The sequence below is a fragment of the Pedobacter chinensis genome (genome assembly GCF_003339865.1).
Lineage (GTDB): Bacteria > Bacteroidota > Bacteroidia > Sphingobacteriales > Sphingobacteriaceae > Pedobacter > Pedobacter chinensis.
Map to the genome: position 1 here is coordinate 519,043 of NZ_QPKV01000003.1, position 230,686 is coordinate 749,728.

Genomic DNA, 230,686 nt, shown 5'->3' on the forward strand with positions numbered 1-230,686 from the left:
GCCAATACTAAAAAAGTTAAAGCCGATACTGCTAAAAAGAAAGCAGAGGTTAAACCCACTCCGAAACCAGCAAATGTGATCAACATTAATACACAAGATATTTTAGATAGGATAGAATTGGTTGGTCCTGCTTTTGGGGGGCAATATGGAACAGATGTTTTTGCCAAAGGCGATAAAACTTATGTTTTTTATTCTTCTAATCATGAGGGCGGTGCACCCGGACTTTACCGCACTACGCTAGAGCCTTTCGAAGCAAATAAAACTGAAAAAGTTGCAGATGGCGGCGATTATTCCATTATTCAGGCCGGAGATAAATTCTTTATATTATCAAGAGGTGTGATTAACAAATATACTTTGGAGGGAAATAAATTAGATAAAATAGACCACGGATATAAATTCACAAGAAACCTTAATGCTGAATTTAATCAAATGTTTTACGAAACCTGGGTGGGTTTGGATGAGAATTTTTACGATGAAAAGTTCCATGGGGTAGATTGGGATAAAATGAGAATCCGTTATGCTGCTTATCTGCCTTACGTAAATAACCGCAGCGATTTGAGAATTCTGTTAAACGATATGCTGGGCGAGCTCAATTCATCACACATGGGCTTTAACAGTTTGGGAGCAGAAGAAAAGAAAAATTTAACCTACATCACTAATGAAACCGGAATTATCTTCGATAATGAAAATCCGCTGAAAGTAGCCCGTATTGCAGCGAAAAGTAATGCAGCCCGTACCGGAACAAATATCTTAACCGGAGATATTTTAACTGAAGTAAATGGCGTTAAGGTGGATGAAAAAATTGACCGTGATTATTATTTCAGTAAACCATCATTGGATAAAGAAATGACTTTAGCCTTTAACAGAAATGGTAAACAGATTTTTGTTAATATTCATCCGGAAAGTGCTGGCGCATTAAGGGGAAATCTGTATGATGAGTGGATTGCCAATAACCGTAAAAATGTGGATAAATGGGGGAATAACCGGATTGCTTATTCTTATATGAAAAATATGGGTTCAGGTGAACTCGAAACCTTTTTACTGGATATGGTAGCGCAGGAAGAAAATAAAGATGCCATCATTCTTGATCTCCGCTATAATACAGGTGGAAATGTTCATGATGAGGTATTGAAATTTCTCTCTCAACGTCCGTATTTGCAATGGAAATATCGTGGTGGAAAATTGGCGCCGCAAAGTAATTTTGGTCCTGCAGTAAAACCAATAGTACTGTTAATTAACGAACAATCTTTAAGTGATGCCGAAATGACTGCCGCTGGTTTCAAACAGTTAAAATTGGGTAAAATCATCGGAACTGAAACTTACCGTTGGATTATTTTCACTTCTGCAAAAGGCTTGGTTGATGGTTCTTCTTATCGCTTACCATCGTGGGGCTGTTATACCATGGATGGCAAGAACCTGGAAAGTGAAGGTGTTAAACCAGATATTTTTGTGAAGAATACTTTTGAAGATCGTTTAAATGATAAAGACCCGCAGTTGGAAAAAGCTGTTGCAGAAATTTTGAAAGATTTGAAGTAAGGTTAATTGGTTAACTGTTTGAATGTAATCCCATTCTGAAGTTTCAATTATGGTTTGATTTTTCTATTATATGAAAACTCGGGTGAATCACTTTTATGAAAGTAATTTAATATAATTGTACCGTAATGGTACACAAGTATTAAATTATGTTAGTTGTAAGTAGTAGAGAGTTTAGGGAAAAACAAGCTGAATATATGGATAGACTTGATAATGGAGAGCAAATTATCATCCAAAGGGGAAAGAATAAAGCTATGCCATTACTCCTGTAAAAGATGAGGATGTTTATTTTTCGCCTCAAATGATACAAAAAATTAAAGACTCAATTCTTCAGGCAAAAGAAGGTAAAACAATTAAAGTTGGCAAAGAATTAGAAGATTTCTTTAAAAGTTTGTAATGTATTACGCTGGAGTTTACTTTACAAGCAATAGAAGATTTGAAATCACTAAAAAAATCGGAGCCTGTTGCATTCAAAAAAGCTCAAAAGCTCATTATTGAATTACAACAGCATCCAAACTACGTGTACAATTGATCATTTTTCTAATCTGACCTTTTTCCGTTTCTTTGAGATTGGAATTAATTTAAAACATGGCAAATTTATTAACCGACAGGGCTTTTTGGGTAAATTATTGGGAGCGTAAAAAAGGACTTGCAGTTCAGTTACCTTCAAACTATTTATTTCATAGCCAATTGGCCGAAATTGTAGAGAAAAATAAGGTTAAAACAGCTATAGAGTTAGGCGGTTTCCCAGGTTATTATGCGGTGTTTTTAAAAAAATATTTTAAGCTCGATGTTACGCTTCTAGATTATTTCGTCCATCCGCCCGTGATAAATGAATTGTTGGAAAAGAATGGTTTAAAAGAAAAAGATATTCATGTTATCGAAACAGACCTGTTCAATTATCAGCCGGAAAGACAATACGATTTGGTTTTGAGCTGCGGGCTTATAGAACATTTTAACGATACTGCTGATATCATTAACCGACATACTGCCTTCGTGAAACCTGGCGGGACTTTATTCATTACCTTGCCAAATTTTAAAGCCGTAAATGGTTGGTTCCAAAAGAATTTCGATAAAGAAAACTATGATAAGCATAATATGGATAGCATGAATCCTGAATTATTAAAATCAATTTGCGAAAAAGCAGGTTTGAAAGAAGTGAAATCAGGTTACTTTGGGAAATTCAGTGTGTGGCTGGAAAACGAAAATCAAAAACCTGCAGCCGTTCGCCTATTTAAAAAAGCCGTTTGGTTAACAGGAAAAATTTTTACTAAAATTATTCCGTTCGAGAGTAAAAGTTTATCGCCATATATTATTTTGGAGGCTAAAAAGTGATCCATAAACTTGAATTGGTTAACTAAATCCTCGGTGTTTTAACAAGGGTTTACGTGAAACTTGCGAAGTCCTTCTGCGCACAACCATTTGAGACTTCGCAAGTTAATAAATCGACTTGCGAAGTTTAGTTGGAAATGAGGTTTGGGGAACTTCGTCAGTCTTTAAACTCTTCTTGCTATGCTCATGCAATTTAGATCCTAAAATAAATTTCATACCTTTCCCTTACTGTCCGCATAACGATGAGGCTATGTTAGGCGCTTATAAGAGATAATCTTTAGGAATAATTATCAGCTCAAGTTATCAACTCTTCTTATACAACCCAATTTCACTCAAAGTAATACAAACCGGAGATTGAGTTATATTCAATCTCACTTTCGAAGTAGTTACCGGCGTTTCAAGCTTAATCAACCGTTTTGCACCAATACTGGTTCCATCGTAAACTTTTTTCCAGCTGTTGTTTTCAAAAATCTCAATATTATACGCTTCAATTCTTTGTCCTAATGGGATGTATTCCTGTAAGCTTACAATATCAAAAGTTTTTGCTGTTTTCAAATTAATTTCCAAACTGGCCTGATGCACTTGATCCGTTGTTGCCCAATAACTTTTCTTATTATTATCTAACAATGCAGTAACATTGTATTTTTTGCCTCGAATATTGGTTGGTATAATCTGAGCATCTTTGGCTAAGTTATTGGCGAAGGTATTTCTAACCAGATCTCCAAAGGCTTTTAGCGCCTCAACATCATCTTCATGTAATTGACCACGGGTATCTGGTGCCAAGCCTAAATCAAGGCCTGCACCACGACCAACGCTTTTCAGATATAAATCAAAAAGCTTTTCAGGTGTTTTTGGTTTCTCTGTGGTATGATAAAACCAACCTTTACGCAATGGAACATCGCATTCGGCAGGCATCCAGAATTTGCCATTTCTAATTCCGGCAGGACTTTGCGGATAGTTGGCTTGTCCTGGAACAGCAACGTTTTTCCCTTCAGGTGGCATAGGGGTGAAGGTTGCCCATGAGGTTTCAGCTGCATTTCCATTTTCATTGCCAACCCAACGGATATCCCAACCAATATCACTGAAAATATTTGCCATGGGTTGCATTTTCCGGGTGATGCCCCAGGTATTGTTCCAGTCATAATAAGTTGTGTTATCAATTGAACGTTTTTCTCTCGCACCGCCATAATAGCCATCGCCTCCGTTTGCACCATCGTGCCAACTCATAAAAAGTTCGCCGTAATTGCTGTAAAGTTCTTTAAGCTGTGCCTGATAAATGGATAAATATTCAGATGTTCCATACTTGGCGTTATTCCGATCCCATGGAGAACAGTAAACCCCGAATTTTAAACCATTATTACGTGCAGCTTGCTCTATTTCTTTTACCATATCTCCCTTTCCATTTCTGAATGGACTTTGGGTAATGTTATAATCAGTTGTTTTAGTTGGCCAGAGCGCAAAACCATCATGGTGTTTGGCTACCAAAATTATCCCTTTTAAACCACCGGCTTTTGCAGCCTTAATAATTTGTTCAGCATTAAAATCGGTAGGATTAAAAGCTTTTGGATCAGCATCACCAAAGCCCCATTCTTTGTTTTCAAAGGTTGTAGGTGTAAAGTGAATTAGTCCATAAACTTCAATATTATGCCAGGCCAGCTGTCTTTTTGAGGGTAAGGCGCCATAAGGAGCTGGTGCTTTTTGGGCATATACAAAAGCGGATAAAAATAGAAAGATTAAAGATAGCCGTATCATAGTAAAAATTGAAACTTAAAGGTAAACGTAAATCTATTAAGAAATTAAGCAATATATACTTTCTATTAAAGGATTTTGTTCCAGATAACTTATACAACTTACTTTATGTTATATGTATTATGAAAGTTATTTATTCAACTTTTCTTTAAAAAAACGTTTAAACCTTTTCCATAAATTCCCTTTTCTATTGGCTAAGAAATTTTTAATGGTTTGATAAGCTTTCTTATCTTCTTCAATTACATCAGGGAATTGCGTAATTGGTTTGGGGTTAATAATCACATTATAAATATCATTAATTCCTGAATGTACACCAGTTCCATCATGGCCGATATTATTAACTAAAGATTGAGCGGGATTTAATGTCAGTCCGCCTTTTAAAAAGATAGATGCATACCAACGGATGGCCCAGCTATTGTTTTTGCCTTTTTTAAACTCTTGCATCTGTTTCCAGAAATTCATTTTGTTTTCAATGGAGAAAGCCGATCTTTTCTTTTTATCGAATTGTTTAAGGAGTACATCAATGTTTGGCTCAAAATTTTTCCAGGCTCTTCCCCAGGTGGCCCAGCCCCAGCTGGTTGCGGCCCGATAGAAAAATGATTGAGGTAAATCATTTGCTTTTAAAGGGTACATATAAGCACCGATGTGCATTACTTTTTCCTGGTTTCGGAAGCGACTTAAAGCATCATTAAAATAAGTCAGTGTGTGTGGCGAAGTAATCAAATCATCTTCAAAAACAATAACCTGATTATAATCATTAATTAGCATTGTTACACCTTCAATTACGGCGTTTGCTAATCCTGCATTCTCCTTACGTTCAAAAACTTTTACCGATTTAAAACCATCAGTTTTATTAATGATGGCTCTAACCTCTGCAACCTTTTCCTCATCATTTGAAGATTTTGCCCCATCTGAAAAAATGAATAACCTGCTATCATTTGCAAGGTCATTTTGTTGCAAAAACTTAATTGTTCGCTCGGTATGTTTTGGGCGATTGTAAACGAAAAGGGCAATTGGGGCAAGGTTTTGCATCGTTGTTTTTTTACCATTTAAGGAATGTAATTCTTAATATTACCTTTCAGCATTTTGCTGAATGATTTCAGATATTTCTTTTATCAATTAAATCCTGAATAAATTTACCTCGTAGCTTTCCGCTTTGCTACAGGTCAGGATGATGGCAATTTTGTGGCTTCTTCCTCAATTTTTAAAATATCTGCAGATTTTGGTCTGATTTTTTAGTTAAAACGGTATAGGCATTAGCAAATTGTTCCTGCTTTTTTCTACCCAATAAATTGCCTAATGTTTTCTTGATTCTGTATTCGAGCTCAATCTTTAAGTTTTTAGTGAAAGTTTTCGGTGCTTTTCTGTTCACAAATTCATTAAACTTTACTGTTTCTGGTGCCGTTATCGAAACTTTATCTTCCAAAATTTCCAAACCTTCACTTTGTAATAAAAACCTTAGCAAAGTTGGTGTATACATATTGATGTGTCCATAATCCAGGAAATGTTTTACCCGGTTATCTACACCAAAACGATAATCTTTTGGCACCTCTACAACAATGAACTGTGCAACTCTTTTAAGTTCACGAATCAGAACTCTTTCGTGTTCCACATGTTCCAAAACATGGGCAAGAATTATTAAATCAAAGCTATCGTCATCATACGGAATTTTATAACCATCAAAAGTCCGAGCCTCTTTAAGTCTGGAAAGTTTTCTGTCGTTGATGATATCCACACCACTTTGTGCAATCTCTAAAGCGTAAAGTTCAGGTGCAAAATTCCAGTCGTTCAAGTAATGCAAAATACTGCCGTCACCAGCTCCAATTTCTAAAACTTTTTGAGGTTTAATACCTTTGCAAACCTCTATAATGTTTTTTGCTTTGTATTTTGCTCCGAGCATGCGCCAGGCTACATCGCTATTTGTATAAAAGTTGTCGTATGCTGTTTTAACCTCTTCACTTAACATCACATTCTGATTAAATACCTAAACAGTTATCCGTTTTGTAGAAAACCGAAGTTGCTTTTTCATAAAAGAAACCAGGAGAAATCCCACTAAAACTTAGCTCTTTAAAGCCTTTTTCTTTTAAAAAAATACGTGCGGGGTGGTAAAATTCCCGCTCACTATCATCTAAAATTAAAACGCCGTTTGATGAAAGGGCTTCGATACTGTATTTACAACAATTCACACGATCTCTGCCATCAACAATGATGATGTCGAATTTTCTATCCAATAAAGTGGCTTTCTTTGCATATTCGCCGTCTTGCTCAAGTTTACAGAAAATCATTTCTGCATTGGCCGGACTGTTATTTTTAACTTTATCAAACCAGCTTTCATCATGCTCTACAGAAGTTACCGATCCTGCTCTTTCGGCATAGAAAATAGTAGAACTGCCTGAACCATATTCGAAAATGTGCTGTGTTTTATTTATTCTTTCCTTAATAAAATCGATAAAGGAATAGGTAACCCAGGGCAAGGCTTTCCCTTCTCTGTCCACAGCTTGTTTTTGATCAAAGGCTGTAAACCAACCGATGCTGTTTAAATAACCTTTGTGTCCGTATGATAGTAATGCTTTTAGCCTGCTGGGCTTTGCAATTAATGTTTTTAAAGCTTTTAATGTGCTCAACGTTTAAATATTTTTTGAAATGCAGTAATCAAAAATAATGATTTTAACATCATTATTCCTTGTTGGCGAGTTTTTGGAATTAATAAGATGAAAAAAGTAGAGATGAAACATGCAATCAGCGTTGCAATTGATGCACCAATACCGGCATATTTGGGAATCAGCCAAAGGTTTAAAAGAATGTTGACAAGGGCTCCTGCAGCTGTACGATAAAAAGCAATTTTAGTATAGCCCTCAGCAATTAGATACTGTGAACTTGCACTTCCTAAAAAAACAAATACCCCAGACCAGATATGTATTGAAAGCATTGCCCCTGCTCCTTCAAATTTATTTGAATATAAAAGATGTATAATGAAGTCGGCAGTAAAGCTGATAAAAATACCAACAGGAAGACAAATATAAACCAGCAGATCATATAAGTTTCCTAATCTTTTATGGTAACGTTCAATGTCTGTTTTCCTGGCATTTATTAATGCGGGAAAAACAGAGGTAACAATAGCAACCGGAATAAAATACCAGGCTTCACTTAAATTCGCGGCTGCACTGTAAATCCCAACAGCTTTACTTCCAGCTTCTTTGAGCATTACAACATCAATCTTCATGTAAATGGAAACCATCACAGCGGATAGAATTAATGGAGAAGATTGTTTCAACAGAGATTTTGCACGATCAGGGTTAAAATTCCATCGAAAAATATTAAACCCTCTCTTTTGATAAATAATCACTAAACCTAAAGCCAGTATAAAACCATCAAATACTAAAGCAAGTACAATATAAATTAATGGCAATCCTAAATAAATAAGAATCAGCTTAACAACTGCCGAAATAATCAGGCAAATGTTTTGAACCTGAACAACATATTTAGATTGAACTTGCGATTGAAAGTAAGCATCAATGACGTTGAAAGATTTAAAAAAAGAAGCTAGGGCAAGCAACCCAACCATTATTGTTAATGGTTCACCTGGATTTTTGGATATTTTATGACTAATATAGTAAATGGCCATCGCAATTGGAATTGCAGCAGCATTCGTAATAAGCCTTAACCATAAAGATGTTCCTAAAATCTCATCTCTTTTTGCCGGCTCCTTAATAATTTCTCTTATGATAAAAGTATCAAGGCCAAGAGCTCCGATTGCGGCTAATATTGCTACTAATGAGAGACCAAAATTGAGGTCGCCAAATAAATCGGGGCCTAAATATCTGGCTATAAACAAACCGACAATCAAACTCAGTACCTTACCAAACATCAACCAACCCGTATTTTTTAAATACTTGTTAAATGCCTCTTCATCGAAACCTTTTATGGCGGGTAATTTCATTAGCGCAAATATGTAAAAAAATGTGCGTTAATTAGCTGAGTGGTGCAATAACCTCAAATGAAGAGATAATTTTAACGCCGGAAACTCTTCTCTATTCTATCTAACTGTTTTAAATGATGTTTAAGGTGGATCTCAATAAACCTGAGCCATTGTTTAGCATTTAAATAGCCCATGCGAGGATGTTTTGTCTTAATTTTTTGGTCTGCTGAGGCTATCAGTGGATAAATATCCACCAACGATTTCTCGAATTCTAAAATCAAGTCTAAAGCTTCTAATTTATTTATTTTTTTAACACGGTCTGCCAGTCTTGTTGGTACCTTATATTTCTTCGCCGGAGGAAAAGAACCGAAAAACAAAACGAGTTTAACGGCAAAATGCGTTGGTTTGTTTTCCCCTTTACCTTTTGTACAACGATCTAAAGCCATTAATGATAATAAACTTGCATCAAAAATATGCGAATAAACTTCGCTGTAACTCCAGCCATTTACAGGTGGTGTAACCTGAAAAATTTCATCGGTATAATAAGAAAGTTTGGTTTTATAGGCATCAACAATTTTGTGTATTGATGCTTTTACTTTTGCTGGTGCCATTGAATAAAGATAAACTAATTACTCATTCTCCAAAAACTTTAAAAACCAATAAATTCAAATGTCTCAGCAGCATAAACCAGTGCCAAAACATAAACGAAAAAGGTGTCTAAAAAAGTTTTAATAATTCTTTAAGATGAGTGATTTGTTTATTTACATCTGCAGGTGTTTCTTTTCCCATTGGATTAAAGAAAATTGCTTCCATCCCAAAATTGAGCGCGCCATAAATATCAGCTTCCAGGCTATCGCCAATCATTATGCTTTCTTGTTTTGCTGCTTTTGCCTTATCTAAAGCATATTCAAAAATGATTGGGTCTGGCTTATTAACACCAACATCTTCAGAAATAATCACATTTTCAAAATATGGGTTTAGGTTGGATAAACTCATTTTTGTTAAGGTGGTTTCTTTAAATCCGTTTGAAATGATGTGTAGTGTATATTTCTGCTGAAGGTAATTTAATACATGATCTGCATCCTCGAATAAATTGGTTTTGGTGGGAGAGATGCTTACATAATCATCTTCAAATTGATGAGGAACAGCATCTGGATGAACGCCCAGCTGAATAAAAGTTTTGCTAAATCGCTGCGACCTCAAAAAATCTTTTGTGATTTTTCCTAAATGATAGTCGGCCCAAAGCTGATGGTTGTTTTCTGTATATTTTGAAATGAAGTCGGAGCAGGATTTAAGTCCAAGTTCATCTAGTTTATAAGTATGGTAAAGCTCATTAAGCGTTTCTTCTGCGTTGCGATCAAAATCCCAGATGGTATGATCAAGATCAAAGAAGATGTGTTTTTTCATTGGCAATGATTTTTACAAAGGTAGGTTAATGTTCCTGATTTATAAATAATCATACGTTTTTGAATTCAATTCCTCAATTAGTTCTTCATCCATATATTGATATTCGCCGGGAATATTTAGCGTAATGATTTTCTTATCCATAATTTCATTGCCGAATTTTTCTTCAATTCTTTGCCTGTGTTTCTTTTCCAAAGATTAAATCGGCCCAAATAATGTGTTTGGCATTCAGTTTAACCTTTGCTGATGGCTCGGTTCCTGCGGAACGAATTTGATGTTCAGGATGATTTTTATAAACGGTTTCAGCGGTTGCACTTCGCCATTTATTTCTACTGCATACAAATAGAATATTCATTTCAAATCCTGCTATTCAAAATCCCGTTCACACTTTTTCTCCATAAGCCAGGTCTCCTGCATCACCCAAACCCGGAACAATGTATGATTTACTGGTCATTTCCTCATCAATTGCACCAAACCAAAGTTTAGCTTTAGGAAGGTTTGCCCTCACATGTGCCACGCCTTCGGTACTGGCAATTGCCGCTACAATATGTAATTCGGCAAGTTTATACCGGTTAATCAGTTCCTTGCAACACATCACCATGCTTTGTCCTGTAGCAAGCATAGGGTCGGCCATAATCAATATCTTTCCATCCAGATCTGGTGTTGAGATGTAATCCATTTGAATAATAAAGCCTCCGCTTTTTTTCACTTTCCGGTAAGCAGAGATGAAGCAGCATTCCGATTTATCAAAAATATTCAATAATCCTTGTTGTAATGGTAAACCAGCTCTTAAAATAGTTGCCAGTACAGGTTGCTGCTCCAAAACAGCGCAGGGTGAAACGCCCAAAGGAGTCGTAATATCTTTAGTGATGTATTTTAATGATTTACTGATTTCGTAAGCAAAAAATTCACCAATCCGCTCTAGGTTTTTTCTGAAACGCATACTATCCTTCTGAATATTTTCATCCCGCATTTCTGCGATAAAGGTGTTGGCTATGGATTTTGTTTTGCTAAGATCGAAAGTCATCATATATATCCCCTCTTTATTATAATGGGTTAAAAGCATGTTTTGTTTAAATTTAATGTTTTTAGTCCATTAACGAATATAATTTCGGTAGATATTTGAAGGTACGGTAGTTTTCTGTTGGATGAAGGTAAATTAATTTATAATTTAGTTTTTTCAGCTTACTAAATCGTATTAGTAAATGAAACTAACCAAATCCTAACCTTTATTAACTTAAAAATGAGCTCAGCTAAACTGATTAAAACCATATTCACTGCTTCTTTTATTATAATTGTCAGTTCCGGTTTTTTGCGAGCGCAGCGAAAAGCGCTTGGTATCAAGTCAGAATTGGAAATGATGACTAATATTTCAACTCTTCCAAAATATACTGATGCGGTTGTAAAGCAATACTCATCCTATGATACAACAGGTAATAACGATGATGGTTTTAGTGGAAAATATTCCTTCATTCGGAAAAATGCCGATAGCAGTTTGGTTATTTTTGAAGATAAAGGCGCAGGAGTAATTAACCGTATCTGGACACCCACACCAACAAATGATATTATCGATTTTTATTTTGATGGAAGCAAAAAGCCATCTTACTCCATCAAGTTTTCTGATCTGTTTTCGGGTAAGGTTTATCCGTTCAATCTGCCGCTTTGTGGCAATCAGGTAGGTGGATATTTCTGCTATTTTCCTGTTCCTTATAAAAATGGTTGTAAGGTTGTTTTCAGAGGTAAGAAACTGGAGTTTTATCAAATCCAATACCGGAATTTCGGAAAAACTGCAACCGTTAAAACTTTTGATGCTAAATTATCAGCTGATGAAAAATCAGCTTTGGAGAAGGTTTCTGCTACCTGGGCCGACTTAAGAAAAGATATACTCAACAGCCAGGAAATCGAGACGTTACTAGTCGATAAAACGATCAATGCCGGAGAAAGTGTATCATTAATAAATATGGATAAAGCAGGTCGGTTTTTAGGATTTGAACTTGAAAATGCAAAACAGTTTGAAGGATTAAATAAGCTGATTGATATTAAAATAACATGGGATGATGAGAGCCAGCCAGCAGTATGCTTACCTCTGGCCGATTTTTTTGGTTATGCTTTTGGCAAAGTTTCTATGCAAAGTTTAATTACTGGCACTGCAAAAAACGTTAACTATTGTTATTTCCCAATGCCGTTTGATAAAAGTGCAAAGGTTGAGTTGATTTACAGAAAGGGGCCAGCTAACGTTTTTGCTGAATCATTAAAAATTAAAGGTAAATGGTACTATGCAGCCAAACCGCGTGAACCTAAAACGGAGGGCAAATTATATGTTTATTGGAACAGCAATAAAAATGCAGCACCTGGTCAACCACATATTTTTTTACAGGGAGAAGGAAGAGGGCATTATGTTGGAACAATTTTACAGGCTCAGGGTTTAAACCCCGGAATGACTTTGTTTTTTGAGGGCGACGATTACACCGCAATAGATGGAGAAATGACTATGCATGGAACAGGCTCAGAAGACTATTTTAACGGTGGTTGGTATGCTTTACTGGATCGGTGGGACCGCAAAATGAGCCTGCCGCTTCATGGCTCATTGGATTACTCACTCCCATTCAGCCGTACGGGTGGTTATCGGTTGTTTTTGACCGATAAAATGCCTTTCCAAAAAAGCATTTTACATACCATTGAGCATGGGCCGGAACAGAATAATAAACCGGCCGATTATACCTCAGTTGCTTTCTATTATGCTGATAAGGCCATTTCATCATCTGCAAAACCAACAGATGAAAACACAACGGTTTTCCTTCCGGATACCATGATGGTTTATCCTCAACTAATGAGTTTCAGTTTTAATGGTCAGGCAACTATCGATGGAAATAACTTTATCGCTAAAAATGGTGCTCAGATCAGAATTGATTTACAAGAAATACCAAATGGGAAATATAAGCTCTATGCAGATTTGGAAATGGCCCCGGACGGTGCTGAAGTTACCCTCTGGCAGCGACAAACGCAGGTAAGTGAACCGATTTCATTTTACAGTGCGAAGAAAGAATCAAAAAAGAAAATGTTTTTGTGCGATATCAGCATTAATGAATTTAGCAATACAATAACCTTGCATTTTAAAAACGATCACGATAAAAACAGACTAAATATTAGCAGGCTTATTCTGGTGAAAAATTAGTGCTTTAATTTCCGGCATAACTAATCATTTCATTGAAAGCGGTCTTTAGTTTTTTGTATTTTAAATTGTCTGAAAGACTTCGTAATTGCCAGTTGCTTAAGAATTGTCCGTTCACAAATTTTACCGAATCAACATAGTGTTTAACTGATTTGTTAATGGTTTCCAATCCCATATATTGAAGAACGGAATCATTGATGCAATACGATTTAACCAATAATGGTGTTACTTTTTCAAGTTGTAAATCGTACCAGTTGAAAGGTGTGCAAGTCCCTGCTCTAAATCCGGAAATTTCAGGATATCCCATCGAGTAATCTGATGTAATGCCTGAATTAAGTAAGTTGAGGTAACAAATGGGGAATTTTAAAACCTCTAACTGTTGGCTGCTAAGGTTTACCTGCTCCGGTAAAATTTTTTTGAGCATGAACAAACCTTCTTTTATTTCATTTATTTTTTCTTTATCACTCGCACAGGGTCTTAGCAACCCAACGCTTTTGTTTGTCAAAACTCTGGAAACACCATTCACGCTAATGTAATCATTTGGAACTTTTGGAAAGTTGATGAAAAATATAGGATTGGTTTTTCTTCTTTCAAATGTTTTTCCGAGATCTGTTAACACCGTTTCATTTTTGATTCCCAAACCCGTGAGGCGATCAAATTTTGTGCTTAAATATCTGTTTTCTTTATTAAGTACAGCATTGAAAAGAAATTTAGTTCGGTTTAAGATGCCGCTGGGAATATTTGGCGTAATGGTAAAGTTTATGCTGGGCTGATTAACGAAAAGCTTATCGTGGAATTTAAAGTTCGGATGTTTCTTTCGGATGATATTCTTAATGAGAAAAGCCCATTCATCAATAATCGGTCGCTCTAATATTTTCCATTTATACTGATAACTCTTGTTTGCCTTAAAATCCTCATTTGTTCTTTTTTGATGAAGATATTCTTCATATCTGCTGATCATAAAGAATGAAGCTGCAAATACATCAAAAGGAAATGGAGAGTTTTGAACAGGAAATGGCGCCTGATATTCGCCAAATAAGGTTGTCCTGATATTTAATTCATCAACTTTGTTGGAAAACAATATCGAAGTACTTTTAAAGAAAATCTCATCAGCCAATGGTTGTTCTCCATAACTGATTTTAACTTGATCGCTCTGTAAAAAATGCTGAACATTGCCGGTAAATTCGACTTCTGCTTTGAGAATATCCTTGAAAATAAAATTAAAGATATATTTTATCCTCGGTGTTAAAATGGATGAGAAGATAATTAAATGCATAACTTATTTAAACAATTTGGGCAATGTATAACTAAGATTATAAACAATTTTCCCAGCAGATGTGATCTCCTTATTAACGGGATATTAAAATTAATGGTATTTTAACACCGATTTAATATCTAATATAAAAATTACAATTAAAAGTTTGCGCTGAACTTCTGATCAGGATATAGAATTTTGGTGCTTTTACGGGTTTGTCCCTTCACAATATGGACTATACTCATCTGATCTTCAAACAGGTCGTAGAGAATGGTATCTGTAATTTCAATGGTTTTTAAAGTTTGCACTTTTTCTACCTCCAGATAAATGTTTGTAGCTTCATGATCAATCTCAAAACCAACGTAATTAAGGGCTAAAGGCTTGCCATTAGCTTTGATTTGTAAATGAGATATAAGATATTTTTTGACAATATCATCCATTGCAGCTTTCATTGACGGGTTCGATAAATCAGTTTTTTGTTTATAAAGCTTAGCCAAAATGGATTCGAAATCATCAGTGAAAATTCTGCAGCTAATTTCCAGTGTCTTATCTTTTTGATTGAAATTTATTTCAGTTGTGCTTACATGCAAAGGATGTTTTATACCAGCAGAAGCCGTAAGGCAGGTACAGAAGATAAGTAGCAGGAATATTTTTACTTTATACATGAACAGCATTTTATTTGTTTTCCAAAAAGAATCAACAGACAAAGCTACAACATAAATCACTACTTTATAAAGTGATCATGCGTTTTGACTATCAAGTATCAGCTTGGTTAATGGAATTGATACATGAATGAAAGGTTCAAGCAGGAAAAAGGTAACATTTTCAGTAATTTCACTGATGTTTTTTTAGAAATGATCACTTTTTGGAATTATTAATTTAATTTTAAGCTATAAAATATCACATTCCCCGTTAGCTAGCTAAGATTATTCATGCCGTTACAAGATTTTGTTTTTTATTTTAAATTAGGTTGGGCGCATATTATCAGTTCCGATGCTTTGGATCATCAACTATTTATTTTAGCTCTTGTAGCCATTTATAGTTACACCAATCTGAAACAGGTGTTGATTTTAGTAACCGCTTTTACTATCGGACATTCACTAACCTTACTTTTAAGCGTAATGGATGTATTGCGTTTTGATAGCAAATGGGTAGAGTTTTTAATTCCCTGTACCATTGTGATTACTGCGGTAAGTAATTTATTCAGGAAAAATTTTTCGATGAAATCGGTAAAGATCAATTACTTTTTGGCACTCGGTTTTGGATTGATACATGGAATGGGTTTTGCAAACTCCATCAGAATAATGTTGGCGAAAGATCAAAACATTGGCTGGGGTTTATTTGGTTTTAATGTTGGGTTAGAAGCCGGCCAGATTTTTATGGTCATTATTATTCTGCTCATCACATTTATAATTTTTAATTATACCAGAATAAAACGCTTAAGTTGGGTTTTATTTATATCGGCAGCCGTATTTAGCCTGGCTTTAAAAATGGCTTTAGAGAGAATTCCTTTTTAACTAACTATAATGATGAATAAACTGTTTACATTAACCGGCCTGCTGCTTTTTTCAGGGATTTTGGCTACGGCCCAAAACATTCAAAATAATCCTGGCAGTAACCATGGCAATAAATTCGAACAATTGGGCACAATTTTGCCAACGCCCAATGAGCAACGTACAGCAAGCGGTGCCCCTGGGGTAAAATACTGGCAACAACGTGCTGATTACAATATCAAGTGCGAATTGGATGAGAAAAATTTGCTTTTAACAGGATCAGAAACCATAACCTATACCAATAATTCTCCCGATCCATTAACTTATATCTGGTTGCAGCTAGATGAAAATGAGCATAGCACAAGCAAAAATGCCAACTATCAGGATGCAACCAAAATGCCTGCTCTTGGAACTACTCAAAATCTGGATCAATTAAGTACCAGGACAGATAATGGTTATGGAATTAATATTACCAAATTAACCGATGCCACTGGTAAAAGCTTAAAATATACGGTAAATAAAACCATGATGAGGGTTGATTTGCCAGTTGCTTTAAGAACCGGACAAAAACTCATCTTCAACATTGATTGGAATTATAAAATTACCGATAGAATGAGTGTTGGCGGTCGTGGTGGCTATGAATTTTTTCCAGCTGATGGAAACTATTTGTTTACAATGACACAATGGTATCCGCGTTTGTGCGTATATAGTGATTTTCAGGGATGGCAAAACCACCAGTTTACAGGCAGAGGGGAATTCGCTTTAACTTTTGGCGATTTCAAAGTGCAAATGACAGTTCCTGCCGATCACCTTGTAGGCTCTACAGGAGAATGTATCAATTACAGCGCTGTTTTATCTCCAACTCAATTGAACCGGTATAACACTGCAAAAACTGCAACTGCACCAGTAGAAATTCAAACACTTGCAGAAGCTAAAGTTGCAGAAACTAAAAAATCTACCGCTAAAAAAACCTGGGTTTTCAATGCAAATAATGTTCGTGATTTCGCCTGGACCTCTTCCCGCAAGTTTATCTGGGATGCCATGCCTCAAAAAATTGAAGCCAATAATAATACGGTAATGTGCATGAGTTTCTATGGAAAAGAAGCTTACAATTTATATAGCAAATTCTCTACCCGTGCGGTGGCGCATACCATTAAAACTTATTCTGATTTTACCATTCCTTACCCTTATCCTGTTGCACAAAGCATTGAAGCAGCAAATGGAATGGAATACCCGATGATTTGCTTTAACTATGGCCGTACCGATGCTGATGGAACTTATAGCGAAAGCACTAAAAACGGAATGTTGGGTGTAATCATCCATGAGGTTGGGCACAACTTTTTCCCGATGATTGTGAACAGCGATGAGCGCCAGTGGACCTGGATGGATGAAGGCTTAAACTCTTTTGTAGAATACCTTACTGAAGAACTTTGGGATAATAAATTCCCGAGTAAAAAAGGCCCTGCTTATACAATTGTTGATTACATGAAATTACCGAAAGATGAGCTTGAACCCATCATGACCAACTCTGAGAATATCGCACGTTTTGGTCCAAATGCATATTCTAAACCGGCAACAGGTTTAAACATTCTTCGCGAAACCATTATGGGGAGAGAATTATTTGACTATGCATTTAAAGAATATGCAAGAAGATGGGCTTTTAAACACCCTGAGCCAGCAGATTTATTCCGTACCATGGAAGATGCCAGCGGCGAAGATTTAGATTGGTTTTGGAGAGGTTGGTTCTACGGAACTGATCCTTGCGATATCTCTTTAGATAGTGTAAAATTTGCTAAAGCCGATTTTCCTAAAGAAATTCCGGCAGCGAGATCAAGAATGGTAAAAATTGATAAACCAGCGGTTAATGCTTTTGAAGATATTTCAAAAATCAGAAACCGTGAGGATAAAAAAATCAGCTTCTATGTAGATAAAAATACGGCCGCTCAGGATTTCTATTATAAATATGACAGAGGAATGGTCACAGTTGATACAACCACTGCAACAAAAGTAGAAATGGCTATGCCGCTTGAAGTTGTTCCCGCTGCAGAACAAAGTAAATATGAAAATAAATTTCTTTACGAATTGAGTTTTAGCAACAAAGGTGGTTTAGTGATGCCCATTATTGTAGAATTTACTTATAAAGATGGCACAAAAGAGATCGATCGTATTCCTGCTCAGATTTGGAGACATAATGAATTGAAAACTTCTAAATTCTATGTAAAAGATAAAGAAGTGGAGTCCATTTTGGTAGATCCGCTACGCGAAACCGCTGATATTGACACAAGCAACAACACCTGGGGTGGCCAGGCAAAAGAAAGCAAGTTTAAAATATATAAAATGAAAGCTGCGGGAACGGTAAGGGGGCAATCATCCGGAGCAAACCCAATGCAGAAAGCAACCGGTAAATAATGGTAATCATTAAACCGGTTGTTTAAGAGTTGACAACTTTCATGGCAAAAAGAAAGAAAGTTGTCAACTCTATAAGCCAAATTATAAAGAGCAGAGGTTTTTATTGAATTTGAGGCAAAATATTGAACAGAAAATGCCTGAGGTTGGTTACCACAATATCGTTTAGTGTAGTATATGTTTCGCTTTTAGGCGTAATAATATATTTATGTTTAGGCTCGAGATCTTGCGTACAATTTACGAAGCCCTTTGATACTGTTGGTGCATTCGATAACTTAATTTCTATACAAGCTATTGGTGCGATCCCTTGTACCAAAACCAGATCACATTCTGCTCCGGTTTGAGTACGATAAAAGAATAATTCGGTTTGTTTTGCTTTTACCTGATAAATTTGTTCAATTACATAGCCTTCCCAGGATGCACCAATTGCGGGATGGCCAAATAAATCGTTATAACCTGGAATGTTTAATAAACGATGTAATACTCCTGTATCCCGAATGTAAGTTTTTGGAGATTTTACCAATCGCTTTTTAGCATTTACGAACCAGGGCTGTAAACGTCTGATCAGATAGCCGCCCTCTAAAAAGTCCAGATATCTATTCACAGTTGGTGCGCTAACACCCAATGATCTTGCAAATGATTCTCCGTTAAATAAATTGCCGTTTAAATGGGCGAGCATACTCCAAAAATTTCTCAATAAGGTTGGAGCTAAATCTACCCCAAACATTTTCGCCAGATCTCTTTCTACATAACTTACTATAAAATCATCTATCCATTCTTTACTTAAGGCATCATTTTCAGACAAAAGTGATTCTGGGAAACCACCACGAAACCAATGTTGTTCATAACCTATGGTTTCAGGAAGTTCTGTTAACCCAATCGGGCTTAATTCGTTATAAGAGATTCTACCCGCTAATGTTTCTGAAACTCCCTTAACCAATTCTGGCGACGCAGAACCTAAAAGTATAAATCTTCTGGGAGTTCGTTTGGCATCAATTAAAGGGCGTAGTAAGGAAAATAACGTAGGTAATAATTGTACCTCATCGATAATCACCGTGCGATCTTGCAAACTTTCCAAAAAGGTATAGGCATCCTGTAGTTTGGCAAGATCTCTTGGATTTTCCATATCCAGATAGATATAGTCATTTTCAAGCTGCTTGGCTAATGTGGTTTTACCCACTTGCCTGGGCCCTAAAATAGCTATAGCCGGAGATTTTTTTAAACGATCTCTTAACTGCTTAGCTAAATTTCTGATAATTAACATACACAAATATATGAATTAACCTAGTAAATCAAAAGTTAAACTTTTGATTTACTAGGTTCGTGTAGAAGAGTTGACAACTTTCATTAACGAACGAGAAAGAAAGTTGTCAACTCTTTAACATATATTGTCACTTTCCCAACTTTCCTTACTTTCTCCTGTTTATTCATTAGTACCTGAAAATCATATATTCTTCCATGCTGTTTATGTTTTTATGATCGGAGGAGAAATCATCAAATTGATTTTAAGATCAATTTTGACTAAGTTTGAATACAACCATGAAATTTAAAATCACTTCAGAATATAAACCTACGGGAGATCAGCCAACGGCAATAAAGCAACTGGTTGATGGTGTAAATGCGAATGAACATTATCAAACCCTTTTAGGTGTTACAGGATCAGGAAAAACCTTTACTGTGGCCAATGTAATTGAGCAAACTCAAAAACCAACACTCATTTTAAGCCACAACAAAACCCTTGCAGCACAGCTTTATGGAGAGTTCAAGAACTTCTTTCCTGAAAATTCTGTTAACTATTTTGTTTCCTATTATGATTATTACCAGCCTGAAGCATTTATCGCATCAAGTAATACTTATATCGAGAAAGATTTAAGCATTAACGAAGAGATTGAGAAACTTCGTTTGCGCACTACATCATCATTAATGAGTGGCAGGAGAGATATTATTGTGGTTTCTTCCATTTCCTGTATTTATGGTATGGGAAATCCTGAAGATTTTTCCCGTATGGTTTTCCGTTTTGGTGTTGGCCTGAGGATTTCAAGAAATGCATTTCTACATAGTTTGGTAGAAATTTTATATTCCCGTACCACAACCGAATTTAAACGTGGAACCTTTAGGGTTAAAGGTGATACGGTTGATGTTTATCCTGCATATCTGGATCATGCTTATCGAATCTCTTTTTTTGGAGATGACATAGAAGAACTTTCTGCTATTGATCCTGTTTCGGGGAAAACGCTGGAAAAACTGGAAGACATGGCCATTTACCCGGCCAATCTTTTCGTTACTCCAAAAGACCGGTTCAATCAATCGATCTGGGGGATACAGGAGGAATTAGAAATCAGGAAAAACCAATTAATTGCCGACCGGCATTTGCTTGAGGCAAAACGATTGGAAGAACGAACCAATTTCGACATCGAAATGATGAAAGAATTGGGTTATTGTTCGGGTATTGAGAACTACTCCCGCTTTTTTGATGGCAGACAGCCAGGAATGCGTCCGTTCTGTTTATTAGATTATTTTCCGGATGATTACCTGATGGTCATTGATGAAAGCCATGTAACCGTTCCGCAGATCAGGGCAATGTATGGTGGTGACAGATCCCGTAAACTTTCATTGGTAGAATATGGTTTTCGTTTGCCTGCTGCATTGGATAACAGACCACTGAATTTTAATGAATTTGAAGCTTTGGCACCGCAAACCATTTACGTAAGTGCAACGCCGGCCGAATATGAATTAGAAAAATCGGAAGGAGTGGTGGTTGAACAGGTAATCCGACCGACAGGTTTGCTGGATCCGGTAATTGAAATCCGACCAGCCATAAATCAGGTAGATGATTTGTTAGATGAAATTGATTTAACCATAAAAGAGGGTGGACGTATTTTGGTAACCACCTTAACCAAACGCATGGCGGAGGAATTGACCAAATATTTAGATCGCCTGAATATCAAAACAAGATACATTCATTCGGAAATCAAAACATTGGAACGCGTAGAAATTCTTCGTGGATTACGCTTAGGCGAGTTTGATGTTTTAGTCGGAATCAACTTACTCCGCGAGGGCCTGGATTTGCCGGAAGTTACCTTGGTAGCCATTCTGGATGCTGATAAGGAAGGTTTTTTACGTTCTGAAAAATCATTGATCCAAACCATTGGTCGTGCTGCCCGTAATGATCGTGGACGTGTGATTATGTATGCCGATGGAATTACCGACAGCATGGAGAAAACCATCGATGAAACCAATCGTCGTAGAGAAAAACAAATTGCCTATAACCTGGAACATGGTATCACGCCAAAAACGGTTGGTAAATCCCGTGAAGCTATTTTAGAGCAAACCTCTGTATTGGATTTCTCTCAAAAAGCAAGTGATAATAAAGCCAGGGCGTATGTAGAAAACGCCGAAATTAGCATAGCTGCAGATCCGATTGTACAATATATGGGTAAGGCAGAGCTGCAAAAAGCCATCGACAATACCAGAAAAGATATGCAGAAAGCCGCAAAAGAAATGGATTTCTTACAAGCAGCTAAACTCCGTGATGAAATGTTTGCTTTGGAGAAAATGTATAATGAAAAATTCGCGAAGTAACGTTTTAGTTTAAAAGCATTTATTGTGGAGTTTTTGGATTAGACTTGTATCAATAAGTTATCTAAAAACAGAAACACAATGAAAGCTTTTAAACTTTTGTCGCTGATCGTACTCGGCGGCATGAGCCTGAAAAGTCAGGCACAAACACAAACCAACATATCCTTGCCATTGGGAGGAAATGCCTACAGTTCATTACATCAGGATTCTGAAAGAACACTATCTAACAGAGGAATCGTTAACTGGACAAACCCAAAAGAATATTTTACGGCTTACTTCCGCGTTTCCAAACCTGGAACAGTTGCTGTTTCTATTGATGGAAAACCAATGGTTGAAGGTCAATCTACTTTGGCGTTCAGCATCAACAATCAATCAAAGGAAATCTCTTTTGACGAAAGCAAAACTTTTGATGGAAAAATTGGGGAATGGATCATCAAAGATACCGGCTATGTTGCTTTAACCATTAAAGGCATTAATAAAACAGGAGGTAAGTTTCCATCAATTGCAGGTTTGTTTATAAGTGGCACTGCTCTTGAAGGTAATGTAGCGTATGTAAAAAACAATGAAGGTAACTTTTTTCATTGGGGTAGAAGAGGGCCATCGGTTCATTTGAATTTTCAACAACCTGAAAATGTAAATGCAGAATGGTATTACAATGAGGTAACAGTTCCGAAAGGCGAAGACATTTTAGGCTCTTATTTTATGGCTAACGGTTTTGGCGAAGGTTATTTTGGCATGCAGGTAAATGGTCCGAACGAAAGGCGGATTTTATTTTCTGTTTGGAGTCCTTTTAATACTGATGATCCAAAAAGCATTCCGGAATCGCATCAAATTAAAATGCTCAAAAAAGGGGAAAATGTTCATACAGGTGAATTTGGCAATGAAGGATCTGGAGGGCAAAGTTATCTTAAATACATGTGGAAAGCAGGAAATACATATAAATTTTTGTTGCATGGGGTGCCTGCAAAAGACAGTACTACAAATTATACCGCTTATTTTTTTGCTCCCGAAACTAATCAATGGCAATTAATCGCCAGTTTTAAACGTCCTAAAACACAAACTTATTTAAAGCGGTTCCATTCTTTTTTAGAAAATTTCTCTCCGGTTCAGGGCGATTTATCCAGAAAGGTTTTATTTAACAACCAATGGATATGTGACGATCATGGTAACTGGATAGAATTAAAGGATGCCCGTTTCACAACAGATAATACCGGGGCAAAAGGTTATCGCATGGATTATGCAGGAGGTGTGGATAATGGAGTTTTCTACTTAAAGAATGGAGGTTTTTTTAATCAATACACTACGCCAAGAAAAATCTTTACCAGAACATCTATGGGGAAAAAACCTGAAATTGATTTTAACAAGTTGCCTTAATATTCAAAGGAATTATGGAATTTTGAGGCTTTGATCATCAATAGTATAACAGCACAATGAAAGGGCAAAACAGAAAAGACATTTATCCGGGTTTAGAGGTAGGAATTATTTTAAAGAAAGATCAGCGATCGGGAAACATCACTTATGGTGTGGTTAAAGATTTGCTGACATCTTCTGCGTTTCATTCCCGTGGGATAAAAGTCAGGCTCGAAGATGGTCAGGTTGGCCGCGTAGCTGAAATTATTGATTGATGATAAAACTCAAAATTCTTTTTTTTCTGATGGCCGGGTTTACCATGAGTACCTTTGCTCAGACTTCGGCTGCTGGCCAGGTTTCTGATTCAACATCGAAACCAATCATTCGTATTTGTGGTCCTTCGAGATCATCAATAATATCAAAGCCTCCATTATATGTGATTAATGGAATGAAAACTTTAAACCATCAAAGTTTAGCTACTCTTAATATTAAGGATGTAGAAAAAATAGAAGTTATTAAAGCGGAAAAGGCAATCGCCATCTATGACACAGCTGCTGCAAATGGTGCTATTTTAATTGAGGTAAAAGGAAAATATAAACCGGTTTCACTGGAGAAAATATTACAAAAAAACAAAATAAGTAAGGGGGATTACAATTTGCCAATATTTCTAAATGATGACAGACTGCTTAACCGGGAGAACCTGTTCTTAATAAATGATCGTATTTCTTCGGTAAAACTAATGAATAAAGCCACAGATAAGATTAAGGAGGAAAGGTATATTCTTATCCTGATCAAACCAGAATGACTATCTTTACGTTAGTATTTGTAATCAAATTGCAATTAAAGGCTAAAAAAGTAACAAAATAAATTTTGGGACGTCTATATTTGTAATAACAGTAATTAAAGAATGACATTAATTAAATTCATATTCATAGCAATATTAGTACTTTGGATCATTAGAATGTTGATTCGGTTAATATTGCCTATGCTTTTCAATAATCTGGCCAGCAAAATGCAACAGCAGGCAGGCGGGCAACAACAGCAAAGACGATCAAAGCCTGAAGGTTCTATTTCTATAGATTATATGCCTCCGAAACCTGATCAAAGTAAAACGGATAAACTCGGCGATTTCGTAGATTACGAAGAAGTTAAATAGTTTCAAGCCCTGGCCAAAAGCCAGGGCTCTTTATTTGCTTGCTAACCTGTAAAAAGAAGCTGTCAGATAAATTTTTATGCTGTTCGTTATTAAATGTTAATTCAGGGTAATAACAATTAGATAATAAACTATTCTGCCACTCCTTTAATAATCCTGTTTCTTTCCAGAAGCAGATTTTTCATGTAACTTTTAAGAAATAATCTCTCCACAATTAAACCAGTTAATCCAAACGGTGTTTCGAACTCAAAAACATCGGTCATTTCTGTACTTGTGCCAATAGTTTTGAATATGTGCTGATGATGAAGTTTCTTAAATGGGCCGCTCATCATTTCATCAACAAAGTAATAAGGCTTATCCAGTTTTGTGACTTTACTAGTCATTGTAAAATTGATTCCAAAATGCCTTGCTTTCCAGGTTACTGTTTCGTTGATGTCAATTAAGCCAGATGTTGTTCCAGAGATGGCCTCTTCTTTTGACGACCGCATGGATTGCACATGAAGATCAATACTTCTGGCAAGATCAAAACACCTTTCAATTGGAGCATTGATTAATGTTTTTAAAGTTATAGTTGGCATTGTGATGAATGTGTAAAGTCTAAAATTATATCTTCATTGCGAACTGAAGAAAGGTTTTTGCATTTTCCCCAGACCTCAAATCCACGTCTCTTGCCATTGCTTTTCAAAACTTTAAAAGCTGATGCTTTTCCTTTAAATCCTTAAACTTACAATATCATGAACAGCCTCCTCAATTTTTCCATATTGAAATTGAAATTCATTATTTAATAAAACGGTTGGCTTAACCCATCGGCTCTTTAAAATTAATTCGGTTTCAGTACCAATAATTCTTGCTCCAATAGCTAAAAGCCAGGCTGGAGCAGGTAAGCCAAAAGGTATTCCATAAGCTTTTCTTATGGTTTGCATTAAAATCGTATTCGTAACAGCATTTGGCGAAGTGCAGTTTACCACACCTTCAATAGCAGAATTCTTTAACAACCATGCTATACTGTGAATCGCATCTTGCTCATGCACCCAATTCACATATTGATTGCCATTACCCTGTTTACCTCCCAAACCGAATTTGACTAGATTTAGCAATCTCGGAAAAGCGCCATCAGTTCTTCCTAATACTATTCCCATCCGCAAAGCAATTTTTCTGGTTTTAGGCGTTTCACTTTCAAAAAAACTCTTTTCCCAGGCTTTGCAAACATCAATTGAAAAACCGTAACCAATTTCTCCGGTATATTCATCTTGTGGCCGGTCTTCAGCATGGCGGTAAATGGTGGCTGATGTAATATTAATCCAGAGTTTTGGAGGAGTTTCTATTGCGCTGATTACTTTTCCAAGTAAACGTGTAGGAATTACTCTGGAGTTTATAATTTCTTCCTGATTTTTCCTGGTGTATCTGCAGTTTACGTTTTTACCACAAAGATTAATCAGTAAATCGGTATTTTCAAGTGCTTTAATCCAGGAACCAGCAGTTTTTCCATCCCATAAAATAGTCTTGATATTTCCTTTTTCAGCTTGAGGTTTCCGTGCTAAAATAATCACTTCTTCAGCTAAATCGCTGAAATGTTTGGCCAGTAACCCGCCTAAATATCCATTTCCTCCAGCCAGAACAATTTTTCTGTAACTCATGATTTCTATATTATGAAGATTAATCCCAAAATAATTAAGCGATACAATAGCCAAGTAATGCTCATCGTCCAGCTTAACTTTAAAATTCTGCTCCTGCGAATGTGCTCTAAAAACATTAACCCGGCAACCAGTAAAAAATAGAGGATAAAAAAGATGGAGTTTATTTCAAAATACCCGGAAATTGCCATTACGGGTAACAATAACAGCGCTCCGGCCAAAGAAATGGTCATCATGTTGCCCAGATATTCCCATAACTTTTCCCTTTTGTAAAAGAAAATAATGATTCCCTGGAAAAACATTTGTCCGCCACAAATAAAGTATTCCCGGTACTTCCCTCCAGGTGGAACGAAATCAATTAACAAATGAGCGTAGGTTGTGAGTATATATGCTGTAACTAACCAGCTGAATAATAAATAGGCTATTCGGTATTGGATTTTAAAGTCAGGTTGAAATGTACCAGATTTGGCCGTCGCAGGAATAATCACTTTGCGGTTGTAAGAAATGAAAGCATAAACATGGCCCATTAAATAAACAAGTGGTTTAAATTCAAACAGTGGCTTGAATAAGGGAATCGAATTTCCAATAATTTTAAAAAGACTTTGTATTCCATAAGTTACTTCGCCATTTTCAGTATTGACCAGTGCAATTTCATTAGCGGCTCTTTGGTGATCAACAAGCAGACAAATATTTTGTGGCATATTTTGATAAGATTCTCGTCCGTTTGCAGGCAACATTCCGGTTTTAACAAATGCTTTGGTATAAACATAACACATCGGGCATTCATCGTCGAATAGAATCACATGATTTTTAAGTGTTCTCATCTTATTTTAATTTTAAAACTTTCAGTAAAAAATGAAAGCTATATTTAAAAAATAAAGCCGGTTAAGGCTTTGTTGATTTCTTTTACCTGCTATTTAAATGCCTTTAAAACTGATCCCCAAAACCAGCTTTCCTCTGCTTTAAGCATGGTTTCCAGCGTTTTGTCTACATTACCTGCCAGCTTATTAATATCCTTTACCGATTTTTTGAAAGTTTTAAATGCCGGGTCTTTTTCATCACCACTTACAGCAGAAAGCTCGTTTAGTACTTTCAAAACAGGTTCCAGCTCTCTTTTTTTACGTTCTTTAGCTACCTGACGGGCAATGTTCCAAACATCTTTATCAGCAAAAAAATACTCTTTTCTTTCGCCTGCTTTATGCTGTTTCTCAATTAATCCCCAGCCAATCAAATCCCGAAGTGTCATGTTCGCATTGCCCCTCGAAATACTCAGCTCTTCCATTATTTCTTCAGTCGTTAATGCATCCGGAGAAATTAATAACAAGGCATGAACCTGTGCCATGGTGCGGTTAATGCCCCATTCAGAACCTAATTTGCCCCAGGCTTCAATAAATTTAAGTTTCGCAGCCGCTAATTCCATAAACAAATATAATGATAATATTAAACTTTCAATAATTTTTGAAAGTTTATTTTTTTATATCAAAATCTTATTTATTACTTCTCTGGATATCGTTAATCAACCACTGTATATTCCTGTTTTTCTGATTTAGATTTGATAGCAACTCCTCATGTGTGGAATCAAAATAGACTGATAACCTTAAAACCGGAAGCGCTAACCGAGGTTCGAACATGGTTCCTGGTGCAAACCCGGGTTCATTGTTTTTAGCCCGGTCCCGATCAAACTTGACTGTTGTATTAACATATTCCTCGTGTTGTTTTTCTCCTTTGATATAAGGGATCAGCCATTCTACAGATTTTTTGATTGAAGAACCACTTGCAGAAGCATAAGTGTAAAAATTCTCTCCTTTCGCTCTGTTTATGATGATCGCTAATCTCAACATGGGCTCCAAATCATAGATGTGATAATGCATGGCATCACGTTCCTTAAAATCAAGGCTTGTTCCATCGGCATATAAATTAATGTTAATATGGCTCTTTAGGTTTTCAATGGTCCAGTCGATCAGTTCCTTATGATTTAATACATAACCAATTTCTCCAACAACCTTTAACCGGTGGGCATTCCAGTTATTGATCGCGGTTGCCCTCCCGGCTTTCATTCGCTTACTGTTGATTTCTGCCCAAGCAGTTTCCAGTAACCATTGATCAATTAATTTCTTTGTATCAGCAGGAATATGATTTTTAATCAGATCGTAAGCTTCTACAGCCTTATCAAGGTTGGTATCATCAATAGGATCACCATTAGGATGATTTTTTTCTGCCCAGGCTTTCAAAAATGAAATGCTTTTGTTCAGGTATCTTTTATCTTCTGTTAAGCGATATTGCAAAGCCAGTGAAAACATTTTATTCATATCTGCTAAAGCAAATTGAGTTTTCTCTTTTTTTGGATTTCCTTTTAAAAGCCCTTCTGTACGAATGGTATCAATCGGATTTGGTTCTTCGTCAAGATATTTTAATGTAAATTGATTAAAGTTCGAATACAGTGTTTTTACTTCTTCATCAGTTTTGATCTTGCTTTTTAATTTGTCAATTTCATTTGGATTTAAGCTCACTATTTGAGCAAAAGAAATAAAATATAGCAAGGACACGAATGATGTAATCATAAACTTTCTCATCATAAATAAGTTGAATTTTGGGATTTAGTTAATACAAATCTAATTTTTTATTCTGCTCACATTTAATTTATTCCTTTTTTATACCGCTCAATTTTTTATTTTTGACATTCGTTTAAACTTAAACAAACCTTAATGAATAACTGGTTTAATAAAAATGGCATCCACCTGGCCATTATTGCATTTTTTGTAGTCATCACTTTTGCCTACTTCAGTCCCGTTTTGCAGGGCAAAGCACCACAACAAGGCGACGTTTTGCAGGCAAAAGCCATGCAGAAAGAAATTATGGATGTAAAAGAACAAACTGGAAAAGGGCCACTTTGGACCAACCAGATGTTCGGAGGAATGCCCGCTTATCAAATCTGGGTTCAATATCCTTTAAACATTACCACCTATGGTATTGATGTAATTAAAGGTGTGTTTCCCGATCCTGTTGGAACTGTACTGTTGTATTTATTGGGGGCTTATCTTCTTTTCTGTGTACTCAAAATCAATCCGTGGCTTGCTGCTGCGGGGGCGATAGCTTTTGCCTTTACTTCATATAATTTTATCATTATTGCTGCGGGGCATAGTAACAAGGCTTTGGCCATTGGCTTTTTCGCACCAATTCTGGCCTCAATAATCCTTACCTTAAGAGGAAGGTATTTGGTGGGCGGAAGTTTGCTGGCCTTATTTATGGCTTTGGAAATTCGTTCCAACCATATCCAAATGACCTACTATCTTTTTATAGCGCTATTTATTTTGGCCTGTATAGAGCTATACCACGCATTTAAAACAAAACAATTGGCCACTTTTGGTAAATCAATCGGTTTTATTGTTGCCGGGATAATATTGGGCGTTTTGGTTAACGCGGGTACCTTATGGACTACTTATGAATATGGGAAAGAAACCATTCGTGGTAAATCTAACTTAACTACCGATAAATCAGAACCTGCAAATGGTTTGGATAAGGAATATGCTTATCAATGGAGCCAGGGTGTTGGAGAAAGTTTCTCTTTTCTGATTCCGAATATTTATGGTGGTGCAAGTAGTATTGATGAAATGATCAAACCTGAAAGCAATACCTATAAAGCGGTAGAGAAAAACCTTCAGGGTGTAGATCCACGGCAGGCAATTGGTTATGTTGCTCAAAATTTAGGTACAAACCAATATTGGGGAAATAAACCAGGTACTTCAGGCCCATATTATTTTGGTGCCATTATTTGCTTACTTTTTGTTTTTGGATTATTCATTGTTCAGCACCGATGGAAATGGTGGATTTTAGGAAGCAGTGTTTTGTTATTATTCCTTTCATTCGGACAGAATTTCCCGTTGATTTCTGATCTTTTCTTCGATTACCTGCCCATGTACAACAAGTTCAGGGCGGTTGAATCAATCCTAGCGGTTGTAGGTTTATTAGTGCCGTTATTGGCTATACTAGCTATCAAAGAAGCTCAGGAAGGGAAATACGATCAAAAATATTTGGTTAAAAGATTAACCTGGTCGGCAGCAATTACAGGCGGACTTGCTTTAATCATTGCACTGATACCAACTGCTTTCTTCAGTTTTACCCAAGCGAATCAAGCTCAGGTTTTAGATGCTTTAACACAAACATTGCAAAATAACCGGGGTGCTGCAATGGAAATCATTAACGGTGTTGTTGCCGATCGTGTTGCGCTTGCCCGTGCTGATGCCTTACGTACATTACTGTTTATTATAATCGGATTTGGTATTACCTGGGCTTTCATCACTAAAAAAATGAATATGCAATTTGCTTTTGGCTTGCTGGCATTATTCATTTTAATTGATTTATGGCAAGTTGATCGTCGTTACTTAAATAACCAGAATTTTGTAAGCAAATCTGATCTGGCGAATCATTATCAGGCCAGAGATGTAGATAATTTCATCGCTGCTGATAAAGATCCTAATTTCAGAGTATTTGATTTATCACTTGGAGATCCGTTTAAAAGTGCCGAAACGTCATACTTCCATAAAACGGTTGGTGGTTTTCACTCAGCAAGATTAAAACGTTTTCAGGAGTTGGTTGATCATCAGTTGACAAAAAGCATCAATCAGGATGTTTTGGATATGTTGAACACCAAATATATCATCACACAAGACCCTCAAAATGGTTCATATAAAATGCAGCGTAATGCAACGGCTGCTGGTAATGCATGGTTTGTACAAAGTGTTCAGTTTGCTAAAAATGCCGATGAGGAAATGAAAGCAATCAGCAGTTTTGATGCAAAAAAAGAGGCTATTGTTGATGAACAATATCAATCATTGATTGATACCAAACGTTTAGGTACCGGACAGGAAGGCTTCATTAGGTTAACCACTTATACACCAGACCATTTAACTTATGAGTACTCTTCAGCTAAAGATGTAATTGCTGTTTTCTCGGAGATTTATTACAACAAAGGCTGGAAAATGTATATCGATGGAGTTGAAAAGCCATACTTCAGAGCCGATTATATTTTACGCGCTGCACAGTTAGAAGGAGGCAACCATAAACTTGAATTTATTTTCCACCCAACATCATATTATGCCGGAGAAAAAATTTCATTAGCAGGTTCAATTTTACTTTTAGCTGGTTTAGGTTTTGGCTTTTACTCAGAAAACAGGAAGAAAAAGAAAACCGTTAAAGCTTAATTTTAAAATTTACGATACGTTGTTGTTTCGGCAAAGCGGAAAATTCGAAGTCGAAAAGACGATTTTAAACCCATAAGAACTATAATCTTATGGGTTTTTATTTTGGTCTAAATTCTGACGTAATAGTGTTCAAGCCTGGCTGGTAAAATTTATGTCTGACTTTTGAAATCTCAACCAACTTATCAAATAACCAGTTAACCAACTAACTCTAACCAAGTTTAACATCCTTTATCATTTTGAAGAATAATTTAACAATGCCGTAACATTTGTTTGATAAATAGCATCTTACCTTTGTAAAGTAAAATCAGATGATATGCTAGAGTCATTCTTCGCCCTGTGTTTATTAATTATAGTACTTTATTTCTTTAGTCCCTTTGAGGTTAAACTCGATGAGGAAGAAGAATGGTAAAGTAAACACCATATTTTTTAAACTGCTTTATTCAAGCGGTAACAAATTCTTCTCCCCTAAATTTTCCCGGTTATGGATAAAAGAAATGTTGATGTAGTCGTAATATCCGATGTGCATTTGGGCACTTATGGCTGTCATGCAAAGGAACTGCTCAGATATCTAAAAAGCATAAAGCCCAAAACGCTCATCTTAAACGGCGATATTATTGATATTTGGCAATTCAGTAAAAGTTACTGGCCAGAATCGCACATGAAAATTATTCGTAAACTGATGAAGTTCGTTTCTGAAGGAGTTCAGGTGTACTATCTTACTGGAAATCATGATGAGTTATTGCGAAAGTTCGATGGGATGGAAATGGGAACTTTTCATCTCCAAAACAAATTAATCTTAGAAATGGATGGTAAAAAGGCCTGGTTTTTTCATGGAGATGTTTTCGATGTGACCATGCAACATTCAAAGTGGCTGGCGAAAATGGGTGCCGTTGGTTATGATACCCTGATCCTGATCAACAGTTTTGTAAACTGGGTATTAACGGCCTTTGGACGCGAAAAAATGAGTTTCTCAAAAAAAATAAAGGCTAAATTCAAGGATGCAGTAAAGTTTATTAATAGTTTTGAACAAACCGCAGCAGAACTGGCGATAGAAAAGGGTTATCACTATGTGGTTTGTGGGCATATTCATCAGGCAGAGAAAAGACAGATTTCTACAGATGATGGACAGGTTACCTACTTAAACAGCGGAGATTGGGTAGAAAGTTTAACGGCTTTAGAATATCAAAATCAAAACTGGACTGTTTTTAAATATGAATATCAAAATTTTATCAAGGATGAACTTGAAGAAGGAATTCTCTCAGATGCAGAAGATTTGAAAAGTAAGCTTGATGTAAACATACTTTTACAACACATTAAGTATGAAATTGCTCAATAATTTTTGGATATTCGGCACAAATGAAAATACTTTACGCTATACAGGGAACCGGAAATGGTCACATCAGCAGAGCCCGGGAAATTATTCCTTTACTTCAAAAATATGGAGAACTCGATATTCTGGTCAGTGGAACACAAGCCGATGTTAAGCTTAGCCAACCGGTAAAGTATCAATTGCATGGTTTTAGTTTCGTTTTCGGGAAGAAAGGTGGTGTAGATCACTTTAAAACCTGGTTGAACATGAATCTTTTCCGCTTCAGGAAAGACATGAAGCAATTGCCGCTTAAAGAGTACAACCTGATTGTGAACGATTTTGAACCTGTTAGCGCATGGGCATGTAAACTTCAGGGAATCGAATGTGTTTCATTAAGTCATCAGGCGGCTTTTAAATCGAAGAAAGTTCCCCGTCCAAAAACACTGGATTGGGGTAAAATTATTCTGAGCCGCTATGCCCCAACTAAATATCATATCGGTTTCCATTTCGACCGATACGATAGCTTCATCCATACTCCCGTAATCAGAGCTGAAATCAGAGCGCTGGAAAATAAAAATCTTGGACACTACACGGTTTATTTACCGGCAATTGACGATAAAAGATTGGTTAAATTACTTGCCCAGGTTCCGGAAATTAAATGGGAGGTTTTCTCAAAGCATAATCACTTGGCTTATCATCATGAGAATGTTTCTGTACAACCCGTTAATAATGAACTGTTCAATAAAAGCCTGGCCACATGTGAGGGATTGTTTACCGGTGGGGGGTTTGAAGGCCCGGCAGAAGCACTTTATTTGAAGAAAAAGTTACTGGTTGCCCCCATGCGTTTCCAATTTGAACAACAATGTAATGCTTATGCATTAAAGCAATTCGGATTACCTGTTATTTGGGGGAGTACAAAAAACTGGCTTCCAATCATTAAAGATTGGGTTAGTCATCCTCAAAAACATGAATTTGATTTTCCTGATGAAACCGAGAAAATCATTGATGATATGGTCAGGAAATATGCAAGGACTTAAGCCATACCTTGTTTGGTGGTTCACCAGCCCCTGCAATTTATTTGTTTGTGGGTTTTGTAGTTGGTAGGTGTGCTACCGGCCAAGGAGGTATCTTTCCGCTTTTTACCTACTCTTAAATTATTTTCTTTACTTTGCCTATTCGTTAAAAAGGCATGATTAATCAGTTCCGAAAACTAAATCCAATTAACCTTCTGTTGTTACTGGCTTACACATTTTTTATGCGTATAGCCATTTTTTACGAAACACCAGATCAACTTAATTTCGATTTTCTCGAGCCATTTGCCAGGTTATTGATCAACATTGATTTAGATAATGCTTTTTCATCCCCGGCCAACATTCTGATTGCAACTATTATTGTTTTCATTCAGGCACTAATTTTCAACCGGGTTATCAATAATCATAATTTGTTAGCTAAACCAAGTTTTTTACCTGGTTTAATGTACATTACGGGTACAAGCTTGTTTATGCCCTTTATGATTCTGAGCCCGGCATTAATCAGTAATTTTTTATTAATATGGGTAATAGATAAATTTTTAAAACTGGGAAAAAGTGCAAATTCTATTACAACTGTTTTCGATATAGGAATGATCATCGGTGTAGGTACATTGATTTATTTTCCTTTCATGGCGATGCTTTTAATGATTTTCCTGGCATTGTTGTTATTCCGGTCATTTAATTGGAGAGAGTGGGTTGCAGGATTGGTCGGTTTTTTTACCGTATTTTTCTTTTTGGCCGTATTTTACTATTGGAGAGATAATCTGGCATCTTTTTATCAGATCTGGAAACCATTGGGCAACAGGTTTCCATCTGTTTTCCAGATCAACCTTAATGATTATCTGGTGCTTATTCCCGTTGTTATCATTATCGTATTGGCATCTTTGCAGCTTCGTGAAAACTTCTTTAGAAGTTTTATCAGTACCAGGAAGGGGTTTCAGTTGCTATTCTTTATGTTCATAGTTGCCGGTGCCAGTTTTTATTTAAAGCCAAATTTCAGAACCTGGCATTTTTTGCTTTGTGTACCACCTGGATCGGTATTGTTGGCTTACTACTTTAGCAATGCAAAAAAGCGCTGGTTTTATGAAACACTCTTTGTTTTGTTTATACTATCCATACAATACTTTCTTTTTGTTTAACCTTTTTTAACAAATAACTAGAACAAAACTTAACAAAGATTAATAGCTTTGTAGCATGAAGTTTCTTGTTAAAGCTTGTTTAGGTTTTAATTCATATCAAAAGGTGATTGTTTCGCATCAGAAGAATATTAATGCATAGGTTAAGTATTGATATTGGTAATTCTTCAGCGAAAATAGCTGTTTTTGCTGGCCGGGAAATTATTCATCACCAGCGGTTCCTGAAGTTGGGAATTATTGATCTGGCACAATTGATTGAAAAATTTTCACCTAAAAAATCCATCGTCAGCAGTGTTAATCAGGAAATTGGCCAGCTGGAAGAATTTTTAAAGAAACATACGCAATATACCCGGTTTACGGCGTTATTAACCAACGGCGTTCAAAATAAATATAAAACACCTAATACACTTGGTTTGGATAGGTGGGCAGCAATTTTAGGTGCGAATGGACTATTCGCTGAAAATGCCTGTCTGGTGGTAGATGCCGGAACCTGTATTACCTATGATTTACTAACCGGGAAAAATGAATATTTTGGTGGAAGCATAAGTCCGGGAATTGCAATGCGTTTTAAAGCAGTGCATGAATTTACAGGCAGATTGCCAATGGTGGAGTGGGATGCAAAAGAAGTAATTCCAGAAGGAGTTGATACACAATCAGCAATAAAAAATGGGGTTTTGCAGGGTGTAGTAAACGAAATTGAAGGCTTTATTGCCTTAAATAATATAAAAGAAAGTGCTTTAAAGGTGATTATAACAGGTGGTGACGCTAATTTTTTGTATAAGCAATTACAAAACAGCATCTTTGCCCCTCAAATTATACAAGATCCCTATATCGTATTAAAAGGATTAAATGAAGCTATTGCAGATTAAAATGTACAAAAGAATAAATTATATTGCAGCCATACTCGTTCTAGTTTGTGGTTTAAGTGCGCAGGCACAGGTTACCACTTCATCACCATATTCAAGATATGGAATCGGAAATATCAAAGGTTCATTATTGCCACAATTAAGGGGAATGGGCGGTATCTCGACAGCTGTAAACAAAGTTACCGGATTCAATTATATCAATATGCAAAATCCGGCATCGTACTCTGGTGTCACTTTAACCACAATTGATATTGGCATGAGTGCTGGTTTAACGAATCTTTCAAGAAATAATTTAAGTGAAACCAGTTTCAACTCTACTTTTAGTCACCTGGCTTTTGCGGTACCAGTAAACAGAAGGTCTGCCTTAAGCTTTGGTATTCTTCCATATTCAGATTTAGGATACTCATACAGAAATACCGTTAAAATTGATACCATGACTGTAGATCAGCTTTACGAAGGAGAAGGTGGGCTATCAAAAGCGTACGTGGGTTATGGTTACCGCATTGGCGATCATTTAAGAATTGGTGCAAATGCCGAATATATTTTCGGTAATCTTCAAACCACTAGAGCTACAGAATATACAGAGATAGGTTCGATCAATGCAAAACTTCAAAATAAAAATAGTGTTGGTGGTTTAAACTACTCTTACGGTGTTCAATATGATTTTAACGTTGGGAAAAGAACCATCGTAACTTTGGGTTATTCGGGCAGTAATTCCAGTAAGCTGAATTCAAGTCAAACCTTCTTTGCAACGCAATATACAAGAGATGTAAACGGAAATGAAAGCACTGCATTGGATACTTTAAATTCTGTAGATAGGGGTAAATCAAATTTAACTTTACCATTATCACATAATTTTGGTATTTCCATTCAGCAAAATGACAGGTGGTTGATTGGTGCAGATTTTAGAATGAGCAAATGGTCTGCAACCAGCATCAACAATGTTAATTCAGGTTTGCAAGATAGCTGGGGAGCATCATTAGGTGGGCAATGGACACCAGATTACACTTCTTATAACAGCTACCTGAAACGGGTTGATTATCGTTTAGGAGTCAACTACGATAAAACCTATATCCAGATCAATAATCAGGATATTAAACAAATGGGCGCTTCATTAGGATTTGGATTCCCACTGCCAACAGCCAACGGCGGAACAGCTTTTTATAAAATCAACTTTACTACAGAAGTAGGCCAGAGAGGAACGTTGGATAATAATCTGGTAAAAGAAAAATTCATTAACTTCCATCTGGGTTTTACGCTTAACGATACATGGTTCCGTAAGTATAGAGTAGATTAATGAAATTAAAAGCCTTTTTATATGGTTTGATGCTTGGGTTGCCGTTTTTTTTGGCTTCCTGTGGAGATGACGATCTAAAAAAAGCTAATGCAGTTGCTGTAAATAAAATAACCTTTACCAGGGATAGAACACTTGGCGTAGAAATTATCTACAGTGATTCAGCTCGTGTTAAGGCAAAAGGGAATGCGCCGATTATGGATAAAGTTACGCCTTCAACTGGTGGAACATACCAGGAAATGATTAAAGGGGTGAGCATTGATTTCTTTAGCCCAAGTGGTAAGATTGATGGAAACCTGGTTTGTGATTATGCGATCAGGAAAGATCAGGATAGAAAAACAGAGTTCAGAAAAAATGTTGTTGTTAAAAATAACAAAGGCGATACCTTTTCTTCTCAGGAATTGATCTGGGATGAATTAAAAAAGATTTTCTACTCCACTCAGAGAGTTTATGTGAAAGGGGCTGATGGAAGTGTTGGCGAAGGAATTAACTTTCAGGCACCCGAAGATTTTAGCACTTATACCATGGAAAGCGGTAATGCCGATCTGAACATGAAAGAAGGAATAGCGCCTTAGTTAAGGATAGAATGTTGAATGTTAATTGAGGGGAGTCACTTCAATCATTTCATCATTAAAATCAGCCATTTAATCATCCAATGATCCACTTATTCTATCAATAAAATACAGCTCTATTTGCTTAAAAATTAAACACTTGATAAATAAAATTTTGTGTTTTCTTTTTTAAGGCAAATTTGTATCTTGCGCCCTCTTAAAAAAAACTAAATAAATTTATAAAGTACAATATGGGATTAATGACATTTTTGCGTAACCGTGCTGGCTATATCTTAGTCTTTGCAATTGGTTTTGCAATTGTTGCATTTTTAGTAGGCGATGCAATTAACGTGGGTAAGCCTTTTTGGTCGGCAAACCAAAAGGTAGTAGGTACGGTTGACGGTAATGAAATCAGCATTGATGATTTTCAACCAAAAGTAGATCAGAGTTTAAACCAGTATAAACAACAGTTTGGCGGAAGCTTAAATCCGCAAATGACTGCAATGGCTGTTGATCAGGCCTGGAATGCTGAATTAGCTGGCGTACTATTAAATAAAGAATATGAGCGTTTAGGCTTAACGGTTTCAGAAGATGAATTATTTGATCTGTTACAAGGTCAAAACCCAAGTCCCTTAATTAAACAATACTTTTCAAATCCTCAAACAGGACAGTTGGATCGTGTTACTTTAATGAACTTCCTTAAGTCTAAAGATCCACAGGCTTTGCAACAATCAAATATGTTGCAGCAGGAAATCAAAAACCAATCCTTACAAGCTAAATACTCTAATTTAATCCGCAACTCTGTTTACGTGACTTCATTGGAAGCAACTGATGAGTATGTAAACCGGAATAAACTGGCTAACTTCAAATATGTAAGTTTAGATTACAGTTCAATTCCTGATGCATCAGTTAAATTAACCGATGCAGATTATGCTGCATTTTATGATGAAAATAAAGCACGTTTTAACAATCCGCAGGAAACACGTTCTTTTGACTATGTTTCTTTCAGCATAAGTCCAACAGCAGCAGATTCATTAGCCATTAAAACACAAATTGAAAAAATTGCAGCAGATTTCAGGGTTTCTAAAAATGATTCGCTTTTTGCAGCGATCAATTCTGATGTTAAAGTACCATTCACTTATTTATCAAAAGGTAAATTAGGAGATCAGGCTTTAGATTCAGCATTGTTTTCTTTACCTGCGGGAAGCTTTTACGGCCCTAAATTATCTGGTAATTCTTATAAATTAGTGAAGGTAATCGACACTCGTTTCTCTCCGGATTCAGTTAAAGTTCGTCACATTTTAATTGACCCAACCAAAGCTGGAGAAGAAGACAGAGCGGCTAAATTAGCTGATTCATTAAAAGGATTGATTTCAAAAGGTGGTAATTTTGCTGAACTGGCGAAAAATTATAGTGTAGACGGATCTAAAGATCAAGGTGGAGAGTTACCAGTTTTCTCTCGAGGCCAAATGGTTCCTGAATTTGAAAACGCTGCATTTGATGGTAAAACCGGAGATCTTAAAGTAGTAAAATCTCAGTTTGGTTATCACATTATAAAAATCGAAAAACAAATCGGCTCTTCTAAAGTAGCTAAATTGGCTTATATCGAGAAAACTTTGGGTGCCAGCAGCAAAACACAGGCCGCTGCATATAAAGCGGCGAGCAACTTCTTAAATGAGGTTAAAGGAAAAGACTTCGCTAAATACGCACAGGAAAAAGGCTTAAAACTTGCTGTTGCTGATAAAATTGCGGCAACTCAAGGTTTCGCAGCAGGCTTGGATAATCCCCGTAAATTAATTCAGGATGCTTATGCAGCAGATAAAGGCGATGTTTTACCTGAAATCTACACTATGACCAATGAATACGTGGTTGCCCGTTTAACCGCTGTAAATCCAAAAGGGATTTTACCTTTAGATGCTGTTAAAAAAGAAATTCAGCCATTGGTGCTTAATGAAGTTAAGGCTAAAATGTTAAAAGAAAAATTCATTGGGGCAGGGAAAGCAAGTTTAGATCAAATTGCATCTAAAGTTGGTGGAACAGTTAACCCGGTTCAAAATATTGTTTTTGCAAATCCGGTAATTCCTGGTGTTGCGCAAGAAAATAAATTAGTGGGCAGTGTATTTGGTGCTCAACCAGGTAAAGTATCTGCTCCGGTAGCAGGCGATCGTGGTGTTTATGTTTTCACAGTTGATGGATTTACAAATCCGGCTCCAATTGCGAACATGTTTAAACAAAAAGAAAGCATGCTTTTAAGTTTGGGTCAGCGTTCAGGGCAGGCAGCTTTCCAGGCTTTGATTGATCATGCTACCATAAAAGACAATCGTGTGAAATTCTATTAAATAGAAATTACGTAATTTTGTAACCGTTCTAACTTTAGTTGGAACGGTTTTTTTATTTATAGCCATGGAGATCCAAGAAAATATTATTAATAAAGTAGCCAACAGTGGTTTAATTACTTTAAATCTGGAAGATTTTTATCATAAAGGCGAAAGAGTGCTTTATGATATTAAGGATAATCTTTTTCACGGATTAATGTTGAAAGAAAAAGATTTCAGAACTTTTATTAAGGAACATGACTGGGCGCAATATCAGGATAAAAATGTGGCAATCATTTGCTCTGCTGATGCTATTGTTCCAACCTGGGCTTATATGTTGCTAGCCAATAGGCTACAACCTTATGCCAATGAGGTGGTGTTTGGTGGATTAGAAACTTTAGAGGCGGTGATGTTCGCTAAAGCATTAGGTAAAATCAATCCTCAGGATTATGCCAATGAGCGTGTAGTGGTAAAAGGATGTGGCGATATCGATATTCCGGTATCGGCTTATGTTGAGGTTACTAACCTGCTTACGCCTGTAGTTAAAAGCATCATGTTCGGAGAACCTTGTTCTACAGTTCCTGTGTTTAAAAGAAAAGATTAATTTTTGGTTTGCTTTTTGCATATATCGTAATGATTACAACATTTTAAACGTTTATACATTGTTGCAATCAGCACACACGAAACAACACAAGCAAATGAAAAAATTAATCTTATTACTCATACTGGGCTTTGGAATGTTCCAGCCTCGTGCACAGGAGTTGCCGCTAAAGAAGGAACCTGTTTTTCAGGAAGGCGAAACATTACAATACAGGTTAAGGTATGGTTTTATCACAGCTGCTGAGGCCACGATAAAGGTTACGAATTCTGACTTGAAATTTGATAATAAACCCACTTATAAATTAACTGTTGATGCCCAAACATCTGGCACCTTTGATATCTTCTACAAGATCAGAGATCACTATGATTCTTATATTGATAAAACAGATTTATTGCCTTATTTCTATCAGGAGAACATACGTGAGGCCAGTTATACAAGGCAGGATAAAGCCAGGTTTAATCAGGATGGTAAAAAAATTGTATCTAACAGGGGTAATTTTACCACACCAACAAACCAAACCTTTGACCTGGTTTCTGCCTACTATTTTGCCAGAAGTTTAGATATTTCTAAACTGAAGGTGGGCGATAGTTTTAAACTTAATTATTTCCTCCAGGATGAAGTATCAGCCCTGGAAATTGAATATGTTGGTAAAGAAACCATAAAATCTAAACTGGGTAATATACGGTGCTTAAAATTCAGTCCATCAATTAAGCCAGGACGTATCTTTAAAAAGGACAGCCGCTTATACTTATGGGTAACTGATGATGGGAATCGAGTGCCTGTAAAAGCACAGGTAGAAATATTGGTTGGCGCCGTGACCATGGAATTGAAATCAGCCGCCGGCTTAAAATATGCTTTAGCAAAAGAATAATGATGATAGAAGTTGAACAAGTGCTGGTGCACGAAGATGTTTTAAAGGAAAACTTTGTATGTAACTTAAGTAAATGCAAGGGGATTTGCTGTGTAGAAGGGGATTCTGGTGCACCTTTGGATAATGATGAAAAAGCAATACTGGAAGAAATTTATCCAAAAATAAAACATTTGTTAAATGAAAAGGGAATAAAAGCCATTGAAGAACAAGGTGTTTATGTGATAGATGAAGATGGAGACCTGACCACCCCTTGTGTGGATAGAAATAAGGAATGTGCTTATGTGCTTTTTGAGGGTGGCATTACAAAATGTGCCATTGAAAAAGCTTACGAACAGGGAATAGTAGATTGGCAGAAACCAATTTCTTGTCACTTGTATCCCATTCGCATTACGAAATACCCGGAATTTGATGTATTGAACTACGATAGATGGCATATTTGTCATGATGCCTGTACATTTGGAAGAGAATTAAAAGTTCCGGTTTACAGCTTTTTAAAAGGGCCACTCATCCGTAAATACGGGGAAGAATGGTACAAAGAGTTAGAAAGTTCTGTGGCGGCGATGTAGTAATCATTAACTTTTTAACTGAGAAAGGCACAGCGTACAACAGGTTTATACTGTCTCTCTTCGTGCGCTCTGTGAAAAACTTTGCGGCCTCTGTGGTAAAAAATTGGCTTTGTGTCCTTTGCGAAAAACTTTGTGCCCTTTGCGGTTAATCAATAGTGGAAACATCTTTATGTTTTACCGCAAAGAATTCAAGTGAAACCGCAAAGAACGCCAAGGCAGGTGCGTAATAAATAACCACAGCGTGCACCGGGAAAGGCACAGCGTACAACAGGGTTTATACTGTCTCTCTCCGTGCGCTCTGTGAAAAACTTTGTGTTCTCTGTGGTGAAAAAATGGCTTTGTTCTCCTTGCGAAAACTTTGTGCCCTTTGCGGTTAATCTCTTAAATTTTACCGTGCGTAATAAATAACCACAGCGTGCACCGGGAAAGGCACAGCGTACAACAGGTTTATACTGTCTCTCTTCGTGCGCTCTGTGAAAACCTTTGTGCCCTTTGCGGTTAATCTTTTAAGCTAGTAGTTAACCGGCAACATGCTCATATAATCATTCAGCGGCATGTGTTCGGTTTTTAAGAATGGTTTATCCAGGGTTTTCAGGCAAATAATTCTGGTTAAATTAAAATCACGGTATTGGTTTCTGACATGACACCAGGCTATTAAATGCCAGCTGAAAGCATAGAAGATCAAACCAATCGGCTCTACCTCACGTTTGCTCAATTCATCTTTTGCGTTGGTGTATTCTAAAGCCATCATTTTCTTTTCCGTAATGGCATTTTGAATCAGAGATAGGTATTCATAGTTGAAGCTTAAACGCTCAGGAATCTGCAGTTTGATGTGCTGATTCATGGTTTCCAGTTTCTCTTTTTGATTATTCTTTAAAACCGCCTTTACTTTGGTAAGCGCTGCAGAATAATGGGAGCGAATAGACTTATCGGCAAAACCATTAACCAAACTTTCTACCAAAAGCAATGCGTTTGCTTCATCCATATTAAAGGAAACCGGAGGTAAAAAATAGCCCTGAACTAAAAAATATCCTTTATGCTGCTCAAAACCAACAGGAATTCCTTGTTCTTGCAGCGCCTTAACATCGCGGTATACGGTTCGAACGCTGATGTCAAATCGCTCAGAAATTTTATCTGCAGCGATATATTTTCTTGATTGAAGTAAAGTTAAAATCCCGAAAAGGCGATCGATGCGGTTCATGGTTTTGGCTTGGTTAAAATTAGGGATTTTACCGCAGATAAGAAATGATCAGTTGAAGATAAATCTTTAATCTGTAAATGAAGAACTGTTTAAATGACTTGTTGATTTTACAAGTCAGTGGTAGTATGTGATGACACATATCAGGGCTTGATGGCCAGGTTCGTGTTTCAATCAAAAATTTAAATAGTTTGTAAAAACTTCCTAGCATGTTATTTGTATTACTTAGTTAATATGTCTTTTTAGCGAAAAATTCGTTAAATAGTAATACACTAGCTAAAATTAATGGCAGCCGTAATTCAGAAACGTTTTTTTAGGGCAATCAAAGGTAAGGTGATCATCGGGTTTTTATTCGCCTGTTTTGCCCTGCTCTTAGCCTGGGGCATTAGTAAGTTTGCTTTTACGCGAATGCTGAACACCGTTGAAGAAATTTCAGCTCCTAACGACCGGTTAAGAATTGTAAACGATTTATCACATAAAATTGCCAGACTGGACCAGTTGCAACGTGATGAAGCGTTTAACAAACAGAGGAACTACAATTTTTTAAAGGAATCGCGAAAATTAAGATCGAGTTTAGATACCCTTAGAAAGCTTTATACCGGAGATTCTGCACAGTTGGCAAGAATAAAATCGATTAAAAATTTACTAGCCGAACGTGATAAGCAGTTTGTTTCCTATCTGCAGGTTCGTGAAACATTGGTTAATACGGAGTCTTTTTCCAACGAAGTTAAAAAGTTAAATGAACTTGTGGCTTCGCGGGCCAAACAAACTGATAGTGCTGTTTTAACCACTGAAACCACCACGTCAACAACAACGGTTGCACCTGAAGAGGAACAAAAATCAAGAGGTTTTCTGAGTAAACTCTTTGGGAAGAAGAAAGCCGATGTTTATAAAATCATCAATGAAGAATTTAAGGTCAGGCGTGATACGCTAAATGCCAAAGCGGAAGACAGCATTATGAAAAGTATGACGGGTTCTTTGAAGAACATCGAAATAGAACAACGTCAGAAAAGTCAGAAATTTTTGAAGCGGGAGGCCGATTTATCCAATGCGAGCAATGCGCTGACTAACCAGATATTGCAGATTTTAAGGGAAGTTGAAGGAGAAGCAGTTGCTCAGGTAGATTTAAATGGCATTCAGGCTAAAGAGGTGGTAAATGATGGTATTACTCAAATCACAGCAATCATTATCACTTTCTTTTTACTCACGGTTATTTTGCTTTATTTAATTTTAACGGATATTACCAAAAGTAACAGGTACCGTAGGGAGTTGGAACAGGCTAAAGATGAAGCTGAATATCATGGAAAAGCAAAGCAACGTTTTCTCTCAAACATGAGCCATGAGATCAGAACCCCATTGCAATCTATTTTAGGTTATGCTGAATTGATCAGTCAACAAGATCATCCACGGAAAAAAGACGTTGATGCCATTTACCAGTCTTCTGTCCATTTGTTGCAAATTGTGAACGAGGTATTGGATTATAACCGGATTATTTCGGGTGAATTTACGTTTAACAAACAGGTTTTTGATATAAAGAAGGTATTGGATGAGGTGGTGTCGGTTATGCGACCACTTGCTGAGCAGAAATCATTGAAATTAATTGTGGATTTAGATTTATCCGATATTGAATTTGTAAAAGGCGATGCATTCAGGCTAAAACAAATTCTCTTTAATCTCCTGGGTAATGCAGTTAAGTTCACCTTAAAAGGCGAAATCTCGTTAACTGCATCATGCAAAAAACAAAGTGACAATTTGCATTTCAATTTTACCATAAAAGATACCGGAATCGGGTTCGCTGAAACTGATACCAGTAAGATATTTAATGAGTTTGAACAGATAGAATCGCCAGAAAAGTACATTGTTAATCAAACCGGAACGGGGCTAGGTTTGGCAATTGTAAAGTCGCTTATTGAAAATCAGGGTGGAAGGATCTACGTGAAAAGTAAACCAGGTGTTGGAACCGTTTTTAATATTTATTTGAAATATGAGGAAACCAGCGAACAAGTAAATGAAGCTTTGGATCTGGAACATTATGCCATTGTGAATCCAGGTATGGTTTGGGTAATTGATGATGATAAATTAATTCTTGACCTCTGCGGAATGATTTTGGAGAAAAATAAAATTCCATTTAAAAGCTTTAGCCGGGCGGCCGATATTTTGCGTGACGAGCCAAATGAAGAACTTAAATATGTGCTTATTGATATGCGCCTGCCTGAAATGACAGGTTTGGAACTTTGCCAGATCTTGAAGAAAAAACTTCCGGCTCATGTTAAATTTTATGCCATTACAGCTCAGGTTTTACCAGAAGAACGTGAAAAGGTTTTGAGTGAAGGTTTTGACGGATTGATTTTAAAACCTTTCCGTGCTGTTGATTTGCTTTCAATTTTTGATAAAACAGAGATTTTAAGTGAAAAGCCTGAATTCGATTTTTCTTCTGTTGAGAAAATGACTTTTGGCGACCAGCAAATGCTGGAGAAAATATTGAACCGCTTTAAGCAAGATTGCGTTGATGACTCCATTGAATTGAAAAAATTACTGGCAGAAAATAACCAGGAGAAAAGCGGATTAATTGTTCATCGCCTGGCTGGCAGAACCGCACAAATGGGTTCGAAAACTTTAGCTCAATCGTTTAGATTACTTGAAATTGAAATTAATGAAAAAGGACTGAATAACAATATCAAGACAGATATTTTAAATCAGCTGGGAAAACTGGAAGCTCTGATTGCAGTTATAGAGGAAATGGAACCCGTGGCAGACAAATTATAAGTGATTTATGATGCACATCATCATGCCTAACCTACGGCGTAGCTTAACCTAAGAAATCGATTAATAAGCAGAGTTTTGAATGTAGCATATTGATATTAAAAATTGTTGCCTATTTACCTGGAATAGGTGTTTTTTGTCCTTACCGGAGGGGCTTCTTTCTTTTTTCGGTGTTGTTTATTGTTTTTAATTGTCCTCAAGCTTGCTTTGCAGGTTTGACATCAAAAAGAAACAAAAAATGCCGGCTGAAATTTATTCATTTGTTATTGTGGTTTTAATGGCATTCATTAGGGCTGCGCCCTTTTGTGTTAAAGTTAGTACTAAGGCATGGGTATTGCGCTCCAAAAATTTGTTAGGCCTGGATTAAGTAGAACGAAGAGTTGTGCTTTGGATTTGCTAGAGGTAAATACATAATGCATATTGAAAAGACCCAAAACTCATTAAGTTATATTTATTGAGGATGAAAACATTGTTAAGACACCTTGGCCGTTTAGGGTAGCCGCAGACCGGGGGTGTTTAAAAGCAGTAAATAATTCTCGAATTCAGGCTATTAAGTGCAGCATTGTACTACTCAATCCCATATCGTTCCATCTTTGCGTAAAGCGTTTTTCTATCAATATTTAACATTTTTGCCGCCTTGGATTTATTGTACTTTGCCTTAATTAAGGTTTCGCTGATAATAGCCTTTTCATTCTGTTCATTTACTGCTTTTAAATCAGATGAACTTCCGGGCAGTGTTTGTTGGTTAACAGAAATCATCATCTCATCGGGTAATGCACTTAACTGAGCAACATCACCGGGCGTTAATAAAACCATCCGTTTAATCACATTACTAAGTTCACGAAGGTTTCCTGGCCAATCATAATTCAAGAGTACAGCTTTTGCCTCAGGAGAAATACTTTTAACGTTTCTGTTTAAATCACGGTTGGATAAACCGATAAAATGGTTGATGAATAATTCTAAATCTCTTCCTCTATCCCTAAGAGCGGGCAGTTGAATTTTAAATTCGTTTAAGCGATGATAAAGATCTTCTCTAAATTCACCCTCCGAAATGCTGTTGAGCAGATCATCATTTGTAGCTGTAATAATTCGAACATCAACAGCAATTTGTTTGGTGCTTCCTAAAGGTTGAATTACCCTTTCCTGCAATGCCCGGAGTAATTTAATTTGCACTTCGTAGCTTAGGTTGCCAACTTCGTCTAAAAATAAAGTTCCGCCATTAGCGGCTTCAAACTGACCTTTCTTATCATTTAAGGCACCGGTAAAAGCACCTTTAACATGGCCGAACAATTCGCTGGCTGCCAAATCTTTTGATAAAGCCCCGCAATCAATCGCAACGAATGGTTTGCCCGATCTTTTACTTTGTTGGTGCAAAGTTCTGGCTGCAAATTCCTTTCCTGTTCCACTTTCGCCCTGAATAATTACCGACATATCTGTTGGCGCAACCAAAGCAATGTGTTCATATAGCCTATCGGCGATGGCGCTTTTGCCTTTTATAAAATCAGAGTCTGTATCTTCAGCCTTAATGTCCTGCGAATCTTTTTTAGCTAAAGAATTCTTAATTACCATTAAAAGTTCATCGGGATTAACAGGCTTGGTAATGTAATCGAACGCGCCCATTTGCATGGATTTTACTGCGGTTCGAACATCATTAAAGCTGGTCATGATGATGATGGGCGTGAAAATGCCAAGATTTCGGGTATGTGTGATCAATTCAAAACCTATTCCATCAGGGAGGCGATAATCAATTAAAAGTAAATCAAACTCCTGATTTTCGATTAATTTAAAAGATTGTTTAATATGAGTGACCAGGGTAATCTCATGGCCGTTCTTGGTTAAAAAACCTTCAAGTAATTGAGCAAATGTTGTATCGTCTTCTAAAATCAGGATTCTCGCCATACAACAAAAATAAGAAAAGCCAGCTAAAAAACTGGCTTTTCTTGTACTAGGTAGATGTAATATTTGGGATTATTGAACTGGTTTCCCGTCTTTGTCGATTTTCACAGAACCTGTTTCTGCTTCTTTTTTAACATTGATCAGGTAATATTCTTTTGTTCCTTCTTTAACTGACCAGGCTTCAGTCGCTTCCCAACCTTTATAAGCATCAGATTTTAATGCGGTTGTAACGGGCTCTGGAAGCTCTTCCAATTTAACCGGCGTTTTTACAGCGCTATCTTGAACTGCAACAATTGCAGCATTTTTAATTGTGTTTACTTCACTTGCCTGTACTGCTGAGAATCCTGCAAAAGCTAAGAAAGCAGCTGATAAAATTAATTTTTTCATCTTGTTTTTAATTTAAATGTGATGAAACTAATGTGATAGTTTCGTGGCTCTATTAATTTTTATGCGCAGCCCTAAAGGCTACGCAATATGTTGATTATGCCTTTAAGGCTAATATTAATTATTGAACTGGTTTACCGTCTTTATCAATTTTCACAGAACCTGTTTCTGCTTCTTTTTTAACATTGATTAAGTAGTACTCTTTTGTTCCCTCTTTTACGGCCCAGGCTTCAGTCGCTTCCCAACCTTTGTAAGCATCAGATTTTAATGCAGTTGTTACTGGCTCAGGTAATTCTTCTAATTTAACCGGAGTTTTTACAGCGCTATCTTGAACTGCAACAATTGCAGCATTTTTAATTGTGTTTACTTCACTTGCCTGTACTGCTGAGAACCCTGCGAACGCTAAAAATGTAGCTGATAAAATGAACTTTTTCATAGTATGATTTAAAATTTTAATGTGTGTAACAATACTTGCTAAAGCTTCATAATAATGCCACAACAATGTTTTTATATTAACTATTTGATTTTTAAGGTTTTAATGCTGTGCCAAAGAAATAAAACTGTGGAATTTCTCCACACATTGGGTGGCATGACCACAAATTTTGCTATCATTTAGGTTGATATTAATTCAAACAGCTGTTCTGTTGGTCAGTAAATGATCACTCCCCTTCGTTAAATAACCCAAAAAAAATAAATTAAATTTTTTATCAAAAGAATAATTTTTTCTATACTTGCAGCCCGATTGAAAGCCTCCTTAGCTCAGCTGGTAGAGCAACTGACTTGTAATCAGTAGGTCATTGGTTCGATTCCGATAGGAGGCTCTTTCTTCTCTAAAATCTACAGGAAACTTAATTTTCTTATCCCGGATTTATTTTAGCTAACATATATTTTGATGCCTTGGTTTATTCCGCTTAATTTGCATTTATGCTAAAATACTTTTCAGCCGATTGGATTTTTCCCGTGAGCAGTCTGCCAGTTAAAAATGGTGTTGTTGCTGTAAATCCAAATGGAAAAATTGAAAAAATATTAACTGAAGCAGCTGCTGAAAACCATCATTTAGATGTAACAAGATATCAAGGCGCAATTGTTCCAAGCTTCATTAATACACATTGCCATCTGGAATTATCGCATATGCTTGGTCAAATTCCTGAACATACCGGCCTGGTAACATTTGTGCAAAGTATTATCAAAAGCAGGCAAGGAAGTGCCGAACAAATTAAAATGGCTATGCAAAATGCCGATCGGCAAATGATGGAAAACGGCATTGTGGCTGTTGGCGACATTTCCAATCAAATTGCTTCGAAAGAAATCAAACAAAACAGTGAAATCTATTATCACACTTTTGTAGAAGCAATGGGCTTTAACCCAGAAAGGGCAAATGCAATTATGGATTACGCCAACGGAATTAAAGCGGAATTTTTCCCGTTATCTGCATCAGTTGTTCCGCATGCACCATACTCTGTTTCTCCCGAATTGTTCAGTTTAATAAATGACGGTGCTGAAAGAGAAGCCGCATTGCTTAGTGTTCATAATCAGGAAACCACCAGTGAAAATGCCTTCTTTCAGGATAAAACGGGAGGTTTTCTGGAACTTTACAAGTTCCTTGGGCTGGATATCACTTTTTTCAATCCATCAGGAAAAACTTCCTTGCAAACCTGGTTACCTTATATTAAAAAGCAAAAAACACTTTTGGTGCACAATACTGTTTCAAATCGTGACGACGTGAAATTCGCCAAACGAAGTCATCCGGATTTATATTGGTGCCTTTGTCCGCAAGCCAACTTATACATTGAAAATACCCTGCCCGATGTTGATTTACTCATCAATGAAAATGTAAAAATCACTTTGGGCACGGATAGCTTGGCAAGCAATCATCAGTTGAATATTTTAACAGAAATGCAAACTTTGCAGCAGCATAAGAAAGTAAGCTTTGAAGAGCTTTTAAAATGGGCAACCATTAATGGTGCTGAGTTTTTAGCTTTGGATAGTCAATTGGGTACAATCGAAACAGGTAAAAAACCAGGCTTAAACCTTATTCAATTATCTGATGATTTTGTTATTGAAAGTGATAAAGTGATCAAACTAATTTGATGATTGCGTTTAATTGAATAAAACATGTAAGTTTATTAAATGAATTTATCTATATTTGCATTAACAGTACACGCCACGCTACCCTTAAGAACAGCGTCCCAAGGCGTGTCTTTTGCTTTATAGGCTTTTGGGTTTTTAAGCATGTACAATAAGCAATCACTTACCATAAATGAACAGATAGACCAGTTAATAAACAGAGGCTTATCTATTTCTGATCCAAATTCAGCTTTTCATTTCTTATCACATATTAGTTATTATCGTTTAGCTGGTTATTGGTGGCCTATGCAATCAGAACCTAAAGAAAACCATGTTTTTAAAGCAGGAAGTAAATTTGAGGATGTAATTTCCTTATATAATTTTGATAGAGAACTTCGTATCATCATTTTTGATGCTATTGAAAAAATAGAAATCAGCCTTCGAACAAAATTGATCTACCATTTATCTCACGAGTTTGGTCCATGGTGGTTTCAAAAAATGGAAATATTTCTAAATGTTCCCGAAGCTGTAAAAACTTTAGCAGTAATTGAAGAAGAATTGGTTCGTTCTAAAGATATTTTTATTAAATCTCACAAAGCAAAACATAAAGACGATTTACGTTTTCCTCCGTCCTGGAAGACATTGGAACTTACAAGTTTTGGAGCATTATCTAAAATTTATGGCAATCTGAAAAATGATGTTAAATCTAAAGATACAATTGCCAAAGAATTTGGTTTAGTCAATCATACTTTCTTGCCTAGTTGGTTGCAATCTTTAGCACAGATAAGAAATTACTGTGCCCATCATAGCAGACTCTGGAATAAAAATCTTCCCGGGCGACCCAAGCTTTTACCAAATCCGCCATTTAACTGGATTGATGAAGTTCCGGAAGAAAAAGAAATGCACATGCTTTATATCCATCTATGCTGTGTCAAATATCTTCTGAATATTATCCAACCGCTAAATAATTTTAAAATTCAGTTAGCTGATTTATTGGAAAAATATCCAAGTGTAGATCCTAAGCATTAGGGTTAAAATCTAATTGGCAAAGCGAAGCATTATGGAAGTAAAAAAATCAATCTGCAAACTCTTCAATATAAAATATCCCATCATCCAGGCCGGAATGGTTTGGTGCAGTGGCTGGAAACTGGCCGCTGCGGTATCCAATGCAGGTGGCTTAGGGATTATCGGTGCGGGTTCCATGTATCCAGCGGTTTTACAGGAACATATCCAAAAATGCAAACTTGCCACTGATTTTCCCTTTGCGGTAAATATTCCGCTATTGTACCCTAATATTCAGGAAATTATTGAGGTGGTAATAGCAGAAGGGGTTAAAATCATTTTTTCATCAGCAGGCAATCCTGCAACCTGGACTTCAACTTTAAAAGAAAAAGGAATTACAGTTGTGCATGTTATTGCCAATACAAAGTTTGCTTTGAAGGCTCAGGAAGCTGGTGTTGATGCCATTGTTGCAGAAGGTTTTGAAGCGGGTGGGCACAATGGAAGAGAAGAAACCACAACCATGTGCTTAATCCCGATGATTAAAGAAGCTGTACAGATTCCTGTTATTGCAGCTGGCGGAATTGTAAGTGGAAAATCAATGCTGGCAGCTTTTGCTTTGGGCGCTGATGCCGTTCAAATTGGTTCGGCTTTCGCTGTTGCAGAAGAATCTTCGGCACATCCGGCATTCAAAAATAAAATCATTTCATCGGTTGAGGGTGATACGAAACTGGCGATGAAAAAGCTCGTTCCGGTGCGGTTGTTGAAAAATGACTTTGCAGATGCCGTTGCCCAGGCAGAAGCAGAGGGCGCAGATAGAATTCAACTCACAGCGTTATTAGGAAGAGCAAGAGCAAAGCTTGGTATGTTTGAAGGTGATACGGAAAACGGTGAGCTCGAAATCGGTCAGGTATCGGCCATGTTGAAAGAAATAAAACCAGCCAGATTGATTCTGGAAGAGATTTGGCAAGAATTTATTCAGGAAAAAGATCGCTTATTGAATTTGGATTTTAAATAACCGATGATATGAACACTAAATATTTAATGATTTTAAGTAGTGTCTTCCTGGGGCTTGTTGGGGTAGCCTGTTCTTTTGCTCCACATGAAATATTAAGTTACTTTGGTGTAGAAAATCTGGAGATATTTACAATTATCATTCAAGTGCTTGGCTCGCTCTATCTTGGTTTTGCCATCTTAAACTGGACTGCAAAGGCAAACCTGATCGGAGGTATATATAGTAAACCCGTTTCACTGGGAAACTTTATGCACTTTGTGGTTGGAGGATTGGCGCTTGTAAAATACTATTTTAAACACATGGAATTAACCATTCTTATTATTCCAGCTGTTATTTATCTGTTGTTTGCTATTGCTTTTGGCTTAGTTGTATTTGGGAAACATGAGTTTAAAAACGAGCTTAACATCAATCAAAAGCATTAACTTTGCCTGCATTATGAAACATATCAATATAAAAGTAACAGGAAAAGTACAGGGTGTATTCTTTAGGGCAAGTACAAAAGCTGTTGCCGATCAAATGGGTATTAAGGGCTTTATTAAGAATGAAAAAGACGGCTCTGTTTATATCGAGGCTGAATCTGAACTGTTTATTTTAGATGCTTTTATCGATTGGTGTAAAGAAGGACCGGAAAAGGCTGTTGTGGAAAATGTTGAAATGAGCGATGGAGAACTCAAAAATTTCCGCAATTTCGAAGTGGTAAAGAAAAATCTGCTTTGGTAATCATTTTGAAATTTCATAAGCCAAACAATTAAAATCAACTATGTCTGTATATAAAAAGTTTATTGGACAAACCATGATATATGGTATCAGCACCATTGTTTCCCGTTTGTTAAACTTTATTCTTACTCCAATATTTACCCGAACTTATGCTGCTGCTGCTTATGGCATTTTTACCAAAATGTATAGCTATGCTTCACTAATCAATGCAGTTTTAGCGTTTGGAATGGAAACCACTTTCTTCCGTTACCTCAATAAGTACGAGGATAAAAAACAGCAGGTTTACAATAATTCATTTCTGGTAATTGCTTTTATTTCCTTATTATTTTTAATAACGGGGCTAATATTCACTGATCCGATTACAAAATGGCTGTTAAATAATAACATGTCGCAGTTTCAAGATCAGCGCCGTTATGTTCAGTATTTTTTATGGCTGTTGTTTTCTGATGCGATTTGTATCATTCCTTTTGCTAAGTTAAGAGCTGACGGAAAGCCCTTTCGATACAGTTTACTGAAGTTCATTAATATCCTGACATACGTTTCTATTTGCCTGTTTTTCATTTATATCATACCTGCAATTATTAAACACGATTGGCCGACCGCAGCGTTTTTTAAAAATTTTTTCCGTGAAAAATGGATTGGATATGTATTTATTGCGAACCTTATTGCAAGTGCAGTTACTTTTATATTGCTTATTCCCGAATTTTTAAAACTGCAATTGAAGTTCGATAGAACATTATTTATGACCATGCTCTCATACAGTTGGCCGGTTTTGGTTGCAAATTTATCTTTCATCATTAACGAAAATCTCGATAAAATTCTATTGGATAAATATTCAACTGAAGCTCAGGTTGGTATTTATGGAGCAGTTTGTAAAATTGCTATTTTCATGAGTATATTCAATACTGCATTCAGACTGGGTGCTGAGCCATTCTTTTTTAGCCATGCTAAAAACGCCAATGCTAAACAAACTTATGCTGCCATTCTTCAATATTTTGTGATTGCCTTAGCCGTATTGTTTGTGGCGCTTGTTGCAAACATCGAAATCCTAAAATATTTTATCAGCAGAGATAGGGCACATGTTGCCGAGTATTGGGCTGGTTTGCCTGCGGTTCCTTATCTTTTGCTTGGTTATGTTTGCTTAGGGATTTACATGAACCTTTCAGTTTGGTATCGCTTGTCTGATCAAACCCGCTTTGGCTTATATATTTCACTTGTTGGCGCTTTTATTACCGTGGTATTTAATATTTTACTGATCCCTGAGTTTGGGTACATGGGTTCGGCCTGGGTTTCTCTTGCAGCTTACGCCACCATGACCATCATCTCTTACATCCTCGGACAGAAATACTATCCTATTCCTTATAACCTTAAAAAGATTTTAACCTATTTAATTGTTTCGGCTGTTATAGTATTCTCGTCATTTTTTATCTTTAACCGAAATATCTATATCGGGAATGCGATGTTAATTGCTTTTGTTGCAGGTATTGCTTATTTCGAGAAAAATGATTTAATGAAAATATTAAAACGCTAGTTTTACTTTAGTCATTCACTCATTCAAAACTCATTCATTTCAATTAAAATGGAAATCAAAATCATCAATAAATCTGAACATCCGCTTCCACAATACGAAACCGCTCATGCTGCGGGTATGGATTTAAGAGCATCAATTACTGAAGAAATTACTCTTAAACCTTTGCAGCGCCTATTAATTCCAACAGGTTTATATATTGAATTGCCCATTGGTTACGAAGCGCAAATTCGCCCAAGAAGTGGTTTGGCTTATAAACACGGAATAAGCATAGTAAATTCGCCGGGTACTATCGATGCTGATTATCGAGGAGAAATAAAGGTTTTGCTGGTCAATTTATCAGATACTGATTTTAAAATCGTTAATGGTGATAGAATTGCACAGATGGTTATTGCCAAACATGAAACAGTTAGCTGGCAAGCGGTGGATGAATTAGGCGAAACGGCCAGGGGAACCGGTGGTTACGGGCATACAGGAAAGGGATAATGAGTGCATTTGAATGACTGAATATTTTGCAAATCGCAAAGTCTCTCATTCGTTCGATCGCTTCATTCAATCATTAAATAACATGGTTAAAAGATTCATTTTTCTTACAGTACTTTCCTTAAGTATTAATGCTTTTGGGCAGATACCTGTTGTTTCAAACATAAATAGAGATAGCAACATGGTTAAGCAATTGTTTTTTGTTGGTCTGCGAGAAAAAATGTCTGATAATTATGCTCTTGCGGCAACAAACTTCAATAAAGTTGTAAATTTAGATGCGACTCAACATGCTGCCTATTTTGAATTGGCAAATGCTAATCTACGTTTAGAGAAATTTGCAGAAGCTGAACAAAATATTAAACAGGCAATTAAGTTAAACAACAATAATCAATGGTATTACCGTTTGCTTGGCGAAGTGTATAAGCGCACTAATAAAATGCCTGAGCTTGTAGCGGTTTTTAATGAGTTGATTCGCATCGATCCGGAAAATGATGCATATTATTTTGATAAAGCGAATGCACTATACTTATCAGATCAGGTTGATGAAGCTAAAAGAGTTTATGATCAGATTGGGGCAAAATTCGGCGAATCAAGAGAACTTTTAACCGCTAAAAAACGACTTCAATCAAATGGTAATGCTACAGAAAGCGATATTGTTAAATTGTTGGAAGGCAATAGAGCTGATGTTAAAAATTACCTTTACGCAGCTGGTTTGCTGTTGCAAAAGGGAAACGACCCGGAAGCCCTGAAGGTTTTAGTGAAAGCACAGCAACTGGAACCCAATAATTTTGAGATTAATCTGGCACTTGCAGATATTTATCGCAAACAGAAAAATGATGCTGCTGCCTTTGCTTCACTTAAATTGGCTTTTGCAAGTAATGATATGCCTTTAACTGAAAAGGTTAAGATTGTTGCAGCCCTGTTTCCAAAGTTAGATCAACCAATCGTTGCGAAAAATTTAACCGATTTAAGTAAAATGGTTGCAGATCAAAACCCCACTGATGCGAAGGCGCTGGCACTTTATGGTGATGTGCTTTATCAACAAAACAACTTAAAAGATGCGTTGATTCAATACCAGGCGGCATTGAAATTAAATGAGCAGGTATATGCGGTTTGGGAACAGGTAATCAATATCCAAACTTTAATTGGCCGTTATGATGAGGCTGTAAAAGTTGGCGATGAAGCATTAACAATTTATCCAAATCAGGCCAGTTTATATTATTATACAGCCTACGCGCTTTTCAAAACCAATAAATTAGAAGGAGCACTGAACAATTTGAAAACAGCTTTACAGCTGGATATGGATAATAAAAGCCTTCAGGCTCAGGTGTATGCGCTGCAAGGAGATATTTACATTAGCCAGAACAACTTTAATCAGGCCAAAACTGCTTTTGAGAAGGCAATCTCAATAGAGCCAGATAATTATCTCATCATGAATAATTACGCCTACTACCTGGCGTTAAGAAATGATGATTTGACTAAAGCCGCGAAATATGCAGAAATGGCCGCCAATGCCATGCCCACAAACCCATCTGTAACCGATACTTATGCATTCGTTCTCTTCAAACAGCAGAAGTATGATTCAGCTCAGAAATGGATTGAAAAAACACTGGAAAACAATAGCAGTAAAAATGGCGTTTACTTAGAGCATTATGGTGACATACTTTTTATGAAAGGAGAAAAGGCGGCAGCGCTGGTGCAATGGCAAAAAGCAAAGGATGCCGGAAACGGATCAGAAATTTTAAATAAAAAAATTAATGAAAAGAAATATTTTAAATAGCGCATTGATATTAGGAACAGTTGTTTTTGCAACTGCCTGTAAGGCCAAAAAAGAAATTGTAGTAGCCCCACCAACAACTACTGAGATTAAAACAGATAATTCGAAAGCTGAAACTTTGACATTGCTTAACAGTAAGCAACTTAAATTTAATACCCTTTCCTTAAAAGCAAAAGCCACTTTAGATATCGCAGGCGATATCAATGATGTGACCATGAATTTCAAAATAAAAGACAAAGAAACCATTTGGGTTAGTGTTACTGCATTGGGGGGGCTGGCAGAAGTGGCAAGGGCATTAATCACTCCCGATAGTATTAAAATAATGAACAGAATAAAAAGTGAGTATACCAAAAAGCCTTTCAGCTACATTTATAATTTTACCAATAAAGAAGTCAATTTTAATACCCTTCAAAGCATTTTAACGGGTAATGCCATAGATGAATTTTTAACTCCACAATCAGATGTTAAACAGGAGAACGGCGTTTGGGTGGTTTCGGGAAATAAGCAGGAATTGGATTATCGTTTACTTTTCAATACCCTTTTAAAGGTCGGCGAAATTAATTTAAACGATTCTAAAAACGGACAGGCGTTAAAAGCAACCTATTTCAATTACCAGAAGTTAAATGAATCGCTTTTCCCAAGTGCCCTACAAATCAATACACTTTCTGGTACGAAAAAAATTAATATCGATTTACAGTATGTTAAAATTGATGGCAATGTTCCCGTAGATTTTCCGTTTAATGTTCCAAAGAGATTTACTTTGGTAAGATAGCACTTAACGATTTTTGGAAACATTGATTGAGCTTTATATGGTAATCTGGTAGGCACTTGTAATTTATGTTGCTTACCGCCTTCTATGTTGATATTGCATTTTCTTCTGCCTCAATGAAGATTGTATGAAGATCGTTCTATATTAAGTCGTTATGATTTTAGTATCTCAATTTTAATATTTTTTACTATAAAATTTTTATACTTTTGGCTTAATGAAGCTACACAAACTCGTATTTATCCTGTTTTTAAGCGTAATCGGATTTTCGGCTACGGCACAACAAACTGAAAGTCAGCTGAGAAGAAAAAAGGAAGCTATACAGCGTGAAATTGAACAGCTTCAAAAAAACTTAAGTAAAACAGCCAGCGGTAAGAAACTTACTTTGCAGCAAATAAATGGCATTAATGCACAAATCAGGCTACGTCAGGAAAAAATCGGAACCATCAACTCTGAAATAAAAAACCTCGATAACCAAATCTCTCAGAACACAAATACCGTACATACACTACAAGGCCAGTTGAGTGATCTTAAAAAAGAATATGCCGGTATGATTCGTTTTGCGCAAAGAAATCGAAACTCATACGATAAAATGATGTTTATTTTCGCTTCAAAAGACTTTAATCAAGCATATAAACGAATAAAATATTTGCAGCAATTTAGTCAATACCGTAAAAAACAGGCTGGTTATATTGAAAATACACAGCAAGAATTAAATGGAAAGATCAAGGTATTGGATAAGACCTTGAGAGAAAAAAGCGATCTTTTAAAAGAACAGGAACGGGAAAGAGAACGCTTAGGTAAGAATAAAAATGAGCAATCTGCTACTTTAAACAAATTAAGTAAGCAAGAAAGTCAGTTTAAACAGGATATTGCTTCAAGACAAAAGCAACAAAGGCAGATTGATGCTGCTATTAAGGCTGCTATTCAAAGAGCAATTGAAGCTGCCAGAAGAAAGGCACTTGAAGAAGCCCGTATTGCAGCAGCAAAACGTGAAGCAGAAGAAAAAGCAGCTGCTGATAAAGCGAGAGCAGAAAACAGACCTGCTCCTGCCGCAACAAAAGCTCCGGTGGTTAAAGAAAAAACCACTAATGAGGCTCTTACCGCAACACCAGAAACAGCCCGTTTATCGGCAGGCTTTGAAAATAACAGAGGTAAATTGCCTTGGCCAGTGGCAACTGGTACAATTACCGAGAGTTTTGGTCAACATAAAATAGACCAGGCGAGTTATACCAATAATGGTGTGGATATTACTACCGCCGATGGAGCAGCTGTGAGAGCCGTATTTGGAGGGAAGGTTATCAAAGTAGATTATATCCAAGGAAGAGCTGTTGTGATTATCATGCATGGAGATTATTTTACCGTTTATCAGAATCTAAAAGGTGTTAGTGTAAGCATGGGTAGTTCTGTTGAAACTAAGCAAACCATTGGCGTAGTTGCTAATACCGGAGATGATGCAGTGCTAAAGTTCCAGATATGGAGAGGAAGTTCAATATTAAACCCTGAAGCCTGGATTAGTAAGTAAAGAAGATTGTTTATATTTGTATAAAATAGATTAGTGATGTATCAAGGCACGTTATTAGAATTTTTAAATATGGGTGGATCTGAGATCGTACTCATATTAGTGGTTGTTCTATTGTTATTTGGAGGTAAAAAATTACCTGAATTAGCAAGAGGATTGGGAAAGGGAATCAGAGAATTTAAAGATGCATCTGATGGTGTTAAACGTGAAATTCATAGAAACATAAATGCTATGGATTTAGATAGAGAAGAAGCAGAGGAAACTGTTGCAAATAATAACAACCAACGTCATCATCCGGCAGAAGAGCCTTCAATTGATGAAAAAGTTGAGCCTGGCACTAAAACTCCTCATCCCTCAGTTTATCCCATAGATGAAGAAACAGTAACTGACAATCAAAAAGCTTAAACAAAAAAGTTATGTTAAATACAACAATAGCAGCAATGCTTGGCACACCAGAAATTATCATTATCGCTATCGTGGTATTGTTATTATTTGGTGGAAAGAAAATTCCTGAACTGATGAGAGGTTTAGGAAAAGGTGTTAAAGAATTTAAAGATGGTAAAGACGGAGTTGATGGAGATCAGGTAGATCCATCGAACCGTGATAAAACTGTTTAATTGCAATATTTTTAGTTTTGAAGAAATACAGCTCTCTTAAAGAGATACAAACGCTCATTTCGCAAAAGCAATTAACTTTAACTGATTTATTGGCTTATTATTTTAAGCAAATTGCAGCAAATGAACACCTCAATGCATTTAACGAGGTGTTTTTTTATTCGGCAGAAGTTCAGGCGAAGGCGGTTCAACAAAAGATAGAAAATGGTACGGCGGGCAAGCTTGCGGGGATGGTTATCGGTATAAAAGATAACATCTGTTATAAAGACCACATCGTTACAGCATCTTCAAAAATGCTTGATGGTTTTGTTTCTCCATATTCTTCTACTGTGGTGCAGCGGTTGTTACAGGAAGACGCGGTTATTATCGGCCGCTTAAACTGTGATGAGTTTGCTATGGGCGGTTCTAATGAGACTTCTTATTTTGGCCCGGCTAAAAATGCTGCAAATCCGGCACTGGTTCCAGGTGGTTCATCTGGTGGCTCTGCAGTAGCTGTACAGGCAGATATGTGTTTGGCGGCACTCGGTACCGATACCGGTGGTTCAGTTAGGCAACCAGCTGCATTTTGCGGGCAAATTGGCCTAAAACCAACTTACGGTAGAATTTCAAGATACGGCGTAATTGCTTACGCTTCTTCTTTTGATCAGGTTGGTCCAATAACTTCTTCAGTTGAAGATGCAGCTTTGCTTTTGCAGGTTTTGGCTGGCGCTGATGACTATGATTCTACCGTTTCGCCTTTAGAAGTACCGGATTATCCTGCCCATTTAGGCGAACATAAAAAACAAAAAATAGCGGTTTTAAAAGAAACCATTGAGAGCGATGCACTTGATCCCGAAATTAAATCAGCTATATTAAAATCGATTGATGATTTAAAAGCCCAGGGGCATACAGTGAATGATGTGTCTTTTGATCTTTTGGATTATCTTGTTCCGGCATATTATATTTTAACAACGGCTGAAGCATCTTCAAATCTTTCGCGTTATGATGGTGTTCATTACGGGCATCGCAATACCGAAGCAAAATCATTAACTGAACTTTATAAACATTCTCGTGCTGAAGGCTTTGGCGAAGAAGTAAAACGTAGAATTTTACTCGGAACCTTTGTTTTAAGTGCAGGTTATTATGATGCTTACTATCAAAAAGCACAGCAGGTTCGTAGGTTGATCAGAGAGAAAATGGATATTCTTTTTGAAGAATACGATCTGGTATTATCTCCGGTGGCACCAACAGCAGCCTTTAAAATCGGCGATAACGTACAAGATGCATTGGTCATGTACATGGCAGATATTTTCACTGTATTACCATCATTAAGCGGAAATCCGGCAATTGCTTTGCCTTTGGGCAATAATTCAGAAGGTTTGCCGTTAAGTATTCAATTTACAGCCAAACATTTTGAGGAAGATAAGCTCCTGGCTTTTTCTCAGGCATTTTTATCAAGTTAGTCCGAAGCCGGGAGTCCGGGGTCGGAAGTGATCATTGCAATTACGGTTTAGGTAGAAAAGGATTGTAGTTAAATTTTAACGTAAGCAATGGTATTTGTGAATATTTCTGCTTCAGTTCGGGAACTTTACGAACTAAACAGAATCAGTTGCGGTTTAAGTTGTCAAAACCAATGCTGAATAAACCAATAGCCCATGATTAAAAAATTACTTTTTACCTCTATTTGTGCTCTTCTAGGTTTTGTTTATCCTTCTTTTGCTCAGCAAACGTTAAAAATTGATAGTATATCAAAAAGGCAAAACAATATTTTCATTAATACCGATACGGTAGCTGTACCTTTAATTTATGAGAATCCATTGCTGATGGGGCAAAATTATATTTACAAGCTCAGGCTGGATTCTATTGTAAAAACAGTTCCTCTCCCCTACAATGAATATGTTCAGCAATATATCGACATCTATGCAAAACGCAAAGATATGTTTGGTAAAATGATGGGCTTATCCAATTATTACTTTCCAATTTTCGAAAAAGCTTTAAAGGATTTTAATATCCCACAGGAGATTAAATATTTAACCATTGTGGAATCTCAAATGAATCCACATGCTATTTCGCGGGTTGGTGCGACTGGGATCTGGCAATTTATGTTTGGTACCGGAAAAGCTTACGGATTGAAAATGGATAATTTCGTTGATGAGCGGAAAGACCCCATTCAAGCCAGCTACGCTGCTGCCCAGTATTTTAGAGATGCTTATGAAGAGCTTGGCGATTGGCTATTGGCCATTGCCGCCTACAATTGCGGTAAAGGTAATGTAACCCGGGCTATGGATAAGGCTGGTTCCAGAGATTTTTGGGAAATCAGACAATTTCTGCCTAAAGAAACCCGAAATTATGTTCCTGCATTTATTGCTGCAGTTTATGTAATGAATTATTCCCACCATCATCAGATCACGGCTCAGGCATGCAATATGTTTTTGAAAACAGATACTGTACAAACCAATCGCTTTGTTTCATTGATTGGTTTAGCCCAGGCTTTAAATATCGATGAAGCCTCTCTGTTCGCTTTAAATCCTTCATATAAGAAAAAAATTGTAAATGGTACCGATGATGAGCCAAAACGGATTGTCATGCCTAAACTTAAAGATATTGATTATGCAAATGTTTATGAAGTGCTGTACAATACCGATCTTGATGTGAATATGCAGGTTATTCAGGCCAGCACCGATGATGTAAGAGAACTAAGGAAAAAAGAAGTTAAAACCGTTTCTTCGTCTTCAGTGGTTTATCATAAAGTTACCCCGGGGCAAAATCTGACTAATGTTGCAAACAAATATGGTGTAGAAGTACAGGATTTGAGAGTTTGGAATGGCCTGAAAAGCAAAACAATAGTGCCTGGACAAAGCCTTAAAATTTTTGCTAAAAGCGTGAACCGATTACAACCTTCAGCTTCTTATTTAAGTTATAAAGTTAAATCAGGCGATACACTATCAGAAATTGCGGAGAAATTCAATGGTGCAACAGTGCAAAGTATTAAACGCGATAACAAACTTACCAAAGCTGGTTTGCAAGCTGGCATGATTTTGAAGATTAGTAAGGGTTAAGTTGCAAGTATTAAGTACTACGAATATAAATACGGAGGTGCATTTCAAAACTTTTTAAATGGGCCGTAGAATTTCATCTAAAAACTGGCGATCTAATATGAGAATTAATAAAGAGTCCAAAATAAATATTTCTCTTTTTTTTGTGATTTTTTTCTCTATTTTTCTCAATGCGTGCGGTCAAGAAAATATCATAAAAGATATTGAAGAGAAATTGCAGGGAACTTGGGTAGGAACAGCCAAGGATTTTGATCTTAAGGATGTTAACGAGTTAAATGTTCTATTTGATAAGGATAATATTCGATTGAGAAAAAATTATTATATAGGTACTGTAAACAAAAAGGTTGCAATTCCCGATAGCGATAAAAAATATAGAATATTCATTCATTCAAACGGTGACACTATCATAGAACAACGATACAATATGGTAATGTCTACAATAAAAGAGCCTATTTATGGGAAATTACATATTGTCAATAAGAATGAAATAAGGATATTTTTTTTATTCAAAATGAATGAAAAGAGTTTTCTTGGATTAAATTTAGAGAGAGATGGGTGGTATTTAAAAAGATCTTTATCTCAAGATGGTATGAACCAATACCTCTGACGATCTTACGACTATGTAAATGAGGGCATTATTCTTGACAGCTATATTAATAGATGATCTGGCGGTTCAAGATAAAAAAAATAAAAAAGAGCAAAAACCCTTATTATGACGAGGCTATTGCCTATTGTTTGGCATTTACATGGGAAAAAAGTCGGCACTGGATTATTTGAACAAGATTTCTCCAAATTACAAAGATCAGAAGTACATAGACCGAATTGAAGCCCTTAAAAAACTTATACGTGAAGACATTTATGGCTCTGAGGCAAACAAAAGGATGTTTCAATAATAATAATAATAATAAGGTATTATACAAATCCTTCCATATATTAAAATAATCACTATCAAAGTCTGGGTTATTTGAAATGTTCTAAAGCTTTAATTTATTCTTTTAAAGACAAGTGTTATAAATTTGTTGTAGTATTTCTTCTTGAACCTGAAACAAGTTAAGTAACGACCATTCATGTATGAATGTACTTGGCGCTGCTTTTAGAAAAATTATAAAATCAACCATTACTTTTGTTGACTCTCATATTTCGTAATTCTGTAACAATATTATCGATTTACATATAATTAACTTTCGCTTTATTTTAATAGTGTTAAAATAAGTTTAATTTGCTTTAAATTATTTTAACAAAACATGGATACCAGAAGAGAATTTCTCCGTAAATCTTTACTGCTTTCAGGTGCAACGGGTCTAGCCACCGTGATGCCTGCCTCAATTCAAAAAGCGTTAGCCATTAATCCAGCCCCGGGAAGTACTTTCCTTGATGCAGAACACATTGTGATTCTGATGCAGGAGAACCGATCGTTTGATCATGCTTTTGGTAGTTTGCAGGGCGTTCGGGGGTTTAATGATCCAAGAGCGGTAACTCTTCCGGATCAAAAGCCTGTTTGGTTTCAAACGGATGCCACAGGAAAAACTTACGCTCCATTTCGTTTAAATATTAAAGATACAAAAGTAACCTGGATGGGCTCTTTGCCCCATTCCCGCGCAAGCCAGGTTGATGCCTATAACCTGGGTAAATATGATAAATGGTTAATTGCTAAAAAATCAGGCAATAAAAGCTATGCGCAAATGCCACTCACTTTGGGCCATTATGTTCGTGAGGATTTGCCTTTTAATTATGCTTTGGCCGATGCATTTACCATTTGTGACCAGAATTTTTGTTCAGGCATGACCAGCACAACTCCAAACAGGTCGTTTTTCTGGACTGGCAAAATCACACATGAAGAAAATGGCATATTAAAAGCGAATATCAGAAATGATGATTTTGCTTACGGTAAGCATGTATGGAAAACTTTTCCCGAGTTACTGGAGGAGAATAAAATTGCCTGGAAGTTTTACCAAAATGAAACCAGTTGCGGAGGTGGATTCAAAGGAGAAGAGCGTGCCTGGTTGGCCAATTTTGGTTGTAATTTATTAGAGTTCTTCAAAGCTTACAATGTAAAATTTAAAGATAAATATGTAGAAAACCTTCAGGTACTGGTTGATACCTTGCCTGCTGAAATTAACAAGCTCCAGGAGGAAAGCCCCTCTAGTGATGCCGTGGCAAAGAAAATTCAAAACGATCTAAAAAATAAAATGAAGGCTTTGGATGATGCTGCTGCTGAACTGGAAAAATGGAATGAGAAGAATTTTGCGAAATTAACAGATGAGCAGAAAAGTTTATTCTACCGGGCTTTTGTGGTGAATAAAAATGATCCGGATTACAGAAGTGTTTCTGCTATAAAATATCAGGATAATGGTAAGGAAAGAGAGGTTACGGTTCCAAAAGGAGATATTTTACATCAATTTAGGGCCGATGTGAATAGTGGCAAATTACCCACTGTGTCCTGGCTGGCCGGGCCACAGAATTTTTCTGATCACCCAAGTGCACCGTGGTATGGTGCATGGCTTGTTTCTGAAGTGATGGATATCTTGACTAAAAATCCAGAGGTTTGGAAGAAAACAATTTTTATTGTTACTTATGATGAAAATGATGGTTATTATGATCACGTAGTTCCATTTTCCATTCCGGATAACAATAAACCTGAAACCGGAAAAGTTTCTAAAGGAATTGAAACCGAAGTTGAGCATGTTCGCCTGGCAAATGAGTTAAAGCAAGGCGTTCCTGAAAAAGGCGCCAGAGAGGCACCAATTGGTTTAGGGTTTAGAGTGCCCATGTTAATTGCTTCGCCATGGAGCCGCGGAGGTAAAGTAAACTCGCAAGTGTTTGATCATACTTCTACACTACAGTTTTTGGAAGAGTTTATAAACCGAAAATACAATAAAAACATCCGTATTGATAACATTAGTGAATGGAGAAGAACCATTTGCGGAAACCTGACTTCAGCATTTACTCCATTTGATCCGGCATCAGAAAAACTGCCGTTTTTGCAACGCGATGCCTTTGTGGAAACGATTTTCAATGCCAGGTTTAAAGAAGAACCTAAGATATCAAAAGCTTTATCAGAGAAAGAGATCAAAAAAGTGATCAGTGATAATAACTATGCCGGTTTAATGTCGCAACAGGAAAAGGGAATTCGTAAAGCATGCGCATTGCCCTACCAGTTGGGAACCATTGGATCGCTTCAGGGAGATAAACAAACTTTTCAAATTAAAATGTCTGCTCATAATCAGTTATTTGGTAAGGCTGCTGCCGGTGCTCCGTTTACTGTTTATGCTCCTGGAAAATTCAAATACGAGGATCAGGAAGAGATTTGCAGAAATTGGTCATTTGCGGTAAAAGCGAATGATGAATTAGCATACAGCTGGCCGCTAAAATCTTTTGAAAGCGGAAAATACCACCTCCGGTTAAATGGTCCGAATGGATTTTATCGCGAATTTATCGGTACAGCTAATGATCCGCTTTTAACGATTTCGGCTGAACATGAGTTAAACCGTTTAACTAAAGCACCGACGGGGAATATCAAAGTGATGATTAAGAACGATGGTGGTAATGCTGTTCATGTTCAATTGAAAGATTTGGGTTATAAAAATAACAGCATTCAGAAAAATGTTGCTCCAAAAACGGAAGAAATCATTGTTGTGGATTTAAAATCGAGTTATGGATGGTATGATTTTGAAGTGAGCAGTAGTGCAAATAGCTTGTTCAGCCAGCGATTTGCCGGGCGCGTAGAAACCGGGAAAGAAACCTATACAGACCCTTTAATGGGCAGAGTTTAACTGATTTAACCCTCGTAGGCTTTGAAAACCTACGAGGGTTTATTCTCGCTTGAAATAAGTATTTAAAGTGAGTTTTGGATGTTGTATATTGATTATCAATTGTTTAATTACTGAATCATATAAAACTGTCGTCATTGCAAATTTTTTTTAAAACCGCGGCAATCTGCTAGTGCGGGGACTTTGTCATTTGCGCTATCTGCCATCACTCGCATCCTCCGCACAAGCAGATTGCTTTACTCTTCTGCACTGGCCCTTTCTTCGTTCGCAATGACGGGCTTGACGAGATTGTTGCACAGCATGAAGCAATGACAGATTAGACCCATACTCATGTTATTTAATAAATAACCTATCAGGAGCGATTGAAACAAGTTCAGCAGGATGATCGTTCATAGTTGATGCTATGCGACGGTCGCTATTGCCATCTTGTCATCCTGAGCTTATTCCAGGGCCTTCGTACTAGGCAAAAAAATGATCAAAAAAAATAAGTAAAAATAAGGGCTTTCCATTTGATATTATTAACTGATTTTGCTGGGATATTTGTTTTATGCCTAATAAAAGAATTGTACCTTTGCGGCGTCACTAATAAGTTACGTAATGAGTAAAACCACTAGAAAGCAAGATGCGCTTGATTACCACTCGCAGGGCCGTCCGGGAAAGATACAAGTAGTACCTACAAAACCAACAAATTCGCAAAGAGATTTAACTTTAGCGTATTCTCCAGGCGTTGCTGAGCCATGTTTAAAAATAGCAGATAATAAAGAAGATGTTTATAAATATACTGCAAAAGGAAATCTTGTTGCCGTAATTAGTAATGGTACCGCCGTTTTAGGTTTGGGTGATATCGGTCCGGAAGCGGGTAAACCGGTTATGGAAGGTAAAGGTTTGTTATTTAAAATCTTTTCAGATATTGATGTGTTCGATTTAGAGCTGGACACCAAAAATGTTGATGACTTTGTGAAAATCGTTAAAGCATTAGAGCCAACATTTGGAGGTGTAAACCTGGAAGATATTAAAGCACCTGAATGTTTTGAAATTGAGCGTCGCCTGAAAGAGGAAATGAATATTCCGGTGATGCATGATGACCAGCATGGTACAGCGATTATCTCTGCTGCGGCATTGTTAAATGCTACTGAAATCTTAAAGAAAAAAATGGATAAGATTAAAATTGTAGTAAATGGCGCTGGTGCTGCTGCAATTTCCTGTACTAAATTATATGTTTCTTTAGGGGCTAAAAAAGAGAATATCGTGATGTGCGATCGTTCTGGTGTAATTCGTAAAGATCGTGAGGTTTTAGATCCGATTAAAGCTGAATTTGCTACCGATAGAAAAATCAACACACTCGCAGAAGCAATGAAAGATTCTGATGTGTTTATCGGTTTATCATCTGCTGATTGTGTGAGCGCTGAAATGTTGAACTCGATGGCCAAAAATCCAATCGTGTTTGCCATGGCTAACCCAAATCCGGAAATTGCGTACGAATTGGCTATTAAAACCCGGAAAGATATCATTATGGCAACCGGCCGTTCTGATTATCCTAACCAGGTTAACAACGTTTTGGGTTTCCCTTATATTTTCCGTGGTGCACTTGATGTTCGTGCAACAAGCATTAACGAGCCAATGAAAATCGCTGCCGTTAAGGCAATTGCAGAATTGGCTAAAAAATCAGTTCCGGAAGCAGTGAACTTAGCTTATAATGCCCGTAACCTTAAGTTTGGCAAAGAATATATCATTCCGAAACCAGTTGATTTCAGGTTGATTACCGAAGTTTCGACAGCGGTTGCAAAAGCGGCTATTGAAAGCGGTGTTGCCCGTAAAATCATCACTGATTGGGATGCTTACGCCGAAGAATTAAGAAAACGCTTAGGTTTGGATGATGCCATTATGCGTGCCATTACTACTAAAGCTAAAACAGATCCTAAACGTGTTGTATTTGCTGAAGCTGACAATTACAAAATATTAAAAGCAGCACAAATAGTTAAGGATGAGAATATTGCAATTCCTATTTTATTAGGTAACAGGGAGAAAATTCAGTCCATTATTGATGAGCATGCATTAGAATTGGAAGGTGTGGAAATCATCGATCAGATGCAAAATCCTGAAAAAACCAAACAATACGCAGCTTCATTGTATAAAAAACGCCAGCGTAAAGGCGTCTCATTAAATGATGCAACTAAACTATTAAGAGATCGTAATTATTATGGCGCATCAATGGTTGAGTTTGGTGAAGCTGATGCCATGATTTCTGGTTTAACCAAAAATTATGGATCAACAATAAAACCAGCATTACATGTTATCGGTGTAGATCCAAGCGTTAAACGCGTTGCAGGTATGTACATGATGATGACTAAAAAAGGACCTGTTTTCTTTGGTGATACCACTGTAAACGTAGATCCGACTGCTGAAGAACTGGTTGACATCACTTTATTATTGGATAAATCGGTTAAGCAATTTAACATCAAACCTCGTATTGCTTTATTGTCTTACTCAAATTTTGGTTCAAATGATGGTGTAACGCCGAATAAAGTGAGAGAAACAGCAAGACTTCTTCACAAAAATCATCCGGAAGTAATTGTAGACGGAGAAATGCAAGGAAACTTTGCCATTAATAATGATCTATTAAGAGAGAATTTCCCTTTCAGCACACTTGCTGATGAGCCGGCAAACACTCTTGTTTTCCCTAATCTGGAAGCCGGAAATATTGCATACAAATTATTGCAGGAATTGGGTGGTGCAGAAGCTGTAGGTCCGATCTTATTGGGATTAAATAAGCCAGTTCACATTGTTCAGTTAGGAAGTTCTGTACGAGAGATCGTAAATATGGTTACCATTGCAGTGGTAGATGTTCAGGCGAAAGAAGAAATTGCCGGAACATCAAAACGAAAAGGTATATTTACAAAAACAACTAAGAAGTAGAATTACATGTACGCCTATATCGATGGTAGATTAACATCCAAAAACCCGGCATTTGTTGTGGTTGAAGCCGGAGGTGTAGGCTATCATATAAACATTTCATTAAATACTTACAGCGCTTTGGGCGATGCAGAAAGGTGTAAATTATATACCTGGCTCCACGTTAAAGAAGATGCACATACATTATACGGCTTCGCCGATGAAGGCGAACGCCGTTTATTTTTACATTTAATATCGGTATCGGGAATTGGACCAAATACTGGAAGAATGATTTTATCATCAATTACTCCGGTTGAAATTCAAACTGCAATTGTTAAAGCAGATTTACCGCTTATTCAAAGAATTAAAGGTTTAGGGGCAAAAACTGCTCAGCGTTTAGTTTTAGAGTTACAGGATAAATTAAAAAAAGAAGGCGCAGACTCATTAATTTCTATGCCTCAACACAATACGGTTAAAGATGAAGCGTTATCAGCATTGGTAATGCTCGGATTCGCCAAACAAACCGCCGAAAAAATTATTGATCAAATTTTAAAAGTGACAGAAGGAACGCTTTCGGTAGAGCAATTAATTAAACAAGCTTTAAAAAATTTATAGATCGAACGCCTTTGAAGAGAAGATTTACATTCCTATTTCTCATCCCACTTTTCCTGTTTGCTACCAAAAACGCCTTTTCTCAAGTTGTTCCGAGCAAAGCTGATACTGTTACGCCTAAAAACAACTTCAGCTTACGTGAAAAGCAGCTTCTTGGAATTAGTCCTTCTTCTAATCCTTTTTATCCATTACCCAATAATATAAAAAGGGTTGTGGAATATGATGCTAAAAACAAAAGATATATTGTTAAGGAGTTAATCGGAGATAGGTATGTTACGCAAACGCAGTACTTAACCATTGATGAGTACGCCCGTTTAATGAACAGCGAAATTAAAAGAGACAACTGGAGGAGTATTTCTAATGCAGAGGTTAGTGATTACAGGAGCACCGGAATTATCCCTAAAATACAGGTTAACAGCAAGTCTTTTGAGAAACTTTTTGGAGGCAGTACCATTGATATACAGCCGCGTGGTGAGGCCGAATTAACTTTTCTGGGGCGCATTAATAAAAATGAAAATCCGCTTTTTAATGAAAGACAGCGCGTGCAAACCAATTTTGATTTCAATCAAAGAATTCAAATGGACCTGGTTGGAAATATCGGTACGAAGCTAAAAATTAAAAGTAATTATAATACCGAGGCCCAGTTCGATTTTGAAAATCAAATTAAACTGGATTATACCGGTGGCCCTGATGATATTATCAAAAAAATTGAAGCAGGTAACGTGAGTTTACCTTTAAACACCTCATTGATTACCGGTACGCAAGCGCTTTTTGGTTTAAAAACCCAGTTGCAGTTTGGAAAGTTAAATGTGACTAGTGTTTACACACAACAAAAATCAGAATCAAGGGAATTAAGAATTACCAATGGCGCTCAACAGAATGAATTTAGAATAAGTGCTGATAGTTATGAAGCCAATAAGCACTATTTCCTGGCTCAATATTTCCGCAATAATTACAATAAACATCTGGCCAATGCACCGATTATTACTTCGCCTATTCAAATTACAAAAATAGAAGTCTGGATTACCAATAAAGCGGGAAATACGACAGATTCAAGAGATGTGCTGGGTTTTTTGAACCTGGGTGAAAATCAACCATTTAATCCTGGTCCTGTTACTGGTGGCGGCTCTGCATTGCCTGCAGGAACAACGGCTACAGGTTTCCCTCAACAATCCAATACTTTATTGGCAAGTTTACCTCCCGATGCCCGGTTTACCAATTCTAATGCGATTATCCCATTTTTTCAGGCAAATGGCGGTACTGACCAATATGCAAAGCTTATTTACGCCAGAAAATTAACCGACCGGGAGTTTACTTTTCAACCACAGTTGGGTTACATCTCGTTAAATAATCCATTAAATGCAGATGAGGTTTTAGCGGTTGCCTATCGTTATACCTATAATGGTGTAGAGTATCAGGTAGGAGAATTTTCTACTGATGTAACATTTGATGCCGCAAATCCGAAAGTTCTTTATGCAAAATTATTAAAGAACGAAACCATGAAAATCAATCTGCCTACCTGGGATTTGATGATGAAAAATATTTATTCAATTGGCGGATATCAAATCAGTCCTATAAACTTTAAGTTAGATATTTATAGGATAGATAATGAAACAGGAGTAGAAAAACCTATTATGACTGAAGGACAAAACACAGCAAATAAGCAGTGGATTGCCTTAACAGAATTTGACAGGCTGAATCAGCAAAATGAGAAAAAGCCAGATGGAATTTTCGATTTCGTAGCATCCAATAATGCTTTTGGCTCTTATTTTTCGTCAAGTACGCAAAATTTAAACAGTCCTTTTGGCTCTAATCTTTCGGGCACAGGCATAGCTTCATTAACAAATAATACGAACACTGGTTATATTACAATTGATCCGGCTAACGGAAGGATCATTTTTCCATTGATTGAGCCTTTTGGAAGTGATTTGGCAGCTAAGTTTTTACCAGGTGAGCAGGCATTAATTGATAAATATACTTTTACGGCCCTTTATGATTCAACTCAAACTATAGCCAGGCAGCTTTTTCAAAATCAAAACCGGTATATTTTAAAAGGTAATTACCAATCAGAAATATCATCCGAATTTAGCCTGAATGCTATCAATGTGCCAGAAGGATCGGTTAAAGTTTTTGCCGGAACAATGCCTTTAACAGAAGGCGTTGATTATACTGTTGATTATCAGGGTGGAAGAGTAAGCATCATTAATCAGGCTTTGCTTACATCTGGCCAGCCTATTAGAATTACAACAGAGAATAATGAGTTATTTGGTCTTCAGCAAAGATCACTTTTCGGAACACGATTAGATTACCGTGTAAATAATAAATTGAATTTGGGTGGTACCATCATGAATTTAACGGAGAAACCGCTCACTCAGAAAGTAAATATTGGTGAGGAGCCGATCTCCAATACCATTTGGGGAGCTGATATCAATTACAGTTCACCATCAAGATTTTTAACTAAACTGGTTGATAAATTGCCATTCATATCAACCAAAGCTCCTTCAAGCGTTAATTTTTACGGTGAATATGCACAACTAATCCCAGGTCATCCAAGAGCGCTGAATTTTGCAGGAAGTAAAAATGGGGTAAGCTATTTGGATGATTTTGAAGCATCAAGATCAGTAATTGATTTGAAAAGTGCTATTTCATGGCAATTATCTGGTACGCCACAAGATTTTCCTGAATCGCAATTGGTAGATAATCTTGAATATGGTTACAACAGGGCCAGAATTGCTTTTTATAACATCGATCCTACTTTTTATAATTCTGCAGCATCAACTACACCTGCAAATATTAGAAATAACCGGAATGAACTGTCTAATCATTATGTAAGAGAGGTAATTGAGCAAGAGGTTTTTCCATTCAAAGAAACTGCAACTGGCCAGGCCCTGAACATTACCACTTTAGATGTGGCTTATTATCCTACGGTTCGCGGTCCTTATAATTATGTGACCACAGGTTTTCAGCCTGATGGAAGATTTATAGCACCAAGAACAAAATGGGGTGGTTTTCAGCGTAAAATTGAAACAAATGATTTTGAAGCCCTGAATGTTGGTTTCATTGAATTTTGGGTGCTTGATCCATTTATCTATAATAAATCAAATACCGCGGGTGGGGATTTATATTTCAACCTTGGTAATATTTCGGAAGACATTTTAAAAGATGGGAGGAAATCATTAGAAAATGGTTTACCTGCAAATGATGATCCATCAAAATATGATGAAACAAATTGGGGGAGAGTGCCAAAACTACAACCGGTTGTGCAGGCTTTTGATAATAATCCTGATGCCCGTAAGGCGCAGGATGTTGGTTTGGATGGTTTATCAGATGCAAACGAACGTATAAAATTTGCAGCAGCCATCAATCAGATTAAATCGCAGTTAAATGCTACAGCAGCAGCAGCTATAGATGCCGATCCGTCTTCTGATAATTATTCGTATTTCAGAGGTCCGCAGTTAGATCAGATCAATGCCGGAATTTTAAAACGTTACGAAAAATATAACGGAACGGAAGGAAACTCAAAAACATCTCAGCAGTCACAAGAAGAATTAGGGATTGAAAATTCGGCCTCTACTTCTTTGCCTGACGGAGAAGATATCAATCGCGATAACAACATGACACAAAGCGATGAGTACTTTCAGTATAAGGTATCAATTAAGCCAAACGACATGGTTGTCGGTCAAAATTTCATTACTGATAAAGTTACTTCGCAGGTAAAACTGGCCAATGGAAACACTCAGGCGGCAACCTGGTATCAGTTCAGGATTCCGATCTCGCAGTACCAGAGAAAGGTCGGTAACATTCAGGATTTTAAGTCTATTCGTTTCTTTAGAATGTTTATGACTGAATTTGCCGATACCACGATTTTACGTTTCGCTAAATTGCAGTTGATTCGTGGAGAGTGGAGAGAGTATAATGTAAAAAACGAGGCTAACCAGGTTATTGTTGATCCTTCTTTACCGGCACTAACACCTGATAATTCTACCATTGAAGTATCTACAGTTAATATCGAAGAAAACGGAAAACGTTCTCCAATTCCGTATGTAACACCTCCGGGCATTCTTCGTGAAAGAGATTATAGCAACTACAGAGGCGATACCCGTTTAAATGAACAATCATTGTCTGTAACAGTAAAAAATCTGCGTGATGGTTATGGAAGAGCAGCCTTTAAAACGGCCTACAGCGATTTCAGATCGTATAAACATTTGGAAATGTTTGTGCACGCCGAGGCTGTTAACAATCAAATGTTGAATGACAGAGATGTTGCCGCTTTTTTAAGAATTGGTACCGATAATCAGGATAACTATTATGAATATTTGATGCCTTTGAAGGTAACTCCTCCGGGCACCAGTGATCCTGATGCGATTTGGCCGGAAGCGAATAGAATGGATATCGATTTAACGCTTTTCCAAAATGCGAAACTGGCTCGTAATGTGGCTAAACAAAGCAATGGGCAGCCATGGCCAATCAATGTACCATTTACTTATACTGATGGCGACAGAACCATCGTAGTGAAAGGGCAACCCGACATGAGTAAAGTACGCGTTTATATGTTGGGTGTAAAAAACCCGCTTCGTAACTTAGCTAATGCAGAAACTGATGACGGTTTGGATAAAGATGTTTTGGTTTGGTTTAATGAATTGAGATTAACTGAATTTGATGAGCGTGGCGGATGGGCGGCAACGGCAAGACTTAACTTAAAATTAGCTGATTTTGCAGATGTGAATATTTCAGGAAGTAAATCAACTATTGGGTTTGGATCTATCGACTCAAAGGTAAGTGAGCGTAACCGTGCAGATAATGTTTTGCTTGATGTATCCTCAGCTGTTGAACTGGGTAAGTTTCTGCCTCAAAAATCAGGAGTTAAAATTCCAATGTTTGTTAATTATTCAAAGCAGGTTTCTACACCACAATTTAATCCGCGTACACCAGATATTGAACTTAAGAATGCATTGGATCAATCAACCAGAGAACAAAAGGATTCCATTTTGAATTTTGCTCAGGATTATACCATTCGCAGAGGAATCAATTTTACAAATGTACGTAAGGAAAGAGTTAACAACACCAGGCCTGTAAGGCTTTGGGATGTAGAAAACTTTGCAGTAAGTTATGCTTTTACTGAATATAACCATCGCGATTTTATCAATCAAAGCAGCATTCAAAATACTTACAGAGGATCGTTGCAATATAGTTATGCTAAGGAGGCTAAAACCTATGCGCCATTTGAAAAGATTATAAAATCGAATATGCTGGCGCTTTTAAGAGATTTCAATTTCAGTATTTTTCCAAGTGCTATCAATTTCAGAATAGATGTAGATCGATTATACTCAGAGAACACGTTGAGAAATAACGATCCGAACAATACCATTCCGATTTATCAAAACGGATTTGGAACAACATTTAATAAAAACTTTAGAATGAGCAGGATTTATGGCATCGCCTGGAATCTTACCCGCTCCTTGCAGTTGGATTTTAATGCCACTAATTATTCTATTATTGATGAGCCGGATGGAAGAATTGAAGGATTAAAACGTGATACCGTTTGGCAAAATCTTAAGCGATTAGGGCGCACTACTGATTATAACCATAACCTGAATATAACTTATAATTTACCGATAGATAAAATACCCGGATTAAATTGGGTAACCGTAAAAACACGTTATGGAACGAATTTTAACTGGCAAACCGAACCGCTGTCAACCCTATTGGATCCGAACATTAATTTGGGCAACACCATTCAAAACAGTAGAAATATTCAGGTTAATCCAACTTTAAACCTGATTACTTTGTACAATAAATTTGGTTTTATCAGAAACGCGGGGAATAATCAAGATGGAGGAAAGGTTAAAAACTTTTTTATCAATTTATTAACCAGTGTAAAAAATGTAAGTGCCAACTATGTTCAAACAAAAGGAATATTTTTGCCAGGCTACTTACCAACCACCAAATATTTTGGTATAGATAATACCACGGGAGCGCCGGGTGCTGGTTTTGTGTTTGGTAGTCAGCGTGATATTAGAGAAATGGCATTGAACAATGGCTGGTTAACAACAGATACCTTGCAAACTCAACTGTATGTAAATACCCTAAGAGAGGATTTGCAGTTTACAGGCCAGATTGAACCATTTAGAGATTTGCGTATCACATTAAGAGCAAACAGAGCACAAACCAGAAATTTCTCAACCAATTTCAGGTATGTGGCCAGTGTTTCTTCTTTCGAAAACCTGAGCGCAATCACTACCGGAGATTATAGTATTTCCTATATCGCTTTAGGAACGGCATTTAAAGAAAAGAATTCGAGTGTCATATCAGCATTGTTTAATCAATTTATGGCAAACAGAATTATTGTTTCCAGAAGATTGGGCGCTCAAAACCCTAACTCTGGCGGACAAAATAATGGCTATGCCGATGGATATGGAAAAGAAAGCCAGGATGTGATTATTTCCGCATTTATGGCCGCTTATTCAGGTAAAGATCCTGGTCAGATTAAAATGAATGCTTTTCCTCGAATTCCACTGCCAAACTGGAGTTTGACCTATAATGGCTTAACAAGAATCCCCTTCGTTGCTGACCGGTTTTCATCTGTGGATATCAGGCACGGTTATCGTTCTGCCTATAACATTAACGGTTTTAATTCATTGTTGAGATATGAAGAAAGCAATGGATTCTCCGTTAATCGCGATGCAAACAATAATTTTTTACCACAATATCAATTTGCTCAGGTTACTATTTCTGAATATTTCTCTCCCTTGGTGGGCCTCGATACCAGATTTAAAAATAATTTAAGTGCTACATTCGAATTAAACAGATCCAGATTGTTAGGGCTAAGCTTGGCCAACAGCCAACTGGCACAATTATCAGAAAATAATATGGTGCTTGGTTTGGGCTATAGAACAAACAAATTCCGTTTTCCATTCGGGTTGTTCAAGAGCCTGAAAATGGATAACAACATGGATTTTAAACTGGATGTTGCCATACGGGATAATAAAACAGTGATCTATCGGGCAGATGTTACTGAGGCAGAAATTTCTTCAGGGGCTAAAAATATTACATTAAGGCCAAGTGTGGATTATGTTTTGAACCAGAAGTTCAATATCAAATTATTTTACGATTCAAACATTACAAAACCTTATACATCACAAACCTTTAATACGGCTTTTAGTAATTTCGGTTTTAGTTTACGATTTACATTGAATTAATATTAATTTCAGTAACATGAAGGATCAAGCTATTTTATCATTGTGCTTAGAGCTATGGATGCTTTCTTGAAATCTTTAATCCTCAAAACCAGGCCTACTCCATTAACACGCTCATTTGTGTAGTAATTGTCACCTGGAAATACTTGCGATTTAGGCAGGCTTGGTTTGTTAAGGAATGTAGTAAATGTCTTTATGTAGTCACCCAGGTTAATGTCACTATCTATCATCAACCATAATTCGGATATGTTTTTCAGTGCAATAGACTTATTTTTTAAAGCGAAACTTAGTACGGCTTTAGTAACATCTTTTTGCCTTTCAACTCTTGCATGATCGTCATAATTCGTTCCGGGAACTCTGACACGAGCATAAGCTAAAGCCTGGTCTCCTGTTAATGTGATCGTACCTGTTCGTGTGAGTGGTAATAGCTGTACACCTTTTATATGAGCCTGTTCCTCAATATAACCATTAACATACTGATGAATACCTTTATCGATGTGAATGGTTATTCCTCCAAAACAATCGATCACTTTTGCGGTATTTTCAAAATCTGTAACGATTGAAGAAACCAGTTTTGTTTTGAAGTTTGCGTTTATGGTGGATATCAATAGTTTTCTGCCTCCCAACCTGTAGGCTGCATTGAGTTTTTGATTGCCATAACCTTTAATATATACATAAGTATCTCTCAAAATAGATGTCAACTTTACTTCTTTATTTTTTACCGTGATAACCATTATCAAATCAGCATTGCCACGCTTACCCTGGTCTTTGGAATCAGAACCTATCAATAGAATTTGCTGAGCCCAAAGGGTATTCCCAATCATTAATAAGAAGAATACTATGAATAATGTGATTTTGTTTTTCATCCGTATAAATTTGTTTTTGATTGTGATGAAGCCATCAGATTTATTCATACCACTGTGTGGTTTGAAAAATCATGATGGTTTCATCTTTTTAAAATTTTTTAATATATAGCCATTGTTTTCCAATGGCGTTTTTCACTTTGTTTATGCCCTTAATAGAGTTCAGGAGGACGTTGCAATTAGTTAATGAACACGCAAGCTCGGTTTGCTTTGGTGTTCAAAAAACTCATAAGGCCTGGTTTAATCCTTCCCCGTGGGTTTTGAAAAAAATCATGATGGTTTCATAAAGTATCATTTATGGAATGCACACAAAAGGAAAGTATTTTGTAATAAAGACTTCCTGCAACCTACCAGCAAATTTACCGATAAAGCTTGCACGTGATATATAGCCTTTTTTCGCCATATTAATCAGACAAACGAAGCCTTTCTTGTTGCACTTTTGCCTGGACAGATACATCGTTCAAGTATTGTTAAAAGCTCATCTGTCATTTTACTAAAATGCTGCCTGTTAAAAATTGTTTGGGTTGAACTTTTTAATGGGAGATAATAATGTAGTTTAACATTCATTTCCGTTTAACTTAATTTACCAAGCATTGTGATATGTTAAAGTAAATTGTATTTTTGGGGAGTAAACGGTAGGAAACGTTTAAGTGTTTGCAATTATGCGTGGAGGCGCAATAAGCAACAACTTTAAATAACTTATATTGAATAACTTACAAAACAATGAATTTTCCATCAGAATTAAAATACACTAAAGACCACGAGTGGGTTAAGATTGAAGGTAACGAAGCTTTTATCGGTATTACAGATTTCGCTCAACGCGAATTAGGCGATATCGTTTACGTTGATATTAACAGTGTGGGCACTGAAGTAGCTAAAGAAGAAGTTTTCGGTACAGTTGAAGCCGTTAAAACTGTTTCAGATTTGTTTATGCCAGTAACTGGTACTGTATTGGAAATTAATGCAGAATTAAACGATAATCCGGAACTGGTGAATTCAGATCCATATGGTAAAGGTTGGATGGTTAAAGTTTCCTTATCTGATTTAGCTGAAGTTGAAGAGCTACTTTCAGCAGATGCTTATCAAGCTTTAGTAGGCGCTTAATTTTAAATATTTTGTACAAAGCACTAAAACAACAGAAGTGGGCTATTTTTTGGACTATAATTATTTTAGTGCTTTGTAATATCGAAATGCCTGAGTCAGATGGCAAAAGTGGTTTCTTCTTTACAGGTTTCGATAAATTAGCACACTTAGGGTTCTTTTTTGTACTTTCTGTATTGCTGTTTTATGGAAAAATAAAATACCAGCATAATTACGGTTTCAGAACGTTAACCATTTTTAAAATTATCCTGATCAATGCCTTCATTGGCGGGGGGATAGAATTGTTGCAGTGGCAGGTATTTACTTACCGTTCTGCAGAGTGGTGGGATTTTGGTTGCGATATGTTGGGCGCATTTATGGCTGTTTTCAGTTATATTCTACTCCATAAATTAAATTTCGATGAAAAAAATATTTAGTTCAATTTTTATAGTAGTAACACTTAGTTTGAGTGGTTGCAGTATTTTTAAGAAAAACTGTAACTGCCCGAAGGTTTATTACAAAAATTATCCATCCCAAAAAAAGTAACAGAAACTGTCAGTTTTTACGGTACGGCTCTATAATAATCAAGCTGTATTTAAAATGTTACTCAGCATTTAACACATCTTAACAAACCTTTCGGGCTTCGCTTAGTCTGATAGCTTAGTTTTATATTATAATACCTAATTTTTTCTAATGAAAAGAAACGTTCAAAGAGCAATTTTAATTGTTCTTATATTTTGTGGCTACGCAGCACAAGCGCAGAATACTGGCTCAATAAGTGGTAAAGTGGTTAGTGCTAAGGACAAAAAACCTGTCGATTATGCAACAATTGCAGTAAGAAATTTGAAAGATTCTACTGTTGTTGCTTCTGGTCAAACCAATCCGGATGGTACATTTAGTTTTAAGGCTATTGCGCCTGGTAAGTACCGTATTTATTCAGCTTTTTTAGGTTTAAAAACAGCAACAAAAGATGTTGAAGTGGCTAAAGCAGCTGTAAATGCCGGAGAAATATTGATGAATGATGATGGCGTTGATTTAAATGAGGTTAATGTAACCGCTAGCATTCCGGTGGTTGTTAAAACCGATACACTGGAATTTGATGCGAAATCGATTAAGGTTCGTGAAAATGCAGTAGTAGAAGATGTTCTGAAAAAACTTCCCGGGGTTGAGGTAGCTAAAGATGGAAGTATTAAAGCACAGGGAGAAACCGTAACCAGGGTTAAGGTTGATGGTAAGGAGTTTTTTGGAAACGACCCATTATTGGCAACAAAAAACCTTCCTGCAGATATGGTTGATAAAATTCAGATTATTGATGAAATGTCAGAGCAATCGCAGTTTTCAGGAGTTGATGACGGCACCAGAAATAAAATCTTAAACATTACCACTAAAGCCGGAATGAAGAAAGGCTATTTTGGAAATAGTACTGTTGGCTATGGAACTCAAGATAGGTATGATGCCAGTATAAACGTAAACAAGTTTGATAACGACCAGCAGTTTAGCGTTATTGGGCAATTCAATAATGTAAATAAACAAAGCTTCGGACAAGGCAATGGACAAGGAAACGGTTTTGGAGGAGGAGGTCGTGGTAATTTTGGTGGCGGTGGAAGTGGTGCAGGCAGCGGTGGTATTACCACTACAAATGCTGGTGGTTTAAACTTTGCCGATACTTATAAAGATGGTACGCAAATTCAGGGAAGTTATTTCTTTAATAAATCTGCAGTATCTAATCAACAGAATAGCTTTACGCAAAATTTACTAGGAAATACAATCACTACTGTAAATAATAATGCTGATAATAATACCGATCGCATTAACCACAGGTTTAACTTTATGATTGATACCAAGCTTGATTCATCAACAACAATCAAGATTCAGCCAAATGTTTCATTCACAGAATCTGATGCAACAAATTTAAGCACCTATGATCGAAATCTGATTCAGTCTCAAACCATAGGATCTCAAAGCTACATCAGTAATAACACCACGCCAAGCATCAGTAATAATTTATTATTGCGTAAGAAATTTAAAAGACGTGGCAGAACAATTTCACTTAATGTGAATACCAGCATTAATAATAATGATGCAAATAATTACAACTATATTTCTGAAAGTAATACGGTTAACAATGTTACTACGGCAACACTTACCGATCAGTTAAACAAGGTAAACAATAATTCAATCAACAATATAGCAAGAGTGGTTTATACTGAGCCATTATCTAAAACAACAAGCCTTGAATTCAATTATCAAAATGGTTATGCCCACGATAATCAAGGCAGGGAAGTACTGGATTTCAATTCTGCAAGTGGACAGTATGATTTAATCAATTACGATTATACCAATACTTACGAAAACCAAACGCTAACAAATGCAGCCGGAGTAAGTTTTACCACCAATGAGAAGAAGTATAACTGGAATATTGGTTTAGCAGCACAGCAAACCAATCGGGTAAATACCAACATTACCACTGGAATGGTAAGAACACAAAATTTCATCAACTTAACACCTTCTGCAAACTTTAGATATAATTTTAGCAATGCCAGAAGATTGAACGTTCGATACAGAGGAAACACACAACAGCCAACGATCAATCAGATTCAACCCATTCCTGATAACACGAATACGCAAAATGTATTTGTTGGTAATCCTGGTTTAAAACCGGCCTTCAACAATAATTTAACCATTAACTATAATAATTTTGACTTCGCGAAGAGTAGAATGTTTTTTGCTTTCATTAATCTGAGTCAAACATTTAATGCAATTGGTAATAGCAGCCAATTGGTTACTGATCAAAATGATGTAGATTATGGTAAAATCAGAACAACCTATGTGAATGTAGATGGCGTTTATTCTGGTAACGCGAGCGTAAATTTAGGTTTACCACTTTTGCCAGAGCGAAAGCTTACTTTAAACGCATCGTTAAATGCGAATTATAACAGAAACGTGAACTTTACTACAGGTACCAACAATTCATCTGATTTAGTTAGAAACATAACCAATACTTATTCAGTAACTAATCGTTACAACTTTGTAACCAATTTTGATAATTTCGATTTAACTGGTGGAATATCTGGAACATACAATAGAGCTACTTATTCAGCTCAGCCAAATTCAACCACCAATTTTTATACACTTAATCCAAGCTTTGATATCAGCTATGTTTTTCCAGGCAACATTCGTTTAGCTGTGGATTTGGATTATATTAAAAATACAGGTAGAGGCGAAGGCTATAACACCGAGTTTACTTTAGTTAATTCATATATCAGCCGTCAGTTCTTTAAGAACAGAGGTACGTTTAAAATTGCTGTGAATGATGCTTTCAACCAAAACCAGGGAATTAGCAGAACAGCTACAAACAATACTATTACCGATTTAAATTATAATGTTTTAAAAAGATATTATATGTTCTCATTCACTTATTCATTAACCCGCATTGGTGGAAGAAACATGAGTGGTGATATGCAGATGCCAGGACAGGGGGGCGGTAGAGGAGGCCAACGGATGAGAATGTAATTAAAGTTATTTAAAGGCCCGTTTTTAACGGGTCTTTTTTTTGATTCAAATTATAACTGTACAAATGACAGTTATGTATTTCAATTGTTACTTAAGCCAAAATAAACCTTTAAAGTGGTTCGTAGTCTTTAAATTAAAACCAGAAAACTAACCAATGAAACAACTTTTTACGCTGCTTTTAATGCTATTGTCATTTATTGCCTATGCACAAACCCCTGGATCAGTAAGCGGAAGAGTTGTTCAATCAAAAGATAAAAATCCGATTGATTATGCATCAATAGCCATTAAAAACCTTTCAGATTCAAGCACCGTAGGAGCCATTAGCACGGGCGAAGATGGTAAATTCATTTTTAAAGGGCTTAAACCAGGAAATTATAGGCTTTATGCTGCTTTTTTAGGCTTAAAGAATACCAACAAAGATTTTACCATTACCGCCGAAAAAACAGAGATCAATTTAGGCGATATCATCTTAGAAGGTGGTGCAATAGATCTTCAAACCGTAGAAATAAAAGCAGAAATCCCTCCGATAATAGTTAAGAAAGATACACTTGAATTTAACGCGAGTTCTTTCAAGGTTGTAGAAAATGCAGTGGTAGAAGATCTCCTGAAAAAACTTCCGGGAGTTGAAGTAGATAAGGCCGGTACTGTGAAAGCACAAGGCGAAACCATAACGAAGGTTAAGGTTGATGGCAAAGAATTTTTTGGTAACGATCCGTTACTGGCTACCAAAAATTTACCTGCAGATATGATTGATAAAATCCAGATCATAGACGAACTATCTGATCAGGCTCAATTTACCGGTATTGATGATGGCACACGAACGAAAATTATAAATATTACCACCAAAAAGGATAAAAAAAATGGCTATTTCGGTAATTCAACGGCAGGTTATGGTTCTGATGACCGTTACGATATAAATGCAAACATCAATCACTTTAATCAGGATAAAAAGTTAAGTGTAGTGGCGCAGTTTAATAACGTAAACAAGCAAAATTTTGGTGGTGGTTTGGGCGGTGGGAACGGTGGTGGCAGTGGAGGCAGAGGAGGGATTACAAATACTAAAGCCGCAGGTTTTAATTTTAATGATACGTATACCGACGAAACCGAGATAAGCTTAAGCTACTTTGTAAATAAATCTGATAACCTGATTTTAAGAAATAGTGTTACGCAAAACTTGTTGGGTGATGTCACCACAATTTTTAATAATAATCAAACCAATAACTCCGATCGTTTGAATCATCGTTTGAATTTTATGGTAGATACCAAACTGGATTCATTAACATCACTTAGAATTCAGTCAAATTTAGGCTATACAAATAATGAAAGTGTAAATAGCAGTATTTATACAAGAGATTACAATACGTATAAAATTAACGGTTCACAAACCTTAAGAAATCATAACACAGCACCATCCATTAGTAACAACATTTTGCTGCGCAAAAAATTTATGCGCCGTGGAAGAACCTTGTCATTAAATCTCAACACGAACATTAACAATAACGACGCTGACAATTATAATAACAACCCTGAAACCAGAATAGAGGGGAATGTGATCACGCAGAAAATCACTAATCAATTTAATGATCAGGAAAGTGAATCAATTAACCAAAATACAAGATTAGTTTATACCGAGCCACTGGGTAAAACACTTAGCCTTGAATTTAATTATCAAAATGGCTATAATCACAATAAATCCGATCGTTTTACCTATAACTTCAACCCGGCTACCTTACAGTATGATTTGCTCGATCAAACATTTAGCAATTCTTATGAAAACACCATTTTAACCAATACCGCAGGATTTAGCTTCAATAAAGCAGCAAAAAAGTATAATTGGAATGTAGGCATGGCGGTACAAAATACCGATAGAACAAACAATAACATTACCCGGGGCTTTGTGCTAAAACAAAATGTATTTAATTATACCCCATCAGCAATGTTCAGGTACAATTTTAGCAACAGCAAACGATTGGTATTTAACTACAGGGGAAGAACAAACCAACCAACCATCCAACAGTTGCAGCCCATTCCGAATAACACCAATACGCAGAATATACCAGTAGGTAACCCAGATTTAAAGCCTGAATTTGATAATACTTTAAGGATCGCCTACAATACATTTACAGCAGGTAAAAACCGATCTTTATTTGTAAACTTAAATCTTACCCAAACTTCAAATAAAATAGCAAATAGCAGTAGCTTAATTCAAAGTGGGCCCGATCAGGGAAAACTTGCTATTCTCCCGGTAAATGTTAATGGTGTTTATGCGGGTAGTATATCATCTTCATTGAGCTTGCCTATTATGGCCGAGAATAAACTTAATTTTCATATCAATGTTGGCGGTAATTATGACCGTGATGTCAATTTTACGAATTCTCTAAAAAACATAACAAACAGCTGGTCAATTAGCAATGGATATAGATTGGTTTCCAATTTGGATAAATTGGATTTAACAGCTGGTGTGAATGGATCAATTAATCGTGCTACTTATTCTGTTCAGCCAAATTCCAATACACGCTTTTACACTTTTAGTCCGAATATTAGTGTTAGTTATTTATTCCCTGGTAACATTCGTTGGTATGTAGATGCAGATTATAATCAGAATACAGGACGAGGTGAAGCCTTTGATACTTATTTTACATTGGTCAACTCTTATATCAGTAAGCAATTTTTCAATAACAGGGGTACTTTTAAGGCATCAGTAAATGATTTGCTGAACGAGAATCAAGGTGTAAGCCGGACGGCGAATAACAATACCATTCAGGATGTGAGCTATAATGTACTGCAGCGTTATTTTATGTTTTCTTTTACTTATTCTCTTAATAGAATGGGAGGTAAAAACAGAAGCAGAGGCAGCGAAGAAGGCGGTGGAAGAAACCGTGGTGGAAATGGAGGCGGCTCTGGAGGCGGCAGACAAAGAAATTAAATCATTATAACGTAAAAGGTGGTTTTATATAAATGATACGGTCATGTTATTTGGAATAAATCTAAAGAAAGGGTAACTTGCGCTAAATTTAGCACATGAAACCATCGTGTTCAAAATTAATTTCAAAACCTTTTGTTTGAGAAAATTTTGAATATCAAAGGCTCCATCTGATAGTTAAAAAATATAAAAGGAAACAGATGAAACTTTCGCATCTAAAAGTCGGAGAAAAAGGAACAATCGTAGCTTTTACAGATCTTGATATGTCGGTAAAGCTAATGGAGATGGGTTGCCTGCCAGGCGAGACTGTAGAAGTTGAGCGTTTTGCGCCGCTAGGCGATCCAATGGCTATTCGTGTTGCTGGTTATCAGCTTTGCTTACGTAAAAGTGAGGCAGATGTCATTATCATTCAATAAATAAGCTGATTTGGATATTAAAGTTGCGTTAGTTGGTAATCCCAATACAGGTAAATCTACTCTTTTTAACCGTTTAACAGGGTTAAATCAAAAAATAGGAAATTTTCCGGGCATCACTGTTGATAAGAAAACAGGTTTTACAAAACTGGCTGCTCATGTAGAAGCAGAAATTATTGATTTACCAGGGACTTACAGCTTATATCCAAAAAGTAGCGATGAGAGTATTGTTTTCCAAGTGCTTGCCGATCAAAAAAACAATAGCCATCCTGACGTAATTGTACTGATTGCGGATGCTTCTAACCTTAAGCGGAATATGCTCTTGTACTCGCAGGTTGCAGATTTGGGCATTCCAATGATTTTAGCTTTAAATATGATCGACCTTGCTGAAAAACAAGGAATAAAAATCAATTTGGATAAGCTTTCTCAAAAATTGGGCGTTCAGGTAGTTTCTATTTCTGCCCGAAATAATATTGGAATCGATCGCTTGAAGCAGGCTATTCATCATACAAACAAAGTGGCCACGCAATTTCAGGATGTTGATGTAAACAGTTTAGCACCTGAGGCGATTAATGCCATAAAATCAAAAATCAATTCAGATAATGATTATTATGCGTTGCAGGTTTTACATCAACATGAATACCTGAATTTCTTTACCGCACAAGAACAAGAAGAAATAGAGCAAATAGAGCAATCACATCATTTCGAATCGGCTAAGGTTCAGGCTGCAGAAACGGTTGCCCGATATCAGCATCTTGGCGCAATCTTATCAGATGTAATAACGGATAATGGAACGGCAAAAAAATATTCTTTCAGTGATAGATTAGATGCTGTATTAACGCATAAAGTTTGGGGCTTTGCCATCTTTTTACTTATTCTGTTTGTGATCTTTAATGCCATATTTGCCTGGTCGTCTTATCCTATGGATTGGATAGAAAGCGGTTTTGGCTTTATCACTGAAACAGGTCATGAATATCTTCCGGCAGGAATGCTCACGGATTTAATATTAGATGGAGTAATTGCCGGTTTAGGCGGAATCTTTGTTTTTATCCCACAAATTGCAATTTTATTTGCTTTTATATCCATTCTGGAAGATACCGGTTATATGGCAAGGGTTACTTTCATGATGGATAAAATCATGAGTAAAGTTGGCTTAAACGGTAAATCTGTTGTGCCCATGATTGGTGGCCTGGCTTGTGCCGTTCCTTCCATTATGGCAGCAAGGAATATCGAAAACTGGAAAGACAGGATGATCACTATTATGGTTACGCCTTTGGTTAGCTGTTCAGCGAGGCTACCGGTTTATATTTTAATCATCTCCTTGATCATACCATCAGAAAATGTTCTTGGTATTTTTAATATGCAGGGGCTGGCATTAATGGTTATGTATTTAGTTGGGGTAGTTGCTGCGGTTTTGGTTGCCTGGGTCATGAAATTCCTGATCAAAATGAAAGAAAGATCGTACTTTATTATGGAGTTGCCGGTTTACCGCATGCCCCGATGGAAAAATGTTTTTTATACGATGTATGAGAAATCCAAAACCTTTGTTATCGAAGCCGGTAAGGTAATCATTGCCATTTCAATCATTCTTTGGGTAATGGCTGCCTTTGGTCCTGGAAATCGCTTTGAAAACATCGATAAAAAATATGCCTCAGCATTGGCAGACACAACAAAAAATACAACACATATTGAAACACTCATAGCGACAGAAAAACTGGAAAATTCATACGTTGGCATTTTAGGGCATTGGATTGAGCCGGCAATTCGTCCGTTAGGATATGACTGGAAGATTGGCATAGGCTTAATTACCTCTTTTGCTGCCCGTGAAGCCTTTGTGGGAACAATGGCTACCATTTATAGTGTTGATGGTGGAGATGAGGATACATCAACCATAAGAGAGCGTATGGCTGCTTCTGTAAATAGTCGTACGGGTTTGCCGGTTTATACATTTGCAACAGGTATATCACTCATGTTGTTTTATGCCTTTGCTATGCAATGTATGAGTACGGTTGCTATTGTTTACCGGGAAACAAAAGGCTGGAAATGGCCGGTTATTCAGCTGGCTTATATGACGGCTATGGCATATTTTGCAGCATTGGTAGCTTATCAGTTGCTAAAATAAATTACCAAAACTTGTGGTAAAGCTCAGGTTGCATTTCTCTGCTGATCAGAATTAGAAGAGCAATTTTAATGCTGCTATTAAAGTTTCTTCCCGCTTTTCGTTTTACTGCGCCATCAGCTAAACAGCTGTGGCTTCGTGTTCACTGCAATCGGGTCTACGTGGCATAAAAAGTGCTTTTATTCATCTGCAAAATGCTTAAGCTTTCCTTCTCAAATAACGACTCAAGTGAGTGATTATATCGATTCGATTTATTTTTGCTATCTAAACCCTCAACCTCCTTTTACCCCAATTCAATCTGCCTTTTAATGCTTTCTTCCAGTGAAATTAATGTTTCCGTCCGTTGAATGCCATTAACTGCCTGAATTTCCTCATTTAAAACGTGGCGTAAATGATTGGTATCTCTACAAATAATTTTCGCGAACATACTGTAAGCACCGGTGGTGTAATGTAATTCTACAACTTCTTTAATTTTACTGAGCTGGGCAACAGCATCTTTATATTGAATACCTTTTTCTAAATAAATTCCTAAGAAAGCGCAAATATCATAACCGGCTTTCTGCGGATCGATGATTAAATGCGATCCCTTAATAATGCCCATTTCCTGCAATTTCTTCATTCTAACATGGATGGTACCGCCCGAAACAATGAGATCTTTTGCAATTTCGGTATAAGGTTTTGTAGCATCCTGCATCAATTGCTTTAATATATCGATGTCGAGGTTGTCAATTTCTAAATTGGAATTGTCTTTTTTAAGCATATTTTTGAATTATGATAAGCGAATTTACAAATATTTATCAATATTATAAAAATAAAATTAAATGTTTAAAATATTTGCAAGGTATTGATTGTTCCTTTACATTTGTATCAAGCAATTAACAAAAAGGAACGTTCTTTAACAAATTGCTGAACATAATGTAGGGTGGTGAAACAGGCAGACACACCTCCTTGTCTCGGTGGCGGAGAATAATGGGAATATACCGGTTTCGGTACTAACCACTCCTTGAAGGTTCGATTCCTTCCCCTACAGCCAGTTCAGTTTACAATTTACAGTGAGCAGTTAAAAGCTGGAGACTGGAAATTGAAAACTGTTAACTTTTGAAATGTTGGGTGGTGAAATTGGCAGACACGCCTCCTTGTCTCGGTGGTGGGGAATAATGGGACAAACGCAGTTTATTGGGTTGACCACAAATTAATTTTTTGAACTGTAGCTAACTACCCCTTGAAGGTTCGACTCCTTCCCCAACAGCATTTTTTATGAATAATAAGTTAGTTAATTGAGCAATCCTGGATAGGTTGCTCTTTTTATTTGAAAACCTTTCTGACTTAGAAGCAAAAAAAGGGAACAGATCAGAATCTGTTCCCTTTTTTTATGAAGTTGCGAATGATTAAACTGTCATTACATCTCTTTCTTTAGCTTCAGCATGTTTATCTACTTTGATAATGTAAGCATCAGTTAGCTTTTGGACTTCAGCTTCGCCAGTTTTAATCTCATCATCAGAAACACCATCGCCCTTTAGTTTTTGAATTTTGGTGTTAGCATCTTTTCGTATGTTACGGATGGTGATGCGGCCGCGTTCAGCTTCTTCTTTTACTTTTTTAACCAGGTCTTTTCTCCGCTCTTCGGTTAAAGGTGGTACAACCAAACGGATTACAATACCGTCATTTTGAGGATTGATTCCAATATTGGCTACTTGAATGGCTTTTTCAATTGCTGTTAAAAGTGATTTTTCCCAAGGTTGGATCACAATTGTTCTTGCATCAGGAGTATTAATACTTGCTACTTGAGCTAATGCTGTAGCGGCTCCGTAATAATCAACAAAAATACCATCAAGCATTCCTGCAGAAGCTTTACCAGCTCTAATTTTAGTTAATTCGGCCTCACAATGATCGATTGCTTTATCCATCGATGATTGTGCATCCATTAATTGTAGTTTTATGAGGTCGTTCATAATTGTGTGTATTTCTACAAAAATAATAATTTAAATGCTTATTTAACTAATGTGCCAATTGGCTCTCCATTAGCAATTTTCATGAAGTTGCCATGCTTGTTCATATCAAACACAATAATAGGCACCTGGTTTTCCTCGCAAAGTGTAAAAGCTGTCATATCCATTACGTTTAAACCTTTTGCATAAACTTCTTTAAAAGTAATTTGCTCGTATTTAACAGCTAAAGGGTCTTTTTCCGGATCGGCAGTGTAAATGCCATCAACACGGGTTCCTTTTAATACTGCGTCAGCTTTAATTTCGATTGCCCGTAATGCTGCTGCCGAGTCGGTTGTGAAATACGGATTTCCGGTACCGGCGCCGAAAATAACAACGCGGCCTTTTTCTAAATGACGAACAGCTCTTCTGCGGATAAATGGTTCGCAGATTTGCTCCATCTTGATGGCCGTAAGAAGGCGGGTTTTGATGCCCACTTTTTCCAAGGCATCTTGTAAAGCCATAGAATTGATTACGGTAGCTAACATACCCATGTAATCAGCTTGCGCCCTATCCATCCCACTTTTCTCAGCGCTCAGGCCTCTAAAAATATTTCCTCCACCAATTACGATTGCAATTTCTAAACCTTTGTCATGTACAGCTTTGATATCTTCAGCATATTGTTTAACACGTTCATTATCAATACCGTATTGTTTGTCGCCCATTAGCGATTCGCCGCTAAGCTTTAGTAGGATGCGTTTGTATTTCATGACCTCAAAAATATTAACAATTTTTTAATACCTGGCTATGCTTTTTAACAATTGATGTAAATATTTAGATTGATATTTTTTCTCCTCTAAATATAACTTCCTTTAAGTTTAATGAATCATCCAGGATTAAAAGATTCGCTTCGTTTCCTGGAGCGATGGTTGCAGTTAGCTGATCTATTCCTATTAAGTCTGCCGGATATTTTGTGCCCATGTTAATGGCTTCATTTAACTCGATCCCGCACCGAGAAACACAATTCTGAACAGCTTGTAGCATCGTTAATGAAGAGCCGGAAAGTGTTCCGTTAGGCATAACATATTTATCGCCATTTTTAACATGCTGATAAGGACCTGTTGAACATTCGGTAACTGCATCGGTAATTAGGAATAGGCGTTCTTTTAACAGTTTTTTTGCAAATTTTACAACTTCATAGTCAACATGCTGCCCATCTGCAATGATACTTGCCCTGGCTTTATCATGGCTAAAAACTGCTGTCGGAATGCCCGGTTCACGATGATGAACAGGACTCATTGCGTTAAACAAATGTGTAGTGGTTTGAATCCCCTTATTATAAGCATCTGTTGCCTCTTCAAATGTCGCATTACTATGCCCAAGTGAAACAACCACCCCATTATCCAACAGGTATTGAATCACTTCATCATCCTGACATTCGGGCGCAATCGTCATCATTTTTATCACTCCATCTCCAAAATCCAATAATTCTTTAATCTCATTTAAAGTGGCTTTCCGTACAAATTCAGGTATATGTGCCCCTAAACGTTTTGGATTTAAAAACGGTCCTTCTAAATGTAAACCTTTAAAATTTCGTGCCGCGGAACGGTATTCTTTAGCGGTTGCGATGCATGAATTAAAAACTTCGGGAGTATTTGTTGCCATACAAGCCAGAAACGCTGTCGTGCCTTTCTTGAGTAAATCATCCTCTATGATGGTCAATGACTCTAGGGTAGGTTCTGCCGAGAATAACTTTCCTCCGGCACCGTAAATTTGTAAATCAATAAAGCCTGGAACGCTTAAAGAAGGATTTGGTGTGTTGGTTTTAGCATTTGTTATCTCAATAATATTTGGGCCATCAATTAAAATGTCTTGATTTTTTTTTCGTTTACCATCTTGAAAATAAGAAGTATTGGCAATTACATATTTCATATCAAACGTTTGAGTAAATTTAATCTTACACATCCAAAGTTAGTTATTGTAGCTATATATTTGATCATTCAGATGATTACTATGCAAATGGATGTAAACCAAAACAATAGAAGGAATTTTTTAAAGGCAAGTTTAACAATAAGTGCGGCTACATTGGTTAAACCAGCTGTCGCGATTGCAAGTTTATCAGCGGCAGAAGATGAATTTAAAATCGCTGTTGGTCCGTATCTTCAAACCAATTTCAACAATTCAATCACTATTCTTTGGCTTACAAATAAGGTGGCCGCTGGTTGGGTAGAGTTTGGCGAACAAGCTGATCATTTAAATCAAAAAGCTTATGGTAAAGCCGATTTAGGCTTAATGCAGGCCAATAGTAAACTCAATGCGGTAACACTTTCTAATTTAAAACCTGGCACAAAATATTACTACAAAATTGTATCAAAAGAAATAAAGGATTTTCAGCCCTACAAACTTACCTATGGCGAGTTGGTAAGTAGCAATATTGAAGAGTTTGTTAATGCAGATTTGAATAAAGAGGAAGTTTCTTTTCTGATGATGAACGACATACATGACCGGCCGGAATCAATACCTCATTTATTAAATCAGGTTCCGGATCAAAAGCAAGATTTCATTTTCTTTAATGGTGATATCTTTGATTATCAAACAGATGAAAAGCAAATTATAGAGCACATGCTTCAGCCTTGTGTAACACATTTTGCAAAGCAAACTCCGTTTATTTATGTAAGGGGTAATCATGAAACCAGAGGTAAATTTGCGAGGGAGTTTTCACAATACTATATGCATGTTGGCCATACCGCTTTTACACTCGGCCCGGTTCGTTTTGTAATTTTAGATACAGGCGAAGATAAAGAGGATTCGCATCCGGTTTATGCCGGAATTGTAAACTTTGATGATTACAGGATTCAACAAGCTGAATGGTTGAAAACAGAAATCGAATCTAAAGCTTTTAAAAAAGCTCCTTTCAGAATTGTAATGATGCACATTCCACCGCGTTTCTCAGGCGATGCGCATGGCCCGAAGCATTGTACAGAACTTTTTGAACCATTATTGAATAAAGGAAAGGTAGATTTGGTTCTGAGTGGCCATACGCACAGGTATATGGTTCATCAACCGGATAAAAATTTGAACCATTATCCTTTGATTATTGGTGGCGGACCAAAGAACGGAACCAGAACAATTACTAAGGTTAAAGCAGATCAAAATAAAATTGTAGTAAGTATGCTTGACGATTCAGGTAAAGAAGTGGGTACTTATACTGCTTTGAGGAAGTAGGAGGGATAATATTTTTATGTTGAAGCTGCAAAAGATAATCATTATGAGAAGGCTTTTTGAGGTTGGGGCGAAGCAATCTGCCGGAGCGATGAGAAAAATTAGAGCCTTCGCACAAGCAGATTGCTTCGGACGATGAAAAATCGATCCTCGCAATGACGTTTTGGCTGTTTTTATCTAATTATTAATCGAACTCAGGTTACTATGGGTTATAGCGATTGTTGTAAAATTGCTTCATTGCTCACAATGATGGCTATCTTTATTGATTGGGCTAATGGAAGAGGAGTATATTGCATAAAAAAAGCTCCAATTTCTTGGAGCTTTTAAATATGTTTTTAATGCTTATGCACCTAATTGTACACGTTTGAAAGCAGATACAGTTAAACCTTTAGCAGTGTTATCTAAAAATTTACGAACATCTACTGAACTGTCTTTAACAAACTCCTGGTTTAATAAAGTACTGTCTTTGTAGAATTTATTCAATTTACCAGCAGCAATTTTTTCAACCATTTCTTCTGGTTTACCTTCAGCACGGATTACTTCTTTAGCGATCTCGATTTCACGCTCGATGGTTTTTGGATCAACATCAGCTTTATCTAAAGCAACCGGGCTCATTGCAGCAATTTGCATAGCAACATCTTTACCAGCTTCTTCAACACCAGCAACATCCTGGTTTAAAGCAACCAATACACCTAAACGATAGTTACCGTGGATGTAAGGAACAACTTTCTCACCAGTTACCACTTCATATTTAGAGATACCGATTTTCTCGCCAATTTTACCAGTGTTATCAACGATAACTTCAGATACTTTAGCACCATCTAAATCGAGCGCTAATAATTCTTCTAAGTTAGCAGGGTTTTTATCGATAGCTAAATCAGCAAATTTGTTTGCCAAAGCAACGAAATCAGCATTTTTAGCAACGAAATCAGTTTCGCAGTTTAGTTCTAAAACGATACCACGTTTACCATCAGCAGTTGCTTTAGCAATTACAACACCTTCATTGCTCTCACGATCCTGACGGCTTGCTGCTACTTTAGCACCTTTTTTACGTAAATAATCAACAGCTGCTTCAAAATCACCGTTAGCTTCAACTAAAGCTTTTTTGCAATCCATCATACCAGCGCCAGTTTGTTGACGCAATTTGTTCACATCTGCTGCAGAAATTTGTACTGTAGACATTTTATTTCCTTTTTACCCCCAAACCCCCTGAAGGGGGCTTGCGAGTGATTAAATAATTTTATGAATTTGAATTTGTAACCTCTTACTCCCCTTTAGGGGTTGGGGGTTATTCTTCTGTTTTAGTTTCTTCTGATGAAGGCGCTTCAACTTCTGCTTCAGCAGTAGCTTTTTTACGTCTTGGCTCTTTTACTTCCGGAGCATCAGCCGCAGCTTTAACCGCTACTGCTTCTTTTTCAGCCTCATCATCTTTTTCGCGTTTACGCTCTTCTAAACCTTCTTCAATAGCTTTGATAATTACATCAGTAATTAAAGAGATTGATTTTGTAGCATCATCATTCGCTGGAATAGGGAAATCGATGTTAGAAGGATCAGAGTTTGTATCAACCATCGCAAAAGTTGGGATGTTTAATTTTAACGCTTCAGTTACTGCAATGTGCTCTTTCTTAACATCAATTAAGAATAAAGCTGCAGGTAAACGGTTTAAATCAGCAATACCACCTAAAAGTGATTCTAATTTAATACGCTCACGCTGAATCATCAAACGCTCTTTTTTAGATAAGATAGCATAAGTACCGTCTTTAGTCATTTTATCGATGTTTGACATCTTTTTAATTGACTTGCGAACAGTTGCAAAGTTAGTTAACATACCACCTAACCAACGTTCAGTTACGAAAGGCATGTTTACTTTTTTAGCTTGTTCAGCTACGATTCCTTTAGCTTGTTTTTTTGTTGATACGAATAAAACTTTACGTCCTGATTTTACGATTTGTTTAATTGCAGCCGCAGCTTCTTCAGTTTTAGTTAAAGTTTTATTTAAATCTATAATGTGAATTCCATTACGCTCCATGAAAATGTAAGGAGCCATTTTTGGATTCCATTTACGGGTAAGGTGACCAAAGTGTACACCTGCATCCAATAAGTCTTGATAAGTTGTTCTTGCCATTGTCTTTGCCTCCTGTGATTAACGTTTACTGAATTGGAATTTCTTACGAGCTTTAGCACGTCCTGGTTTTTTACGCTCAACCATACGCATATCACGCGTCATTAGGCCTTTAGCACGTAATGCAGGTTTTTTCTCCGCATCTAGTTCAACAATCGCTTTAGCAATAGCTAAACGAACAGCTTCTGCTTGTCCTTTTACTCCACCGCCTTGAACGTTTACGGTAATATCATAACGACCAGCAAGTTCAGCAACTTCTAAACTTTGGTTTACGATATATTGTAAAGGTAAAGTGGGGAAATATTCTTTGTGATCTTTACCGTTAACGGTAATTGCGCCAGCACCATCTTTTAAGTAGATACGTGCAACAGCTGTTTTTCTTCTTCCTGAAGTGTTAGTAACTGACATTTCTTAAAGTTTAATGGTTTTTGGAGATTGAGCTGCATGAGGGTGTTTATCACCAGCATACACAAAAAGATTGGTGTATAATTTTTTACCCAATTTAGTTTTCGGTAACATACCACGTACCGCTTTCTCGATTACACGTTGAGGGTGTTTCGCCATTAACTCTTTCGGAGAGATAAAACGTTGACCACCTGGATAACCAGTATAAGAAACATATTGCTTTTCGCTGAATTTGTTTCCTGTCAATTTAACCTTGTCTGCATTGATAACAATAACATTATCGCCGCAGTCTACGTGTGGGGTGTACTCAGGCTTGTTTTTACCACGGATGATCATAGCGATCTTCGATGACAAGCGCCCCAAAATCTCGCCTTGCGCATCAACAACAATCCACTGTTTGTTAACAGTTTTCGCATTGGCCGAGACAGTTTTGTAACTTAACGTATTCACTTGCTTGTATTTAATTTATTAAACAATTTATTATTCCCATTAAATTTGGGACTGCAAAGATAGATAGAATAGTTTTATTATCAAATAGTTGAAGAGAAAAAAGTTTAGGTTTTTTAGTTAATAGCCTGGAGTTGCATAGCACATTTACCGTGCTGAATTTATTTCAACATTTAATTAGTTGTTTTGAGGAATTCGTAAAGCAAAATCAGATCTTTAGTTGGTCTCTTTCTGGTTTCAGCTAAATCTTTTAAAAAATTTGCTGTTATGCTTCGTACCTCAGCATGACAGATTGAACGGAGTTGCTGCCAATTTAAAAGGATACCATTCTAAGATTTTGTAATGATTGTTGATACTGAAGCTGGAGTTTCTGTTACAGTTAGCACATAGTTTTCATTTTTAAATATGGTAACTTTCCCATTGGCAGTAGTAGTTTGTGATAAATAATTGCCATAATTTGCAGTAAGATCTGCATAGAATTTTGTAATAACGAAACTTTGATCTACAGAAGGCTCTCCGTTAAGGATTTTAATTTGTTCAAGACCGAGGTCGTTATAAATCAAAGTATATTTACCTGGAAGAGCAGGGATGAAAAATTTGCTTATATATTGATTTAAGTTGCCAAGATTGTCAAAATATGAACCGAATTGTACTTGTGTACTTGAATTTGTAATTGCTCTTAAAGTGTAACCTGTTGTTTTAAGCCGATCAGCATAGCTTGCAAATGAAGAAGAATAGCTTTTGTCAAGGCCATTCCAAACGGTCTTTATACTAAAATCATTTACAATTCTTAGTGTTAGCTCTTTTTCCAGCGAGTTCTGATCATTTTTTACAATACATTTTACTTTGAAATCGCCAGTTTGGTTAGTAGCATTAAACCTGAACAATAAATTGTTGCCTTCATTTTGATCTGATGTTTCAGATAGCTGAGTTCCAGATTGACCATTTAAGGTAACCGTTATATTATCCTTATCGCTGTAATCTTTAAAATATCTAATGCCAATGTATACTTCTGAAGATTTCGATTGCAGCAGGTATTCAGGTGAAATAAAAATTCTATCAATTTTTTTAGGAATAACCGTCGGCGATTGCGGGTTTTCATTTGTTTTGGAACATGCGAAAAATAAAATACTTGCAATGGCAAGGAGTAGAGCGTGTTTGTTCATAATTGATGATTTTTCTCAAAAATAGATTTTTTACAGTAAAATAAAAATCACAACTCATCCGGCATATACCCAATCCTTTTTCTCGGTCCACTTTTCTTTTCCATCAACTTATCTAAATAACTAAAAACCAGTTCAATGTTTTTATCCTGATTATTGAGTTTTCTCTTGATATCTTCAATCTCGTATTTTAATTCTCTGTTTTCACTTAACCATTGGCGTAACCGTGTAAATATTCTAACAATTTGAATATTCACCTGAATCGCTTGTTGGCTATTTAAAACACTGGAAAGCATGAGCACACCATGTTCAGTAAAAGCAAAAGGGAGTTTTCTTCTTCCTCCCCAACTTGAAGTCGCAATTTGCGACTTCAAGTTTTGCCATTCACTTTCTGTTAGCTGAAACATGAAATCTTCAGGAAATCTGTCTATATTTCTTCGAATTTGTTCATTTAATCTCTTTGTTTCAACCCCATAAAGTTCAGCCAAATCACTGTCCAGCATAACCTTAAGGCCACGAATTTCATAAATCTTGTTAACTAAAATATTTTCAGGGATGATAGAAAGCGTTTGTTTTGCTGTCATATCATTTTTTGGATTTAAGTTAAAGATAGAAAAAATCCTTTCAAAAATAGCATGTTATCTCATCGCTTGGTTTTGTTCTGTAGATAAAAGCAGGAACGATAAAATTGCTTTTGTACTATGGTAATTGCTAGCAATTTTATCTAAGTTTGTACATATTACATGGGAAAACAGAAATTTTATGACACTGCTGTAAAGCAGGAACGAGCCATTTTGGTTGGTGTGATCACACCGGGCGAAAAGGAAGAGCAAACAAAAGAATATTTAGATGAGCTGGCTTTTTTGGTTGAAACAGCTGGTGGTAAGGTAGAAAAAAACTTTACACAAAAAATGCTGAAACCAGAGCGAGCAACTTTTGTAGGGACAGGAAAGCTGGAAGAGATTAAAGCTTATGTAAAATCAGAGGAAATTGACACCGTTATTTTCGATGATGAGTTGTCGCCATCTCAATTAAGAAACATTGAGCGTGAAATAGGAGTAAAAATTTTAGATAGAAGTAATTTAATCCTCGATATTTTCGCAAACAGGGCACAAACGGCACAAGCAAAAACACAAGTAGAATTAGCACAACTGCAATATTTACTGCCCAGGTTAACGGGTATGTGGACTCACTTGGAGCGCCAAAAGGGTGGTATTGGTATGCGTGGTCCTGGTGAAACGCAAATTGAAAGTGACAGAAGGATTATTTTAACCAAAATCTCTTTATTAAAAGAGCGTTTACGTTTAATTGATAAGCAGAACGAAACACAAAGAAAAAACCGTGGACAGCTAATCCGCGTAGCTCTGGTTGGATATACCAACGTTGGTAAATCAACAATAATGAATATGCTTTCAAAATCGGAGGTATTTGCAGAAAACAAACTGTTTGCTACTTTAGATACAACGGTGCGTAAGGTTGTAATTGATAACTTGCCATTTTTACTATCCGATACGGTTGGTTTTATACGTAAATTGCCTCATCATTTAGTAGAATGTTTTAAATCAACGCTTGACGAAGTTCGTGAAGCAGATATTTTGGTGCATGTGGTTGATGTTTCTCATCCAAATTTTGAAGATCAGATTCATATCGTAAATGAAACATTGAAAGATATTGGTGCAATTGATAAGGACATGATTCTGGTTTTCAATAAAATTGATGCTTATGTATCGCCTGAAGTAGATGTTGAAGATGACGATGGCAAACTCACTCTTGAAGATTTCAAAAAAAGTTGGATGAGTCATGGTAAAATACCCGTTTTATTTATCTCAGCAACCGAAAAAGAAAATATAGAAGAATTTAAAACATTACTTTACAATAAGGTAAAAGCTGCACACGTAGCAAGATATCCTTACGATAGTAATTTGTTATATTAGTTTAACCGTTATTCAAGAAACACACGAAGCAATCTGTTTTTAGGTTTGCTTCAGGTATCGCAATGGCGAAGGAGAAAAAGTTATGGAAAGTAAACGTCAGCAGAAATTTGCAGGAGTAATACAGGAAGAATTAGCACAGATTTTTCAGCGTGAGGGCGCTGCGTTTTTGCCTAATACATTGGTAACAATTACCAGAGTAAGAGTGTCACCAGATTTGGCTGTAGCCAAGGTTTATTTAAGTTTTTTTAATACCAATAATACTACACTTTCAATTAATACCGTTAATGCGCACGCTGGTGAAATCAGGTATAAGTTAGGTGCAAGGATTCGCCATCAGGTTAGGGTTGTTCCTGAGCTTACTTTCTTTGTTGATGATACTAATGAATATGTAGAACGCATGGATCATCTTTTTGAAAAGATTGCTAAAGAACCGAGGCAAAAAGACGAAGAGGGCGAATAGTTTTTCTGTGAGACGCTTAAGAGAACCGATTAACTTTTTTACACACTTGATCCCGGCAGTAATTGCAATTCCGGCTGGTTATCTGCTATTGCAAAAATGTAGCATTCCTATTGAGTTTACTGCAGCCTGGATTTATAGCATCGGTACTTTTATACTCTTTGGTGTAAGCGCTATGTATCATGGTTATCCAGCCACAGATTATGGCATTCGTTTTTGGCAAAAATTTGATCATTGCTGTATTTATTTGATGATTGCAGGTTCTTATACCCCAACAGCATTATTGGTTTTCGATGGCTGGCTGCGTTGGAGCTTATTTGCAATTGTTTGGTTGATCGCTATTATCGGGTGCTTATTGAAAATCTTCAATAGATTGAAAAGCACTGCAATTTCCTTGTCTATTTATATTTTAATGGGTTGCTTAATTGTTCCATTGTTACAGAAAATGCTTGGAACATTACCGCTTGGTGCAATTTTCTGGTTGTTGTTCGGTGGTATTTTTTACATTGGTGGTACCTATTATTATGCAAAAGATAAGCAAATGTTCAGGTGGATGCACAGTCACGAACTTTGGCATTTGTTTGTGATAGGTGGAGCACTTTCCCATTACATTTATAATTACGTTTATATTTTCAAGTGATTCTGAGATGAAAACTTTTGAGCAGGTCATAAAATCAGAAGCTTCGGTAATTCAAAAAATTATTGATTTTGATGAAACAAAAGACAAACTTTTAGCTTTAGATTTTACTGAAAACAATACTGAATTAACGGATGAAATTTTAGATGACACAGATTTGTTTTCTGCCTGGATAAATCAAAAACTATCTGATAATCACGTTCGTTATGGCATTGGTGGTTACAATGAGCACCGAACCATATATTCACGAAGTGCTCATTTTGATGCTGGTGAAGAACCCCGCAGATTACACCTCGGTGTAGATATTTGGGCTCCAGCTGGTACAGCAATATACAATTTCTATGATGCCAAAGTTCATAGCTTTGCCAACAATAATAACTTTGGAGATTATGGGGCAACAATAATTCTAGCTTATAACATTGGCGGATATCAGTTCCATGCACTTTACGGACATTTAAGTTTATCATCATTAAACAATTTAGAAGAAGGCAAATTTATACCTGCGGGTACAAAATTCGCAGAATTGGGTGCTAAAGAAGAAAACGGTTACTGGCCTCCGCACCTCCATTTTCAAATCATAGAAAATATGAATGGCTTAAAAGGCGATTATCCAGGAGTTTGTAAGTTTAGTGAGCGGGAAAGATATTTAGCCAATTGCCCTAACCCAAATATCATACTGCAATCAAGCTTCGGGGTTTTTAATAGCTTTTAGGTTTAAATGCATTGAGCGCCATTTGCTTAACTCTCAGCTCTTTTTAGTAAATTAGCCTAATGAAAAAGTTAATGACCATTTGCCTGATTTTTTACTGTTCTGTAGCAATGGCACAGTTACAGTTTAAAACTGGTAAAGATGGTTTCAGTGCTTTTTTAAGAGAGAAGACGATTTATCCCCAATTTTCAAAAAACAATTGCATCCAGGGTACTGTAAACATCAGCTTTAAGTTAGATGAGCAGGGAAGAGTATATTCCTCAAGAGTAACCAAAAGCATTTTAGGAGAATTGGATGAGGAAGCCTTAAGGCTTGTTCGCTTGAGTAGTGGCAAATGGAAAGTTCCAACGGGTTATGATACCACAATTGCTGTAGTTGTGCCCGTTAATTTTAAACTCTCTGGCTTTAATTGTGAAGGGAAATCAAATTCAGAAATTCAAGATGCAATCCGAAGCTATCAAGCTGAAGAGGGATTGACTAACTCAGTGATTAATTTCTATAAAAATATTGATCAGGCTAAACCCGGACAGGAAGTACAGATTATTGCTATTAAAAATCAATTAGGAATAGATGATGAGTATTTACAATCCAGAATTGATAATGGGTTGAAAAAAATAAAACAAGGAGATAAACAAGGTGCTTGTGAAGATTTTTTATTTGTTAAACATATGGGGAGTAGCTTAGCCGATCAATACCTATCTAAATACTGTAAATAAATGAGGAATACGGCCAGGTTTTTTGCACTTTTAGATTTAATCAGCATTGTTTTACTGGCAAAACAATTTTGGGGAATCGTTACTCATTTAAACGAAATTCCTGATCAGGTGCTTTCTCAGGCAAGAGTAATTTTAACCCTGCCGCTATTTATCTCGCTTTTTGTTTCCGCAACTGGTTTAATGTTATTTAAGAAATTTGGATTTATTACTTATTACATTCAATTCCCTTTTCGATTAATAGTTTGGGTATTTTCCATCGGTTTTATAACCTTTCTGCCAGAAGTTTTGAATTTAGGAAGCAGATGGTTTGATATACTGTTTAAAGCCTGTTTTATAGCCGAATTTTTCAGATTATATTTTAGCATTCAAATCCATCGAAAAGAATTAAATTAAACAATTACCGTGATTGCAGCAGGTAAAATCTTTGCTTTTACCGTATTAATCTTGCCAATATACTCTCCATCAACTTGAAAATGAGCTTTATGCCTGGAAAAAATCTTCACTTCTGATGTTTGAAAAATCTCAATCTTTTCCGGATTAAAAGGAAGTTTCGTTAGCCATATTTTTAGTATTTCCAGATAGGAATAATCTTTTACCACAACGATTTCAAATAACTCATCATCAAGTTTTCCATCAGGATTGATTTTTAAGCCAGAACCATACATTGTTGCATTAGCAATGGCAACCATCGCTGCAGCTGATTTAATGGTTTCTCCTTCCATCTTCAATTCTACCTGCATCCTTTTATGATTCCACAATGCGTGCCATGTCGCTTTGGCATAACCCCACATTCCGCGTTCAGGAAGGGTATCAAATTTTTTAACTAAATAAGCATTAAATCCTAAATCGGATAAATGAATGCATATTTCATCATTTAATTGAACCACATGAATTTTTTGAAGACTACCAGATTCCACTAAATCTAAAGCCAGTTCCAATTCTTTTGGTATCCCTAGTTCCTTAGCCATTCCGTTAGCAGAACCAGCGGGAATGATACCAATAGGTGTTTCCGTATTCAATAAACATTCTGCAACTAATTTTAAGGTTCCATCGCCACCAACGGCAACCACCCGATCTGCCTTTACCTGATCAATTTTAGCTTTTATCTTATCCAACGAACAATCATCTGGTAATTCGAATAATTCTATTTCCACGTTCTTGCCTTTAAAATGTGTGGCGATCACTTCCTTTAAATTAATATTGTGATTACCAGAACCTGGATTGATGATGAATAGTAGTTTCATGTTTTAACCTTAAATGGCTTACATCACAAACAACTTTTAATTAACTCTGTTTTAAGAACAATGAATAAATCAGTAAGCGTAAAAATTTACCATGGCTATGGGCACAAACATAATTTAGTGGTGTATGGTCATGTTTTCAAACGCAAGGCTAAAACAACACAAATTTATAGCAACAATATTTTTGTTAATATCGTTCATCTTTTTAAGCTTTTCATTCTTCAACCCTATCCTTTTGTAAGAGTCAGGTTGCAATTTTTTGATCAGACTATTTATAACAAAACCGAACAAGATGGTTTTTTTAAATTTGAATGGGAGGCAGAACAAGATGTATCGGCAGGTTGGCATTTTGTAAAGGTGGAGGCGGTTAATGAAGAAGGCGAAGTTTTAAGCTCGGGGGAAGGCAAGATTTATGTGCCCCATATTACACAATATGCTTTTATTTCTGATGTTGATGATACCGTTATGGTTTCTCATTCTGCTACAATAGGGCGCAGATTGAGAGAGCTTTTTATTAAAAATCCCCATACCCGAAAAACATTTCCCGATGCAGCAAGTCACTATCAACAACTTGCATTGTCGCATACTGATCACGCTCAACCTAATCCTTTTTTTTATGTAAGCAGCAGCGAATGGAATCTGTATGATTATTTAATTGAAACTTTTAAGTTTAATAAATTGCCCGATGGTGCTTTTCTGCTCAACACTTTAAAGCACTGGAAAGATTTGGTTAAAACAGGAAAGACGGGTCATGAAGGAAAGCTGCTTCGGGTAATGCGAATTCTGGATGCTTTTCCAAATCAAAAATTCGTGTTTTTTGGCGATAATTCTCAGCAAGATCCGGCAATTTATTCAGCGATAGTAGAGAAATATCCGCAGAATATTGAGGCGGTATACATTCGGAACATTCGCCCGGAAAAGGAAGAGGAAACTCAAAACTTATTGCAAAAGATCGAAAACAAAAATGTTAAAGCTTGTTTGTTTAAAGATAGTGCAGAAGCGATTAATCACTCAAAAACGATTGGGTTGATTTAGTTTACGAAATTGATTTTCCAAAAGGTGTAAAAGCTAAATTCATTAATTTAAAATGCTGACGACCGAAGGGGATGCCCACAATGGTAATGCAAAGTAGAATTCCGAAAAATAAATGCGTTAAAGCAATCCAGAAACCACCACAAAAAATCCATATTAAATTCATGATGGTAGAAAGGCAACCTGTATTGGATGAGGTATCTGTAATTTTTACGCCGAACGGAGCTAAACCAACAATGGCAAACTTAAAACATTGAATGCCGAATGGAATACCTACAATGGTTAAACAAAGAATTAAACCACCAATAATATATTCGAAAAAGATAAAAACCCCGCCAAAAATAATCCAGATGATATTACCTAAAAAGTTCATTTGAGTTTTATCTTAAGATGATCAGTAAAGGAATTTGTTACGCAAAGATTTAAGCGCTTTGATGAAAAGCATGTGACGTGCATACACAAAACAGATTGCTTCGTCATACTTCTTCGCAATGACTGCGCTCTAAAAAGTTTAAATATTGCGCCCATTAATGGTTTCAGGCGAAAACCTTTAAACTTAAAATAACCAGGATTCCAAAATTTTTAAATAAAATCTAAAGTGTTAAACTTTTTATTAAGGATGTCTGCATTATTAACATCCAACCACTTATCTAAAATAGTTCCATAAACCTGCCTGAAATCAAGCTGATATTTCAAATCGCCTGTATCGAGGTCACTTAAATTAGGCGCAGCATTAAAAATTCCTTGTTTTTTTAACCTTCCACCAAAAATAAACATGTTATTAGCCGTTCCATGATCAGTTCCGTTACTTGCATTTTGTTCTACACGGCGACCAAATTCTGAGAAAGTAATCACCAGCGTATCTTCAAGTTTATTGTTGGTTTTTAAATCTTTTAAAAAAGCCGCCATTCCCTCACTGTATTGTTTAAGCAAATTGCCTTGCTGATTGATCTGGTTAACATGTGTATCAAAACCACTTAATGAAACATAGTAAACTCTTGTTTTTAATCCTGATGATATGAATTTAGAAACGGTTTTTAACTGATTAGCAAAACCACTCTGAGGATATGTGGATTTTGATTGATAAATTTTTGAAGTGTTTTGAATATAACTGGCCGATGATTGGGTTTCGATCATTGTTTTGTACAAATAACCTAAATTATCTTCATCTAAATGTTCTTTATCACTTTGCAACACGGCTTTAAAAAATGGATCGTTTGTGTTGCGGAACAGTGCTGCAGGATCTTTCAATGCAATCCCTTTTTTGGTTTGCCCTTTCATGGCCAAAGAAAGTGAATCATCAACCTCAATGGCTGTATAAGGGAATTTGCAGGTTTGGCAATTGCTATCCAGGTAACGGCCAATCCACCCGGTTGATAAAAATTGATTGCTGTCGCTACCGGATTGCCAGATATCCATAGAACGGAAATGTGAACGATCAGGATTAGGATAGCCCACATCATTTATAATGGTCATCCAGCCTTGATCATAAATTTCCTGCAACGCTTTCATATTTGGGTTTAGGCCTTGCATATCGTTCAACTTAATTACCTCTTCTGGTTTGATAGCGATGTTTTTTCTTTTTTGGTAATAAATATCATTTCCGAATGGAATAACTGTATTTAACCCATCATTACCGCCAGAAAGCTGTACCACTACTAAATTTTTATATAGGCTTAGCTCATCAAGCGCCATTGCCTCAAGCGGTTTCATAAAGGCTGGAACAAATAGCGACCCAGCTGCAACAAAGCCTGTATTTCTTAAAAAATTTCTTCTGTTCATCTTTTGATCTTTTTGATTGACAGTTAATTAATCAGATTCATTTGTTGATATTAACAAAGTTGATATTCTGGCATGCTGGTAATTTCCACCGCTGTACTTCGTAACCCTTTATTATCACTAACCATTCTGGTTATTTTATCGTTTAATTTTGGCTGAAGTAAAAATTCAGTGAGTTGCAACGGTGTTAATCCTTTAGGTAATGTATTCAGAAACTTCGGCCAATCTGCTTGTGCATTCACAAAAGATTTTGGCTTGGTATTAGTATTTGCGTTAGTAGTAGCCGTTCTGCTTAAAGCAATCACAGCTTCATCTTCAGGATCTGCCTTACCACTGAAATCTATTTCCCCATCGTTCAAAACCAGTGATGGAATGCGCATTCTCAACATTAGTGAGGAACTGTCAATCCAGCTTTGCCCACCAGGCCAACCTGCAACGTTTGGTGGGTTGAATAAATATTGACCTAAACTACTTTGCAACTGAATAAGTACCAAAGGTTTATTGTAAGTGACAAAGAATTCGCGACTTAAACCAACTAAAAACTCAGCAGGTGATTTGATTTTCGTGCCTACATTTTCCGGATTATAAAACCAATCAGATGTAAACAGTTTTTTCATCAATTCGCTGATATTATATTTGGAGTTGTAGAAATGATTTGCCAGTTCTTTTACGTGCGCCTCATTTGGGTTATCATTAACAAAAAACTTATAAACTTTTCTGCTGATAAACTCGGCAGTTTCTGGTTTGTCCAAAATGATGTCAATAATGTTTTCTCCCTCGAAATTTCCAATCTTTCCGAAGAAGGTTTTGGTACCTTCATCGTGTAGGTTTTTCCTGAATATAAACGTGCCATCTTTATCGTACATCCATCCGGTAAACGATCGTGCTGATTCTTTAATATCCTGCTCTGTATAATTTCCTCTTCCAAGGGTAAAAAGTTCCATTAATTCCCGGGCAAAATTTTCATTTGGTTTTCCTTTTCTGTTTTGCTGGTTATTAAGATATTGTAACATTGCCGGAGACTTGGAAACTTCAACCAAAAGTGTTTTAAAGCTCCCAAGACCATGCTGCCTTTGTATGTTGTTTAATTGTTGTGCATACATTGGGTTATTACTCCTACAGGCAAAATGGCCATGCCAAAAAAGCGTCATTTTCTCCCTTAAAGGGGTTTCAGTATTGATCATTTGGTTTATCCAGGCAATATTCAGATTGCGGCTCATTTCATTCCGCATCCGGACAATTTCCTGTCGCATTTTCTTTTCCTCATCATCCAATTCTTTTTTAGCATTGAGAGCTGTCTGAACCAATAGTTGACGTTTTGATTCCGTAGTATCAACTAAAGTAATGGCATCATCTTTTTTAGGTTCTTTCAATAAGTCATCAACAACCTTATTGAGATTTTTCCTGCTTAATTTATTGAGATCAGAATAAGAAATGCCGAAACCTGCTCTGTTATAAAGATGCTTTACTTTTATGAAATTATCTTTTGCATTCATGATGAACAATTTAACAGTATGACATTATTATAACGTTAAGGTTTAAATAATGTTTTCTTTGTTATTTTCGCCTATGTTTTTTCAATTGCTTGATGATGACCTTCGTTTTCCTGACCCTAAACTAGCTGAAGAGGATGGCTTACTTGCTATTGGCGGCGATTTGAGTATGGAAAGATTGCTTAATGCCTATTCAAATGGCATATTTCCATGGTTCAGTGAAGGCGAATCAATTTTATGGTATGCTCCACATCAACGTTGTGTAATTTATCCTGAAAAGATTAAAATCAGCAAAAGCATGAAGAAAATTTTGGCTGCTAATGCATTTGAGATCACAATAAATGAGGCTTTTAAGGATGTGATTTTAAATTGTGCAAATACGCCACGGAAAGATCAGGATGGAACCTGGATAACTGATGATATGCAACAAGCTTACATCAATTTGCATCAACATGGTTTTGCCCATAGTATAGAGGTTTGGTTAAATGGAATTTTAGTAGGGGGCTTATATGGTGTAAAAATCAATCGTGTTTTCTGTGGAGAAAGTATGTTTAGCCATGCAAGTAATGCCTCTAAAGCGGCATTGATATATCTAAGTAAACTAAATATTGATTTGATTGATTGCCAATTGCCAAATGATCACTTAATGAGTTTAGGTGCAGAGATGATTGATAGTGAGCTTTACCTGCAAATTTTACAAAAACATCAATAATCTTAACAATATTTTTCAAGAGAGATGTATTCAGATAAATAAAAAAACCTGCAAAATTTAATTTGCAGGTTTTATGGATAATTATAATTCTCTTACCCAAATATTTCTGAAGCTAATTGGAGGGCTGGGATCTCCGTGATCTTGTAATTTTATAGATGCTGCACCATGTTTTTTATATTCGGGAGCACCAATCCATCTGGTTTCGCCCTTCAACACAAAATTATTTTGCAATAAAACACCATTTAAAAAGACAGTAACAGAAGCGGGTTTAGAAACAGAACCATCTTCATTGAAACGGGGAGCATTCCAGATGATATCGTAATATTGCCATTCGCCTGGTTTTTTGTTTGCATTGGCCAATGGAATACTTTGTTTATACACACTTCCTGTTTGTCCATTAACGTAAGTCTTGTTTTTATAAGCATCCATAATCTGAATTTCATAACCGTCGTCACCTGGTCCTGTTGATGCTAAAAATACACCACTATTTCCTCTGGCCTGGTCTGTTCCCGTGATATTGGCAGGTATTTTCCATTCCATGTGCAGTTGATAATCGGTAAACTTCTTATTGGTTTCTATATTCCCTGTACCTTTTTTAACAGTAAAAAAGCCGTCATCAATTGTCCACGCAGCTGGCTTTGAGGGATCTTTAACCGAGTGCCATTCATCTAAATTTCTTCCGTTAAACAGCACAATTGCATCTGAAGGAGCATCTTGTGGTAAATTTCCCGGAGTTACAATTTTAGGAACAGGCTCCCAGATCTCAGTTTTTGCTGCCTCTTTTGCCGGATCAGTTTTTTCCTGTGCAATTGCTGACATGCCAAATAATGTTGGAATAAGAAGTAATGCGTATTTGCTCATAATTTTTGATTAACTGCTTAAAGTTAACCAGTTTATTAAGAAATGAAAATTTCGTATTCAATTTATTACTACAGATCTTCCACCAAATACGAATCTTTGATGATAATTTCATCAGGGGCTAATTCGTCCTGTTGTTCTGCCAGATCACGCATTGGGCAATAACCCGTTATGCCACGATATAATAAACCTGCGCCGATTGCTGCACCCGTTAATCCGATAACCGGATGAGAAAACAAACTGGTAATACCTTTAACTAAAAGATATGTTCCAACTGCGCCAGAAAGTATACGTTCTGATCTTGAGGTATTTTGAAATAATTCAGGATATTTCCAGGCCTCTCTAACATTGTTAAGGGCTGTGTTTAAATTTTCATTTGTCATACTTGTATTTTATTAAAAATTCTATTGTATAACAAATTGATTATAATACAGTTTTAATTAATGTTAAGAAAGGGATTCCAAAAATCACTTTAATTATTTTAACAGATCTCTGATGTCTTCTTTACTCAATGATTTAAAGAAGCTTTCTTCAGTAGTGATCAGTGAATTGGCTAATGATTTTTTACGTTTCTGTAAAGCGAGAATTTTTTCTTCAACAGTATCTTTAGCAATGAATTTGTAAATAAAAACCTTCTTATCCTGCCCAATGCGATGTGTTCTGTCAATGGCTTGCTGCTCTACAGCAGGATTCCACCAGGGGTCCAGAATAAAAACGTAATCAGCTTGCGTTAGGTTTAAACCTACACCACCTGCTTTGATGGAGATCAAAAATACTTTTAAATTGCTGTTTTGCTGAAACTCTGAAACAATTTCACCACGGTTACGGGTAGCACCATCTAAATAGGCAAAAGGAATATTTTCTGCCTCGAAGTGCTTTTTGAAAATATCGAGATGTTTTACAAACTGTGAAAACACCAAAACCTTGTGCCCGCCTTTTAATACATTATCTAAAGTGTGAATAACGTTTTCGAATTTGCCGGAATCTGAACCATAATCACTGTCAATCATTACCGGATGATTGGCCAATTGACGAAGAGCCGTTAAGCCCTGTAAAAGTTGAACCTGTTTCTGTGCAAAAGTGCCATCATCCATGCTTTGCAACAAATCATTTCTATAAGCCGACTTGGTTTTTTCGTAATACGTGGCCTGATCTTCGCTCATGTCGCAGTAAATTACCTGTTCGGTTTTTGGAGGTAATTCTGCAGCTACCTGTTCTTTTGTTCTGCGAAGTACAAAAGGTTTTATGATGGATTGAAGCTTACGTGCCTTTTCTTCGTCTTTTTTCTTTTCAATGGCTTGCACATATTCTTCGTAAAAAAATGCTTGTGTACCAAGTAAACCCGGATTTAAAAAGGTTAACTGCGACCACAAATCTCCTACTGAATTTTCTACAGGTGTGCCGCTTAAAATCAATTTGTGTTTGGATTTTAAACTTCTAACTGATTTGAAAGATTTTGATGCCGGATTTTTAATGTTCTGGCTTTCATCCAAAATGATGTAATTGAAGTAGAAATTTTTCAGTTCTTCTACATCTACACGAGTCACGCCATAAGTGGCAATCACAATATCAAAATTTGCAAAATTTGCTACATCTTTATTTCGGTTAGTGCCTGTATGAGCGTATATTTTAAGTTTTGGCGTGAATTTTTTAGCTTCAGTTAACCAGTTATAAATTAACGAAGTTGGCATAATGATTAACGAAGTAGAATGCGATTCCCTGGCCTGATCATCTTCTTTAACTTTTTGCAACATGGCTAAAGTTTGAATGGTTTTACCCAAACCCATATCATCAGCCAAACAACCACCAAAATTGTATTCTCTTAAAAAGCTAAACCAATTATAACCCGCTTTTTGATAATCACGTAAGCTACCTTTGAAATTTACAGGCATTTGTGTGTCAGCAATATTTTCAAAATCAGATAAACGTTGGAGTTTGCGCTCCAGTGTCACATTAGCTAAACTGTCTTCGGCAAGATCATTAATCAAGCCAATATGATGTTTTTTAAGTTTTAAGCTGGCGCCAGTTTCTGCAAGGCTAAATAAGCTGCCATATTGGGTAAACCATTTTTCGGGAATAATGGCTACTTCTCCATCTGGCAATAAAAATTCTCGTCTTTTATGTAAAATATGTTGTTTTAAAGAAAGAAATGGGATTTGATATTTACCAAACCAAACCACGGCATTGATATCGAACCAATCATTGCCTTCTTTAACTTCAAGATCTATCTTGTTAGCACCAAAAACAAAACGTTTCTGTCCTGTAGCTTGTTCAATTTCAAAGCCCGATGCCTGCAGAATTTCAATGTGCTCATTAACCCAATTGATGGCCGCATAGCTTGGATTCTCTTCATCTGCTGCTACTTCCAGGTTACTAAATAACGGGCTCGTTTTTTTCAACCCAAGTGATAATAGCAAATTGAATTGTTTTTTCTCCCAATCGGCTGAGCGTTTAATGCGATGAAAAATATAATGATCAGCAGTTTTTTCTAAACGTACGGTTACTTTATGTGCATTTTCAATAGGGAAAGTATATTCCCCGTATTTGAAATATAATTGGATTTGCGATAAACCACCATCAACATACAAAACTTTGATAACCGGAGTTGCCTCAAATTGTTCTGTTTTAATTTCGAAACCCTCAGCATAAACATGGTGTTTTTCTATTAATGGTGCCACGAATTTTTCAAAATAAGTAGCCTCGGTCGATTTTGGAATGGCAATATATCGCTTTGCCAAAAACGGCTGTAATTTTTTGCCTTCAATATCCTGATCAAAAAAGTAAAGCACATCATTTAACAATAACCATGCGGGCTTATTGCTAATGATTTGCGCTTCTTTAAACATAAATTCGATGCGCAGATTTTGATATTTTATAGTTGGAAAATATCGGGTTTCTGTTTCGTTTCTGCGAAAATGAAATAATATGGAAGCAGGTTCGGTGGCCAATTCGATTTTACGCTCTACCGGCCATCCATCTTTATCCATTACATAAAGTTCATTTTTAATCTTTAAGATCTCTAAAGCTTCAGCAAGTTTTTTCTCTATTTTAGGGCGAACGTTTTCGTAGAATTTAGTATCGAAAATTTTAGTAAAAAATTCAGTTGGCCTGATTAATTTTTTATAATACTTTTTGATGATTGAATCCTGCTCAATGTCATCTAAAATTTTGATCAGCTTATAATCAATGTCAGATAAACATGAGTGAAATTCTTCTGCGGTATGCGTAAATAAGCGTTGATAAGTAAATGAGAAATCACCTTGTGGATTTAACTGAACTACATGAGGTTCAATTAAATAGCCTAAATACTCATGTTTGCACAAGGAGTACACTATTTTACAAGGTTTAGAACTATCGACGCGTAACATTGATGGAGAATAAAATTTTTATAAGCTACCCGCTTAAAAAACTCTAAACTTACAATATTTTAGGATTACATCAAAAGATGTGTAACATTTTTAGTGAGAATTTTGGTGGAATAATGGAAAGCTGTAAATCCGGCAAATTTGTTTCAGCAACCCTGAATGTGCTTTCATGCTGAGATACGAAGTATCTACAAGCGATATAACAGATGCTCCGTAACTACCATTGATGTTTTTGGTAATTTATTGTTAATCATGATTTAACTGAAGTTTTTAAAGAAAGAATATCCCGTAGATTTAAGAAAATTACGCAGATTTTATTTTTATCTCCATAATCAGCGGCATCAGGCTCATATAAACTAAAGTGCTCTAATGTGTCTTAGGTGGTAAACAAATGAACCTGTTGCGAATGAGATTGCTTCGTGCCTCGCAATGACGAGTAAAGCAAAAATCCCCCAAATGGCTTTGGAGGATTTTGTATTTTAGTGAAATTCTTCGCTATGCTAAGAATGACAATTTACTTTTTAACGTACATTACTTCTTTAACAGCTTTAATTACTTTTTCAGCATTTGGTAAGCTGGCTGCAATTAAAGTTGGAGAATATGGAAGTGGAACATCGGCACAAGTGATTCGTAAAACCGGTGCATCAAGATAATCAAATGCTTGTTTTTGAACCATGAAAGCGATTTCACCCGAAAGTGATGCTAATGGCCAGGCTTCTTCCACTACAACCAAACGGTTTGTTTTCTTAACTGATTCGATAATTGTTGCGTAGTCAATAGGACGAACAGTACGTAAATCGATTACTTCTACGTTGATTCCTTCTTTAGTTAATTCTTCAACGGCTGGATTTACAACGCGTGTTAACATTTTACCGAAAGTTACGATGGTTACATCAGTACCTTCTTTAGTAACTTTTGCTTTACCGATTTCTATGTAATATTCTTCTGCAGGAACATCGCCTTTATCGCCATACATTACCTCAGATTCCATGAAAATAACCGGATCCGGATCAATAATAGATTGTTTTAATAGTCCTTTTGCATCGTAAGGTGTAGCCGGAACCACCACTTTTAAACCTGGAGTATTGGCATACCAGTTTTCGAAGTTTTGAGAGTGTTGTGCACCTAATTGACCAGCGTTACCAGTTGGACCGCGGAAAACCATAGGGCAAGAGAACTGACCGCCACTCATTGATAAAATTTTAGCAGCACCGTTAATGATCTGATCGATGGCTACTAATGAGAAGTTAAATGTCATGAACTCCACAATTGGAATTAGGCCTGCTGTTGCAGCACCAGTTGCAATACCTGCGAAACCTAGTTCGGCAATCGGGGTATCGATAATGCGTTTCGCACCAAATTCCTCAAGCATTCCTTGACTTACTTTGTACGCTCCGTTATATTCTGCTACTTCTTCACCTAATAAAAAAATGCGGTCATCTTTACGCATTTCTTCGCTCATGGCTTCGCGTAGTGCTTCTCTAAATTGGATTTCTCTCATTGTAAATTTTAATAACGGTGGCAAATATAATTATTAATCGCTTTGAAACCAAAGGCAATAATGCGTGTGTTTTGTAATAATTATAGTTGATTGAGGCTGTTTTTCAGATCAGTCGCTATGTTTTTTTTGAATCCTTGCAATATCTAAAAATAATATTGCGATTATCTTTTAATGATATTGTAATTGTATTAAGGTTTATGGTTTTTCCGAAATATCTTCTCCAAAATGGATGATATTCCCGTTATTGTCTAAAATAGAAAATTGGCGCATTCCCCAAGGCATATTTTTAAGTTTTCCATTGGGATGAATAACTTCCTGCACTGTATATTCTTTATATAATTGATTTACTTCAGATACATAAATGTAACAGCCTGTGTTTTTTGGAATACTTTCATCATCAGTTGGCCAAAGGTGTATGCTGATTTCGTCTTTACTGAAAATTAGATATCCATCCCAATTATTGTGAAAAGTAAAACCGAGTTTTTCAGTGTAGAATTTTATGGTTTCCTCCGCACTTAAAGAGGCGAGGATTGGAGTTGCGGTTTTAAGCATGATTACAAATTTATGTTTCTTGCTCTGACACTAAATTTAGTTCTATCCATTTTTGGTGGATTATCTTCAGGGAAATTAAAAGCAATGCTGTTCAAATAATTTGCAATTTTTAAGCGTTCTTGCCAGGATAACTTCTTATAAAACTCAGCGTGAGATTTTGAAGCCTCCTCTGCTGTTTGTGCTTTAAATGCTGTTCTATCTAAACGGTACATGATCAAATATAAAAATATTTACGTTGATTTAATGATTTGGATTCAATAATCCGTAAATCTCGCTATCTAAAAACTGTCCCCTGAAATAGTAATCCTGTTTAAAATGAGCTTCTTTAACAAAACCATGTTTAATCAGTATTTGGCGTGATGCATCGTTATCAACATTGATATTTGCCTTGATGGTATGTAAATTCATATCTTCAAAACCAAAATTAATCGTTTTTTTTAATGCTTCGGAAATTATTCCTTTACGCCAGTAATCGGGATGAAGCATGTAGCCAATTTCAGCTCTGTGGTTGGCAAAATCTGTTCGCCAGTAGCCAATAGAACCAATCATGTTTCCTGGATTTTCTTTCAATGCAATTACCCAGGCCAGATTATCGCCATTTTCAAAGCCATCATTAAAGGTTGTAATGAATGTTTTAATTTCCATTAAATCTTCTGGCCTTTCGCGGTCGATGTATTTCATTACCGTTTCATTGATGCGCATGGCATAAAGTGCTTCCGCATCATAGAGCGCGTGTTCCCGAAGAATTAGTCGTTCGGTTTCAAGTGTAGGGAACTTGGTAAAGTTGAGGGTTAGCATTTCTAAATTTAAGAGATTAACCGCAAAAGGCGTAAAGTTTTCTTTGAAACAACTAATTTTTAGACGGTCGTCATTGCTGTAAGGTACGAAGCAATCTTAAAGCGAGAGTTCTTATAACCAAAGTAGTAGGATTGCTTCGTACCTTGCAATGACGATGAGTCGATAGCATTTCGGTTTAGTTTTTCAGTTTTATCTTAAAATCTATTTCCCAAATAATGTTTTATAAATCGAATATTTGTAATTATCAGGAACCTGGCTTGTTTTAAAATATGGCGAACCGAAAAGTTCAGTCAGTTTTTCTTTTAATCTAACCAGAAACTGAGGTTTAATTTCTTCAAGAAAATCTCCCCTTAAAACTTGTCTGTTAGATTTAAACCAAACACCGCCAAGACTTGAGTCATTCATCGTTTTTACAATGTACAAATTTGATTCTACACAAGTTTTGCCGGAGAATTGTTCGTAAGCATAAGTGTAAAGCAAGGTTTGTATTAAAGCCTTATTGATATATTTTCCATCAGAATTGAAAAGTTCATCAATGTCTTTAAATGCAAGTTTGTCGCTTCCTGTTTTGTAATCGATGATTTTAGTCACGCCATCTTTAACGTCTACCCGATCAATGTAGCCAAATATTTTAATGCTCTCCTCTTTACCATTTAATGGGAAACTCACTTCAGCTTCAATTTTTTGTTCGAGGCTGATAATGGTAAAAGGCGTTTGTGAAAGATCCTGATTAAGAATAATATTGACGTAGGCATCAACAATAGCAAGAATTACTTTTTGCATCCCCTTGTATTCCATTACCAAATCAGGATGTTTGAACATGACTGCATTAAAGGCCTTCTGAATAAGTTTTGGAACAACTTTTCTTCTCTCTTTAATCCTGTCGGCAGTGATTTCAGCATTTCTCAAATCTTCGTAGAAATATTCCATCACTTTATGCAGAATAGAGCCGATTTCGTTTGCTTCCACAACAGCGCTTATTTCCTTCGGTTCTTTAATTTCAGCTATATAATTAAAGAAAAAATCAATGGGATTGGAGATATATTGCGTTAAAGCAGATGGAGAAAGTGATTTTGCTTTATCTAAATACCGTTGTAATTTTCCCTGAATAAACGCATTTCCGGTTTTTTCAATTTGCACATCTTTAAAAGCTTCTGTTTTAACTTCAAGATTTAACTCGTTATAGGTAAAATTGAAACCGCTTTCATATTCCAGCTGCTTTAAAATTCTGCTGGCCTCGCCCGAGGTAGATTCGTCAGTTAAACTATTGTAAACAAAGTTGATGTTTTTTGCCCTTTGCATTAATCGATAAACCATGTATGATGAAATGGCATCGAGATTTTCGAGAACGGGCAATCCATAAACGCGGCGGATGGAATCTGGAATAAAACTGTTCCCGATGGATGATTTAGGAATAATACCTTCATTAAAACCTAAAATGACAACCTTATCAAAGTTCAGGTTTCTGGTTTCGAGCAATCCCATTACCTGAATGCCATTTAAGGGATCGCCGGAAAGTGGAACTGTAATGGCTTGTAATGATTTCTGAACGAGATAAATTACAAACGGAATTTCCTCTTTACTGATATGATTATCAAAAGTATCGTGCAGGCGGTTTAATTCCTGAATGGTTTTTACAAATAGTTCAGCGTCAATTTTCTTTAATGTTTTTGCATTCGATAACCTCATTAAAACAAAATCCAGAACAGCTAATAAATTGGTTACCACCAACTGTGGATTTTCAATTTTTTTATAGAAAACCTCAAACAAACCACTTTGCCTTAATAAACGCTTATGCTCAATTTCTACCTGATTTTCCTCCAGCAAAGCCGTCAGAATTTTATCCCGCATTTTTTGAGTCAGGCCCGTTAACGGATGTGTTAAAAAGGCTTCAACATTTTTGTAAGTGACTTTATCTGCTTGCAAAATCTCCAGCTGACTGGTTAACCATATATCAATTAAACCAAAAATACTCGAGGTAGAAAGGGCAAAACCCATTGTTACATTCAGGTCTATTTCTTTTCCGTTAAAATCAGTTGGAATGGTTTGCAACGTGGGAATCAGCAAACTTTCATCAGCTAAAACCACTACTGTTTTTCCAACCGTTTCAGAATCTGTATAATTTTCTTCTAAAATGTGATTGAGAATTTTTGCCTGAGCCGATTGCCCCTGTACTTTGAAAACGCTTACCTGGTGTTCGGCAGTTTTCATCAAACTTTCCTTTTCGGCAAATACATTTCTCAACCCAAGCTGGTTCATGTTCTTTCTTAAGAATAAACCAGCCTCCTGAGCAGAATCATCCAGATAATAAGCATCTGCATCAAAATAAAATAATGCCTTATCTGCTTCCTGTAATTGAGTAAATATTTTTGCCTCAGCACTGCTTAATGCATTAAAACCAACAAAAATGATTTTTCCTTTATCAAAGTTTGATATGAATTCCTGATGATTGGTAATATCATTAGCCAGGTAGCGATAAACAGAGCCGTTGGTTAAATAACCTTGTGCTTTAAGCGTAGCATGAAATTTATGATAAAGCTTTGGCATTCTGCGCCACATCTTAATAAATAATTCCTGTTGCTTTTTATGTTTTCCCTCAGAATAGGAAGTCCAGAATTGAGAAAGAAATTGATATTGCTCTGCACTTAAATAATCAAAATCCTGATTAATAACAGAAATATCTTCTAAATCGCGATATAGCTTTTCTGCATCAACTAAATCAGCATCAATTTGGTTAAAATCGCTTAAAATGATTTTGGCCAGGGGAAAAAATTTATGGCTGGAAATGGTTTCCAGTTTTTCTTCTGCTAAAAGTTGGTTGTAAATGGTGTGTAAAGTAAAAAACTGTAAATAGAAATCGGCAATTTTATAACTGGTTGAGCAGGCAAAAAACTCCTGAATAGTAAAAAAAGAGGGACTGAAAAATGGCTTTCTGATTAGATCTGCAAAGTATTTTTGTAAATAGGCTGACGGACGTTTATTATTGAAAACAATGGCGCAACGCTCTAAATTGTCTCCAAATCTGGCAACTAAATCTTCGGCAACTTCTTGTAAAAATGGTTTCATATTCAGATCTGCAGAATAAGCATAAAATGATTAATACTAAACTAAGGAATCGATTTCAGACATTAAATTGCTGTGAATGATTCGCTCATCATTAAATATGTTATTTTTTTTCGGCTCAGTTTGGGTTTGATAATGTTTATTTTGAACAATAAATAAATACTCTTTATTTTTCTGTTTTTTCTCTTTTCCTGTTATTTGATAATGATGATCTCTTTCAATTACCTCAACATGATTGGCATATTGATTAAGTAAAGATAATAGCTCTTCTTTAGTTGGTAATGATGAGTTATTATAACTCAAATACCAATATTTAAAGTTTTTTAGTTTCGAAAAAAGCTTATCAAACAACTCAGCGATTGTTTTCTTATCGATGAAGTTATTATTAAAAGGTCTGGTTTTTTCTGATAAAATAAAATCATCCATTAAACCATAAAAACCAAAATAATTATTCATAGTACCACTGTATGGAGGATCTAAATAAATCACATCAGCTTTTATCTGATCAAGCAAATTAAACACATCATCATTGTAGGCAATGTTGTTTTTGTTATTGGTAAAAATGGAAGAATTATACTCATCTAAATTCTGAAGAAAATGAAATTTGAATGATTGGTTATGATAAGCTCTTTTTCTTTTATATTTTTCATAACTATATTCTTCATCACGAAGCTGGATAATTTTAGCCCAGGTAAGATTGAACCTTGAATAAGGCATTTTTCTAACCATTGCTCTTCTTATCAGTGCAAATGCGATCGATTTTTTTGCCTCCGAATCTAATTTTTCAATATTGTTTCTGTAAAGATCAAGCTCTTTACATTCCTGTTCAAAAAAATAAACTTCTGCATAATTCTCGGTCATAAACCCTTTAAAAGGCTCTCCGCTGAAAATTATTTCAATATCCTTTTCATTAAGTAATGTTTCATTATTTTGAATGAGTGCATTTGCAATATGGAAATTGATTTTTAATATATCATTTGTATATACTTCGTAACCCCTATGCTTGGCTTCATAACTTAATGAACACCCACCAGAAAAAGCATCAAAAACAGAGGTTGCCTCTTTCGGGAATTGATCACAAATCCATTTGGCAATCTTCTCTTTGTTTCCAATGTAATTAACGGTAGGATATTTAGGCATCTTCATTCATTTTTATAATAGCACCTGCAATTGCTTCAGCCATTTTTGGTGGAACAGAATTCCCAACCTGTTGTTGTTGAGAAATTTTGGTGCCTTTAAACACAAAATCATCAGGAAATGATTGAAGCTTAGCTAATTCCCTTACCGTTAAAGCCCTGTTTTGCTCATAATGAAAAATTTTTCTCATATCACCAGTTACACAAACAGACGGCAAATCACTTTTGTATCTGATGTATTTTCTAACATCACCAGATTTAGGCCTGATTGATGCCGGAATTTCATTCCGGTCGCCTCCATCGGTTACATAGCTCATTTTGGTAAGCATTTGTGGCGAATGTGACATTGCCACATGATTGTGGACAGTTGATTCTTCCCCTGATATTAATTTCGGATAATGCGCCAAAGCCTCCTTAACAGAAATATATTTTTCTACTTCCTTACTCGGGAAAATAATTTTTTTAGTGTTTTTAGCGCCAATAAATATTACTCTTTTTCTAATCTGGGGTACACCATAATCTGCTGAATTCAGGATTTTACAATCTACAGTATATCCTAAATCCTCAAAATCTTTTATAATTTCTTTTCTGGTTGCTCCACCATTATGATTGTATAATCGTGCAACATTTTCCATCACGAAAAACTTCGGTTCGATGATTTTTACAACCCTGACAAATTCTTTGAACAGTCTGTTTCTGGGATCGTCAGCGAATTTTCTTCCAATATTCCCGGCAATACTAAATCCCTGACAAGGTGGTCCGCCGATTACCACATCAACTTCATTGTTTTCCTGGTAATATTTAATTTCAGCGTCAGATAGCGCACAAATATCTTTTTGAATCAATTGATGGCCAGAGAAATTGTATTGATATGTTTCGCAAAAGCTTTTCTCAATATCAACAGAAAATAGATTTTGGAAGCCCATTTTGTCAAAGCCCAACGAAAACCCCCCCGCACCAGAAAATAAGTCAACATATTTTAAACCATTTTTCATCCGTTTAATTTTTTCATTTGTGATGAAGCTCATCATGATTTGAACCATTCTCTTGTAAGTTTAGGCAAATCATGATGGTTCCATAATCTGAATCCCATGCTATTACTAATCCCCAAAATTAATCTAATTTGTCGACTTATGCTTGGTCTCAAGTTATAGTCCTCGACTATTTTTCAACAAGGATTTATTGCTAAACTAATTTCAACTTGCCTTTAACTGCGTAAAAAAGATAAGTTCTGATGTTTTTATAACCCATTTCTGATAACAGATTTCGATAATTGTCTACCTGTTCAATGTGCTTGTCGCTTTCTTCGAGGGTAAATTTATAATCGAGAATAATCACTTCATCTGTATGGATTAAAACCCGATCTGGCCGATGTAACTTTCCGTTTGAATCGATAATGTTTTTCTCCGTGATGCTTTCGGTAGCTTTATTTAAAATTTCTTTCAACTCCGGATGGTTCAAAACTTCTAAGGCAGAATCAATCAATTTTTGTTTTTCTTCGTCCTTGATAATACCCTGCAAAACGAGATTGGTTGTATAATCCTGAACACCTTGTTCGGTAGTTGCGCTTGCCAAAATATCATGCAACAAAGAACCTTTTCTGCCTGATTTTTCGATGTTTACCAGATGCTTTAAATGCTTTTCTTCTGATGGGGTGTAAAGCGCCGACAAGCGTGTAGTGGTTGGGTAACTTTTTAAAGTAATAAAATTAGATGCTTCGGCTTTACTTTCAGCTCGTACATAATCTACAATTTCGTAAATACCATTTTCATCAAACTGATCATCGAAAGTGAAATTGATCACATCGCCCATGTTAGAAAGTTTCAACTCTTTTTTAGCCATTGTGGCGATATAGAGATAATCTTTTGAACGTGTTGTAGCTACATAAAGCATGTTCAAGGCATCCATATTATTATAAAGCAATTCTTCGTAATAAGCTTTAGCTATCGCTGAATCGGCCAGTGCCTCATTATATTTTAAAGGAATTCCCCGAAGTTCCTTGTAAACGGTATCTTCTGATGAAACCCAGAAGGTTGAGTTGCTTTTGCCTTTTATTTCCCAATTGCAAAAAGGAACAAAAACCGCTCTAAAAGCCAGTCCTTTGGATTTATGAATGGTGATAATCTGAATGGCATCTGCGCCCTCTGGCGATGGAAGCGATTTTTTAATGCCATCTTCATCCCACCAGGTTAAAAACGAAATGATGCCTTTTTCGCCCAATTTTACGGCGTTGGCGGTTAAATCTCTAAAAGCCAATAAATAAGGCAAATGTTGAGTCTGGCTTTTTAAATCATAAGCTTCAATTAAAATTTCCACCAATTCGGGAAGTGGAAGCTGTAGCCAGGATTGCCAGTTTTCGCAAAGCGATTTTGGTAACACATTGCTGAGTGTGCTTAACGAAACATTGTTGAGGTTTAGATAATGGTTAGCATTAACCTCTTTTTCATGTAGTGAATGGCAAAGGGCAATACAATTCGCTTTGTATAATGCGGTTTGGGTATCCAGTCCAATCAACGTTTTTAAAGTATTGATAATGAGTTGAACCGCCGAATTATTTGAAATCAAAAGCGCATCGCCAGAAAGTACAGGCAGTTTTCTTTCCATTAATTTCTGAACGGTAAGCAGCGCTTCACTATTTGAGCGAACCAAAATAGCGATATCTTTCAGCGCATAGTTTTGTTGCTCTTTTAAATAGAAAATCTCCTCAATGATATCGTTTAAAGCAATATCCCTGAAAACAGTTTCAGTAAAACGGACCTCATCGGGTGCATGATCTTTACCAAATTTTTTGATTTTTATGGTGCCACCCTTTAAGGTGTTTGTGGCGAAATTTTGGGTTGAACCTGCGTAAATATCTGTGATAATTTGCCCGTAATTTTGTGCATTCCACCAGGCAGAAATGCTTTCAGGTTTATTTGCTAAATTTTGATTTAATTCATTTTGCAGCGTAAGCGGAATGGAGCGATAAAGGAAATTATTAAACGTGATGATGTTCTCGGCACTGCGATAATTTTCTTCCAGACTTTCTTCAATCACATTGTGCGCACCCACATCCAGCTTGGCATGTTTATGTAAGATGTTCCAATCGCCATTTCGCCAGCGATAAATAGATTGTTTGGTATCGCCTACAATCAAATGGTCAGTTAATTCTGAGCTTGGAGTGGCAATTGCATTGGTTAAAAGCGATTTAAAACTTCCCCACTGACTGGTCGAGGTATCCTGAAACTCATCAAATAAGAAATTACGATATCTGTTTCCAACCTTTTCCCAAATGAACGATGGATTATCTCCGGCATCTTCAGTAATCCCAGAAATTAATTTCTGCGCATCACTGATTAGGAGATTATCATTTTCGGCCCGGTATTCTTTTAATAAAACGGCAATTTCCTGCATCAACCTCAAATAATACAGGTTCTTGTTGAAAGCGATGGCAAGCTGATAATTCGGTAAATGTTCCAGATAATGTACTTTTATCTTTTGCAACATCGGATTTACGGTTTCAAATGCTTCAGGAAAATTTGCATTCTTTTGAAACCATTCTTCAGGCTCATCAATTAAGTTGAAAAGAGGTTCAATCTTCGAAAAATCGCCCCTGGCAACTAAAATTAATTTAGTTAACGGACTTCTTGATTTTCCTTTAAGATATTCGGTTTCTACGCCTAAAACATTTAAGGCTTCGTGGGCATCTGTTGCTAATTGAACAATTTCGCCTTCGAAATTTTTGATCTCCTCTTTAGTAATACTGATGTATTTCTTGAAAAGCTCATCAATATTTTCCAACCCCAAATCTTCAACTGCTGATTCGAAAATCTGAAACCGTTCAGAGAAAATCTCTCCGATCAAATTGTAGAGTTCAATTTTATAATTCCAGCTTTTATTATCGCTGATGCGTTCAATGGCTAAATCTATAATCCATTGCAAAAGCTGTTTATTGTCGTTTAAAGCTTCATCCAGTTTGTTAACCAAATCATCTTTAACCTTATCATAATTCATTTCTAAATTATAATCGGCATTGAGTCCGAGTTCAAAGGCAAATCCACGGATTACCTTTTGCACGAAACCATCAATTGTACTCACAGAGAACCGGCTATAATCATGAAGAATTTTGCGATAGATTTTATCGGCTTTAAACTGCAGTTCCTGAGCACTCAATTGCGGATAAGCAACCAAAATCAGTTTTCGATAATCATCAATTTTTTTCGATGGATTTCCTTGCGCCAAGCCAACAAGCACTTCCAAAATCCTCGATTTCATTTCTTCAGTGGCTTTGTTGGTAAAGGTTACCGCTAAAATTTCGCGATATTTATTCTCTCCGCTAAAAAGCAAGGTAAGGTAATGCGCAGTAAGACTGAACGTTTTACCGGAACCGGCTGAGGCTTGAAGGATTTTAAGAGGTTGAGGCATGTTTTATTTGTTTTTGACGGCATTTAGGAATGAAATTTATCCTTACCCCAATTTAAGGGATTGTTTTGGATATACTGCGATATGTTGTGATAGGATTTTTCGTCGCGGATGATGTGTTCGTAATAATTGCGTTGCCATAAATCGTGTATATCTGTATTTTGACGTACCCATTTGGTAACGCCTACTTTAAACCCTCGTACTATTGAACCAATTGTTTTTGATGTGCCATGTTGGAGCGAAACATCTTTCGCCCTATTTTGCGAAACATCTTTCGCCCTATTTTGCGAAAAACCTATCGTCCTTTCGATATGGGGCAAATGACGATTTGCCCAATTATTCTCTCTCTCCTTCTCTTCTTGGCGTATATCATTAAGGGGCGAAAGATGTTTCGCCCCTACGATTTTGACGATGCCGTGTAGATGATTGGGCATGATGACAAATTCATGTAATACCGTATTTGTGAAATGTTCGGGTATTTGTAACCAACATAATTCGGCAATTTTGCCTACTTCATTCAATATCATTTCTCCATTAACTACTTCGCCAAACCTACAAATTCTGTCTTGGCAACACAGGGTTATAAAATATAATCCTTCTTGCGAATAATCATATCCCTGTAACCGAATGGAACGTCTGTTAGGTTTGTTTGGCATTGTTTATTGTTAATGGTTAACAAAAGTTTGCATATATAATTACTATAGTCGCTATTCTACATATCAGAGTGGTACTTGGAACAGAATGAGTACAATCAATTCATTTTATTTATCTCATTCTCTTTGCCTATTAACCACAAATACATATCAATTTCTTTTAGGCTTAATCCATTTAGACTATGACATTGTTTGAATTTATTTATGACTTCTATGAATTTCCCATAATTCCTAAGTGTTTCATAATTTATTTTTTCCTTTTTATCTTTAAATCTTTGTTATGGAATTTTATTAGTAAGTCTTGGATTAGTGTATCTTAAATTGCATATTTCTCTGAGTTATGAAAACTACAATACTTAGTTGCAAAGGAATAAAAACTTTTCTTTCTTTTCTTGGCTTGATATCCCATGTCCAGAAGCGATTTGCTTTATTAAATTTGGATCTCCTTCTTTCAAACGTAAATCAATCTTACCATCTTCATTTACTTTTTTGAAAATATGATAAGCGATCTTATAAGTATCATAGATATTTGTACTGTATAAACTATTGATTGTCGTAACTTTAAGATATATTTCATCCAAACTCTCGTGCTTAGGAAACTTTTCAATCAGTTTCTTTAGTGCATTTTCCGCATTTTTTATAGCGGGATAATTGACTTCTTTAGAAGTTTTTCGGGGTTTGTCACTACTTTCTCTTACTCTCTTTAGCTTTTCCTTAATCAATTCCATTGAAGGAGTTTCCAATTCTTCTTTTTCCATGACTTTAAACATTTATCAAATAGAAATGATGTAATGAAAACACTCCTTTTATCTCTCCGTTTTCGTTCTTCAAGATAGCGGTATGGTCTTGAATTTCCAATATACATTCAGAGAAAACTCTGCCGTCAATATTTCTATCGAAAGAAACCTCTCCATCTAATTCTTGCTGATTTGGATTTAATCTGTAAACAATAAACTTTTGTGTTTCCATATTCTGATAATTTTAAAAAGGTAAATCATCCTGATTTAAAATTTTCCCGAAATCAGAATATCAACATGAATTATTAAAAAAGTTATTACTTTTTCTTTCCCGAAATTTTCTTTTTTCTTATCCTTACAGGTCTTTTTTCCATTTCGAATGGAATTTCAAGTAAATCGCGAATTACAACAGAGGCACATGCGCCACCAAATGCTGCGGGTAAATAAGAAACCGTACCGTAGGCCGAACGTTTAAAATTACTCCCATCAGTTAAAATGAGCGAATCTCTTTTCACTTCTTCCGTAGAGAAAACGGCTTTTATTTTTGTAATGTTTTCAAGTTTATTTAGCCTTTTGCGTACATAACTGGCAAAAACACATTGATAAGTGTCTGGAAGAAAGGTAATGCGAAGTTTAGTTGGGTCCATTTTGCCACCAGCGCCCATTGAACTTACAATAGGAATATTTTTTTCCAGGGCAGTGGAAAGTAAAGTGATTTTCGGCATCACACTATCAATACAATCCATCACATAATCGTATTTTACCTCTAAAATCTCCCGGCACCTTTCAGGTGTAAGAAAAGCGTTAACCACATGCAACTTTAATTCAGGATTAATTGCCAGCAAACGTTCCTGCATGATGGCTGCTTTACTCACGCCATGATTGGTTGCAAGCGCAGGCAGTTGTCTGTTGCGATTACTTGGATCAACTACATCACCATCTACAATGGTCATTTCTCCAATGCCTGAACGACAAATAAACTCTGCTGCAAAAGAACCTACGCCCCCTAAACCAATAACTAAAACATGCTTCGATTGCAGTTTTTCTATTCCTTCATTTCCAACTAATAGTGCAGACCGTGAAAGCCAGGTAACATCAGACATATTGTTTATGTTTTATAAAATATCAATAACAAATTTTAAAACCTCGTCATTCCCACGAGGGCTGGAATCTTAATTCCCAATCAAGCCGGGAATGACGAATTACCTATACCTGCCATTTACCTTTCCATTTATTAAAAAATGAATGCTAAGAAGGGTAAGGGTTGATTTAAAATATAAAAAGTATATCTGTATTTTTATAAAGTTACTAACTCTATCAGGCATCATACTTATTAGAGTTAGTAACTTTTAAATAAATTCAATTTTTTCCAGTTGGCAAAAATAAGTGCTTTTAACTCATCAATTGAACATTTTTTTAAATTGGCAGCAGCCTGGTAAATTTCTTCGATAGAAGTTTCAGAATCATCAGTTTCTAAAAAGAAATGATCTGTATGTTGAATCAGTTTTGCCGGTCCGGAATTTTCTTTCAAAATAGCTGTGCCAAATGAAAGTAAAAAGCCTTGAGCAAGCAGTTGTGCTCCGAGTTCATTATTCTTGTTGAACCCATGAATGATCATTGGTACTTTAACCTTCAACCGTTTTTTAATTTCGATCAATTCAGAAAAACATTTAACGCAATGCAGAATCAGTGGTTTATTTAATTTTTCTGCAATAACAATTTGCTGTTCTAAAATATGGATTTGATTTTCCAGGCTTTCGCCTCTTAATTTATCCAATCCGCATTCTCCAATTAATTTCACATTCGGCTGTTTTGCCAGAACAGCCAAATATTTCAACTGTATTTCTAATTGATCAATACTTGCATACCATGGATGTAAACCAATTGATATCGGTTTTTTCTTAGGCATTGCTAAAAATATATCGCTGGTTAGTGATAAGCTTTGAATACCTGTTACTCCCTTTTTTTGTGCTGTATGATGAGTATGTATATCTAAAAAATCCATCGTAATGCACAAAGTTAATCTTTTAAGATAATGTTGTTCTTCTGTAAAGAATTGGTTAAATAAACTATAAAAACAGTCGACTTTATTAGTTTTGCTTAATCATTCTAAAAAGTCACGATAGCTTCATTACTTTTGAAAACAAACCGAGTTTACGAGTTCACTAATACAAATGAAACAATAAACAAAACATTAATAATTTATACGGATGAAACCATCATGATTTTTCAAACCACACAGTGGTATGAATAAATCTGATAGCTTCATCACAATTAAAAACAAATTTATACGGATGAAAAAAATATTAATATTATTAACTGCAATATTCATTTCGACGGCTTCATTTAGCCAGACAAAAAAAGAAGGGGTTCATATCTATAATCCTGAGGCAAATGCAATGGCAGATTTGAAAGCGGCTACAGAAAAAGCAGCCAAAGCAAACAAACATGTGTTGGTACAAGTTGGTGGCAATTGGTGCACCTGGTGTATTGCATTTCACAACCTGGTTGATTCAACTCCGGTTTTAAAGCAAGCCATTAATGATAATTATGAATATGTTTTGGTAAACTGGGATAAAGATCACCACAATGATGAAGCCATGAAATATTTAGGTTTTCCTAATCGTTTTGGCTATCCTGTTTTCGTGGTTTTGGATGGAAAGGGAAAAGTACTTCATATTGAGAATTCGGCCTATCTGGAAACTGACGAAGTTGGTACCGATGGCAAGAAAAAAGTTGGTCATGATGTGAAGAAAACCATTTCATTTTTAAAGGGATGGACTGTTGCTGCAGTAAACCCTGATACTTATAAAGCAAAATAATGTAAGGGGTTAAAAGTATAAGGTTGGGGATAAATCAGTCTTCAATAAATAAAGCCGCAAATTTTCAGCTATTTAAAATCTGTGAATCTGCGGCTAATTTTTAATCATCCAAATCGTCTTCATCATCCTCAATATCGTCTAAATTTAACTCATATGACGGTCTTGAGGCTTCGTCGGCTTGTTCCAGCAAATCTTTATCATGTTCAATGCTGGTACCATCGCCATCTAATTCATTTAAGTTTTCTGTATCATCCTCTCTTCGTAAGGCATCGTTTGGATCACTTGAGTAATCTTTGTCTTCTGGGTCTATCATAACATTAAAATTTATAAATAGATAATGATTTTGATAGTAGAATTGTTTTGAGTTTTTTATTAGTGTTCGTCATACTGAATTCATTTCAGCATCTTTTTTGCGCATAGTTCATCCACAAGATCTTTAAGAAATACAACGCTCCTTGTAAAAGTAATTCAATATCATGATGGGAGTAGTGTGTGTATACAAAAAACGCTGATGAAACCATCCAGCGTTTTCTTAATGTCTTTATGGGGATAATTACCTACAACCCATCGCCAAACTTATAGTTCGGTAAAATGCTAACAGGTAATTTTCCAGTTGGTACTAATCTGTTGTTGATTACTGCTGCTGCAGAAATTTGCATATAATCTTCTTTCTGGTAAGCTACAACCAAACCCCTGCTGTTCTCTAATCCTGGTAAACCTGCAAGGTTATAAGGGTTTGCAAACAATGCGAAAACAGCATTTTTGCCTGAAAGTTCTTTAATGAAATTTTTAACACCTGCATTTAAAGGAATGTTATTCGCTGGTCTGGAGCGGCTATCGTGAATGCCTACAATGACCTGGTCAAATGCCCCGATTTCACGGGCCACATTCGAGATTTGAGTGGCATTGGCATCTTTGTCTAAAACGTAGTAAACAGAGTTGTAAAAACCTTTGGAGATTTCTTTCTGGAATCTTGTTACCGATGGAACGCCAATGCTGATAATTGCCGTTCTTCTAATCGGAATCATATTTTTGATGTATTCTTTTCCTCTTAACATAGTTACAGATGCATTTGCCAGTTCCTGCACCAAAGCATTGCTCTCTTTACGATTAACATCAGCAATAATACCTTGGGTGGCGATTGTATCCCGATTGTTTAAACCCGCCCAATACTTTGCAGTTAATATCTTACGCACACTTTCATCAATGGATTTCATATCAATTCTTCCCTGACGAACAGCTCTTCTAACCAACCTTACCGCTCTATCGCTGTTTTCGGATAGTTCTAAAATATCGTTTCCTGCAATGATGCCCAGTAAATCGGCTTCGCCATCTTTAAAATATTTTACCACACCTTTCATGTCCATTGCATCAGAAATAACCAGACCTTTAAAACCTAATTGTTGTTTCAAAATGCCTGTAACAATCGGCTTTGATAGGGTAGAAGGTAAATTAGGTGTATTATCCAGTGAAGGAATATTCATGTGTGCAATCATCACACCAGATGCGCCCTGCTTGATCAGCTCTTTAAATGGATACATCTCCAGACTATCTAGTCTGCCGGCACTAAAATTAAGTTGGGGTAGATCGTAATGTGAATCTACATCAGTATCGCCATGGCCAGGAAAATGCTTCAATGTGGTCAATAAACCGCCATCCTGCATTCCCTTCATATAAGCAGCAGTTTTGTTTGCTACGTTATATTTGTTCTCACCAAAAGAACGGTAATTGATAACAGGATTTTTTGGATTGTTATTAATATCTGCATCGGGAGCTAAATTCATTTGCATGCCTAAACGTTTAAAATCTTTAGCAACTTCTATCCCCATTCTATATAGCAAATCTTTATTTTGGATAGCGCCCAAAGTCATTTGATATGGATAGGAAATGGTACTATCCAAACGCATTCCTAAGCCCCATTCGCCATCATTGGCTACAATCAAAGGTACTCTGCTTACCTTCTGGTAAGCATTGGTTACAGCAGCCTGTCTGCCAGGGCCGCCCTGAAAGAAAATGACACCGCCAAGTTGTTCTTTTCTAATGACCACACCAACTGAATCAGAATATTTTTTGCCCAGATTGGTATGTGCTCTAACAAAAAACATTTGCGCAATCCGCTCTCTGCGGTTCAATTTTTTAAAAACGGAATCAACCCATTTGGGCTGATTAGCTAACATTTCTAAATAAGTTTGTTTTTGTGCGTTTACTGAAAATGCTGAAACGCAGAAAATAATAAGGAGGAATAAGTTTTTTTTCACGTAAGTTTTGTTGTTCTGATTGGGCTAAATTAATAAGTAATAATCGAATTAAACAAAAACCACTCCAAGTAATTGATTTAATACAATAAGTTGTGTGTAAAGATTCTTTTGCTATGATGCAGAAGATTGAAACATTTTTTCTCTATAGGATCAGGATTTTTTTGTTACCCTCTGCAAGCCCTGAAAATGCATTCCAATATCAAAAAAATAAAACATAATCAAGTATCGGGGGTTAATACAATAGCGCTCTGCCAATATGTTTAACTAAAATTTATCGTTATGAAAAATGTAAATACACCCAAAAACAATCCTACAACACAAGGAAGTTCGATAGCTGACAGAGCAAATCACGATGTTAAAGTTGATAAGAAAATTCAAGGTATAACAAACGGTGGCGGGCAACGCTCTGATCAAACATCGAATAAGGATAATCAGCGTAAATACGATAATAAAAAATAATTATTTCTGTCATTCAAGAGCTTGTCGAAAACCATTGATAGCTTTTCGGCAAGCTCAATATGACGAAATCTGCCCTTCATTCAATGTGTTTACCATCTAACATTACGATGGTTCTTTCGCCAGCTTAATGATATCTTTTCCTTCTAAAATTCGCCGCTCGTTATTGTGGCTTAAAGTGTTTATCATGGCGTTGCCAAGCTCAGCCATGGTGCAAAAACCATCTGGATAAATTGCTCTTCCAATAGGGAAGACCCAATTGATGTAGCTGTAAAATTTATGAACATATTTTTGTGGTGCTACTGGTTTAATAAATCCCGGGCGAAAATTGTAAACCTGTTCAAAAGGTAATTTCATTAAATCTTTCTCTGTTTTACCTTTTACCCTTGCCCATTTCATTCTGCCATTTTCATTAGTGCCGCTGCCAGAAACATAACAAAAAGTCATATCATGATTTAATTTGCTCAATGTCTCAGCAATATGCATCGTTAATGTATATGTCATTTTGTAATAAGTATCATCATCTACCCCTATAGATGATATGCCAAGACAAAAAAAGCAGGCATTATAGCCTTTTAACTGATCTTCAAGAGGAGAGAAATTGAAAAAATCCTGATGAATGATTTCTTTCAGTTTTGCATGGATATAACCACAAGGTTTCCTGTTAATTACTAAAACGGAGTCTACTTCAGGGCTGTTTAAGCATTGAATTAAAACCCCTTCTCCAACCATTCCCGTACTTCCGGTAATGATTACATTATTAATAGCTCTTGTTTTTCTCATGGAAATGATTTTTATATTGATTAACTTTTAAAGTTAATCTTTGTTTGGCTTGATAATCAGCTACAACTTTTTTATATCAGTATTTCATCGTTTATCTGGCTTTATGATTACTTTTTTCATTTGAAATTTTGATCAGAATGAGCTTAAAATTTAGGTTCGCAACAAAAAAGGGTTCCGATATTTATCGAAACCCTTAATGTTTTAATTTAGAATTATCTGATTGTTGTTCCAGTCATTTTATAATCTTTTGGTGGTTCTGCACCTAAAAGATGCTGAACAAAATAATCCCACCTCCTCCTCATCATATAAGGAGAATAGGCGCCATAACCATGTGCGCTATTTGGAAATAATACCAAATCAAAAGATTTGTTTGCTTTTTGAAGTGCCTCAACAACTAATAATGTGTTATAAGGAGGAACGTTATCATCCATCATTCCATGAACAAGCATCAATTTTCCTTTTAAATTCTGGGCATGATTTTGATTTGCCTGCGCTTCATAATCAGAATTTTCTGCTAATCCATTGTAGCGTTCACCCCAGTCATCCTCGTAATTCCTGTTATCATGATTTCCTGATTCAGAAATGCCAACTTTAAAGAAATCGGGGTAACGGAACATAGCTGTTGCAGTTGCAAAACCACCGCCTGAGTGTCCCCAAATTCCAACCCTGGTTGTATCAATAGGATATTTTGCTGAAAGTTGTTTTATGGCAGTAATTTGATCTGGCAAAGTATTTTCAGCCATGTTTCCATAGCTCATATCATGAAAACTTTTGGAGCGGCCAGGGTTGCTCGTCCCTTCAATTACGACAACGATAAAACCCAATTCGGCTAAAGCCTGGTGGTCGCCACGCGATGCTGAAAAAAACCAGCTGCCAACACTTCCGCCCTGTGGACCAGGATAAATATAATCTATTACAGGATACTTTTTACCAGCGTCCATTTTTGTTGGTGTAAATACCAGACCATAAATATCAGTTGTTCCATCATGTGCCTTTACTGAAACTGGTGCTGGCGCTTTCCAGCCCGTTGCAATCAATCTCGAAACGTCAGTTTTTTCTAACTCCTTGATTAATTTCCCATTTAAATCTCTAAGCACAACAACAGATGGAACATTAGGTTGCGAATAGTTATCTATGAAATATTTCTCTGAAGGAGAAAGTGTAACCATATGATTTCCTTCTTCAGGCGTTAATAAGGTTAAGTTTTTGCCATCAAATCCTATTTTATAAAAATGCCCAAAATATGGATTCCCTTTTTCTTTGCCGTTAGCCATGAAATAAAGTGTGCGTGTTTTCTCATCAACTTTAAGCAGACGCGTAACCACCCAATCTCCCTTTGTGATTTGATTTTTTACTTTTCCTGTTGTTGCATCATAAAGGTAAAGATGCCCCCAATTGTCTCTTTCCGAGTACCAGATAATTTCCTTGGTTGATGGTAAATATCTCCAGTTGATCATCCCCTGACCTGATTCGTACTGAGTTTTTACAGTTTCTTCAAAAACTTCACGTACTGCTCCGGTGCTTGCATTGGCAATGCGGAATTTTTCATTTTTATGATCGCGGGAAGTAGATACAAAGGCAACTTCTGAGCCATCTGCTTTCCAATCGATATCATCAAAAGTTCCGCTGCTGGAAATATCATCACTTAAAGTGCCCCGATGTGGATCGGGAGCGATATTTAAAGAGATTACTTTAGGGTTTTCTACATCAATGATTACCCGTCTGATGGTTGCAATTTCTTTATCTCCAGGTAAAGGATATTTCCATGCTTCTAGTTTCGGTGCGCCAACATTGGTGGTAGCCAAATACATATCTTTCGAATTCCTTTGATCTTGTTGAAAGGTTGCAATTTTTTTAGAATCGGGTGACCAACGCAAAATTGGTGCATCGCTATGTCTCCAACCTGCATTATCCGTTGCGTAGCCATAATCTTTAATTCCATCGGTTGTTAGCTGGGTAAGTTGCCCGGATGCAATATCTTTAACGTAAAGATTATAATCCTTTATTAAGATTGCCTTTTTACCATCAGGTGAAATGACTTCATTTCCTCCGCCTCTCCTTCTTGCTGGCGGGGGAGAGACTGTGCTACCATATTCAGTAGTTAGGGTTTTCGTTTTCTTTTCAGGATCGACCAAAAAAGTTTGAGTACCAGCTGCATTTCTAGCCGTGTACCAAAATTTATCGCCTGGAAGCCAATTCGGCGATACGCCTGCGTTATCGATATATTTTGCAGTGTTATAGCCCATAAAGCTTTCCGCTCTTTCGTAATCCTGAGCGGTTAATGCTTTTTGCTGAGCATTTGCTGTAACAACGAAAGCACATGCCGTTACAGTAAACCAAAATTTATTCATAAATCTGTTAGTTAATCTTTGCGATAAAAATAATACTGTTTTGGCAGTTCAAATTAATTTATCAATAATAATACAATGAAAATTTACCAGATCTTGCTTCTTTAAATACAATTTATGATATTTCTATATCTTCATCTGTTCTATTTACCCGATGCTTTGTCTGCATTTAGCCATTGAAAACTGATATGTTTTTCATTCACTTTGGTAGCGTAAGATAAGTTGTTAAACACAAAAGCCTTGCAAATTTAAGAGGGAACTGAAAAAAGTCCTTACCAAAACTAATCGAATAAAAAACGATTAAAAAATGGAGATTTGACCCTTTGAGAATCGATTATTTGAGCAGATAGCTTTAGAAAGTTTCAAATATTAAAAGGAAAATGGCTTATGAAGACAAAAATTCATAAGCCATTTTTTAGTAGGTAGTTTTTCAGGGCCCTAATTTAATGGCAAGGCTTTCGGACTTCTAATAGAATCTTACAGCAGAGAGGGAGATATCACAGTCGAACGCCTCATATCCTTTTAACCTTTTCTGACAGTCTTAAAGGGGTATAAGCATAGTAGCATATAAATGTTTTTCACTTCATTTACCCTTTAAAAAAGCATAATGGAAAAAGTCACTATAAAACAGGCTCAAAAGCTACTTAAAGACGATGGAATTATACTTAATGAAGAACAAACCAAGCTAGTGTTAGATTTTTTATATGAAATGACAGAAATAGCTGTCAGATCAATATCTGAAGATCGATGAGGGTAATCTTCACTAGATTGTCTACTTAGCTCTGAATACGCTCACAAATGCGTTCGTTTTGTGAGACAGTTTCTTTGCACTTCTAAAGTTTGCAATTTAGCGCAATAGGAACTGGATAAATAATCGTTTCTTTATATTTATTATATTATAACCGGCACTAAGTAAGGCGGTTTTTTCTCCTATCTAGCTATTTTGGCGATTACAGATGGCAACAATCGTGGCAGATATAGTCCATGCTCATTAAAACGAATGTTATTTTAACTAGTTGGCATCATCAACCCTTATTGATATACCCAATGTATCAGCTTATAAATTACATATTAGCTCTGGTAAACATAAATAGGTTGACCATTCTTTTAATGATCAACCTATTTGTTTGAGGTAATTTTGAAAATTGACCCTTTAGCTAGGAAACCTATCGGATTAATCAAATGCCGATGTTAATTTAGATATTCTTATCAAGGTTATAAATTGCTATGTATACTATCGCTGCAACAATTGTCATAAGTAATAGAGAAAGAGAATCTCCTTTTACCTTATCAAAATTATTTCTCCGATAAGATCTTAAAATATCGAAAATCTTTTTCGGAAAAAACAGGATTATAATTAACGCGAAAAATAAATACATCATGTACATATTATTCTTAATGATTATCAGCAGCATACAGACACACTCCAAAGCTTACAACAGTAATTGCTACGCCAATTGGACCTAAAACTTTCTTCGCAACTGTGCCAAAAGCCTTTTTCATCAGTGGAATAGACCATGTCGATAGGGTTGATTGACTAAGCGCATAGATGATATCAGCACCTAGTGCTACCATAGCACAATTAATATAATCGTTTGCATTAAGCTTTGCATTAGCGGTGTTGATAAATGGATTATAGTTTCGTGTAATCTCTTGAGGCGCTTGAGACTCGGCATATGTCAAACCAATTACAAATGGAACTAAGTCTTGTTGGGTTCCATTATGTTCCGCTATCATATCGGTAATATCTCCTGGAGTGAAGCCCTTAGCATATAAGTACTGTTTTGCTTCTAAAATTACTGGATCTATTGCATCATTGATAGCCTGTACATTGATAATTAGACTATTGTTAGAGTTTGTATTAGTCGGTTCGTATTGCAATGTCCCATCAGTAGAATATAATAGTTCATGAAGCTGCTGAATATTATTTACCGAATGTATAGGATAAATACTTTCCGGACTAGTCCCTGGAGGAAAGTTAACATATACGGGTTCATAGGGATTTGGGTCGTCTGGGTTAGTTACCATTAATTTGCCACTCGTAGCAGCTAATTTTATACGCTCCTTTAAATTATAGGCTCCAAAGGCTGTACTTCCAACTTTTTGTTTTTGGATATCTAAGGCGGCTAAAAATCTGTTTCTAGCTACGCCGTGATCATCTTTAACATGGTCGGTTTTTTTACATGAATCAAAGGCAAATACACATAAGAATGCAATCGCATAAAGCATAGACATTGCAAACATTCCCTTGAAAAACTTTTTCACAGGGTTTAAGAGAGTGTTGATAATTCTCATTTTTTGAATTTAGATTTAATTATTGAAATTCAGTAAAAAATCAGGCATTAGTGAAACCGCTTAACCTTATATCTTAATAATGCAAAAGTAACTTTTTACTTAAAGGTAAGGATAGCTAGCCGGAAATTTTACACAAAACATTTGTTCTATTACATGACCACTTGATAAATTTTACACGAACAATATTTACAGATTAAATGAAGGTGCTTTTTCATAAACTTGAACATTAATAGACAAAATCCGGCAACTGAATTACTGGCCAGTTTGGCCTGAAACGGAGTGGCCATTTTGCTGAAATATAATAGGTATACTCAGTACCTACAAGAAGTTCCAGTTTCTGTTGTATTCGCAAAAAGCCCGCTATCATACGATTTGCTGGCTTTCGAAAGGCTTTAAGACTATTTTAGCGGAGAGGGCGGGATTCGAACCCGCGGTACCTTGCAGTACACACGCTTTCCAAGCGTGCTCGATCGACCACTCTGACACCTCTCCGGACTGGATTGCAAAAGTAAATTTTTTATTGATAAAAAAAATGCTCCCGCGCAAAATTGGGAGCAATTAATATCTTATTAGTTAAAATTAATCTATCACAGTAATTTTTAACATATTGGTTTTACCTTTTGCTTCGATAGGAATGGCAGCTGTGTTAATAATAATATCACCTGATTCAACCAGTTTTTTGCTTTTTAAGAATTCATTAACTTCGATAATAGAGTTATCAGTGCTCTCCCATTTATCATAATAAAATCCTCTAACACCCCAAAGTAAGCTTACAGCATTTAATAATGATCTGTTGCTGGTAAAAATGAAAGTTAAAGCTTCTGGCCTGTGGCTGGAGATTTCAAATGCAGTGTAACCGCTCAATGTCATTGATACAATACCAACAGCATTGGTTTGTTTCGCTAAAAAACAAGCCGAATCGCAAATGGCATCACTTAAAAAAGATTGCGACTTTGGTTTTAAGAACTTATCAGGATTAAAAGGGTAGTTATTCTGCTCAATATTTTGAATAATTTTTTGCATCGTTTCGATAACGATCAGTGGAAACTCTCCAACTGAAGTTTCGCCACTTAACATTACTGCATCAGCACCATCCAAAACGGAGTTAGCCACGTCATTTACCTCTGCACGGGTCGGGCGAGGGGTAGTGATCATGCTTTCTAACATTTGAGTGGCTACAATTACAGGCTTTGAAGCCGCTCTGCATTTAGCAACAATCATTTTTTGTAACAATGGAACTTCTTCCATTGGGCATTCCACTCCTAAATCACCACGGGCAACCATAATACCATCAGTGGCAGCAATAATTTCATCGATGTTTGCGATGGCTTCAGGTTTCTCAATTTTTGCAATTACACGGGCAGTTTTACCGCGTTCAGCAATTATTTTTTTAAGTTCGATAATATCTTCGGCCTTGCGCACGAAAGATAAACCAATCCATTCTACATCATTTTCAAGAACAAATTCCAGGTTTTCGCGATCTTCAGGTGTTAAAGATGGAATAGAAACTTTCGTATTTGGAAGGTTCACACCTTTTCTTGAAGTTAAAATACCGCCGTGAACAACTTCACAAAGTACCTCATCTTTAAGGTTGGTAGATAAAACTTTCATCTGAAGTTTCCCATCATCTAAAAGGATGATCTCGCCAGCCTGAACATCCTGAGGGAAGTTTTGATAAGTGATGTAGATCCGCTCCTCATTGCCAATACATTCCTGTGTTGTAATGGTTGTTGTATTACCGTTCACTAAATTAATCCCACCTTCTTTTACCAAACCGATACGGATTTTCGGACCTTGTAAATCGGCAAGAATACCAACATTATAATCGTATTTTTTATTTAAATCGCGGATGGTATCTAAAACGGCTTGATGATCTGCTTGAGAACCATGCGAAAAATTCAGACGGCAAACATCTAAACCTGCGTTAAACATACTATATAATACATCTGGTTTTGCTGATGCAGGCCCAAGCGTGGCAACAATTTTAGTTCTGGAATGAAAAGGTTTCATTTAATTAATTTGATTTTAGCAATGCAGTTTCAGAAAGCACTAATTAATTATCTAAAATAATTAAACTGCATTAAATTTTATATATTTTGTTTTTGTTCGTTGTTTTATAACCCTCAAATATAGTGTATTTAATACACCAAGTATATAATTTTTATATTACCAAATTCTCCTTACTCTTAAGTTTGGTTGGGTCTATTTTTGCAGCTACCTGAATATCAGGTAGTTTGTTTAATCCGTTTATTAAATAATTAAGATCCTCCTTATCAATAAATTCTTTAATTATAATAAAAAAATCAACATTTCCCATCTCTGGAATAAGCAATCCATCACTGCTTCTATTGCTGATCAGGTAATATTCTACCTCGCCCTGCTCTACAAAAAAATAATATTTAGAAAAACACCAGGCGGGCTCATCAATGTTAAAAAATATTTCATGATCATCAATTTTCTCAAATTGCGTGTTTAAACGCGTATTAATTTTGTGGCAAAGAACATAGTCTTTTAATGGTGCTGTGATCGCAATTAGTATAAAATCAAGGTCTAAGGTTAATTTTAAGTATGTTCTATTCAAAGCGAAATAAATTATTTACAGAACGAAATTAAAAAACTAATTCTATATTCGCTGTGTTATTTAGATGCCAAAAATAGGTGTCGAAATAAAAACATTTGAAAATTGTAAGAATTTATTTTTCTTTGCACAGAATTATTTAACCATTAAATTATAAAATTATGTCTGATATTGCTTCAAGAGTTAAGGCTATTATCGTAGAAAAACTAGGTGTTGACGAAAGCGAAGTTACGCCAGAGGCTTCATTCACCAACGATTTAGGTGCAGATTCTTTAGATACCGTAGAATTGATTATGGAATTTGAAAAAGAATTCAATGTAGCTATTCCTGACGATCAGGCTGAAACCATCGGTACAGTTGGTCAAGCGATTGCTTATTTGGAAAAAAACGTTAAATAGAGTTACGCTTTTTCAGTATAAATGGAATTAAAAAGAGTAGTAGTAACAGGGTTGGGTGCGCTCACTCCTATAGGCAATAATGTCCCTGATTTTTGGGAAGGATTGACTAACGGGGTGAGTGGCGCTGCTCCTATTAATGGTTTTAATACTGAAAAGTTTAAAACTAAATTCGCCTGTGAGGTAAAAAACTTTAATCCGGAAGATTTTCTGGAAAAAAAGGAAGCCCGCAAGCTAGATCCGTTTGTACAATATGCTTTAGTAGCCACAGATGAGGCCGTTAAGGATGGTGGATTTGATTTTACAAAACTAGATACCAACCGTATTGGCGTAATTTGGGGCGCAGGCATAGGTGGATTGAAAACCTTTTTGGATGAAATTTCTAATTTTGCCAAGGGAGATGGCACGCCCAGATACAATCCGTTTTTTATTCCTAAAATGATTATCGATATTGCTCCAGGGCATATCTCAATCAAATACGGCTTACGTGGGCCGAATTTTGCTACTGTTTCGGCATGTGCTTCTTCTACCAATGCAATGATTGATGCTTTTAACTATATCCGTTTGGGCATGGCTGATGTGATCATCAGTGGTGGTTCTGAAGCGATTATAAACGAAGCGGGAATGGGTGGTTTCAATGCCATGCATGCATTATCTACACGTAATGATGATCCAACAACAGCTTCCCGTCCTTTTGATAAAGATCGTGATGGATTTGTTGCTGGTGAAGGCGCAGGTACTATTATTCTGGAAGAACTTGAACACGCAAAAGCAAGAGGTGCAAAAATTTATGCAGAACTTGTTGGCGGCGGTATGAGTGCCGATGCTAATCACATCACAGCTCCACACCCCGAAGGTTTAGGCGCCAGAATGGTAATGACAAATGCCTTAAGAGATGCGGGTTTAACCACTGCTGATATTGATTATATCAATGTTCATGGAACTTCTACCCCACTTGGCGATATTAGTGAAACCAAGGCCATTGCTGATCTTTTCGGAGAAGATGCCTACCGTTTAAACATCAGTTCTACAAAATCAATGACGGGACATCTTTTAGGTGCAGCAGGTGCTGTTGAAGCGATTGCCGCAATTCTTTCTGTTCAAAATGATATTGTACCACCTACAATTAATCACTTTACAGATGATCCTGCTTTCGATCCTAAATTAAATTTTACTTTCAATAAAGCTCAGAAACGTACAGTAAGAGCAGCTTTAAGTAATACTTTTGGTTTTGGTGGTCATAACGCTTCTGTGATTTTCAAGAAATACGAAGATTAATTCTTACTCAGCCTTGCTATATAATTTTGTATGCTAATTAAAAATAGATAACTTAGTTAAATATGCTAGTTAGCCGCTAATTGTGTTATTTATTTAATGCCGATATTAAAATTATATAAACTTTACCTCTCTCCTGAAAAGGAGTTTGTAAAAAAGCTGAAAAATATTTTAGGCTTTGTTCCAGGCAATGTTACGCTATATAAAATGGCGTTCAGGCATCGTTCTGTGGCAAAAATTCTAAAAAATGGTAGTAGAAGCAGTAACGAACGTTTAGAATTTCTGGGCGATGCTGTTTTGGGTTCTGTAATTGCTGAATTACTCTTTAAACATTACCCTTACAAAGAGGAAGGTTTTCTTACCGAGATGCGCTCCAAAATTGTGAATCGGGCAAATCTAAATCAATTGGCAAAAAAGATCGGTTTCGATAAATTAATTCAGTTTGATCAACGATCTGTAAGCATTCAAACCAAACACAATTCAATGCTTGGAGATGCTTTCGAAGCCATTATTGGTGCGATTTATATGGATAAGGGTTATAATTTTACTAAAGAGTTTTTGCTTCGCAGAATTGTTAAACCCCATATAGATATCCATACCTTAGAGCTTACCGAAACCAATTTCAAAAGTAAACTGATTGAGTGGTGTCAGCGTCACGGTAAAGATGTAACATTTGAGTTGGCGGAGAATGGGGAAGGAGAAAGTGCTAAATTGTTTACCATTAGTGCAATCGTTGAAGGCGAAAAATATGGCACGGGGAGAGATTATAATAAGAAAAATGCGGAAAAATTAGCTGCAGAGAAAGCCTGCGAAGCATTGAGTATATAAGTCATTGGTTCAAAGTCATTTGTTTATTGGATTAACTCTATAAACTGGTTAATCGGTTAATTGTGCAGTACGCTAAAACTTTCTGCTAAACTCCAAACAATAAGCTAATTGTTTATTGGACAGGTATGAATTGACGCCTAAAACTCATAACTCAAACTGACTAAAGACTTCCGACTTCGGACTAAAGACTCAGAACTACTTCCCCTTCCCCAGCGTATCGGTAAATTTCTTTGAAGATTCTTTAATGTATTTAATGTAATCGTAACTGTTCCAATACTGGGCCTTATCAAATTCGGGGCGACAGTTAAGCATGTATTTCTCTAAGGTATCGCCTCTTAACTCTGAATTGTTTTTTATAATGGTCTGATTAAAATAAACATCAATTTGTGATTGTTGCAGTTCATTATCTGCATATCTGCCAAATCTCCTTGCATTTCGGGGTTCTTTGCCAATCAGATTATAAAGGCCGTTTAAAGGCTGAAATATGGCTGATAAAAATGACGATTTACCTCCGTTATAAACACCTTTGTTTTTAAAATCTCTTTTAAGATCTTCAAGATCCTGTTTTTTGGTATTGCCTATAATAGTTACCTCATTAAGCATGGTACTTTCTCTAATCAGATAAATCAGGATATCCTGTGTGCCATGAATTACTATTCTTTGATCGGTTAAACTTCTTTTAGTAATTAAAAGCGTGTCACCCACCCGGGCTTTCAACTGAAAAAAGCCAAGATCATTACTTCCCACACCAATTTTTGTACGTTGATTGGTTATTTCTGCCAAAGCTACCCGAATGTTCGAACCTTTTTCAAAAACGACTCCTTTAACGATGAAGTCTTGCGCCTTCAAACCAAAGCTGATTAAGATTAAAATGATTTGTATTGTCGCGAATTTTGAAAATTTCATCAGTTATATATTTTTCGGATATCAGAGTATTTTTTCCTGACTGGTATGGTAATGTGCATAATTACTCCAATGTTCATGCCATAGAAAAAAGCAAAAAAAATGCTTTCATATCTTATCAGTTATTTTTTGTAAAATTAACATTTGTTAACCTTTTTAATTGTTAAATAAACGTTAATGCGAATCCGTAAAGTTTTCGGGATGCTGTACTTATTATACTCCTCAGTAATTTTTTTTCTGTTGATGATTATAGTGTGCCCGTTTATCATCTTATCAACAGGATTATTTAATGAGAAAACAGGGCGTAAAATATCCTTTTCTTTCTTGAAATTCTGGGCCTTAACTTTTAGCATTTTCACTTTTCTTTGGTTTGCAAGTAAAGGAAAGGAAGAAATTGATACATCAAGATCTTATATTTACGTTGGAAATCATGGGTCTTTTCTTGATGCCGTAGCAATTGTAATTTGTGTTCCACAGGCATTTAGTCCGCTGGGCAAAATAGAAATGCTTAAAATACCGGTTTTTGGTTGGATTTATAAGCGTTTAGTTGTGATGATTGATCGCACTAGCCGCGAAAGTCGTGATCAATCTGTAGCCGAACTTAGAAATGATTTAAGGGATGGACAATCAATTTTGATTTTTCCAGAAGGTACAATGAATAAAACCAATGATTTGCTGGCTCCTTTTTATGATGGTGCTTTCAGATTGGCAATTGAAACACAGACACCAATTTTACCTTTTGCAATTGTAAATAGCAAAGCACATTTACCGAGAACAGATCCGTTAATGCTTAAACCTGGCATTGTAAAAACCAGGTTTGGTAAAGTGATAGAAGTTGATGGTTTAGTGCCTGAAGATTTAGAGATGTTAAAACAAAAAACTTACGCTGTTATTCATGAAATGCTGGAGAGAAAATAATGTTGTAACAAGATTATCCAGCAGATTAAGAATTGAAAAAAATGCTGACTCTGTTAAATTTCAAACCAATGTTTTTTTTATTACCTGGAGTGAAGCAACTTTTTCAATGCTGCAACTGGATAGTGAAAAATACTACGGATTCCTTATTTATTTTGTGAATTTTAACCATCCCCAAATTAAGATCATGTAAACGATAAGCCTCCACTGCGAACTCTAAACTAATTTTTCTATCTTTGCGCATGATAAAATCCATGACAGGATACGGCTTAGCAACAGCCGATTATGCAAATGCAAAATATAGTGTCGAAATCAAATCGCTCAATAGTAAATTTCTTGAGCTAAATTTAAAATATCCTAAAGCTTTTTCCGATAAAGAATTGATTCTGCGCAATGTTTGCAGTAAAGATATCGAACGTGGAAAAGTAAGTTTAAGCATCAACGTTGAACGTGCTGGTGGTGAAGTTACCGGTGCAACAATCAATACCGCTTTGCTTAGCCATTATTACAATCAATTGATTGCTGTAAATGCCGAACTGAATGCAAACAGTAGCAATTTGTTGCAAACTGCCTTGACTTTTCCTGATGTGATTACTTACAAAGAAGAAAGTGTTAGTGAAGATGAATGGAATCATTTATATCAAATTTTTACCGAAGCACTGGCAAATTTCAATAAGTTTAGAGAAGATGAGGGAGCAGTGTTAAAGGCCGATTTAGAATTAAGAATCAAAAATATTCTTTCCTATTTCAAATCGGTAGAAGAGCTTGAACCAAAGAGAATATCTGCAATCCGTGATAAATTTTCACAGTTTTTGGAAGATGCCGTTGGCAAGGTAAATATCGATCAAAACCGTTTTGAACAAGAGTTAATCTATTACATTGATAAAATTGATATTACTGAAGAGAAAACACGTTTAAAAAGTCATTGCGATTACTTCTTGCAAACTTTGGCAAGTAAGGAAGCAAATGGCAAAAAGATGGGTTTTATTTCGCAGGAAATAGGAAGAGAGATTAATACAATGGGCGCAAAAGCTAACGATGCGCAAATGCAACAATATGTTGTCGGAATGAAAGAGGAGTTAGAAAAAATCAAAGAACAGTTATTGAATGTGTTGTAAGTTGAAACGTTGTAAAGTTGCTATGTTTTACATCCAACCTTCCAACCTTTAACCTTCCAACCTTCCAACCATTTTAAAGCATGCAAGGCAAATTAATCATATTTTCAGCACCGTCTGGCGCAGGTAAAACCACTATCGTACACCATTTACTGAAAAAAATTCCAGAGTTGAGCTTCTCAATTTCTGCTACCACCCGCGAATTAAGAGGCGCTGAAACACATGAAAACGATTACTATTTTATTAGTAAGGAGGAGTTTTTGCATAAAGTTGCCCGTCAGGAATTTGTGGAGTTTGAAGAAGTTTATAACGGCACTTTCTATGGTACTTTACGTTCGGAAATCGAACGGATTTGGGGAGAGGGAAAACATGTTATTTTTGATATTGATGTAGAGGGTGGTATCCGTTTAAAAAGAAAATATGAGGATGATGCGTTGGCCATTTTTGTACAGCCACCTTCCTTAGCTGTTTTAAAGGAACGTTTAAGTGGAAGAGGCACAGATAGCCCGGAGAAATTGCAAGAGCGATTTATTAAAGCAGAAAAAGAATTGCTTTATGCAGATAAGTTCGATGTGATTTTGAAAAACTTTGATCTTGAAACTGCTTGCAAAGAAGCAGAACAGTTGGTTAGAGATTTTTTAAAGAAATGATTTTTTAAACGGCAATAAAAACTTATATTTACTCTATGAGTGATATTCAGTTATATAGTCAAATTTCATCACTGCCTTCCGATTTAAAAAGACAGGTTTCTGAATTTGTGTCCTCTTTAAAGAAAAAATCGAATAGCAGTAAAAAAATTAAAGAAAGGCAATTCGGGTATGCGAAAGGTTTTTTTAAAACTGCTGATGATTTTGATGAACCTTTAGAAGATTTTAGAGAATACATGTAATGCCGTTTCTGTTAGATACGCATACTTTTATTTGGTTCATTAATGGAGATAATAACCTTCCTAAAAATGTAATTGATAAAATAAAAAATTTAGATAATCAGTGTTACCTTAGTATTGCGAGTATTTGGGAAATCGCAATAAAATCTAAATTAAATAAACTATCTCTTTCTTCTGATTTTGATAGAATTGAAGGTTTTTTAGACAATAATCAAATCGAGATACTTCCAATTACCTTTGATCATTTGCTTTCGCTAAATAATTTAGAATTTCATCATCGTGATCCATTTGATCGGATTTTAATTGCGCAGGGCATTTCTGAAACATTGACTGTACTAACTAAAGATCAAAATTTCAATCTTTACAACGTCGAAATTTTTTGGTAAACAATCATATGAAAACTGGCCTATTCTTTGGTTCATATAACCCAATTCATACAGGGCATTTGATCATTGCTAATTATATGGCTAATTATACAGCATTAGATGAAGTCTGGCTGGTGGTTTCGCCACATAATCCGCTGAAAGATAAAAGTGGCTTGACTAATATGTATGATCGGTTGGAAATGGCAAAGCTTGCAACGGAAAATACCGACCACATTCGTGTTAGCGATATTGAATTTTCATTGCCGCAACCTTCTTATACCATTGATACTTTAACTTATTTGCATGAGAAATACCCGGGAAGAGAGTTTGTTCTTATTATGGGGGCAGATAATTTAGTGTCTCTTAAGAAATGGAAGAACTACGAGGTACTCTTAAAAAATTATCAAATCTTTGTTTATCCACGTCCTGGCGCTCATACAACTGAATGGGAAGGACATCCTGCGATTACTTTTACAAATACCCCGTTAATGGAAATCTCTTCTACATTCATCAGAAAAGCAATCAAAGAAGGGAAAAATGTTCAATTCTTTTTACCGGAAAAAGTGATCGACTTTATTGATGGCAAAGGAATGTATAAATAGTTTTTTAAAAAAAGGTCTGTCCAAAATGTCTTCGTTCTGTCGTCATTCCCAATTAAATTGGGGATGACGCGAAATTTGAAGATATGTTCACACGGTAGCGTTTTTCGTGGAAAATTAACTTTTTGGACAGACTTTCATTACTATTTATTTCCAACCACCGCCTAATGCACGGTATAAATTAACTACCGATTGTAATTTTTGCAGTTTATCATTTATGCCATTCAACTGTGCCGCTAGCAAACTTTGCTCTGAAGTTAAAACGTCAGTATAATTTGTTGCCGAACTATAGCGTAATAATTCTTTGGTAAAATCAACAGCTTTAGTTAAAGAGGCAATTTGTTTTGCTCTTGTTTCTTCTTTTTCAGCAGCGGTTTGATACGCATATAAGGCGTTTGATACTTCCTGTCCGCCGGTTAATAGTGTTTGCTGAAAAGCGTAGAATGCAATTTGCTGGTTAGCTTCAGCTGTTTTTAAACGGGCCTTGTTTTGCCCTTTAGCAAAAATCGGCTGCGTTAAGCCACCCACCAGATTATAAAATACAGATTGACTAAAGAAATCTCTAAGTTGTAAAGTTGATAAACCACCAGATGCAGTTAAAGTTAAAGCTGGATAGAAATAGGTTTTAGCAACATTCGTGTTTTCAAAAGCTGCTCTGAATCCCAATTCAGCAGCAATTACATCAGGACGATTTTGCAGCAACTGAGCAGAAACACCAGTTTGCAAATTAGTATAGGGCATTTGCTGATCTAGAGTTGTTCTGTTGATCGAACCAGGCGCCTGAACCAGTATTACACTTAAAGCATTCTCCGCTTCTTTAATGCTTCTCTTTAAATCTGGAACGGTAACCTGAGCGGCATACAAATTTGCTTCACTTTGAACCACTGCAGCGCCATTAACCACTGCACCTTCTTTCAAAGCTTTCATGGTTTCAACATCTTGTGTTCTGATTTTAATCGTTTGCTCAGTTATGGCCAGTTGTTTATCTAAAGCCAGTAAGGTATAATAACTGTTGGCAATTGTAGCAATTAATTGCGTTTGTACAGCACGCTTTGCCGCATCGCTTTGAAGCAATGTTGCATAAGCAGCACGTTTTGCACTGCTTAGCTTGCCCCAAATATCTGCCTCCCAGGCAGTGCTTAATTGTGCTCTGTAAGTTTGAGTTTCCAGGTTAATGTTGATTCCTGGAGGAAAATTTAATGCCGAACGTGATTGTTTTGCATCTGTAACAGATAAGTCGCCTTGTAAGCTTGGTAGAAATGCAGCCCGGCTTTGTTGCAGGTTGGCTTCTGAAATTTTAATTCGTTCTATTGCTTGTTTTAAATCCAGGTTTTCATTTATCCCTTTTTGTATTAATGATTGCAGTGTTGTATCTGAAAACAGATTTTTCCATGGCAAATCTGCCATGGTTGTTGTATCTGTTGTGTTATGATCCCGGTATAAACCTTCGTTTTGAACCTGTGGGCGATTGTATTTTTGAGTTACGCAAGCGCTTAAGGTAAGTATGGCAAAACCGATTAAAATGGAATGCTTATGTTTGAATTTCATGTTCGATTTAGATTAATGTTTACTTTTCGCTGTTGCTAATTCGTATTCTTCAGGAGTTTGTTCTTTTTCAATTCCCTCTTCGAAAGGTGATTTATTGCTTACCTTTTCTTGCAGTGTTTGAAAGATGATAAACAGAGCAGGAATTACAAATACTCCAAATAAGGTTCCGATTAGCATACCGCCAACTGCACCGGTACCAATTGATTTATTCCCAGATGCCCCCACACCTGTCGACAGCATCAAAGGCAATAAACCTAAAATAAAGGCAAAAGATGTCATTAAAATGGGACGTAAACGGGCTGTTGCCCCATCAATAGCGGCATTAACAATGCTCATTCCTTTTCTCCGTCTGTCTACAGCATATTCTACAATCAAAATAGCATTCTTGGCTAATAAACCAACCAGCATGATGAGGGTAATTTGAGTGTAGATGTTATTATCCACTCCAAATAATTTATCAAAAACAAATACTCCAGCTAAACCTACGGGTAATGAAATCAGAACCGCTAGCGGCAAAATATAACTTTCGTACTGTGCGGCCAATAAGAAATAAACGAAGATTACACAAAGCAGGAAAATGAATATCGTTTGGCTACCACTGCTCATCTCCTCACGGGATAAACCAGAGAATTCGTAGCCATAGCCAACTGGTAAATGTGCGGCTGCTTCTTCCTGAACTGCTTTTAAAGCATCTCCCGAGCTATAACCAGCATTTGGATTACCTGTAACAGCTATTGAAGTAAACAAGTTGAAACGGGAAATTGCCTGAGGACCGTAAACCTTGGTTAGTGTAATAAATTCTGAAACCGGGGCCATCTGGCCTTTGGAATTACGAACGTAAATGCTGGTTAATGTTTGTTCATTCGAGCGATATTTTGCATCGGCTTGGTACATTACCCTGAATTGTTTCCCGAATTTGTTAAAGTTAGAAGCATAAACACCACCATAATAGCCTTGCATTACAGCTAAGACATCACTAACGGTTAATCCTGCTTGCTTAACTTTTGCTACATTCACATCAATTTGATACTGCGGGAAGTTGGGATTAAACGATGTTGATGCATATTGAATTTCTTTACGTTTGCTCAATGCAGCAAGAAAACCATTACCAACATCATTGAATTTTCTAATATCGCCACCAGTTTTATCCTGCAATTGAAATTCAAAACCGCCGCTGGTACCGAAACCTTGAATGGTTGGTGGCGCGAAGAAGATGATTTTTGCACCTTTAATACCTGCGGTTTTGGCAAATAACTCTCCAATAATAGTTTTAACATCACGTTTACGCTCGTTCCATGGAATTAATCGTGAAATAACCATTCCGTATGAACTGCCAGAACCACTGATCATACTACGGCCCACAACTCTTAATGAATTCTTGATTTCATCAACGCTATGAACGATACTGTCAATTTTCGTGATAATCACATTTGTTTCCTCCTGAGAAGTTCCAGCAGGTAAGGAAATATCAGACATGATGGTTCCTAAATCCTCATTCGGCACAAAGCCTTTTGGGGTGGTGTTCATTGTCCAAACCAAAACGATGGTAAAAAATGCAATTCCTAATCCAACTATCCATTTCTTTCTTGATAGAAAACCAACGGATTTTTTGTACTTATTGGTTACCGCATCGAAAGAGGTATTAAAAGCAGCATAAAAACGTTCCAAGAAATTTTTCTTTTTCTCATGGCCATCTTTATGCGGTTTTAAGAATAATGCACATAACGCAGGACTTAGCGTTAATGCGTTAATAGCTGAAAGGATAATCGAGATCGCAAGCGTTAAACCAAACTGTTTGTAGAACACACCTGACGAACCTTGTATAAAACTTACCGGAACAAATACTGCGGCCATTACCAGGGTGATCGAAATAATTGCCCCACTAATATCATCCATGGCATCAACCGTAGCTTTTTTGGCATCGGTATAACCTTCATCAAGCTTAGCATGAACGGCCTCCACTACCACAATGGCATCATCAACCACAATACCAATTGCCAGCACAAGGGCAAACAGTGTTAATAAATTGATGGTAAAACCAAATAAACTCAGAAAGAAAAATGTACCGATAATTGCCACCGGAACACTTATCGCCGGAATTAAGGTTGAACGGAAATCTTGTAAAAAGATGAATACCACCAGGAACACTAAAATAAACGCTTCAATCAAGGTATGAATTACTTTTTCTATTGATGCATCCAAAAAATCGTTAACGTTCACAAGTGTTGTATAGTGAACGCCCTTAGGAAATGATTTTTGTGCTTCATCCAATGTTTTGATGGAGTTCTCAATTACCTCTTTTGCATTTGAACCTGCTGTTTGATTAATTGCAATACCCAAAGCTTGTTTACCGTTAAACTTTACTGAACTGGCATAACTTTGTGCACCCATTTCAATTCTGGCAACATCTTTTAAACGAAGAACCTGCCCGTTTGCATCAGCTTTTATAATGATGTTACTGAACTGGGCCTCATCTTTTAACCGGCCGGAATATTTAAGTGTATATTGAAATGCCTGATTTCCCTGCTCTCCAAATTGTCCGGGAGCGGCCTCAACGTTTTGCTCAGCTAATGCAACATTCACATCGTTCGGTATTAAACCATAGGTAGCCATTACATCTGGTTTTAACCAAATGCGCATGGTATAGTCCATTTGCCCGAATGCACTTGCATCACCCACACCGTTTATACGTTTAATCTGCGGGATGATGTTGATATTAGCATAATTCTGCAAAAACTTCTGATCGTAAGACGGATCATCACTGTAAATACCAAAGATCAGCACGTTACTCGCCTGTCTTTTAGCTGTGATCACACCTGACCGTGTCACTTCCGCAGGTAGTAAGCTGGTTGCCCTTGCAACCCTGTTTTGTACGTTAACAGCTGCTAAATCGGGATTTGTACCCAATTTAAAGTTAATTGTAATTGTTGCTGTACCATCATTGCTTGCCGTTGAAGTCATGTAGGTCATATCTTCAACTCCGTTTATTTGTTCTTCAAGCGGAATAACAACACTATTCATTACCACATCAGCGTTTGCCCCCTGATAAGAAGTAGAAACCTGTACGGTTGGAGGAGCAATTTCAGGGTATTGTGAAACCGGTAACGTTGCTAAACCTAAAACACCGAGGATAACGATGATGATGGATATAACTGTAGACAGAACCGGTCTTTCTATAAATTTCTTAAACATAATTAATATTGATTACACTGATAAGTGTGCAGTGAAATTTTCTATTTTTTTATTTCAGCATAAACTGAATCAGCACTTTGTTCTTCTGGTTTAATTTTAGTGCCATCTTTTAACGATTGAAAACCTTCCAATACGATTTTATCGCCAGCTTTTAAGCCTTTGGTTACCACGTAAAACTTATCTTTGGCTAAATCCATAATCTCAATTTCAGTACTAATGATTTTAGATGAATCGCCCAAAACATAAACGAATTTTTTACCCTGCAAATCGATCGTTGATTTTTGTGGAACCAGAATAGCGTTTTCTACTTTCTGCGGAATTCTGACAGAAGCACTTGCTCCGGATTTTAACAGTGAAATTGGATTCGGAAAAGTAGCACGTAAACTTGCTGAGCCCGTAGCAGTATTAATCTGGCCATTTATCGATTCAATTTTGCCGTTTTGTGCATAAACCGTTCCATCTGCCAATACCAAACTAACTGGCGGAATATTTTTCATTTGCTCAGCTAAGGTATTTCCCTTGTAGGTTTTAGAAAAATCTAAAAGTTGCTTTTCGTTTAGTGAAAAATAAGCGTAAACTTTTGATGTATTTGAAACCGTAGTTAATGGTTCGGCACTTGAGCTGCTCACTAAACTTCCGTTACGGAATGGAATACTGCCTACAACTCCATCAACCGGACTTGTAATTGATGTGTAACTTAAATTTACCTGAGCATTTACTAAGGTTGCTTTAGCTTGTGCCAATGCGGCTTTTCTACTTTGTAGCGTTAATTGTGCTGCATCTAAATCATATTTACTAATGATATCTTTTTCTACCAATGGCCTGGTTTTATTAACTTGTAATTGGGCGGCATTAACATCTGCTTCAGCGCTGCTAATTGCGGCTTTTGCAGTTCTAACTTCCTGCTCATATTGTGGTGCCATAATAGTAAAAAGCAGTTGACCCTTTTTTACCACCGAACCCTCATCTACAAATATTTTCTGAATAAAACCATCAACTTTAGGGCGGATATCAATATTTTGAATACCTTCAATTGTGGCCGGATAATCTGAATTCAATTCTGTTGTTTGTGTGTGGACAGTAAAAACCGGATAAGCTTGCGGACCAGCCGCCGCTTCTGCTGCGGCTTTTTTTTCTTCTTCATTATTTCCGCATGATGCTAAAAGTATAGCGATGCTCATGCTAAAAAAGAGAGTTGTTACTTTTCTCATGGACTATTTTGGTGTGTGTTTAAATTTAACTTCGGGAGTTGAAAACGTTTATCAAAATTTGGGTTTTGATTTGCCGATTTCTGCCCAAAAATAGAGCCTAAAAAAAAATAACTTTGTCCAAATTCTGTCATTTAATCAATCGATTGATTTATTGTATAAATCAAAATAGCTTTTTTTAGCTTTAAATTGTTGTTTTATAGCAGTTTATGAGTAATTTTTAGGTTATATATGATGTGTAAATATCTTGCGACAGTGTTAATTTTCCGTTAATTCGTAATAATTCCTATAAAAAATGTTAAGAAAAACAGCCAGTCAGATGGGCATGTTAGTGTAAGAAATACACAAGCTGAAATAATAAAAATTACTAGCTTAGTATCATGGAAATCATCAGATCATTATCAATCTTTATCCTTGCCGGGCTTTGCGAAATAGGAGGAGGTTATCTCATTTGGTTATGGCTTAAAGACGGGAAACCACATTGGTTTGGGCTAATGGGGAGTATAATCCTGATCGCTTACGGTGTGGTTGCAACATGGCAAACTGCAAACTTCGGCAGAACATACGCAACTTATGGAGGGGTGTTTATTGTGATGGCTTTGATCTGGGCATGGAAAGTTGATGGATTTAAGCCAGATAAATACGATGTTATTGGAGCAACTATCGCACTTGTCGGAGTTTGCATTATAATCTATGCTCCAAGGCATCCTTAGTAAAATTCTAAAAAGGCAGTGATTTGTTGGTTCCCGTTAATGATAGATCAAAACCAAGGGCTTAATCTGTTTTGCCTTCAAAAACCAATTTCGCAGGACCGCATAAGAATACATTGGTAAAATGATTACCATCGTAATCGAATTCGATTTTGATATCGCCACCTAAAACTTTAATAGCTGTTACGATATGGCCTGTTTTATTTTTGTATTTAGCCATTGCCATTGCAACAGCCGTTACACCCGTGCCACAAGCATAGGTTTCATCCTCAACACCACGTTCATAAGTTCTGACAAATAAGTGATCGCCTTTATCTTCTACGAAATTAACATTGATCCCTTTTTCACTGTAAATGTCATTATAACGGATTTTCTTCCCTGCAGTAAAAACATCAAAATCCTTCAGATCATTTTGCATGGCAACATAATGAGGTGAGCCGGTGTTTAAAATAAATGCTTCCCCATCGTTGGTTATAGTATCAACATCAATCATTTGTAAATCTACCCAATCGCCTGATTCTGAAATTCTGGCATAATGCGGGCCATCAACTGCCAAAAAGTTCGTTTCTTTGTTAATGATACCAAGATGTTTGGCAAAGGCAACAATGCACCTTCCGCCATTTCCGCACATACTGCCTAATTTGCCATCAGCATTAAAATAATGCATCTCAAAATCATAATCATCATGTTTGGTAATGAACATCAAACCATCAGCGCCAATACCGAAACGACGGTGGCAAAGTTGCGCAACCAATTCATTATCAATATCTTTTAATGGACTTGTTGTATGGTCTATCAAAATAAAATCGTTACCTGCGCCCTGATATTTAAAGAAACTAGTTTTCATTCAATCTTCATTTTTTAATGCAATATTTGAGTTGCAAAAGCTACTTAATGATAAGTGTTTTTTAATTTAACATTTTTTAACACAGATTTGAGTGCTTTGAAGATACAAATATCGTTTATATGGTACTAAATTTGAATAAACTTACGAAAGAAAATTTGAGCAGATAAAAACTGCCAGAGCATTCTGCTTAAATCAAAGTGAATACAATGCTCTTGCAAACCTTGCAAATTGACAAATGAGTTATTTAAGCAAACAATTAGCTAGCAGTGTGGCTTATAATAAATCATGATTTTAAAAATAATACACAAAAATGAAGTTAATAAACGCTGGAAAAAATGCTTTTAAGAGCTTTATGACCATTAAAAACAATTATTAAACACATGAAAAAAATATTAGGAATTACCATGTTGGCTGCCTTTATAGGTGGGGCAGCGGCAATTGGAGGTTACAAATTATTTGAGCGTAACGAAACAGGCAGTACGATTTCTGAAAAACAAAACTTGTACTTTGCTAATAATCCGCTGAAAATTTCTTCAGCAGGTACGGCTGATTTTACGCAGGCTGCTGCAGCAGTTGCTCCGGGGGTTGTGCACATTAAAACAACTTACGAAGCAAAAAGTGGTGGTGGCAGAAGTTCATCTCCATTTGACATGTTCGATGATTTCTTTGGTGGTGGCGGTCGTCAAATGCAACGTCAACCTAGAGCGGCATCTGGTTCGGGTGTGATCATTAGCCAGGATGGTTATATAGTTACCAATAACCATGTAGTGGAAAATGCTTCGAAAGTTGAAGTTGTTTTAACCGACAGACGTAAGGTTGAAGCTAAAGTTATTGGTCGCGATCCGAACACTGATTTAGCTTTGATCAAGGTAAATGCTACAGGATTACCGGTTGTTAAAATGGGTAATTCTGATAATGTTCAGGTTGGGGAGTGGGTTTTAGCAGTTGGTTTCCCGCTTGATTTACAAACTACCGTTACTGCAGGTATTGTGAGTGCGAAAAATCGAAGTATTGGTATCATCGGTCGTGAACAACAAGGCGGTGAAATTACTGAAGAAGAATATCGTGAGTATCAACGTACAGGAAAAAGACCAGATCGTCCTGCCAACACAAGTATCGAATCTTTCATTCAAACCGATGCTGCTATTAACCCTGGAAACAGTGGAGGAGCATTGGTAAATGCCAGTGGCGAATTGGTAGGAATCAATTCTGCAATTGCATCTCAAAGTGGATATAACCAAGGGTATGGTTTTGCCATTCCGGTTAACCTGGCTCGTAAAATTGTAGATGATTTTATGAAATATGGTTCGGTGAAACGTGGTTATATTGGCGTAAACTTTTTCCCGTTAAGTGGGGAAGAAAAACCAGAAGGTGTTAAAACTTCAGAAGTTAGCGGTTTATATGTAAGTGATGTTGTAGCTGGTGGCGGTGCTGCTGCGGCTGGAATTAAACAAGGTGATATTATTAAAAAGGTGGATGGTGTGGTAATTAATGATTCGCCTGATTTACAGGAAAGAATCGGCCGTTTAAATCCGGGTGACAAAGTGAAGTTGAGCGTTTTAAGAGAAGGTTCATTGAAAGATATAACCGTTACGTTAAAAGGAGAATCGAGCGTTGGTTTAACTGCAAATAATACGGCTACAAAAAGTGTCGAGGTGTCTAAATTAGGAGCAACATTTGCTCCGGCTACTCAGGCGCAAAAATCTAAATTTGGAATTAGCAGCGGTGTTGTGGTTACTTCGGTCGTTACTGGCAAGGCTTTCGATAATATTGGTGTGGAGAAAGGTCTAATTATAACAAAAGTTAATGGCCAACCTGTAAACTCTGTTGCTGATGTTCAAAAAGCATTACCAATGGGAAGAAACAACATGATCAGTATTTCTGGTGTGAGCGAACAAGGAACATATAATTTCAGTTTCCCTGCGCAATAATTAGCATAGCAGTATATAAAAATGCCTTCTGATTTTTTTCAGAAGGCATTTTTTATGCAGTTTAATCCTGGTGGATTGGCTCATGATTGGCGTGACAGGCATCTGCGCATTCTTCACAGGCAACCGCACATTGCCTGCAATGTTCGTGATCATGTTTACTGCATTCAGCTGCACAAAGTCTGCAGATCTCTTCACATAATAACAAGTATTGGCGACCAATGATTGAATCGCGTTGAAGCAATCTGGCGGCTTGTGTGCAAATGTCAGCACAATCTCTATCGAGTTTAATGCACTCAATCATCATGTTAATATCTTCTTCTTTTAAGCATGAAGAGGCACAGTGCTCGCAAGCCATTGCGCAATCTAATAAGGCCTGAATCAAGGCGTGGTTATTTCTCGTTTCCATATCGCAGGTGTTTGATTAGAACTTGTTTTGTTAATTAAATAACCTATTGAGGCATGAAGTGTTTTAGGAAAATTATTTTTTTCAGGTGGAAAAGCTGGTGTAAAGAGGTACTTTTAATATGCTTTTTTGATTAAACCTAACGATTCTCTTGGTACTGATGAATTAAATTAAGGGTAATTAAGTGGGTTTAATTGCCAACCAGTCATGTATTTAGGATTAATTTAACTATTTTAAAATAAAAAATTGATTTATAGGTATTTAACCATATCTTTGGTGCAAATTAAAATACAATATAATGCAACAAGGAACAGTAAAATTTTTTAATGAAACTAAAGGTTTCGGATTTATCACTCCATCTAATGGCGATGCCGAAATTTTTGTTCATGCTTCAGGCTTAATCGATAACATTCGTGAGAATGATACCGTAAACTACGATGTAGAAGAAGGTAGAAAAGGCCTAAACGCGGTAAATGTAAAAGTAGCTTAAGAAAACTCAATCACATAAATCGTAAAAAGTCCCGATGCAAATCGGGACTTTTTTTATGCATGGATTTTCCATTTACTCCTCTGGTAAATTCTAAAGAAATCGTTAACAAAATACTTTGCCGATTTTGTGATGTTGTCAGTGTAGAAATTAATTAAAATTCCTTGTGGTGCATTTACTAGTTTCATGTAAGTTAGAATTTGTGCTTCATGTACAGGTAATATGTTGGTAATTGCCTTTACCTCTACAACAATCGAATCTTCAATCAATAGGTCTAAGCGCAAATCGATATCCATTTCCATTTCATCATATATTATTGGTATGAGGAATTGTTGCGATACCTTAAACCCATTTTTTTCTAACTCATATCGTAAACATTTTTCGTAAATACTTTCCATTAGTCCGGGTCCCAATGCTTTGTGCACTTTAATTGCACAACCAATGATCTCAAAAGATAATTGGGTAATTTCTTTTTTTGTCATCTTTAGTCAGATATGTGCGATGAATGTATAAAAACCAGGGATGGTCAAAAATAATAGGGAGTTTTCAGATTAAATATAGATTTAATTATTATGAAATACAATTAAGACATTAAGATTTGGGTTTATCGTTGACTAAATTCTCAATGGTAATGGTTTCTGTTACGATTAAGGCATTAAGGGAATTAAGATTTGGGTTTATCGTTGCCTAAATTCTTGATGGTAATGGTTTCTGTTACGATTAAGGCATTGAGGGAATTAAGATTTGGGTTTATCGTTGCTTAAATTCTTAATGGTAATGGTTTCTGTTACGATTAAGGCATTGAGGGAATTAAGATTTGGGTTTATCGTTGCTTAAATTCTTAATGGTAATGGTTTTGTTGCGATTAAGGCATTAAGGGAATTAAGATTTGGGTTTATCGTTGCCTAAATTCTTAATGGTAATGGTTTCTGTTACGATTAAGGCATTAAGGGAATTAAGATTTGGGTTTTATTGTTGCTTAAATTCTTGATGGTAATGGTTTCTGTTACAATTAAGGCATTAAGGGAATGAGATTTGGGTTTATCGTTGTCTAAATTCTTGATGGTAATGGTTTTTGTTGTGATTAAGGTATTAAGGAAATTAAGACCTGGGTTTATAATTAAAAGACTGCGATTTGAAAATGAGAGCCTGATAATTTCAAATTTCTTTAATTGTTGCGAATAAGCTTTAGAATGTTTCTAAATAAATGTTTTATCGCCGTTTTGTCATAATCGTTTATAAATTAAACTCATAATTAAATACTTTTGCAAGAAATTTAGATATAAATCCTAATCAAATGAGTGGTTTCGGAAATGCTTTTTCTTCTTCTATTGGGAAGAAATTCATCATGGGTGTTACAGGTTTGTTCCTGATACTCTTTTTAATTGTACACGCTGGTATCAATTCGTTAATTTTTCTTGACGATAATGGCCTAAAGTTCAACATTGGGGCGCATTTTATGGCCACCAACTGGATCATTAGGGCTGGAGAATACATTTTATTCGTGGGTTTGTTGGTGCATATCTTTCAAGCTTTAAGATTAACAATTCAAAACAGAAAAGCAAGGCCAGAACGATATGTGGTTAATAATGGAAATGCCAATAGCAAATGGTATAGCCGTTCAATGGGGCTGTTGGGTACATTACTTCTTATCTTCCTGGTTATTCACCTGAAAGATTTTTGGGTAGTATCTCGTTTTACAGGCATCCCAACTGTTGATGCAAATGGAAATGAAGATCTTTATGCGGTAATGAGAGAGAAATTCCAGGATCCGGTAAGAGTAGTTGCTTATGTATTGTTAATGATTTCTTTATGTTATCACTTATTACACGGTTTTGCTTCCGCATTCCAAACCATGGGATGGAATCATTCAAAATATAATGGCATAATTAAAAGTGTAGGCGTTTGGTATTCCATCATTATCTCGATCATCTTCGCGTTAATGCCTATCGCAGTTTACACAGGTTTAATTAATTAATTTTTAGCACGAAAGAGATATGTCAGATATTAATTCAAATATTCCAGAAGGCGATTTAGCCACAAAATGGACAAAATATAAGTCTTCTGTGCCTTTGGTAAACCCGGCAAATAAAAGAAGTATTGAAGTTATTGTTGTGGGTTCAGGTTTAGCAGGTGCTTCTGCAGCAGCTACTTTGGCTGAAATGGGTTATAAAGTAAAATGTTTTTGTTTTCAGGATTCTCCGCGAAGAGCACACTCCATTGCTGCTCAAGGTGGTATCAATGCTGCGAAAAATTATCAAAATGATGGTGACAGCGTTTACCGTCTTTTCTATGATACCATTAAAGGTGGAGATTATCGTGCCCGCGAAGCGAATGTTCATCGCCTGGCAGAAGTAAGTGCCAATATTATAGATCAATGCGTAGCGCAAGGTGTTCCTTTAGCTCGTGAATACGGAGGTTTATTAGATAACCGTTCATTCGGCGGTACCCAGGTTCAACGTACTTTTTATGCAGCAGGCCAAACTGGTCAGCAATTATTACTTGGTGCATATTCTGCTTTAGAACGCCAAATTGGTATGGGTAAAGTAGAAATGTATACCCGTCATGAAATGCTTGAGGTTGTTAAAATTGATGGCAAAGCCCGTGGTATTATTGCACGTAACTTAATTACCGGAGAAATTGAACGTCATTTCGGCCATGCGGTTGTTTTAGGAACAGGTGGTTACGGTAACGTCTTCTATCTTTCTACAAACGCCATGGGAAGTAATGTTACAGCAGCATGGAAGGCGCATAAACAAGGTGCTTACTTTGCAAACCCTTGTTACACTCAAATTCACCCAACTTGTATCCCGGTTTCAGGCGATCATCAATCTAAGTTAACCCTGATGTCTGAATCGTTACGTAATGATGGACGTATCTGGGTTCCTAAAAAGAAAGATGATAATCGTAAAGCTTCAGAAATTCCTGAGGATGAAAGAGATTATTATTTAGAACGCCGTTATCCTGCTTTCGGTAACCTGGTGCCTCGTGATGTGGCTTCCAGAGCCGCCAAAGAGCGTTGTGATGCAGGTTATGGGGTAGGCGCATCAAAACTGGCCGTTTATCTGGATTTCAAAGCGAATACAGAACGTTATGGCCGTATTGAAGCTTCCAAAGCAGGTAATCATAATCCTGATAAAGAGACTTGCATGCGTTTGGGTACTGCAGTTATTAAAGAAAAATACGGTAACCTATTTGATATGTATGCGCAAATTACTGGTGAAAACCCATACGAAACACCAATGCGTATTTATCCTGCAGTTCACTATACAATGGGCGGCCTTTGGGTTGATTATAACTTAATGACATCGGTTCCTGGTTTATATTGTACAGGCGAGGCTAATTTCTCAGATCACGGTGCTAACCGTTTAGGTGCATCAGCTTTAATGCAAGGTTTAGCCGATGGATATTTCGTTCTTCCATATACAATTGGGGCCTATTTATCAAAAGAAATTTCAGTAAAAGCTATCCCAACAGATCATCCTGCATTTGTGGAAGCTGAGGAAAGAGCTAAAGGAATTTTGAACACCTTAATCAATATCAAAGGAACTAAATCTGTTGATCATTTCCACAAACGTTTAGGTCACATCATGTGGGAGAAATGTGGAATGGCCCGTAACGAGCAAGGTTTGAAAGAAGCCATTGAAGAAATCAGAGCTTTACGTGCTGAATTCTGGAGCAATGTTCGTGTACCAGGCTCAGTTGATGAATTAAATACCGAATTAGAGAAAGCAGGCCGTGTGGCAGATTTCATTGAATTAGGTGAGTTAATGTGTATTGATGCTTTAAACCGTAACGAAAGTTGTGGTGGTCACTTCCGCGAAGAATATCAAACTGAAGAGGGCGAAGCATTACGTGATGATGAAAATTACGCATACGTAGCGGCCTGGGAATTTAAAGAAGGTGTGAACTTCGAACTGCATAAAGAAGAGTTGAAGTTTGAAAATATTAAAGTAGCACAAAGAAGTTATAAATAGTAGCAAGACATGAGTATCAAGATTTAAGTATCATGTATCAAGATTTCAAACGCTCTTTATACTTGATACTCACTACTCGATACTAATGGTTGATACTTAAATCTCAATATCATGAGTACAGGAAATATGAACTTAACGCTAAAAGTTTGGCGTCAGAAAAATAACAAAACCAAAGGTGCTTTGGTAGATTATCAATTATCTGATATTTCGCCGGATATGTCTTTCTTAGAGATGTTCGATGTGTTAAATGAACAATTAATTAACAAAGGAGAAGAGCCGGTAGTATTTGATCACGATTGTCGCGAAGGTATTTGTGGCATGTGTTCTATGTTTATCAATGGCCGTCCGCATGGGCCAAAAGATTTAGTTACTACTTGTCAGTTACACATGCGCTCTTTTAAAGATGGAGATACCATTGTGGTTGAACCATGGAGAGCTGCTGCATTTCCTGTAGTTAAAGATTTAACTGTAGATCGCTCTGCATTTGATCGGGTTATTGCTGCTGGCGGATTTATCTCCGTAAACACAGGGAATGCACAAGATGCAAACAATTTGCCAATTCCAAAAATGCAGGCCGATGCCGCTTTCGAAGCTGCTGCTTGTATTGGTTGTGGTGCCTGTGTGGCAACTTGTAAAAATGCTTCGGCCATGTTATTTGTATCAGCTAAAATTTCTCAATTGGCATTATTGCCACAGGGTCAGCCAGAGCGTTATCGTCGTGTGCAAAGCATGGTGGCGCAAATGGATGCTGAAGGTTTCGGTAACTGTACAAATACAGGTGCTTGCGAAGCAGAATGCCCTAAAGGGATTTCTTTAGAAAATATTGCTCGTATGAACCGCGATTTTGCTTCGGCAAAATTCATTTCTGAAGAAACAGTTTAAAAATATACTGTGTATTCAGCTTAAATTGCTGAGTCTTAAGCCTCAAACTTAGTTTGGGGCTTTTTAATTGTGGCCATTTTTAAAGGATAATTTAATGTTTTTATGATTTATTTATTCATACGAAAACATATGAAAGTTTTTGGGCCAAATCGAAACGGATTATAATAAATCAGCAACAAAATAAAAGTTTGTGAAAATGGCAACAATCCTATGTTGGCATATTAAAAAATTATCTAAATAAAAATTTTATTTTGTAATATTTGCATATACTTTAAAAAATTCATAAATTTAGTGTTCCGAGACAGGAGAGAAAACATAAAACCCCGGCTATTTTAGCTGGGGTTTTGTGGTTAATGGATATTATTTAATTATCGATCGAGATTGAAATTTACGTTTATATTGTATCTTACCCTCACAGGAACTCCAAATTGTATACCCGGTGTCCATTTAGGCGAAGCAGAGAGTACTCTAACCGCTTCCTCATTAGTTTCCGGACTTAACCTCTTGTCACTTTAATATTTGTTAGCTGACCATCTTTTTCAACAATAAATGATAGAAAAACCCTTCCGGATATGTGGTTTTTACGTGCTTCCTTAGGATATTTAATATTTGCATTTAAATAATCGTAAAAGGCTTTTATTCCTCCCGGGAACTGCGGCTGCTTCTCCATTGATATAAAATCAAAAACCCCATTCGGAATAGAGTCTCTTGAAGGTGGATTGGTTTTAGGTTTCGTACCTGCATCTGATTCGGACTTGAAATTGATTTTGGAAATTTTTTCTTCTATGGTAAGGTTTTCAGGGCTATTTTTTTTAGCCTTGGTAATCACTATTATAAGATCTTTGTCATCATTTATGCCAAATAATTCCTTATGCTTCTTTTGTTTTATAACTGTGAGAGATTCGATGCTTTCCTTGTTAATTTTTGCTGCTTCCTCTCTTAGCACTAATTTTCCATCAATAAGAAACAATAAATTTTCACTGGAGGCTGGGGGTTGTTGCGCTGCTACGCTTAGTGTACAGCATACAAAACCCAAGAACGTTAATAACAATTTTTTCATTTTCAAATATAACTGTTGGCAGCATAAATGACAAAAATCGCATGTTTCTTAATCTTAAATTAAGAAACATGCGATTTTAAATAATCCGAGAGCTTAACTTAAAAAAATTAACTCAATGAGAAATTCACTGTCATATGATATTTAGCCTTAACCGGACGACCATCTGTTCCGATAGCGGGGTTCCACTTTGGTGCGGATTTCATTACTCTTAATGCTTCTGCATCGGTTTCTTTAGATAAGCTTCTTGTAACCACTATATCTGTTAACGAACCATCTTTCTCAACATAAAAAGTTAAAAATACTATTCCCTGTATGTTATTTTTTTTTAGCTTGGTCAGGATATTTGATGTTTTTTACCAGATAACTGTAAAGCTTACTTGTGCCTCCAGGGTATTCAGGGGCTTTCCCATTTAGAGCCTTGGTTTTTTTCTCTGCTCCCTTTTGAGATAAGTTAAAATTAACATTGATGTTGTATTTAACCCTAACCGGTTTGCTATTAATTAAACCAGGATTCCAATTCGGCGAATTTTTGATTACTCTGATTGCTTCTGCATTAGTTTCTGCTGAAAGCCCTCGTGTAACCACAACATTTCCCAGGCTTCCGTTTTTTTCCACAACAAAGGATACAAATACCTTTCCTTCTGTTTTGTTATTTTTTGCTACCTCGGGATATTTTATCTCCTTTGCCAGATAATCATAAAACTTAGCAATACCACCCGGATAAGAAGGTTGCTGATCAACCGAGGTAAAATCTACTACTTTTTCGTTCTGTGCTTTGACCGAATTAGTAAACATGGCAATGCCCGTTAGGGCTAAAATCATTAGCTTTCTCATCATAAATTTTATAAAATTGTTTAACTAGTTTTTCTTTGGAGAATCTTTTTTAGTTGCTTTTGTTGTGATGATAACTACACCATCTTTTGCCTTTTCTCCATATAATGCTGAAGTTCCTGCTTCTTTTAGAACAGTTACAGACTCAATGTTTTCAGGGTTTAAGCTTTTGATATCAAATATTTCCTTGCCATCGACAATATATAGCGGCTCTTTGCCTTCTATTTTGAGGTTGCTGCGCTTCCATGAAAAATTATTTGAATTTTTGCCTTTAAGATAAATTGATTGTGGACGTACACTTAAGCCCGACACTTTTCCATTTAGCGTAGAATCCGATTTTAAAAATAGCTTCCCTTTAATGGATGATTTACTGTTTTTCGTTTTTATTTCGATTACCCCATTGCTTCCTTCCGCACCATATAAAGCTATAGCAGATTCATCTTTATAAATATTGATCGACTCAATAGTGTTCGGATCAACTTCTTTTAAGGCATTGGTGCCACGAATCAATTGTTTGCTACCGTCAATGATAATCAGCGGATCATTACCGCCTGGTTTGGATGTACCTTGCAAAATAATATTGTCAGATATTTTTATCGTGTCTGTGGTTTGCGCATAACCTTTGAACGTAAACGTTATGGCAATTGCTGCTATTAATATGGTTTTCATAATGTAGATTTTGGTATTGTTACTGTTTAATATCGTAAGCAGATGGTTTATTTATTGTTATTTCCTTTTGATCTGATTTCATTAATAAATTATTCTTTTTCCCTGCTTTTGTTGCTATTAATAATACGCCGTTTTTTGCTTTGTAGCCGTAAGAGTTTGTCGCGAGCTGATCTTTAAGAACTGAAATAGATTCTATATCATTCGGATCTAAGGTGCTCAGTAAATTATTATTTAACAGTCTGATACCATCAATAACAACCACTCCATTAAATGTGCCGTCACTTAATTTAATGGAGCTGTTCTTTTCGGTTGATCTTAATAGTAAATTTTGTGTTTTAACCGTAGGATCGGGAGTTGTGCCCTGATCGTTCTCCGAACTGAGTGTAAAATTCACATTAATGTTGTATTTTACCCGTACTGCTTTACCTTCAGCTAATCCTGGGTTCCATCTTGGTGATCCGCTGATTACTCTAACTGCTTCTTCGTCTGTTCCGCTACCCAATCCGCGTGTTATTTGTACATCAGTCAGTGCGCCATTCTTCTCAACAATGAACGATAAAAATATCTTTCCCTGAACGTTATTTTCTTGTGCCAATTTGGGGTACTTGATACTTTTGCTTAAATATTCGTAGAATTTTTTAATTCCACCCGGAAATTCAGGCTGTTTCTCAATGGATACGAAATCGTATATTTTATCGATTTTTTCATCAGTAATATTCTCTCTAACCGGGTTCGAGTAACCTATTACGTTGATATCAGATAGCTTCTTATGTGAAGGCAACAACAGGGCTTTTTCATTTTTAATTTTAGAGTTGTTGTCCGTTAATCTAAAATCAACCTTTAAAACATAATTCCCATCAGGTAAATTTTTGAAATCTTTGTAGGATAGCAATGATTTCATTACTTCTTCATCACAACCATCTCCTAAATCCAATACGGTGCTTACATTGGTTACCTTATTGTTTTTAAGGGTAAACTTAATTTGTGTATTGCCTTGTAAATTGTTTTTCTGTGCATCAACAGGATATTTTATCGATTTTGCCATAAAACGATAGAAATTAGTCCAGTTGCCATCAATTTTTTCTGTTGATGGTTTAATCACACTTTTTGATAATCTTTCGTTCACGAATTCTTCTTTAGGCGCTACCATCTCCTGAACGATTTCAATGGGTTTTTCTAAAGGGATCTGCTCTGAGATGGCGATAAGTTTTTTGTTTTTACGAACAGTGGCAGAAGAAAAGACAATAAGAAGTGCAAATAATGGTATAAAAAAGCCATATTTCATGATCGCTATTTTCTTTGATCGTTCTTTTTGCAACATAAAAATCCGCTTCTTAATTAATGATTTATCAAAAAAACCATTGGCCAACCTGTTTGGCGAAACTCCGAAAGATTGGCTCAAAATTAGCATGGCATACTCGGCTTTATCACCTTGAAATTTTGCGGCTTGTTCATCAGCCAAAAACTCATGAATATTTTTTATCGATTTTTTATAAAAATAAATGATTGGATTTAGCCAGGTAATCACACCCAGTATTTCAAAAAATAGAATATCTACCGTATGCCATTGTTTAATGTGTGCTTCTTCATGAATATCAATCACATCAACCAGCGGTAAATCCTGATCAACGATTTTGTTTTTTAAAAATGAAAATGCCGAACCAGCCTTAGCTGTATTTATTAAGTTTTTAACTGCTAACAAGTTAAGTACTAACCTACCCAAGAAAAATAATATACCTGCACAATAAATATAAACAAATGCACTTCCCCAGTTAAAACCAGTATTGCTTTCGGTTACTATTGTTGCCTGTTGTAATACGGCCTCCCAATTAACCGATGTGTAAACCTGTTGGGCTGCTTTCTGTTCTGTTAGCCATTCTAATCTAATAAATGGTATAAATAATGATAAAAGTCCTGCAGTTACAAGATAAGCTCGGTTCAGCGAAAAATAGGTTTCCTTATCTAACAGTAATTTATAAAAGCCGTAAAAAACAATTAAGTATAAGTTTACCTGAAGTAGGTAGTGGGCAAAACTCATTTTGGTGTGTGTTTAATTTTATCAATCATTTTTAAAATTTCATCAACATCACTTAAGTCGAGTTTTTCTTCTTTAACGAAAAAAGAGAACATACTCTCAACAGAATTTTCAAAATAGTTACCGAGTAATTTTTCGGTAGCGTGACGTTTATATTCTTCTTTGCTAATCATGGGATAGTACTGATGGGCCTTACCAAAAGCCTCGTGGCCAATAAAGCCTTTGGTTTCCAAAATCCTGATGATTGTTGATACTGTATTGTAGGCTGGTTTTGGTATTGGCAATTCATCAATAACATCTTTAACAAATGCTTTTTCCAACTGCCAGAGTACCTGCATAATCTGCTCTTCGGCTTTGGTTAAATCTTTAATTTCCATAATAATTTAGTAATAAGGATAATAGCAATATATATTGCTAACTAAAGTTAAAACTAATTTTTTAGTTATCCAAATTTTAACAAGAAATTTTTTAGGCTGGCAAGATTATGGCTAAACAGTACTATATTACAATAAGATCGTTCTTGATTGCATAAACCACTAAACCGGTTCGCGATTTAATATTTAGCTTGGCAAAGAGAGATTCGCGATAATTATCAATGGTTCGCGGGCTTACATTCATTATATCTGCAATTTCACGGTAGGTTAATTCGCTGGCGCAATGTTGCAGAAAGGCAAGCTCTCGTATACTAAAAACGGGTTTTGAGTCTCCATCTTTTATTGCAACAAAAAGTCGTCCTGAAACGAGGTCGTTAACAAAAAATCCTTTTTCTGTGATGGCCTTTATAGCCGCAAGTAGCTCAAGAGGAGTGGATTCTTTTAGCATATAACCACCTGCACCTGCTTTAAGCATTCCTATAATTGCTTTTTCATCCTCCAGCATGCTTAATGCCAGTACATTAATGTTTGGATAATTTTCCTTAATCCATTTTGTGGCGGCAAAACCATCCATTACTGGCATATTAATATCCATCAGGATAAGCTGAACATCAGGATAATTTTTTATTTTATTTTGAAGATCCTGCCCGTTTACCCCTTCAAACAGCACTTCAATCTCATCAAATTCATCTAGTAAACTGGCTAATCCGGAACGAAAAAGTGTATGGTCATCAACAATAGCAATAGAGATAAGTGGAGTTGACATGATTTAAGGATAGGGGATTTCGATTAATATATTGGTGCCGTTATTCGGTGCTGAATTTAATATTAATTTTCCATTGATCATCTCAATTCTTTTCGAAATTGAATTTAAGCCCATGCCCGATTTCTTTGCTTTTATTCGTTCATAATTAAAACCAACTCCATTTTCTTTTACACTGAGATGCAGTATATGATTATCATGGTAAAAGTTGAGGCTAATGATTGTTGCATTAGCATGTTTGATAATGTTATTGATAATTTCCTGAAGCAAGCGCAAAATGATAAGATCCTTATCTGGAGAAGTTTCCTTCAGATCAAACAGTTGGTTACTTACGCTAAGTTCGAATGTTCCTGTTTTTTCCAGCCAGTTTATTTCTTGCTGTATGGCATTGCCAATGCCAGTTTCGACAATTTGTTCGCCATGCAGCAATTTTGCCAGCTCTCTTAATTCCTTTATTGATTTGTTTACTAATGATAAAGAATTTTCAATTTTTTGTGCTGCTTTTTCGCTATTGTTAAGGTTAACTGAATTTAGTGTTAATGTGGTTAAACTTAAGAGCTGGCCAACATTATCATGCAACTCTGTGGCTATGGTTTGCATTGTCTTCTCCTGAACTTCAATACGGGTTTGCAACATTTCAGACTCAAACTCTCTTCTCATGTTTTCTTTTTCTAAGATATGATTCTTCTTATGTCTGTTATAAGATCGAATGTACATCATGAGAAAAATTGGCATGAGTAAGAAAATTAGAGTTGCTACAGCAATTAAGATTGCAATTTTCGTTGTTTCGCTCTGCATATATAGGAGTATGTCCAAAGGCCGTAAAGTATAAAGCATAAAATAACAAAAATCAGATACGTTAAGCTCATATGACCAAAAATATTTATGGTCAAAACATCATAGAAAATGTTTGATATTGTACTGCCAAAATAATAGAAAAGTACTCCCGCTATCCACCAAAATTCGGGATTCGTTCTAATATCAATAAAAGATGAATCTTTTAAAAGAAGGTAATAATAATAAAGTGTAAATATTACAAATATTACCGACATTACACTGATCGTTATAGAATTATAAACTAGAAATCCCCTTATTATAAAAGATGAAAAGTATATAATACAGGTTAATATCAGTCCGAATATCAATGCTGTTTTTTGCTTGGTATATATCTTCAGACAATGATGAATACCATAAAAGATAAAACTAGCCTCAAAGAATATAAATATGTTGTATAACCATAGGTTATGGATGCCCAGGCCGCCCATGTAGCTGCCGGCCAATTCTACTGTAAATACAAGAATTTGGTAACACAAAGCTAATCGCCAGAAGAGTGTTTTGTCTTTAATTAAAAAGACAACAGCAACTGCAAGACAGGTCAGTTCTATACAAACAATGGGGTTAAAAAGGAGCATATGTTAAAGCTCTACTCCTTCGCATCGATGAGGGCAAACATTACCTCTATTCTCTATGTCATCTGTATCATCTTTATGTTCTTCAGTTAAATCGCCTAATTTATTGGTTTGTCCAGCTGCAAAAGTAGGAACAAGTAATACTGTATTTCTACCTTCATGTTCCTGAGGCAACCCATCTAAAGAATCTTTAGTGTATTGAGCGAAATAAATTCTTAACCCATCATGTTTGCCATCACTTAGTTTTTTTGCTATTTCTAAAATCTGCTCGGCTGGAAACCACACTGCTTTGGTGTAAGATTTCGGATCTTTACTTGCTTCTTTAGCATAGGCATTCACCATTTCTTGTGCTACCTCCTTGTCAATGGGTTGAAAATTTGCTTCTTTGTTCATAATAGTTTTAAGAGTTTGTTTTTTTTTCTAAAGTCGTTATTTAGAAAGTTTCTGGCAATAGGCATATTCGTTTTTAGATACCGTAAAATTACCCTTTTATTTAGGGTGATTTATACTACTCATAAATCAGTACAACCAATTACTTTTGAAATACAATAACAAACCAAAAGTTTATTATTGAAACACCAAAAATTGTCTATCCTTAAAGGATACGCCTTTTGGTATTTAGCAGAACTAAAATATTACGCCATTAAATATATTTAATTATAAAAGATGATAAACAATATCCTACTTCAAGATCATCACGACTCTATAACTGAACGGGAGGTTGAAATAGTGCGGCTTTTATCAAAAGGTTATAATAGTAAAGAAATTGGTGATTTGCTCTCCATCAGTGAGCATACGGTTAATACTCACCGGCGAAATATGGTAAGAAAGCTTGATTTAAGAAATTCTTACCAGTTAATTGTATGGGCATTTAAAGAAAAAATATTATCCTATAAGGAATAAAGATTTGCATTTTTAACGCATCTCTCTCTAAACAGCAAAGCCTGCTTTTTTGATAGTAATATCAAAAGGCAGGCTTTTGTTTTGAAATTAGATTAATCCTTTTATGGTCTTGCTGCCTGAGGTGCAGGAAGTTCTTTTCTTGGGATTTGTGCCTCGCGTTGAGATGTGTTGTAAACAAATGAAGCAATAATTGTTGCCGATTGTTTCAAATCATCTTCAACCAATCTATCATAAGTATCCATGTTGCTATGGTGAGTTCGGGTATTATAATCGGCTGGATCCTGAATAAACTGGAATCCTGGAATACCAACTGCATCAAAAGCCTGGTGATCGGTTCCACCTGTATTATTAATAGTAACGGTTGTTGCACCCAGATCATTAAATGGCGTTAACCAGTTTTGAAAGATTGGTCCGGCGGCGGCATTTCCCTGTAAATAAACACCACGAATTTTTCCGGTTCCATTATCTAAATTATAATATGCAGATATTTTCTTTTGGTCTGGGGTTAAAGCCATCGTTTTCGGGTCGCCGAAATGTTTGGCTACATAACCTCTTGACCCGAATAAACCTTGTTCTTCTGAGCTCCAAAGGGCAATGCGAATGGTGCGTTTTGGTTTAAAATCTATTGCCTTTAAAATACGCATCGCTTCCATCATCACTGCAGATCCTGCAGCATTATCGGTAGCGCCTGTTGCTGCGTGCCATGAGTCAAAGTGACCACCAATCATCACCACTTCGTCCTTTAACTTTTTATCCGTTCCGGGAATTTCTGCAATAACGTTATATCCCTGAGGGTCCTGATCGTAAAATGAGGTTTTAATATCGGCTTCAACCTCTACGGTTTTACCTGCACGCAATAAACGTAAAATGTGCAGGAAGTCTTCTGCTGCAACTTCCAGCTCTGGTGAAACTGGTTTAGCATCTAAAGCGTAAGATGCTCCGTTACTTGTAAAGAAGGTTCCCTGACCACCGCGGGCATAGGTTAAAATTAAAGCTACTTTTTCTTCTACCAGCATAGCGCTCATTGCTGCACGAATTTCACGCATTTTCATCATTTGTGCCATACGGTCTGCCATTGGCCCACCAGCCGGACGTTGTCTGTCTGCTCCGGCTGCTGCTGGTTTTGCTGCCGCCATTTGTGCTAAGGTAGAATCTGCATAGCGGGAGAAATCTGGTTTAAGACCGCTTGTTAGCGGAGTTCCCTGATCCATCATTACAATTTTACCAACCAATTTTCCTTTATACTTTGCCAGATCGGAAACACTATCGGCTTTAATTAAAATTACTTCAGATTTAACCGGGCCATTTGTTCCAGGCGTCCAGGCTTTAGGAGAAGCAATGATAGGATGATAAAAAGGAACGGTGGTAGCGGCATAATATTTATCAACCTGCCACCCTTTTCCGAAGGTACCCCAGGCTTCGAGATGTGCATTTTTAAGGCCCCATTCTGTAAGTTGTTTAACGGCCCATTCCTGAGCTCTTTTTAAGCCTGGTGAATTTGATAATCGTGGACCTGAAACATCAGTAAGGTTAAAGGCAATATCCATTACTTTTGAGTTTTCTAAACCTGCCTTACGTATCTTTTGTACCACAGCTGCATCTGGCGTATCTTGCGCAAACACAGAAAAGCATAAGCCCAGGGCTAATGCTGTAATTGTAAATCTTTTGATCATTTTTATGAAAATGTTGGTTGGTTGTTATTGCTAAGTTACAGTTTAACAAACTTGCTTTCACTTTACCATGATATTTTTACAATGGTTTATGGCACCTGCAAGTGAAAACTGAAGTGTTTAGTAATTGCCGAGGTTAACTAAACCTTATTGAAACGAAAAGCCCGCATTCCATTTTTCCTGGAAGCGGACTTGTAGTGTAAAGAAGGACTGACACTTAAAATGAAAAACTGTAATTGCTTTTCAAAAAAAAATATATTTATTTGATGCTTTTTTTAGTCACAATGAAATAGCCGGCAACAAACAAAACCGCTGCGTAAGTTAAACTTGTCCATATTTCCCGGGAGAAAATTTCAAAATCAAGAGGATCTTTCCCTTTTTCTATTTTGGTAACTTGTAGTGCTAAAGCGGGCAAACTGTAAGGAATTAAATAAGCATATTTCCACTTTAAACTTGCAGTTACAATTCCCATAATTGTGCCGACAAAACCTATGCCTATGGGCTTAAGAAAATCGGCCAAGATTAAACTTAATATAAATTGAAGGGATAAAATGCCTAATGATGACAGGAATAACTTGGTGTAAGAATTAATTAAAAATGTTGATGGATTATATTGACTGAATGTGTATTTGGGAATCAATGCTTGTAGCAAGTGGCCGAAACCGAAAGTTAGGGCTGCAAAAAGAAATAAACAAATAAAGATGAGCAATACTGCAAATAGATATTTGGCTGTATAGATAGAGAATTTGTTTAAGGGTTGTGCAAACAGGGTTTTCCAGGTGTCGTTTTTATGTTCGATGTTATTTACTGAAAATGCCATGAACATTACATAGAAAGGCATAATGAGCATGCCCATAACATTTAATGTGGCACCAGCATAGCTTACCCAAAGAAGCATACCAGGGTAATTCATTTTTAACACCTTTTCTGAACCAGAATAAAAACCAAAAGTAACCAGGCTGCAGATTCCCACAGGAAGCAAAATTGCGGCCCAAAATGCAAGTGTTTTTCTGGATTTATAAAATTCGGAAACTAATGATATATATATTGAGCGCATGTTAATTGTTTTTCGTGATATCCAGGAATAGGTTTTCGAGATCCTTACGTTGTTTGTAAAGACTGTAGATTGTAAAGCCGTTTTGAATAAGGAGTGTGTTCAGCTTGCCACTATCTTCTGCGGATGAAAATGGCAAAGTGATTTTTTTATCGGTTTTTGAAACAATTTCAAAACCTGAATTTGTTAAAAAGGCACTTGCATTTTCAACCTGATCTACTTCTATCTCTAACAATGGCTTACTCAGAAGATGAAGTTCATCAATTGTGCCTTGAAATAACAGCTGTCCTTTATTGATAATGCCAACATGCGTTGCGGTTCTTTCAATTTCTGCAAGCAAATGACTGGAAACCAAAATGGTTTTGTTATGTTTTGCTGTTAATTCGATCATCAGGTTTCTGATTTCGATAATACCGTTGGGATCTAAGCCGTTTGTTGGTTCATCCAGTAACAACAATTCTGGATCTGAAACCAATGCCAGGGCAATGCCTAAGCGCTGTTTCATTCCTAAGGAATATTTATTCGATTTTTTATTTGCGGCATCGGTTAAACCAACCAATGCTAACATTTCATCAGCCTTAGCTTTTTTTATTCCTAATAAAATGCAGCGATTGATTAAATTCTCCTTGCCGGAGAGATGGCCATAAATAGCTGGTTGTTCTACCAATGCCCCAATTCGTTTAAGCGTTGCAATGCGATTACTGTTAATTTCTTTTCCAAAGATAAAAACCTGATCTACGGGAGACTTGAGCAAATTAAGCAGAATTTTTATTGTGGTTGTTTTTCCGGCACCATTTGGACCTAAAAAGCCGTATATACTGCCTTTTGGTACTTGTAATGATAAATCTTTAACTATGGTTTGGTTGCCGAAGTTAAAATTTAAACCTACAGTTTCGATTGCAAAATTACTCATTATACTATTTGAAAATAGCAGTAGCTTGTTTCACAATGGCATTAGAGCTTGTTGCAGGTTTTACCACAACTTCAGCATCAGTTTGATTAGTATTAATCATAAGTGTTAAAATAAGCATCATAAATACTGGCAGTAATAAAAGTAAAAATGGCGAAGTGTTTGCTAATTTTTTCATGATCTGTTTATTTATTGTTAAGGCTATGAAACTATCATCAGCATTTGTTATGTTTTTTTTGTTGATTGCTGATGATGGTTTCATGTTGTTTTCGTTTTGATGATTCAAAGGAACACAATGAAAATTTGCTGCTAAAATGTATTATACCAATTGTTCAAGATTCTAGATCAACTGGCATTTTTCTTGTTTGTCGATAAATTTTGCCGTTTCGACCGTTGGTAGAAAAAAAATGCCAGTTGGTAGATTGTATGCTTTTAGAAAATAAAGTTTATTTATTTTGGGTGCACAAAAGAAATGATGAATAATCAGCATTTTTTTAAGTAATAGAAAGATTTTTCATGAAGACAAATAAAGGTCCTTTAATTCTGCACTCTATTTTTTGGGGAATAATATTGATGATCGTAATTGCGAGCAATATTTTTGACAATTCTAAACATACGCTTACTGATTATTTTATTACTTATGTTGTGTACGGTATTATTAATGTATCAATATTTTACCTGAATTACATTTTTTTAATTCCCGGATTAATAAAGAAAAGGAAAAAGTATTGGTTATATGTACTCGTATTTCTTTTCATTATTGCTCTTGCTGTAGTTGCTAAAACAGCTGTTGCTGTATTGTATCCTGATGATGTTTTAGTTTATATTGGATCTAAGGGGAAGAAAATAGAAATTCCTATTCATAACTTCATCATTGCTGTAACCTTTCTCTCTGGGTTTTTTATGATCAGCAGCTGTATTATAAAATTCACAATCGATTGGTTTTCCAGTGAGCGCATTCAGCGTAATCTGGAAAGCGAGCGCCGGGAAATGGAGTTGCAATTTTTGAAATCACAATTAAATCCACACTTTCTTTTCAATTCATTAAATAACATTTATTCGCTTGCCTACCAAAAATCAGAAAAAACTGCTGATGCGATTATGAAACTTTCGGAAATTATGCGATACATGATATATGAAAGCAACACGCCAACGGTAGCATTAAGCAAGGAAGTTGATTATTTAACAAACTATATTGAGTTGCAGAAAATCAGGTTTAAAGATGGTGCTTATATAGAACTTACTTTAAATGGAGAAATTGATGATCAAAAGATTGTTCCGCTGATGTTGATTTCTTTTGTTGAAAATGCTTTTAAACACGGTGTGGTAAACGATCCTGAAAATCCCGTTAAAATTAACATCATTGCGAATCAGAAAATTCTTCATTTCAGTGTGATTAATAAGAAGAATCAACAGAACAAAGATGCGCAGGGTGGAGTTGGATTAACCAATGTTGAAAGAAGATTACAGCTTGTTTACCCTGACAGATATAAATTAAATGTTGTAAATTCGGCTACTCATTATACCTGTGAACTGATGATTGATATTTAATTCGGAACCAATACGGAGCGAATTCAATAAAAAATCATTAATTAAAATTTAAACCTAAAATGAACTTAAATTGTATTGTTGTTGATGATGAGCCTTTAGCGCTTGATATTTTGCAGGATTATATTTCTAAAGTACCATTTTTAACGTTAGTTAAAAGGTGTGAAAATCCAATTGAAGCGCTGCAAGTTGTTCAAGGCGGTGGTATTGATCTGGTATTTCTGGATATTCAAATGCCAGAATTAACGGGAATTCAATTTTTGAAAATCGCCGGGAATAAATGCCATTACATTTTAACTACCGCTTATCCTCAATATGCTTTAGAAAGCTATGATTTAAATGTTTCTGATTATTTATTGAAACCAATTGCTTTCGATCGTTTTTATAAAGCGGTAGAAAAAGTACACAATCAGTTTAAGCCAGTTGAGGTTCCGGCCAGCGTAGCACAGCCAATTGTTACACCTGCCCCTTTTTCAGCTCCGGCCAACCCTGTTCAGGATTATATTTTCGTTAAAACCGAGCACAAAATCCAGAAAATTTACCTTCACAACATCTTATATATTGAAGGATTGAAAGATTATATTTCCATTTTTACTAAAGATGAGCGTGTTATCACACTGCAAAGTATGAAGAAGATGGAAGAGGCACTACCCCAAAGCCAATTCATTCGGGTACACAAATCTTACATTGTGGCTGTTGATAAAATTGAAAGTATAGAGCGCAGCAGAATTACGATCAATCAAAAAATCATTCCTGTTGGAGATACTTACAGAGATGAGTTTTTCAGGGTAATAGGAAATAAGAATATTTAATTCCGGGTTGAGAGTCAAATATTGGAAAACATGATGTTAGGTTCGTAAATGTATTGATACTAGAATCTAAATACTATAAAAGCACTTCTTGTCCTAAAACTTTTCTGATTTCAGTTTCTGCTTCCAAAGTAATTTCGTTTGGTGTTTTTACGCCCGGTTCAATTGGCTTTAAAACCGTCCATTTTAATGCGTTGCCTGCTGTGAGCGGAAACACGCCAAAGCGTACAATTTTCCAGGAGTTTTCAATTGCCACCGGAACAACCAAAGCATTAGGTACAGCCTTTAAAAGGGTTGCAATTCCGCCAAATTGAAATGGCTTGACCTGACCATCTTTCGCCCTGGTTCCTTCCGGGAAAATCACGGTGCTCCAGTTGTTTTCTTTCATTCTGCGGCCTAGTTTAATGATTTCGGAAATGGCTTGTTTGTTATCTTTCCTGTTGATGTTTGCACCACCACCTAAACGTAAATTGATGGATATGGACGGAATTCCTTTCGTCAACTCTATTTTAGAAATGAATTTTGCACTGTGTTTTCTCAAAAACCAGATCAACGCCGGAATATCGTACATGCTTTGATGATTCGCTGCAAATATGATTGGCCTGTCTGTTGGTAAATTATAATCGTTTTTAAATGTGATGGTGTTTAAAAGAAATAACTGGCAATAGGTTAAAAAGAAATTCAATATATCAACAGAAGTTTTATGTGCTTTATAGCCAAAAAGTTTGTAGCAAATCCATTGAATGGGGTGGAAAATGCAAAGCACCAATCCGAAAAAAATATAAAAAACTGGACTAAGGAGATATCCGAAAAGTTTACTCATTTTAAGGTTTAAATATTAACGCAAAGATAATGAATAATTATTCTGGTTCTTTGAAGATGTATTTTTCTTCAAATTCTATTTCAAAAGCTTTTAAAAATTGGTGTACTCATCCAGAAAGGTTTCTTTTTTATGGTGTTCTTTTTGATTTTGGATATAATGAATTACTTTAGGAACATGACTTTTTGAATAGGAAAATGCGCCATAACCTTCTTGCCAGGAAAACTTTGATTTTAAGAAACCCTGGTCGTTAATCCATTTTGAACTCTCGGTTTTTACATTTTGAATTAAACTTGAAATAGATTGATGTGTGCGTAAACCAACAAGGATATGGATATGATCTGGCATGTTGTTTATTTGAATCATCTTATGATTATTGGCTTGTATAATGCCTGTGATGTATTTCAACAATCTTTCTTCCCATTCTTTACCAATTAAAGCTGCACGGTATTTAACTGCAAAAACAAATTGGATGTGGATTTGGGTGTAGGTGTTAGGCATATCGTTTTTTTTTCAAGATAATTAATTTCACGAAACGTTCCTACGGAACGAAAAAACATTTCATTATTTGTGCTACCCAGGAGATGTCCCTATTGGGACATTCATGAGCGCAAATATCCTGTAGTTTTACACTCCTCGGCAGAAAAATTACCGGTAAAAGCTCTCTATTTGGATATGCATTAACGCAAAATATTCCGTATAATATGTTCTCGGTAAAAAATACAGGTAAAATGCCCCTATCGGGACATGCATGAATGCAAATATCTTGTAGTTTTACACTCCTCGGTAGAAAAAATTACCGTTGAAAGTGCTCTATGGCGATAAGCATGAACGTAAAATATCCCGTAGAATAGTTCTCGGCAGAAAAAAATACCGAGGAAATGCCCCTATTGGGACATGCATGAACGCAAAATGCCCTGTAGGAGATATCTTCGGTAGAAAAAAATACCGATGAATGTTCTCTATTTGGATATGCATGAATGCAAAATATTCCGTAGAATAGTTCTCGGTAAAAAAAATTACCAGTGAAAGCTCTCTATGGCGATATGCATGAACGTAAAATATCCCGTAGAATAGTTTCTCGGCAGAAAAAAAATACCGAGGAAATGTCCCTATCGGGATATGCATGAACGCAAAATATCCTGTAGAATATATCATCGGCAGAAAAAAATACCGAAGAAATGCCCCTATTGGGATATGCATGAACGTAAAATATCCCGTAGGGATATATCCTGGGTAGAAAAAAATCCGTAGGAACATTTGGTGGTTATGATGGTGTCAATGATGGAAATTGCGCTTTGACGGCATGTTAACGATCTGGAATATCCTATTTACATTTCACGAGAGGTTCCCGTGGAACGAAAAAACATTTGCTACCCAGGAGATGTCCCTATTGGGACATGCATGAATGCAAAATATCGCGTAGGGATATATCTTGGATAAAAAAAAATGATGTGTTTTTTATGTTCCGTAGGAACATTTGGTGGTTATAATGGTGTCAATGATGGAAATTGCGCTTTGACGGCATGTAACGATCTGGAATATCCTATTTACATTTCACGAAATGTCTTATCGGAATATGCATGAACGCAAAATATCCCGTAGGGATATATCCTGGGTAAAAAAAATGATGTATTTTTTTTATGTTCCATAGGAACATTTGGTGTAATCATGACATTTGGAATTATATTAAATTTTCCAGCATCATCAATTTTGCTTTTAAAATGGCTGCAACACTCATCGAGTCGGTAATTTCGTTATTTAAAACCATTTGATAGGCTTCATCAAAAGGGATTTTCTTAACCACTAATTGCTCGGTTTCCTCGGGCATTGCAATGCCCTGAATAAGATCAGTTGCTATATAAATAATACTCAGTTCATCACTGACGGAATTGGAAAGATGCATGCGCTGTATTTCTTTCCAGTTTCTGGCACTCATTCCGGTTTCTTCCAATAATTCCCTTCTTGCGCTTTCTAATGGGTCTTCGTTTAAAGGCCCTCCACCTTCTGGAATTTCCCAGCTGTAAGTTTTCAAGGGAAATCGATATTGTCCAACCAACCAGGTGTTATAGTGCTCATCCAACGGTAAAATTCCAATGGCTAAATTTTTGAAATGAACCTCGCCATAAATTCCGTTACCACCAGATGGATTGATGACCTGATGTTCGGTTACCTTAATCCAATTGTTGTCATATTTAATCTCACTATCAAGTGTTTTCCAGGGATTTTGTTCTTCCATGCTGCAAATTAATAATATCCATGGCGAAATAAAATTTATTGCGGTTTTGTGGCCGCTGGTGGCGGAATCTTCTTCGCTATTTTTGTAAACCTGTAGTTTAAACTAAAAATGAAGTTTTGCGTATTATTGGTAGAGAAATTCTGGAGTCTAAAGTTTTCTCCTTCATTGTACAATGTATTATTGCGGTTTCCAAATACATCATTTAGTGTAATCCTGAAATTTAGTCTGTTGCTCATGAACATCTTCCTGGCCGAGAAACTCGAAGTGACAGAACCCTTGTTTCTTCCTTGCGCATTGACATTATTGGCATAATTAAGATTCGATTCGAAGGCCGTTTTTTGCGGTAACTGCATCGAAAAACCAAAACTTCCTCTTAAACTCAAACCATCTCTATTCAGAGCACTGTTAAGTTTAGAAGTATATTTGCTTTGAATAACGCTGAGGTTACCATTAGCGGATATTTTGTTTGTAGGGCGGTAATTGCCAATTAAAATTAAAGCCAATGAATTGTTGGTTCCAACATTGTCAAAGGTGTTTTCCGATCGGGCAGAACTTGATCCAGGAATCAGCACCACTGTTCTGTATCGTTCAATTACACCCTGACTGGTAGAATAGGAAAGTCGCGGTGTGAATGACCATTTTTGGCCAAACGCACCAAAACTAAGATCCATTTGATGCGTGTATGCCGGAGAAAGGTTTGGATTTCCGTAAGAGATGTTCAAGGTATCTACATTATTGACCTGCGGATTCAACGCATTTTCTCTCGGGCGATTGATTCGAACACTGTAGGTGGCGCCAAAATTATATCGCTTTCTGAAAAAACGGTTAAGTGATAAATTTGGAAAAACACTTAAATAAGGCTTAACATTATAATTTTCTCCGGTTGAAAGATCGAAAGCAACATCTGTTAATTCTGTTCTGATCCCGGTTTTTATTCCCCACCCTGCGTTCCGATAATTGTAGGAAGCGTAGCCTGCAAAAATATTTTCGTTGTACAGAAACTGGTTACTTAGCCTATTGTTGGTAACAAATTGCTCTGTTTGAAAATTGAAATTTTGTACCAGTAAATCATTATCATTTTTTCGGTAGTTGTAAGCCAAACCAAGTTCTATACGATCTCTTTTTTTAAAAACTGGTTTATCGTAATCGAGATTGAAGGTTAAGCCGTTATTGCCAATATCATTGTTGTTTTGTTGCAAAGTTGGTTTTGAAACTCCTGTTGGTGCATAAGTTGTATTATAACTTCTAAGGTCTAAGCTCCCATTGGTATTGAAAGTTAAGCCGAGCGATAAATTTCCACCACTTGTATCGGTTTGTAGCTTATAATCAGCATTGATTACGAAATTATTACTCTTTCCGTTTCCAGAGTTTACCTGGTTTCGTAACCGTTTCTCAATTAATTCCTGATTCAGATAATGAAGATCGTTAGTTGAGTTTGAAGAGGATTTGTTATCATTAAGATTGGTTGATAAGCGGAGGTTTTGCTTTGGAGTAATATCCCAATCGAAACCTAATCTAAAGTTTGCACCTCTGTTTTTGTTTTTGTAACCACCAAACTGATCGTAATAAAAAGTAGTATCAGGAAAAAAGTTTTCACGATAGCTGTGGTTGTCTCCTCGGCCAACATTATAACGATAGGCTGCACTCCCGTTTATTGCATAAGATTTACCCCGATAAGAAGCATTGGTATTGGCATTTCCATTTCCTTGTACCCCGCCAGCAACTCCAATATTTCCATTAAAACCAACTTTAAAGCCTTTTTTCATTACAATGTTGATAATGCCCTCGCCGTCGCCACTATATTTTGCGGGTGGATTGGTAAGTACTTCAATTTTTTCAATCGCATCAGAAGGTAAAACATTTAACAAATCTGCGATATTGGATGTCATATAATCAGAGGGTTTCCCATCAATAAAAACACGTGTGCTTTTTTTGCCGGCAATGGTTGCGTTTCCGTCAATATCTACCTGAACCATTGGTACATTCTTTAAAACATCAGTGGCTGTACTTCCTTCAGCTAAAAGAGATGAGCCAACGTTATAAGTTACACCATCTGCTCCAAATTCGATAGTTGGTTTTTGAACGGTTATGGTTACTTCCTGTAAGGAATTTTGTTCGGAACTTAATTTTAAAGAACCAAGGTTTTTATCAAAATCTTTTTCAGTGATGACTATTCCATTCACAATCAATGGAGCATAACCCACAAAACTTATTTTGATCCGGTAATTACCGGGCTTTAAATTTTTTATGCTGAAAAAACCATCTTCATCAGTTGCAGAGGTAATTAATGGTTGCTCTGTACCCTCAAGATAAACGGATATAATTGCTGATGGAATTGATAATCCACCAACTTCTTCTACAACTTTTCCGCTTATTACTCCTTTTTCGGCCGAAAATGCAGAGGTGCCGAAAAGGAAAACCAACAGAAAGAAATATAATTTCGGGAGACGTTTTTTCAATGTTTGGTTTGGTTTATAAAAAAGGCGTTTAAACTAAGTTTTTAAACGCCTTTTTCAAAATTAAAATGATCCTTCATCAGGACGGTTATCTTGTTGTTCTTCTTTTTTCTTAGACTTGTTTAAATTAAAAGTTGTTTTTCCAAAACGATAGGAGAAGGTTAAATTCCCCATTGTACCTTGCATCCGACGTTGGAAATCAATAAGCGTAAAGTTGTCATCAGTGGTCATGCTCCATCTTCGGGTATTAAATACATCTCTGATGTTAAAGCTAAGCGATGCCTTTTTGTTCGGGAAATCATATTTCGCACCACCATCAATTCCGTACATCGCGTTGCGTTTTCCCTGCGCCATCACTTCAGGAGCACGGTAATCTCCACGTACCTGAATAGACACATTTTTAACTACAGTTAAATTTCCGGTAATGTTCGCATTCCAGCTGAAGCCACTTCTGTCAGCAATATTATATCTGGCATCGCCATCAAATTTTTGTTGATATAAATTTACGTTGGTAGTGAAGTTTAATGCTTTAATTAAATCAAAACGACCAATTAACTCTAAACCGCTGTTTATCTGGCGTGTTAAGTTTTGAGGCGTGGTGGTAATAATACCATTAGCATCAGGAACACTTCTTACACGCTGAATAACATCATTGGTTTGACGGAAATAAAGACTTGATGTTAAAGTTACTTTCTTAAAGTATTTGCTATAGCCTAATTCAAATGAATGCACATCTTCCGGATATAAATTTGGATTACCTGCTCTATAATTCAATGGGTCTGAAACATCTAAAAATGGATTGGTATCCCAGGCACGAGGGCGATTCACACGACGTGTGTAACTCAACTGAAGTTGCTGATCTCCTTTCAGCTTTTGGGTTAAGAAAATACTTGGGTACAATCTTTTGTAATGAATATTGCCTTCACTGGCAGTTAAAACGTTTTCGTTATAACCTTCTAAATAAGTATCTAAACGGGCATCTTCAGCTCTTAAACCAACCTGATAACCGAAATCTTTAATCTGGTTCTGGTAATTTAAATATAAAGCATGAACCTGGTCTTTACTGCTGAAATCATTGATTAACTTGTTGTTTCTAATCACTACATTCGTATTTGTTAGAACTGAATCGGCATATTGATCGTTATCTCCCAAGCGAATCTGGCTGCGGTATCCAGCCTCAATTTTTCCGGTTTTGCCGACAGGTAATGCGTAATCTGCCTGAATGTTATAGTTTGTGTTTTCGCCGGTATTGAAAATACGTTGCAAACTTGGGTTTATATTTACATCAGAACCATTTCTATTGGTAATAATAGTGTTATAAGCCTGGTTATTGTTATTGGTGCCATTAGAATAACCAAAGTTGAAAGTCAGTTCTTCTTTAGGTTTTTTAAACTTTTGAACATAATCCAGGTTTAAATCATAACTGTTTCCATCGCCGTTGTTCACATTGTTCCTGTTACTGAATAAAACCGGATTTAGTCCTGAACTTAATTGTCTGATATCTACATATTCATCACGATCATTTTCTCTTGAGTTAAATCCACCAGATAAACTTACAATGCTTTTTGGCGTAATGTAATAGTCAATTCCAGCTTTGGCGTTATGCCCTTTATCTAACGATGAAGATGAGGTGCTCTGGTTTGCAAAAGCTGTAGAAGTTGCAGAGTTTCTATAAGTGATATCCTGAAAACCGCCACCAATTCTGTTTCCGTAGCGATAACTGTAATTTCCATAAATATTTACCTTACTGTTTTGGAAACTCAAGTTGGTATTGCCATTGTAATTATCTCTATTACCAGCCGTTAATGCCACAGAGCCATTAAAACCTAGTTTAGTGTTTTTCTTTAACACAATGTTAATGATTCCTGATTGTCCTTCTGCGTCATATTTTGCGGATGGATTCGTAATCACTTCAACACTTTCGATAGAACTTGCAGGGATTGACTGAAGAATCTGGGCAACATTTCCTCCTGCAATTAATGATGGTTTGCCATCAATCAATACCCTAACGCCGCTTGATCCACGCAAACTTACATTACCATCCATATCTGTTGAAACGGAAGGTACGTTTTGCAATAAATCTCCGGCTGAACCACCTTCGCTAACCAAGCTTTGATCAACTGAAAAAATCTTTTTATCAATGCCCATCTGCATGCCTTGTTTCTGGCCTGTTACAGTAATTTCGCTGAGTATGTTTCCTTTTGCGGTATTCATTTTAATATCGCCGAAGTTTAAAGTTCCTGTTGCAGCAGTGATGGTCACGTTATCTCTAACCATGGTTTGATAACCAACAAAACTGATTTTGAAGGTAAAAGTTCCTGCAGGCAAATCAGCCATAACAAAAGCACCGTTAACATCGGTTTGGGCTATTTTAACATTTTTAGCTGTTGCTTTATCAATTAAAACCGCTGTCGCAAATGGAATTGTCTCTTGTGTGGTAGCATCTTTAAGTGTACCTGTGATTTTGGCTTTGCCACCTGTTTGTGCAAAAAGACCAAAGGATAAACTTATTAGTAATAGTGTAATCTGTATCGTTCCTGATTTTAAAATTCTCATTAAAATAATATATATTGTGTGTTCTTGTAAAGGGAGACAAAGTAACGGCAAGTAAGTTTAATTAAGGAGCCGTAACTATTTTATTACAGCCATATTATAGTAAAATTTTTGTGAGCTTAATTAAGGGTTGGCAGATTGAAATTTCCTTTGACCAATCACTTTTAAAAGCATTGATCTGCGGCATTGTAAAACCCTTGATTTTAAAAACATTTGATTAATTAAAGAGTTTAAAAGCCACCATATTGTTACTTTTGCTTTAACATGAAGAAAATATTAATTGTTGATGATTTACACCCGGCTTTTAAAGAGCGGGCAATTGCGATGGGTTATCAGGTTGATGATGAACCTCAGATCACCCGTCAACAAACTTTGGATAGGATTAAAAATTATATAGGAATTGCCGTAAGAACCAAATTTAGAATTGATGCTGAAGTTTTCGCGGCTGCTCCAAATTTAAAATTCGTGGCCCGCGCTGGTGCTGGTTTGGATAATATTGACGATAAAATAGCTTTTGAGCGAAATATAGAATTAATTAATGCCCCCGAGGGGAATTGCGATGCTGTTGGAGAACACGCAACGGGCTTACTTCTATCTTTAATGAATAATTTTCGCAAAGCCGATATAGAAATCAGAAATGGGATTTGGGATCGGGAGGGAAACCGGGGTTATGAATTAAAAGGCAAAAAGGTTGGCATTATCGGTTATGGTTTCATGGGACAAAGCTTCGCCAAAAAACTTGCCGGTTTTGAGGTTGATGTTATGGCTTATGATAAATATAAAACTGGTTTTTCTGATGCTTTTGCCCGTGAAGTAAGTATGGAAGAAATTGTGAAATATAGCGATGTATTAAGCTTCCATATTCCTTTAACTACAGAAACCAGACAGATGGTTGATGATGAATATTTCTTTCACTTTAAAAAACCAATTTTCTTGATTAATACGGCCAGAGGAGAGATTGTAAACACACAAGCAGTTTTAAATGCACTTCAGTCAGGCAAAATTTTAGGCGCAGGGTTAGATGTTTTGCAAACAGAAAAATTTCCGGCTTTGGCGGAGCAATCTTGGTATGAAGAATTAAGAAACAATGAAAAAATTATTTTAACACCTCATGTTGGTGGGTGGACATTTGATTCTTATCGTAAAATATCGGAGGTACTGGCAGATAAATTAAAACATTTATCTTTTGAATATCAAAATGTAAATCAGGGTTGATGCCGCACTACATTTTGAGTCTTTAGATTAAAAAAAATAGATCTTTTTAAACTAAAGACTTAAACACTAGCAAGTTTATTTGTATTTTGGCAGGATCAAATAAACTTATGCGTCTCTCCAAACTTCTGTTCATATTTATTGGCATTCTTTGCTTTAACACGCTTTATGCACAAACTTATACTGTAACGAGTAATGCCGATAGCGGCCCCGGTACATTAAGAGAAGCATTAACTCAAGCATCTGCAGCAAACAGAACAGCCACATTTATCATTAATTTTAATTTGCCCGGAGTTGCTACTGATCACGCCAATCGAACCATTCGATTGCGTACAGCATTGCCTGTAGTGACTTCAAATGTGGTTATTGATGGATCATCTCAGGCAAACTGGCCTGCACTTGGAGTATCTGGCGCGAAAATAATATTAGAGCCGGAATATACCAATACAACATTTTCAGGATTGGTAATCGGCCAATACTCATCAACATCAGTACAAACAACAGGAGTGGAAATTTATGGCTTATATATCAGAAATTTTGCCACAATTACAAACTTACAAAATGTTAATACAGCCCAGGGATCGGGAATAGTGATTGATTACCGGGCAAACAACATAACCATTGGTGCACCAGGAAAAGGAAATGTGATTGGAGGTAACATTAATGGAATAGTGGTGCAAAATAGTTATTACTACAGCAATGTTACTGCTTCAAAAATTAAAATCCAATCTAATCTTATTGGAGTGATCTATGATGGCATTACACCCAACACGAACGTATTTGGCATTGCTGCAAATTTGTATGATTGTGCTTTAGATGTAGGAGGAGACAATACCGGGGAAGGAAATGTGATTGCAGCCAACCGGATCAATCTGGATGTTACGCGATCATCCTCAACAGGAACCAGATTTGACATCAACATTGTTAATAACAAAATTGGCGTTGATTATACAGGGAAAAAGGATTTTCACGAACTGCCGGTTTTCCTTTCTTCATCGTCTTTAGAAATTGCCGGATTAAAGGTTAATGCTGTAAATACGGCCTTGTACATTCGCAACAATATTATTGGCGGTAACAGAACAACAGGCGTTTCAATTGCCAATGCTGATTTTATATTAACAGGCAATGCCATTGGAACTGATGCCGCCGGAACAGTGGTAATGGGCAATGGAATTGGTGTAAAAATTGAAAGCAACGCTGCGGGTACCATTGGTGGCGCCACTTCTGCAGAAGTCAACTTAATTGCAAATAATAGTTTTGGAGTGGAGACTGTATCTTCCAGACCAGTTAAAATTACCCGAAACAGTTTCTTTTGTAATAAAACATTTGGTATTGGAAAAACCCTGTCAATTCTTCAACCTACTATTCAAATTTTAAAGAAAAATGCTACAGGTGTATCGGGTAAGGCCTCTGCAAATTCAGAGGTGGAGCTCTTTTACACTGTAAACTGCAATGGTATTTGCGAGGGTAAAACTTATATCGCCACGGTGCAGGCAGGTAGCGATGGGAGATGGCAATACAACGGAACATTAAATGGCATGGTTACGGCTACTGCAAGTTTACTTAATGCAACCACATCTCCATTTTCTACTGCAGAATTATTGCCGAACGAAGCCATAGTGGAGCCCGTAACCTGTAATGCTGACGGATCAATAACAATACCTGAAGAACGTGAAGGATTTACTTTTACCTGGGTAAAAATTGAAACCGACGGAACTCGTGTGCCTAAAGGCAATACACAAAGTATTTCAGGGTTAGATGTTGGAACTTATGAAGTTACTGTTGATGATGGATGTAAAGCTTTTCCATCTGTATTTGTAATCAAAGATCAGAAATTAACCAAACCAGCCATAATTCCTCCGGTGCCGGCTTGCGGGCAAACCAGTTTTGTTTTTACTGCCGAAGTTTTGCGTGGAAAAGGAACGCTACGTTTTGAGTGGCTAAATAGTGCTAATGTTGTGGTCAGCACAAGCAATCCGGCAACGCTGCCTGAAGGCACGTACTCTGTTCGTGTTACTGATGAAGCTTCTTGTAAATTAACATCAGATCCTGTAGAAATTAAGCGGAAACCACAACCTAAAATTGGTAGTCCAGCTACAACAACCCCGGCAGCTTGTGGTAAAACCAATGGTTCAATAAAAGGTATAACCATTACTGATGCTACCGGAGCCTTAACATATAAATGGTTTAAGCGTGATCCTTTAACTGGTGTGCCCGGTACCGATGTCATTGCCACAACGCTTGATTTAGAGGATGTAGAGGGTGGAAATTATGTTTTAACTGTAACCGATGAAGGTCAATGTTCTCCGGTTAGCCAATCATTTTTTATCAATACATATAATACCGTAACCATTACCGATGGTATCCGAACGCCGGCAAGATGTGGCGATGATAACGGTATTATTGATAATGTTTCCATCACTGATGCGGATACCTATGAGTGGATTGGACCAACAGGAATTAGTATTAAAAAAGGCACTTATTCGCCTGGCATGTCCATTAAAATAACTGATTTGGCACCGGGTACTTATACTTTGAAAGCGACTAATACACTTTCTACATGTGCTTTAACTAAAACATTTTTAATTTCTGCAACGGCTCCAACGGTTTTTACATATTCACAAACCGTTAACTCCACAACCTGCGGATTGCAAAACGGGAGTATAAATTTAAATTTCACATCAGTTACACCAACAAGGTATGAGTGGAGGGATGAATCAGGTGTTGTAATTCCCGGAACAGTTAGTGAGCTGAAAAATTTACCTGCCGGTAATTATCGGTTATTCACCTTTGATATCAATAATTGTCCTTCAGTTTTAGGGCCATTTGTTATTGGCATTATTCCGAAGCTTGGTATAGTCAGTAATACCGGAACTTCCATTAAGGATGGCTGCGGTTTGAAAAGAGGTGCTGTTAAAGGAGTGCAAGTGATTGGAGGTGTGCCTGCTTACGATTTTAAGTGGATAAATGCAGCTGGAGAAGCTGTACAGTACACTCAGGACCTGATCAATGTAGGAGCAGGAACTTATCGTTTGGAAGTTAGGGATAAAACAAATTGTGGTTATGCCATTAGCGAAGAATATGTTGTACTTGATGAGCCGTTTAAAATTTCTACACCTGTTGTGAGCGATTTACGCGTTTGCTATGTTTCGGATATCATATTGCCTGTTACTGCTCCCGAAGAAGGAACTTATCAGCTATATGAATCTTTAGAGGATGAGCTTCCGATTTTAGAAACAAACACAGGAGCTTTTCATTTTAAAGTAAGCAAAACCGCCGATTATTTTGTTAGAAGGAAATTAGGCACCTGCTATAGCGATTTTACTCCGGTACATATTGAGGTTACGCATGATAACCTGGAAGTTACCAACACCATGACACCAAACGGAGATGGAATGAATGACTATTGGGTAATCAGAGGACTTCCTGATTTTAAAGGAACCAACATTAAAATATATACCAGAGGCGGACAATTGGTTTACGAATCAATCGGGAATTATTTAAAGCCTTTTGATGGACGTTTTAGAGATAAAGAGCTTCCGGCAGGAGTATATTATTATGTTATTGATTTAAGGGCAGAATGTAAACCATTAGCAGGCAGTATTACACTCTTGCGTTAAAACTGCCTGCTTGGGCAACTTACCTGATAACGATTGTTTAATAATATGCCAAGTACAATTTCATGGGTTCCATTGTTTACCGATCTTAATCCGGAAGTATTAACGTCGTATGAGTAACTTAAGTTGACTAACGAGGCAATGTTAAAACCAGCTAACAAAGAAAATGAATCATTATTTCTGAAACTGCTACCAACCCAGAATTTATCCTGATAAGCGAATTTTAAATTAGCATCAAAAGCGGCAGGGGAGTTAGCCCAATAACTAATTAATGTTGATGGGATCATAGCGATATCTTCATCAAGAAATATCTTATACCCAGCTGTAGCGTAAAATGCTGTTTTTTGGTAAGGAGAAGTTTTTACCTGATTGCTTTCTGCTATCGTTGTTGAGCCTAAAAGCTGCTTGGCTGAGGCACCAACAAAAAAGCGGGGACTGTATAACCAAATACCTGCACCAACATCTGGCCTGATTCTATTGTTGTTATTAGCAGAGAATAATGGATCTCCGGATTCATCGGCAATAATTCTCCTTACATCAATATTTATGGAATTAAACCCCGCAGATATACCTAGGGATAAATTAACCTCGGTGGTAAGGCCAAGATGATAAGCATAAGTTCCATTTACGCTGGTTTGCCTGATTAAACCCGCTTTATCAGTCATGGCCACTAAACCAATTCCATGATGTGGTTCTGCTGCACTAAAGTTATTAACCTGGCTTCTGCTCATTGGATTATTTCCGGCGCCCGAAAAAGAGTTAACATTGCTCCTGATAAATTCTTCACCTATTGCGGTACTTAATGATAAGTATTGAGTACTGGGCGCACCTTCCAATCCACTCCATTGTTTTCTATAGCCCAGCTTTAAATCGGTATAATTGTCAATTCCAGCTAAAGCGGGGTTGAGCAGAATATTATTGAAAATATATTGTGTACTTCTCGGTACCTCCTGAGCGTATGATATCATGCCCAAAGAGATCAGTAAAGCGAGATTGTAAAAAAACTTCATTTGTTGTGAGGCGTTATCTGGTTTAATATCAATCAACTTGCTGTGTTAATAATATTACTGCTAAGATAGTAAGTTGTATGGAATTATAAATTTTTATAGCATAAATAAAATTGCCTTTTGATTTACTTTCGCCAGAATCTGTTCACAAATCCATATTATTTTCCTAAATTGGATACAAATTCTAACTAATTATATCATGCCGAAAAACCATCAATATTCTACAACTGTCACCTGGACGGGCAATAAAGGCTCGGGTACAATGGATTACCGTTCGTACGATCGCGATTATGTAATTTCTGTTAATGGCAAGGCCGATATTTCCGGATCATCTGATTCTGCTTTTCTTGGCGATAAATCTAAATACAATCCTGAAGATTTGTTATTAGCTTCTATTTCAAGTTGCCATATGCTTTGGTATTTACACCTGTGCTCAAAAAATGAAATTGTGGTAATCGATTATAAAGATGAAGCAGTTGGAACAATGGAAGAATCAGCAGATGGGAGCGGTAAGTTTAAAGAAGTTACTTTACATCCGCAGGTTTTAATTGCCGATAAGGCACATTTTGAACTTGCAGAATCTCTTCATCAGGAAGCCAATAAAATGTGTTTTATTGCTAATTCATTGAATTTTCCAGTTAAACACCAACCAGTTTGTAAGGCGGAGAACAGTTAGCAGTTTTCAGTTGGCAGTTTTCGGTTAACAATTAACAGTGCAATTTTCAGTTCATTAATATAATCAATTCACAGTAGCAGTTAGTCGGGATTTGCAATCCCGACTTTAAGAGTTTCAATTTCAAAGCCTAAACACAAACAGACAGCTTTCAGTTTGCAGTTTTTGATAGGGTTAAGTTGAATTTATACCAATTGCCAACTGTAAAATTGAAAATTGCCGACTGAAAACTGCAAACTATTTTACTTCGTAAACATTATCCTTTGGAGTTGCATCTACATAAATTCCATTATCCAGGGTAATCGATTTTATCTTCTTCGTTGTATTTAAGGCTATAACAACTTCTTTCTGATTGCCTTTCCAAACTGCTGGTGTTTTATGAATGGTTTCAGTTTTGCCATCAGCATAAGAAATTACCACATCAAATGGAATGGAGAAACCACCAACATTTTTAATGTTCAAAGTTGATTTTCCTTTAACAGTGGCAACCTTTGTTATCGCTAAATCAAGATAATTATTGGTAAAAAACCAGTTCTGAAAAAACCAGTTCAGGTTTTGGCCCGATCCGGCATTTATCGAATTAAAATAATCCCATGGAATGGGATGTTTACCATTCCAGGTGTTCATATAATGGTGTAATGCTTTTTTGAAAACCACATCGCCGAGTAAATCTTTTAAAGCCAGATATGATAATGATGCTTTTCCGTAGGAATTATTTCCATAACCAGCACCAGAAACCTGATCAGACATCGAAATAACAGGCTGATCTTCTTCTGCTGATTTATCGTTGATGTATTGATTAACCCTGAATTTTTTATAAAAATCGTCAGCAGCCTGTTTGCCATGTTCTGCAATGCCGATTAAATACTCAAAAGTGGTTGCCCAACCTTCGTCCATATAAGCATACCGGGTTTCATTGATGCCCATATAAAAAGGGAAATAGGTGTGTGCTACCTCATGATCCTGAACCAATTGAGCGAAAACAGGATCGCCAAAATTAGAATCATTTACCATCATTGGATATTCCATATCAGCAAAACCCTGGAAAGCAATTGTTTTTACATACGGATAAGGGATTCCCGGCCAGTTGTTTGAAAACCAGGCCAGAGCATTAATGTTATATTTTACTGAGTTTAAGAAATCTTTTCCTGTTGTAGGGTTGTAAGCAGCTTGTGCACTTGCTCTTCGTCCTGTTTTTGAATCTACAATTACACTTCCACCATCCCAAACGTAATGATTGCTCAGCGCAAAAGTAACATCTGTAATATGATCTGCTTTAAATTTCCAGGTATTCCAGTCATTTTGAGCAGTTACTTTTCCGGCTTTTAACTCTTCTTCGGTGGCAATATGAATAATTTCATCCGTATTGTGCGATTTTTTTAAACGGGTAGCAATTTCAGCCTGAAGCACTTCATCAGGGTTCAAAAAATCGCCCGTGGCATAAACCACATAATTTTTAGGTGCTTTTACAGAAAATACATAATCGTTAAAATCGTTGTAAAACTCGGCCCTGTCAGTATGTGGAATTCTATCCCAGCCGTTGTAATCATCATAAACAGAAATGCGTGGATAACTGTATGCCACAAAAAATGAATTCGGATCAATCTGCCCTTCGCGTCCACTTTCTTTTGATAACGGATAATCCCAATCAATCTTAACTGTTATTTTTGATTGAGGATTTAAAGGTTTCTTTAATCTCACGTTACCTACAGTTCCCCAGTTTTTACTATCCACTTTATAAATTTCTCCATCAACAGAAAATGAAGAAATATTTAGTCCGGTGGTTAAAAAATCTTCGCTAACAACACCACTTCTTGGCGAAGTTGGCTTGTGGAGGTTGTTAACAAAGCGAATGGCCAGAGTTTTTAAAGTATCGCTGCTATTGTTGCTGTAAATGATTTCTTCCTGTCCACTTACTATTTTGGTTTCAGCATCTACTTTTATATCCATGTGATACCGGCCATGATTTTGCCAGTAATTAGGGCCAGGTTGACCGGTCATGGAACGTGTTCCCTTTTGGTAGGCTGCTTTAATGTTTCGTGGCATATAAAGTTCTTGCGCCGAAACAGTATAGGTACCCAGGCCAATAAGCAGGGCTAGATAGAATAACTTTTTCATTTTCTGAATAATTTTAAGCTAAAAGTAAAATTAATGATTGAATTTTGAATGGATACACGATTGAATATTGCCAATAAGATGATTTCTGCATATCATATTGATGATTTAATGATAAGCTGGCAAATTATTGAATGTTGCTTTATGATCTTGAAATCACTAAATCCTGTAAATCTTAATCTTTTATTTGCTTTTGTAATTTCCACATTTTATCTTCGTTATTATTGAAGCAAGACTATGTAGCAAACCAACTATGTAGTCTTGTTTGTTTTTTATAGCGTTTGAATAAAATTTAATAGAGCAATGACAGAGGTAACGTACTACACACAAGAGGGGTTAGATAAATTAAAGGAGGAAGTTCATTATCTAACTACCACTGGCCGTCAGCTAATATCTAAAGCAATTGCTGAGGCAAGAGATAAAGGTGATTTATCGGAAAATGCAGAATATGATGCAGCTAAAGAAGCTCAGGGTTTGCATGAGGCGAAAATTGCTAAACTGAAAAATACACTGGCAAATGCCCGGTTAATTGATGAATCTAAATTGGATTTATCGAAAGTACTGGCATTGTCGATTGTGAAAATTAAAAATGTTAAAAACGGTGCAACCATGACTTATCAGTTAGTGGCTGAAAGTGAGGCCGATTTAAAGACAGGGAAAATTTCAGTAAAATCACCTATTGCACAGGGTTTGTTAGGTAAATCAGTCGGCGAATTTGCCGAAATTGAAGTGCCTGCAGGTAAAATGCAATTCGAAGTATTAGAAATTTCAAGATAAGGTAAAAAGGTGGAAAGTAAATGGCGTAAGGCTTTACTTTCCACTTTCAAAACCTTTGCCTTACATCTCAAACCTTCCCCCTTTATGACTATCTTTTCAAAAATTGTTGCAGGAGAAATTAAGGCGCATATTGTTGCAGAAACTGTAGAATATTTAGCTTTTTTAGATGTGCAACCATTAACAGCAGGCCATGTTTTGGTAATCCCGAAAATTGAAACAGATTACATTTTTGATATGGAAGAGGATTTATATGTTGGCCTCTGGATGTTTGCTAAAATTGTAGCTAAAGGATTAAAAGTTGCTTTCCCTTGCAGGAAAGTGGGTGTATCGGTAATTGGGTTGGAAGTTCCACATGCACATATTCACTTAATTCCAATGAATAATGTAAGTGACATGAACTTTAGCAAAGAAAAGTTAAGCCCTACCCAGGAAGAATTAGCGGAAGCTGCGGAGAAAATTAAGCAAGCGCTGCTGGAAGAATAAATTAACGAGGTACGCTACTTTTTTAAGTAGGGATTTTGGTTTGGCAAGGGAACAAAATCAGTTTCGCCAGGAACTGGTTTGAATTTTTGTTCCAGCCAATTCTGTTTGGCTTTCTCAATTAATTCTTTATCCGATGCTACGAAATTCCAGTAGATAAATCTTTCTTCGGGAAAGGGTTCTCCTCCAAAAATATAAACAGTTGTATTTTCTAACATCGTAAATTCACAAAGCTTCGCATCATTGGCAATTAAAATTACCCGAGGCTCAAAAAGATTCCCTTCACTTTCAATTCCGCCTTCCAGAATATAGAGTGCACTTTCTCCAAACAGACTACTTCCAATATTCAACTTTTGCCTACTAGTGCTTTTTACTTCTAAGAAATACAATGGGCTGTAAACCGGTACAGGAGATTTTTTACCAAAAGCTTCGCCGGCAATCAATTTTATTTTAACATTATCCTGTTCCCAGTAAGGAATATCTGTTTCCTCAACATGGAAAAATTCAGGTTCCATTTCCTCTAAAGATTTATTCAAAGCAACCCAGATTTGAAGTCCGTGAAGCATTTTATCACTTTTACGAAGATATTCAGGAGTTCTTTCAGAGTGGACAATTCCACTTCCTGAAGTCATCCAGTTAACCTGCCCGGGTTTAATAACCACATCAGTTCCTAAACTGTCCCTATGCTCAATTTCTCCTTCAAAAAGAAATGTCAGGGTAGATAAACCGATGTGCGGATGAGGAGGAACATCTAAATTTTCATGATCACTCATTGCTGCCGGTCCCATGTGATCAATAAAAGCAAATGGACCAACCATTCGTTTTTCTCTAAATGGTAATAACCTGCCAACCATGAAATTACCAATGTTTGCGGGCCGTTCTTCGATAATGAGTGAAATGTTTGACATAAGATTGTGCCTTGTTTGAAGAAGTGAATTTAAGGAAAAACTATGGAAAAGCCGTCATTGCGAGGCACGGATCAATCTTCCAAGATAGATTGCTTCGTGCCTCGTATTCCAGGTTTAGTATAATTCCAAATTTATTTCAAAAAACGTTGAGGGCTTCTATGCGGTATGTGGCGACATAACGAATCAATAAATGGTCTGTGAGACACAAATCATGGGGTATAATAGATATAGGCTATATGACTAAGGTGTTCTCAGATGTCTGAGGTGGGTTCATTACCCGCAACGTCATTGCTGAGGAGGGACGACAAAGCCAATCTATTTTGCTGTAGCACAATCGTTCAGTATTGGAAAGATTGCTTCACACCACCTCGCAAGCCCTCTGCTTCAGTTCGCAATGACGAGCGTTTCAAAAGATTGGGGCTGACTTACGAAGTTTTGTTGGGTTGCGTTTGGAGCAACTTCGTCAGCCTAATCATCATTGCGAGGAGGAACGACGAAGCAATCTATTTTGCTACATTATCACTGAAGTATAAAACAGATTGCTTCACTCCAGCGCACATACCTTTTCTTCAGTTCGTATGACGAAAGTTTACCCTGTCCTTTATTAAACGCTATAGATTTTGTTTTTAGTTTCTCTAAAGACAACACGTTGCCATAATGTGATTAACACACCTTTAAATAAAAATGCCCTTGGTTAACCAAAGGCAGTGACGAGTAAACTAAAAAGCATCTCTTTCAAGATGCTTTTTGAAATATGGGAAAAAGAGAAAAACTATATCAATTCCATCAAGGCCTCTTTGCTGAAACCTTTTAATTCTGTAGTACGGTTATTCTTGATTTTTTCTACCCAATTTGGATCAGCTAAAAGCGGGCGACCAACAGCTACTAAATCAAAATCTCCACGTTCCATTCTGCGCACCAACTCATCTAGTGAGCTTGGTTGAGAACTTTGTCCGGCAAAAGCGCCAAAGAAATCGCCATCTAAACCGACCGATCCAACAGAGATTGTTGCTTTACCCGTAACTTTTTTAGCCCATCCGGCGAAGTTTAAATCAGAACCTTCAAACTCTGGTTCCCAGAAGCGACGTTGTGAGCAGTGGAAAATGTCTATTCCGGCATCAGCCAGTGGCGTTAACCATTGCTCCATTTCGGTTTCATTTTTAGCTAATTTGAAATCGTAAGCCGCAGGTTTAAATTGCGATAAACGAATAATTAAAGCAAAATCTGCTCCAACTCTTTTGCGTACTTCTTTAATCACTTCAACTGCAAAACGAGTGCGTTCTGCTAAAGTCTTGCCGCCATAAATATCTTTACGGTTATTCGTTGCATCCCAAAAAAACTGATCGATTAAATATTGATGTGCTCCATGGATTTCTACCGTATCAAAACCTAATGCTTTTGCATCGGCAGCAGCCTGACCAAAAGCGGCAATCGTATCTGCAATGGCGGCATCAGTCATAGGTACACCATTTTCAAAACCTGGTTTGTTAAAAGAAGATGGTCCTTCAAAAGGTGTATCTGGTAACCAGCCAGATGCATGATTTTCCATAATACCCTGGTGCCAGATTTGCGGCCCCATTAATCCGCCTGCTGCATGAACATCATTAATTACTTTTTGCCAACCAGCCAATGCCTGATCGCCATAAAAATGTGGAATGTTTGGATCGGCAGATGAAGACGGACGGTTGATCACTGTTCCTTCAGATAGGATTAATCCTACATCGCCCGCAGCTCTTTTTGCATAATACGCTGCAACGCCATTCGTCGGAACCCCACCAGGAGAAAATGATCTGGTCATTGGAGCCATTACAATTCTATTTTTGATGTTTAAATTTTTAAGGCTAAATGGCCTGAATAAACTATCTGTGCTCATATATTTCTAATTTTTATAATTCTGAATTGATGATTTGAGTTAATTTTTCCAATCCTTCTTTGTTGCGTTTGTAATATGTCCATTGGCCAACGCGTGTAGCACAAACTAAATCAGCACGCTGTAAAATAGAAAGGTATTCGGAAATTGTACTTTGAGATAAACCAGCCTTTATTTGAATTTGACCAACACAAACACCAACATTTTCAAAATCTGCATTTGGTTGTTCAGGGAAATTTTCAGCGGGTTCTTTCAACCATGTTAAAATTTGTAAACGGGTTTTATTTGATAAGGCCTTAAAAATTTCTACTTGATCCATAACGCAAATATATATCGACTTTTCCCGATATGCCAATCATGAAATCAAAGTTTACAATATTGTGAAAAACCGTATAAACGTTAATAAAACGTTTTAAATAAAACCTGTTAATGTAAATTTTGTTAGGATTTAACTTAAACAATTTCTTACATTCGTTTAATCATTCTAACCAAATGTCTACTTATAAATCATTAACTGATCACGAACTTTTCATCCTTATGCAGGATGGAGACAAGCATGCTTTCGAAGAAATCTACGAGCGCTTTAATGGTTTGTTATACATTTATGCGTGCAAAATGATTCCTGACAGGGAAGATGCCAGAGATATTGTTCAGGAGATTTTCGTTTATCTGTGGAGCAATCCAAATATTCAAATCAAAAATCAATTATCTGCTTACTTATACACTGCCGTACGCTACAAAATTTTCGATTGGTTAGATAAAAATAAATCCAGATCGAACTATTTGCAATCATTGGAAGATTTTTCACACAAAGGAGATTACGTTACTGATGATTACATTCGTGAACGTGAGTTTGCCTCGTTGATAGAAAAAGAAGTGGCATTATTACCTCCAAAAATGCGAATAATTTTCGAAATGAGCCGTCAGCAACATTTAACTCAAAAAGAAATTGCTGAGATTCTTCATCTTTCTGATAAAACAGTGAAAAAGCAAATGAGCAATGCGTTAAAGGTTTTGCGCTTGAAATTGACATCGTTTTTAATGCTTGCAGTTATTTTGTTGTTACGTTGATCTTTTCTTTTACCTTTTATCATTTTGAACGCTGTTAAGAACCCTTACAAAGTTCGCACTGACAAAAACTGCCAGCTAACCAAATTTTATGAAAGTAAGCATTTCATGCCATACAGGTTAGCACTTGCAAAAACAGCCCGCCAGCCTAATTTTTAATGTGAGGTTTAGAGTTGATAACTTTATTTCCATCTTGCGATTAAAGTTGTCAACTCCGGAAAACTAAAAAAAAATAAAAAATATTTTCACTTCATCTACTACCTGGGTGTCACTTAACCTACATGTATTTAATTAGCCAAATATTTTGAAATGATGAGTAAAGACGAAGTTGAAAAACTTTTAGAAAGATACAGAAATGGACTTTGTACTGAAGAAGAGAAAGCTTTAGTAGAATCATGGCATTTGCGTGAACTTTCAAACAAAATTGCTGATGTAGATCATGTAGAATTGATCGATGCCCGTAAGCAAATCTGGAATGCAATTCAGGAAGAGACGGAAATAAATTCAGATAGAAAAAATATTTTGTGGCCTAAATTGGCTGCGGCTGCAGTTGTGCTTTTCTTTATTGGTTTTGTGATTAATAAACAACTCGAAAAACAGCTTAACACGAAGCAACAAATTAGTAAAACCCAGGATAAAATTATCCAACCCGGAGGAAACAAAGCTACTTTAACATTGGGTGATGGCTCTAAAATTTCACTTACTGATGCTACTGACGGTGTAATTGCAAAACAGGCTGGGATTAACATTACTAAAACAAATGATGGCGAACTGATTTATACTGTCGCTGCGGCATCCGATCTTAAAAAAGATCTTTATAATACCATTGAAACCCCTCGTGGCGGGCAATATCAAATTAATCTTCCGGATGGAACTAAAGTTTGGCTGAATGCCGAATCTTCTTTGCGCTATCCGGCTGCATTTGATGACGCACAAAGAATGGTTGAGCTTAAGGGCGAAGCTTATTTTGAAGTGGCAAAACGGTTGAACAAAAATGGTTCACGCGTACCCTTTAAAGTTAAAACAGAATTGGGTGGCGGCAGAAACCAGGAAGTGGAAGTTTTAGGCACTCATTTCAATATCAATGCTTACCATAATGAGCCAAGTAATAAAACCACATTGCTTGAGGGAAGTATTAAAATTAAAAATTTACAATCGAACACCACGGGCTTGTTAAAACCTGGACAGCAATCCATCATTAGCCCTTCATCTCCGGCAGTTCTGATTACGGCTGTTGATGCAGAGGAATCTGTAACCTGGAAAGACGGCTTTTTTAGCTTTAATGAAGAGAATTTAGAAACCATAATGAATAAAATTTCCCGTTGGTACAGTGTTGATGTTGACTATACGGGAAATAAAATAAACAAAACTTTTGGCGGCCGTATATCGCGGTTTAATAGCGTAAATGAGGTTTTAGATATGCTTCAAACCACAGGAGCGGTGCGTTTTAAAATAGAAGGAAGGAGGATTTTAGTTATGCCATAACCTATACTTTCTTCATCAGACTTTGATGATTTTAGAATGGTGCCTAACTAAAAAACCGGAAGCGCGGCAACGCTCCCGGCCATAACAAGGCTTTATTCTAATCGTAAAAATGTGAGATACAACTATTTTAAACCTAATAACCAAATATATGAATTTTTATACTGAATGGTTGCCCCAACCTAAAGGGCGCCTGTTTAAATTTCTGTTGATTATGAAATTGACTTTTGTCTTGCTAATCACTTCGTTTCTACAGCTCAGTTACGGAGCTGCAAATGCACAAAACGTAACATTATCAGAAAAGAATACAACGCTACTCAAAGTTTTTCGCAAGTTAAATAAAAGTGTGGGTTATAACTTTTTGTATGACCTTGATCTGTTGAAAGAGGCAAAACCTGTTACCATCGAAATCAGGAATACTGACATTAAAGAAGCTTTAAAGCAAATTTTTAGTGAACAACCTTTAGGTTATACGATAAAAAATAACACCATCATCATTCATCGCAAAGCAACTGAGGGAACTCCATTAATGATAAGGTCTTTTGTTGATATAAGAGGCAGGGTTGTGGATGAAAACGACCAACCAATGGCAGGGGCCAGCGTTAAAGTTAAAGGTTCAAACCTTGGCGCTGTTACGGATGAAACAGGTACATTCATCCTTAAAGATGTAACTGAGGGAGCAACTTTAGTGGTTTCATACATCGGTTACGAAAACAAAGAAGTTACTGCTGCAAATGGACTGACCATTAAATTAACACCTCAGGCGGGTTTACTGGCTGATGCTGTTGTAATTGGTTATGGCACTCAGAAAAAAAGTGTGGTAACCGGAGCAATTGCTTCTGTAAAAGCCACCGATTTAAAAGATATGCCTGTGGTTAGAATTGAGCAATCGCTACAGGGCAGAGCATCTGGTGTTACGGTTACAACCAGTTCCGGACAGCCAGGTGATGGCGGAACCATCAGGATTCGGGGTACAGCGAATATTAACAATGCCAATCCATTATACGTGGTGGATGGTGTGGTAATTTACGGTGGTATCGAATACCTCAATCAATCGGATATTGAATCAATAGAGGTTTTAAAAGATGCGGCATCGGCTGCAATTTATGGTACCCGTGCTGCTAACGGGGTAATTATTGTGACGACTAAAAAAGGTTCGAATACAGGTAGGGTAAGAGTCGAGTATAATAACTACATCGGTACTCAGGCTCCATCCACCAGGTTGAATTTATTAAATGCCACTCAATACGCTACCATTTACAATGAGTCGCAATTGGCAGATGGAATTACTGCCATTCGTTTTCCAAATCCAAGCCAATATGGAGTAGGAACGGATTGGCAGGATGCCGTTTTCAATAATAAAGCGATGATTCAAAATCACGATTTAAATATGAGTGGTGGTAATGATAAATCAATCTATTATGGGTCATTCAGTTATTTCGATCAGGATGGTATTGTTGCCACTTCAAACTCTAAATTCAAAAGATTTACAGCCAGGTTTAACTTCGAGCATAAAATTACCAAAAACATTAAGTTTGGTAATTCTATCGGTTATACCAGAATTAATTCTGTCGGTGTAAGTACCAATAGTGAATATGGCTCTCCATTGAGCAGAGCAATTAACATGGATCCGATTACACCTGTTGTTGAAACCGATCCGGCTAAATATGGGTTGCCGAAATATTTAAACAATCCGGTGGTTAGGAATGCTGCAGGTTTTCCGTATGGAATTTCTGATTACGCACAATCGGAGGTGTTAAATCCGGTTGCTGCCTTACAGGTTGCTCAGGGGAACTCCTGGAGCGATAAAGTTGTGGGCAATGCCTTTGCTGAGGTTGAATTTATTAAAGGTTTAAAACTAAGAAGTACCGGTGGTGTCGATTTAGCTTTTTGGGGAGGACAATCCTTTCGCCCGATTTACTATTTAAACTCCATTAATCAATCTACTTTAACCGCTTACACAAGAGACAATAACAGGGGCTTATTCTGGTCGTTGGAGAATACGTTAAGCTACGATAAAACAATAGGTAAGCATGTGATTACCGCTTTAGTTGGTTATTCTGCACAGAAAAACAAAGGCGAAACACAAGGCGGCATTAAAGAAGGTATTCCTGTAGATAATATTAAAGATGCTTCGTTGCAATTCCCAGTGGCCAGAACCAATTCTGATTTTTACGGGGGAGAGTATCAAAATACTTTGAACTCTATTTTCGGCAGGATTATCTACAACTATGATGAAAAATATTTGTTCACAGGTATTGTTCGCAGAGATGGTTCATCACGTTTTGGTCCGAATAATAAATATGGTTATTTCCCTTCAGCATCAGCAGGATGGGTGGCATCAAGAGAAGATTTTTGGCCTAAGAATGATATTGTTACCTTCTTAAAGTTTAGAGGATCGTACGGTATCAACGGTAATGATGCTATTCCTGATTTCAGTTATCTGGCAACCGTTAGTGGCGGTAGAAATTATTCTTTAGGAACAGCATCTGGTCAAACTTTGATAAATGGTGTGAGTCCGAATGCACTTTCAAATCCTGATCTGAAATGGGAGGAAACATCATCTTTCGATCTTGGTTTTGATGCGACTTTATTTGAAGGGATTACATTGGCAACCAGTTATTTCAATAAGAAAACCTATGGAATGCTGCTTCAACAAATCGTTCCTTCTTACGTAGGTAACACTGGCCCGTATGCAAACACTGCCGATTTATATAACCGCGGTTTTGAAATTGAGCTGGGCTGGAATAAAAGAGTTGGAGAATTTAGCTTCCGTGTCGCTGGAAATGCATCATTCATTAAAAATGAAGTAACCTTGCTAGGCGCAGATAAAGATTATCTTCCAAGCAGACAGACGATTACTCCTCAAGGTTTAGAAGTTACCCGTGTTGCTGTTGGTCAGGCTGTCGATTCATTTTTTGGTTATCAAACCGCAGGATTGTTCCAAAACCAAGCTGAAATCAACAATTACAAAAACAGCGCTGGTGGCTTAATTCAACCAAATGCTAAACCAGGTGATATCAAATTTCTGGATTTAAATGGCGATGGTGTAATTAGCGATGCAGATAGAACTTTCTTAGGAAGATCAAATCCAAACTTTACCTACGGCTTAACCTTCTCGGCAAAATATAAAGGTTTTGATATTTCTGTCTTTGGCCAGGGTGTTTCGGGAAATATGATTTTTAATGGTTTAAGAAGATTTGATTTAAGCCCATCTAACTACACTACAACCATTTTAAACAGATGGACTGGCGAAGGAACGAGCAATGTGGTACCTCGTGCTACGTTAGCCGATGACAACAAAAACTACAGCCGTGTTTCGAGTTTATTTTTAGAGAGCGGTGCTTATTTCAGATTGAAAAACATTCAGTTGGGTTACACATTGCCAAAAACATTGATCAATAAAGTTGGGCTGGATAACCTGAAGTTTTATGTAATGGCGAACAACCTTTTCACATTAACCAAATACACGGGTTACGATCCGGAAATTGGTGGCGGAAGTTTAGGCGTTGATCGTGGCTTCTATCCACAAGCGAGGTCATTTTTTGTAGGTGTAAATGTTGGATTTTAATAATACAGAGATGTGCCATTGTGATTGTGAACGGATTAATCATGATCGCTTCATCACAATTTAAAATATACACGACGATGAAAATTAAACATATAAAATATTCTATTGCCATACTGGCAATGATACAGTTAACGGTTTCCTGCAAAAAAGACTTTTTGGAATTAACACCAAAAGGAACGGCGACAGAAGAAAATTTCTATCGCAATGAAACCGAAGTTTACCAGGGCTTAATTGCTGTTTATGATGTAATGCAATGGGGAACAAGCGGCGGTTATACCATGAAACAGCCGTTGCTGAGTGCTGCTTCTGATGATTGCTGGGCAGGGGGTGGTAACGCTTCCGATCAACCTGGATGGGTGGCTTACGATAACTTTAACATGGATTCAAGATTAGGTCCGCAAGTTGGTTTATGGTCTAAGAACTTTACCGGTGTAAATCGTGCCAATATCATTTTAGAGAAAATTGAAAAAGCAACCACTTTAAGTGCTGCGTTTAAATCGAGAGTAACAGCAGAAGCCAAATTTTTAAGGGCCTATTTTTATTTCGATCTGGTAAGGTTTTTTGGTAACGTTCCCCTAATTACGAAGATCATTCCAACAGCAGAGCTTTATACTCAAACGCAATCGGCACCTGCTGCAATTTATGCGCAGGTAGAAAAAGACTTGCGTGAAGCTTTTCCAGATTTGCCGCCCACTGTGGCTACAAATGAAAAAGGCCGTATTACTAGAGGTGCTGCAAAAGCATTACTGGGCAAGGTATTGCTTTTCCAAAATGATAATACAAAAATGGCTGAGGCGGCTACTTTATTTAACGATGTAAATAGAACAGGCAATGAATATGGTTATTCTTTGCTTCCAAATTATGCAGATATTTTTAAACCGGATAATAAGTTTAATGCTGAGGTTATCCTCGAAATTCCTCACTCCACTTTAGCCGCATGGGGCGATTGGAATTGGGTTAACGGTGGTGAAGGTAATGTAGGTACTCAGTTTGTTGGAATGGACAGCTATAACGGTGATACCTATTCTGCCGGATGGGGTTTCTGTCCGGTAACACTGGATCTGGTTAATGTAATGAAAGCTGATCCGCGTTTTGAGGCATCGATTATTGATGGTGCTGCACTGAAAGCAGGAGGTGCTACGTATAATGCCCGTTATCAAAATACCGATTACTTCATTAAAAAATATGCACCGTTAAAAGCATATCGTTCAAACAGTGGTACAGCAGAATTAAACTGGCCTATTGATGAAATTGAAATGCGTTTAGCCGATACTTATTTAATGGAAGCTGAGGCTTTGGTAAGATCAGGAGGCAATGCAACCCGTGCTTTGGAATTATTAACGGCGGTAAGGGCCAGAGTTGGTTTAGCCCCGTTACCTGCAACACTTGATAATATTTATAATGAGCGCCGTTTGGAACTGGCTTTTGAAGGACATCGTTTTTTTGATTTGGTTCGTAGTGGCAGAGCAGTTGCTGTTTTAGGGCCGGTAGGTTTCAAAGCTGGAAAAAGCGAATGGTTACCAGTTCCTCAACAAGAAATTGATTTAACTAAAGGGGTAATTAAACAAAATCCGGGCTATAATTAATTAGATATATCATGAAATTAAATTATATCATAAAACAAACAGCTGGTTTTTTAAGCCTGCTGCTTGTGCTAAGCTTCAGTGCTTGCAAAAAAGAAAATACCACTAAAGATCTGGATGCTGCACCAACAGCAGATCAGGTACAGTTTACCGTAACGCCAAGTCCTACCAATGCAAATGTGCTTACCCTGGTCAATCAATCTCCGGGTTTTAAAGCCCTTTGGGATTTTGGTAATGGCGCAACCGGAGATGGAAACACTGTTACGGCATCGTATCCATTAGCAGGGACATATACTGTTACATTAACAATTGCAACTGCCGGCGGTTCTGTATCCAGCACCAAAACGGTAGTTATTGCAGCCACCAATCCAGCAATGTTAACCGATCCGGCCTTTGAAATTTTATCTGGTGGTTTATCAAACGCTGCAGGTTTTACCTGGGTAATTGATCAGAAATCTCCGGGGCATTTGGGCGTTGGAGAAATCGGGCTGATGGAACCGAATTGGTATCAGGCTGGTCCGGATGAAAAAAATGGAAATGGATTTTACGACGACGAAATGACTTTTAACATGAACGGGTTAAAATATACCTATGATAATAAAGGAACAACTTTCGCAAATGCTGCCAATGCTCCAGGTATAGGTGGGCCGGCAGGTTCAGATGACCCGACTGTAAATTATACGCCGCCAACTAACTTAACTTGGCTGGTGACTGAAAATAATGGTGTTAAATACATTACCATCTCAGGTGGAGGTTTTATTAGCTATTATTTGGGTGTATCTCAATATCAGATTTTATCGCTTAACGAAAATGAAATGTGGTTACGTTGTTTAGATAAAGCTAACGCTGGCAATGCCTGGTACCTGAAATTGATAAAAAAAGGATATGTGAGGCCAGTTGTTCAAAAACCTTTGCAGGCCGCCAATTTAAGTGATGATTTTCAGGCAACTGCCAATTTTACCTGGACGGCCGAAAACATCGACTTCGTTAACTCTTACGATAACCCGGCTAAGTTTCCTGTAAATACATCGGCAAAAGTTGGTTACTATGAAAAAAGAACAGGTGATGATGGCCAGTACGGAAACTTAAATGTAACCCTGCCTTACCGCTTTAATTTAGCTACAACAAACAAAATCAGATTAAAAGTTTTCTTCCCAAGCGGAAATGATTTTACCAAAACAGCAGCAACAGTTTCTGTTAAGTTACAAAATTCGTTGTTGGGCGGTAATGCATGGCAAACACAAACCGAAATTGTTAAAACCATTTCAGTAGCTCAATACAATACCTGGGTACAGTTAGAGTTTGATTTTGCCGGAATTAGTGACCAAACCCTTTACGATAAAATTGTTGTTCAGTTAGGGGGCGAAGGTCATCCAAACCCAGGCATATTCTATCTGGACGATTTTGAGTTCAAATAAAATTGCTTCAAGATCAGTTGGCAGGCTACACGACTAACTGATCTTTTAAACATTTATACTATGAAAAGTTCAACGAAGTATTTTAAAAGACAGATTTTTGCAGCAGTTGCAATTGCAGTAATCGGATTGAGTTCCTGTTCAAAAAAAACAGATGATGATGGATTGGTTTATGTTCCCCCTGTACCTGCAGGACCACCTGTTGATAAAGGATGGACGTTTGAGACTACTCCAACCTGGGCTGACGAATTTACCAATACAGGTGCACCATTAACCAGCAACTGGGATTATGATACTGGAGGCAGCGGTTGGGGGAATAATGAATTGCAGTTTTATACCAACACCACTAACAATGCCAGCGTTGCCAATGGCATTTTGACGATTACCGCTAAAAAAGAAAACATGGGCGGCCGTGAGTATTCTTCTGCCAGATTGGTTACCAGAAACAAACTAGATGCTTTGTATGGCCGTTTCGAAATTAAAGCAAAACTGCCTTTCGGAAAAGGAACCTGGCCTGCAATATGGATGTTGCCCACTGATCGTTTTTATGGAGATTGGCCAAAATCGGGCGAAATCGATATTATGGAACATGTTGGCTATGATCAGGATGTGGTTCATTTTACCACACACACCGAAGCTTATTATTTCAAAATCAATACGCAAAAATCAAGCATGAAGAGAATTGATGGTGTAAGTACAGCTTTTCATCTTTATCGTGTAGACTGGACCCCATATGCCATTCGTGGGTATTTTGATGATGTTAAAGTTTTCGAATTTGCGAATGAAGGTACTGGCTACAAAGTATGGCCTTTTGATAAACGTTTCCACCTGCTTTTAAATATTGCTGTTGGTGGAGATTGGGGTGGTGCGCAAGGAGTGGACACCTCTATCTGGCCACAAAAAATGGAAGTAGATTATGTACGCTATTATAAAATGATAGATAAATAATTAAGGTTAAGTTTGATTGTTAAAGTCGCCAGGAAACTGGCGGCTTTTTTTGCTATTGATGGTCGTGGATCTGTCCCGAAGTTTCTGGATTGAAGGTTTATAGCAAAAGATGCAGACCGCCAAGTAGCAAGACCGTTGGAGATCAACCCTCCTTTTAAAATAAATTTATTTCATAGCTATTCGCTTCGCCATAGATTAGCATAAAGAGTTACAGAATAAAATCTTCCTCAAAAAAGAACGGGGATAAATCATACCGACCTATCCCCGTCATCTAAATTAACGCTCTCATATATATAAAAAACCAAAAAAGCGATTTATTATATCGGGCTAAAAATATTTTTATTTTTTTGCTGCCGATTTCTTTACAGGTGCTTTAGCTTTCTTTTCTATAGCAGGAGTCTCTTCTCCAACTTCTGCTTTTTTCTTAACGGGAGCCTTGGTTTTCTTAACTTCGGCAGCAGGTTCTTCAACAACTTCCGTTTTCTTTTTAGCAGGTGTTTTTGCTTTTTTAGGTTCAGCAGGAACTTCTTCTTTAACTTCAGCTTTTTTCTTTACAGGTGCTTTAGTTTTTTTAACTTCGGCCACTGTGGTTTCTGCAACAATTTCTTCTTTGGTATCAGCAGCTTTTGTTGTTTCTTCATTTTGTAAATAAATGGCCAGAATCTGCTTTAAATAAACATCAGGTTTAGGCATATTAATGATAGTACCCGGTTCTTTATCTTGAGATTGTTTAATGTAGGCTGATTTAATTTTGCCCCAATCTTTAGAGTAAAGCCTGATAAACATTTCTATAAATTGTTCGTCTGTATATTTTTTAGGCAACCTACCCAGCACTGCCTGAATTTTTTCTTCTTTTTTATGTAATACCGCCATCGCTTTTGTTTTCGGCAAAGATAGCCGATATTACAGACAATCATGTAAATACGAAAATTTAAACTTTTTTTACTTTCAATTGTCACAGGGTTATGAAACATTTCAAGCTCAAAATCAAGCTGTTTTTTTTATCGGTCTTAATAAGTACAATCAGCTTAAAGGCGCAACCAAACTTTTCTAAAGTGGATGCCTGGCTCGCAGATCATACTGATGTGATGGGAGGAAGAGTATATCTCATGGTTTATAAAGATGGTAAAATAGTTTACAGCCATGGCGAGAGCAAAATGGATTTTAAAAACAAATCAGTGGTCAATTATTTTGCCAGGTTACAGGGTAAAACTGCAGATTTGAGTGCATATACTGCATCTACTCAACAACAAATTGCAAGTTGCAGCAAATGGCTGAGTGCAGCCTTGGTTATGACATTTGTTGATGAAGGCAAACTGAAACTGGACGACACGGTTGGAAAATATCTTCCTGTACTTTCCCAGGCGGGGAAAGGCAACATTACCATTAGTCAGTGTTTATCGCATTTGACCGGAATTAAGGCTCCGCCATTAATTGAAAGTTTAAACGAAATGCAAAACACCAATAGCATGGATCAGGCGATTGCACAAATTGCTGCATTGCCCGTGGAAGGAAAACCCGGAAAAGTTTTCAGATATAGCAATACCGGATTACAAATTGCCGGAGCAGTTATCGAAAAAATTAGCGGTAAAAGTTTTGAAACCTTATTTGCTGAACGGATTGCACAACCCCTGGATATGAAGAACACTGATTTTGGTAAAGGAAAAGTTGCTTTGCCAGCAGGTGGAGCAAGTAGTACACCAAGCGATTACATGAACTTACTGGTTATGCTCGTGAATAAAGGAATGTTCAATGGGAAAAGAATTTTATCAGAAAACAGCATTAACCAAATGCAGGTTAATCGCATAACAGCTTATGTGACAGTGGCTTATGTCCCGACTGAAGCTGGTGGTTTTGGTTATGGCTATGGAGAGTGGATAATGGATAAAGGTATAGGAAACAATCCAGGCAACGCAGTTACCAGCCCTGGTTTATTTGGAAGTTTCCCCTGGATAGATAATCAAAAGAAAACAGCCGGATTTTTAATGGCATTTTATTTAAACAACAGAGGAAGACATGAATATTATGTGGAACTTAAAAAATTAGTGGATGAGGCTTTGAAATAGAAATCACACAAAATCATTTAAATGATCAGTTTATTGAAAGTTTTGGCTTATGTACAATCTTCGGTTGAAATGACCGGGTAGCGCTAAACTTCTGCTTCTTCCAGAACCCCAGCCTTTCTATGCGCCACCAACCTTTCACGATGTTGTAAGCCCCAGTTCCGCAATTCATCAATAACCTTATCCAGCGAACCACTATATTCAGTTAATTCATACGTTACGGTTACAGGTGTGGTAGAAAATACCTTGCGAATCACAAACTCATTCAGCTCTAAATCTTTTAACTCTTTCGATAAGATTTTAGGCGTAATTTCACCTAAAGATTTTTGGATTTCGTTAAAACGCTTCGGACCATCTTGCAGGCTGATAATCAGCGGCAACTTCCACTTGCCATTTAAAACATAAAGTGCATCTTTTACCGCATTTAAACTTGCGTTACAGGTTTCCTTGGTATGATTTTCTTTTCTAAATGCCATAATACAAAATTAAAAGCTTTCCCAAAGGATACTGCTATCCTTTGGGAAAGTAGTATCTTTTGGATAGTAAAAGTAAATAAATTTGCATCAAAAAAATAACATGAACACAAAAACAATCAAAATTATTTATTGGATCTCAACTTCTTTAATTTCGTTGATGATGATTTTTTCTGCTTATTCCTATTTTACTAATCCTGAAGTTAAGCAAGGTTTCCAGCACCTGGGTTTCTCCGATTACTTTAGGATAGAATTAGGCATAGCAAAACTTTTAGGTGCAATTATCCTGATAGCTCCAATTAAAGGTCAGATAAAGGAATGGGCTTATGCTGGTTTTGCTATTACCTTTATTTCTGCTTTTATCGCTCATGCTGCATCCGGTGATCCTGTTAGTAATCAGATAGGTCCAATCGTATTTTTGTTAGTGCTGGCCCTGTCGTATTTCACTTATCGTAAATCGAAAACTGTAGTCAGCGTTAACCAGATTTAGGGCTTTAAATCATAAGGGACGCAAAGAGATTCCACAGAGTATTACAGAGAGATTGACATAGGTTGCAAAAACCTAAGCTTACTTTGTGTGCTTTGTGGTCAAATCTGTTAGAATAACCATGAATTAAGCTATTAACGCAGGCATATTTATAATCGTTACCTGATAATCGAAACACTTCCCGATATTTTTTTATTTCCTGATATTATGAGGTAATAATATACGCCAACCGGTAATGCTTTTCCGTTAAAAGTGCCATCCCAGGGTTTTTCGTAGCCGGTAGCGCCATAAACAATGCTGCCATTTCTGTTAAAAACCCTTACTATATCTTTAACGCCAACACTTAAGACTTTCCAGTAGTCGTTAATTCCATCTCCATTTGGACTAAAAGAATTTGGAGCATTGATTTCGCAATCATTTCTGATCAAAGCTTTAATCACATTGGAATAAGCAATCCGGTTAGAAACGCACAAGTTAGTGCTTTGCATCATGCAGGATACCTCATCTCCATCATTTAAATTAGTAAGTGTGATCGAACCGTATCCCATCGTATTTAATTCTTGCGAATTCACAAACCAACGGTAGGTGGCATTACCCTGTACATTTTCTGGCTTAGCGGTAAAAGTTATTGGTTTGCCGGCGCAAATTGCTTCCGGTGATGAGGTTTCAATTTTTACAGCAGTGACGGCATCGGGTAAAATGGTCAATCTGATAATGTTTGATGTGTTCGAAATAACCGGAACACAATAATCATTGTTAATGATTTTAAGGGTAACCAGATCTCCGTCATTAAATGATGTACTGCTGAAAACGGGATCATCGTTAACAATTTCCTCCCCGTTAATCATCCAAACATAGGTCGGATTATCTCCAGTATTATCGGTAGTTGCTTTAAACGTAATTTTCATTCCCTCGCAAGCTCTGGTAGCATCAGCATTAATCACAGCGAACGGCCTTTGAAAGCCAGAAACAATTAAGGTCTGGCTCGCGGTTTCTATTCCATTTGTTGCCGTAATGGTACTAGTACCGGCTCCTGTAATGTGTATTAATCCATTGATGATTTCTGCAACCTGTGTACTGGAACTGGTATAAGTAATAGGAAGTCCGCTTGTAGCGCCTGGTTCAAAATCCAGATCGCAAATGGTTTTTGCAGGTAATTCCGGGAAAACGATATCGCTGGGTAAAGTAGTTTGAATGGTAACCATGGCAGAACTACTGCCTAAAAGATTGTAAGCGGTAATTGTATAGGCTCTGGCGGGAGAAGCTGCTGTCGGCGTACCTGTGATTATTCCTGTTCTTGGATCAAAAGTTAGTCCTGCAGGAAGTGTTTTATCAATTGTATATCCTGTCAGCGAAATTTTTCTAATAAGATTATTTAGAAAATCTGTTACATAGAGATTTCCTGACACATCAAATGCTAGCATGATGGGGCCATTAAAACTACTATTTGTTCCAATGCCATTTAAGTTTCCCTGAGTGCCATTTCCGGCAAGCGTTGTAACTTCTCCGTCAGGAGTAATTTTTCGAATTTTATTATTCCGGTAATCAGCTACATATAAATTATCCAATGGGTCGATGGTAATACCCGTGGGATAATATAATCTTGCGTTTATACCTATGCCATCTGTATTTCCGGCAACACCATCTCCTGCAAATGTGCTAACAATTCCTGCGGGAGAAATTTTTCTGATTTTGTTGTTCCCTGCATCTGCAACAAATACATTCCCAGACCGATCCACTGCAACACCGTCTGGATTGTTGAACGTTGATATTAATGCATTCCCATCTAAGTTACCTGCGGCACCGGTGCCTGCAACTGTAGAAACGGTGCCGTTTGAAGTTATTTTTCGAATTTTATTGTTTTTCTGATCAGCTAGATACAGATTGCCAGATAAGTCGAAATTGAGTCCGCCCGGGCTATTGAATCCTCCTGCTGTTCCTACGAATATGCTATTTACTCCTGCTGTATTTATTTTATGGATACTTTGATTATCAAAACTTGAGATATAGGTATTGCCATCAGCATCAGCTGTTAGTCCTGTTGGCGTACCCACATAGCCAATCGTGCTGACTTGAGCGGAGGGTGTGATTTTTCTAACTGTTCCGCTACCGTAATCGCAAACATATACATTGCTTTGCAAATCGGTTCCAATACCTGATGGCATATTAAAACCTGAGTTTAAGCCAATGCCATTATAGGAAGATGCTGTTCCGCTCCCGGCAAATGTGGTAACTTGTTGATAGATATTTGCAGGTACTTCACCACCCGAATGAGAAGGAAGTAAAGGGCTGATCACAGTTCCGGCAACATACGTTTGTGGTGTTGCGTAACTGATTTTCGGGGCCTGGGAAAATGAATCCTTAAAAACTAAGATTAACAGGGATAAAAACAGAAGTCTGTAAGGCGTTATTTGGTTGGTCACTTTTTTGGATGAGCAAAATTTCGTCATAAAAATACATAAAATATCGAGCCATGGAAGCTTTATTTTTTTTCATATAATTAGAATGTGCTAGCTTTAAGGTTGTATTGTACTAGAATCCGGGAGTCAAATGAAAATTATAACATTAGTCGCAATTAACCCCTAAACTTGTCGTTTTTGCAGGTTTACATGTGTGTGGCATTACTGTACCTTTGAATAAACTAAATCAGAAAACAATTATGGCAACTCAAATTTTTGTGAACCTTCCGGTTAAAGACCTCGACAGATCTGTAGCGTTTTTTACCAAACTGGGTTATACTTTTAACCCTCAATTCACTGACGAGAAAGCAACCTGCATGATCATTAGCGATACCATTTATGTAATGCTGCTCACTGTATCTTTCTTCCAGACTTTTACCAAAAAAGAAATTGTAGATGCCCACAAAGCAGTGGAGTGCTCCATTGCCTTATCTGCCGACAGCAAAGATGCGGTTAATGAAATGGTAGACAAAGCACAGGCAGCAGGAGCCACAATACCTAATCCAGCCACCGATTACGGCTTTATGTATCAACACAGTTTTGAAGACCTGGATGGCCACCATTGGGAATTTGTATGGATGGATCCAAATGGAGTTCCTGAGCACCAGGGATAAAATTGCCCTGAATAAAGATGATGGCCATGAAATAGTTAGAAGTCGAGCTTTTTTAGTAAATGTCAGGCTGGAATTGACCAGATTTTAACATTTTGGGCCATATATGGGCAAAAAAAGGAAACAGCCGTAACAGGTTGTTTCCTTATAAAGAAAGGAAGAGATGTTGGACTTTTTGAAGATGTGTTTGCAATGTTAGATGTAAAAAATTGTCATAATGTCCCGGTAAGAAAAGGAAAATAAATTTAACACCGAATAAACTTATATGATTATGTTCTGTTAGTTGATATAATTAATTTTCTCTGGCAGACATACTGCCAGTTGAGTACCTCCTGTCTGTTATTGATGCAGCAAATCAATAATTGCTCTGGACATTTCGTAAATAAAAGGGCTTTCGTAATTGTTCAGGATAATGATGCAGATCTCATCATCAGGTATGCGATTAACGATACACGTTGCCCCATCTATCCCGCCATCGTGAAAGATCCTTTTTTTACCCCCAATCTGATCTATTACCCATCCATACCCAAAACGGAAAACAGGAGTCTGGGCTTGTTGTTGCAAGGACTGCTTTACGAGCTGGTATTGGTTAAGCGCCCGGCAATAGCGGTAGAGGTCTGGCGTGGTAGAAAACATGGAGCCAGCTGAAAACGATGCTGTTGCATCTACAATTGGTGCTGCCTGGCTGCCTTCTTTTGGAAAATCTACATAACCCGTGGCTTTTTTGGGATTTCGGCTGTTCTTGAAGTCAAATCCGGTTGCATGCATTCGCAATGGCCGGGTAATGTGTTTTCGAATCGCCCTGTCGTAACTTAGTCCTGTGACCTTTTCGATGATCAGTCCCAAAAGTACATATCCGGAACTGCAATAACTGTATTTTGACCCCGGCTCAAAGAGCAATGGCTTATTGCGGAACAGGGCGAGTAACTGACCACGCGTGGAAGGGTGCCTGATCTCATGGTTCATGAACAGCGTATCTTTGGTATAATCGAAAATACCCGATGTGTGTGACAATAAGTGGGTAAGCCTGATTTTTTCCCCATTAGGATAGTCTGGAAAGTACCGGTTCAGAGGATCATTGATATTAAGTTTTCCCTTTTCGTGCAGCTTAAGCACCAGTTGTGCAGTGAAGGTTTTTGTTATCGATGCAATCTGATGGACCGTGTTGGTATCGTTCCATAATTTTTGTTCAACATTACGGTATCCCACTGCCTTGTGCAACAGTACTGTTCCTTTCCTTGCTACGAGTATGCTTCCACTAAACTGTTGCCGGTTGTAGAAACCGTTAACCAGCGTATCGAGATCAGCCTTCAGATCTTGTGCATTGGTTCCTGTTGAAAGAAAAAAGCAAACTGTTAAGCAAATCAGGATTTTCATCATCACAATTACTTTATTGGCCCATGATCTTTTCAACAATCTGTTTTCCGTTAAGCATGCTCTGGCTAACAATGGCCGGTGCGATAGCGAAGCCATTATCGCTATTGGTTAGTATAACAATGCCATCTTTGGCAGAGGGATTGAACAAAGCGATGGTATTTACCCCCTCATCGCCTCCATCGTGCCCAAGAACGTATCCGCCGCCCGGAAGCCCTGGGATTACCTGCCATCCAAGTCCCATAAACATGTTTTTGCGCATGAGCACTTGCGGATTTACCATATCTGCATAAATTTCTTTTTTTAGTCCGAAACCTTTCACAACTGCTATACAGAATAAAGCATAGTCTTTTGCGGTGGTTAATAGATCATCTGCTGCGTTTGCTGTTGTTGCTTTGACGGTTTCATAACTTGCCTTTCCATCGCCATCATGGTTTTGGGCATATCTGCTTTCAAGCGAAGCATCCCATGTCAACCGGGAGTCGGTCATGTGAAGAGGGCCAAAGATTTCTTCCTGCACCAAACGGGTTAATGGTTTGTTAAATTTTTTCTCAAGTGCTTTTCTGAGGTACTCGAAGCCCTCGCCAGAATAGCCGAATCTTGTTCCGGGATCAGCATCGAAGGTTAATTTCTTCGACGGATGCAGCCACCGCCAGTTTACAAAACCAGATTGATGGGTAAGTACATGACGGGTGGTCAGGTTTTTGCTCCGAGGATCATCCCTCACATCCGGATCTGTAAAATAATTGGACAAAGGCTCGTCAAGGTTCCACTTGTTCGTATTGGCAAGCCTCAGTACCAGCATAGCCACTACGGGCTTTGTCATAGAAGCTACGTTAAACACTGCATTTTTGGGCGCTTTAATTCCTTTGGCAAGCTCGCCATATACTTTTACCGAATGGAGCTGTCCGTTGCGTATGACCGCAAGGCCAACACATGGTACCTTGTTTTCTGCCATCATGGCAAGTATTGTGGAATCAAGCTGGACTGACTGTGCATGACCCGGTGCAATGATGTAAAAATGCCCACAGAACAGCAAAAAGAAAAGCATGGGTGATTTCATGATAGGCTGACTTAAACAATTTAATAATGGACGTTTGGTATTAGGACGAAATTTAAGAACAAAAGGTTGCGGGGCTAATTGAAATAATTTTTCATTTTAACCAAGGTAAGAAACCTGTTAGCACTTCGATGTATCTTCGGTAAAAATATTCACGCTGTTTCTTCCCCAACCGTATGCTCAAAGAGAACTTTGTTTTTAGGAATGCCTTCCGCCTGTAGCCATTCCCTACGGGACTTTCCAAATCTGTCTTTAAATAGTTCTGAGACAAATTGAGTTTTCTCTTAAAAACAAAAATCCCGCTTTACTCATTGTAAAGCGGGATCGTAGCCCGTAGGGGAATCGAACCCCTGTTTCCAGAATGAAAATCTGGCGTCCTCACCCCTAGACGAACGGGCCATTAATCTGAGTTTTGACTTTGGAGTCTTTAGTTTGGAATAACTCTCAACTTAAAACTCTCAACTCCTAACTTCTTGGTAGCGGGGACACGACTCGAACGTGCGACCTTCGGGTTATGAGCCCGACGAGCTACCAACTGCTCCACCCCGCACTCTATGTTACTTCAATACTCCGTTTGAAGGAGTGCAAAGGTATATAATATTTTTAGTTTTCAAAAGTCGTTACTAGCTTTTATCGAATATTTCAATTATCTGCTTGATTTGTAGCTGATTATTTTTTTTGTTGATGATTTTTTATTGGTATTTCAAAAGGGAGGAGATATAGGGAAACAAACCCATTACAGCCAAGATACCAAACGATACCGTTAAACGAAAAAAAGTTGATCGTCAGCGGTATCGCTTTAAATCAACTTTTTGTTATTAGTGTAGCCCGTAGGGGAAAGATCTCGAACCATTTTATCAAAAACCTGAAACGTTTAGCTGGTAAGTAATGAATGATTGCGCGCATTACAACTCCGTTTCAAAGTTTGTTTAACCAATAGATGGACTGGTTTACCTCATCAATTTCGATATCATTTGGAAATCTGACATAGATATAGAAGTTTCGTTAATGATCAGGTACGGTATTGGTCAAACTCATTTCAGATTAGTTTTTACTGCGTTTACTATTTCCGCTTCACTGGTGTGGTCGGCATGACTGCCACATGAACTACAATATAAAGCATTTAGTATTTCAGACTAAATACACTTTCATTATTATTCCCCTTGCCGAATGGAACAGTGTAAAGTGGTTAGACAGCAGGGGGAAATACCCTCTTCAATTTCTGCCAAACGGTCGACGCACGTTTTGTTAATGAACTTCGCCTCCGCTTGAATGATAACACAGTTATTCAATAGTTCAAAAGATTGCCGGGACATTTCTGAATTCGAAGTCAAACGCTTAACTTCGTCTCATTACAATTGTTTCCTAAATATCGTTCAGCGCGCTCCGCGCATCTTTCCGGTTTGCTTGTAAAGCCGGCCAAATAACTCATGACTTTATTTTAATGAAACAATATGCTTACCATCGATCCTTCGATCAACACCTTTTATACAAGGTCGCAAGAAGAGAACAGACTCTCAACCGGCCTTGGCCCCCTGGAATTTGAACGAAACAAAATACTAATTAACCGCTATCTCAACGACTCCTATAGCATTGCAGACATAGGCGGCGGCCCAGGCCATTATGCTAAGTGGCTGGCCGATCTCGGCCATCGGGTTACGCTTATCGACCCTGTAAAAAAGCACATCAACCAGGCAAAACAACGGTCCGCGCAGCCAGGAAAACCTTTTCAATGCCTGCAAGCAGAAGCGCGCCATCTGCCTTTGCCGGATAAAAGCCAGAACCTGGTAATCCTGCATGGCCCATTATATCATTTGCAACAGCAGGTTGACCGTATTGCCGCGCTGCAGGAGGCCCGCCGAGTATTGAAAAGTAACGGTGTCCTGCTGGGATTTGCCATTACCCATTCCGCATCCCTGATCGCATCGCTGCAAAGCAACCTGATCCACCATCCGGGCATTTCGGCCATGTGCAAAGCGGAGTTACTGACCGGGGTCCATCAGCCACCTCCGGGCTTTCCTGGCATGTTGCCTGCGGCCTTTTATCATCGCCCGTCCGTGTTGACCTCTGAATTTGAGCACGCCGGCTTTTTCCCGCTCGACCTGTTGCCTGTTGAAGGTATCGCCTGGCTCGATGGCCGGTTCTTTGAAAGTTGGGCTGATCAAGGCAAGCGGCAGCACCTATTGGAACTGGTGGAAATGACGGAGAAAGACAATGACCTTCTGTGCTTTAGTCCGCACATCCTGCTGGCAGCCCAAATAAAAACCAACTAAATAATAACCCTGAAATGTCACAATACCTGATCATGCAACGACTTATGTATACAAAACAACAACCCACACTGATGAGATCATACCTCTTATTTATAGTCTTACTGACCAATTTAACCGTCTTCGGTCAGAACCGTGCACCGGTCCAGCGCCTGGATGATACGCAGATAGCTACCGATGGGATTGACACGATTGTAAGCCGGTTAATGCGCGCTGCGAAAGTAGACGGCCTACAGCTGGCCATTATCAATAACAATAACCTTGTTTACCAGAAGGCTTACGGTTTCAAGGATAAGGCACAGGGCACTATGCTGGATACCAATACGATCATGTATGCCGCCTCTTTCAGCAAAGCGGTGTTCGCTTACATCAACATGCGTTTAGTTCAAAAAGGCCTGATCGACCTGGACAAACCCCTGGTTGAATATCTGAAAAAGCCCCTGCATGAGTACGGCAACTATGAAGAACTGGAAAAGGATGAGCGCTGGAAAAAGATCACGCCGCGCATGTGCCTAAACCATACCACGGGACTGCCCAACGTTTGGTGGATGAATGTTACGACCGGGATGCGCGATACCACGCTGAGGAACCGTTTATACTTTGAGCCGGGTAGCCGCTACGCTTATTCCGGAGAAGGATTTAAACTGCTGCAACGCATAGAACAGGTGTACCTCGGTAAAGACCTGGAAACGCTGGCGCGCGAGGAAGTGTTTGCACCTGCTGGCATGCAGCGCACCAGCTACATCTGGCAAAGCGCCTTTGATGCTAACGCTGCAACCGGTTACGACAAGGAGGGGAAGCCGGGCGGCAAGGTACGGTCTGGCAGTGCGGTCGGAGCAGGTTCAATGTTGACCACCATCAGCGACTTTTCCCGGTTCATCACTTATGTATTAAGCGGTAAGGGGCTCAGCCGTACTACTTTCCGCGAAATGATCAGGCCGCAGGTGCGCATTAATTCCATTTATGAGTTTCCAACCATGCTGGAGGAGACCACGCACCGGGACGATAAGATCAACTTATCATACGGTTTAGGATGGGGCGTGATCAAAACGCCCTACGGCCCTGCATTCTTCAAGGGGGGGCATGATGACTGCTGGCGCAACTACACGATCAGTTTTCCGGACAAGAAAACGGGCATCGTGATCATGTGCAACAGCGGTAACGGCGAAAGGATCTTTAAGGAGCTTTTGGAAAAACTGATCGGCGACACGTTTACCCCCTGGGAATGGGACCGCTTTACACCTTACAATGTTCAGGCGAAATAAAATGCTCCGGCAACTACTTTTAATTATAATAGCTTTAGATTTTGACTTATGAATAAAAAACTTTCTTATATAGTGCTGGCCGTTGTTCTATCCTTTGGCTCACTTTCATTGCCAACTACCGGATCGGCTCAATCGTTACCGAATAGCCTAATCTCCAAACTCGATCTGCTTTTTGCCCGATGGAATAAAGATGATGCGCCTGGCTGTGCGGCTGGCGTGGTCCGGGGTGACCAACTGGTCTATGCCAAGGGTTTCGGACTGGCCGACCTAGAGAACAAAACTCCCAATACGCCTGCCACGATTTTTTACATGTGCTCCGTTTCCAAACAGTTTGCAGGATACGCCATAGCTTTATTAGCCGGTGAAGGTAAAATAAAGCTGGATGAGGATATGCATACGTATCTGCCATGGATGGGCAACTTTGGCAAAAAGATCACTGTCAGAAACTTGGTCAACCATACCAGCGGCCTTCGGGATGATATCGGGCTGGCGCAGTTTTATGGGCTCGGCGGCGACGGGATGCTGACGCAGGAATTAGCACTACAGATGCTGAAAAGACAGCATACACTGAACTTCAATCCCGGTGAGAAGTTTTCCTATTCCAATTCCAATTATGTGCTGCTTGCGGAAATCGTAAAGAAGGTGACCGGTATGAGTTTCAAGGATTATACCGATTCAGCTATCTTCAGGCCATTGGAGATGACAGCCAGCGCATTCGCAGACGATCATTCGCGACTGATCGCAGGCAGGGCGCAATCTTATGAAAAGAACGGGGAAGTCTTCCATAATGCTGGTCAGAACGTCTATACCCTTGGTGACGGCGGACTATTTACCAGCGTAAATGATATGGCCAAATGGGTGACTAATTTTTATGAGCCCAAAGCAGGGGCGCTTAAGGATGTTGCGCTGATGACCACACCAGGTAAGTTGAACGACGGTTCCAGCATCCCGTATGCCATGGGCATCAACGTCAATACTGACCGGGGCTATAAGCGGTTGACGCATAACGGCGGCCTGGCAGGTTACCGTACGATCATTGCCATCTACCCGGAGCTTAAAACCAGCTTTTATATTTTCGGAAATGCCGGTGATGGCGAGGTATATAACGAGATCAACCAGATGGCCGAACTACTGATACCGGACAGATCAGCAAAAAAACAGCCTCAGACGCCTGCTTCTCCGAATGTTCCTGTAGCATCGATAAAGGATTCGACGGAGCTTGTTAAATTTGGCGGAAGTTACATTGCAGCTAATGGTTACAAGATCACGGTAAATTCAAAACCAGGGAAACTTTACGTAAACGGGAATGTAGAACTTGAAGCCGAAGGCCAGGGATTGTTTCACATGAAGACACGGTCATCGGTGAAATACCAATTTTCGGCCGATCCCCAAACAAAGGTTGTCCTTGCAAAGCTGATCTCACCGGTGCTGGCAAAGCCTATTGAGATGGAGCGTGTCAGCGAAGTTCAATTGTCAAGGGCGCAGTTGAGTGAGTATGCCGGCAGGTATTTTTCTGATGAGGTGGGAGCATTCTTTGACATAGTGGTTAAAAATGACGTCTTATCGATCAGTGATAAATACCACGACCCAGTAAAAGTACGCCTGTTTGGGACCGATCACTTGTTCACCGATTATGATTTTTTAAACCATGTACGCGTTGTTCGCAATAACAAAGGGGGCATTACCGGCTTTGAGCTGAACACCGGAGATACGGCGGGCATGGTTTTTATGAAGCAAACGAAGTAGGGCAATAATGCCCTACTTCGGTCCTGCAATACTTGTTCAACCGTAAGTTCCACATTACAAAGATAGAGTGGTCAGGTTAAAGAACTTTAAAGAAATATGCACAAGTAGCCGACGCTCTTCAAGTTGCAAGAAAGGCCTTTTGCTCCGCAAGGGGCCGCGCGCAAAATACCCTTTCATCCGCCTGTTAATTGGCGGTTGGAAGGGTATTAAGTGTATAAACGGCTTTTAATTCAGCTTTAGGGCTTCGTTATCATGCTTGGCAAAATCCGTACATAGGTCAAATGCGACCTGCGAACGGTCAAAGCCCGTTCCGTACATGATGGATTTAAACTTGCTTTCATCATCCTTGAAATTACGCACGTTTTGAAAATATCCCGTTACGCTGTTGTACGCACCAAACAAAGTAGCTTTGGTCGTGGCTTCCAGCTGACTGTCTGCTGTTATGGCATAATCAAAAATACTGCTTACCATGTTGTTATAATGGCTGGATAGTTCACTTTCCCTGCCCGTTTTCAGCTTTTCGTAGTTTCTTTGTTGCGCCTTTCAATTTCTCGGCTGCGCTGGCGGTGTGGCGTATCTTAATTTGGTTACTGCAATTATTCAATGCAGCGTTTAAGGTGTTGGCGCACCAAATGCGCACTGGTGTAAAAGCGATGGTAATACTGCCCAACCCGTCATGGGTAGAGGTCAAAAATAGGTACTGGTCAATCAGATCGTCTTTCCCTACCCGTATGTGGTCGGGTAGTTTAGTGGTAATAAAAATGGTTTCCCCGTAGCCTAAAGCGCCAGCGGTTTCATATTGGATGCCACTTTTACCGCCTACAATGCTATCAAAGAATGAGAAAGCATCAATATTCTGTACTACTTCGTAATCCCTGCCTATTTTGTCGTCCAGTACCGCTTCGGTATCGGTGCGGAAAGTAAAAAAGGAATTGTCCGAAATGATATTGTTGCCACTTGGCAGGGCGTGTAAATTCGGGTGCTTCATTACTTCAAAATCTAAACCCGCCTGTAAAATTGCCTCTGTGCTTGTTGCGTTGCGGTCAATGTCCTTGCCAATGACCTTCCATATTTTTTCTTTAACGTTTGCCATGATTGATATTTTTAATGTTGCGTACTCTTGATAATAAATCTCCGTTTCCAGTATGTTGATGTTAGCCGTGTCGGTTAAACTTAGTTTGGACTGTGTTTCCATCTCGTTCACGATCTCGGCAATACTGGTATGGTCGGCATTGACTGCCACACGAACCATAATAAAAAGGGTCTCGTATTTCATACTAAATGATTAGGCAGGGATAGTAATACCCGCTTCGATTTCTGTAAGCCTGTTCACACATATTTCATTTACAAACTGTGCCACCGCCTGAATGATAACCGGGTTTTTGGTGGTAAACTTCCTGCGGTTATCGTCCTCGATAGTCAGGATACAACCCTGAAAGTGATTGGCTTCGGTCTCGTCCGCATCATCAATTTGCGCCACCTCAAATGCTTCTAATGTGTCGATGGTTTCTAACAATCTGTCGCGCTGTATCTTCCTGCGGTGCAGTGGAGTTGCTACCTTGAGTGGAGACATTTATAGAGCAGATTTAATTAGTAATTTTAAATTTGACTGATATGAAACACAGAGTATTTGATGATGAGTTCAAGAAGATGGCCGTGGAGCTGTCCAGATTGAAGGGTTCGGTAAAGAATGCTGCCCAGGAATTGGGTCTGGATGCATCCAGGTTAAGTAAATGGCGCAACAATCCGGATTTCAACGGCGTTAAGGTGATGATGGACAAACCGGGGCTTAGTGAGGAACAGCAGGAGATCAGGAGGTTGAAAAAGGCGTTGAAGAATGCAGAACTGGAGCGTGACATCCTAAAAAAGGCAGTAGGCATCTTTTCCAGGGGAGACGGGGGATATACAGATTTATAGCTGAGCATAAAGCAATCTACCCCGTAGAGAAGATGTCGTCATTTTTTGGGATCAGCAGCAGCTCCTATCACAAATGGGCCAAAGATCCCGTAGGGTTCTGGAAACAGCAGGACTCCGAACTGCTGGCCAAGCTCAGGGAGGTGTGTTCCATGAGCCTTTGGCGTTACGGAAGTCCCCGCATTGCCAAAGAACTGAATGCGGATGGCATAAGGGTATCACTTCCACGGATAGCCAGGCTGATGGGAAGAAACGGTATAAATAGTATCATGAAACGGAAATATAGGGTCACTACCAATTCCAACCACCTCTATCCGGTAAATGAAAACCTGCTCCTTGGGGATTTCAGTACAAGGGGTCCTGGCCAGAAATGGGTAAGCGACATTACCTACATCAGGACCGCTGAGGGATGGCCATACCTAACAGTTATAATGAACCTGGCCGACCGGAAGATTGTTGGCTGGAGCATGGACAATAGCATGAGTGCCGGGTCTACGGTTGTTGCCGCATGGGAAATGGCTACAAGGAACAGGCCCGTATCGGGCGAACTCATGTTCCATAGTGACAGGGGGATACAATATGCCAGCCATGTCGTAGAACGTTATACAAACATCGATGAAAGGTACGGAAAGGCCGAAATCGAAGAAAAGCGGATAATTATTGGTTCTATGTACCCCGAAAATATCTGCTTTGACGGAGTAGAACATCGAACCGCAAGATTGAGCGAACCGCTCGTTCTTATCTTGCTGATAAACAGCGCATTAAAAGGCAAAAAAAATGGGAAAGGTTCAAATTCAATGAACCTTTCCCATCAAGTAGCCCGTAGGGGAATCGAACCCCTGTTTCCAGAATGAAAATCTGGCGTCCTCACCCCTAGACGAACGGGCCATTAATCTGAGTTTTGACTTTGGAGTCTTTAGTTTGGAGTAACTCTCAACTTAAACTCTCAACTCCCAACTTCTTGGTAGCGGGGACACGACTCGAACGTGCGACCTTCGGGTTATGAGCCCGACGAGCTACCAACTGCTCCACCCCGCACTTTATACAACTCGTTTTTTCGCTTGAATTAAATCCTTAACTCTGTTTCCGAATTGGAATGCAAAGATATAATTCGTTTCTTTGTACTGCAAATTTTTTTTAAAAAATATTTCAATGGCGCATAAAGCAGGTTTTGTTAGTATAATAGGTAAACCAAACGTAGGTAAATCAACCCTAATGAATGTGCTTGTAGGCGAGCGGCTTAGCATTATAACACCAAAGGCGCAAACCACAAGGCATCGTATTTTAGGGATTGTAAATGAAGAAGATTATCAAATTGTTTTTTCTGATACTCCAGGTATAATTAAACCAAAATATTCTTTGCAAGAGAGTATGATGAGTTTTGTGAACGGATCTTTAACTGATGCAGATGTACTTTTATTTGTTACCGATATTAATGAAGAACATGATGAGGAAGATGTTTTAGAGAAAATCTTAAATAAAGATATTCCAACTATTGTGCTCATTAACAAAATAGATAAAGCGTTACAAGAGCAGGTAGATGGAAAGATTGCTTATTGGCAGGAAAAACTAAATCCTGTATCAATTTATGCCATTTCAGCATTACACAATCATAATGTGGGTGGGATTTTAGATCGCGTTTTGGAATTATTGCCAGAACACCCACCATATTATGACAAAGAAGACTTGACAGATCGCTCAGAGCGTTTTTTTGTTTCTGAAATCATTCGTGAGAAAATTTTCCTGAATTATCAGAAAGAAATACCATACAGCACGGAGGTTATTGTAAAAAGCTTTAAAGAAGAAGCGCTTAAAAATGGCAAAGGACAAATGATACGAATCAGTGCAGAAATTGTGGTTGAACGCGATTCGCAAAAAAACATCTTAATTGGAACGGGTGGCAGCATGCTTAAAAAAGTTGGCACAGAAGCACGTTTAGGGATAGAGAAATTTTTAGATAGCAAGGTCTTTTTAGAACTGTTCGTTAAAGTAATTCCCGATTGGAGAAGTAAAAAGAATTATTTAAAAAGTTTTGGTTACGATAATTAATTCAGAAATTTAATCACGACAAAAAAACCGTTGTGAAAGGAATTTTGGACAAGTATAAAAATTAATATTAATAAAGGTTCCAAAAATTAACCGTACCTTTGCAGCCCGAAATAAATCGGTTAGTAGTTGATAGTCAATGGTTGATAACCAAATAGTTTAGCAGATTGCTGAACACTGAGACCGTTAACTATAAAACATTAACTATCAATAATACACACCATGAGTAACATTATAGCCATCGTAGGCAGGCCTAACGTAGGTAAAAGCACCCTTTTTAATCGATTAACCGAAAGTCGTAAAGCCATTGTAGATGATGTTAGTGGCGTAACCCGCGACAGGCATTATGGAGTGGGAGAGTGGACAGATAAACAATTTACTGTAATTGATACTGGTGGTTATGTGGCCAACTCAGAAGATGTTTACGAAGCTGCCATTCGGGAACAAGTAATGATTGCTATTGAAGAGGCAAGTGTTTTAATCTTTATGGTTGATGTTACTACAGGCATTACCGATTTGGATGATGATATTGCTCAGGTTTTGCGTAGAAGCAATAAGCCTGTTTTTGTTGCGGCAAATAAGGTAGATAATACCGCTTTATATAACGAGATTCATACTTTTTATGGTTTTGGCCTGGGCGAGGTTTATCCACTGTCGTCAATGACTGGTTCCGGAACAGGAGAATTGCTGGATGAAATCATTAAAAATTTCGAAGATATTCCTGAAGAAGAAAACCAACTTCCAAAAATTACTATTGCTGGTCGTCCGAACGTTGGTAAATCATCTTTAGTTAATGCCTTAATTGGTAAAGAACGTAATATCGTAACGGCTAACGCAGGTACAACCCGCGATTCAATCAAAATTCACTATAACCAGTTCGGCCATGAATTTATGTTGATTGATACGGCAGGTTTACGTAAGAAAACCAAGGTTAAAGAAAATTTAGAGTTTTATTCAGTAATGCGTACCATCAAAGCTTTAGAAGAAGCTGATGTTGTTGTATTAATGATTGATGCTGTTGAAGGAATCGAAAGCCAGGACATCAATATTTTCCATCTTGCGGAGAAAAATAAAAAGGGTATTGTGATTCTGATCAATAAATGGGATTTGATTGAAAAAAACACCCAAACAATGAAAGCTTTTGAAGAGCAAATTCATGAACGTATCCGCCCTTTTACTGATGTGCCGATCATCTTTACTTCAGTATTAAACAAGCAGCGTATTTTTAAGGCAATTGAAGCGGCTTTGGAGGTTTATAAAAACCGCAGCAAGAAAATTCCTACATCTAAATTAAACGATGTCATGTTGCCACTGATTGAGAAATTTCCACCTCCTGCATTAAAAGGAAAACACATTAAAATTAAATATATCACTCAAATTAATGCCACTTCGCCAATGTTTGCATTTTTCTGCAATTTGCCACAGTACATTAAAGATCCTTATAAACGTTTCATCGAAAACAAACTGAGAGAGAATTTTGATTTTTCAGGAGCACCTATTCAAATTTATTTCAGACAAAAATAAGAAAGGCAGACTTCGGGAAGATATAAGGTCTAACATCAAAGTGTTTGATGAAAAAACAGGGCTTGCATTCCCGCATAGGGACATTTCTTCGTTAAACGATTGATCTTTCAGGAGCACCTATTCAAATTTATTTCAGACAAAATAAGAAAGGCAGGCTTCGGGAAGATATAAGGCCTAACGTCAAAGTGTTTAATGTAAAAAAGCAGGGTTTGCATTCCCGGATAGGGACATTTCTTCGTTAAACGATTGATCTTTCAGGAGCACCTATTCAAATTTATTTCAGACAAAAATAAGAAAGGCAGACTTCGGGAAGATATAAGGCCTAACGTCAAAGTGTTTGATGAAAAAAAGCAGGGCTTGCATTCCCGAATAGAGACATTTCTTCGTTAAACGATTGATCTTTCGGGAGCACCTATTCAAATTTATTTCAGACAAAAATAAGAAAGGCAGACTTCGGGAAGATATAAGGTCTAACGTCAAAGTGTTTGATGTAAAAAAACAGGGCTTGCATATCCAGATAGGGACATTTCTTCGTTAAACGATTGATTTTTCAGGAGCACCTATTCAAATTTATTTCAGACAAAAATAAGAAAGGCAGACTTCGGGAAGATATAAGGCCTAACGTCAAAGTGTTTGATGTAAAAAAGCAGGGTTTGCATTCCCGGATAGGGACATTTCTTCGTTAAACGATTGATCTTTCAGGAGCGCCTATTCAAATTTATTTCAGACAAAAATAAGAAAGGCAGACGTTGGTAAGATATAAGGTCTAACGTCAAAGTGTTTGATGTAAAAAATAGGGCTTGCATATCCAGATAGGGACATTTCTTCGTTAAACGATTGATTTTTCAGGAGCACCTATTCAAATTTATTTCAGATAAAATAAGAAAGGCAGGCTTCGGGAAGATATAAGGCCTAACGTCAAAGTGTTTGATGTAAAAAAGCAGGGTTTGCATTCCCGGATAGGGACATTTCTTCGTTAAACGATTGATTTTTCAGGAGCACCTATTCAAATTTATTTCAGACAAAAATAAGAAAGGCAGACTTCGGGAAGATATAAGATCTAATGTCAAAGTGTTTAATGTAAAAAAATAGGGCTTGTATGTCCCGATAGGGACATTTCGTCGGTAGCACAAATAATAAAATGTTTCGTTCCGTAGGAACGTATCGTGAAATGAAAATTAACATGTTCCAAATCCCTAACATGCTACCGAAATCAAGCTGAAATTTATTTTTAATGTTGTCAGGAATACCATTCAAAATCATTAATATAGTGATAACCACCAAATGTTCCTACGGAAAATAAAAACATATTCATTTTTTTCTGCCCATGATATATCTCTGTGGGATATTTAGCTTAAAATCATTAACATGTGATCTGTCTGGAGCGAAAAAGAATAAAAACTGAAAATCGCTCTAATCCAAATCGCAATTAAAATATCCACCAACATTTAATTGTTGAACTTGGGTTATTACCTTTACCTTCTATGGAAATACAAGTCATCAATAGCCAGTCGTCAGACATCAACACCATTTTTGATTTCTATGATCTGGCCGTTGCGCATCAGAAAAAGGTATTCAATAAGCATTGGCAGGGTTTCAGCAGGGAGCTTGTGGAGACTGAAATTGCTGAAAATCGGCAATATAAAATTCTGGTTAATGGAAAAGTAGCCTGTGTTTTTGCCGTTACCTTTTCCGATAAACTCATTTGGGGAGATCGGGATCAGGATGCTGTTTATATCCACCGGATTGTAACTCATCCCGATTTCAGAGGATTTTCTTTTGTGAAAGAAATCATAAAATGGGCAAAAGAATATGCCACTCAAAATGGAATCAAATACATCCGTATGGACACCTGGGCAGATAATGAAAAGCTTTTATCATATTATACCAGCTGTGGTTTCGAATATGTTGGTGTTGTTACAATGGAGGAATCGGAAGGTTTACCCAAACATTATGAAGGAATCAGTTTGAGTCTTTTTGAGATTGTAGTTTAAGTTAAAGATCATAAAGTTCGTTCTAATTTGCAGGTGTTATTACGTGGGTGATAGAGGTTAAATCATTCGGATTTCTTTAATAGTTTCAAAGTATGATCCAAAGCATCTCTATTCGCCCAGGCTTGATGCCCTGTAATGACATAACATAATGGGTTTGAGGAAATTTTTCCTTCAACTTACTGATCGCATTTGGCCACTCCAAAACATTTGCTTCTCCGGTGAAGCCTAAGTCTTTCGCTTCCGTGCTCTTGACTAAACAGCCTCCAAACAAAACCTTATCCCTGGTAAACCAAATCGCAATATTATCTTTAGTATGACCCTGACCAGCGTAGTAAGTCTTTATTTGGTATTGTCCAACATTAAAAGTGGTATCATTGGCAAATATGAATTCGGCTCTGGGTTCATTGTTTTCCTTCAGAATCTCATCCGTTAATTTACTGGTATATGTTTTTATTCCTTTGCTCCTGAAAAATGCAATTCCACCAGCACGATCTGCATGTGAATGAGTAGCAATGGCTAACACCACCTTTTGATGATGCTTTGCCTGAATGGAATCTAAGAATGGTTGAAACTGCGTTGGGTCCCAGGGTGCATCAATAACAACCACCCCTTTACTGGTTACTAAATACATCGCATTTGCATCAGTTAATGTTCCCTTATAGTCATTGTAAGAAGTATAAACATAAAGATTGCCCGTTAAATGTTTAATTTTCAACTTCGGATTTTGTGCAGAAGCAAACTGATAGAATGAGAGGAAGATCAAAAAAATAGATAACGTATATACATATAGTAGCTTTGTAGAGTAATGACCGGCTTTTATGATATTAAACGAACATCATCAATCTTAATTATTTTAATTGAATTTTCCAGCTCAGCATATCATCAACTTCACCGACATGCAAAAAATTGTTTTTTTCTAAAATGGAGTAAGATGCTACGTTATCTTTCTCAGTAGCCGCAAAAATTGATTTTACCTTTGGTTGTGCTCTTGCCCATTCAATTATTCTACCTATTGCCTCGGTCATAAAACCCTTGCCACGAAATTCTTCATAAGTTCCATAACCAATTTCAATTTCTCCTTCGGGATCGGGTTCGCCAACAAAGCAAATATCGCCAACCATTTTATGATCTGGCTTGGAAATAATCGTCCACAAGGTGTGGTACCGATAGTCCTTATCCTGATCAGAAACATTGGGTAAAATAGTTTGTTCCAATGCATCATGAAGAGACTTCGAAATGTTTTTTTTGGTTGGAAAAAGGCCTAATTCACTTTCAAGAGAGTGATCATCTTTGATGTATTTTAACAATTGATCGTGTGTAAGTGGCTTTAAGATAAGTCGATCGGTTTCTATCATGCTTCAGCTTTGAGATTAGGCGAATATACATTTTGATGATTAAAATAAAAGGAATTTTAAATCAAGTTTTTGTTGCATATACCTGAGGAGAAAATAGGGGTAAACTTTCTTAAAGTTACCTGTTCCAGGCTATGCAATCAGCAGTGTTTGAAGTACTATTGCAGATTAATCAATGCTTGTTTTATGGCATTGTCAGTTTGGTTTGCAGATCGGTAATAACCGACATCTCCAAGATAATAACGGCAAAGTAACGCCTTTAAATCGTTTAGTATTATCGTTTTCGAATTATAAAGTTGAAAACGATCGATTTGGACATTCTTACGCTGTATATAGCCTATAAAGTCCTTGAAATCGTTGTCGCCTAAGGTAAAAGTATTAATGTTTTGCTCTACAAAACCTGCATTATATTTGTTGGTAAGTACATTGAAAACATAATCTGACAGGATCTTTTTGCTTACCAGAGTCGCATAAAACTTGTTATATCCTACTGTATCCAATTTAACGAAAACATCAGGTTGAATTCCACCACTAGGTTTGATTTTTCTGTTAGGGAGAATATTTACACCTTCGGCTTTTTCAATCGAATCCTGAAAGGAAGTACGGTCGCCAGTCAGTTCACCATCCATCATTCGGTCGTCTAATTCGTGCTTGTAAGCATCGTAACCTTTTTTATAAGATTTTTGTATACTTCGGCCAGATGGAGTATAATACCTGGCTATGGTAAGGTTTAGCGCCGAACCGTCACCAAAGGCAAATTGTTCCTGAACTAAACCTTTTCCAAATGAACGACGACCTACAATGATCCCCCTTCCCAGATCCTGAATTGCTCCGGCAACAATCTCACTTGCAGAGGCCGTGTTTTCATTTATTAAAATGGCGAGTTTCCCATTTTGAAAAGAACCTGTACCTGTAGAAAAATAGTCGGTGCGTGGCTCATGTTTGCCCTGTGTATATACAATCAATTTGTTTTCTGGCAAAAACTGATCTGCTAAACCTGTGGCTGCAGAAAAATACCCACCTCCGTTATCACGAAGATCGAGAATCAGCTTTTTCATTCCTTTTGCCTTTAAACTGTTGGCAGCAACGGAGAAATCATTATCAGTATGCGCACCAAATTTGCTGATTCTCACATAACCTGTTTCTGCATTAATCATATAAGCTGCGTCAATGCTACTGATATTAACTTTACCGCGGGTAACCATTATTCTGCTTTGAACCTGGGTGCCGCTATGTAATAAAAGAACACTTACACCACTTCCTGCTTTTCCTCTAAAACGACCTGTAAGTTGCTCTTTTGGCAGGTTTCGTCCACTTACAACAGCAGAATCAATACTTAAAATTTTATCGCCAAGTTTTATTCCGGCTTGATAAGCAGGTCCATCTTTAACTACACCGGTTACCATCATGGTATCATTAAGCATGTAATATTCTATGCCAACCCCTTCAAAGTTTCCCTCTAAGTTATCACTCATGTCTTGTGCATCTGTTGGGGGCAGGTATACACTATGTGGGTCAAGTTGATGTAAAACGCTATCTATCGGAAGGTTTTGAAGCGAGTCGGTATTGATGTCATCAACATAGTTTTTATTGATGATGTGCAGGATTTCTTCTAATTTCCCATCGCTATTGCTGGCTAATTGCGGGCTTCTTTTTACCCCATAACCTTGATCTTTGATGAATTTTATACCCAAAATCATACCCACTATTAAAATCACAGAATAGCTTATTGCAATCAGTATATTATTTCGGGTATTTTTTTTCATCAGCGTTGCTGCAAATTTATGAAAATTAGCGGGTTGATATATTTTTTAACTGCATTTTAGTGTCTTTTGTTTCTAATATTTAACATAAATTAACATGGACAATTTGCCGGCAGAATCTTAGCCGAGATATTTTTGGAATTTTAGCACGCTTTTTAGAAAGAATTTACCGAATTTTATCAAAATTAAATTTATGAATAGAATTACCGAGCAGGAATCTAACTATAATCATATCGATCAAATGTCGGTAATGGAGGTTTTGCAGGGCATTAATAACGAAGATAAAACCGTTGCCTATGCAGTGGAGAAATCTTTGCCTCAAATAGAAAAACTAACTTCAGCAGTTGCTGAAAGAATGAAAAAAGGTGGTCGTTTGTTTTATATTGGTGCAGGAACGAGTGGTCGTTTAGGGGTGGTTGATGCATCTGAATGTCCGCCGACTTATGGCGTGCCTTTCGATTGGGTTGTGGGGATTATTGCTGGCGGCGATACTGCCATTAGAAAAGCAGTAGAATTTGCTGAAGACG

The 230,686-nt window shown here is 37.0% G+C and carries 197 protein-coding genes, 8 tRNA genes and 2 pseudogenes (2 of these 207 running past the window's edge); 103 read left to right on the forward strand and 104 right to left on the reverse strand.

Translation table 11 applies throughout. The features are described 5' to 3' along the window. On the forward strand, window positions 1-1,536 hold the final stretch of the coding sequence (locus tag DU508_RS07560; protein ID WP_115402225.1) for a S41 family peptidase. Its footprint begins 1,647 nt before the window's first position; the window shows 1,536 of its 3,183 coding nt (coding positions 1,648-3,183); its start codon lies beyond the left edge, outside the window; the stop codon is at window positions 1,534-1,536. A gap of 585 nt (window positions 1,537-2,121) precedes the next feature. After that, window positions 2,122-2,868 carry a class I SAM-dependent methyltransferase gene (locus tag DU508_RS07570; RefSeq protein ID WP_115402226.1) on the forward strand — a complete coding sequence of 249 codons (747 nt, stop codon included), beginning with the start codon at window positions 2,122-2,124 and terminating at the stop codon, window positions 2,866-2,868. A gap of 300 nt (window positions 2,869-3,168) precedes the next feature. Here the strand turns inward: DU508_RS07570 and DU508_RS07575 are convergent, their stop codons facing one another. The 9 genes from DU508_RS07575 to upp form a co-directional block, all read right to left on the reverse strand. Next, window positions 3,169-4,617, reverse strand: a complete 1,449-nt coding sequence (locus DU508_RS07575; protein ID WP_115402227.1) for an alpha-L-fucosidase — start codon at window positions 4,615-4,617, stop codon at window positions 3,169-3,171. Between the two features lie 126 nt (window positions 4,618-4,743). Beyond that, entirely contained in the window at window positions 4,744-5,646 is a 903-nt protein-coding gene (locus tag DU508_RS07580) for a glycosyltransferase (protein ID WP_115402228.1), read from the reverse strand. A 172-nt stretch (window positions 5,647-5,818) separates the two neighbouring features. Beyond that, complete coding sequence (locus DU508_RS07585) at window positions 5,819-6,580, reverse strand: class I SAM-dependent methyltransferase (RefSeq protein ID WP_115402229.1); 762 nt, start codon at window positions 6,578-6,580, stop codon at window positions 5,819-5,821. A 10-nt stretch (window positions 6,581-6,590) separates the two neighbouring features. After that, a complete protein-coding gene (locus DU508_RS07590) occupies window positions 6,591-7,238 on the reverse strand; it encodes an O-methyltransferase (RefSeq protein ID WP_115402230.1) in 648 nt (215 codons plus the stop codon). Continuing rightward, the gene (locus tag DU508_RS07595; RefSeq protein ID WP_115402231.1) at window positions 7,235-8,554 is read right to left on the reverse strand and encodes a flippase; all 1,320 of its coding nucleotides are present in this window, start codon (window positions 8,552-8,554) and stop codon (window positions 7,235-7,237) included. Before DU508_RS07595 ends, DU508_RS07590 begins: the two co-directional genes overlap by 4 nt. Before the next feature lie 71 nt (window positions 8,555-8,625). Continuing rightward, entirely contained in the window at window positions 8,626-9,144 is a 519-nt protein-coding gene (locus DU508_RS07600; protein ID WP_115402232.1) for a DinB family protein, read from the reverse strand. Between the two features lie 106 nt (window positions 9,145-9,250). Further along, complete coding sequence (locus DU508_RS07605; protein WP_115402233.1) at window positions 9,251-9,940, reverse strand: YjjG family noncanonical pyrimidine nucleotidase; 690 nt, start codon at window positions 9,938-9,940, stop codon at window positions 9,251-9,253. A 163-nt stretch (window positions 9,941-10,103) separates the two neighbouring features. Beyond that, the gene (locus DU508_RS24040; protein ID WP_233509410.1) at window positions 10,104-10,292 is read right to left on the reverse strand and encodes a hypothetical protein; all 189 of its coding nucleotides are present in this window, start codon (window positions 10,290-10,292) and stop codon (window positions 10,104-10,106) included. Window positions 10,293-10,319: 27 nt separating this feature from the next. Then, the gene (gene upp / locus DU508_RS07615) at window positions 10,320-10,964 is read right to left on the reverse strand and encodes a uracil phosphoribosyltransferase (RefSeq protein ID WP_115402718.1); all 645 of its coding nucleotides are present in this window, start codon (window positions 10,962-10,964) and stop codon (window positions 10,320-10,322) included. Between the two features lie 216 nt (window positions 10,965-11,180). Between upp and DU508_RS07620 the strand changes: the two genes are divergently transcribed. After that, window positions 11,181-13,112, forward strand: coding sequence for a glycoside hydrolase family 172 protein (locus DU508_RS07620; RefSeq protein WP_115402234.1), 1,932 nt, complete (start codon window positions 11,181-11,183; stop codon window positions 13,110-13,112). Window positions 13,113-13,116: 4 nt separating this feature from the next. Here DU508_RS07620 and DU508_RS07625 read toward each other — a convergent pair whose 3' ends face one another. After that, window positions 13,117-14,385, reverse strand: a complete 1,269-nt coding sequence (locus tag DU508_RS07625) for a DUF7033 domain-containing protein (protein WP_115402235.1) — start codon at window positions 14,383-14,385, stop codon at window positions 13,117-13,119. Window positions 14,386-14,522: 137 nt separating this feature from the next. After that, window positions 14,523-15,029 (reverse strand): DUF6702 family protein, encoded by a 507-nt coding sequence (locus DU508_RS07630; protein WP_147273600.1) that lies wholly within the window; start codon window positions 15,027-15,029, stop codon window positions 14,523-14,525. 267 nt (window positions 15,030-15,296) lie between these two features. Between DU508_RS07630 and DU508_RS07635 the strand changes: the two genes are divergently transcribed. Together DU508_RS07635 and DU508_RS07640 are read left to right on the forward strand one after the other, a co-directional pair. Further along, the gene (locus tag DU508_RS07635) at window positions 15,297-15,881 is read left to right on the forward strand and encodes a HupE/UreJ family protein (RefSeq protein WP_115402237.1); all 585 of its coding nucleotides are present in this window, start codon (window positions 15,297-15,299) and stop codon (window positions 15,879-15,881) included. A 9-nt stretch (window positions 15,882-15,890) separates the two neighbouring features. Continuing rightward, complete coding sequence (locus DU508_RS07640; protein WP_233509414.1) at window positions 15,891-18,266, forward strand: M1 family metallopeptidase; 2,376 nt, start codon at window positions 15,891-15,893, stop codon at window positions 18,264-18,266. A gap of 100 nt (window positions 18,267-18,366) precedes the next feature. On the opposite strand, the gene DU508_RS07645 is transcribed toward DU508_RS07640, so the two are convergent. After that, complete coding sequence (locus DU508_RS07645; protein WP_115402238.1) at window positions 18,367-19,527, reverse strand: ATP-binding protein; 1,161 nt, start codon at window positions 19,525-19,527, stop codon at window positions 18,367-18,369. A gap of 275 nt (window positions 19,528-19,802) precedes the next feature. Between DU508_RS07645 and uvrB the strand changes: the two genes are divergently transcribed. The 5 genes from uvrB to DU508_RS07670 all read left to right on the forward strand — a co-directional run bounded on the left by uvrB (window position 19,803) and on the right by DU508_RS07670 (window position 24,348). Beyond that, complete coding sequence (gene uvrB, locus DU508_RS07650) at window positions 19,803-21,845, forward strand: excinuclease ABC subunit UvrB (RefSeq protein ID WP_115402239.1); 2,043 nt, start codon at window positions 19,803-19,805, stop codon at window positions 21,843-21,845. 78 nt (window positions 21,846-21,923) lie between these two features. Further along, on the forward strand, window positions 21,924-23,216 hold the full coding sequence (locus tag DU508_RS07655; protein ID WP_115402240.1) for a DUF3472 domain-containing protein: 1,293 nt from the start codon (window positions 21,924-21,926) through the stop codon (window positions 23,214-23,216). 56 nt (window positions 23,217-23,272) lie between these two features. Continuing rightward, window positions 23,273-23,467 carry a YwbE family protein gene (locus DU508_RS07660; RefSeq protein WP_115402241.1) on the forward strand — a complete coding sequence of 65 codons (195 nt, stop codon included), beginning with the start codon at window positions 23,273-23,275 and terminating at the stop codon, window positions 23,465-23,467. Continuing rightward, complete coding sequence (locus tag DU508_RS07665) at window positions 23,467-23,997, forward strand: TonB-dependent receptor plug domain-containing protein (protein ID WP_115402242.1); 531 nt, start codon at window positions 23,467-23,469, stop codon at window positions 23,995-23,997. The genes DU508_RS07660 and DU508_RS07665 overlap by 1 nt, the downstream gene beginning before the upstream one ends. Window positions 23,998-24,099: 102 nt before the next feature. Then, window positions 24,100-24,348, forward strand: a complete 249-nt coding sequence (locus DU508_RS07670) for a DUF4834 family protein (protein ID WP_115402243.1) — start codon at window positions 24,100-24,102, stop codon at window positions 24,346-24,348. Window positions 24,349-24,476: 128 nt separating this feature from the next. Here the strand turns inward: DU508_RS07670 and DU508_RS07675 are convergent, their stop codons facing one another. From DU508_RS07675 to DU508_RS07695, 5 genes are all read right to left on the reverse strand, one after another. After that, window positions 24,477-24,923 carry an SRPBCC family protein gene (locus DU508_RS07675; RefSeq protein WP_115402244.1) on the reverse strand — a complete coding sequence of 149 codons (447 nt, stop codon included), beginning with the start codon at window positions 24,921-24,923 and terminating at the stop codon, window positions 24,477-24,479. Window positions 24,924-25,055: 132 nt separating this feature from the next. Beyond that, complete coding sequence (locus DU508_RS07680; RefSeq protein ID WP_115402245.1) at window positions 25,056-25,982, reverse strand: TIGR01777 family oxidoreductase; 927 nt, start codon at window positions 25,980-25,982, stop codon at window positions 25,056-25,058. 5 nt (window positions 25,983-25,987) lie between these two features. Then, window positions 25,988-26,803: a DUF393 domain-containing protein gene (locus tag DU508_RS07685; RefSeq protein ID WP_115402246.1), complete on the reverse strand. Its 816-nt coding sequence runs from the start codon at window positions 26,801-26,803 to the stop codon at window positions 25,988-25,990. Between the two features lie 89 nt (window positions 26,804-26,892). Then, window positions 26,893-27,399 (reverse strand): GbsR/MarR family transcriptional regulator, encoded by a 507-nt coding sequence (locus DU508_RS07690; protein WP_115402247.1) that lies wholly within the window; start codon window positions 27,397-27,399, stop codon window positions 26,893-26,895. Window positions 27,400-27,466: 67 nt separating this feature from the next. Then, complete coding sequence (locus tag DU508_RS07695) at window positions 27,467-28,555, reverse strand: alginate lyase family protein (RefSeq protein ID WP_115402248.1); 1,089 nt, start codon at window positions 28,553-28,555, stop codon at window positions 27,467-27,469. A 129-nt stretch (window positions 28,556-28,684) separates the two neighbouring features. On the opposite strand from DU508_RS07695, the gene DU508_RS07700 reads away from it, so the two are divergent. The 11 genes from DU508_RS07700 (at window position 28,685) to DU508_RS07750 (ending at window position 41,720) form a co-directional block, all read left to right on the forward strand. Further along, window positions 28,685-31,180 (forward strand): YfhO family protein, encoded by a 2,496-nt coding sequence (locus DU508_RS07700; protein ID WP_115402249.1) that lies wholly within the window; start codon window positions 28,685-28,687, stop codon window positions 31,178-31,180. Between the two features lie 481 nt (window positions 31,181-31,661). After that, entirely contained in the window at window positions 31,662-32,516 is an 855-nt protein-coding gene (locus tag DU508_RS07705) for a UDP-2,3-diacylglucosamine diphosphatase (RefSeq protein WP_115402250.1), read from the forward strand. Window positions 32,517-32,536: 20 nt separating this feature from the next. Beyond that, window positions 32,537-33,526, forward strand: a complete 990-nt coding sequence (locus tag DU508_RS07710; protein WP_115402251.1) for a glycosyltransferase family protein — start codon at window positions 32,537-32,539, stop codon at window positions 33,524-33,526. Window positions 33,527-33,678: 152 nt separating this feature from the next. Next, a complete protein-coding gene (locus DU508_RS07715) occupies window positions 33,679-34,659 on the forward strand; it encodes a DUF6427 family protein (protein WP_115402252.1) in 981 nt (326 codons plus the stop codon). A 131-nt stretch (window positions 34,660-34,790) separates the two neighbouring features. Next, on the forward strand, window positions 34,791-35,525 hold the full coding sequence (locus tag DU508_RS07720) for a type III pantothenate kinase (RefSeq protein ID WP_115402253.1): 735 nt from the start codon (window positions 34,791-34,793) through the stop codon (window positions 35,523-35,525). A 1-nt stretch (window position 35,526) separates the two neighbouring features. Then, window positions 35,527-36,819: an OmpP1/FadL family transporter gene (locus DU508_RS07725; RefSeq protein ID WP_233509417.1), complete on the forward strand. Its 1,293-nt coding sequence runs from the start codon at window positions 35,527-35,529 to the stop codon at window positions 36,817-36,819. Then, on the forward strand, window positions 36,819-37,391 hold the full coding sequence (locus DU508_RS07730; RefSeq protein WP_115402255.1) for an LptA/OstA family protein: 573 nt from the start codon (window positions 36,819-36,821) through the stop codon (window positions 37,389-37,391). Before DU508_RS07725 ends, DU508_RS07730 begins: the two co-directional genes overlap by 1 nt. A gap of 227 nt (window positions 37,392-37,618) precedes the next feature. Further along, complete coding sequence (locus DU508_RS07735) at window positions 37,619-39,706, forward strand: peptidylprolyl isomerase (protein WP_115402256.1); 2,088 nt, start codon at window positions 37,619-37,621, stop codon at window positions 39,704-39,706. Window positions 39,707-39,770: 64 nt separating this feature from the next. Next, window positions 39,771-40,286, forward strand: coding sequence for a DUF2480 family protein (locus tag DU508_RS07740; protein WP_115402257.1), 516 nt, complete (start codon window positions 39,771-39,773; stop codon window positions 40,284-40,286). 94 nt (window positions 40,287-40,380) lie between these two features. Further along, window positions 40,381-41,154 carry a DUF3108 domain-containing protein gene (locus DU508_RS07745; protein WP_115402258.1) on the forward strand — a complete coding sequence of 258 codons (774 nt, stop codon included), beginning with the start codon at window positions 40,381-40,383 and terminating at the stop codon, window positions 41,152-41,154. A gap of 2 nt (window positions 41,155-41,156) precedes the next feature. Beyond that, complete coding sequence (locus DU508_RS07750) at window positions 41,157-41,720, forward strand: DUF3109 family protein (protein WP_115402720.1); 564 nt, start codon at window positions 41,157-41,159, stop codon at window positions 41,718-41,720. A 511-nt stretch (window positions 41,721-42,231) separates the two neighbouring features. Here the strand turns inward: DU508_RS07750 and DU508_RS07755 are convergent. After that, window positions 42,232-42,921, reverse strand: coding sequence for a helix-turn-helix transcriptional regulator (locus DU508_RS07755; protein WP_115402259.1), 690 nt, complete (start codon window positions 42,919-42,921; stop codon window positions 42,232-42,234). Window positions 42,922-43,203: 282 nt separating this feature from the next. On the opposite strand from DU508_RS07755, the gene DU508_RS07760 reads away from it, so the two are divergent. Next, window positions 43,204-45,684: an ATP-binding protein gene (locus DU508_RS07760; RefSeq protein WP_115402260.1), complete on the forward strand. Its 2,481-nt coding sequence runs from the start codon at window positions 43,204-43,206 to the stop codon at window positions 45,682-45,684. Window positions 45,685-46,248: 564 nt separating this feature from the next. On the opposite strand, the gene DU508_RS07765 is transcribed toward DU508_RS07760, so the two are convergent. The 3 genes from DU508_RS07765 to DU508_RS07775 all read right to left on the reverse strand — a co-directional run bounded on the left by DU508_RS07765 (window position 46,249) and on the right by DU508_RS07775 (window position 48,397). Beyond that, window positions 46,249-47,580: a sigma-54-dependent transcriptional regulator gene (locus DU508_RS07765; RefSeq protein WP_115402261.1), complete on the reverse strand. Its 1,332-nt coding sequence runs from the start codon at window positions 47,578-47,580 to the stop codon at window positions 46,249-46,251. A 69-nt stretch (window positions 47,581-47,649) separates the two neighbouring features. Then, window positions 47,650-47,964: a hypothetical protein gene (locus DU508_RS07770; RefSeq protein ID WP_115402262.1), complete on the reverse strand. Its 315-nt coding sequence runs from the start codon at window positions 47,962-47,964 to the stop codon at window positions 47,650-47,652. 118 nt (window positions 47,965-48,082) lie between these two features. Then, the gene (locus DU508_RS07775; RefSeq protein ID WP_115402721.1) at window positions 48,083-48,397 is read right to left on the reverse strand and encodes a hypothetical protein; all 315 of its coding nucleotides are present in this window, start codon (window positions 48,395-48,397) and stop codon (window positions 48,083-48,085) included. Window positions 48,398-48,709: 312 nt separating this feature from the next. Between DU508_RS07775 and DU508_RS07780 the strand changes: the two genes are divergently transcribed. From DU508_RS07780 to sov, 20 genes are all read left to right on the forward strand, one after another. Next, a tRNA-Thr gene (locus DU508_RS07780) sits at window positions 48,710-48,782 on the forward strand. Between the two features lie 103 nt (window positions 48,783-48,885). Then, window positions 48,886-50,052: an amidohydrolase family protein gene (locus DU508_RS07785; RefSeq protein ID WP_115402263.1), complete on the forward strand. Its 1,167-nt coding sequence runs from the start codon at window positions 48,886-48,888 to the stop codon at window positions 50,050-50,052. Between the two features lie 141 nt (window positions 50,053-50,193). Beyond that, entirely contained in the window at window positions 50,194-51,057 is an 864-nt protein-coding gene (locus DU508_RS07790) for an Abi family protein (protein WP_199562668.1), read from the forward strand. 31 nt (window positions 51,058-51,088) lie between these two features. Further along, the gene (locus DU508_RS07795) at window positions 51,089-52,045 is read left to right on the forward strand and encodes an NAD(P)H-dependent flavin oxidoreductase (protein ID WP_115402264.1); all 957 of its coding nucleotides are present in this window, start codon (window positions 51,089-51,091) and stop codon (window positions 52,043-52,045) included. An 8-nt stretch (window positions 52,046-52,053) separates the two neighbouring features. After that, the gene (locus DU508_RS07800; protein WP_115402265.1) at window positions 52,054-52,464 is read left to right on the forward strand and encodes a hypothetical protein; all 411 of its coding nucleotides are present in this window, start codon (window positions 52,054-52,056) and stop codon (window positions 52,462-52,464) included. A gap of 13 nt (window positions 52,465-52,477) precedes the next feature. After that, a complete protein-coding gene (locus tag DU508_RS07805; protein ID WP_115402722.1) occupies window positions 52,478-52,762 on the forward strand; it encodes an acylphosphatase in 285 nt (94 codons plus the stop codon). Between the two features lie 40 nt (window positions 52,763-52,802). Further along, on the forward strand, window positions 52,803-54,290 hold the full coding sequence (locus DU508_RS07810) for a lipopolysaccharide biosynthesis protein (protein WP_115402266.1): 1,488 nt from the start codon (window positions 52,803-52,805) through the stop codon (window positions 54,288-54,290). 48 nt (window positions 54,291-54,338) lie between these two features. After that, window positions 54,339-54,773, forward strand: a complete 435-nt coding sequence (gene dut / locus DU508_RS07815; RefSeq protein ID WP_115402267.1) for a dUTP diphosphatase — start codon at window positions 54,339-54,341, stop codon at window positions 54,771-54,773. 82 nt (window positions 54,774-54,855) lie between these two features. Continuing rightward, complete coding sequence (locus tag DU508_RS07820; protein WP_158542136.1) at window positions 54,856-56,550, forward strand: tetratricopeptide repeat protein; 1,695 nt, start codon at window positions 54,856-54,858, stop codon at window positions 56,548-56,550. After that, a complete protein-coding gene (locus tag DU508_RS07825; RefSeq protein ID WP_115402269.1) occupies window positions 56,528-57,319 on the forward strand; it encodes a DUF4292 domain-containing protein in 792 nt (263 codons plus the stop codon). The genes DU508_RS07820 and DU508_RS07825 overlap by 23 nt, the downstream gene beginning before the upstream one ends. Window positions 57,320-57,530: 211 nt before the next feature. Beyond that, window positions 57,531-58,838: a murein hydrolase activator EnvC family protein gene (locus tag DU508_RS07830; protein WP_115402270.1), complete on the forward strand. Its 1,308-nt coding sequence runs from the start codon at window positions 57,531-57,533 to the stop codon at window positions 58,836-58,838. A gap of 36 nt (window positions 58,839-58,874) precedes the next feature. Then, window positions 58,875-59,240, forward strand: coding sequence for a Sec-independent protein translocase subunit TatA/TatB (locus DU508_RS24245; protein ID WP_115402271.1), 366 nt, complete (start codon window positions 58,875-58,877; stop codon window positions 59,238-59,240). Between the two features lie 11 nt (window positions 59,241-59,251). Continuing rightward, window positions 59,252-59,452: a twin-arginine translocase TatA/TatE family subunit gene (gene tatA, locus DU508_RS07840; protein WP_199562669.1), complete on the forward strand. Its 201-nt coding sequence runs from the start codon at window positions 59,252-59,254 to the stop codon at window positions 59,450-59,452. A 17-nt stretch (window positions 59,453-59,469) separates the two neighbouring features. Then, window positions 59,470-60,891 carry an Asp-tRNA(Asn)/Glu-tRNA(Gln) amidotransferase subunit GatA gene (gene gatA, locus DU508_RS07845; protein ID WP_115402272.1) on the forward strand — a complete coding sequence of 474 codons (1,422 nt, stop codon included), beginning with the start codon at window positions 59,470-59,472 and terminating at the stop codon, window positions 60,889-60,891. 192 nt (window positions 60,892-61,083) lie between these two features. Next, on the forward strand, window positions 61,084-62,487 hold the full coding sequence (locus DU508_RS07850) for a lytic transglycosylase domain-containing protein (RefSeq protein ID WP_115402273.1): 1,404 nt from the start codon (window positions 61,084-61,086) through the stop codon (window positions 62,485-62,487). A 97-nt stretch (window positions 62,488-62,584) separates the two neighbouring features. Next, window positions 62,585-63,091 carry a hypothetical protein gene (locus DU508_RS07855; RefSeq protein ID WP_115402274.1) on the forward strand — a complete coding sequence of 169 codons (507 nt, stop codon included), beginning with the start codon at window positions 62,585-62,587 and terminating at the stop codon, window positions 63,089-63,091. A 637-nt stretch (window positions 63,092-63,728) separates the two neighbouring features. Further along, window positions 63,729-66,257 carry a phosphocholine-specific phospholipase C gene (locus DU508_RS07860; RefSeq protein ID WP_115402275.1) on the forward strand — a complete coding sequence of 843 codons (2,529 nt, stop codon included), beginning with the start codon at window positions 63,729-63,731 and terminating at the stop codon, window positions 66,255-66,257. A gap of 594 nt (window positions 66,258-66,851) precedes the next feature. Continuing rightward, window positions 66,852-69,170 carry an NADP-dependent malic enzyme gene (locus DU508_RS07865; protein ID WP_115402276.1) on the forward strand — a complete coding sequence of 773 codons (2,319 nt, stop codon included), beginning with the start codon at window positions 66,852-66,854 and terminating at the stop codon, window positions 69,168-69,170. A 6-nt stretch (window positions 69,171-69,176) separates the two neighbouring features. Then, window positions 69,177-69,761: a Holliday junction branch migration protein RuvA gene (gene ruvA, locus DU508_RS07870; protein ID WP_115402277.1), complete on the forward strand. Its 585-nt coding sequence runs from the start codon at window positions 69,177-69,179 to the stop codon at window positions 69,759-69,761. A gap of 11 nt (window positions 69,762-69,772) precedes the next feature. Then, entirely contained in the window at window positions 69,773-76,957 is a 7,185-nt protein-coding gene (gene sov / locus DU508_RS07875) for a T9SS outer membrane translocon Sov/SprA (protein ID WP_115402278.1), read from the forward strand. 29 nt (window positions 76,958-76,986) lie between these two features. On the opposite strand, the gene DU508_RS07880 is transcribed toward sov, so the two are convergent. Then, window positions 76,987-77,820, reverse strand: coding sequence for an LCP family protein (locus DU508_RS07880; protein ID WP_158542137.1), 834 nt, complete (start codon window positions 77,818-77,820; stop codon window positions 76,987-76,989). A gap of 720 nt (window positions 77,821-78,540) precedes the next feature. On the opposite strand from DU508_RS07880, the gene gcvH reads away from it, so the two are divergent. From gcvH to feoB, 6 genes are all read left to right on the forward strand, one after another. Further along, window positions 78,541-78,921, forward strand: a complete 381-nt coding sequence (gene gcvH, locus DU508_RS07885; RefSeq protein ID WP_115402280.1) for a glycine cleavage system protein GcvH — start codon at window positions 78,541-78,543, stop codon at window positions 78,919-78,921. Between the two features lie 11 nt (window positions 78,922-78,932). Continuing rightward, complete coding sequence (locus DU508_RS07890) at window positions 78,933-79,334, forward strand: VanZ family protein (protein ID WP_115402281.1); 402 nt, start codon at window positions 78,933-78,935, stop codon at window positions 79,332-79,334. A gap of 256 nt (window positions 79,335-79,590) precedes the next feature. Continuing rightward, window positions 79,591-82,410 carry a TonB-dependent receptor gene (locus DU508_RS07895; RefSeq protein ID WP_115402282.1) on the forward strand — a complete coding sequence of 940 codons (2,820 nt, stop codon included), beginning with the start codon at window positions 79,591-79,593 and terminating at the stop codon, window positions 82,408-82,410. Window positions 82,411-82,564: 154 nt separating this feature from the next. Continuing rightward, window positions 82,565-85,336, forward strand: a complete 2,772-nt coding sequence (locus DU508_RS07900; RefSeq protein ID WP_115402283.1) for a TonB-dependent receptor — start codon at window positions 82,565-82,567, stop codon at window positions 85,334-85,336. A 197-nt stretch (window positions 85,337-85,533) separates the two neighbouring features. Next, complete coding sequence (locus tag DU508_RS07905; protein ID WP_115402284.1) at window positions 85,534-85,749, forward strand: FeoA family protein; 216 nt, start codon at window positions 85,534-85,536, stop codon at window positions 85,747-85,749. 10 nt (window positions 85,750-85,759) lie between these two features. After that, entirely contained in the window at window positions 85,760-87,868 is a 2,109-nt protein-coding gene (gene feoB / locus DU508_RS07910; RefSeq protein ID WP_115402285.1) for a ferrous iron transport protein B, read from the forward strand. 280 nt (window positions 87,869-88,148) lie between these two features. On the opposite strand, the gene DU508_RS07915 is transcribed toward feoB, so the two are convergent. Next, window positions 88,149-88,625 carry an Lrp/AsnC ligand binding domain-containing protein gene (locus tag DU508_RS07915; RefSeq protein ID WP_025145395.1) on the reverse strand — a complete coding sequence of 159 codons (477 nt, stop codon included), beginning with the start codon at window positions 88,623-88,625 and terminating at the stop codon, window positions 88,149-88,151. A gap of 156 nt (window positions 88,626-88,781) precedes the next feature. On the opposite strand from DU508_RS07915, the gene DU508_RS23785 reads away from it, so the two are divergent. Further along, window positions 88,782-88,898, forward strand: a tRNA-Asp gene (locus tag DU508_RS23785). A 71-nt stretch (window positions 88,899-88,969) separates the two neighbouring features. Then, window positions 88,970-89,114: transfer RNA gene (locus DU508_RS23790), tRNA-Asp, on the forward strand. A gap of 139 nt (window positions 89,115-89,253) precedes the next feature. Here the strand turns inward: DU508_RS23790 and frr are convergent. From frr to nagA, 3 genes are all read right to left on the reverse strand, one after another. Then, the gene (gene frr, locus DU508_RS07920; protein ID WP_115402286.1) at window positions 89,254-89,817 is read right to left on the reverse strand and encodes a ribosome recycling factor; all 564 of its coding nucleotides are present in this window, start codon (window positions 89,815-89,817) and stop codon (window positions 89,254-89,256) included. Window positions 89,818-89,855: 38 nt separating this feature from the next. Continuing rightward, window positions 89,856-90,560 (reverse strand): UMP kinase, encoded by a 705-nt coding sequence (pyrH, locus tag DU508_RS07925; RefSeq protein WP_115402287.1) that lies wholly within the window; start codon window positions 90,558-90,560, stop codon window positions 89,856-89,858. Window positions 90,561-90,624: 64 nt separating this feature from the next. After that, the gene (nagA, locus tag DU508_RS07930; protein WP_115402288.1) at window positions 90,625-91,722 is read right to left on the reverse strand and encodes an N-acetylglucosamine-6-phosphate deacetylase; all 1,098 of its coding nucleotides are present in this window, start codon (window positions 91,720-91,722) and stop codon (window positions 90,625-90,627) included. A gap of 72 nt (window positions 91,723-91,794) precedes the next feature. Here nagA and DU508_RS07935 point away from each other — a divergent pair, with 72 nt between their 5' ends. Then, a complete protein-coding gene (locus DU508_RS07935; RefSeq protein WP_199562670.1) occupies window positions 91,795-93,015 on the forward strand; it encodes an FN3 domain-containing metallophosphoesterase family protein in 1,221 nt (406 codons plus the stop codon). Window positions 93,016-93,354: 339 nt separating this feature from the next. On the opposite strand, the gene tsf is transcribed toward DU508_RS07935, so the two are convergent. The 6 genes from tsf to DU508_RS07965 form a co-directional block, all read right to left on the reverse strand. Beyond that, complete coding sequence (tsf, locus tag DU508_RS07940; RefSeq protein ID WP_115402290.1) at window positions 93,355-94,194, reverse strand: translation elongation factor Ts; 840 nt, start codon at window positions 94,192-94,194, stop codon at window positions 93,355-93,357. A 106-nt stretch (window positions 94,195-94,300) separates the two neighbouring features. Next, window positions 94,301-95,137 (reverse strand): 30S ribosomal protein S2, encoded by an 837-nt coding sequence (rpsB, locus tag DU508_RS07945; RefSeq protein ID WP_115402291.1) that lies wholly within the window; start codon window positions 95,135-95,137, stop codon window positions 94,301-94,303. Window positions 95,138-95,155: 18 nt separating this feature from the next. Continuing rightward, window positions 95,156-95,542, reverse strand: a complete 387-nt coding sequence (gene rpsI, locus DU508_RS07950) for a 30S ribosomal protein S9 (protein ID WP_039481187.1) — start codon at window positions 95,540-95,542, stop codon at window positions 95,156-95,158. Window positions 95,543-95,545: 3 nt separating this feature from the next. Then, on the reverse strand, window positions 95,546-95,989 hold the full coding sequence (rplM, locus tag DU508_RS07955) for a 50S ribosomal protein L13 (RefSeq protein ID WP_115402292.1): 444 nt from the start codon (window positions 95,987-95,989) through the stop codon (window positions 95,546-95,548). Window positions 95,990-96,315: 326 nt separating this feature from the next. Continuing rightward, window positions 96,316-97,152 carry a hypothetical protein gene (locus DU508_RS07960; RefSeq protein WP_115402293.1) on the reverse strand — a complete coding sequence of 279 codons (837 nt, stop codon included), beginning with the start codon at window positions 97,150-97,152 and terminating at the stop codon, window positions 96,316-96,318. Window positions 97,153-97,199: 47 nt separating this feature from the next. Continuing rightward, window positions 97,200-97,733, reverse strand: coding sequence for an ORF6N domain-containing protein (locus tag DU508_RS07965; RefSeq protein WP_115402294.1), 534 nt, complete (start codon window positions 97,731-97,733; stop codon window positions 97,200-97,202). 159 nt (window positions 97,734-97,892) lie between these two features. Here DU508_RS07965 and hflX point away from each other — a divergent pair, with 159 nt between their 5' ends. From hflX to DU508_RS07995, 6 genes are all read left to right on the forward strand, one after another. Next, window positions 97,893-99,083 (forward strand): GTPase HflX, encoded by a 1,191-nt coding sequence (gene hflX / locus DU508_RS07970; protein WP_115402295.1) that lies wholly within the window; start codon window positions 97,893-97,895, stop codon window positions 99,081-99,083. An 82-nt stretch (window positions 99,084-99,165) separates the two neighbouring features. Next, on the forward strand, window positions 99,166-99,543 hold the full coding sequence (gene rbfA / locus DU508_RS07975) for a 30S ribosome-binding factor RbfA (RefSeq protein WP_115402296.1): 378 nt from the start codon (window positions 99,166-99,168) through the stop codon (window positions 99,541-99,543). A 7-nt stretch (window positions 99,544-99,550) separates the two neighbouring features. Continuing rightward, window positions 99,551-100,180 (forward strand): PAQR family membrane homeostasis protein TrhA, encoded by a 630-nt coding sequence (trhA, locus tag DU508_RS07980; protein WP_158542138.1) that lies wholly within the window; start codon window positions 99,551-99,553, stop codon window positions 100,178-100,180. A 7-nt stretch (window positions 100,181-100,187) separates the two neighbouring features. Then, entirely contained in the window at window positions 100,188-100,889 is a 702-nt protein-coding gene (locus DU508_RS07985; protein WP_115402298.1) for a peptidoglycan DD-metalloendopeptidase family protein, read from the forward strand. A 59-nt stretch (window positions 100,890-100,948) separates the two neighbouring features. After that, window positions 100,949-101,602 carry an energy transducer TonB gene (locus tag DU508_RS07990; protein ID WP_115402299.1) on the forward strand — a complete coding sequence of 218 codons (654 nt, stop codon included), beginning with the start codon at window positions 100,949-100,951 and terminating at the stop codon, window positions 101,600-101,602. Beyond that, a complete protein-coding gene (locus DU508_RS07995; protein WP_115402300.1) occupies window positions 101,603-101,995 on the forward strand; it encodes a hypothetical protein in 393 nt (130 codons plus the stop codon). Here DU508_RS07995 and DU508_RS08000 read toward each other — a convergent pair. Then, window positions 101,992-102,846: a diacylglycerol/lipid kinase family protein gene (locus DU508_RS08000; RefSeq protein ID WP_115402301.1), complete on the reverse strand. Its 855-nt coding sequence runs from the start codon at window positions 102,844-102,846 to the stop codon at window positions 101,992-101,994. The two genes, DU508_RS07995 and DU508_RS08000, sit on opposite strands and share 4 nt — an antisense overlap. A gap of 60 nt (window positions 102,847-102,906) precedes the next feature. Between DU508_RS08000 and DU508_RS08005 the strand changes: the two genes are divergently transcribed. Next, entirely contained in the window at window positions 102,907-103,878 is a 972-nt protein-coding gene (locus tag DU508_RS08005; protein ID WP_115402302.1) for an App1 family protein, read from the forward strand. Between the two features lies 1 nt (window position 103,879). On the opposite strand, the gene DU508_RS08010 is transcribed toward DU508_RS08005, so the two are convergent. From DU508_RS08010 to DU508_RS08020, 3 genes are all read right to left on the reverse strand, one after another. After that, window positions 103,880-104,248 carry a YccF domain-containing protein gene (locus DU508_RS08010; protein ID WP_115402303.1) on the reverse strand — a complete coding sequence of 123 codons (369 nt, stop codon included), beginning with the start codon at window positions 104,246-104,248 and terminating at the stop codon, window positions 103,880-103,882. Window positions 104,249-104,457: 209 nt separating this feature from the next. Next, complete coding sequence (locus tag DU508_RS08015; protein WP_115402304.1) at window positions 104,458-105,657, reverse strand: DUF1501 domain-containing protein; 1,200 nt, start codon at window positions 105,655-105,657, stop codon at window positions 104,458-104,460. Between the two features lie 50 nt (window positions 105,658-105,707). Continuing rightward, complete coding sequence (locus tag DU508_RS08020) at window positions 105,708-107,150, reverse strand: DUF1800 domain-containing protein (protein ID WP_115402305.1); 1,443 nt, start codon at window positions 107,148-107,150, stop codon at window positions 105,708-105,710. A 73-nt stretch (window positions 107,151-107,223) separates the two neighbouring features. On the opposite strand from DU508_RS08020, the gene aat reads away from it, so the two are divergent. Then, complete coding sequence (gene aat, locus DU508_RS08025) at window positions 107,224-107,859, forward strand: leucyl/phenylalanyl-tRNA--protein transferase (RefSeq protein WP_115402724.1); 636 nt, start codon at window positions 107,224-107,226, stop codon at window positions 107,857-107,859. Window positions 107,860-107,940: 81 nt separating this feature from the next. Here aat and DU508_RS08030 read toward each other — a convergent pair whose 3' ends face one another. The 16 genes from DU508_RS08030 to DU508_RS08105 all read right to left on the reverse strand — a co-directional run bounded on the left by DU508_RS08030 (window position 107,941) and on the right by DU508_RS08105 (window position 126,928). After that, window positions 107,941-108,720 (reverse strand): 3-keto-disaccharide hydrolase, encoded by a 780-nt coding sequence (locus DU508_RS08030; RefSeq protein WP_115402306.1) that lies wholly within the window; start codon window positions 108,718-108,720, stop codon window positions 107,941-107,943. 68 nt (window positions 108,721-108,788) lie between these two features. Next, window positions 108,789-109,100, reverse strand: coding sequence for a YgaP family membrane protein (locus tag DU508_RS08035; protein WP_115402307.1), 312 nt, complete (start codon window positions 109,098-109,100; stop codon window positions 108,789-108,791). A gap of 93 nt (window positions 109,101-109,193) precedes the next feature. Further along, window positions 109,194-112,085, reverse strand: a complete 2,892-nt coding sequence (locus DU508_RS08040) for a DEAD/DEAH box helicase (protein ID WP_115402308.1) — start codon at window positions 112,083-112,085, stop codon at window positions 109,194-109,196. 511 nt (window positions 112,086-112,596) lie between these two features. Next, a complete protein-coding gene (locus DU508_RS08045; RefSeq protein WP_115402309.1) occupies window positions 112,597-113,583 on the reverse strand; it encodes a pyruvate dehydrogenase complex E1 component subunit beta in 987 nt (328 codons plus the stop codon). Window positions 113,584-113,778: 195 nt separating this feature from the next. After that, entirely contained in the window at window positions 113,779-114,135 is a 357-nt protein-coding gene (locus DU508_RS08050) for a bleomycin resistance protein (protein ID WP_115402310.1), read from the reverse strand. A gap of 2 nt (window positions 114,136-114,137) precedes the next feature. Continuing rightward, window positions 114,138-114,347: a hypothetical protein gene (locus DU508_RS08055; RefSeq protein ID WP_115402311.1), complete on the reverse strand. Its 210-nt coding sequence runs from the start codon at window positions 114,345-114,347 to the stop codon at window positions 114,138-114,140. Between the two features lie 28 nt (window positions 114,348-114,375). Beyond that, a complete protein-coding gene (locus tag DU508_RS08060) occupies window positions 114,376-114,933 on the reverse strand; it encodes a GNAT family N-acetyltransferase (RefSeq protein WP_115402312.1) in 558 nt (185 codons plus the stop codon). A gap of 201 nt (window positions 114,934-115,134) precedes the next feature. Further along, the gene (locus DU508_RS08065; RefSeq protein WP_115402313.1) at window positions 115,135-117,999 is read right to left on the reverse strand and encodes a PD-(D/E)XK nuclease family protein; all 2,865 of its coding nucleotides are present in this window, start codon (window positions 117,997-117,999) and stop codon (window positions 115,135-115,137) included. A 36-nt stretch (window positions 118,000-118,035) separates the two neighbouring features. Further along, window positions 118,036-119,136, reverse strand: a complete 1,101-nt coding sequence (locus tag DU508_RS08070; RefSeq protein WP_115402726.1) for a DNA adenine methylase — start codon at window positions 119,134-119,136, stop codon at window positions 118,036-118,038. Continuing rightward, window positions 119,129-120,127, reverse strand: a complete 999-nt coding sequence (locus tag DU508_RS08075; RefSeq protein WP_115402725.1) for a DNA cytosine methyltransferase — start codon at window positions 120,125-120,127, stop codon at window positions 119,129-119,131. Before DU508_RS08075 ends, DU508_RS08070 begins: the two co-directional genes overlap by 8 nt. A gap of 190 nt (window positions 120,128-120,317) precedes the next feature. Next, complete coding sequence (locus tag DU508_RS08080) at window positions 120,318-123,536, reverse strand: UvrD-helicase domain-containing protein (RefSeq protein WP_115402314.1); 3,219 nt, start codon at window positions 123,534-123,536, stop codon at window positions 120,318-120,320. Window positions 123,537-123,559: 23 nt separating this feature from the next. Continuing rightward, on the reverse strand, window positions 123,560-124,189 hold the full coding sequence (locus tag DU508_RS08085; RefSeq protein ID WP_115402315.1) for a transposase: 630 nt from the start codon (window positions 124,187-124,189) through the stop codon (window positions 123,560-123,562). Window positions 124,190-124,542: 353 nt separating this feature from the next. Further along, window positions 124,543-124,944 (reverse strand): hypothetical protein, encoded by a 402-nt coding sequence (locus DU508_RS08090; protein WP_147273601.1) that lies wholly within the window; start codon window positions 124,942-124,944, stop codon window positions 124,543-124,545. A 4-nt stretch (window positions 124,945-124,948) separates the two neighbouring features. Next, window positions 124,949-125,155, reverse strand: coding sequence for a hypothetical protein (locus DU508_RS08095; RefSeq protein WP_115402317.1), 207 nt, complete (start codon window positions 125,153-125,155; stop codon window positions 124,949-124,951). A gap of 85 nt (window positions 125,156-125,240) precedes the next feature. Further along, a complete protein-coding gene (locus tag DU508_RS08100; RefSeq protein ID WP_115402318.1) occupies window positions 125,241-126,026 on the reverse strand; it encodes a tRNA threonylcarbamoyladenosine dehydratase in 786 nt (261 codons plus the stop codon). Window positions 126,027-126,262: 236 nt separating this feature from the next. Beyond that, window positions 126,263-126,928 (reverse strand): TatD family hydrolase, encoded by a 666-nt coding sequence (locus DU508_RS08105; protein ID WP_115402319.1) that lies wholly within the window; start codon window positions 126,926-126,928, stop codon window positions 126,263-126,265. A 289-nt stretch (window positions 126,929-127,217) separates the two neighbouring features. Here DU508_RS08105 and DU508_RS08110 point away from each other — a divergent pair, with 289 nt between their 5' ends. Further along, window positions 127,218-127,745: a thioredoxin family protein gene (locus DU508_RS08110; RefSeq protein ID WP_115402727.1), complete on the forward strand. Its 528-nt coding sequence runs from the start codon at window positions 127,218-127,220 to the stop codon at window positions 127,743-127,745. 100 nt (window positions 127,746-127,845) lie between these two features. Here the strand turns inward: DU508_RS08110 and DU508_RS08115 are convergent, their stop codons facing one another. Next, complete coding sequence (locus DU508_RS08115; RefSeq protein ID WP_115402320.1) at window positions 127,846-128,058, reverse strand: hypothetical protein; 213 nt, start codon at window positions 128,056-128,058, stop codon at window positions 127,846-127,848. A gap of 244 nt (window positions 128,059-128,302) precedes the next feature. Continuing rightward, window positions 128,303-129,922, reverse strand: a complete 1,620-nt coding sequence (locus DU508_RS08120) for a glycoside hydrolase family 3 protein (RefSeq protein ID WP_233509421.1) — start codon at window positions 129,920-129,922, stop codon at window positions 128,303-128,305. A gap of 360 nt (window positions 129,923-130,282) precedes the next feature. Between DU508_RS08120 and DU508_RS08125 the strand changes: the two genes are divergently transcribed. Then, complete coding sequence (locus DU508_RS08125; protein ID WP_010601402.1) at window positions 130,283-130,462, forward strand: hypothetical protein; 180 nt, start codon at window positions 130,283-130,285, stop codon at window positions 130,460-130,462. Between the two features lie 102 nt (window positions 130,463-130,564). Here DU508_RS08125 and DU508_RS08130 read toward each other — a convergent pair whose 3' ends face one another. Beyond that, window positions 130,565-131,242, reverse strand: a complete 678-nt coding sequence (locus DU508_RS08130; RefSeq protein ID WP_115402322.1) for a Rossmann-fold NAD(P)-binding domain-containing protein — start codon at window positions 131,240-131,242, stop codon at window positions 130,565-130,567. A gap of 212 nt (window positions 131,243-131,454) precedes the next feature. Continuing rightward, on the reverse strand, window positions 131,455-133,593 hold the full coding sequence (locus DU508_RS08135; protein ID WP_115402323.1) for a S9 family peptidase: 2,139 nt from the start codon (window positions 133,591-133,593) through the stop codon (window positions 131,455-131,457). A gap of 604 nt (window positions 133,594-134,197) precedes the next feature. Here DU508_RS08135 and DU508_RS23795 point away from each other — a divergent pair. Next, window positions 134,198-134,341, forward strand: a complete 144-nt coding sequence (locus DU508_RS23795; RefSeq protein ID WP_158542139.1) for a hypothetical protein — start codon at window positions 134,198-134,200, stop codon at window positions 134,339-134,341. 644 nt (window positions 134,342-134,985) lie between these two features. Here DU508_RS23795 and DU508_RS08145 read toward each other — a convergent pair. The 4 genes from DU508_RS08145 to DU508_RS08160 form a co-directional block, all read right to left on the reverse strand. Further along, entirely contained in the window at window positions 134,986-135,885 is a 900-nt protein-coding gene (locus DU508_RS08145; protein ID WP_115402325.1) for a hypothetical protein, read from the reverse strand. Window positions 135,886-136,292: 407 nt separating this feature from the next. After that, a tRNA-Ser gene (locus tag DU508_RS08150) sits at window positions 136,293-136,377 on the reverse strand. 87 nt (window positions 136,378-136,464) lie between these two features. Then, the gene (pyk, locus tag DU508_RS08155) at window positions 136,465-137,895 is read right to left on the reverse strand and encodes a pyruvate kinase (RefSeq protein ID WP_115402326.1); all 1,431 of its coding nucleotides are present in this window, start codon (window positions 137,893-137,895) and stop codon (window positions 136,465-136,467) included. Window positions 137,896-138,046: 151 nt separating this feature from the next. Further along, window positions 138,047-138,466: an IPExxxVDY family protein gene (locus tag DU508_RS08160; protein WP_115402327.1), complete on the reverse strand. Its 420-nt coding sequence runs from the start codon at window positions 138,464-138,466 to the stop codon at window positions 138,047-138,049. Between the two features lie 158 nt (window positions 138,467-138,624). Here DU508_RS08160 and DU508_RS08165 point away from each other — a divergent pair, with 158 nt between their 5' ends. From DU508_RS08165 to rnc, 3 genes are all read left to right on the forward strand, one after another. Then, the gene (locus DU508_RS08165) at window positions 138,625-138,861 is read left to right on the forward strand and encodes an acyl carrier protein (RefSeq protein WP_008508386.1); all 237 of its coding nucleotides are present in this window, start codon (window positions 138,625-138,627) and stop codon (window positions 138,859-138,861) included. Between the two features lie 21 nt (window positions 138,862-138,882). Continuing rightward, complete coding sequence (fabF, locus tag DU508_RS08170) at window positions 138,883-140,136, forward strand: beta-ketoacyl-ACP synthase II (protein ID WP_115402328.1); 1,254 nt, start codon at window positions 138,883-138,885, stop codon at window positions 140,134-140,136. Between the two features lie 96 nt (window positions 140,137-140,232). After that, the gene (gene rnc, locus DU508_RS08175; protein ID WP_115402329.1) at window positions 140,233-140,961 is read left to right on the forward strand and encodes a ribonuclease III; all 729 of its coding nucleotides are present in this window, start codon (window positions 140,233-140,235) and stop codon (window positions 140,959-140,961) included. A gap of 195 nt (window positions 140,962-141,156) precedes the next feature. On the opposite strand, the gene DU508_RS08180 is transcribed toward rnc, so the two are convergent. Further along, window positions 141,157-141,867, reverse strand: coding sequence for a hypothetical protein (locus DU508_RS08180; RefSeq protein WP_115402330.1), 711 nt, complete (start codon window positions 141,865-141,867; stop codon window positions 141,157-141,159). Between the two features lie 174 nt (window positions 141,868-142,041). On the opposite strand from DU508_RS08180, the gene DU508_RS08185 reads away from it, so the two are divergent. From DU508_RS08185 to nadD, 6 genes are all read left to right on the forward strand, one after another. Continuing rightward, window positions 142,042-142,782 (forward strand): lysophospholipid acyltransferase family protein, encoded by a 741-nt coding sequence (locus tag DU508_RS08185; protein WP_115402331.1) that lies wholly within the window; start codon window positions 142,042-142,044, stop codon window positions 142,780-142,782. Window positions 142,783-143,033: 251 nt separating this feature from the next. Continuing rightward, entirely contained in the window at window positions 143,034-143,897 is an 864-nt protein-coding gene (locus tag DU508_RS08195; protein WP_115402333.1) for a YicC/YloC family endoribonuclease, read from the forward strand. 80 nt (window positions 143,898-143,977) lie between these two features. Beyond that, on the forward strand, window positions 143,978-144,544 hold the full coding sequence (gene gmk, locus DU508_RS08200) for a guanylate kinase (RefSeq protein ID WP_115402334.1): 567 nt from the start codon (window positions 143,978-143,980) through the stop codon (window positions 144,542-144,544). Window positions 144,545-144,579: 35 nt separating this feature from the next. Continuing rightward, the gene (vapB, locus tag DU508_RS08205) at window positions 144,580-144,783 is read left to right on the forward strand and encodes a type II toxin-antitoxin system VapB family antitoxin (protein WP_115402335.1); all 204 of its coding nucleotides are present in this window, start codon (window positions 144,580-144,582) and stop codon (window positions 144,781-144,783) included. After that, window positions 144,783-145,166 (forward strand): type II toxin-antitoxin system VapC family toxin, encoded by a 384-nt coding sequence (locus tag DU508_RS08210; RefSeq protein WP_115402336.1) that lies wholly within the window; start codon window positions 144,783-144,785, stop codon window positions 145,164-145,166. Before vapB ends, DU508_RS08210 begins: the two co-directional genes overlap by 1 nt. Before the next feature lie 8 nt (window positions 145,167-145,174). Continuing rightward, window positions 145,175-145,747: a nicotinate (nicotinamide) nucleotide adenylyltransferase gene (gene nadD / locus DU508_RS08215; protein ID WP_115402337.1), complete on the forward strand. Its 573-nt coding sequence runs from the start codon at window positions 145,175-145,177 to the stop codon at window positions 145,745-145,747. Window positions 145,748-145,891: 144 nt separating this feature from the next. On the opposite strand, the gene DU508_RS08220 is transcribed toward nadD, so the two are convergent. Genes DU508_RS08220 through DU508_RS08230 form a run of 3 tightly spaced genes read right to left on the reverse strand, consistent with a single transcriptional unit; the run spans window position 145,892 to window position 151,695 of the window. Beyond that, window positions 145,892-147,292 carry an efflux transporter outer membrane subunit gene (locus DU508_RS08220; RefSeq protein ID WP_115402338.1) on the reverse strand — a complete coding sequence of 467 codons (1,401 nt, stop codon included), beginning with the start codon at window positions 147,290-147,292 and terminating at the stop codon, window positions 145,892-145,894. Window positions 147,293-147,304: 12 nt separating this feature from the next. Beyond that, window positions 147,305-150,484, reverse strand: coding sequence for an efflux RND transporter permease subunit (locus DU508_RS08225; protein ID WP_115402339.1), 3,180 nt, complete (start codon window positions 150,482-150,484; stop codon window positions 147,305-147,307). A gap of 41 nt (window positions 150,485-150,525) precedes the next feature. Continuing rightward, window positions 150,526-151,695: an efflux RND transporter periplasmic adaptor subunit gene (locus DU508_RS08230; protein ID WP_115402340.1), complete on the reverse strand. Its 1,170-nt coding sequence runs from the start codon at window positions 151,693-151,695 to the stop codon at window positions 150,526-150,528. A gap of 377 nt (window positions 151,696-152,072) precedes the next feature. On the opposite strand from DU508_RS08230, the gene DU508_RS08235 reads away from it, so the two are divergent. Beyond that, a complete protein-coding gene (locus tag DU508_RS08235) occupies window positions 152,073-152,405 on the forward strand; it encodes a YnfA family protein (RefSeq protein ID WP_115402341.1) in 333 nt (110 codons plus the stop codon). Between the two features lie 61 nt (window positions 152,406-152,466). Here the strand turns inward: DU508_RS08235 and dapF are convergent, their stop codons facing one another. Next, on the reverse strand, window positions 152,467-153,249 hold the full coding sequence (gene dapF / locus DU508_RS08240) for a diaminopimelate epimerase (RefSeq protein WP_115402342.1): 783 nt from the start codon (window positions 153,247-153,249) through the stop codon (window positions 152,467-152,469). 380 nt (window positions 153,250-153,629) lie between these two features. Between dapF and DU508_RS08245 the strand changes: the two genes are divergently transcribed. Beyond that, on the forward strand, window positions 153,630-155,180 hold the full coding sequence (locus DU508_RS08245) for a trypsin-like peptidase domain-containing protein (RefSeq protein ID WP_199562671.1): 1,551 nt from the start codon (window positions 153,630-153,632) through the stop codon (window positions 155,178-155,180). 61 nt (window positions 155,181-155,241) lie between these two features. Here DU508_RS08245 and DU508_RS08250 read toward each other — a convergent pair whose 3' ends face one another. Then, entirely contained in the window at window positions 155,242-155,586 is a 345-nt protein-coding gene (locus DU508_RS08250) for a four-helix bundle copper-binding protein (RefSeq protein ID WP_115402344.1), read from the reverse strand. A 295-nt stretch (window positions 155,587-155,881) separates the two neighbouring features. Here DU508_RS08250 and DU508_RS08255 point away from each other — a divergent pair, with 295 nt between their 5' ends. Next, window positions 155,882-156,073, forward strand: coding sequence for a cold-shock protein (locus DU508_RS08255; protein ID WP_010599638.1), 192 nt, complete (start codon window positions 155,882-155,884; stop codon window positions 156,071-156,073). A 53-nt stretch (window positions 156,074-156,126) separates the two neighbouring features. Here the strand turns inward: DU508_RS08255 and DU508_RS08260 are convergent, their stop codons facing one another. Beyond that, a complete protein-coding gene (locus tag DU508_RS08260; protein WP_115402345.1) occupies window positions 156,127-156,552 on the reverse strand; it encodes a GxxExxY protein in 426 nt (141 codons plus the stop codon). A gap of 815 nt (window positions 156,553-157,367) precedes the next feature. On the opposite strand from DU508_RS08260, the gene DU508_RS08265 reads away from it, so the two are divergent. The 3 genes from DU508_RS08265 (at window position 157,368) to DU508_RS08275 (ending at window position 160,929) form a co-directional block, all read left to right on the forward strand. Then, window positions 157,368-158,048: a succinate dehydrogenase cytochrome b subunit gene (locus tag DU508_RS08265; RefSeq protein ID WP_115402346.1), complete on the forward strand. Its 681-nt coding sequence runs from the start codon at window positions 157,368-157,370 to the stop codon at window positions 158,046-158,048. A 19-nt stretch (window positions 158,049-158,067) separates the two neighbouring features. Next, window positions 158,068-160,047, forward strand: a complete 1,980-nt coding sequence (locus DU508_RS08270) for a fumarate reductase/succinate dehydrogenase flavoprotein subunit (RefSeq protein ID WP_115402347.1) — start codon at window positions 158,068-158,070, stop codon at window positions 160,045-160,047. Window positions 160,048-160,158: 111 nt separating this feature from the next. Then, window positions 160,159-160,929 carry a succinate dehydrogenase/fumarate reductase iron-sulfur subunit gene (locus DU508_RS08275; RefSeq protein WP_115402348.1) on the forward strand — a complete coding sequence of 257 codons (771 nt, stop codon included), beginning with the start codon at window positions 160,159-160,161 and terminating at the stop codon, window positions 160,927-160,929. A 496-nt stretch (window positions 160,930-161,425) separates the two neighbouring features. On the opposite strand, the gene DU508_RS08285 is transcribed toward DU508_RS08275, so the two are convergent. The 9 genes from DU508_RS08285 to DU508_RS08325 form a co-directional block, all read right to left on the reverse strand. Continuing rightward, complete coding sequence (locus DU508_RS08285; RefSeq protein WP_115402349.1) at window positions 161,426-161,989, reverse strand: energy transducer TonB; 564 nt, start codon at window positions 161,987-161,989, stop codon at window positions 161,426-161,428. A gap of 107 nt (window positions 161,990-162,096) precedes the next feature. Further along, complete coding sequence (locus DU508_RS08290) at window positions 162,097-162,330, reverse strand: energy transducer TonB (RefSeq protein ID WP_115402350.1); 234 nt, start codon at window positions 162,328-162,330, stop codon at window positions 162,097-162,099. Next, complete coding sequence (locus DU508_RS08295) at window positions 162,305-162,826, reverse strand: energy transducer TonB (protein ID WP_199562672.1); 522 nt, start codon at window positions 162,824-162,826, stop codon at window positions 162,305-162,307. The genes DU508_RS08290 and DU508_RS08295 overlap by 26 nt, the downstream gene beginning before the upstream one ends. A 21-nt stretch (window positions 162,827-162,847) precedes the next feature. Next, window positions 162,848-163,489 carry a TonB-dependent receptor plug domain-containing protein gene (locus DU508_RS08300; protein WP_115402352.1) on the reverse strand — a complete coding sequence of 214 codons (642 nt, stop codon included), beginning with the start codon at window positions 163,487-163,489 and terminating at the stop codon, window positions 162,848-162,850. A gap of 19 nt (window positions 163,490-163,508) precedes the next feature. After that, window positions 163,509-165,527 (reverse strand): M56 family metallopeptidase, encoded by a 2,019-nt coding sequence (locus DU508_RS08305; RefSeq protein ID WP_115402353.1) that lies wholly within the window; start codon window positions 165,525-165,527, stop codon window positions 163,509-163,511. Continuing rightward, window positions 165,524-165,901 (reverse strand): BlaI/MecI/CopY family transcriptional regulator, encoded by a 378-nt coding sequence (locus tag DU508_RS08310; RefSeq protein WP_115402354.1) that lies wholly within the window; start codon window positions 165,899-165,901, stop codon window positions 165,524-165,526. Before DU508_RS08310 ends, DU508_RS08305 begins: the two co-directional genes overlap by 4 nt. Before the next feature lie 121 nt (window positions 165,902-166,022). Next, window positions 166,023-166,664: a response regulator transcription factor gene (locus DU508_RS08315; RefSeq protein ID WP_115402355.1), complete on the reverse strand. Its 642-nt coding sequence runs from the start codon at window positions 166,662-166,664 to the stop codon at window positions 166,023-166,025. Window positions 166,665-166,667: 3 nt separating this feature from the next. Then, window positions 166,668-167,321: a sensor histidine kinase gene (locus tag DU508_RS08320; protein WP_158542140.1), complete on the reverse strand. Its 654-nt coding sequence runs from the start codon at window positions 167,319-167,321 to the stop codon at window positions 166,668-166,670. A 755-nt stretch (window positions 167,322-168,076) separates the two neighbouring features. After that, window positions 168,077-168,463 (reverse strand): hypothetical protein, encoded by a 387-nt coding sequence (locus DU508_RS08325; protein ID WP_115402357.1) that lies wholly within the window; start codon window positions 168,461-168,463, stop codon window positions 168,077-168,079. 273 nt (window positions 168,464-168,736) lie between these two features. On the opposite strand from DU508_RS08325, the gene DU508_RS08330 reads away from it, so the two are divergent. After that, window positions 168,737-168,973 carry a response regulator transcription factor gene (locus DU508_RS08330; protein ID WP_115402358.1) on the forward strand — a complete coding sequence of 79 codons (237 nt, stop codon included), beginning with the start codon at window positions 168,737-168,739 and terminating at the stop codon, window positions 168,971-168,973. Window positions 168,974-169,074: 101 nt separating this feature from the next. On the opposite strand, the gene DU508_RS08335 is transcribed toward DU508_RS08330, so the two are convergent. The 4 genes from DU508_RS08335 to DU508_RS08350 form a co-directional block, all read right to left on the reverse strand. Further along, on the reverse strand, window positions 169,075-170,646 hold the full coding sequence (locus tag DU508_RS08335) for a M28 family metallopeptidase (protein WP_233509423.1): 1,572 nt from the start codon (window positions 170,644-170,646) through the stop codon (window positions 169,075-169,077). A gap of 256 nt (window positions 170,647-170,902) precedes the next feature. Continuing rightward, the gene (locus DU508_RS08340) at window positions 170,903-171,700 is read right to left on the reverse strand and encodes an ABC transporter permease (RefSeq protein WP_115402359.1); all 798 of its coding nucleotides are present in this window, start codon (window positions 171,698-171,700) and stop codon (window positions 170,903-170,905) included. 1 nt (window position 171,701) lies between these two features. Then, the gene (locus DU508_RS08345; RefSeq protein ID WP_115402360.1) at window positions 171,702-172,610 is read right to left on the reverse strand and encodes an ABC transporter ATP-binding protein; all 909 of its coding nucleotides are present in this window, start codon (window positions 172,608-172,610) and stop codon (window positions 171,702-171,704) included. Between the two features lie 4 nt (window positions 172,611-172,614). Continuing rightward, window positions 172,615-172,869, reverse strand: a complete 255-nt coding sequence (locus tag DU508_RS08350) for a hypothetical protein (protein WP_115402361.1) — start codon at window positions 172,867-172,869, stop codon at window positions 172,615-172,617. 254 nt (window positions 172,870-173,123) lie between these two features. On the opposite strand from DU508_RS08350, the gene DU508_RS08355 reads away from it, so the two are divergent. Next, window positions 173,124-174,158, forward strand: coding sequence for a sensor histidine kinase (locus tag DU508_RS08355; RefSeq protein ID WP_115402362.1), 1,035 nt, complete (start codon window positions 173,124-173,126; stop codon window positions 174,156-174,158). A 59-nt stretch (window positions 174,159-174,217) separates the two neighbouring features. After that, window positions 174,218-174,967 (forward strand): LytR/AlgR family response regulator transcription factor, encoded by a 750-nt coding sequence (locus tag DU508_RS08360; RefSeq protein WP_115402363.1) that lies wholly within the window; start codon window positions 174,218-174,220, stop codon window positions 174,965-174,967. Window positions 174,968-175,040: 73 nt separating this feature from the next. Here DU508_RS08360 and DU508_RS08365 read toward each other — a convergent pair whose 3' ends face one another. The 5 genes from DU508_RS08365 to DU508_RS08385 all read right to left on the reverse strand — a co-directional run bounded on the left by DU508_RS08365 (window position 175,041) and on the right by DU508_RS08385 (window position 183,035). After that, window positions 175,041-175,787 carry a lysophospholipid acyltransferase family protein gene (locus tag DU508_RS08365; RefSeq protein WP_115402364.1) on the reverse strand — a complete coding sequence of 249 codons (747 nt, stop codon included), beginning with the start codon at window positions 175,785-175,787 and terminating at the stop codon, window positions 175,041-175,043. Between the two features lie 90 nt (window positions 175,788-175,877). Then, window positions 175,878-176,285, reverse strand: coding sequence for an IS200/IS605 family transposase (tnpA, locus tag DU508_RS08370; RefSeq protein ID WP_233509425.1), 408 nt, complete (start codon window positions 176,283-176,285; stop codon window positions 175,878-175,880). 1,183 nt (window positions 176,286-177,468) lie between these two features. Beyond that, a complete protein-coding gene (locus tag DU508_RS08375; RefSeq protein ID WP_115402365.1) occupies window positions 177,469-178,023 on the reverse strand; it encodes an NUDIX domain-containing protein in 555 nt (184 codons plus the stop codon). Between the two features lie 35 nt (window positions 178,024-178,058). Further along, window positions 178,059-180,482: an outer membrane beta-barrel protein gene (locus tag DU508_RS08380; RefSeq protein ID WP_115402366.1), complete on the reverse strand. Its 2,424-nt coding sequence runs from the start codon at window positions 180,480-180,482 to the stop codon at window positions 178,059-178,061. Between the two features lie 60 nt (window positions 180,483-180,542). Beyond that, window positions 180,543-183,035, reverse strand: a complete 2,493-nt coding sequence (locus DU508_RS08385; RefSeq protein ID WP_115402367.1) for a TonB-dependent receptor domain-containing protein — start codon at window positions 183,033-183,035, stop codon at window positions 180,543-180,545. 261 nt (window positions 183,036-183,296) lie between these two features. Here DU508_RS08385 and DU508_RS08390 point away from each other — a divergent pair, with 261 nt between their 5' ends. Continuing rightward, window positions 183,297-184,247, forward strand: coding sequence for an NAD(P)-dependent oxidoreductase (locus DU508_RS08390; protein WP_115402368.1), 951 nt, complete (start codon window positions 183,297-183,299; stop codon window positions 184,245-184,247). A gap of 107 nt (window positions 184,248-184,354) precedes the next feature. Continuing rightward, complete coding sequence (locus tag DU508_RS08395) at window positions 184,355-187,864, forward strand: T9SS type B sorting domain-containing protein (protein ID WP_115402369.1); 3,510 nt, start codon at window positions 184,355-184,357, stop codon at window positions 187,862-187,864. On the opposite strand, the gene DU508_RS08400 is transcribed toward DU508_RS08395, so the two are convergent. Beyond that, entirely contained in the window at window positions 187,861-188,871 is a 1,011-nt protein-coding gene (locus DU508_RS08400) for a PorP/SprF family type IX secretion system membrane protein (protein WP_115402370.1), read from the reverse strand. The genes DU508_RS08395 and DU508_RS08400 overlap by 4 nt on opposite strands. A gap of 196 nt (window positions 188,872-189,067) precedes the next feature. On the opposite strand from DU508_RS08400, the gene DU508_RS08405 reads away from it, so the two are divergent. Continuing rightward, window positions 189,068-189,544 carry an OsmC family protein gene (locus DU508_RS08405; RefSeq protein ID WP_115402371.1) on the forward strand — a complete coding sequence of 159 codons (477 nt, stop codon included), beginning with the start codon at window positions 189,068-189,070 and terminating at the stop codon, window positions 189,542-189,544. Between the two features lie 234 nt (window positions 189,545-189,778). Here the strand turns inward: DU508_RS08405 and DU508_RS08410 are convergent, their stop codons facing one another. Next, window positions 189,779-191,659, reverse strand: coding sequence for a M1 family metallopeptidase (locus DU508_RS08410; protein WP_115402372.1), 1,881 nt, complete (start codon window positions 191,657-191,659; stop codon window positions 189,779-189,781). A 300-nt stretch (window positions 191,660-191,959) separates the two neighbouring features. Here DU508_RS08410 and greA point away from each other — a divergent pair, with 300 nt between their 5' ends. Together greA and DU508_RS08420 are read left to right on the forward strand one after the other, a co-directional pair. Beyond that, window positions 191,960-192,433, forward strand: a complete 474-nt coding sequence (gene greA / locus DU508_RS08415) for a transcription elongation factor GreA (RefSeq protein WP_010603520.1) — start codon at window positions 191,960-191,962, stop codon at window positions 192,431-192,433. Between the two features lie 84 nt (window positions 192,434-192,517). Then, window positions 192,518-192,916, forward strand: coding sequence for an HIT family protein (locus DU508_RS08420; protein WP_115402373.1), 399 nt, complete (start codon window positions 192,518-192,520; stop codon window positions 192,914-192,916). Window positions 192,917-192,930: 14 nt separating this feature from the next. Here the strand turns inward: DU508_RS08420 and DU508_RS08425 are convergent, their stop codons facing one another. From DU508_RS08425 to DU508_RS08435, 3 genes are all read right to left on the reverse strand, one after another. Continuing rightward, on the reverse strand, window positions 192,931-193,821 hold the full coding sequence (locus DU508_RS08425; protein ID WP_115402374.1) for a pirin family protein: 891 nt from the start codon (window positions 193,819-193,821) through the stop codon (window positions 192,931-192,933). Between the two features lie 772 nt (window positions 193,822-194,593). Beyond that, a complete protein-coding gene (locus tag DU508_RS08430; RefSeq protein WP_115402375.1) occupies window positions 194,594-195,694 on the reverse strand; it encodes an NADH:flavin oxidoreductase in 1,101 nt (366 codons plus the stop codon). Window positions 195,695-195,707: 13 nt separating this feature from the next. Continuing rightward, window positions 195,708-196,010: an ArsR/SmtB family transcription factor gene (locus tag DU508_RS08435; protein ID WP_115402376.1), complete on the reverse strand. Its 303-nt coding sequence runs from the start codon at window positions 196,008-196,010 to the stop codon at window positions 195,708-195,710. Between the two features lie 173 nt (window positions 196,011-196,183). On the opposite strand from DU508_RS08435, the gene DU508_RS08440 reads away from it, so the two are divergent. The 6 genes from DU508_RS08440 (at window position 196,184) to DU508_RS08465 (ending at window position 205,758) form a co-directional block, all read left to right on the forward strand. Beyond that, window positions 196,184-196,762 carry an RNA polymerase sigma factor gene (locus DU508_RS08440; RefSeq protein WP_115402377.1) on the forward strand — a complete coding sequence of 193 codons (579 nt, stop codon included), beginning with the start codon at window positions 196,184-196,186 and terminating at the stop codon, window positions 196,760-196,762. Between the two features lie 306 nt (window positions 196,763-197,068). Beyond that, window positions 197,069-198,244: a FecR family protein gene (locus tag DU508_RS08445; RefSeq protein ID WP_115402378.1), complete on the forward strand. Its 1,176-nt coding sequence runs from the start codon at window positions 197,069-197,071 to the stop codon at window positions 198,242-198,244. 211 nt (window positions 198,245-198,455) lie between these two features. Then, window positions 198,456-201,812 (forward strand): TonB-dependent receptor, encoded by a 3,357-nt coding sequence (locus tag DU508_RS08450; RefSeq protein ID WP_233509426.1) that lies wholly within the window; start codon window positions 198,456-198,458, stop codon window positions 201,810-201,812. Between the two features lie 77 nt (window positions 201,813-201,889). Continuing rightward, window positions 201,890-203,398: a RagB/SusD family nutrient uptake outer membrane protein gene (locus tag DU508_RS08455; RefSeq protein ID WP_115402380.1), complete on the forward strand. Its 1,509-nt coding sequence runs from the start codon at window positions 201,890-201,892 to the stop codon at window positions 203,396-203,398. Window positions 203,399-203,409: 11 nt separating this feature from the next. Beyond that, on the forward strand, window positions 203,410-204,813 hold the full coding sequence (locus DU508_RS08460) for a PKD domain-containing protein (protein ID WP_115402381.1): 1,404 nt from the start codon (window positions 203,410-203,412) through the stop codon (window positions 204,811-204,813). Window positions 204,814-204,873: 60 nt separating this feature from the next. Continuing rightward, window positions 204,874-205,758, forward strand: a complete 885-nt coding sequence (locus DU508_RS08465) for a glycoside hydrolase family 16 protein (RefSeq protein ID WP_115402382.1) — start codon at window positions 204,874-204,876, stop codon at window positions 205,756-205,758. A gap of 339 nt (window positions 205,759-206,097) precedes the next feature. On the opposite strand, the gene DU508_RS23970 is transcribed toward DU508_RS08465, so the two are convergent. Next, window positions 206,098-206,631 carry a hypothetical protein gene (locus tag DU508_RS23970; RefSeq protein WP_199562673.1) on the reverse strand — a complete coding sequence of 178 codons (534 nt, stop codon included), beginning with the start codon at window positions 206,629-206,631 and terminating at the stop codon, window positions 206,098-206,100. Between the two features lie 92 nt (window positions 206,632-206,723). Here DU508_RS23970 and DU508_RS08475 point away from each other — a divergent pair, with 92 nt between their 5' ends. Further along, window positions 206,724-207,824 carry a serine hydrolase domain-containing protein gene (locus DU508_RS08475; protein WP_115402383.1) on the forward strand — a complete coding sequence of 367 codons (1,101 nt, stop codon included), beginning with the start codon at window positions 206,724-206,726 and terminating at the stop codon, window positions 207,822-207,824. An 83-nt stretch (window positions 207,825-207,907) separates the two neighbouring features. Here the strand turns inward: DU508_RS08475 and DU508_RS08480 are convergent, their stop codons facing one another. After that, window positions 207,908-208,297 carry a winged helix-turn-helix transcriptional regulator gene (locus DU508_RS08480; protein ID WP_115402384.1) on the reverse strand — a complete coding sequence of 130 codons (390 nt, stop codon included), beginning with the start codon at window positions 208,295-208,297 and terminating at the stop codon, window positions 207,908-207,910. Between the two features lie 100 nt (window positions 208,298-208,397). Here DU508_RS08480 and DU508_RS08485 point away from each other — a divergent pair, with 100 nt between their 5' ends. Further along, entirely contained in the window at window positions 208,398-208,784 is a 387-nt protein-coding gene (locus DU508_RS08485) for a DoxX family protein (protein ID WP_115402385.1), read from the forward strand. Between the two features lie 155 nt (window positions 208,785-208,939). On the opposite strand, the gene DU508_RS08490 is transcribed toward DU508_RS08485, so the two are convergent. Further along, window positions 208,940-211,204, reverse strand: coding sequence for an NHL domain-containing protein (locus DU508_RS08490; RefSeq protein ID WP_158542141.1), 2,265 nt, complete (start codon window positions 211,202-211,204; stop codon window positions 208,940-208,942). Between the two features lie 236 nt (window positions 211,205-211,440). Here DU508_RS08490 and DU508_RS08495 point away from each other — a divergent pair, with 236 nt between their 5' ends. Further along, window positions 211,441-211,854: a VOC family protein gene (locus DU508_RS08495; protein ID WP_115402387.1), complete on the forward strand. Its 414-nt coding sequence runs from the start codon at window positions 211,441-211,443 to the stop codon at window positions 211,852-211,854. A 336-nt stretch (window positions 211,855-212,190) separates the two neighbouring features. Here DU508_RS08495 and DU508_RS08500 read toward each other — a convergent pair whose 3' ends face one another. The 4 genes from DU508_RS08500 to DU508_RS08515 form a co-directional block, all read right to left on the reverse strand. Then, window positions 212,191-213,324, reverse strand: coding sequence for a serine hydrolase domain-containing protein (locus DU508_RS08500; protein WP_115402388.1), 1,134 nt, complete (start codon window positions 213,322-213,324; stop codon window positions 212,191-212,193). Continuing rightward, window positions 213,242-214,288 (reverse strand): serine hydrolase domain-containing protein, encoded by a 1,047-nt coding sequence (locus DU508_RS08505; protein ID WP_115402389.1) that lies wholly within the window; start codon window positions 214,286-214,288, stop codon window positions 213,242-213,244. The genes DU508_RS08500 and DU508_RS08505 overlap by 83 nt, the downstream gene beginning before the upstream one ends. 324 nt (window positions 214,289-214,612) lie before the next feature. Next, window positions 214,613-214,684: transfer RNA gene (locus tag DU508_RS08510), tRNA-Glu, on the reverse strand. Between the two features lie 75 nt (window positions 214,685-214,759). Beyond that, window positions 214,760-214,835: transfer RNA gene (locus tag DU508_RS08515), tRNA-Met, on the reverse strand. Window positions 214,836-215,739: 904 nt separating this feature from the next. Here DU508_RS08515 and DU508_RS08520 point away from each other — a divergent pair. The 3 genes from DU508_RS08520 to DU508_RS08530 are packed head-to-tail and all read left to right on the forward strand — an operon-like array spanning window position 215,740 to window position 219,566. Next, the gene (locus DU508_RS08520) at window positions 215,740-216,558 is read left to right on the forward strand and encodes a class I SAM-dependent methyltransferase (RefSeq protein WP_115402390.1); all 819 of its coding nucleotides are present in this window, start codon (window positions 215,740-215,742) and stop codon (window positions 216,556-216,558) included. A gap of 14 nt (window positions 216,559-216,572) precedes the next feature. Continuing rightward, complete coding sequence (locus tag DU508_RS08525; RefSeq protein WP_233509428.1) at window positions 216,573-217,820, forward strand: serine hydrolase domain-containing protein; 1,248 nt, start codon at window positions 216,573-216,575, stop codon at window positions 217,818-217,820. A 48-nt stretch (window positions 217,821-217,868) separates the two neighbouring features. After that, window positions 217,869-219,566, forward strand: a complete 1,698-nt coding sequence (locus tag DU508_RS08530; RefSeq protein WP_115402392.1) for a serine hydrolase domain-containing protein — start codon at window positions 217,869-217,871, stop codon at window positions 219,564-219,566. Window positions 219,567-219,791: 225 nt separating this feature from the next. Here DU508_RS08530 and DU508_RS08535 read toward each other — a convergent pair. Then, window positions 219,792-220,842: pseudogene (locus DU508_RS08535) on the reverse strand (DUF932 domain-containing protein). Between the two features lie 9 nt (window positions 220,843-220,851). Next, a complete protein-coding gene (locus tag DU508_RS08540; RefSeq protein ID WP_115402393.1) occupies window positions 220,852-221,139 on the reverse strand; it encodes a hypothetical protein in 288 nt (95 codons plus the stop codon). A 41-nt stretch (window positions 221,140-221,180) separates the two neighbouring features. Here DU508_RS08540 and DU508_RS08545 point away from each other — a divergent pair, with 41 nt between their 5' ends. Both DU508_RS08545 and DU508_RS24180 read left to right on the forward strand, forming a co-directional pair. Then, window positions 221,181-221,483 carry a transposase gene (locus DU508_RS08545; RefSeq protein ID WP_115402394.1) on the forward strand — a complete coding sequence of 101 codons (303 nt, stop codon included), beginning with the start codon at window positions 221,181-221,183 and terminating at the stop codon, window positions 221,481-221,483. Next, window positions 221,480-222,334, forward strand: a complete 855-nt coding sequence (locus DU508_RS24180) for an IS3 family transposase (protein WP_262511021.1) — start codon at window positions 221,480-221,482, stop codon at window positions 222,332-222,334. The genes DU508_RS08545 and DU508_RS24180 overlap by 4 nt, the downstream gene beginning before the upstream one ends. Here the strand turns inward: DU508_RS24180 and DU508_RS08555 are convergent. Both DU508_RS08555 and DU508_RS08560 read right to left on the reverse strand, forming a co-directional pair. Next, window positions 222,297-222,368 (reverse strand) — tRNA-Glu (locus DU508_RS08555). The two genes, DU508_RS24180 and DU508_RS08555, sit on opposite strands and share 38 nt — an antisense overlap. 74 nt (window positions 222,369-222,442) lie before the next feature. After that, a tRNA-Met gene (locus DU508_RS08560) sits at window positions 222,443-222,518 on the reverse strand. A gap of 114 nt (window positions 222,519-222,632) precedes the next feature. Here DU508_RS08560 and era point away from each other — a divergent pair. From era to DU508_RS08580, 3 genes are all read left to right on the forward strand, one after another. Continuing rightward, window positions 222,633-223,529 (forward strand): GTPase Era, encoded by an 897-nt coding sequence (era, locus tag DU508_RS08565; RefSeq protein WP_115402395.1) that lies wholly within the window; start codon window positions 222,633-222,635, stop codon window positions 223,527-223,529. Window positions 223,530-223,748: 219 nt separating this feature from the next. Beyond that, entirely contained in the window at window positions 223,749-225,050 is a 1,302-nt protein-coding gene (gene der / locus DU508_RS08570) for a ribosome biogenesis GTPase Der (protein ID WP_115402396.1), read from the forward strand. A 1,484-nt stretch (window positions 225,051-226,534) separates the two neighbouring features. Then, window positions 226,535-227,044 (forward strand): GNAT family N-acetyltransferase, encoded by a 510-nt coding sequence (locus tag DU508_RS08580; RefSeq protein WP_115402398.1) that lies wholly within the window; start codon window positions 226,535-226,537, stop codon window positions 227,042-227,044. A 62-nt stretch (window positions 227,045-227,106) separates the two neighbouring features. Here the strand turns inward: DU508_RS08580 and blaB1PEDO are convergent. From blaB1PEDO to DU508_RS08595, 3 genes and pseudogenes are all read right to left on the reverse strand, one after another. Continuing rightward, window positions 227,107-227,864 (reverse strand): annotated as a pseudogene (blaB1PEDO, locus tag DU508_RS08585) (PEDO-3 family subclass B1 metallo-beta-lactamase). 28 nt (window positions 227,865-227,892) lie between these two features. Continuing rightward, window positions 227,893-228,399, reverse strand: coding sequence for a GNAT family N-acetyltransferase (locus DU508_RS08590; RefSeq protein ID WP_115402399.1), 507 nt, complete (start codon window positions 228,397-228,399; stop codon window positions 227,893-227,895). 155 nt (window positions 228,400-228,554) lie between these two features. Continuing rightward, window positions 228,555-230,162 (reverse strand): S41 family peptidase, encoded by a 1,608-nt coding sequence (locus DU508_RS08595; protein ID WP_115402400.1) that lies wholly within the window; start codon window positions 230,160-230,162, stop codon window positions 228,555-228,557. 190 nt (window positions 230,163-230,352) lie between these two features. On the opposite strand from DU508_RS08595, the gene murQ reads away from it, so the two are divergent. After that, a protein-coding gene (gene murQ, locus DU508_RS08600) for an N-acetylmuramic acid 6-phosphate etherase (protein ID WP_115402401.1) crosses the window boundary here: on the forward strand, window positions 230,353-230,686 show its start. It continues 482 nt past the right edge of the window; only the first 334 of its 816 coding nucleotides appear in the window; its start codon is at window positions 230,353-230,355; its stop codon lies beyond the right edge, outside the window.

Coding starts and splice junctions, on each gene's coding strand:
- DU508_RS08245 (WP_199562671.1), top strand. CDS start 153,630: ATGAAAAAAATATTAGGAATTACCATGTTGGCTGCCTTTATAGGTGGG.
- DU508_RS08185 (WP_115402331.1), top strand. CDS start 142,042: ATGCGAATCCGTAAAGTTTTCGGGATGCTGTACTTATTATACTCCTCA.
- DU508_RS08495 (WP_115402387.1), top strand. CDS start 211,441: ATGGCAACTCAAATTTTTGTGAACCTTCCGGTTAAAGACCTCGACAGA.
- DU508_RS07700 (WP_115402249.1), top strand. CDS start 28,685: ATGAATAACTGGTTTAATAAAAATGGCATCCACCTGGCCATTATTGCA.
- DU508_RS07600 (WP_115402232.1), bottom strand. CDS start 9,144: ATGGCACCAGCAAAAGTAAAAGCATCAATACACAAAATTGTTGATGCC.
- DU508_RS24040 (WP_233509410.1), bottom strand. CDS start 10,292: ATGAATATTCTATTTGTATGCAGTAGAAATAAATGGCGAAGTGCAACC.
- DU508_RS08405 (WP_115402371.1), top strand. CDS start 189,068: ATGCCGAAAAACCATCAATATTCTACAACTGTCACCTGGACGGGCAAT.
- DU508_RS08340 (WP_115402359.1), bottom strand. CDS start 171,700: ATGCGCTCAATATATATATCATTAGTTTCCGAATTTTATAAATCCAGA.
- DU508_RS08125 (WP_010601402.1), top strand. CDS start 130,283: ATGAAAAATGTAAATACACCCAAAAACAATCCTACAACACAAGGAAGT.
- DU508_RS24245 (WP_115402271.1), top strand. CDS start 58,875: ATGTATCAAGGCACGTTATTAGAATTTTTAAATATGGGTGGATCTGAG.
- DU508_RS07740 (WP_115402257.1), top strand. CDS start 39,771: ATGGAGATCCAAGAAAATATTATTAATAAAGTAGCCAACAGTGGTTTA.
- DU508_RS08425 (WP_115402374.1), bottom strand. CDS start 193,821: ATGTCAAACATTTCACTCATTATCGAAGAACGGCCCGCAAACATTGGT.
- DU508_RS07960 (WP_115402293.1), bottom strand. CDS start 97,152: ATGAACAAACACGCTCTACTCCTTGCCATTGCAAGTATTTTATTTTTC.
- DU508_RS08275 (WP_115402348.1), top strand. CDS start 160,159: ATGAGTACAGGAAATATGAACTTAACGCTAAAAGTTTGGCGTCAGAAA.
- DU508_RS08115 (WP_115402320.1), bottom strand. CDS start 128,058: ATGATAGACCCAGAAGACAAAGATTACTCAAGTGATCCAAACGATGCC.
- DU508_RS07710 (WP_115402251.1), top strand. CDS start 32,537: ATGAAAATACTTTACGCTATACAGGGAACCGGAAATGGTCACATCAGC.
- DU508_RS08430 (WP_115402375.1), bottom strand. CDS start 195,694: ATGAGCACAGATAGTTTATTCAGGCCATTTAGCCTTAAAAATTTAAAC.
- DU508_RS08045 (WP_115402309.1), bottom strand. CDS start 113,583: ATGAGAGAAATCCAATTTAGAGAAGCACTACGCGAAGCCATGAGCGAA.
- DU508_RS08020 (WP_115402305.1), bottom strand. CDS start 107,150: ATGAATGCAAAAGATAATTTCATAAAAGTAAAGCATCTTTATAACAGA.
- DU508_RS08500 (WP_115402388.1), bottom strand. CDS start 213,324: ATGGCTTCGCTATCGCACCGGCCATTGTTAGCCAGAGCATGCTTAACG.
- DU508_RS08145 (WP_115402325.1), bottom strand. CDS start 135,885: ATGAGAATTATCAACACTCTCTTAAACCCTGTGAAAAAGTTTTTCAAG.
- DU508_RS08390 (WP_115402368.1), top strand. CDS start 183,297: ATGAAGAAAATATTAATTGTTGATGATTTACACCCGGCTTTTAAAGAG.
- DU508_RS07675 (WP_115402244.1), bottom strand. CDS start 24,923: ATGCCAACTATAACTTTAAAAACATTAATCAATGCTCCAATTGAAAGG.
- DU508_RS08005 (WP_115402302.1), top strand. CDS start 102,907: ATGAATAAATCAGTAAGCGTAAAAATTTACCATGGCTATGGGCACAAA.
- DU508_RS07795 (WP_115402264.1), top strand. CDS start 51,089: ATGGAAGTAAAAAAATCAATCTGCAAACTCTTCAATATAAAATATCCC.
- DU508_RS08270 (WP_115402347.1), top strand. CDS start 158,068: ATGTCAGATATTAATTCAAATATTCCAGAAGGCGATTTAGCCACAAAA.
- hflX (WP_115402295.1), top strand. CDS start 97,893: ATGGGAAAACAGAAATTTTATGACACTGCTGTAAAGCAGGAACGAGCC.
- DU508_RS08545 (WP_115402394.1), top strand. CDS start 221,181: ATGAAACACAGAGTATTTGATGATGAGTTCAAGAAGATGGCCGTGGAG.
- pyk (WP_115402326.1), bottom strand. CDS start 137,895: ATGAAACCTTTTCATTCCAGAACTAAAATTGTTGCCACGCTTGGGCCT.
- DU508_RS08310 (WP_115402354.1), bottom strand. CDS start 165,901: ATGGAAATTAAAGATTTAACCAAAGCCGAAGAGCAGATTATGCAGGTA.
- DU508_RS07730 (WP_115402255.1), top strand. CDS start 36,819: ATGAAATTAAAAGCCTTTTTATATGGTTTGATGCTTGGGTTGCCGTTT.
- DU508_RS07830 (WP_115402270.1), top strand. CDS start 57,531: ATGAAGCTACACAAACTCGTATTTATCCTGTTTTTAAGCGTAATCGGA.
- DU508_RS07810 (WP_115402266.1), top strand. CDS start 52,803: ATGTCTGTATATAAAAAGTTTATTGGACAAACCATGATATATGGTATC.
- fabF (WP_115402328.1), top strand. CDS start 138,883: ATGGAATTAAAAAGAGTAGTAGTAACAGGGTTGGGTGCGCTCACTCCT.
- DU508_RS07720 (WP_115402253.1), top strand. CDS start 34,791: ATGCATAGGTTAAGTATTGATATTGGTAATTCTTCAGCGAAAATAGCT.
- DU508_RS08030 (WP_115402306.1), bottom strand. CDS start 108,720: ATGAGCAAATACGCATTACTTCTTATTCCAACATTATTTGGCATGTCA.
- DU508_RS08210 (WP_115402336.1), top strand. CDS start 144,783: ATGCCGTTTCTGTTAGATACGCATACTTTTATTTGGTTCATTAATGGA.
- DU508_RS08445 (WP_115402378.1), top strand. CDS start 197,069: ATGATGAGTAAAGACGAAGTTGAAAAACTTTTAGAAAGATACAGAAAT.
- gmk (WP_115402334.1), top strand. CDS start 143,978: ATGCAAGGCAAATTAATCATATTTTCAGCACCGTCTGGCGCAGGTAAA.
- DU508_RS07965 (WP_115402294.1), bottom strand. CDS start 97,733: ATGACAGCAAAACAAACGCTTTCTATCATCCCTGAAAATATTTTAGTT.
- DU508_RS08110 (WP_115402727.1), top strand. CDS start 127,218: ATGAAAAAAATATTAATATTATTAACTGCAATATTCATTTCGACGGCT.
- DU508_RS08080 (WP_115402314.1), bottom strand. CDS start 123,536: ATGCCTCAACCTCTTAAAATCCTTCAAGCCTCAGCCGGTTCCGGTAAA.
- DU508_RS08015 (WP_115402304.1), bottom strand. CDS start 105,657: ATGAACAGAAGAAATTTTTTAAGAAATACAGGCTTTGTTGCAGCTGGG.
- DU508_RS08480 (WP_115402384.1), bottom strand. CDS start 208,297: ATGGCATTTAGAAAAGAAAATCATACCAAGGAAACCTGTAACGCAAGT.
- DU508_RS08100 (WP_115402318.1), bottom strand. CDS start 126,026: ATGTCTGATGTTACCTGGCTTTCACGGTCTGCACTATTAGTTGGAAAT.
- DU508_RS08540 (WP_115402393.1), bottom strand. CDS start 221,139: ATGTCTCCACTCAAGGTAGCAACTCCACTGCACCGCAGGAAGATACAG.
- DU508_RS08435 (WP_115402376.1), bottom strand. CDS start 196,010: ATGGATCAAGTAGAAATTTTTAAGGCCTTATCAAATAAAACCCGTTTA.
- DU508_RS08455 (WP_115402380.1), top strand. CDS start 201,890: ATGAAAATTAAACATATAAAATATTCTATTGCCATACTGGCAATGATA.
- tsf (WP_115402290.1), bottom strand. CDS start 94,194: ATGTCTACAGTACAAATTTCTGCAGCAGATGTGAACAAATTGCGTCAA.
- DU508_RS07735 (WP_115402256.1), top strand. CDS start 37,619: ATGGGATTAATGACATTTTTGCGTAACCGTGCTGGCTATATCTTAGTC.
- DU508_RS08580 (WP_115402398.1), top strand. CDS start 226,535: ATGGAAATACAAGTCATCAATAGCCAGTCGTCAGACATCAACACCATT.
- DU508_RS08250 (WP_115402344.1), bottom strand. CDS start 155,586: ATGGAAACGAGAAATAACCACGCCTTGATTCAGGCCTTATTAGATTGC.
- greA (WP_010603520.1), top strand. CDS start 191,960: ATGACAGAGGTAACGTACTACACACAAGAGGGGTTAGATAAATTAAAG.
- DU508_RS07715 (WP_115402252.1), top strand. CDS start 33,679: ATGATTAATCAGTTCCGAAAACTAAATCCAATTAACCTTCTGTTGTTA.
- DU508_RS07895 (WP_115402282.1), top strand. CDS start 79,591: ATGAAAAGAAACGTTCAAAGAGCAATTTTAATTGTTCTTATATTTTGT.
- DU508_RS08365 (WP_115402364.1), bottom strand. CDS start 175,787: ATGAGTAAACTTTTCGGATATCTCCTTAGTCCAGTTTTTTATATTTTT.
- DU508_RS08055 (WP_115402311.1), bottom strand. CDS start 114,347: ATGTACCGTTTAGATAGAACAGCATTTAAAGCACAAACAGCAGAGGAG.
- DU508_RS08220 (WP_115402338.1), bottom strand. CDS start 147,292: ATGAAATTCAAACATAAGCATTCCATTTTAATCGGTTTTGCCATACTT.
- DU508_RS08320 (WP_158542140.1), bottom strand. CDS start 167,321: ATGAGAAGAGAGTTTGAGTCTGAAATGTTGCAAACCCGTATTGAAGTT.
- DU508_RS08230 (WP_115402340.1), bottom strand. CDS start 151,695: ATGAGAAAAGTAACAACTCTCTTTTTTAGCATGAGCATCGCTATACTT.
- DU508_RS07680 (WP_115402245.1), bottom strand. CDS start 25,982: ATGAGTTACAGAAAAATTGTTCTGGCTGGAGGAAATGGATATTTAGGC.
- DU508_RS07825 (WP_115402269.1), top strand. CDS start 56,528: ATGAAAAGAAATATTTTAAATAGCGCATTGATATTAGGAACAGTTGTT.
- DU508_RS08300 (WP_115402352.1), bottom strand. CDS start 163,489: ATGAAAACCATATTAATAGCAGCAATTGCCATAACGTTTACGTTCAAA.
- DU508_RS08345 (WP_115402360.1), bottom strand. CDS start 172,610: ATGAGTAATTTTGCAATCGAAACTGTAGGTTTAAATTTTAACTTCGGC.
- DU508_RS07745 (WP_115402258.1), top strand. CDS start 40,381: ATGAAAAAATTAATCTTATTACTCATACTGGGCTTTGGAATGTTCCAG.
- DU508_RS07850 (WP_115402273.1), top strand. CDS start 61,084: ATGATTAAAAAATTACTTTTTACCTCTATTTGTGCTCTTCTAGGTTTT.
- DU508_RS08075 (WP_115402725.1), bottom strand. CDS start 120,127: ATGAAAAATGGTTTAAAATATGTTGACTTATTTTCTGGTGCGGGGGGG.
- DU508_RS07820 (WP_158542136.1), top strand. CDS start 54,856: ATGGTTAAAAGATTCATTTTTCTTACAGTACTTTCCTTAAGTATTAAT.
- DU508_RS08040 (WP_115402308.1), bottom strand. CDS start 112,085: ATGTTACGCGTCGATAGTTCTAAACCTTGTAAAATAGTGTACTCCTTG.
- rpsB (WP_115402291.1), bottom strand. CDS start 95,137: ATGGCAAGAACAACTTATCAAGACTTATTGGATGCAGGTGTACACTTT.
- DU508_RS08440 (WP_115402377.1), top strand. CDS start 196,184: ATGTCTACTTATAAATCATTAACTGATCACGAACTTTTCATCCTTATG.
- DU508_RS08000 (WP_115402301.1), bottom strand. CDS start 102,846: ATGAAACTACTATTCATCATCAATCCAGGTTCTGGTAATCACAATATT.
- DU508_RS08525 (WP_233509428.1), top strand. CDS start 216,573: ATGTCACAATACCTGATCATGCAACGACTTATGTATACAAAACAACAA.
- DU508_RS07595 (WP_115402231.1), bottom strand. CDS start 8,554: ATGAAATTACCCGCCATAAAAGGTTTCGATGAAGAGGCATTTAACAAG.
- DU508_RS07880 (WP_158542137.1), bottom strand. CDS start 77,820: ATGAAAAACAAAATCACATTATTCATAGTATTCTTCTTATTAATGATT.
- DU508_RS08450 (WP_233509426.1), top strand. CDS start 198,456: ATGAAATTGACTTTTGTCTTGCTAATCACTTCGTTTCTACAGCTCAGT.
- DU508_RS08265 (WP_115402346.1), top strand. CDS start 157,368: ATGAGTGGTTTCGGAAATGCTTTTTCTTCTTCTATTGGGAAGAAATTC.
- nadD (WP_115402337.1), top strand. CDS start 145,175: ATGAAAACTGGCCTATTCTTTGGTTCATATAACCCAATTCATACAGGG.
- DU508_RS08180 (WP_115402330.1), bottom strand. CDS start 141,867: ATGAAATTTTCAAAATTCGCGACAATACAAATCATTTTAATCTTAATC.
- DU508_RS08335 (WP_233509423.1), bottom strand. CDS start 170,646: ATGATCAAAAGATTTACAATTACAGCATTAGCCCTGGGCTTATGCTTT.
- DU508_RS07750 (WP_115402720.1), top strand. CDS start 41,157: ATGATAGAAGTTGAACAAGTGCTGGTGCACGAAGATGTTTTAAAGGAA.
- vapB (WP_115402335.1), top strand. CDS start 144,580: ATGAGTGATATTCAGTTATATAGTCAAATTTCATCACTGCCTTCCGAT.
- DU508_RS07765 (WP_115402261.1), bottom strand. CDS start 47,580: ATGGCGAGAATCCTGATTTTAGAAGACGATACAACATTTGCTCAATTA.
- tnpA (WP_233509425.1), bottom strand. CDS start 176,285: ATGCCTAACACCTACACCCAAATCCACATCCAATTTGTTTTTGCAGTT.
- DU508_RS23970 (WP_199562673.1), bottom strand. CDS start 206,631: ATGGCGGTATTACATAAAAAAGAAGAAAAAATTCAGGCAGTGCTGGGT.
- DU508_RS07670 (WP_115402243.1), top strand. CDS start 24,100: ATGACATTAATTAAATTCATATTCATAGCAATATTAGTACTTTGGATC.
- dapF (WP_115402342.1), bottom strand. CDS start 153,249: ATGAAAACTAGTTTCTTTAAATATCAGGGCGCAGGTAACGATTTTATT.
- DU508_RS08485 (WP_115402385.1), top strand. CDS start 208,398: ATGAACACAAAAACAATCAAAATTATTTATTGGATCTCAACTTCTTTA.
- DU508_RS08385 (WP_115402367.1), bottom strand. CDS start 183,035: ATGAGAATTTTAAAATCAGGAACGATACAGATTACACTATTACTAATA.
- DU508_RS07705 (WP_115402250.1), top strand. CDS start 31,662: ATGGATAAAAGAAATGTTGATGTAGTCGTAATATCCGATGTGCATTTG.
- DU508_RS07630 (WP_147273600.1), bottom strand. CDS start 15,029: ATGTATAAAGTAAAAATATTCCTGCTACTTATCTTCTGTACCTGCCTT.
- DU508_RS08410 (WP_115402372.1), bottom strand. CDS start 191,659: ATGAAAAAGTTATTCTATCTAGCCCTGCTTATTGGCCTGGGTACCTAT.
- DU508_RS08120 (WP_233509421.1), bottom strand. CDS start 129,922: ATGTTAGCTAATCAGCCCAAATGGGTTGATTCCGTTTTTAAAAAATTG.
- DU508_RS07625 (WP_115402235.1), bottom strand. CDS start 14,385: ATGCATTTAATTATCTTCTCATCCATTTTAACACCGAGGATAAAATAT.
- DU508_RS07695 (WP_115402248.1), bottom strand. CDS start 28,555: ATGATGAGAAAGTTTATGATTACATCATTCGTGTCCTTGCTATATTTT.
- era (WP_115402395.1), top strand. CDS start 222,633: ATGGCGCATAAAGCAGGTTTTGTTAGTATAATAGGTAAACCAAACGTA.
- DU508_RS08295 (WP_199562672.1), bottom strand. CDS start 162,826: ATGATGAGAAAGCTAATGATTTTAGCCCTAACGGGCATTGCCATGTTT.
- uvrB (WP_115402239.1), top strand. CDS start 19,803: ATGAAATTTAAAATCACTTCAGAATATAAACCTACGGGAGATCAGCCA.
- DU508_RS08095 (WP_115402317.1), bottom strand. CDS start 125,155: ATGGAAACACAAAAGTTTATTGTTTACAGATTAAATCCAAATCAGCAA.
- DU508_RS07935 (WP_199562670.1), top strand. CDS start 91,795: ATGATTACTATGCAAATGGATGTAAACCAAAACAATAGAAGGAATTTT.
- DU508_RS08590 (WP_115402399.1), bottom strand. CDS start 228,399: ATGATAGAAACCGATCGACTTATCTTAAAGCCACTTACACACGATCAA.
- DU508_RS08400 (WP_115402370.1), bottom strand. CDS start 188,871: ATGAAGTTTTTTTACAATCTCGCTTTACTGATCTCTTTGGGCATGATA.
- ruvA (WP_115402277.1), top strand. CDS start 69,177: ATGTACGCCTATATCGATGGTAGATTAACATCCAAAAACCCGGCATTT.
- DU508_RS07605 (WP_115402233.1), bottom strand. CDS start 9,940: ATGAAAAAACACATCTTCTTTGATCTTGATCATACCATCTGGGATTTT.
- DU508_RS07640 (WP_233509414.1), top strand. CDS start 15,891: ATGATGAATAAACTGTTTACATTAACCGGCCTGCTGCTTTTTTCAGGG.
- DU508_RS08505 (WP_115402389.1), bottom strand. CDS start 214,288: ATGAAATCACCCATGCTTTTCTTTTTGCTGTTCTGTGGGCATTTTTAC.
- dut (WP_115402267.1), top strand. CDS start 54,339: ATGGAAATCAAAATCATCAATAAATCTGAACATCCGCTTCCACAATAC.
- DU508_RS08475 (WP_115402383.1), top strand. CDS start 206,724: ATGAAACATTTCAAGCTCAAAATCAAGCTGTTTTTTTTATCGGTCTTA.
- DU508_RS08050 (WP_115402310.1), bottom strand. CDS start 114,135: ATGCTTAAAACCGCAACTCCAATCCTCGCCTCTTTAAGTGCGGAGGAA.
- DU508_RS07990 (WP_115402299.1), top strand. CDS start 100,949: ATGAAAAAGTTAATGACCATTTGCCTGATTTTTTACTGTTCTGTAGCA.
- aat (WP_115402724.1), top strand. CDS start 107,224: ATGTTTTTTCAATTGCTTGATGATGACCTTCGTTTTCCTGACCCTAAA.
- rpsI (WP_039481187.1), bottom strand. CDS start 95,542: ATGTCAGTTACTAACACTTCAGGAAGAAGAAAAACAGCTGTTGCACGT.
- DU508_RS08255 (WP_010599638.1), top strand. CDS start 155,882: ATGCAACAAGGAACAGTAAAATTTTTTAATGAAACTAAAGGTTTCGGA.
- DU508_RS08090 (WP_147273601.1), bottom strand. CDS start 124,944: ATGGAAAAAGAAGAATTGGAAACTCCTTCAATGGAATTGATTAAGGAA.
- DU508_RS08060 (WP_115402312.1), bottom strand. CDS start 114,933: ATGCTAACCCTCAACTTTACCAAGTTCCCTACACTTGAAACCGAACGA.
- DU508_RS08235 (WP_115402341.1), top strand. CDS start 152,073: ATGGAAATCATCAGATCATTATCAATCTTTATCCTTGCCGGGCTTTGC.
- DU508_RS07915 (WP_025145395.1), bottom strand. CDS start 88,625: ATGCTTAAAAAAGACAATTCCAATTTAGAAATTGACAACCTCGACATC.
- pyrH (WP_115402287.1), bottom strand. CDS start 90,560: ATGAAATACAAACGCATCCTACTAAAGCTTAGCGGCGAATCGCTAATG.
- DU508_RS07665 (WP_115402242.1), top strand. CDS start 23,467: ATGATAAAACTCAAAATTCTTTTTTTTCTGATGGCCGGGTTTACCATG.
- DU508_RS08395 (WP_115402369.1), top strand. CDS start 184,355: ATGCGTCTCTCCAAACTTCTGTTCATATTTATTGGCATTCTTTGCTTT.
- DU508_RS08085 (WP_115402315.1), bottom strand. CDS start 124,189: ATGCCAAACAAACCTAACAGACGTTCCATTCGGTTACAGGGATATGAT.
- DU508_RS23795 (WP_158542139.1), top strand. CDS start 134,198: ATGGAAAAAGTCACTATAAAACAGGCTCAAAAGCTACTTAAAGACGAT.
- DU508_RS07860 (WP_115402275.1), top strand. CDS start 63,729: ATGGATACCAGAAGAGAATTTCTCCGTAAATCTTTACTGCTTTCAGGT.
- DU508_RS07905 (WP_115402284.1), top strand. CDS start 85,534: ATGAAACTTTCGCATCTAAAAGTCGGAGAAAAAGGAACAATCGTAGCT.
- DU508_RS08360 (WP_115402363.1), top strand. CDS start 174,218: ATGAACTTAAATTGTATTGTTGTTGATGATGAGCCTTTAGCGCTTGAT.
- gcvH (WP_115402280.1), top strand. CDS start 78,541: ATGAATTTTCCATCAGAATTAAAATACACTAAAGACCACGAGTGGGTT.
- DU508_RS08130 (WP_115402322.1), bottom strand. CDS start 131,242: ATGAGAAAAACAAGAGCTATTAATAATGTAATCATTACCGGAAGTACG.
- DU508_RS08325 (WP_115402357.1), bottom strand. CDS start 168,463: ATGAACAAAGAAGCAAATTTTCAACCCATTGACAAGGAGGTAGCACAA.
- DU508_RS08225 (WP_115402339.1), bottom strand. CDS start 150,484: ATGTTTAAGAAATTTATAGAAAGACCGGTTCTGTCTACAGTTATATCC.
- DU508_RS08520 (WP_115402390.1), top strand. CDS start 215,740: ATGCTTACCATCGATCCTTCGATCAACACCTTTTATACAAGGTCGCAA.
- DU508_RS08315 (WP_115402355.1), bottom strand. CDS start 166,664: ATGTCAACTCCACTTATCTCTATTGCTATTGTTGATGACCATACACTT.
- DU508_RS07995 (WP_115402300.1), top strand. CDS start 101,603: ATGAGGAATACGGCCAGGTTTTTTGCACTTTTAGATTTAATCAGCATT.
- DU508_RS07575 (WP_115402227.1), bottom strand. CDS start 4,617: ATGATACGGCTATCTTTAATCTTTCTATTTTTATCCGCTTTTGTATAT.
- DU508_RS07785 (WP_115402263.1), top strand. CDS start 48,886: ATGCTAAAATACTTTTCAGCCGATTGGATTTTTCCCGTGAGCAGTCTG.
- DU508_RS08305 (WP_115402353.1), bottom strand. CDS start 165,527: ATGAGTTTTGCCCACTACCTACTTCAGGTAAACTTATACTTAATTGTT.
- DU508_RS08355 (WP_115402362.1), top strand. CDS start 173,124: ATGAAGACAAATAAAGGTCCTTTAATTCTGCACTCTATTTTTTGGGGA.
- DU508_RS08260 (WP_115402345.1), bottom strand. CDS start 156,552: ATGACAAAAAAAGAAATTACCCAATTATCTTTTGAGATCATTGGTTGT.
- DU508_RS07775 (WP_115402721.1), bottom strand. CDS start 48,397: ATGAAAAAGTTCATTTTATCAGCTACATTTTTAGCGTTCGCAGGGTTC.
- rbfA (WP_115402296.1), top strand. CDS start 99,166: ATGGAAAGTAAACGTCAGCAGAAATTTGCAGGAGTAATACAGGAAGAA.
- DU508_RS08010 (WP_115402303.1), bottom strand. CDS start 104,248: ATGAACTTTTTAGGTAATATCATCTGGATTATTTTTGGCGGGGTTTTT.
- DU508_RS08350 (WP_115402361.1), bottom strand. CDS start 172,869: ATGAAACCATCATCAGCAATCAACAAAAAAAACATAACAAATGCTGAT.
- der (WP_115402396.1), top strand. CDS start 223,749: ATGAGTAACATTATAGCCATCGTAGGCAGGCCTAACGTAGGTAAAAGC.
- DU508_RS07755 (WP_115402259.1), bottom strand. CDS start 42,921: ATGAACCGCATCGATCGCCTTTTCGGGATTTTAACTTTACTTCAATCA.
- DU508_RS08285 (WP_115402349.1), bottom strand. CDS start 161,989: ATGAAAAAATTGTTATTAACGTTCTTGGGTTTTGTATGCTGTACACTA.
- DU508_RS07900 (WP_115402283.1), top strand. CDS start 82,565: ATGAAACAACTTTTTACGCTGCTTTTAATGCTATTGTCATTTATTGCC.
- DU508_RS07645 (WP_115402238.1), bottom strand. CDS start 19,527: ATGTTAATTATCAGAAATTTAGCTAAGCAGTTAAGAGATCGTTTAAAA.
- DU508_RS08465 (WP_115402382.1), top strand. CDS start 204,874: ATGAAAAGTTCAACGAAGTATTTTAAAAGACAGATTTTTGCAGCAGTT.
- DU508_RS07805 (WP_115402722.1), top strand. CDS start 52,478: ATGAAACATATCAATATAAAAGTAACAGGAAAAGTACAGGGTGTATTC.
- DU508_RS07865 (WP_115402276.1), top strand. CDS start 66,852: ATGAGTAAAACCACTAGAAAGCAAGATGCGCTTGATTACCACTCGCAG.
- DU508_RS07570 (WP_115402226.1), top strand. CDS start 2,122: ATGGCAAATTTATTAACCGACAGGGCTTTTTGGGTAAATTATTGGGAG.
- rnc (WP_115402329.1), top strand. CDS start 140,233: ATGCCGATATTAAAATTATATAAACTTTACCTCTCTCCTGAAAAGGAG.
- DU508_RS07580 (WP_115402228.1), bottom strand. CDS start 5,646: ATGCAAAACCTTGCCCCAATTGCCCTTTTCGTTTACAATCGCCCAAAA.
- DU508_RS07690 (WP_115402247.1), bottom strand. CDS start 27,399: ATGGAATTAGCGGCTGCGAAACTTAAATTTATTGAAGCCTGGGGCAAA.
- DU508_RS07770 (WP_115402262.1), bottom strand. CDS start 47,964: ATGAAAAAATTAATTTTATCAGCTGCTTTCTTAGCTTTTGCAGGATTC.
- DU508_RS08195 (WP_115402333.1), top strand. CDS start 143,034: ATGACAGGATACGGCTTAGCAACAGCCGATTATGCAAATGCAAAATAT.
- DU508_RS08530 (WP_115402392.1), top strand. CDS start 217,869: ATGAATAAAAAACTTTCTTATATAGTGCTGGCCGTTGTTCTATCCTTT.
- DU508_RS08420 (WP_115402373.1), top strand. CDS start 192,518: ATGACTATCTTTTCAAAAATTGTTGCAGGAGAAATTAAGGCGCATATT.
- DU508_RS08375 (WP_115402365.1), bottom strand. CDS start 178,023: ATGGAAGAACAAAATCCCTGGAAAACACTTGATAGTGAGATTAAATAT.
- DU508_RS07635 (WP_115402237.1), top strand. CDS start 15,297: ATGCCGTTACAAGATTTTGTTTTTTATTTTAAATTAGGTTGGGCGCAT.
- DU508_RS07790 (WP_199562668.1), top strand. CDS start 50,194: ATGTACAATAAGCAATCACTTACCATAAATGAACAGATAGACCAGTTA.
- DU508_RS08165 (WP_008508386.1), top strand. CDS start 138,625: ATGTCTGATATTGCTTCAAGAGTTAAGGCTATTATCGTAGAAAAACTA.
- DU508_RS07725 (WP_233509417.1), top strand. CDS start 35,527: ATGTACAAAAGAATAAATTATATTGCAGCCATACTCGTTCTAGTTTGT.
- DU508_RS07685 (WP_115402246.1), bottom strand. CDS start 26,803: ATGAGAACACTTAAAAATCATGTGATTCTATTCGACGATGAATGCCCG.
- DU508_RS08105 (WP_115402319.1), bottom strand. CDS start 126,928: ATGGATTTTTTAGATATACATACTCATCATACAGCACAAAAAAAGGGA.
- DU508_RS08330 (WP_115402358.1), top strand. CDS start 168,737: ATGATAAACAATATCCTACTTCAAGATCATCACGACTCTATAACTGAA.
- tatA (WP_199562669.1), top strand. CDS start 59,252: ATGTTAAATACAACAATAGCAGCAATGCTTGGCACACCAGAAATTATC.
- DU508_RS07585 (WP_115402229.1), bottom strand. CDS start 6,580: ATGTTAAGTGAAGAGGTTAAAACAGCATACGACAACTTTTATACAAAT.
- DU508_RS07985 (WP_115402298.1), top strand. CDS start 100,188: ATGAAAACTTTTGAGCAGGTCATAAAATCAGAAGCTTCGGTAATTCAA.
- nagA (WP_115402288.1), bottom strand. CDS start 91,722: ATGAAATATGTAATTGCCAATACTTCTTATTTTCAAGATGGTAAACGA.
- DU508_RS08070 (WP_115402726.1), bottom strand. CDS start 119,136: ATGCCTAAATATCCTACCGTTAATTACATTGGAAACAAAGAGAAGATT.
- DU508_RS07855 (WP_115402274.1), top strand. CDS start 62,585: ATGAGAATTAATAAAGAGTCCAAAATAAATATTTCTCTTTTTTTTGTG.
- frr (WP_115402286.1), bottom strand. CDS start 89,817: ATGAACGACCTCATAAAACTACAATTAATGGATGCACAATCATCGATG.
- DU508_RS07655 (WP_115402240.1), top strand. CDS start 21,924: ATGAAAGCTTTTAAACTTTTGTCGCTGATCGTACTCGGCGGCATGAGC.
- DU508_RS07660 (WP_115402241.1), top strand. CDS start 23,273: ATGAAAGGGCAAAACAGAAAAGACATTTATCCGGGTTTAGAGGTAGGA.
- DU508_RS08035 (WP_115402307.1), bottom strand. CDS start 109,100: ATGACAAATGAAAATTTAAACACAGCCCTTAACAATGTTAGAGAGGCC.
- DU508_RS08065 (WP_115402313.1), bottom strand. CDS start 117,999: ATGAAACCATTTTTACAAGAAGTTGCCGAAGATTTAGTTGCCAGATTT.
- DU508_RS07760 (WP_115402260.1), top strand. CDS start 43,204: ATGGCAGCCGTAATTCAGAAACGTTTTTTTAGGGCAATCAAAGGTAAG.
- upp (WP_115402718.1), bottom strand. CDS start 10,964: ATGACTTTCGATCTTAGCAAAACAAAATCCATAGCCAACACCTTTATC.
- DU508_RS08135 (WP_115402323.1), bottom strand. CDS start 133,593: ATGAATAAATTTTGGTTTACTGTAACGGCATGTGCTTTCGTTGTTACA.
- DU508_RS08460 (WP_115402381.1), top strand. CDS start 203,410: ATGAAATTAAATTATATCATAAAACAAACAGCTGGTTTTTTAAGCCTG.
- DU508_RS08595 (WP_115402400.1), bottom strand. CDS start 230,162: ATGAAAAAAAATACCCGAAATAATATACTGATTGCAATAAGCTATTCT.
- DU508_RS07800 (WP_115402265.1), top strand. CDS start 52,054: ATGAACACTAAATATTTAATGATTTTAAGTAGTGTCTTCCTGGGGCTT.
- DU508_RS07620 (WP_115402234.1), top strand. CDS start 11,181: ATGAGCTCAGCTAAACTGATTAAAACCATATTCACTGCTTCTTTTATT.